This is a genomic window from Vibrio ostreae (assembly GCF_019226825.1).
GTDB lineage: Bacteria > Pseudomonadota > Gammaproteobacteria > Enterobacterales > Vibrionaceae > Vibrio > Vibrio ostreae.
The window spans coordinates 2,017,064-2,247,749 of record NZ_CP076643.1; the positions used below are offsets into that span (position 1 = coordinate 2,017,064).

The window sequence follows — 230,686 nt, forward strand, 5'->3', positions numbered from 1 at the left end:
AAAACAGCTCGGCCACGCGCTGTTTGACCGGGTCAATAACCGCCTGATCCTCAACCAGGAAGGGCAAAAACTGCTGCCGCTGGCCGATGAACTGCTCAGCCGCGCCAGAGATCTCGACCAACTGTTTAACGACAACCAGACCCTGTCCGGCCAGTTACGTATCGGTGCCAGTGATACGATTGGCAATCAGGTCGCGCCCTATCTGCTCAGTGCCTTCCGGGATAAATTTGACCATCATTCACAAAGCCTGTTTATTGGCAATTCGGCACTGATTTGCGAGAAACTGGTCGACTATGAGCTGGATATTGCACTGATTGAGGGGAAAACCCTGCACCCGCAACTGATGTCGACCCAGTTCAGCCAGGATGAAATGTGCATCGTCTGCGCGCCGCATCATCCGCTGGCTGCACAGGACAAAGTATTGCTGCGTGATTTCGAGCAGAGTGAGTGGGTACTGCGTGAAGCGGGCTCAGGCTCACGTGAGTTTTTCCTGCGCGCGATTGCGCCGCGTATCGAACAGTGGCATGAAGCGTTTGAACTCAATACCACCGAAGCGCTGATCAACAGCGTTTCGGCCGGACTGGGCTTTGGCTGCCTGTCGCGCCTTGCCGCCAAAAGCGCCATTAATGATGGCCGCATCAAGGTGCTCAATGTCCCGCTCGACATGAAACGCCGCTTCTGGGTCCTGGTACATAAAGAGAAATACCAGAGCCCGCTGCTGCAACGTTTCATCGAATTCTGCCATCACTGGCAAGGCTGATTCAGACTGTTCATCCGCACTTAAGCACACGCCACAGTTTTCGCACTGTGGCTGGACTTCTGATTGCAAAAACTGTATAAAAAGCCAGTAATTTATTAGCAAAATGTAGAGGATGAACCATGGCTGTCATCGTTAAGTACGTGGTGGAACGCAACGGAGAAGAGAAAATGACTTTTACCTCGAAAGCCGAAGCTGACGCATATGACAAAATGCTGGACATGGCGGACGAGCTGTTCGAACTGCTGGGTAAAAGTGAACTGGTAGAAGACGAAAGCAAACAGGAAGAGCTGGCCATGTATCTGGCCCAGAACAAAGAAGAAGTTCTGTATGCCCTGGGTGCCAAACGTAAACCGACACCAAAGAAACCTAAAGCCGTCAAAGACGATCAAGCTGTCGACGACGCCGCTTAATCCAATCCCAAACCGCTGTTGTTGTTTTCCGGCTTAAGTCGTTGCTTTTCGGCTTTAGCGGGTAAACCGGTAGCGGTTTTTTTATTTTTATCATGCAATTAACACGCAAAACCAGCATAACTACCGGCTAATTCCATCTAAAGAGATATGTCTCTCATCAGACAAAAAGTATCGTTCTACGGACGGATCCCCGCTTTGCACTTTCCTCACCGGGTGACTCTCTTTATGATGAGCTTAATCGTTTTGAGCGAATCATTTTTAAACAGACAGCAGCGCTCAACCTGCTGTAAACCGGATTACTAATTATAAAGTTTATGGAGACCAACATGGCAAACTTTGCACTTGGCTTTGGCAGCGCGACCAAAAACCGCGACGGTAAAATCATTGAAGCTTTCTTCCCTGCCCCAATTCTGAACCCAAGCGACAAGCTGATTGCCGATGTAGCAGCGGTTGCAGGCTACAGCGCAGGTAACCAGGCCATCGAAATCAGCGCAGAGCAGAGTGCCCAACTGGCACAAGCTTTCGCCGCCAACGAGCAGGCAGCAAATGCATCATTTGCAGAAAAAGCCGCCGCTTCAGCGCAGCCACTGGTACTGGTTGTACTGGCAGCAGACGAGCAACCACAGAGCGTGGCAGAAGGTTTCCTGAAACTGCAACTGATCTCAAACCGCCTGGTTCAGCCACACGGCATCATCCTGGATGGTATCTTCGGTCTGCTGCACAACATCGCATGGACGAACGAAGGTCCTATCGACCTGCCTGAACTGGCTGATCGTCAAATCGAAGCGCGCCTGGCTGGGCGTGCTCTGAGCGTCGATTGTGTAGACAAATTCCCTAAAATGGTGGATTACGTGGTGCCAACTGGTATCCGTATCGCTGACACGTCTCGTGTCCGTCTTGGCGCGCACGTCGGCGAAGGCACCACAGTGATGCACGAAGGCTTCATCAACTTCAACGCTGGCACCACCGGTGTGAGCATGGTTGAAGGCCGTATCTCTGCTGGCGTACTGGTCGGTAACGGCTCGGATATCGGCGGCGGCGCGTCTATCATGGGTACCCTGTCTGGCGGCGGTAAAGTGGTGGTTTCTATCGGTGAAAACTCGCTGCTGGGCGCCAACTCTGGTCTGGGCTTCCCGCTGGGTGACCGTTGTACGGTTGAATCGGGTCTGTATGTAACGGCAGGCACGAAAGTGCGCATGCTGGATAACCAGGGCAACGAAGTTGAAATCGTCAAAGCACGTGATCTGGCTGGCGTTTCTGACCTGCTGTTCCGTCGCAACTCTCAAACCGGTCAGGTTGAGTGTCTGGCGAACAAATCTGCGGTTGAGCTGAACAGCGAGCTGCACAGCAACAACTAAGGATCACTCCTTGATGATTAATAAGGCTGGCCATAGGGCCGGCCTTTTGTTTGTCCGCTCTTGCGGCTTACGTTGTTCTGCCCTTCCTTTGGTTTACCCTTCATTTACGCAGCTTGCTGAAAATTGGCGTTTTTCTCTCAATCGGTTATCATTAACCATGTTCCGATATAAAGTGGAACACACAACTGTTGCTTCGTATAACCCCACTGATAAGGTGTGGGGGTCTCTACCAGAATCCGTAAAATTCTGATTACGAAGAGTTAAGCGCATGATCGCTTTTCTCTTTGTATGGCCCGACACCACTGCCCAAGGCGAAAAGCGATTAATCTCTGTTCACTCATGCTGACCATACAGTCCGGTATTGGCGGCAGAACAGGCCAACTTTTTGATTAAGAGCCGATATATGAAAGAATTTATTCAGCAACTGCCAAAAGTAGAGCTTCACCTCCACATCGAAGGTTCACTGGAACCTGAACTGATGTTCAAACTCGCTCAGCGTAACCACATCGACATCCCGTTTGCTTCCCCCGAAGAAGTGCGCGCCGCCTATCAGTTTTCTAACCTGCAGTCTTTTCTCGATATCTATTATCAGGGCGCCAATGTGCTGATCCATGAGCAGGACTTTTTCGATCTGACCTGGGAATACCTGCTGCGTTGTCAGCAGGATAACGTGATGCACACCGAGATCTTTTTCGATCCCCAGACGCACACCGCGCGCGGCATTGCGTTTGAAACCGTACTGAACGGCATCGTCGCCGCTCTCAATAAAGCAGAGCAGGAGCTCGGCATTACCAGCCAGATCATCATGTGTTTCCTGCGTCACCTGAGTGAAGACGAAGCGCTACAGACCCTGGAACTGGCCCTGCCGTATAAAGATAAAATTGTCGGTGTTGGTCTGGATTCCTCCGAACAAGGTCACCCGCCGGAGAAATTCAGCCGCGTGTTTGCCAAAGCGCGTGCGGCCGGCTTTATTGCCGTCGCCCACGCCGGCGAGGAGGGCCCAGCGCTCAATATCCGCAACGCGATTGATCTGCTCGGTGTACAACGGGTTGATCACGGCGTGCGCTGCGTTGAAGATGCCGCCCTGGTGGAAGAGCTGAAACAGACCCGCATGCCGCTGACCGTATGTCCGCTCTCCAATCTGAAACTGAAAGTATTCCAGCACATGACTGAGCACAACATCGTCGAACTGCTGCGCCAGGGGCTGTGCGTCACCATTAACTCAGACGACCCGGCCTACTTTGGCGGCTACATGACCGACAACTTCCTGGCGGTCTCTGATGCGCACAGCATGACCCATCAGGAGCTGGCCCAGTTCACCCGCAATGCGATTGAAGCCAGCTTTATCTCTGCAACAGAAAAAGCGCGCATGAACGCGCAGGTCGATAGCGTAGTGGCGCGCTTTAGCGCCTGAGTCATACTCCGGGCTATATTCTGAGTTATGACCTCCCGCATTATAAAGCTGCGCATTTCGCGCAGCTTTGTCTTTACCTCAAGCACCCAACTGTGCACGCTTTACCCCGGATGACCATCAGCGCGCGACATGAGCAGCATAGGCGCAAAACGCAGCATAAACAGCCCGAACGCCGCAATCCACAGCAAGGCACTGAGGTTCACCCACCACAACACATACGCCGGCAGCAGCGCAACGCCTAAGCTACGCAGCACAGCGGCCAGCAGCAGCGCGCCAAACGCCAGGCTCATATCCGGCCCCTGATAAATGGCCCGTCCGGTATGGCCCATCGACACCCGGGCAACCATAGCCAGAATCAAGCCGGCCAGCGCACCGATAGCCAGCAAATGCAGCATATTATGAGCAAACCAAGGCTGGTCAATTGCGCCGCGTAACAGCAGACTAAGCGGTATACACAGATAAGCCGCATGCAGCGACCACACCAACGGCTCACTTAGCGTGCGCCAGGGCTGCCAACGCCACCAGCGCAGTAACTGAGCCGCGCCGGCTACAAGCATCAGCGGACGCGCAACACTCTCAGCCGTTAACGGAAAAAAGCTCAAAATAAACAGCGCCAGCAACGGCGCGTTGGCGAACCATTCCAGCCACACGAGGGACGGTTTGCTTTCGAACTGAAAGCGGCGCGCAGTAAAAAACGGGATCACCCGCCCGCCCATCACTGCCAGCAGCAAGGTAAACCACCATAACATCGCCTGCCACACTGCCGCAGCAGCAAACGGCGCCACACCTTTTATCGTGGCATAACTGGCAAAGTTAGCGCCGATCGCAACGGCCAGTAACGGGATAAAAAACAGATTGCGCCAGCCGCGGGCACGCACCAGGCGAATCCCGACCTCATAGGCAGTCAAAGCCAGAAACAGCGCTTCAATACTGGCCGCAAGCCACAGCGGCAGCGGCGTCCAGAGCAGAAGACGCACCAACAGCCACAGCCCGACAATCAGCGCCAGGCGCCAACCTTTCGTGGCGGGAATCGAGGTCCAGTTCTGCACTGCAGTGAGCAGAAAGCCGGCCACGATCGCCATCGCAAAGCCAAACAGCATTTCATGCACATGCCACCATAGAGCCGGCACCACCAGCCATTGCGGCTGACCATGTTGAAACATGACAACCCAGGCTCCGACCGCAATCAAAGCATAGGCACACCCCAGCAAAAACAATGGCCGAAAACCCGAGCGTAAAATCGCCGGGATTCGCTCCTCGGCCTGTCTGTCGACAATATTCAGCATAGTGGCTCCTTCGCCTGCAATTCATTAGCTTCCGCTGCAATGAATTGCACGATTTGAGCCAAGATATTAATGATTAATAATCAATAAATTAAAAAATATCAGGTCAAATTAACCCAATAAAAAAGGAGTCATAATGACTCCTTTCGTTGTTTTTAACCTAGTTAACCACCCAAGGGTTAACTTATCAGAGGTTAATCAGGATTCGCGCCGACTGATCACCACACAAGCAATCTGTTTTTGCTTGCCGAACCCGAGGATCTGTGACAAGGCTTTTTTACCAACCGGCACATAGCCGGACGCCACTGCATGATCTTCCGACTCGGCATGCGGATCGTGGAAAAAGAAAAACTTCTCACTCATCCCGCTCAACACGATCCAGTGCGGCTCTTTCTTGCCGTCAAAACGATAGGTACTGATCAGCAGCAACACACAAGCGCCCTGATTTACCCACTCCTCAAGCTGAGCCTGGGTTGGCGGTGCGTCAATGGTTTCAACATCTTCTTCCAGCAACTGGCGGCAAAAATCCTGATGAACCAGCTCAATCACTTCTTTTTTATTCGCATCACGCACACTGTCGATAAACGGTGTGCTGCGTGACTGACTCCATAACTCAACGTGAAAGCCGCGCCGCGCCGCCGCCAGAGCCAGCCCTTGTCCGCTGCAGCCGCCGTGCCCGGCCGCCATGAAAATCGTGGTCGCCTCACGCCACAACTGCATCTCTTTCACCCGGCTTGGTTCAAAGCTGTCATCCAGGCAGGAGAAACTCATTAACAGACAAGCCGCGCCGCAGGTAAAAGGGGTGGTCTGAACGTATAACGGCATCGGTAGCAGAACTTTCGGGCCATGGGGCGTCAAACGCTTTTGCATGCGACGTCCATCACATAAATCGTCATAGTAATGGATCAATAGCTTCAAAGTTTTATAGCTCATTTTTTCATATAATTTAATGGCTGCTATATTGTCTTCACGAACTTCTAGCCGTAATGTAGTAGAGCCTTGATCAAGAGCGGCACGCTCGCATTGCTCAACTAAAGTCTGAGCAATCCTCCGTCCTCTGAAATCAGGTTTAACGGCAATCGAATACAACCTTGATAGCTGTGTACCTTGATGAAACAACAACAATGCATATCCAGCCAGTTCCTCACCGGCATCAGCCACCAACAAGATCGCCTGGTCGGAGTGTAAAAAGCGCTTCATTTGACGCGGAGAAATTTTATCGCCTTCAAACAGCTGTTGTTCTAATGCATTGAGCGCAGAGAGATCAGAGTCTTTCGCATGACGAAAGTCCATACGATGTCCTTACTGGGTTGACAGGATAGTAGTTGGCAAGATTGCGATATAATCATACACCTATTGCTATAGGAAAAAACGAAAGATGGCAAACCTTTTAATCGTGACCGATCAGGCCAGTGACTGGCAACAGTACTTCCCTTCCGAACAAGTGATCAGTGTCGATCAATACCTGGATGCGGACTGGAAAAACAACCACCGCAGCCTGCAGGTCGTCAACCTGTGTCGCGATTATGACTACATGAGCGCCGGCTATTACTGCTCGCTGATGGCGGAAGCGCGCGGTCACCGCGTGATTCCGCGCGTGATGGCGATTAATGATATTAATCAGCCATTTTTGCTCTCATCCGGACTGCTTAAACTCAATAAGCTGTGCAAAAACACCGAGACTATCGCGTGTAAGATTTATTTCGGCCGCACACCGGAGCCCGGCCTGGACAAACTGGCCCGTCACCTGTTTGAGCAGTTTATGGTCCCGGTAATAGAACTGGAAATGACCAAGGGTCAGGGCCAGTGGCAAATTAGCAAAATCGCCCCGTTCCCGTTCCAGGACCTCAATGATCCGGAGCAGGATTTCTTCATCGAATCGCTCGAGCTGTTCTCGACCAAGGTGTGGCGCAAACCCAAACAAGAGAAAAAATACCGCTACGACATCGCTATGCTGGTCGATGAAGAAGAGAAAATGCCGCCATCAGATGCCTCGGCCCTGAAACGTTTTCGCCGCGCCGCCAACCGTTTAGGCATGAACCTGGAAAACATTTCACCGGATGACTTGTCACGTCTGGGCGAATTTGACGGCCTGTTTATCCGCGCCACCACCAACATCAGTAACTACACTTATCGCTTTGCCAAAACCGCAGAAAAAATGGGCCTGGTGGTGATGGACGACTCAGAGTCGATCATGAAATGTACCAACAAGGTATTTCTGACCGAACTGCTGCAACGCAATAATGTGCCGGCACCGAAAAGCGTGATCCTGCAAAGCTTTGACCCGGACTGGCAGGCCCATCTGCAGCAGCATCTTGAGTTTCCTATGGTGCTGAAGATCCCTGACGGCGCGTTTTCACGTGGCGTGGTTAAAGTGCGTAATGAACAGGAGCTGGAGAAGGAAGCCGCGGCGCTGTTTGAAAAGAGCGCGCTGATTCTGGCACAGGCCTTTATGCCAACCGACTACGACTGGCGCATTGGCGTGATGAACCGCCAACCGATATTTGCCTGTAAGTACATGATGAGCCGTGGTCACTGGCAGATTTATCAGCACCACAACAGCGGCCGCGTTTCATCGGGTGGTTTCGAAACTCTCGATCTGAAACAAGTACCGAAAACGGTGGTCGACGTGGCGGTCAAAGCGGCTAACTTAATTGGTGGCGGTTTGTATGGTGTTGACTTAAAAGAAATTGACGGCCAAGTTTATGTTATTGAAGTCAACGATAACCCAAGTATTGATCACCACGTTGAAGACGCCTTCCTGGGCGATCTGCTCTATGACCGGGTGATGACTGAGTTTTTACGCCGCATTCAGATGCGTGGTTTCTAAGCTTGGCAGGCCGCTTGCGGCCTGCTGAACTTTCCAACGAAAAGGACCGATATGGATTTTCTCATCGATCACTGGCACTTTACTGAATCACAAGTTATTCGACCAACCCAGACACCGGACAGCATAGAAGCGGATCACTGGTATCACTGCCAGCGTGATGCGCCGGGCGTACGGGAGTGGCTGATCGACAACGCCATTCCGGCGTCTATCATTGACAGCCTGCTGGCCGAAGACACCCGCCCACTGTTTGAACAGTATGATGAGCAGAACTTTCTGCTCATTCTGCGCGGCGTAAACCTGAATGAAAATGCCGACCCGGCCGATATGCTCAGTGTGCGCATTCTGTGTTACAACGGCGCGCTGATTTCAAGCCGCAAGATCCCGTCTAAAACCATCAATGCGATTCGCACCGCGCTGAGCGAAGGGCGTGGCCCAAAAACTCTGGCCGAACTGGTGCTGGGTGTGATTGATGGCCTCAGTCGCAACATAGATAACTATCTGGATCTGGTGGAAGAAAAGATCACCGATTTTGATGACGAGCTTGAGCTGACCGAAGAACTGATGACCACGCACAAAGCACTGTTGAAAATCAAACGCTTTATTAAACCACAGCAATACGCGATTGACGATTATCAGAACTCGAGTGTACCACTGGCCGGCCATAAACAGTTGCGATTGCGCCATAGTGTCAACACCATCACCCGCATCAACGAAACGCTGGACTTTTATCTGAGTGAACTGGAAATCATCAAAGGTGAACTGCGTCAGTACCATGCGGAAAAAATGAACCAGAACACTTATCTGTTCTCTGTGATTGCGGCCATTTTCCTGCCAACCAGTTTCCTTACCGGCCTGCTCGGTGTTAACGTAGGGGGATTCCCGGTACAGAATCACCGATTGCGTTTGGCCTGTTCTGTGCCGGACTGGTACTGATCTTCGGACTGGAATTGTGGATATTGCGCCGTCTGCAGTTCTTCGGCGGCAAGTAACCAGAGCTGCGATGCGCCAGCAGATAAGCGGCGTTCGCTCAGTTAGTGTATGTCTCTAAGCAGCAGGAACAGTTTATGTACATTTTCGGCTACGGCAGCCTGATGAATTCAGCCTCACGGCAACTGACCGGTAACACCGGGCAGGCTTTACCCGCTATCGTGCACGGCTTAGTGCGCCATTGGGGCAAAATTGACGACAGCTATGTTATTTCTCCTCTGGTGGTCAATCCTGGCCAGGGAGAGGTTAATGGCGTGCTGCTTGAGATTGATGATGCCGCTTTGGTGGAATTTGATCGCCGCGAACGTGGCTATCAACGCATTGCCCTCAGCGCCGAGCAAATTGAAACTGATCACGCCTTTGATCGCACTCAGCCCATCTGGGTCTATATCAAGGATGATCATCAGCCGCCATGTGCCAACAGCCCGATTGTCCAGACTTATGTCGATACCGTGCTGGCGGGTTGCCTGGAAGTATCGGAAAACTTCGCGCGCCATTTTGTCGAACACACACTTGGCTGGCATCATCCGCTGGAAAACGATCGCCATGCACCGAAATACGGTAACCTGGCCGGCGTCAAGCAAGATCACCATCCGCTGATCGATGCCCTGCTGGCTGACGTTCGCTAAACACCCGGCACAGAATTCATCATTGACAGAAAGGCCCTCTGCTTGCAGAGGGCCTGTTATCATCTCTTTGTTCACCCCAATCACATAGATACACTATGTGATTGGGGCGAACAAATGCAGCCAACACCGCTACAACTTCAAATAGGAAGGGGATAGCTATGCCAGTTGGAACTGATACACAGTCGTGAACTTATATTCCTGCTCCGGTAACAAGATACAGCTCTGCTGAGCCCATTCTGGATGGTTGGGTGAATCCGGCAGAAACTGAGTTTCCAGCGCCACGCCCTGATAGCTCCGGTACTCACTGCCATTACGGCCCGGCGTACCTTGCAGCCAGTTGCCGCTGTATAGCTGCAGCGCCGGCTTTGCGGTAAACACCTGCATAACCACCTGTTCATCATCTGACACCAGAGTGGCGGCACACTGCCCGCCGCGACATGCATCGTTGAGCCAGTAACTGTGGTCATAGCCTTGCGACGCTTGCTGCTGCTCATCTTTAAGCAGATCCTGACCCAGGGTTTTCGCCTGCTGAAAATCAAACCCGCTGCCCTGCACCGGCGCTAATTGACCCAGCGGAATCGCGCTATCATCAATCGGCAGATACTCCGACGCCGCAATTGACAATCTATGCCCCAGCACATCGCAGCCGGACTCGGCACCCATCAGATTAAAGTAAGCATGGTTGGTGAGGTTGACCGGAGTTGGCTTATCGGTGGTCGCCTGATAGGTGATACTCACCTGGTTATCATCACCCAGCTCATAACGCACGGACGCGCTGACATGACCGGGAAATCCCTGTTCACCATCTTGCGATTCAATGGTAAAACAGGCGAAGTTGTCGCCCTGACTGTCCAGCGTCCAGCGACGATGACTCCAGCCCGGAGCGCCACCATGCAGACAGTTATCACCCTGACTGGCCACCACCTGAATCTCTTCGCCCTGATAGCAGTAGCGCGCATTAGCGATCCGGTTAGCGTAACGCCCGACCGATGCGCCCATAAACGCACCCTGCACTGCAAAGTCAGCCATGGTGTCTACACCGAGCAGCACTTCACGGCTTTCTTGCGCCAGCGGCAAGCGACAACTGAGCCAGGTCGCACCAACATCCATCAGCACAATGCTCATCCCATGACGATTGGTCAGCTCCACCAGCTGCGCCGGACGACCATCACCAAACGCCTGCTGCGTCATCGATTCAAACAACGAACTCTTCACCACATCCTCTCTTTTGGTTACGGAAGCGGCAAAACACCAAACGTGCAGGCTTCCTTTCCGGTCAATAACGCCAGTCTAGCAACTAACCCATTGAGTTGACTGTGAGTTAGCCCGCACTAGTGAAAACGTTTTCACTATCATGATACGACAAAACTATACCCAAACTAGACTTCATAGAAGCGGCACTACACATTACTGATATTCTCAATATTTAAATACAAATTGACCGCCAGGTTATCGACGTAGTCACAAAATCAATGTTTCGCTCAACATATTGTGGCAGCAGAACGACACTGTTCTAATCTTGATTAAGAAGTAGCTGATTTGGATTGGTGTCCGTATTGAACAAGATCTACGCCAAACTTACCTCTGATCCTCTATGGCAGAGCATAGCCCTCACATTATTGATTACCGTTTTTATGTTCGTGCAGAGCTGGCCACGTATCGTTACCTGGGATTTGGGTGATAATGACAACTATATGCGTCTGCATCAGATTCAGACCTTCATCGAATCCCCTTCCTGGTACCTGTATCCACTCAAAGATTTCAACCCTCAGGATGGACAAATAATTCATTGGTCAAGATTGCCGGATCTGCCTATCCTGCTCGTATACTATAGCGCTATCGCTTTCGTTGACCATGACACAGCTCTTCAGATAGCGATTTCTATCGTTCCATTAGTGTATTTGGTACTACTTGTTTTGGTTATGAATATTTTTATAAAGAAAACTTTTGGTCAGGAATACATAATACTAAGTACCATTTATACAATTTTCTCTATAGCTGCCACAAAATTTAAACCCGGATATATAGATCATCACAACATACAACTACTTCTATTTGCTTTTTTTCTATTACTTATCTACTACTTTAGAGAAAAATATAGTTTAATTTGTGGCCTATGTGTTTCAATTTCACTAGCCATTGGATTAGAGGCTTTACCTTTTTACATTCTAGTTCTTGCCATAACCGTACTAAAAGAATTAAATTCAAAAGAAAAAATAAGTTCAATTGGTAATATATCACTTTATATTTTCTTAAGTGGCGTTACGATTTTTGTGATATTCAATCCAATCAAGGATTTATTAAACCCTAAATATGATGTAATTTCTCTACAGTTATTAAGCTACTTCTTCTTTGTCGGTACAGGATTAAAAATAGCATCTAACAGTGAAAAAACCATCACTAAACTGTTGATTTTAATCATATCTTCTCTAATACCATTGCTATTGTTCCCGAAAGCGCTCATACCTCTTTATATCGGTTACCCTGATATATTAAATGAATTTTGGCTTGATCATGTTTCTGAGGCAAAATCATTCCTAAAATTCATGAATGAGACTACATTAAATTCTATATTATTTTATGGTTCTATTTTTATATCAACCGCTCTATCTCTAATTTTTTTAAAAAAAATTAACGAAAATCGACACTATCTTAATAAGCCTAGTTATTAGTATTTTCCCTGTGATGTTCTGGCAGATGAGAACTATATTTTTTTGTTCCATTCTACTTATTCCCGTAGTCACTCTAACCGGAGTTGAAATATTTCGATCAATAAAAATACCTGTATTGAGAATAATTGCACCTATAATGATAATCCCTGTAATAATGGCGATATTAATAATACCAATAGATAAACAGTTAAGTAGCACGATAGAAAAAACAAATAAACGTAATGAAGAAAAATTGTCACTTCCAAAAAAGCTAAACGAACTAAACATTACCAACAAAAACATACTAACATCTATAGATTATGGCGCAAAAATAATCTCCCTAACCAATAATAACATCTACTCCGCGCCTTATCATCGAAATATCGATGGGAACTTATTTTTAATTGAAACAATGCAGTCAGATATAAGTAAAGAAACCTATAATAAAATTAAAAAACACAAAGTGGAAATAATATTAATAGATGTCAATGATGAACAAACAAAAATAATTTCCAGAAAAAGCTCTGATTCAAGCCTAATTAATAATTTAATCAAAGGTAAAAATCCGAATTGGACTAAAAAGATTTATAGTGACGATAATGGGATCATGATATATAGTATAAACTAAATAGAGTCGGAATTATGGATAATTTAAAAATAGCAGTTCTTCTACCTTGTTACAATGAAGAGGGTGCTATCGGAAGAACAGTTAAAGACTTTAAAAAATCACTTCCATCAGCTGAAATTTATGTTTATGACAATAACTCGAGTGACAATACTATCTCTGAAGCCTTAGAGGCTGGTGCTATTGTTAGAAGAGAACCACGTCAAGGTAAAGGAGAAGTTGTAAGAAGAATGTTTTCTGATATCGAAGCTGATATTTACCTGATGTGTGATGGTGATTCAACATACGATGCAAGCATTTCCCCTTTATTAATAGATAAACTAATAGAAGAGCACTTGGATATGGTCGTCGGTATAAGATCCAGAACAAACGATGCTTATCCGTTAGGTCATATTATCGGAAACAAATCATTTTCTAGAATAGTTAATATATTTTTCAATGCCTCACTACTGGACATATTCTCTGGATATAGAGTTTTCAGTCGACGATTTGTAAAAACTATCCCTGTATTGAGTGATGGATTTCAAATTGAAACTGAACTCACCGTACATGCTTTGCACCACAAATTCCCTATACAGGAAGTTCCCACGACCTACCAAGAAAGACCAAATGGTACAAGAAGTAAATTACGAACATTCAAAGACGGATTTAAAATTCTTAACTTTGTTTTATTTTTAATCAGAGATATAAGACCACTATTTTTCTTTTCTATGCTATCTGTTCTTTTGTCCGTATTATCTCTTTTTCTAGGTATCCCAGTAGTTATTGAATTTTTGGAGTCAGGATTAGTGAATAAGGTACCAACAGCAATATTATCAAGTAGCATTGGTATCATTGCTATAATTTGTTTATTTACCGGCCTAATTTTAGACAACGTTAGACGAGGTAGAGTTGAAAGCATATTACTTTACTATAAATCCGTATTAGATAGGAGTTATTATGAGAATTGAAAACAATGAAGATAAAGACTGGATAGAATATATAAATGGTTTTAGTGATAACTATAACGACCGAGTATATTCCAATTCAACTGGACTTGTGATGAACAAAGGGCACCAATCCTGTGAAGAAAAATTCGCTCCGTCAGATCACTTTGACAATGTGTTAGAAATAGGTTCAGGTACAGGAGAGCACTTTAAATTCGTTCGACATTCTTTTAGAGAGTATACTTTTACCGATTGTGATCATAATAACTTAGAGAAAATAAATAATAATTTAAGTAATGACATAAGATTTAATAAATTAAAATTCGAAGTAATGGATGCCAGAAAGCTTGATTTTAAAGATGAGTCTTTTGATAGAATCATCGCAACTCATTTATTAGAGCATTTAACCCATCCTCATTTAGTAATCAAAGAATGGAAACGTGTTTTACGTAAAGGAGGAACTTTATCCATACTAATACCTACGGATCCCGGTGTATTATGGAAAATGGGACGATATTTTACCACCAGAAGAAATGCAATTAAAAAAGGAATAAACTATGATTATATAATGGCAAGAGAACATATTAATTCCTGTAATAACCTTATATCACTTTTAAACTATTACTTTCCAAATAGTGAATCACATTTTTGGCCATTAAAAGTGCTTCCATCTATTGACCTCAATCTATTCTACATATTCCATTCAATAAAGTGAAGATACGGTGATTTATGTTTGAATCAAGATTGAACAATAACTTTAATGAACGTAACATAGAACATAGGTTTATCCTTTGTATTTTAGTTGGATTATTTGTCAGTATTTATTTTTTATAAAAATAGTATAAACTTTATTTATGGAGAGTTATCGAAAGGGAAGATATTAGGCATAGACTTTCTCCATTTCTGGACAGCAGCGAGTTTATCAGTAGATGGACTAGTCTATGATATTTTGAGAAAACATAAAAATAGCATACATAAAATCAAAAATATAATTAACCAAATAATATTACCCCTCTTTATTATCATTCGATGACAGAAACATATTTTTATTACATAAAAATTACACTGAAACAATTTATTTTTAATTTAACTTCTATATTTATTTACAATTTATCTATTGAATAGGGTAGATTTTAAAAATATATTTATTAAATATTCCCACTTTAACTTTAGTTATAAAATCAGCCATGTTAGAAATTTTTAAAATTTTCTTTGCCTTAGGATGGGTGAGTTTCGGTGGCCCGGCAGCACATATCGGCTACTTTCGTCACACCTTTGTCGAACAACGCGCATGGCTGAGTGATGAAGAATACGCTCAGTTGGTTGCGCTCAGTCAGTTTTTACCAGGCCCGGGGTCCAGCCAGGTGGGTTTCGCGCTCGGTTACCAGCGTGGTGGCTTGGGCGGCGCATGTGCTGCGTTTATCGGCTTTACTCTGCCTTCCGTGCTTTTGATGCTGGCCGTTGCCCTGCTGAGCAGCCAGTTTCTTCAGCAGCCACTATTTCAGCATGTCGTGCATGGATTGAAACTGCTGGCGGTCATGGTGGTAGCAGATGCGACCTGGGGCATGTTCAAAAATTTTTGCCAGCAGAAGCTCACCTTGTCCCTCTGCTTACTCACCGCGATTGTTCTGCTCCTCATCCCCTCATTGAGCAGCCAAATGTTGGTGCTGATCATCGGTGCCTTAATTGGGGCCTTTTATCTGAAACATCCGACAAGCCCAGGTAAAACCAGCAGATTCTCGCTTTCGTGGCCGCCTTTAGTCGCTTTTCTTGCTCTGTTTTTTGCTTTACCTCTGCTCGCGCCACTATCATCCTATTGGCAAACAATGGATCAGTTTTATCAGGCCGGCAGTCTGGTGTTTGGCGGCGGCCATGTCGTGCTGCCTCTGCTGCAAAACGCTCTGGCAGATAACCTCTCTACCGACACCTTTCTGACCGGCTACGCTGCCGCGCAGGCCGTTCCGGGCCCCATGTTTACCTTAGCAACCTTCCTGGGTTTTGTTCTCCATCCTGAAACCCCTGTGGTCGGTGCTCTGCTGGCCACTGTGGCGATTTTCCTGCCGGGTTTCCTGCTGCTGTTGGCAGTGATTAAGAACTGGCAAGCATTGTCGAACGTTCCTGCCATCGCCGGGGCGTTGCAAGGGGTTAATGCCTGTGTGGTGGGTCTGCTGCTGGCGGCGCTTTATCAGCCGGTATTTACCAGCGCTGTCGCAGATGCTTATGATCTTGCCTTTCTGCTGATCGGTTTTATCCTGTTAAAAGTCGCTCGCGCCCCTATCCTGGTACTCGTGCTGTACTTTGCCGTTGCAGGCATTCTGCTGGGATTCATTTATCCCCTTCCTACTTGAAGCTGCAGCGGTGTTGGCTCAACTCTAAGTTGTTTGGGTATCGGTCAATAATGAGTGCAAAATATCGGCGCACTATTGGTCGTTTCCTTACTCGATCACCTAAACTTAACTGTTAGGAGAAAGGGGATCTATGAGGAGGCGTACCGATGGAAACACACAGCAAAACCAGCGAACACAGTTACTTTCCGACTGCTGGTACTTTGAATAATCAGTTGGCCGATATCCACCAAAGGTTACGGGTGGCTGAGCCGGAAATCGACCGGATTTCGTTTGCGCTGTATGACGCCGATAGCGATCATTTAAAAACGTATGCTGACAGTACTTTTCACGGCTTCGAGCTGATGCACTATGAGTTTCCGCTGGATGCACTGCCCTCACTTAAACAGTGTTCGCTGTCCGGTGAAAGCCGCTACATCAACGACATTCCACAAACGCTCACACCTCGTTATCCACACACGAAATGGCTGATTGAACAGGGCTTCCAGTCTTCAATGGCGGTTCCCGCTTATCACGGCGAACATTTCATCGGTTTTATCTTTCTTAACTCTTGCCAGAAAGACTATTTTAATGAAGTACGTAAAGCCTCGCTCAAACCCTATATCGAGATTATTCGCTTTATTGTTTCGTCCGAATACGATTTAGTCCACGCACTGCTGCAATCAGCAAACGATATGAACGCCAGTTCACCGGAACACTTTCAGGAATCGCACGAACACAAAGAACGCATCAGCCGCTTTGCGAAAGTGATTGCCCTGGAGGTCGCCCCTATTTATGACCTCGATGACGAGATGATCGAAACCATCAGCCAGTTCTCTAAATGCCACGATATCGGCAAATTATCGGTTCCGGCCAGCGTATTGAATAAATCCAACTCACTGGTGGATGAAGAGCGTGAACAGCTCAACGATCATGTCGAAAAAGGAGTCGAGATCATCAACCATATCATTGAGGATATGGGAGCGCCCAACCATCCTTGTGTATCAGTATTAAAAGAGATTGTGGCCTATCATCACGAATTTTTAGATGGCAGTGGCTATCCCTACGGGCTGACCCAGGATGACATCCCGATATCGGCTCGCATTATTTCAGTGGCCAATATTTTCGATGCGCTGACCAGTCACCACCCCTATAAACAGGCCTGGTCCGTTCCTTTTGCCTTGCTGGAGCTGGAAAAAATGGTGGTGGTTGGCAAGCTGGACAAGCATTGTGTGAATGCACTCCGCAGCCATCAGGACTACCTGAAAAAGGTGATCGAAGCCTATCCGGAACCTGATCCAATCGATAAGCTTTAGCAACGGCTATAAACAATAAGCGCAACCCCAAGGTTGCGCTTATTGTTTATAGGTAAAAATGCTGTTGATAGGTAAAAATCGGTTAAGTTACTGTACCTTGACTCGTGTGCTGTCGCTCGAGTTCGCCCGCACCTCAAGTAACGCACGCTCCAGATTTTCATTCGCCACCTTGTAGTAGGACGGCTTTTTATCAATCGCCTGTTGCAGGAACGGAATCGCATCTTCCGGCTTGCCCTGCAACATCAGGAAATAACCCACGTTGTTAAGCGCTTCCGGCGCATCCATAAAACGCATAAAGACATTCAGCGCCCGTTGGGCATCCCCTTCCGCCAGATAAATCAGCGCCAGATTGTTCTGCGCTCTTTGGTTATTGCTGTCCTGTTCAAGTGCAGCCTGGGTATAACGTTTAGCCGGAGCATACTCTCCGCTCATGTAATAGGAGTAGCCCATGTTCATCAGCGCCTTACTCGATTTAGGCTCGATTTGTAGCGCGTGACGATAGAAGCCTTTCGCCACATCATGATTGGCTTTAACATCATATAAAATGCCCAATCCCATATAGGCCAACGCCGGTGACTTATCATCGCTGCTCAGCTTATCAAGCTGTTCCACGGAAACGTTGGAAGTATCCAGTTTATTGCGACTTGCCAAACGTAGCTGGTCAGCATTGATGGCACGTAAAAAATAGCTTTCACCCTGCTTGGTATCGCCTTGTTTGGTGTAATTGGATCCCAACTGTTCCAGTACCTGAATGTTGTTTGGGTTGGCTTCCAGAGCTAACAAGTAAGCTTGCTCGGCCAAATCCCGATTACCACGCGATTGGTGTATGCGCCCCACCGTGTAGAGTGTTTTGTCGCGGTATTGCGTATCAGGGAAATCCAGCGAACGCAGGTACTCATACAAGGCCAAATCGGTATTGTTGTTTTTCAGCGCATAATCGCCACGTTTGATCGCTTCAGTTTCAGTCATCGGCGCCGCGTCAGAGCTTAACGTTTCTACCGGACGACCATCATAAAGAGCGTTCTCGAAAGGCTTGGGAGTGTTGTTATTACTCGCACATCCACTCAAAAGAGCCACGCTTAAGGCAGTTAATACTAGTTTATTCATATTTCCTCACCGACCATTAATCTGACTAAATCCATCAATTGCAGCAAGTACTGCTGGACCTAGCACCACAATAAAAAATGCAGGCCAAATACACAGAATCATAGGAAACACCATTTTAGTCGGTATCTTGGCGGCGATCTCTTCCACTTCCTGATTACGCTTGTCGCGATAATCTTCCGTATAATCACGCAGCGTCTGCGCCAGGCTGCCACCAATCCGCGATGCATGGGACAGCATGCCAACCAATCCACTGAGCTCAGTTACACCGGTGCGTTCCACCATGTCGCGAAACGCATGCGGCATTTCATAGCCTGCTTTAATTTTCAGACATACCGTATCCAATTCTTCTGCTAAATCGGGATGTGACAAAGCCAACTCGCGAGCTATCCTAACCAGAGCCATGTTAAGACCCAGCCCGGATTCGGTACATACCACGAGTAAATCCAATGCATCAGGAACACCACGCTTAATTCGCGTTTGGCGCTTTTTCATCAGGTGATTTAACACCATATTGGGGATAAACATCCCGATCCCGGCGCCAAAAGCAACAAAGACAATCAACCCGGCGTCAGTCCCGGAAAATACATAATAGAAACCCGCTAATGTCAGTCCTATGAAGGTGGCAACAATTTTAATCACATAAAAATAAGAAATCGCACTTTCGTCATGAAAACCGGCCCGGATCAATTTACTGCGGATATCATCGCGCTCTTTGGAGCTTTGCGGAGTTAAAATCGGAGAGAGAGAGTCAAGTTTATTTTTTAGTTTAGACTTTTTCTCTTCCCCTTCACTAGGAATCGCGATCGAGTCCAGCCTTTTTTTCATCGGCGTCCGACCGCCGACCGCAACTAAGAAAACCGCACTCACAACAAAAACAGTCGATAATAAGATCATCAACAGAATGACGTTCTCACGGCTAAAACTGAACTCTTGAATAAAAGCAACCATACTATTCATTAGACTACACCTCGAAGTTAATGATTTTTTTTATCCACAGAGCGCCCAGAATCATCCCTACTAGTCCCAGTAGAGCCATCTTTATACCTCGCGGATCATTAAACAATGGCTCAACAAAATCAGGACTAATTAAACTTAGAACCCCAAACATCACAAAGGGAACCAGCATCAAAATCCAAGCCGACATTTTACTCTCTGCTGATAATGTCTTGATTTTTCTTGATAATTTAAATCTAGCACGTAACACCTGCGACACTTTATCCAGATTTTCTGTAAGATTACCACCAGTCTCTTTCTGAAGCAGAACTGCGCTGGAAAAAGCAAACATCGATACCGTCGGATTACGCTCTACCATTTGCATGATCGCTAACCGAATGTCATAGCCATAATTCAACAGGTTAAAGGTGTTTTTAAATTCACTGCCAATTGGGGCTTCCAACTCATTGCCGACTTCATTAAACGCCTGAGTAATTGGGTTACCTGCCAATAACATTCGTTTCATGATGTCCAGCGCTTCAGGGAACTGCTCCTCGAATTTAGCCAGGCGCGCAGCAATCTTTTTCTGGATAAACACATATAAAAACAGCCAGACTAATAAACTGACAGCAAAAGCAATAACAAAGCTGACGCCAAAGAACATCAGTAACAACAGAACACAGACCTCAACTAACAATGTGGTCATGACCGTCTGACTTAGCGACCAGTTTAACCCCGCCAATTCAAGGTTTTTTTTCATCACCGAGAAGGACGAAATACTGACCAACTTTCTGTCCAGCGGAGATAAGCTTTTCAGATACTGTTCGTTGAGCAGTGAGCGGTTTTGTGGATCCAGGCTATCCTGACTCTCCTTGAGGCGTTTGGATATCACACTGTGTTTGGCTTTTTTACCGGCAGTAGGCAGCAAAAAAGCCTGAGAAATAAACACGACCGCGATAAATAAAAAGCCGAGGAAATAAAGATATTGCTCTTGCATAGAGACCTCCTAATGGTGCGTCTCATTAAATATTTCGTGCGGAAGCGTCAAACCTCGTTTGCTCAATGCGTCGTAACATTGCGGGATGACCCCGGTGGCGGTATAAAAGCCGACCACGTTGCCATCTTCATCAATGCCCTGACGCTGAAACTTAAAGATTTCCGACATCGTAATCACGTCACCTTCCATGCCGTTAATTTCAGTCACGCTCACCATACGGCGTTTACCATCTTCCTGACGCTCCATCTGCACCACCAAATGAATCGCAGAAGCGATCTGGGCTCGTAAGTTTTTGGTCGGAATATTCCAGCCCGCCATAGAAAACATGTTTTCTACCCGACTCAGGGCATCGCGCGGAGTATTGGCGTGAATCGTGGCCAGAGAGCCATCATGGCCAGTGTTCATCGCCGCCAGCATATCGACCGCTTCACTGCCACGCACCTCACCAAGTACGATGCGGTCCGGCCGCATCCGCAAAGAGTTTTTGACTAAATCGCGCTGGGTAATTTCGCCTTTACCTTCCAGGTTTGCAGGCCGGGTTTCCAGACGCACCACATGAGGTTGTTGCAATTGCAATTCTGCTGAGTCTTCGATAGTGACAATGCGATCTTCTTTGGGGATAAAACCAGAGAAAATATTCAGTGTGGTGGTTTTACCTGAGCCGGTACCACCTGAGATCAGAATATTCAGTTCACCTTGCACTGCCGCTTCAACAAAGCGGGCCATGGGTTCTGAAATTGAATTGAAGTTAAGCAAATTGTCCATGGTCAGTTTATCAACCGCAAAACGACGGATAGAGAGCGAAGGGCCATCTAATGCCAGCGGAGGAATAATGGCGTTAACCCGTGAGCCATCTTCAAGACGGGCATCCACCATAGGGGATGATTCATCAATGCGTCGCCCGACACGACTCACGATGCGATCAATAATATTACGCAGATGACGATCATCTAAAAAAGTGTATGGAGTCCGCTCCAGTTTACCACGTCGTTCCACGTAAACACTTTTAGGGCCATTGACCAGAATATCCGACACGCTGGTATCACACAGTAAAGGCTCCAGTGGCCCTAAGCCAAACACTTCATCTTCAATCTGTTTGATTATCCGTTTGCGGCCCTCTGCGCTCAGCGCATGGGTCTGATCTTCCGACATTAACTGGACTACTGCGTCATGCAGGTCTTTCTTCGCCCGGCCTTTTTCAAGGCTGGACAACAATGCCAAATCCATGGTTTCCAGCAAACGCTGATGGTAATAGTGCTTGGTCGCCAACTCCTGCTCAAGCTGGCGGCGCGCTTCGTCTATTTCCCGGTTTTTAGCTTCGGCTTCGCGCAGTTTTCTTTCAATCGGATTCGAACCTTGCACGGATTCACTGCTATTGGCCGTTTTCTGAGTATCACTTTCAACCTGAACTATGCTTTCAGAGCTAAGGACCTTGTCCTGATACTCTGAATTAATATTTTTCCGTTTGAAGAACATAATTCCTCCTAATCCCTAGGAAAATAGACGTTTGAGCCAGCCTTTTTTCTGCTTATCCGGCGGAGCAAGCCCGTGGGATAATTCACTGATCGATTTGGTGATCGAGCTGCTTTTTTTTGATTCAACAAAAGGCTTACCCAAATTGGCACTCTCTATCGCCACCTTAAAATCGTTCGGGACAACATGCACAGTCATGCCAGAAACGGTTTTTTCAATATCTTTTAGTTTTATTTGCTGACGTTTTTCAAAGCGATTCACGATCAGTTCAACCTGATCGCGTGCCACGCCATATTCAATGGTTAACGCCTTATATATGCGTGCGGTATTTTTTATCCCGACCAGGTTCTGTTGGGTAATCAAAAATACTTTGCTTGCCTGAGATAAGACCGGTGCAAACATCCGGTTGACACCGGTGGACATATCCACGAAAACATAAGCATAATAATCAAGCAGGGTCGGCAGTAACTTGCCTAACTGCATCGCCTTATCAAAATTTTCGCTATAGTTTTCCTGCTTGAACGTCAGTACATGCAGGCCGGAAGAGTGCTTGGTCACCAGACCAAACAGTGACATCTCATCCAGGTCGCTGACATTTGCGATCGCATCATTGATGCTGTACACCGGATTAACATTGAGATAATCAGCCACCACCCCAAAATGGATATCCAAATCAAGTAATAACACTTTATCTTTACATTGCACCGCCGTTTCCACCGCCGTATTGAGCGCTAAAGTGGTTGCACCGGAGCCACCTTTCGTATTCACGAAAGCAAACAACTGCCCGCTTTTCCGGGCGGCGATTTTTTCCTCCGCGCTGTTTTTCAGCAAAGGCATCAAATCGGCTAATCCGGCCTGGTCTGAGATAAAATCCGCGGCACCAATCCGGAGTGCGATTTTCAGGGCGCCATTATCGTTCTCATCACCAAACACCACTAACGACGTGTGTACGTCATCCGAGCTGGGATTTTCATAACCCTGGAGTTCAACAATTTTCTGCGCCCAATTAGGCCCGGTTTCAACAAAAATCAGGTCCGGTGCCGAGAAATTTTTGAAGCTGTCCGAAATAACACCATGCAGAGAGAATGTCTCAAAACTCACGTTATTACAGAGCGACAACTCTTGCTGCATATGAAGCTTAAATCTGTCACTCGAATAAAGAATCCAGATGGAAAGATTGGTTTTCAATCGAATATTAAGATTGTCACTTCTAGATAACTTCACTGTTTCACCCATCTTAATATCCCCTATATACAGGTTGTCTTCTCATTAGAGCCATCAACTCTTACATTACCTAATGACTCGGCCGGTAATATGGTCTCAAATTCTGGTACCGACAAAGTTCCGTTATCGCCCAGAAAATTGAGTAACCCTGAGAAGCCATAATTAAAATCAACAATCCTAACCCGGACAAAGTGAATATCTCTTTGATTATCAAACGGAGTTTCCACTTTAACTCCTGAATTATCCAAATAGTCGATTTCAATATTATCGTCATCAAACTGATCGCTCGCAAACATACCTGTCGGAATCTGCTCGGTAAAAGCTAACGATTTTATATTCACGTCGGTTCCGACCGGACAAACAACAGCTATTCTGGCGGCTCTGCGGCTGATATCATTCATCGCCTGTAACTGAAAGGCAAAAATACCGATTTCAATCACCGCAAACATAATCAACAAAAATACCGAGGCCAGAATAGAGAACTCAACCAGAGTGATACCCTGTTGCCTGCTGCGGCCAGTAAAATTACGCCGTATCGTGTGCTGCCTCGAACAAAGTTTCATGGTCTGACCCTCATCAATGACGATGACCTTAGAGTCACATCTGACATCACATTACCCAACAAAGCATCGAGCAAAGGTGTATAAGGATAATTTGCCGTAACAACAACGTACTTATCTGTGTCATCGTCCGGGTTATAAGTGACGTCAACGGTCATATCTTCGAATAGTGGGTCGCCAACCCCGAGATTATTGCCGTAGATAACCACATTACGAATTTGTTGAGGATCGGCAATTTGATACGAATTTGCCGTGCCATAGACTTCAGTGACGGCGAATCGCGCACCATTTTGCACCGCTTTACTGAGCGTATTATAGCGAATAAAAGCGTTACCAAATTCGCCAACTGCCGCGAGAAATAACAGCAGTAGCGGTAACACAATCACAAATTCGACCGATGCTACACCAGATAAATTTTTTCTCGCCATAGCCATGATTACGAATCCTCATTAAATGGATCGTCATACAACACAATACGGTAAGTACCGATAGTAGAATTTTCACCGTTATTGCGGCTGTTCTGCACTTTGCAGTCACGCATATATTCTGCATATACCGCGTTTTCTAATGCACCTTGTCCCTGGCCGCTATTTCTGGGTGGCTTGCGCAGTAAGAAATAACAACCAATCGTCACTACCCGGTAGTCACTGGCGCCGGTTTCCCCACCTGTACACTCTATGATCGGCACTTCTAACACACGTCTGCCGGTACCGGTATAATCGGCGTAGTTATAACTCAACCCTTCACCATCCAGACTGTCAGCATCTCCGGCATTAAAGGTGCCTTCTTTGATTGCATCCAGGTTGTCCGCCAATTCATCAGCAGGGGTCTCCGTTGTGTCCGTCTCAGGACCATAACTACCGCGCACGGAATTACTGCCGGAGCCATTTGCAATATCATCTTCGGTCAAAAAGCGCGTATCGAGCCCCTGCCAAACCGGGCCGACGGTATTACCCGGTTTTGATGTCACATCCTCACCAGGAAATGCACACCCTTCGTACGACCCGGCCATCTGCTCGCGCAGCGTACCTTCATCCAGATTCAGGAGCTGAAAGTTCCCCGGCCCCATTTCTGACGTGTTCGAATACAGTTTAAGCTGATAGACATTATTGTCATTGTAACCACCGGTTTCACTCAAAGGGTCTGGCGCGCACATCGCCATCGGCACCACATTACATGATCCACCACCGGCACTGGGACCGGATACCGCACTGGCTGCAACCGCTTTGACATCAGTAAACAGGCGCATAAAATAGCTTTCCAGCGCCAAGTTACTCACCGCTACGCGAACGTAACAGTCGCCATCAACAACGCAGTCAGCACCGGTAAAGTCAGAGCTGCTGTTAAAGGTCACAGCAATATCAGCGCCTATCGAATCCACCTCCGCATTACCGGCTGAGGAAGTCAGTCTGACCAGGGTCTCATTGGCCACCGTCGTTGCATTGGCTTTCGCCTCTTCAATTGAAGTCCCTTTGTATTCGTCCATGCTGAAAGCAGCAGAGAGGGCCGCCGCATCAACCCCGTTTTGCAGTTTAGTCCGGTTCATATAAGCGTGATTGATATCAATCGCCAGCGCAGCAACGCCCAGCATGGTTATCATGGCAATGGTTACAATGACGATCACAATACCCTGCTGCTTTTTCATGCCATAACGCGAGTGGATACGATAACGAGAGTGTGAGATTTTCATAATCACCTCGGCCTATTGGAAGCCTTTAATTACCTGGCTGTTAGAGCCCTGTAACACTTCCACTTTTTTACCTGTGTAAATACTGTACACATCCTCCATACGCTCACCATTGCCATCGGGCACAACGCCAAGATTTTCCTGGGTGGCGTTAGGATTAAAGGTTTGCTCACTACGAATCTGAGCAACGTGGCTGCCCAGTCGATGTACACCAGCATGATTTTGGTTGGCGCAGCCAGTCAAACCCAGCATCGCGACAATGCTGACTAACATAAATGCTTTCATCATCCTATCTCCTATAACCCGTGACCAAATGAGCCTTCCGAACCACCGCGGCCTGAATTGACGGCAGCATCATTGCCAGAGACACGCATTGGTTTCACTCCAGTCGGACTGGCCAGATAAGCCCCTTGACCAAGCAGGTAGTAGTTGAGGTCGTTTGGCTCAACAAACGCGTCGGTTGGCAAGGTCACCTTGGATCGGTCAATCGGTTTAGCCAGCCTTGGAGTGACCAGAATGACCAGCTCGGTTTCACCGGAAATATATTCCTGGCTGTTAAAGATCTGTCCCAGCAGAGGAATATCCCCCAGCCCTGGCATTTTCGAGATCGAATCACGCACGTTTTCACTCAACAGCCCGGCAATCCCAATCGTCTGACCATCAGCGAGTTCCAGAGTTGAAGAAGCACTACGCCGGGTAATAGGCGGTATAAAGTACGCCGCATTGGTACCGCTGGGTGAAATCGTTAAAGTGGAAGAGCTGGCAATTTCACTCACATCAATCGCCATGTTGAGATTGATTTTTTTATCGCTCAGCACAGTGGGGATAAATTTCAGTCCGACACCAAACGGCTTGTAGTCAATAGTAATGCCATCATCATCTGCGACCGGAATCGGGAACTCACCACCAGCTAAAAACTCCGCCTTGGTTCCGCTTAATGCGGTTAGATTAGGTTCGGCCAACACTTTGGCCACACCATTTTCCTTGGCGATATCCAGCGCTAAAGTAAACAAGGTGTCACCATCAATAAAAGTGGACAATAATCCGGTCCCTTCGATTGTTGGGGAATTAAACACCGGACTGATTACACCGGGAACAACATCATCAATGTAGGCACCGGCTGATGTACCGCCCCAGGAAAATTTGCCGTTGTTTTGAAAAAAGTGGAAGTTAGAATCAAAACGACGAACCAGGCTGCGCTGCACTTCAGCGACAGTGACTTCCAGCATCACCTGTTGTGCGCCACCGATACTCATCAGGTTAACGACGCCGGTTTTTTCCGCCTCTTTATTGCGCGAGTCGGTCTCTTTGTCTGCTGACTCGCCTGCTGCATAGGTTTCTGCCAAACGTAACGCCACATTCATTTTATCCTGCGAGCTGACCTGACCACTGATAATCAAACGGTTCTGCGAACTGTGCACAGCGATATCTTCATCCGGCAGGAACTGGTACAGTTTTGCTTTGAGGCTATTCACATCGTGAGTCACTTCAATATTGAATGACTCAATCAGGCGTCCACTTCGGTCCCAGGCCATCAGGTTAGTTGCGCCCAGTTTTTTACCTATCAAAAACAGCTCATTGGATTTGAGCATCACTATATCCAGCACTTCCGGATCGCCGAGAGATACCCGGCTCGCGTTACCCTGCAGCAAAACCTGGGTCGATTTGTGATGTGGTACCGTAACCACTTTGCCGCTTTGAGTCGCCGCACTCCACGCACTGCATGTAAAGAATACGGCCAGCACTACCAGTATTTGTTTCATAACCCACCTCAATTCCTTACACGCACATTGGATGTATCTGTCCCTTTAATAATGGTGACGCTTGGTGGCGGAACGTATTTGACCACTTTAGGTTCGACAGCATGCGGGTTGCGCAGAGCAAGCTGTATATCTCCTTTACTTTTGGCACTTAAGAGTTTTTCAGCATCTCTGGGATCGACTTCCAGGGTGACCGCTCGTACGATGACAGGCTTGTTGTCGTTGGTACGCGCCGTCTGGTCTACAGCAAGTACCTTGATATCTTTGAGTACCGTCGTCGTATTAGCGGAATTTTTTCCATAGGACACGGTATTAAGCACATCCACTTTATTACCAGGTAACAGAAAGCCCGCCACGCCAATTACATCGTTGACCCGAATGGTGATAGCACGTTTGTCTTCAGGAATCAGGGCAGCTAAAGTCGCGCCCTCTCCGGGAATACTCAGTCGCTGCGTCACCAATATTTCATCAGGGAAAAGATCAACCGAAGCAATTTTTCCCAGCACATCCGTGGTCTTAGAAAACTGACTCTCTGCCGTCCAGGATTTTTCCAGTAACTTGGTCGTTAAGTGTTGCTCTTCGATAATGGTTCCGGATGGTATCTGCATCGCGGCAACGACAACTGGTTGCCGCTCTACCACCTCAACTTCGGTGGTCGGTTTGGTTTGCGTATCCATCCACTGCTTGGCAAAAAACACCGCTGCCAACCCAAATACAATAGAGAGCAGTATCAACAAAATAATCTGACCGCGACTCATCGTGCACCTCCTCCTTTACCATCGGCGGTGAAGTAGAGCTGCCAGGCTCGCTCCAGAATTTCCGGAGTAATGATTTGGGCCGCTTCTTCAAACACGATGATATCTCGACTGATTCCTGTTAAATCTTTCGGCAAACAGGGGTAAAAACCCACTTTGTGTAACCCGTGCAGCTGGTACAACATGTCATAACACGAAGGATGAATGGTTAACCCTCGGCTGGCAGCCATTTCTTCCCACAATGCGTGGTACTCGTTCTGCTCCAGTGGGTGAAACTCAATTTTGTAACCCAGACGACGCAAAAAAGCAGGGTCGCTGATTTTTTCCGGATCCAGGTTGGTGGAAAACGCTAAGGTCAATATAAAAGGAATAGTTATCTGCTGACCATTCGGCAAGGCCAGATAATCAAAAAAGTATTCCATCGGCACAATCCAGCGGTTCAATATCGTATCGACCGGTACAGGCTGTCGCCCCAGGTCATCAATCACCAGAATGCCGTTATTGGCCATCATCTGCAGCGGTGCCATCCATACCCGGTTGTGCTCAGAGTGATTGACCTCCAGCATATCCATAGTCAGCTCACCACCGACCTGAATACTGGGCCGCTCAGACAATACCCAGCGTCTGTCATACTGGGCTTTATAAGACAAACTTTGCTCCTGACCTTGTGGAGCGACCGCTTTGTGATGCTGTTTGGAAAAGACTTTAATGATGTTGCCGGCCGCATAAACCGCATAAGGAATATAAACCGAGGTATTAAGCGAATTGAGCAGGCGGGTGGCAACATAGGTTTTACCTGTCCCCGCATCGCCGTACAGTAGCAGTGCGCGTCCGGAATTGATCGCAGGGCCTAATGTGGCGATCATCCGCTCAGCGCCATAAACATCACGCATGGCATAGGTCACATCAGCACGAGTGATGTAGTTAGCGCGTACATCCTGCGCTTCAACCATGGCCTGATAGTCATCGAGAGAGACCGGTGCCGGGCCAAGATAAGCATCTTTCTTAAATGCCAGATCGGCCTGGTACATCCCCGCTTCAGATAAACCATATCTCACGTGTCCGCTTTGCTGCTGAGTGTAATAACTGGACGATTCGGCCTGGAATACTTCGACCAAAGACTTTTTACGCAGTCCGGCCAGAAGGTCCTCGACCATATGACTACCGATCGCCATCAGTTGGGTCAGTTGCAATACATCTGATTTTGGGTAGGCGGATAACTGCTTAAGCATCAGATTTTCTAAAATCACATAAGGGATTTTTAATTCATCGACTGATGTAGGAACTGCGGGAGGCAATGCTTGAGGAGTTAACTCGATCCTATGCTTTGTTGTTGGAGAAGGTACGCTCATTCCAAAATCCTTAGCCTAATTTAGACTTTAGGTCATCAATTGTTTCATGGGTAAAATTAAGTCAAACTAAAATACTGAAACATTGCTAGGCTAATAATAAAAACAGGTGCAAGAGGCATATAACTAATTTTATTATCAGAAATTAGCCCATATTGTTCTCGTTTTTTAGTGTGTAAGGAAACCGTGTCAATCCTATTTAAAGTTAAATACATAAATCCAACCAAAATACACGACAATATTACAAATTGAGCATACTCGGCCAAGGAGCCCATCCCTACACTCAAGCCTATCGCAGCCAGCAGTTTTACGTCTCCAGCAGCCATAACCCTACTAACGTAAATCAAAACTCCAATCCCAAAGCACATTAGAAATCCAAATAAACTATCAAGAAAAACTGCAGTCCAGTTATCATTAAATTGAAAAATAAAGGTTTCGAGTAATATAATCAGTAGCAGAGTAACGACTAGAGAATTGGGAATCCGATGCTCTTTAGCATCGGAAACTCCAATAACAATCAAAAGACTCCAACCAACAATCGATAAAACCATATTTTAATGCTCTTATTTTTGATAAAAAGGTTGCTAATATCTTCAGTTTGCTTAACCACCATTGTTTATAGTTGTTGCCAAACCATTGATCACGTTTTCAACCGCATCTCCTAAATTAAGAAATGCAGCTACCAAGGCAGCAGCAATCAAAGCACCAGCCACTGCATACTCCACAATGGTCAACCCTTCTTCATCTTGCCAAAAGTTTTTAATCGCTTGAGTGAACTTATTCATGATTTGGTCTCCTTCCTGACACATTGAATGTTCATATTCAATTTAGATAGTTCTATCAGTAGCGGTTAGGACTTTTTGGTCAGAGTTTGGTACTTTCTTTAACATTAAGTAACAAAATACTCACTAATTATTGATTTAAAAATCATTTAAAGATGCGAAATATTTGGCACAAATAGCGTTCAATACCCTTTAGTAGTAACAAGACGCACTGTTATATTGATATTTTTCGCTTTATTACTCGGTAAACAGGCCATAAACAGTCACCAGCAACATTCTCATTAGTGAAACAAACACAATAAAGTTACAGTGCATATTCAACCATTGATCACTTGGAAATGTGCGCTAAACCAATTATTTGACCTAAGACCTTGGGAGGTTTATTTGCACTTTTTTGGCTTAATTCTAGGCTTACAATTAAGCCTCTTGCTTTCTCGGGTGGCAACTAGTGTGGTTTTAGAATCTGTGGCTTTCGAAGCTATAACTTTAGAAGAAGCTATGACTTTAGAACCTTAGTGTGAAAATCTGTGGTGTGAGAATTCGGTATGGCAGGAAAATATCAGGGTCACTGGTTAGGTAGTCCGCTGACGACGCTCCCACGGCGTGTTCAGGACGTGTGTAAGCACTATTTCGATGTGGTTGAGCACGGCAGTGATGTCTCGGTCCTTAGTGAACCTGATGTCTCCTATGCGCTGTTTTTTTATCAGAAGGATCGCTGCCAGGGGTTACTGCTGACTTCACTCAAGATCTGTATGAATTTAAACAAGTACTTGATCATTATTCACGATGGCTCATACAAAAACAGTATCGGCCACCAAGAACCCGTTCTGGCCCTGCTTGATATCAGTGAGGATGAACCCTCGATGGCTATCTCTGGTATTTGCGAGAAGCTTAACAATAACGTTGACCAGCAGACCATTGAGCAACAAGTTCTGCATTCACCTATATCTCCACATAGTCTAAGTAAAGAGATGTTAGATATTCTGCGTTATATTGATTTGAATATTACTAAAGAAATCCGTGAAGAAGATATTGCCGAATACTGCCACTATTCTATCTCGTACTTTTCAAAACGCTTTCACAAAGTGATTGGCGTCAGCTTTCGCGACTACATCTGCGATAAACGTATCGCCATGGCCAAGAGATTATTGGTGGATGAGAAAAATGCCAAAATCGCTTTTATCGCTTATCAATGCGGCTACCGGGATGTGTCTTACTTCTCGCGTATCTTTAAAAAGAAAACCGGCATCAGCCCCGGCGCTTTTCGCCAGCTTCATTCGCGCTGAACGCCCTGTCAGGCACTTACCACTGGTAACACTTTGGGTATAAGTTCGTGTAATTAAGGCTTTATTTGCACAGTGCTTACTGCTACAGTTAACAAAAATTTAACATAACAATAACCATACCCAATTACTTGGAGTTGCAGGTAGGCGGCAAATGAGTGAATCCCCATGAGCATAGAAACACTATGTGATTGGGGTGAACGAATGCAGTCAACACCGCTGTAGCTTCAAGTAGGAAGGGTGTATAAGTTTTGCCAAACCAATGCTGACTTTACTGACGATCTGAGCTCTCTGCAGACAGGCGGACAGGCGAGCAGCCAGGAGTTAGAGAATGATCCAACCTAACACATTGAGCAAATCAAACTGTGCTCTCCACACACCCGACGAGATGATTTTAAAATGGGCGCAACAGCGTCCGGACGAAATCTATCTCAAACAGATGATTAACCGTCAGTTTGTCACCTTTACTTTTGCGCAAGTGGCCGATCAGGCGCTGAGACTGGTCTCGGCTTTACAATCACTCGGTGCCGAGCCCGGCGATAAAATCGCCCTGGTCTCGAAAAACTGTGCTGAGTGGTTTATCTGCGATCTGGCCATGATGCTGGGTGACTTTGTCAGTGTCCCCATCTTCCCGACCGCAGGTGCCGAAACGATCGAATACTGCATCACCCACAGTGAAAGTAAGATTCTGATCGCCGGGAAACTGGATGATGGCAAAGCAACCGAACAGGTGCTGACTCATCTGCCTGACTTAATCACCATTTCACTGCCCTATGACTCAGCGCCAAAATGTCAGCATCGCTATACCAAGCTGATTGCCGAGCATACGCCCAGTGAATTTCGTCCTCAGCACAGCGAGGACAAACTGATGTCTCTGGTTTACACCTCCGGTACATCCGGGGTTCCCAAAGGCGCCATGCTGACCTACGGCGGGTTCTGCTGGTCGGTACAGCAACTGATTAACCATATCAGCATTGAACCCAATGACCGCCTGTTCTCATATCTGCCGCTGGCTCATATTACCGAACGGGTTTATATCTTTGGTTCCTCCGTGATGGGCGGCGTACCTACGGCGTTTCCGGAATCGCTCGATACTTTCATTGATGATGTCAAAATGCAGCGCCCGACACTGTTTATCTCCGTGCCGCGCCTGTGGACCTTGTTCCAGCAGCGGATTCAGGACAAGCTGCCACAGACAAAATTAAACCTGCTGCTTAAGATCCCGCTGGTCAATTCGCTGATCAAGAAGAAGATAGCCAAAGGACTGGGCTTAGACCAGGCGCGCGTGCTGGGCTGCGGTTCTGCGCCGGTGTCGCCAGCGTTACTGGCCTGGTATCATAGCCTGGGCCTCAATATCACCGAAGCCTGGGGCATGACGGAATCCTTTGCCTACAGCACACTCAATTATCCGTTCCGGGCTGATAAAATCGGTACCGTTGGTAACGCCGGGCCGGGGGTAAAAATAAAAATTGCCGATGACGGCGAAATCATGGTGCAGAGCCAGGGGCTGTTCGCCGGCTATTATAAGAACGACATTGCCAGTAAAGAGTCGTTCAACAATCAGGGCTGGCTGCATACCGGAGATATCGGCACACTCGACAGTGAGGGTTTTCTCTCGATTCAGGGACGTAAAAAAGATACCTTCAAGACCGCCAAAGGTAAGTTTGTCTCACCGGTGCCGATCGAGAAGAAGCTGTTTGAATATAGTCGGGTAGAAATGATGTGCCTGATCGGGCTCGGACTGCCGGCACCGATCCTGCTCGTCGTGCCGCATGACTTTCCGAACTTTAACCGCCAGCGTTATGAGCGCAGCACTGAGAAAGTCATCGCCAAGATGAATGCACAGCTCGAATCCCATGAACAGATCAAGGGCGTGCTGATGATTAAAGAGCCGTGGAGCATTGAGAACGGCATTCTCACCCCAACCCTGAAAATAAAGCGCCACGTGCTGGAGCAAAAGTATCACCAAGTGGGCCAGAACTGGCCAAAAGGGCAACTTGTCGTTTGGGAAGACTAGCCCTGTGACACAACAGCAAAAGGGAGCAATCACAGCTCCCTTATTTTTCAATCTGAATAAGCCAGCTTTATAGTCCGCATTACAGATAGTCTCTGTAATCGTGACGGTGAGGCGGCTTTTCCTGCCAGCCAATATCCTTACGCAGGTGTTCATTTAACGGTAATGATTGTTGCGGCTGTTGCTTGTCCCCGCTTAGCTTGCGCCATAATCCTGAAATTACACGCTTTAAGCTGAATGTTTGCCGCAAGTTTTTTGTGCTGGTTGTCATGCTTACTTCCTGTACCCACTGCTTTGTTAGTCGTATTATGGAAATATTCCCGTCCGGAAACGAACGATCATTCACCACTCGTCATATAAGCAGGAGTTATGGACAACCGGTTGCGTCATCTTTCCGGGCTGCGCTTTTTTGAAGCGGCGGCCCGCCACCAAAGTTACAGTGAAGCTGCGCGAGAGCTGTTTGTCTCTCAGGCTGCCGTCAGTCAAAAACTGCGTCAGTTAGAGCAGCAACTGGGCTGTAAGCTGTTTATGCGCCAGGGGCGGGAAATGTTGCTGACCGAAAAAGGCCAGCAGTTGTATCTGCAAGTCAGTCAGGGCTTTGAACGCATTATTACCGGACTGAACCAGATTCAGAATGAACCACTGGAAGGCATACTGTGCGTACGTACCCCGCCCTCTTTCGCCTCACGCTGGCTGATGCCACGCTTGTGGCGCTTTACCATGGAACATCCCTATATTCCGATTCGCCTTATCACCGATTGTGACAGCCCGAACATCCGCCACAGCGCAATTGATGTGGCTATCTGGCAGGGGAATGAAGATGTCACCGAGTCCGGCTTGAAGCAGGAATTTCTCCATGAAGAGCCAGTCTATCCGTTCTGTTCAATGCAGCTGGCAGAATCTCTGCAACTGGTCCATCCGGATCAACTGTTGCAATGCTGGCTGATCCACTTCGATTCACAAAGCTTTCCCTGGTCCGAGTGGTTTGCAACGGCCGGAGTCACGGTCAGCAAAGAGACCATGCAATGGATGGAAGTCAGTACCTTTGATATGGCGCTTAATGCGGTGATCGCCGGACACGGTGCGTGTCTGGCTACCGATAACCTGGCCGCTGACTATGTGCAACGCGGCGTACTGGTTAAACCGTTCGAGATCGGCCTGACTCCCGGCGTGCGTTACAGCTTGATCAGCGATCCCTCCTCTTCCCGCGCAGCGCGAATTGAAGCATTCAGCGACTGGCTACGACGGGAATTAGCTCAGACATCATTGGCTTAACGCCAGAACGGCTTGTTCACTTCCGCCATCACCTGTTCATACTCCAGCCCCAAATCTTTCCACAGGTGGGGCGGAAGTTCTGCCAGATGGCGGCGAGTGCGGTAGTTGCGATGCCAACGTCGTAACTGACTTAAGAATGCGTTAAGCCAACCGGATAATTCACTCTGTTCTGTCACTCTGGTTTCTAGATTCACAGCCTTCATAAGTCCTCCTTGAACCCTGCTCGGTTGTGACTAATAATCGTCATTAACCGCTATTTCCACAAACGATAGATTTTGCCATTCAGTTAAGGAAAACTAATGTGAGTGAACGTATACCGCCATTACAGGGGCTGTTCTATTTTTATACCGCGGCAGAAAGCGGCAGTTTCAAACTGGCGGCAGAGAAGCTGTTTGTCACTCCCGCGGCAGTCAGCCAGCAGATTCGTCTGCTTGAAGAGTGGCTCGGTGCAGAACTGTTTATCCGCCAGCATCGTAAAATTCAGCTCACTCACGAAGGCAACGTGCTCTATCAGCAGGCGCAAAAAGGCTTTGCCCATCTGCAGGAAGGCATTCGCCTTATCAATCAGGATCCCTCCCCTCACCAGTTATCTATTTCGACTCTGCCTTCTTTCGCCCAGCACTGGCTGGTACCGAGGATCGGTGATTTTCGTACTCATAACCCTGATATTTCGCTGCTGATAGAACCCACCAGCCAACTGGTCAATTTTCAGGACTCCAGTGTCGATGTCTGTATCCGCTACGGCAGCGGCGACTATAAAAACGTGCGATCGGAGTGGTTGATGGATGAAGTGCTGTACCCGGTTTGTCACCCGATTTATCAGCAGCAACATCAGGTTTATCAACTGAAAGATCTGGTACGCGCCGATTTGATCGAGGACATCTGGCCAGATATGGACTGGGGGCTGTGGCTGAAAAATGTCGGTCTGCCAAGCAACCAGCCGACGCTGCAGTACAACGGCTCCCAGTTTGTGCTGGAAGGCGCGTTAGCAGTGCAGGGTGTGGCGCTGGTCAAACATGCGACCGTGTGTCGCTATATCGAAGAAGGCAAACTGGTACAGATTGGTAATGTGGCGCTCAAACCCAGATTCCAGTTCTATCTGTGCGCGCCCAATGCTTACTTTAAACGTCCGAAGATCCAGGCTTTTCACCGCTGGCTACAAGCACAAATCAACCAGTTTCAGCAGCGTTACCCTTATCTGGGGGAAGTGCGTGACACCCGGTTTGATCTGTAACTTCACCGCAGAACAAAGCCGAAAGTCCGTAAGTCCGCTAATAAAAAAGAAAAAAGAAAAAGAAAAAGCCCCGTTAGCTTGCACTAACGGGGCTTTGTTATTACTTAGCTTAAAGCGCTTAACTTAAAGAATTACTTCTTCGCGTTACGCTCTTTAACTTCAGCGATAACTTTTTCAGCAACGTTTGCTGGACATGCTGCGTAGCGTTCGAATTCCATAGAGAATTGACCACGACCAGAAGTCATAGTACGCAGAGTACCGATGTAGCCGAACATCTCTGAAAGAGGAACGTCTGCTTTGATACGTACGCCAGTTGCGCCAGCTTGTTGGTCTTTGATCATACCACGACGACGGTTAAGGTCACCGATTACATCACCAACGTGGTCATCTGGAGTGAACACGTCAACTTTCATGATTGGCTCAAGAAGTTGCGCGCCCGCTTTAGGCATAGACTGACGGAATGCGCCTTTCGCTGCGATTTCAAATGCGATTGCAGATGAGTCAACTGCGTGGAAACCACCGTCGAACAGTTCTACTTCAACGTCCAGAGTAGGGAAGCCAGCCAGCACACCGTGCTGCATCATGCCTTCAAAACCTTTCTCAACTGCTGGCCAGAATTCCTTAGGAACGTTACCACCAACGACAGTTGATTTGAAAGTGAAGCCAGAGTTTGGCTCACCTGGTTTGATACGGTAATCGATCTTACCGAACTGACCAGAACCACCAGACTGTTTCTTGTGCGTGTAGCTATCTTCAATTGCTTTAGTGATAGTTTCACGGTAAGCAACCTGAGGAGCACCCACTTCCAGCTCAACGCCGTAAGTACGTTTCAGGATGTCTACTTTGATGTCCAGGTGCAGTTCGCCCATACCTTTCAGGATGGTTTCGCCTGAATCTTCATCAGTCTCAACCTGGAATGATGGATCTTCTGCAACCATCTTACCGATCGCGATACCCATTTTCTCAGTAGAACCTTTATCTTTCGGAGAAACCGCGATAGAGATTACTGGAGTTGGGAAGATCATTGGCTCAAGAGTACATTCGTGTTTTGGATCACACAGTGTGTGACCAGTTTGAACGTTCTTCATACCAACAACTGCGATGATGTCACCCGCTTGTGCTTGAGTGATTTCAGTACGGTCGTTCGCTTGCATCTCAACCATACGGCCGATACGCTCAGTTTTGCCTGTTGCTGAGTTAAGAACGGTGTCGCCTTTCTTCATCACGCCTGAGTAAACGCGGATGAAAGTCAGAGCACCGAAGCGGTCATCCATGATCTTGAATGCCAGCGCTTTCAGCGGTTCTGCAGCGTCTACGATCGCTTTTTCACCAGTTGGTTCACCAGTTTCTGGATCAGTCAGATCTTGTGGATCAACTTCAGTTGGGTTTGGCAGGTAATCAACAACCGCATCCAGAACCAGCTGCATACCTTTGTTCTTAAACGCAGAACCACAGAAAGTTGGGAAGAATGCCAGGTCACGAGTACCTTTACGGATACAACGTTTGATGTCTTCGATAGAAGGCTCTTCGCCGTCCATGTAAGCCATCATCAGATCGTCATCTTGCTCAACAGCAGATTCGATCATCATTTCACGGTATTCTTCTACCTGATCAACCATGTCTGCTGGAACTTCTTTGATTTCGTAGTTTTCTGGCAGACCTGTTTCGTCCCATACGTATGCTTGACGGTTCAGTACGTCTACCACACCCACGAAGTCATCTTCACGGCCGATAGGCAGAGTCATAACCAGCGGAGTTGCCGCCAGTACGTTCTTCACTTGGTCTACAACGCGGAAGAAGTCTGCACCCATACGGTCCAGTTTGTTAACGAAGATCAGACGAGATACTTCTGATTCGTTCGCGTAACGCCAGTTGGTTTCTGACTGAGGTTCAACACCGCCAGAACCACAGAATACACCGATACCGCCATCAAGAACTTTCAGAGAACGGTATACTTCTACTGTAAAGTCAACGTGTCCAGGAGTATCGATAACGTTTAGACGGTGGTTTTTCCACTCACAAGTTACCGCAGCTGATTGGATAGTAATACCGCGCTCTGCTTCCTGCTCCATGAAGTCTGTAGTAGATTCACCATCGTGAACCTCACCAGTTCTATGGATTTTACCAGTAAGCTTAAGAATACGCTCAGTGGTAGTGGTTTTACCCGCGTCAACGTGCGCGAAAATACCAATGTTTCTGTATTTCGATAAATCTGCCATTGTCTTACTCTGTTAATAAGGTATAAAGTGCGCGCAGAGTATATCACAATCCATCAAGACTGATACCCCTGCGTCCATTTGCTGAAAAAAAATATTTATACCCTTACTACTTGAAGCTGCAGCGGTGTTGGCTGCCTTCATTCCTCCCAATCACATCGTGTCTCTATGCTCATGGGGATTCACTCATTTGCCGCCTACCGGCCACTCCAAGTTGTTTGGGTATAGACCCGGTTATTGCTGATGAAATGTTCGGTCTATGCTGATGAAATATAGGTGATAGCACGCCATCACGCGAGGGGACCTGATAAATATTCTGACCTCCCCCGTCCGGACCAAACCCGGCCCCTCTTTAACTCATGTTCTGATTACAGTTCATCAAACGCACTGATCGCTTCCGACAATTTGCGTACCCCGTGAATCTGCATGCCCTCGATACCGCCTTTGGGCATATTGGCTATCGGTACGATGGCTTTCTTAAAGCCGTGCTTAAAGGCTTCATTGAGGCGTTCCTGCCCGCTCGGTACCGGACGAATTTCCCCCCGCCAGACCGACTTCACCAAACACCACCACATCTTTCGGCAGCGGCTTGTCACGGAAACTCGACAACAGCGCCATCAGCAAAGCAAGGTCAGCACTGGTTTCTGTCACCTTAACGCCGCCGACCACATTGACGAACACGTCCTGATCCGCCATCTGCAAACCACCGTGTTTATGCAGCACGGCTAATAATAGAGAGAGACGGTTCTGCTCCAGACCGACCGCAACCCGGCGCGGGTTGGCCAACTGGGAGTAATCCACCAGCGCCTGAATCTCCACCAGCAGCGGGCGCGTGCCTTCCCACACCACCATCACCGAACTGCCTGAGGTTGCTTCTTCACCACGTGACAGGAAGATTGCCGACGGGTTACTCACCTCTCGCAGTCCCTGGCCAGTCATGGCAAACACCCCGAGCTCATTCACCGCACCGAAACGGTTTTTATGGCTGCGCAGGGTGCGGAAGCGGCTGTCAGTGCCACCATCGAGCAGGACTGAACAGTCAATGATGTGCTCCAGAACTTTAGGCCCGGCCAGCGTACCGTCTTTGGTCACATGGCCGACAATAAATACCGCCACGTTATTTTGCTTCGCATAGCGGGTCAGCGCCGTCGCCGCTTCTCGCACCTGAGCCACACTGCCCGGTGAGGACTGTACGTCAGCCACGTGCATCACCTGAATCGAGTCAATCACCATAATGCGCGGCTGCTCGCGCTCAGCAATCTGGCAAATCCGATCGACATTCGTTTCCGACAGCATCTTAAGATGCTCTTTGGGTAAACCGAGTCGTGAAGCGCGCAAAGCAACCTGCTGCAACGACTCTTCGCCGGTGACATATAAGGTCGTCATCTGGGCAGAAAGCAGACACATGGTTTGCAGCAGCAGGGTCGATTTACCCGCCCCCGGGCTACCACCAATCAAGATTGCCGCGCCCGGGACGATGCCGCCGCCAAGTACGCGGTCGAGCTCTTTAAAACCACTGGTAAAACGCGGCACTTCCTGCAGATTGATTTCCGCCAGCGTCTGCACCGCGGCTTCCGTCGCGCTGCCGGCATAACCACTCAGGCGTTCATTGCGTGCTGCCTGCGGTGAAGCCGCCAGACGAACTTCTGAAATGGTATTCCAGGCGCCACAGGCGTTACATTGCCCTTGCCAGCGCGGAAAATCAGCCCCACAGTCATTACAGACGTAGGCACGTTTAGCTTTAGCCATGAAAACTTAAACCTCAAACCTGAAAAATGTTTAAAAGCTGTGAAGCGACAGCTTTTATAAATTCATGAATCACTGCAACATACTGCTAAAGAACCGGCCCACCGGGCCGATGTATCAAGTATGAGAATGACACTCTAACAGAAAACTATGCAGCCACCTGAAATACTCTCGTTCACGGAACAATTGATTCCGGCCTATCACTCACCTGATTTTGAGTCGTTGCTCAATCAACTAACCGAAGGTCATCCGCCTTCGGTCAAACTGTTGGTTAAGATGGAACTCAAACGCCTGATGACACCGTGCACTAAAAGCATTGATCTGCGTGGCCGGGTTCAGGGCGAGTGCCGTGAGTATCAGTTGGACGGACTCAAACACTGGCTGGATGATGTTGCCTTTAACACTTATCACAAAGGGGTGAAAAGATTCGGCAGCTACACCGAAGGTGTCTGGGACCTTTTGTATAACACCCGCAACAACTTCCGGGTGATGAAACAGCGTGGCACGCTCAATCAGGGCAAGATCACCGAACCGAACAGCCCGTTTGAAGTTGAACCGGTCAAACTCGGCTACGATCTCAAACGCCAGGAAAACCGGCTGAAAATATCGTCGCAGGTAAAAATCATTCTGCGTAACAGCAAGCACACCGTGCACGGCCTGAGTATCGATCTCTCCTCTTCCGGCGCCAAGTTTAAAGTCCCGTCCGCTTTTGATTACAAACTGGGCGACACTATTTCAGTCACGTTTACCGAACTGAGCGAGACCTCCGAGGTACCCGGCCTGGATCAGGCCATCGAATACCGTATTCTGGCAATTGACGACTCGTATGACAATGATGCCATCAAGTTTTTGCGTACTCTTAAGCTCACCGAGACCAATGTCATCGAACGCATCATCATTGAATCACTGCGTGACAACAGCCAGAAAGCCAAGCATGACAACCAGGACAAAATCATCCGCGCCCGCACACGCGGCTATGAGCACAGCTATCTGAAACATACGTCCAACCTGCCGGTGTTTTTCAGCGGCAGTGAACTCCAGATGGTGCTGATGACCGAAAACAACCAGTCGATCTGGCAGTACTGGCAGGATGAGCGTAATCAGCAGGCCCTGAGTAATCTGTTCAATAGCGCACGTATGGAGCAGCTGACCAAAGACGGCCTGCGCGGCAGCAGCAATGTGCTGTATGCCTTCAAACATGATCATCAGGGTAAGACGCTGTTCTTTTCAATGATGATGCCGGAAGCCACACGCGCTCAGCGCCATCTGTTCTGGCACATCGGTGCGCGGCGCAGCAGCTGGAAAGCGTTTCGTCTTTCAGTGTTTGAACTGTCAGATCAGGAACGCCAGGAACTTGCCAGCCACTCACGTGAACTGACCGATCGCTCCAGTGCCCTGACCCACTGCGCTATACTGCAGGAAATCACAGACAGCACCAGCGCCAAAGATTATCTGCTAGTCGAGAAGCCGGCCCTGGCGAGCAGTGAGCTGGCCCCGTTCCGCCATCCGCGCAAGGTTTCCCACACCCCGATTAACATTTATTACGATGCGCGATCACGGCGCCGGGAGCCGCGCTATCGTTTCAAGACTCCGCTGCAACTGCACATCGAAGGTAACGTATTGGCTGAAGGCTTCACCATCGATATGTCCAAGCGTGGTCTGAGCATAGTGCTGGATAAAGCGGTTGACCTCAAAGCCGGCGATAGCGCACAGATCAACTTCCGCGAACTGCGTTTGTATGACAAAAGCCTGCCGCTTGATGCCCTGCCGTACACGGTGATCCGGGTCGGCCCGGAAGGACGTAAACTGCAGTTGATGGTTGAGGAAACCACGCAGACGTTAAAGAGCATTGCGTTTTTCAACAGCATCATCGAGAACAATCAGGATAAAATGCTGCGTAAAGATGAAGTGCTGCCGAGTGCCCATCTGCTCGAAGGGCTGCATAACATTCTGCTGGATAAAATTGTCAGCGCGCCGGTATTCGTGGAAAAAGTCGGCGCTAACCTGCGGCCGAAAGTCATCGGGGTTAACTATCCCTTGCCGCCGCATCTGGCGCTGCTGGCCAAACTGGGCCACGATAACCAAATCACGCTTGAACCTATCTACAAAGGCCACACCAATACACTGCTCGCTACGCCAATGCGGCGCATTGACGGTGCGGAGCCGCAGTATCACGAAGTCTATATTGCCGCGGCCAAATTCGGTGCCCGTATTCAGTCGGTCGAATCACGCCTCATCACCGATTTCGTCAACATTAAAGATCGTATCCAGTTTATTCAACATGCTCTGGAACTGGGCGAGCTGTTTGTGCTGCGCATCAGTGCAGCGCCGGTATTCGATCCGTTTACCACCCTGATGCGCAGCGATCTGTCCGAACTGGCGCAGATCAGCATGCCACATGCCAAAGCGCTGGAGAAAGAACTCGGCGCCATGGCCGGATTTGGCGAAATCATCGATATCACAGAAGAAGTACTGATTCGGCTTGAACTGACCCAGTAACAGTGCCCAGGCCGAGAGCGTAAACTGAAACAGACCAATAGAAACTAATATAATCTAATAGAAACTAATAGAAAACGAGGCTCCATAGCCTCGTTTTTTTGTGCGCAGCTGTATCTGTGCTGCTTATGGTCAACGACTCAGCGTCGCAAAACCTTCACTTACGGCTTAGCCTGCCAGCTCAGTTTCTGCTGCCTGACCAGACCGGCCGACAGAATACACAGCACGCCGCCCAGCGCCGAGAAACGTACGGAAGTCTGCGCCTGTGCTTCCACCTTAGGTTTCGCGTGATACGCTACGCCCAACCCCGCCACGCCCATCATGACCAGATCGTTGGCGCCGTCCCCGACCGCCACGGTATTGTGCATTTCAATGTCGAACTGCTGGGCCAGATCCGCCAGAATTTCCGCTTTGGTCTGCGCTGAAACCACATCGCCCAGCACTTTACCGGTCAGCTTACCATCGACAATCTCCAGTGTATTCGACTGCGCGTGATCGAGTGACAGCATCTGCTGGAGGTGATCGGAGAAATAGGTAAAGCCGCCGGAAGCGATCGCGGTCTTCCAGCCGAACGCATGCAGAGTGCCAATCAGAGCCGGCAGTTCCGGCATCAGCGGCAGCTCTTTGCGTACCGCTTCAAGGATCGAGGCATCGGCGCCTTTCAGCTTGCCGACGCGCTGGCGCAGACTCTGTTCAAAGTCCAGTTCGCCCTGCATGGCACGTTCAGTCACTTCTGCCACTTCTTCGCCGACTCCGGCCAGTTTGGCAATCTCATCGATACATTCAATCTGAATCGCGGTCGAGTCCATATCCAGTACAATCAATCCTGGCTTGGATAAATCCGGCACTTCGCTGATCCGTGCATAATCGAGCTCTAATCCCTTGAGAATCGTCTCATGCTCAGCGGTCAGTTCACCTGACATCAGCGCCACTTCGTAATGCCCGACTTTCCAGCATTCGACAATGGCATTGAAATGGCCGGTAAAGAAATCCATGTCTTCAAATTGCTGCGCAGTCAGCGTCGGTGCGTAGACAATCCAGTTCGCTTTTGCTTTGTCCAGTCGGTTAGCTAAACGCGTTTCAGGCAGACGGTTAAGTAAAGTTGTATGTTTTTTGATAGATAAAGTTGTTAAAGCGTCCATGTCCACTTTCCATTGTTGGTATTCCCTGACGTTACCCTATTGCAATTTCAAAAGGCAAGTCTCAATATGAGCCGGAGTTTATTTTTCTTTAGGTTAACGGTATGGATGGTTCATTATTCTCCTTTCGTATGGTGATGCGGGTGCTGGCTGTCATCCTGTTAGCCGTGATGTTTTTCATCACCATTCAGAACAGCGTGGTGATCAGCAAGGGTAATGAACGCATTCAGGCCAACCAGTTAGAAACCCTGACAAAAGTGCTGATTACCCAGGCGTCGCAATCGGCCAGCAGCATGATTGCCGATCAGGATCAGGAACGCTTGCTGGCGCTGACTAACCAGTTAGCCTCAGAACGTCTGGTCTTTGATGCCACCATTTATGATGCAGAAGGGGTCAAACTGGCCGCGAGTGATTCGGCCCTGAGTGTGCGTGAAGTGCTGGGGCTCGATACGCCGCTGCAAACCGCGAGCATCGGCCGTCAGCAACTGGTTGAACCTGTGATGCACGATGGCAGCCTGATCGGCTTTGTGCGCATCACCTTTGAAACCGGTAAAGTGACTGCCATTTCTGACCACCACTACCGTAAAAGTGACCGCTACATGTACCTGATGCTGCTGATGAGCTTTATCAGTGGCGTATTGCTGACCTTGCTGCTGCGGCGTCAGCCGAAAGATAAAGGCGAGAACCTGTTGCTGAAAAATGCCGGGGAAATATAAACCCCGGCACTGTTAGTGAATGACCAAACCATCCGCTTAATGACCAAACCACCGCCCAGCCTGAGCTCTCGAATGCCTAAGGTGTGGCGGCTTTTTCCGCATCCGCGACCAGCACTGAATCGAGCGCTATCTCTATCATCTCATTGAAGGTGGTCTGACGCTCTTCTGAAGTGGTCTGTTCGCCGGTTTTGATGTGGTCCGAGACGGTACAAATCGCCATCGCTTTGGCGCCATACTCGGCCGCAACGCCGTACAGACCGGCGGCTTCCATCTCCACACCGACGATACCGTACTTTTCCATCACCTCAAACATCGATGGATCCGGCGTATAAAACAGCTCAGCCGAAAACAGGTTGCCGATTTTAACTTCAATGCCACGTGCCAGAGCCGCCTTCTCGGCCGCTTTGACCATACTGTAATCAGCGATGGCGGCAAAGTCGTGATCTTTAAAACGTATCCGGTTCACTTTTGAGTCGGTACAGGCACCAAGGCCAATCACCACATCGCGCACCTTGATGTCATCGCTGACCGCACCACAGCTGCCAACCCGGATGATTTTCTTTACCCCGAAATCTTTAATCAGCTCAGTGACGTAAATCGAGCAGGACGGAATGCCCATACCATGCCCCATCACTGAGACTCGGCGGCCTTTATAGGTGCCGGTGAAGCCGAGCATATTACGGACATCACACACTGCCCGGACATCCTGTAAAAAGTACTGAGCAATGTATTTGGCCCGCAACGGATCGCCCGGCATCAAGACGACATCAGCAAAATCGCCCAGTTCAGCATTGATATGTGGAGTTGCCATATGTGTTTTCCTTTCGCGCTTATACCCAACGTCACTGTTATCCAGTAACACTGACCTTATCCAAGTCTAAGCGCTGAATCGGGTTTACGCCGCAGCGCAACCCGATCTTTACCTGGCAATGACACAGCGCCAGGTCAGGAATTAAAGGAAATTACTGCCGTAGTCCATCGCCGACACGCCAAAGTAGTCAGCCAGGCTCTGGCCGATATCGGCAAAGGTTTCACGCTGGCCCAGAGAGCCCGGCGCCACTTTTTTGCCGTACACCAGCACAGGAATATGCTCACGGGTATGATCGCTGCCCGGCCAGGTCGGGTCACAGCCGTGATCCGCGGTCAGGATCAGCACATCATCGTCCTGCATCAGCTCCAGCACCTGTGGCAGACGCTGATCGAAATATTCCAGCGCAGCGGCATAACCGGCCACATCACGGCGGTGGCCATAGGCCGAATCAAAATCAACGAAGTTAGTGAACACAATCGTGTTGTCACCGGCCGCCGCAATTTGCTCCAGTGTGGCATCAAACAGCGCCGGAATACCGGTCGCTTTGACTTTATCGGTAATACCGCAGTTGGCATAAATGTCAGCAATCTTACCAATCGACACCACCTTGCCCTGCTTCTCTTCGACCAGCTTTTGCAGCACAGTCGCCGATGGTGGCTCGACCGACAAATCACGCCGGTTACCGGTGCGCTCAAACTGGCCCTTGCCCGGCCCGATAAACGGACGCGCAATCACCCGGCCTATGTTGTAATCCGCCAGCTCTTCACGGGCGATCTGACACAGTTCCAGTAAGCGCAGCAGACCAAAGGTCTCTTCGTGACAGGCAATCTGGAATACCGAATCGGCCGAGGTATAAAAAATCGGCAGACCGCTCTGCATGTGCTCTTCACCCAGATCATCGAGCACCTGAGTCCCGGAAGCGTGACAGTTGCCAAGGAAACCGTCCAGACCCGCGCGGGCCAGAATACGATCCGTCAGTTCCTGCGGGAAACTGTTCTGTTTGTCGGTGAAATAGCCCCACTCAAACAGCACCGGCACCCCCGCGATTTCCCAGTGGCCTGACGGCGTGTCCTTACCGGAGGAAAGTTCAGCCGCATGGCCGTAAGCGCCGATAATATCAGCCCGCTGATCCAGCCCGGGCGCAAAGCGACCGGTCGCTTCCTGGTGTGCCATCGCCAGGCCCAGTTTAGACAGATTAGGCAAAGTCAGTTCGCCACGACGCTGGGCGTTATCCGCCGCGCCTGCGGCACACTGATCGGCAATGTGGCCCAGGGTATCCGAACCGACATCACCAAATTTGTCGGCATCCGGCGCCGCGCCGATACCAAATGAGTCCAGGACTAAAATGAATGCTCTTTTCATTGCTTGCTCCAGCATTAAATATCTTGTTCACGGATCTGACGGTACACATCCGGTGTCGCCACATAGTCGCCACCGATGGTAATCGCCTGTTGCAGCGCCTGTGCCGCCTGCTGCCACTGCGCTTCACTGCGCGCATGGATAACGGCCAGCGGTTTGCTGCTATCTGCGCTTTCACCCAGACGGATAAACTGATCAAAACCGACCGCATAATCGATGTTGTCGCTCGCCACGCGGCGACCGCCGCCCATGCCGACCACAGCCATGCCAATCGCCCGGGTATCCATCGCAGACACTACGCCGCTCTGCGTGGCATACACCGGCTTCACGATCTCCGCTTTATCCAGATAACGATCATAGTGCTCGACAAAATCGTCCGGGCCGCCCAAACCTGCCACCATCTGACCAAAACAGCGCGCCGCCGCACCGCTGTCCAGTGCCTGCTGCAGTTTCTGCTCGGCCTCAGCACTGTCTTTAGCCAGATTGCCCAGCACCAGCATTTCGGCACACAGCGCCATGGTCACGTTGTACAGACGCGGATTACGGTATTCACCACTCAGGAAGCGCACGGCCTCGCGCACTTCCAGCGCGTTGCCGGCCGAAGAGGCCAGCACCTGATTCATATCGGTCAGAATCGCGGTGGTTTTCGTACCGGCACCATTGGCAACCGCCACTATCGATTTGGCCAGCTCTTCTGAGGCTTGATAGGTCGGCATAAAGGCGCCGGATCCGACTTTGACATCCATGACCAGCGACTGCAGACCAGCGGCGAGTTTTTTCGACAGAATCGACGCGGTAATCAGAGAAATGTTATCCACCGTGGCGGTGATATCCCGCGTGGCATAGACGCGTTTGTCCGCCGGCGCCAGGTCACCGGTCTGGCCGATAATCGCCACGCCCGCCTGTTTAGTCACCGCACCGAAGACCTCATTGCTCGGCGTGATGTTATAGCCAGGAATGGATTCGAGCTTATCCAGCGTACCGCCGGTGTGTCCCAGGCCACGCCCGGAGATCATCGGCACATAACCGCCACACGCCGCGACCATCGGCCCCAGCATAAGGGAAGTAACGTCACCCACGCCCCCGGTGGAATGTTTATCGACAATCGGGCCAGCGAAGTTCATCGCGCTCCAGTCAATCACCATGCCGGAATCACGCATGGCACAAGTCAGCGCAATGCGCTCATCCATGCTCATTTCACGAAAGAAAATGGCCATTGCAAAGGCGGCAATCTGACCTTCCGACACCGTGTCGTCAGCCACCCCCTGGATAAAAAACTCAATCTCTTCGGCGCTGAGCGGTTCGCCGTCGCGCTTTTTACGAATGATTTCCTGCGGCAAAAATGGCACGGCACGCCCGCTACTGGCCGCGGATTTATCACTGAATGAAGACGACTTATCACTAAATGAAGACATAGCTATCCCCCCAAGCTCTGTTACAGAGCCATGGTTAAGAGAAAAAATACGTGGTGAATCGAAAATACTGATTAGTAGAAAACACTGATTATTCGAAAACACGGCGAGTAAAAGGTGATGCGTGACGCACCACCTGTTTACTCAGAGATGAAGCTGAGTCGATCAGTACGCCGCCGGATCAGCTTTGTCATTGCTCACTTCCAGCGTGTTAAGCAGATTGGTCAGCAGGCTTGAGGCGCCAAAGCGGTAGTGACGGCTGTCGACCCAGTTATCACCCAGGATCTCATCGGCCATCGCCAGGTAGAGCGCAGCATCTTCTGCCGTGCGCACGCCACCGGCCGGCTTAAAGCCAACACTTTGTGCCACGCCCATGTCACGGATCACTTCCAGCATCATGCGCGCATATTCCGGGGTCGCGTTTTGCGCCACTTTACCGGTCGAGGTTTTAATGAAGTCCGCGCCCGCTTCAATACAGATTTGCGAAGCCTGTTTAATCAGCGCTTCCTGTTTCAGCTCACCGGTCTCGATGATCACTTTCAGCAGCACCTTATCACCACACGCCGCTTTACACTGTTTAACCAGTTCAAAACCAACCTGATCATTACCGGCCATCAGTGCGCGGTACGGGAACACCACATCCACTTCATCTGCGCCATAAGCGACAGCCGCTTTGGTTTCCGCTACAGCAATCTCGATATCGTCATTGCCGTGCGGGAAGTTAGTCACCGTCGCAATACGCACGTCAGGTGTACCTTGTTCACGCAGGGTCTTCTTAGCAATAGGAATAAAGCGAGGGTAGATACAGATGGCGGCGGTATTACCGACCGGGCTTTTCGCATCGTGACAAAGCTGGATCACTTTGGCATCCGTATCGTCATCATTCAGCGTGGTTAAATCCATCAGTTTCAGTGCACGTAGTGCTGCTGCTTTTAAATCGCTCATTTCTATCTCCGATCAATAGTGTCAATTAGCTCACCACCCGAATGGTCATCTGACATCATTCCGGGCAGCAATAAAATGAACGGACTTGGTTCCCTGAAGACTCGGCAGCCGGACATCAGCCAGCCTGCCAATTGCTATCCTTGTCACCGCACAGTACCCGTTTACGCTCGGTTTCGGGCTCAGCAGGTGTATATAGGTACTGTTGAGACGGGCATGACAACTCCTGTCACCATGCTTACCGACCTACACAGTATAGATATTCACAGCAAAACTGTAGCGCCCTGCCCGGAGCAAACGGTTTGTATCTCAAAATAACAGACTGAGGAAATCAGCCTCTGTCGGGCCGGCGCGCTATAAAGCCAATCACGCAGGTCGGGTGGGTCCGTTCTGTCCACCCGACTTTTCTCCCGCCCTGAGAGAAAAAAATAAAAAAACCCCGCAGCAATCTCTTGCTACGGGGTGATGTTTAAACGGCGTCTATATATAGATTCTCGACTGACTTAGAAAGACAGGAAGAAGCCAGCAATGGTTGCTGCCATCAGGTTAGATAGCGTACCAGCAGCCACAGCTTTCATACCGAAACGAGCGATGTCGTGACGACGGTTAGGTGCAATACCACCCAGGCCGCCCAGCAGAATCGCAATCGATGACAGGTTCGCAAAACCACACAGAGCGAACGAGATGATTGCTGCGGTCTTCTCAGACATCACGGCGCCAGTTGTTGCCAGTACCTGCGCATTTTCGCCCACGTAAGGCACGAAGTTCAGGTAAGCAACGAATTCGTTCACCACGATCTTCTGACCAATGAAAGAGCCCGCCAGAGTCGCTTCAGACCAAGGCACACCGATAACGAATGCCAGTGGAGAGAAAACCCAGCCCAACAGCAGTTCCAGAGTCAGTTGTGGCATACCGAACCAGCCACCAACGCCACCCAGAATACCGTTGATCAGCGCGATCAGACCGATAAACGCCAACAGCATCGCACCGATATTCAGAGCCAGTTGCAGACCCATTGATGCACCACCAGCAGCGGCATCAATGACGTTAGCGGGTTTGTCGTCGCCGCCGTCGATGTCTACGTTACCCAGTTCTTCTTCCGGAGCGTCAGTTTCAGGTTTGATGATTTTTGCAAACAGCAGACCACCCGGTGCCGCCATGAAAGAGGCCGCAACCAGATACTCCAGTGGCACACCCATCGCTGCGTAACCGGCCATGACACCGCCCGCTACCGAAGCCAGACCACCACACATCACTGCGAACAGCTCAGACTGTGTCATTTTTGGTACAAACGGACGGACTACCAGTGGAGCTTCAGTTTGACCAACGAAAATGTTGGCTGCAGCAGACATAGATTCCGCACGAGAAGTGCCCAGCGCTTTTTGCAGGCCACCCCCCAGAATCTTAATAACCCACTGCATGATACCCAGGTAGTACAGAACTGAGATCAGGGCTGAGAAGAAAATGACGGTAGGAAGTACCTGGAAAGCAAAGATAAAACCGATACCGTCAACAGAGAAGTTAACCAGGCTGCCAAACAGGAAGCCGATACCGTCTTTACCATAATCGATTACGCTCTGAACACCAGCAGTGAAGCTTGCCAGCAGATCACGACCCCAAGGGACGTAAAGAACGAAACCACCCAGTGCGAATTGGATAGCGAATGCGCCACCCACGGTTCTAAAGTTAATAGCTTTACGGTCTTCAGACAGCAGCAGGGCGATGCCGAGCAGTACTGCCATACCGATGAGGCTCATAAACAGGCTCATAGTTTATGATTTCCTTATAAGTTTATTGTTGGCGTGTAACAAAATGGAGCTCAAAAGCGTGGCAATTATACTCACCCCTAGATCGATAAAGTAATGCACCCTTCACACTTTCTAATAAGATTCACTGTTCATTCATTTCAATATGTGACTTTAATCACCATTTTGTCACTAAATGTGACAATCGTACTACATTTCCGTTGGGATTCGTTCACAAATAGAAAAGAGCAAATTGCTGTTTTTCCAAACTGTACTAGCAACCGTTTGCTTATCCTCTTTTCGCAGCAGAACCAGTTCGTTCAATACCAGAGGCAAACGGCAGGGATGGTTGTTGTGGCCCTGGTATCCGCACAATGGCATATCAGGGGCATCGGTTTCGAGCACTAAATGCTCAAGTGGCAGAGCAGAAATTGTACGCCGGGTTTTATTGGCGCGCGGATAGGTAATCCCGCCGCCAACGCCGATTTTAAAGCCCAGATCGATAAACTGACGCGCTTGCTGCTCACTGCCAGAGAACGCGTGTAATACGCCACCGCCCTGAAAGCGTGTCTGCTTGAGCAGTTGCAATAAACGGTTATGGGTTTTGCGGCTGTGCAGCACGACAGGCAAGCCTGCCGCTTGTGCTAACGCCAGTTGGCCGAGTAACAGCGTTTCCTGCACCTTGGCGTCAATATCCACCATAGCGTCCAGCCCCACTTCTCCCACAGCGACACAAGCAGAACTGCGGGCGTCGAGCGCCTGTTCAAGGTCATCTAATGGATTTAAACCAGCCGATGCTAAGAAATAAGGGTGGTAGCCCAGTGCATAATAGATGTGGTCCGGATAATCAGCAGCGAGTGTTGCCACCCGCTGCCAGTTTTGCCGGCCGATAGAAGGGATCAGAATGCGTTGCACACCCTGCTGGCATGCCAAAGCCAATTCGTCGGCAAACTGCGCCGCGAAGGCATCGAAATCAAAATGACAGTGAGTATCAAACAGAGGATACTCAGGCGTCGTCACGGCTGCGCTCATGGACCGGGTCTTTACGATACGGCACACAACAGCGTTTCTGCTCCGGCGTCAGTCCCATGCTGACACACCAGGCATCATAACGCGCCAGCCACTTTTTAAACCATGCCATCATACTCTGTCCTCTTGCGGCGTTAATTAAGCCTGCTCTTCGCGTTTGAATACCAACTCGGTCGGCGTCGATTCATCCGCGGCAAAATAGTAACCTGCCGTATCAAAAGCTTCGAGCTGCTTCACCGATTCAATGCGGTTTTCAATAATATAGCGTGCCATCATGCCGCGCGCTTTTTTGGCGTAGAAGCTGATGACCTTGTATTGACCGTTTTTGCAGTCTTTGAACACCGGCGTAATGATCTGCGCATCCAGTGCTTTCGGCTTCACCGCCTTAAAGTACTCGTTAGACGCGAGATTGATCAGCACATTATCGCCCTGCGCGCTGAGCGCCTCATTCAGCTTGTCGGTAATGATGTTGCCCCAGAACTGATACAGGTTACTGCCGCGCTCATTAGCCAGCTTCGTGCCCATCTCCAGACGGTATGGCTGCATCAAATCAAGCGGCTTGAGCAGACCGTACAGTCCTGAGAGCATACGCAGATGGTTCTGGGCATAGCTCAGGTCATCATCGCTCAGGGTTTGCGCATCCAGACCGGTGTAGACATCACCTTTAAACGCAAAGATAGCCTGACGGGCGTTATCCGTGGTAAACGTCTCGCTCCACTCGGCAAAGCGTGCCACGTTGAGACCGGCAATTTTATCGCTCACTTTCATCAGCTCAGAAATGTCAGCCGGGGTCAGTTGGCGGCAAACCTCAATCAGCTGTTTGGATTGCTCGGTCAGCTCCGGCTGGGTGTAACGTTCACTCGGCAGCGGTGACTCGTAGTCAAGCGTTTTGGCTGGTGATACCACAATCAGCATAATCATATCCTAGTTGTTTTCTTTGCCTATAGCCTACAAAAAAAGCCATGCATTGTCTGCATGGCTTTTCCAATAACAGCTATCGGTACAATCTTACAACCAACAGCCCTATAACGTATCCGTGGTTACTTATTGTTATCCCAGATACCGTCTTCCAGCTGAGATTTCAGCTCAGGGTACTCATTGGCATCAAAGGTCGGCACTTTACCCGCTTTCAGCTGACGGTTGTAGTCTTTGGCCAGCTTAATCACGATACCGGACAGCAGCAGAATCGCCACCAGGTTAACAATCGCCATCATCCCCATCGACACGTCTGCCATCGACCATACGGTTGGCAGGGTCGCCAGTGAACCAAACATCACCATACCCAGGAACACGATACGGAAGATAGCCAGACCTTTCTTGTTGTTGTGTTCAAGGAAGATAAGGTTCGTCTCAGCGTATGAGTAGTTAGCGATGATTGAGGTAAAGGCGAAGAAGAAGATCGCCATGGCGATAAAGATGCTACCCCAGTTGCCCACTTGCGAGCTTAGCGCGCGCTGAGTCAGCTCGATACCGGTCACATCGCCGTGCGGCACGTATTCACCCGACATCAGAATGATAGCCACAGTCGCTGAACAGATAACGATGGTGTCAACGAACACACCCAGCATCTGTACATAACCCTGTGAAGCCGGGTGTGGCGGGTACGGTGTTGCCGTGGCAGCTGCGTTCGGCGCAGAGCCCATACCGGCTTCGTTCGAGAACAGGCCGCGTTTAATACCGTTGATCATCGCCTGGGCAATCGCATAACCCAGACCACCAGCCGCCGCTTGCTCAAAGCCGAACGCACTCTTGATAATCAGAGTCAGCACTGCTGGCAGCTTCTCAATGTTCATCACCATCACAAACAGCGCAATACCAACATATGCCAGCGCCATAAACGGAACGATGATTTCTGCCGTGCGGGCAATCTTACGGATACCACCGAAGATCACAAACGCAGACAGTACAACAATCACAATACCGATGTGCAGCGGCTCAAAACCAAATGCGGTAGTCATCGCGTTCGTGATCGAGTTGGCTTGTACTGCGTTGAATACCAGACCAAACGCGATCATCAGGAAGATAGAGAACAGGACACCCATCCAGCGCATGCCCAGGCCTTTTTCCATGTAGTAAGCCGGCCCACCGCGGTAATTGCCGTCTTTATCACGGGTTTTGTACAGCTGCGCCAGCGTACTTTCTGCAAATGAGGTCGCCATACCGAGCATAGCGGTCATCCACATCCAGAAAATCGCACCCGGACCACCCATGGTCAAAGCCACAGCGACACCCGCCATGTTACCGGTACCGACACGAGCAGCCAGACTGGTACAAAGGGCTTGGAAAGAAGAAATACCAGCTTTGTCCTCTTTGCGGCTGTTCTTCAAAACTGAGAACATGTGGCCGAAATGACGGAACTGAATGAAACCTAAACGCAGTGTGAAGTAAATGCCCACACCCACCAGCAGATAAACCAGAATTGATCCCCAAAGCAGATCGTTCATCAAATTAATTAAGTCTGTCACAAGAACCTCTCGTAGAGTGATTGCGCTAATCTGAGCCGATCGTCAGCACCACAAACGTATCTTCGCAAACAGCGAAATTATCAGAGTTATGGCATACGTTTGTTGTGATTTCCGCGGTCGGGATGACCAGTAGAATAAATCAGCGAATTTTTGACGGGCGGATAATGCAGGCTGCAATAGCAAAAATCAATATGCAACAAGGTGCATTTTATTGTTATTTTTTACTATACAATCACCATTCATTAACACGTTACCAATCAAAAATAACACAAAGTCAGAACAATAGACCAGCAATTACGCAACATATCAGGATAAAAACACAGCATAAAAGCCTGGTTGCATAAAATCAATCTCATCCATTGAGAATAAAGGGATAAGGCGCAGAGCGACGTTATTTTGTCAGTAAAAAGTCATAATTTTAAATCAAGCGCACAAAAAACCATCAACCACAGATTGTCGCACGAACTCTTCAACACCTTTTTAACAACCTTCCCAGACCACTTTATCGTTTGCGTGACTCCAAGTGCTGCTTTTTTGCTCACCTCAATCGATGGAAATCGTGAATTTCAGACAAAAAACACATTTAATATTCATCTAAACGAAACAAATGAGAAATAAATCAAAGTTAGCCTGAGGCTAAACGTGCTATTTAGACAGCACTCATAGCGAGATGACAACAACAATGAGGCTTGATTATGGATGACTTGCACTTTGATGAAATGTTGGATAGGGAAATCACCAAGATTCGCACTACCCGTGCGAAACCAGCCAAACGAATGTGGCGGGAGATCGAAGCCATTCGCGATAAAAAGCGTCTGGAAAAAGAGCTGCTCGACATGGACGTCTGTCTGGAACTTGATGAGCTCAAACTATGATGTAGTTTAACCAGTGAGACGTCAAAGGCACCCTTGGGTGCCTTTGTAGTGTCTGGACTTTAGCCTGGCTATCGCCCAACGGCATTACCGAATCAGGTGCATTCGGATTCGCTTTTACGTACCCGGCGCGCAAGCTGAGTAAAGCGATCAGCAATGGTTTCACCAAACACCGGATCGTCTTCATTCTGGCTCCATTGCTCTTCCACTTTCTGCCAGTCTTCCACGCTAAAGGTGCGGCTGATAAGCGGTAAAATCGACTGCTCTTCCAGTTCCATATGGCGACGCTGCGCGCTAATAAAGCTTTCCATTTTTTCGATAAACACATCCTGCGGCACTACCGCGTCCTGCAGAATCATTTCAACCACATCGACAAAAGCATGGGTTTGCTCAGCCAGACGCACGTGCTCTTTCTCCAGGTCCTCTACCGATTGGTTATCACCGTAATGGTCCATATAATAGCGGTAGAGAATGTCTTCTTTCGGATGATGCACCGTTTCAGAATGTGTCGCCAGGTAATCGACGATCTCTTTGACCAGGCTGTAGTTGATTGGCTGCTCATCCTTAAGCAATTGCAGCTTGTTACGCAAAATCGCCAGTAGCCGTGTCATGTAGCCGTGTTCGCGTCTGATTCTCTCAATCATCATAGTGTGTCTCCCGTACACTTACTTAAAGTAAGTGTATATAAGGAAGCCGGGACACGCTTTGATTCTGGTCGAAAAAAACGCAATTATCGCCCAAAGACGATATCTTACCCAACTCAGTCAGAGTGTGGCTGCCAGTCGATGGGTGCTAAACCTTGCTGCTCAAGTATCTGATTGGTTTTGGAAAAATGTCCGGAACCGAAAAAACCACGGTGGGCGGATAACGGGGACGGGTGCGGCGCGGTCAGCACATGGTGACGCTGACGGTCAATCATGCTGCCTTTTTTCTGCGCGTGAGAGCCCCACAACAGAAATACAATGCCGTCACCATGCTGATTAAGCGCATCAATCACTCGGTCGGTAAAGGTTTCCCAGCCGGTTTTGGCGTGTGAGTGAGCCTTGCCCTGCTCAACGGTTAACACCGTGTTGAGCAGTAATACACCTTGTTCAGCCCAGCTCTTCAGATAGCCGTGTGCCGGGATGGTAAAACCGGGAATGTCCTGTGCTAACTCTTTATAGATGTTCACCAGGGATGGCGGTGTTTTGATACCAGGTTGCACAGAAAAGCATAACCCGTGAGCCTGATTTGGCCCGTGATAAGGATCCTGGCCGAGAATCACCACTTTTACCTGGTCAAACTCAGTGAAACGAAACGCGTTAAAAACATCGTGCGCGGGAGGAAAGATGACTTTGCCGGCCTGTCGCTCGGCTTCAATAAACGCCAGTGTGTGCTGAAAATACTCTTGTTGTTTTTCGTTGCCGATGACATCGTGCCACGTCAGGGACTGAGCCATAAACCTTCCTTACTGTCTGAATGAGCAGGTGATTGTAACCTGATTTTGCTTCAGACGTCAGTGCAGTCGGACATGGCCCAGTGTGACAGCAGAACATCAGCTAATGATGGGGTCTGCTCGGTTGCGGTGAACGATGATGACCCTGACCGGTGACGTGGCGGTTTGGTACCGGCATACGTGGCACGGCGCGTGAAATCGTGGTGAGCGTAGCGCATGAAATGGTAAGTGAGGTACGAGTCACTGCTTGCATAATGGCATCCTTCTTTATCTGTTATTTAAATATCAGCTATAACATCAATGATTCAAACATGCGCCACGCAACGGCGAGTGCGCATGGGTAAAATCATAGTGATGAAACATCATCTACATATAAATGTAATGAAAGAAAAATGCCAAGAAAGAGAAATTAGCCGAATATTTTACTCCTGCTGATGAAAATGGCGTAGCGCCTGAATCTCATCCGCCCAGAGATCCGGGTCGATCGTTTCTAAAATCAATGGGATACCATTAAAACGAGTATCTTTAGCTATGTATTCAAAACAGCTCCATCCGATCTCTCCCGCACCCAGCGAGTGGTGACGGTCGACCCGGCTACCGTAGGCCGACTTTGAATCATTAATATGCATTGCCCTTAAATAGTGCATACCGACAATGCGATCGAATTCAGCAAAGGTCGCTTCGCACGCTTGGGCACTGCGCAGATCATAGCCGGCAGCAAAGGTATGACAGGTATCTAAGCACACACCGACCCGCGATTTATCTTCCACCTGCGCGATGATTTCCGCCAGATGTTCAAACTTCCAGCCGAGGTTAGTGCCTTGCCCTGCGGTGTTCTCAATCACCGCAATCACATCCGGTACGGCCTGATGAGCCAGGTTAATCGATTCGGCGATCGTGGCCAGACATTCACTTTCGCTAACCTGTTTCAGATGACTGCCGGGATGGAAGTTGAGCAGCGTCAGACCCAGTTGCTGGCAGCGTTCCATCTCGTCAATAAACGCCGCACGTGACTTATTGAGTTTTTCTTCTTCCGGCGCGCCCAGGTTAATCAGATACGAGTCATGCGGCAAAATGTGCTCAGCGGAAAAACCCAGCCGGGCACAGTTGGCTTTGAATGCCCGGATAGTGGACGCTTCCAGCGGCTTGGCCACCCACTGACGCTGGTTCTTGGTAAACAGAGCAAAGGCGTTGGCGCCGATCTCTTTCGCTCGCAACGGAGCCTGATCGACCCCGCCGGATGCCGAAACATGCGCGCCGATAAATTTCGTGGTCAGGTTGGTATTGCTGTTTGTCATTCAATCACTACACACTTTCAGTTCTACTTGCTAACTGCCTGATGTCGGGCCAGGCAGAACACGCCAAGAACCAAACATGTAGTAAAATTACTACATATTTGGTTCTCACATAAATTTGAGTACTTACGACCAGAAAAAGCATTGCTATGTTTTAAAACGCTTTGTTGATCATAATCAACATTTTAACCGTTATTAAATTGTGGCTTAATGTTGTTTATTGACCTAAATCAATACAATAAATAGGGATATTGGATATATAATATCAAGCTCAGCCCGCATTGAAAATTAACAACCATTCATGCCCTATCAGTGAACGAGGAGATTGTAATGATCCAAGGTATCCAAATTACTCAAGCCGCTAATGATGACCTACTTAACTCCATTTGGCTAATCGATAATGAAGCCAACGAAGCGCGCTGCGTTGCCGCTGTCGCCGGTTATCAAGCCGATCAGGTGGTGGCTTTAAACGAACTGGGCCAGTTCGAAAGCCGTGAAATTGCAATTGAGCGCACACCACGCATCGAAGGCGGTCAGCACCTGAACGTCAACGTCCTGAAACGCGAAACCCTGCTGGATGCAGTCGAAAACCCGGATAAATACCCACAGCTGACGATTCGTGTTTCCGGCTACGCGGTGCGTTTTAACTCGCTGACTCAAGAGCAGCAGCGCGACGTTATCGCGCGTACTTTTACTGAGACTCTGTAAGTCTCAGACCGACACTTAAGTCACAGGACAAAGTCCAGATGCAAAAAAAGCGGTGCTCTAGGCACCGCTTTTTATTTACTGTGGCACAACGACTCATTTGCTCACCCAGAACAAACCGTCGCTCTGTATCGGCCGATTAAGACTGCACATTAACCAGCAGCGATTTCAGCGCGTCGAAGTCATTATCCAGATCCACCGACAGCAGCTCCATCGCCGCATGCTTGGCCAGAGGAGCCGGCAGTTCGATATCTGACTGCAGAATATCATCCACCACTTCTTTGAATTTCGCCGGATGCGCGGTACACAGGAACAGGCCAGTTTCACCCGGCTGAAGCTGTTCATTCAGGACGCGGTAAGCGATTGCACCGTGAGGCTCACACAGGTAACCCAGCGCGTTCAGCTCTTTCACCGATTCAGCACTTTCGTTATCCAGCACTGCGCCTTTACCCAGAGTTTCCAGACCCCAGTCTTTCAGGCGGCACAACTCTTCGATGCGCGGCCAGTTGTTTGGCTGGCTGACATCCATGGCGTTTGAGGTGGTGGCAACCGTTGGCTTGGGATCCCATTGACCGGTTTCCAGGTAACGAGGCACCGTATCGTTGGCATTCGTTGCCGCGATAAAGCGCTTGATTGGCAAACCGAGTGCTTTCGCCAGCAGGCCGGCAGTCAGGTTACCAAAGTTACCGCTTGGTACCGAGATCACCAGGTTTTCGCGTTCAGCTTTGCTCAGCTGCGCGGCAGCTTCGAAGTAGTAGCAGATCTGCGCCATCAGACGACTAATGTTGATCGAGTTTGCTGAGTTCAGACCGATCTGCTTACGCAGCTCAGCATCATCAAAGGCTTTTTTCACCAATGCCTGACAGGCATCGAAATCACCGTTGATCGCCACAGTGTGGATATTGTTACCCAGCGTACAGAACAGTTTTTCCTGCAGCGGACTGATCTTGCCTTTCGGATACAGGATCACGACATTGATGTCTTCCATGCCGTAAAACGCGTGCGCTACTGCTGCACCGGTATCACCGGACGTTGCGGTCAGGATGGTGATTTTACCGCCGTCAGAGACGGCAGCCAGTGATTGCGCCATAAAGCGACCACCGAAGTCTTTGAACGCCAGAGTCGGGCCATGGAACAGCTCCAGTGCGTACACGCCGTCTTTGACTGACTTAATCGGAGCCGGGAACTGGAATGCCGCATCGACCATAGCGTTGACCTGCTCTTCTGCCAGTTCATCACCAATCAGTGCCGACAAAATCTTGGTGCTACGCGCGACAAAGTCTTGCGCCAGCAGCGCATCGATGTCATCAAACTTAGGCAGTTCCGACGGGAAAAACAGGCCCTGGTTACGGCCTAACCCTTGGCGCACGGCTTGGCCAAAGGAAACTTGTTCATCATTTTCTTTTATGTTGTAAAGCTTCATAGCTCACTTCCTGTCACTTTCGAACCCTGCTTGTCGAGACGACAAACATGCACGAATCCTTCTTCATTTTGGACGTAATTTTGTTCCAGCCAACGCGCAACACGCTCAGCCACTTCTTTGTCTTTGCAGACACTGAACAGGGTCGGGCCGCTGCCCGAGATACCGGTGGCCAGAGCGCCTGCAGAGGTCGCGTACTGACGCGCCTGCGCAAAGCCAGGCAGCAGTTTCTCACGATACGGCTCTGCGATCACGTCTTTGATCATTTTTGCCGCCAGTTCAGGCTGATCGGTATGGCAAGCGTGAATAAAGCCGGCCAGATAGCGGCCATGGGCAATAATATCCTGACGACGATACTGCGCCGGCAGAATCGCGCGCGCTTCGGCGGTGGAGACCTTGATGCCCGGATACGCCATCACCCAGTACCAGTCATCAAAACACGGGACTTCCTGGCTGATGATACCCAGCTCTTCCAGCATCAGTTGCACGCCGCCCAGATAACACGGCGCCACATTGTCATAGTGGATGCCACCGGAAATCTTGCCTTCCATTTCGCCCATCAGCGCCAGCAGCTCGGTTTCATTCAGCGGCTGACCGTGAAAACGGTTCAGCGCATCGAGCGCGGCCACGATAGAACAGGCACTGGAGCCAAGGCCGGAACCAATCGGCATATTCTTTTCCAGTGTCATGTCGAGCGGTTTGAGTGCGATGTGCTTTTTGTCCAGTTCGCGGGCAAACACAGTCCAGCAGTCGTAAACGATATTCTCTTTCGGATCGGTCGGTAGTTTAGCAACAAAGTTACCAGCCGTGTGCAGAGTAAACGCTTCGCTGCCCGCTTTGACCATCACGCGGTCGCCGAGCAGAGTGCCGTCCACCGGGGACACCGCGGCCCCCAGTACATCAAAACCGACACTGACATTACCAATCGATGCCGGAGCATAAACGACGACACTCATATCACTTGAACTCATTGATTAAACCCCTAATTTCCAGCCTAAAGTACGCATCACATCGGCAAATACACCGGCCGCAGTCACTTCGGTACCCGCGCCGTAGCCGCGCAGTACCAGAGGAATTGGTTGATAGTAACGGCTGTAGAATGCCAGCGCGTTCTCGCCATCCTTGATCTTAAACATTGGATCGTTTTCATCGGCCACCGCAATACGCACGTGACACTGGCCGTCGCTGATCTCACCCACGTAACGCAGCACTTTGCCTTCTTTAGCCGCTTCATCACACAGCGACTTGAAGTACGCATCCGCCTGCGGCAGACGAGCCATGAAATCTTCCACACTGCCTGACGCATCAAAGCCCGGAGGCAGAGCCTGCTCGACATTCACATCCGAAAGCTCCAGCACCATACCCGCTTCACGTGCCAGGATCAGCAGCTTACGCGCCACATCCATACCGGACAGGTCATCACGCGGATCCGGCTCAGTGAAGCCCTTCTCTTTGGCGACTGTGGTGGCTTCACTGAAAGAAAGCCCTTCATCGAGTTTACCGAAGATAAACGACAGCGAACCGGACAGAATACCGTTGAATTTCTCCAGCTCATCACCGGCGGCAATCAGGTTTTGCAGGTTTTCAATGACCGGCAGACCGGCGCCAACTGTGGTCTCGTACATCAGTTTACGACGTGAGTGGCGCGCCACTTCACGCAACTGATGGTAGTACGCCATGCTGGCCGTATTGGCTTTCTTGTTCGGTGTCACCACGTGGAAACCGGCCGACAGGAAGTCTGCATACTGGCTGGCAATCTCATCGCTTGACGTACAGTCGACCAGCACCGGGTTAATGATGTGGTTGCGTTGCACCAGGGCAATCAGACGCGCCAGTGAGAACTCTTCTGAAGCATCGTTCATGCGGTCACGCCAGTGCTCCAGCGGCAGACCGTCACTGTCCAGCAGCAGGCCTTTGCTGTTCGCCAGACCGCACACGCGGATCACGATACCTTTGTCTGCCAGTTTCGCTTGCTGACGATGGATCTGATCAACCAGTTCGCCGCCGACACCGCCGACACCGACCACGAACACATCGAGGAAGTGTTTCGAGTTGAACAGATTTTCGTGGCACGATTTGATCGCCAGCGACACTTTATCTTCCGGGATCACCGCTGAGATCGCACGCTCAGACGAGCCCTGGGCAATCGCCACGATATTGACGTGCGCTTCGGTCAGTGAAGCGAAGAATTGTGACGCCACGCCGCGTGTGGTGCGCATGCCATCACCAACCAGAGTGATGATCGACAGGTCATCGATAAACTCAACCGGCTCGAGCAGTCCATCTTTCAGTTCCAGCTCGAACGACTCGGCCAGCGCCTGTTGGGCCAGCGCTTTGTGCTGCGCTTCAATACAGAAGCTGATGCTGTACTCAGAAGAAGACTGAGTGATAAGTACAATCGACACACCCGCAGCAGACATAGCGCCGAACACTCGGCTCGCCATACCAACCATGCCCTTCATCCCCGGGCCGGAGACGTTGACCATGGTCAGATCGTTCAGGGTAGTGATGCCTTTGATCGCCAGTTTATCTTCACCGGTATCCTGGCCAATCAGCGTGCCCGGACCTTGCGGGTTGAAGCTGTTTTTGATCAAACAAGGGATATGGAACTGGGCAATCGGCGCGATGGTTTTCGGGTGCAGAACGGACGCACCGAAGTAAGACAGTTCCATCGCTTCCTGGTAACTGAGTGATTTGAGCAGACGCGCATCGTCGACCAGACGCGGATCACAGTTGTAGACACCGTCGACATCGGTCCAGATTTCACAGCAATCGGCGCGCAGACAAGCTGCCAGTACCGCCGCCGAATAGTCAGAACCATTACGGCCCAGGCACACCAGCTCGCCTTTTTTATTGCCGGCAGTAAAGCCAGGCATGATGTTGACGTGATTGGCTGGGAGCGGGTTCTGTTTAAAGCGCTGCGTGGAAGCATCCACATCCACCATGGCTTCCAGATAGTCGCCTTTGGCCAGCAGGTACTGCACCGGGTCAATCAGGTTAGCGGCCAGCCCCTTCGCTTCCATCACCGCTTTCATCAGCTGGATAGAAATGCGCTCACCTTTACTGATGATGCGGGCATTAACATAATCCGGGCAAGTGCCCAGCAGGCTCATGCCGTGCACATACTGACGCAGCTGCGCCATGGCTGTGCTGACCTGCTGCTCGAAGTCTTTACCATCGATATTCGGTAATACCGCTTTAATCGCTGCAAACAGCTCATGAAATGACGTTTCCAGTTCTGCGACCTGGAGTTCAGCTTCGCCGTTGCGCAGTGCATTTTCAATCACGGCCACCAGCTTGTTGGTGGTTTTACCCGGCGCTGAAAGTACCACTGCCACTTCTTCTTGTTGTGCATTGTTGGCAATGATATCGGCCGCTCTTAAAAAACGGTCAGCATCAGCTAACGATGAACCTCCAAACTTTAATACTCGCATCCCTTCCTCCGAATATTGTAAAAAACTGGTATAAAAAAAGGCCTGTACCGGTTGGGGTACAGGCCTTTTTTCGAAAATTTTACGCTCAGCAGCCTGCCCCAACATGCGTAATGTCGGTAATAATAATGGTGGTGGTCATTACTACTAGGCTGTTTGTAAACATATGAATTCTTGCGTAAGTCGTGTGTTTGCGTTCCCTTACGTTTAACCTATTTTTGCTTAAAGAGTCAACGAAAAATTTGATTTTTTGGCCTCTTTTTCAAAATTATCGCCTAAAGCTTCAAATCATCATGATTCATATAACTGCTTTATGGCCGAAGCGGGTATACGCTAGGTTGATGATTCAGAATCAGATTATTTCTTCGGCAGCCCCGCCGATTTTGTGCTTTACTTAAACGCAGTGCAGTGGACAGCAGACAACGATAAAAATGATAAGGAGGGGTGAATGAAAGTCATTCTCGGCATATCTTGCCTCGCCTTCGCCTTGTCGGCGCAAGCCATCACCCTTCCCTCGCTGCCATCGCAGCAGGTCACCTCACCACACAACATGTTTTTCACCACCGAACAGGACAATCAGGGCTTTGACAGTTGGGTGATTGATGGTGGCTACATGTACAACATTTTTCGCGATGTCGACCTGTATGTTGGTGCGCGGGTCAATTCATCGATTAACGGCGGAGAAAATGGTTTTCTCAGCGGCGTGCGCTATCAACTGACCGAGCGGGTATCGTTGAAAAGTACCGTGTACTCCCTCAACCGCAGTGATGATGACAGTAAAAATGGCAATGACTCCCTCTCAGCCGAACTCTCCAGCAGCCTGCGTCTGTCAGACAATCTCGACCTGCGTGCCACACTGGATTATCAGCAGTGGCAGCAAGGCATTGAGGTCGGTATCGGCTTTCGTTTCTGACGTCAATCGGACTCAGTCAGTCTGACTCAAAGAGAGCTTAAATCCAGTTCGTGCTGGGAGAGCAGCACGCCATTCCAATCGGCATAAATGTAATCGCCCGGATGAATCATCTGATTGTGGATATTGAGGCTGACGTTGATATCTCCGGCACCGCGTTTCTCGGTTTTGAACGGACAGGCGGCCAGCGCTTTAATGCCTAAATCGATTTGCGACATGGTCACCACATCACGCACTGCGCCATTGATGATCACCCCTTCCCACTCATTTTCAATCGCACTGATGGCAATCTGATCGCCCATCAGCGCTTTGCGGCACGAACCGTGGCCGTCGACCACCAGCACCTTACCCTTACCATTACGGCTCAGCACTTCTTTGACTTTAGAATTATCATGGTAGCAACGTACGGTGACAATCTCGCCCCAGAACGCACTGCGCATGCCAAAGTTTTGCAGTGGCAACTCAAGCAGCGTTACCTTGGATTGGTATTTATCACAAATATCCGGTGTTATATCTCTCATCATTCCTCCATGATTCTTGCTGGGCTTATTATGGTAATTTATCGCGCAGCGGGCCCAGGCAATACGCCTGATGAGGCACACAAGCGTGCAGCCACAACTCGCCGTCGCTGATATAGTAAATCGCATTCTGGCCAAACTCAGTGGCCAGCTGCAGCGCTGCAGCTAAAGGCATGGCTACGGCAAAACTGTCTTCAAACCAGTCAAACCTTGGGTCGCCGACCCGGACTCTACTCCAATCATAGTTGGCTATGGTTTGCTGTAAACGTTGATTATTTACGCAATTCTCACTGTCTGACAACCGAATACTTTTCGGGTTCCATGCGGTGATTACCGCAAAAGAGGCAAATAACGTCTCGTTTTCAAAGCAAAAACAGACATTTTGGTAAGCCTGCCATAATCTTGGGTCGATAGTGCTCATTCTCGTCTTTTTACAACTCGTTATTACTATTCATATCTGTTACATTTCAACCCTTGATATAAATCAACAAAGTTGTTGGAATTAACATCAGGCCGTTGTTAGCAAGCTGTTAACATTATAGAATTCGTTTTAAAGACTAGTAGAACCAGTGGGATATTGGATCTCAATGGCTAGTGTTATCCATGGAAGGCGGGCAACCAAAGTCAGCATAATCACGAAAATCTTTGGTTTATTATCAACATAAAATTACTTGTATGTTATGTTTTTGCCTAGAATAAGTTCTATTAGCACATTTTTTTCACAAGTTTAGGTACCGCCAATGCAAACCCCGCAGATTCTTATCGTTGAAGACGAGCAGGTGACTCGTAACACTCTGAAGAGTATTTTTGAAGCAGAGGGCTACGCTGTTTTTGAGGCCAGTAACGGTGAAGAGATGCACCATGTGCTGACCGATAACGCCATTAATTTGGTGATTATGGATATCAACCTGCCAGGTAAAAATGGCCTGCTGCTGGCTCGCGAACTGCGTGAGCAAGCGGACGTAGCCCTGATGTTCCTGACAGGTCGCGACAATGAAGTTGACAAAATTCTTGGCCTGGAAATCGGTGCAGATGACTACATCACTAAACCGTTTAACCCACGAGAGCTGACCATTCGTGCCCGTAATCTGCTAAGCCGTTCGATGAACGCCAGCAGCAGCCACGAAGAAAAACGCTCGGTTGAGAAATACGAATTCAACGGTTGGGTTCTCGACATCAACAGCCGTTCACTGATCAATCCTAACGGCGACAGCTACAAGCTGCCACGTTCAGAGTTCCGTGCCCTGCTGCACTTTTGTGAAAACCCGGGCAAGATCCAGACTCGTGCGGATCTGCTGAAGAAAATGACCGGTCGTGAGCTGAAACCACATGACCGTACTGTAGACGTTACCATCCGCCGCATTCGTAAACACTTTGAATCGGTAACCGGTACGCCGGAAATCATCGCCACTATCCATGGTGAAGGTTACCGCTTCTGCGGCGACCTGGAAGAGTAATCCAGGCTCTGCCAGCAGGTGTCAGCGCCGCTGCCATAACGACCTTATGCAGCACCGGATCTCGCCTCACCTGCTCACAAAGATGAAAAAGCCTCTGCATTAGCAGAGGCTTTTTGTTAGCCGCAGATCGGTCAGTATCAGTACACTTTATCAATGCTCACTTTGTGCTGCACCAGCCAGATCTCGCCCTGACTGTCGCTCAGACCCAGCGCGACACTGACGCTGCGGTCGATATTCACTTCACTGCCGCTCTGGAACACCACTTCCCAGCGGTTATCACTCTCAGTGCGCAGCTCGACCATGTCACCATCAATGATCCACATCGAGTCGCCCTGTTTAATCACGATCTCACTGACCGTCAGATCGGCCGGCAGTTGATCGGACGTTTCCAGGCGCAAAGTTCCGTTCAGGTTCTGGCTTTGCGCACCGGCGCCGGCTTTAGGCATCTGATCGGTCCAGAGATTACTCTCGAGCTGAATCGCCGTTTGTTCAATCATAGCCAGGTTGCCCTGCTGCCAGTTCACATTCGGGGTCGAACAGGCGACTAAACCTAAGGTCGCCAACAATAAAAGCCATTTCTTCATGTTATCTCCTTTGCGCTAACCACTGTTTTAATACCTCAATGTCGTTCAGGTACTCGTTTTTAATTTCATCGACCCAGTCTTCAATATTCTCCCACCAGGCCGGCGCATCCGGCGACTGCGCTTTCTGCGCCACACTCTGAATGTGTTTCAGACCAATTGACCCTGCCGCCCCTTTGATCTTGTGCGCTTCCGAAACGATACCATCCTGATCTTTCGCTACCATATTGGAGTCGAGGATCTCGATGTAGTCCGGCATCATCTGCTCAAACATCTCAATGCTGTCGAGCACCGGCTGCGGGCCCACAATCTCAACATAGGACTCCAGCATACTCAGATCGAGCAGGCGGTTATACAGCTCATCATGACCATCCTGCGGCGCTTCTGCCGGCATATTAGTCTCCTGGGGGACTTCGGTATGCTGATAAACCAGTTTATTGATCACTTCCTGCACCGCCTTCACCGACAATGGCTTACTAATCGCTTCATCCATACCTTTGCGCTGATACTCAGCTTTGTCTTTCAGCACGTTGGCGGTCAGGGCCACCAGCGGCGGCAGCTGAGGGTACGTCGCGCGATAATACTGGGCGACGTCAAAGCCAGTCATGTCCGGCAGCTGGATATCAAGGAAGGCGAGATCAAAGGCTGCAGGATCGAATTTCTGTTTGGCCTCTTCACCGGTCATGGCCACTGACACGGTATGACCTAGGCTTTCCAGCAGCGAACGTGCTACGGTAATGTTGAGCTCAATGTCTTCGACCATAAAGATATTCAGGCTCTTATGCTCAAGCGGGCCCTGCTGCGGCTCGCTCTCTTGGGCCAGCGGTACACAGATGCTGACGGTAAAGGTGCTGCCAAAGCCCTCTTCGCTGCTGACCGTGATATCACCGCCCATCAGGTTAATCAGCTGACGTGAGACTGCCAGGCCGATACCGGTGCCGACGGCATGCAGGTTGTCTTTGCCGGACTTAACCTGATAATACATGGCAAAAATCTTATCCAGTTCTGCTTCCGGAATGCCGATGCCGGTATCTTCAATGTCCATCACGATGTAAGCCTGACCATCTTCAATATCGGCGCTGACGGTCATCACTACCCCGCCCTCTTTGGTAAATTTCATCGCATTGCTGATCAGGTTCCACAGCACCTGACGCAGACGGGTCGCATCCACTTCAACCAGCGCCGGCAGATCGGTGAGACGTTCCAGATCGAAACGCAGCCCTTTCTGCTCCGCCATCAGAGCCGACAGGCTTTCCAGCTCAACCACGAACTCCTCAAAGCTGAGCGGTGCCGGGAACAGCTCCAGTTTACGCCGGTCGAACTTATCCATATCGATGATATCGTTAAAGATATTGCCCAGAGTCACCGCGCTGACGTTAATGGTCTGCATATGCTTACGCTGGTCCGGATCGAGCGGTGTATCGAGCAGCATGCGGCTCAGGCCGACAATACCGTTCAGCGGGGTGCGCAGCTCATGACTGATGGTGGAAATAAAGGTGGTTTTGTCACGGCTGGCTTTTTCCAGCGACTCTTCATGGCGTTTGCGTTCGGTGATGTCGCGTCCGAAACCAACCAGCCCGAGGTGGCGGCCCTCTTTGCTGTAAAACGGCACTTTACGCAGCTCGAAGTAATTTTTGCGGCCGTCCGGATATTCCAGCCACTGCTCATAGGTGAGCGAGCGGTTATTCTGGAACACTTCCTGGTCGGTTTCGACAATCGACTGAGCGATCTCTTTGCGGTACACATCCCACGGCGTCAGACCGACCAGATCGCTTTCGCGTTTGCCGGTCAGCTCTTCCATCGCCCGGTTACAGCCCGAGAATTCGCCTTTGGCGTTACGGTAGTAAATCAAATCCGGTGACGCATCGATAAACGAGCGCAGCAGCGCAGTACGCTCAGCCAGTTCCATCTGAGTTTTCTCACGCTGAAATACCTCATTTTCCAGGTCAGCCATCGCCATCTCGCGCGCTTCTTCCGCTTTGATGCGCTCTTCGATCTCCTGATTGAGCTTGACGATGTTCATCTGCAGCTTCTGATTGAGCTCCTGGTCACGGGAGCGCATGTCTTTCAGCTTCGACACCAGTTTAGATAAGCGCTGGCGCGACTCTTCCAGTTGATCGACCACCACGGAAAGGAAATAGACCGCCCACGGTGTGATCAGCAGGCCGAAAAACACCGAGCGTACAATATCGATATCGTCGACATAGCCATTCAGAGCCAGGGTGATCCCGACCTGAACCACCACCGCCAGCGCAACCAGGGCCAGCGCCAGCAAAATAGAAAAACGTAAAATGCCCAGTTTCACCAACAGGTCAACGTAATACTGAGCGAGATTCTTCATCGGTTTCATTCAATGCTCCGCAGCAAAAATTCGACGGCTTGAGGCCGCACGGGGCCATTGCCCGCAGCGACTAGTCTAACGTGTTTCAAGGTCAGGCGTCAGCCATTGGCTTCACAACCCGTTGAAAAATCGGAGCAATGAGCAGCGATTTCAGCCATAAGGAGACAATCGCTGCCGGAGCCCGGCCGCTCGCAACGCCGGGACAGGAAGACGAGTGCTATATCAGGGTAAGACGAGCGCTGCGGCAGATGAAAATAGTGCTACAGCAGATGAAAACGAGTGCTGCGGCAGATGAAACGGCCGGCCGAGCAGCGACCCCTGCGCGCCATCCCGGTCCAGAGTACGGCCGATGGCCGTCATCGCCAGCCAGCGGTTTTCACACCACAGCGGCGCCAGCAGGGTCGGCTGCCGCGCTGCCGAGGTGACGCGATGAAACACCACCTCAGGCGGAGTGCGGCGAATCATCTCACAGACCGTAGCGACATAATCATCCAGCTGCGGCGCCTGCAGACGACCGGCACGCCAGGCTTTCGCCATGGTGCTGCCCTCAACAATGTGCAGGCCGTGCAACTTAATGCCGTCGGTCCCGACCGCCAGCACCTTATCCAGCGTGGTGAGGTTATCGGCCCGGCTCTCGCCCGGCAGGCCGACGATCAGATGGGTGCAGACTTTAATCCCCAGCGCGCGGGCACGGCCGGTCATCTCTGCATAACAGGCAAAATCATGGCCGCGGTTAATGCGTTTCAATGTTTGCTCCCGGGCGGTTTGCAGGCCAAGTTCGAGCCAGATTTCATAGCCCTGCGCTACATAACCGGCCAGCAATTCCAGCACCGCATCCGGCACGCAATCGGGCCGGGTACCGACACACAGGCCGACAATATCCGCCGTCTGCAGCGCCTGTTCGTACATGCTTTTCAGGGTCTGTACTTCGGCATAAGTGCTGGTATAGGCCTGAAAATAGGCCAGATACTTTTTCGCGCGCCGCACTTCACCGGCCCGGTCGTGTAACTGCTCAGCGATGCTTTTGACCTGGCTCTGTTCATCGGCAAACGAGGCCACGTTACAAAAAGTACAGCCGCCGCGGCCGATGGTGCCGTCACGGTTCGGACAGCTGAATCCGCCGTGCAAAGTCAGCTTATGCACTTTTTCGCCGTAGCGGCGCTGCAGATCCTGGCCGATGGTATTGACTAACTGGTGCAGTTGCATGCTAACCCTTACTTTTCCGTCGTTCATAAATGAAAATAAATCTCACTTCGATTTATGTAATTAAATTACAAATTTTGGCTGAAATATTAAGAACATGAGGGCAAATTTTCTCTGGCATAAATCAATAAACATTCACTAAAAACCGCCTTTATTCACTATTGTTGCATTCGTGTTATACAGGTTATGCATTTGAAAACAAAAAAAACGCCCCAAAAAGGACACTTTTCGTTGCATTTTCGTGCAACAAAATTGTAGGATACTTACAGTTTTGCGTGTTTTTTTGATTAGTTTACAACACAAAACTTCGCAAATTATCGGTGATATTCCGCGCCTACCTATATAAACCACTAGGAAAGTGGTTCGATAAAAGGGATATCACTAAGGATTGTTTTTCTCACAAAACTTTTCCTGTGAGAGACGGAAAGGAAGCGAACCGGCCACACTGGCTGGTTTAGATTCATAACAATTAAAGGACAGGATACACAGCTGGGGCTTGCCTTGGCTTAATTGTGTCCGCTTGAACTGGAAGGATGTATCTATGGTAGATCAAGAGCAAAGTTCACAAGGTCTCTACACTCCGGAATTGGAGCATGACGCTTGTGGTATCGGTTTTGTTGCTCATCTGAAGAACCGTAAATCTCACCAAGTCGTGACTCAGGCATTGGATATGCTGGCACGTATGGAACACCGTGGCGGCCAGGGTTGTGACCCGTGCAGCGGTGATGGTGCAGGTATCTTGCTGCAGAAACCGCACGAGTTTCTGCTGGAAGAAGCGGTTAAACTGGGCATCAAGCTACCGGCGTTCGATAAATACGGTGTCGGTGTGGTACTGTTCCCGAAAGACGCAGACAAACGCGCTCAATGCCGCGAAATCCTCGAGCGCAATGCCAAGCGCCTGGATCTGGATGTGATCGGTTACCGTGTTCTGCCAACCGACAACTCAATGCTGGGCGCTGATCCGCTCAGCACGGAACCGCAATTTGAGCACGTGTTTATTTCCGGCGGTCCGGGCATGAACGCGGACGAGCTGGAGCGTAAACTGTACGTTCTGCGTAACTACACCGTACGCGTATGTCTGGAAAGCGTGTCGAACATCGGCGACGACTTCTACATCAACTCACTGTCTTACAAGACGCTGGTGTACAAAGGTCAGCTGACCACCGAGCAGGTACCGCAGTACTTCCTCGACCTGCAAAATCCGACCATGGTGACCGCGCTGGCGCTGGTTCACTCACGCTTCTCTACCAATACATTCCCTAAATGGCGCCTGGCGCAGCCTTTCCGTTACATTGCCCACAACGGTGAAATCAATACCGTACGCGGTAACCTGAACTGGATGAAGGCACGCGAGGCTATCCTGCAGTCAGACCGGTTCACCCAGGCTGAAATCGACATGCTGCTGCCAATCTGTCAGGAAGGCGGTTCAGACTCAGCCAGCTTCGATATGGTGCTGGAACTGCTGGTACTGTCAGGCCGCAGCCTGCCACACGCCCTGATGATGATGATTCCGGAAGCGTGGCAGGAAAACAAAAACATGGATCCGAAGCGTCGCGCTTTCTACCAGTTCCACGCCAACGTGATGGAACCGTGGGACGGCCCGGCTTCGGTGTGCTTTACCGATGGCGTACAGGTTGGTGCAACGCTGGACCGTAACGGTCTGCGTCCGTCCCGTTATACCGTGACCAAAGACGATTTCCTGATCATGGCATCCGAGTCCGGCGTCGTTGAAATCGCTCCGGAAAACGTGGAACACCGTGGTCGTCTGCAACCTGGCCGTATCTTCGTCGCTGACCTGGAACAGGGTCGCATCATCTCTGATGAAGAAGTTAAAGATGGCATCGCCAATGCGCAGCCATACCAGAAATGGGTGGAAGACAACCTGCTGAGCCTGAAAAAACTGCCAGCTTCAGACAACGTCCACAGCCAGCCTTCACCGGAGCGTCTGCTGCACCGTCAGCAATCGTTCGGTGTCAGCAGCGAAGAAGTCAACGACATCATCCTGACTCTGGCGAAAACCGCCTACGAACCGCTTGGTTCGATGGGTGCGGACTGGCCGGTTGCCGTGCTGTCACATCAGTCACAGCATCTGTCTAACTACTTCAAGCAGCTGTTTGCCCAGGTCACCAACCCGCCGATCGACCCGATCCGCGAGCGCATGGTGATGTCGCTCAATACCTACATTGGTCGCGACCAGAACCTGCTGGCAGAAAGCCCGGCGCACTGCCGTAAAGTTGAGCTGGAATCTCCGGTCATCTCTAACGCCGAGCTGGAAAAACTGCGTGCTATCGACAACGAGCACCTGCAGGCGAAAACCCTCGACATCGTATTCCAGGCCAGCGAAGACGCCGGTAAGCTGGAACGCGCGCTGAAACGTATCTGTCAGTACGCCGAAGATGCGGTGGTTGACGGTTACTCTATTATCGTTCTGACTGACCGCGCGGTGAACTCAAACCACGCGGCGATTCCGGCCATGCTGGCAGTCGGTGCCGTGCACCACCACCTGATCCGTAAAGGTCTGCGTGCTAAATGTGGCATCGTGGTTGAAACCGGCGATGCGCGTGAAACCCACCACTTTGCAACTCTGGTCGGTTACGGCGCCAACGCGGTCAACCCGTACCTGGTCACCGAGACCATCGTTGATCTGCAGCGCGTCAAGAAACTCGACGCAGACGTTTCTGTCGAGCAGTACTTCGACAACTACCGTAAAGGTATCAATGGCGGCCTGCTGAAGATTTTCTCGAAAATGGGCATCTCGACCCTGCAGTCGTACAGCGGCGCGCAAGTGTTTGAAGCGCTGGGGATCAGCAAAGCCGTGGTGGATAAATTCTTCACCGGCACCGTGACCCGTATCCAGGGCATGACGCTGGATGATATCGCCAAAGAAGTGCTGGTTCGTCACCGTGTCGGTTACCCGACCCGTGAAATCCCGCTGCAAATTCTGGATGTGGGCGGTGTTTACCAGTGGAAACAGCGTGGTGAAAAACACCTGTTCAACCCGGAAACCATCCACCTGCTGCAAAAATCGACCCGTAACAAAGATTTTGCTCAGTTCAAGCAGTACGCCGCTGAAGTCGACCGTCAGGGCGACAAAGCCGTCACGCTGCGCAGCCAACTGGACTTCGTTAAGAATCCGGCCGGTTCCATTCCGATTGAAGAAGTGGAATCGATTGAAAGCATCGTGAAACGTTTTGCGACCGGTGCGATGTCGTTCGGTTCTATCTCGTACGAAGCGCACTCGACCCTGGCTGTGGCGATGAACCGTCTGGGCGCGAAATCGAACTCTGGTGAAGGTGGTGAAGACCCAATCCGCTTTACGCCAAAAGAGAACGGCGACTGGGAACGCTCAGCGATCAAACAGGTCGCGTCAGGCCGTTTCGGCGTCACCTCTTACTACCTGACCAACTCTGAAGAGATTCAGATCAAGATGGCGCAGGGCGCAAAACCGGGTGAAGGTGGCCAGCTACCGGGCGACAAAGTCGATGACTGGATCGGTGCAACGCGTCACTCCACTCCGGGCGTCGGTCTGATCTCGCCACCGCCGCACCACGATATCTACTCTATCGAGGACTTGGCGCAGCTGATCTACGATCTGAAAAACGCCAACCGTAAAGGCCGTGTCAACGTTAAGCTGGTGTCCGGCGCAGGCGTCGGTACGATTGCCTCTGGTGTGGCGAAAGCGAAAGCTGATGTCGTGCTGATTGCCGGCCACGATGGTGGTACCGGTGCATCGCCAATTTCATCCATCCGTCACACCGGTCTGCCGTGGGAACTGGGTCTGGCTGAAGCGCACCAGACACTGCTGAAAAACGGTCTGCGTAATCGTATCGTGGTTCAGGCTGACGGCCAGATGAAAACCCCGCGTGACATCGCGATCGCTACTCTGCTGGGTGCAGAGGAATGGGGTGTGGCGACGGCGGCCCTGGTGGTTGAAGGCTGTATCATGATGCGTAAGTGTCATAAAAACACCTGTCCGGTTGGTATCGCAACCCAGAACAAGACCCTGCGTGAGCGCTTTGACGGCCGCGTAGAAGACGTGGTGACCTTCTTCCAGTACATGGCGCAAGGTCTGCGTGAAATCATGGCTGAGCTGGGCTTTCGCACCATTAACGAGATGGTTGGTCAGGCCCAGAAACTGAAAGTGCGCGAAGAAGTCGGTCACTGGAAGTACAAAAACCTGGATCTGTCGACCCTGCTGTTTATCGAGCCACCACGTGCCGGCGACGGTATCCACTGTCAGACTCAGCAGAACCACCAGCTGGAAAGCGTGCTGGATCGCCAGTTGATCGAAATTGCCCAACCGGCGCTGCACAGCGGCCAGGCAGTTGAAGCTGAATTGCCGATCATCAACACCGACCGCAGTACCGGTACCATGCTGTCGAATGAAATTTCGAAAGTGTACAAAGATGCCGGTCTGCCGCAGCCAATGAACGTCAAGTTCAACGGTAGTGCAGGTCAGTCATTCGGTGCCTTCCTGACCAAAGGCGTTAAATTCGAAGTCGAAGGCGATGCCAACGACTACTGGGGTAAAGGCCTGTCCGGCGGTACGCTGGTGCTGTATCCGGATCGCAACTCCAGCCTGGTGGCTCAGGATAACATCGTGGTCGGTAACGTCTGTTTCTACGGCGCGACCTCAGGTGAGTCTTACATCCGCGGTCTGGCAGGTGAGCGTTTCTGTGTACGTAACTCAGGCGCCAAGGTGGTGGTGGAAGGCGTGGGCGACCACGGCTGTGAATACATGACCGGTGGTGTGGCTGTGATTCTGGGCGCAACCGGACGTAACTTCGCCGCCGGTATGAGTGGCGGTACCGCCTACGTGTGGAACAAATCAGGCGACTTCGAAACCAAGCTCAATGCTGAGCTGGTGGACTTGGATCCGATCGAAGCCGAAGACAAAGCACTCCTGAAAGAGATGCTGACCAAACATGTAGAGTTCACAGGAAGTGACGTTGCACAAGCGTTCCTGGACAACTTCGAAGATAACCTGGCCGATATGGTTAAGGTCATGCCGCGTGATTACAAAGCGGTACTGAAGCAGCGTCAGGAAGCAGCAGCAACAGCAGAAGCGGAGGCAGTGTAATGGGTAAGCCTACTGGATTTTTAGAATTTGGTCGTGAACTACCACAGAAGATCGACCCGGCAGAGCGTATCAAGAACAACAAAGAGTTTGTTCTCAACGACGAGTTTGGCAGCAAGATCAACGAGCAGTCATCCCGTTGTATGGATTGTGGCGTACCGTTTTGTCATAACGGCTGCCCGATTGGTAACATCATTCCTGAGTTTAACGATGCGGTGTATCGTGACAGCTGGGAAGAAGCGTGGAACATTCTGAGCTCGACCAACAACTTCCCGGAGTTTACCGGTCGTGTGTGTCCTGCTCCGTGTGAAAGTGCCTGTGTCCTGGGCATTAACCAGGACCCGATCACCATCTGTAACATCGAAAAGACCATCGTGGAGCGTGCCTACCAAGAAGGTTACGCCAAACCGAAAACCCCACGCAGCCGCACCGGCAAAAAAGTGGCGATCATCGGTTCAGGCCCGGCAGGCCTGTCCGCAGCCGAGCAGCTCAACAGTGCCGGCCACGAAGTGACGGTGTTTGAACGGGATGAGAAAGTCGGTGGTCTGCTGCGCTTTGGTATCCCGGATTTCAAACTGAGCATGGATGTCATCGATCGTAAGATTAATCTGATGGCGGAAGCCGGCGTCAAGTTCGAAGTCAACCAGCACATCGGTGTCGATGTGAACGCTCAGCAACTGCGTCAGGAATTTGATGCCGTGCTGCTGACCGGTGGCTCAACCGTACCGCGTGATCTGCCGATCCCGGGCCGTGAACTGAATGGCGTATACTTTGCGATGCAGTTCCTGGGTCAGAACAACCGCCGTGCCAACAACATGGACCTGAAGACGGAAGAAATTCACGCCAAAGGCAAGCATGTGGTGGTCATTGGTGGTGGTGATACCGGCTCTGACTGTGTCGGTACGTCCAACCGACACGGCGCAGCCAGCATCACTCAGGTGGAAATCATGCCGATGCCACCGGAAAAGCGCCCGGCAAACATGCCTTGGCCGCAATACCCGATGATTCTGCGCACCTCAACCTCCCATGAAGAAGGCTGTGAGCGTCACTGGAATATTCTGACCAAAGAATTTATCGGCAACGATAAAGGCGAAGTGACCGGTCTGCGCATTGCCGACATCGTGTGGAAAGACGCCGCACCTGGCGAACGTCCGGGCTTTGAAGAAGTCGCGGGCAGCGAGCGTGTGATTGCGTGTGATATGGCGTTCCTGGCCATGGGCTTCCTGCATCCGGAACCACACGGCGTGCTGGCTCAACTGGACATTAAACTGGATGAGCGCGGCAACGTGGCGACCCAGGATTTCGCCACCAACCAAAAAGGCGTATTCGCAGCAGGCGATATGCGTACCGGCCAGTCTCTGGTGGTACGTTGTATCAACGAAGGCCGTGAATCTGCCCGTGCGGTTGACGCTTACCTGATGGGTAATACCCATTTAGAGGCAAAAGCGGACTCACTGATGCTTTCAGCATAAAAGTCCAGAAATTAAGGCTCGACAGAAGCAATTCTCTGCGAGCCTTAATTTAGACACCATAAGATCCTTCCTATTGTTCCTATTTGGCTAGCAGTCTCTGCTAGCCTTTTTTATGTGATTCTCATCCGCTGAGAGTTATTTGTTAAAAACCTGTAACACCACCATTCCTATCTATTTGAATTTATTGACAATTAACAGAGTAATAGCTGGTAAATAGCTGACAGACATGATTATTCACCAAAAACTTGACCTTTTTCACAATAAGCTATAGGTTGTGAATTCAGTGATAAATAGACTGTCTCGAATTGTTAAGTTTTTAGTCACTTAATTTTCATAATTATTTAAATTATAACAATACGAACGAATAGTTAGTCATTTACTGTCTGGATGACAGAGAAGCAAAAGGGAGAATTGCAATGGCTCTATATGATCCAAGTCTTGAGAAAGACAACTGTGGATTCGGCTTGATCGCGCACATGGAAGGTCAGGCTAGTCATAAATTGGTTCGCACCGCGATTTCTGCTCTCGATCGCATGACTCACCGTGGCGGTATTGCTGCCGATGGAAAAACCGGTGATGGCTGTGGTCTCCTGCTACAAAAACCCGATTCTTACCTGCGCCTGATGGCTGAAGAACAGCACTGGAAGCTGGGTAAGCAATACGCGGTTGGTATGATCTTCCTGAGCAGAGATCCTGTAAAAGCGCAGACTGCGCGCGACATCATTAATAAAGAGCTGGCGCAAGAAACACTCACGGTATCCGGATGGCGTACCGTACCAACCAATCCGAAGGTACTGGGTCCGATCGCCGCGGAATCCCTGCCTGATATTCAACAAGTCTTCATTTCTGCCCCGGCTGGCTGGCGCGAGCGTGATATTGAACGCCGCCTGTATATCGCCCGTCGTCGCATCGAAAAACAGATCAGCGAAGACAAAGATTTCTACATCTGTTCACTTTCAACTCAGGTCATTGTTTACAAAGGCTTGTGTATGCCGGCGGACCTGCCACGTTTCTATCTTGATCTGGCAGACCTGCGCATGGAATCCGCGATCTGTCTGTTCCACCAGCGTTTCTCAACCAATACTCAGCCTCGCTGGCCGCTGGCTCAGCCGTTCCGCTATCTGGCGCACAACGGTGAGATCAACACCATCGAAGGTAACCGTCAGTGGGCCCGTGCCCGCGCGTACAAGTTCTCTTCGCCGCTGCTGCCGGATCTGAAGAGTGCCGCCCCGTTTGTTAACGAAACCGGTTCTGACTCGTCCAGCCTGGATAACATGCTGGATCTGTTTTTGGCCGGTGGTATGGATATCTTCCGTGCCATGCGCATGCTTGTGCCGCCAGCGTGGCAGAATCACCCGGATATGGACGACGATCTGCGCGCGTTCTACGATTTTAACTCCAAACACATGGAGCCGTGGGATGGCCCGGCCGGTATCGTTCTGTCTGACGGCCGCTACGCAGCGTGTAACCTAGATCGTAATGGTCTGCGTCCGGCGCGCTACGTGATCACCAAAGACAAGCTGATCACCCTCGCCTCTGAAGTCGGTATCTGGGATTACGCTCCGGATGAAGTGGCCGAGAAAGGCCGCGTCGGTCCGGGCGAGCTGCTGGTGATTGACACCCGTAAAGGCAAACTGTGGCAATCGGCCGAGATCGATAACGATCTGAAGAGCCGTCACCCGTACCGCGAGTGGATGAAAAATAACGTCTACCCGCTGAAAAGCTTTGCTGAACTGCCGGATGATCAGGTCGGTGAGCGCAACTTCGATGAAGATCAGCTCAACACCTACCAGAAACAGTTTGCGGTGACCCGTGAAGAAGTGGATCAGGTGCTGCGCGTCATGGCCGATATGGGCCAGGAAGCGGTCGGCTCTATGGGTGATGACACTCCGATGGCGGTGCTGTCTTCCAAAGAGCGCCTGCTGACCGACTATTTCCGTCAGAAATTTGCTCAGGTCACCAACCCGCCGATCGATCCGCTGCGCGAAAAACACGTGATGTCGCTGGCGACCAGTATCGGTCAGGAAATGAACGTCTTTAACGAGACCGATGGCCACGCCCATCGTGTGACTTTCGACTCGCCGGTCCTGCTTTACTCAGACATGCAGCAGCTGCTGACGCTGAGCGATCAGCATTACCGCAATACGATTCTCGACATCAACTTTGATCCGCAGCAGCAAGATCTGAAACAGGCCCTGCTGGAACTGTGTGATAAAGCCGAGCAGGTGGTGCGCGAAGGCACCGTGCTGATCGTTCTGTCGGACCGCGCCCTGACTGAAGGCAAACTGCCGATCCCGGCCGCGATGGCCGTCGGCGCGGTGCAAACCCGCCTGGTGGAAGCCAACCTGCGTTGTGACGCCAACATTATTGTTGAAACCGCGACCGCCCGTGACCCGCACCAGTTCGCCGTACTGATCGGCTTTGGCGCGACAGCAGTCTACCCGTACCTGGCGTACGAAGTGGTCGGCAAACTGGTTGATGACGGCGTGCTGGAGAAGAGCTACCGCGACGCGATGCAGAACTACCAGTACGGTATCAACAAAGGTCTGTACAAGATCATGTCCAAAATGGGCATCTCGACCGTGGCCTCTTACCGTTGTTCACAACTGTTTGAAGCGGTCGGCCTGCACACCGACATCGTCGATCTGTGCTTTAAAGGTGTGGCGACCCGTATTCAGGGCGCGAACTTTGAAGACTTCCAGCAGGATCTGTTCAACCTGTCACGCAAAGCGTGGACCAAACGTAAAACTGTTGAACACGGTGGTCTGCTGAAATACGTCCATGGCGGTGAATACCACGCCTACAACCCGGATGTGGTCGGCACACTGCAAAAAGCGGTCAAATCCGGCGCAAGCAGCGATTATGCTGAGTTTGCCAAACAAGTGAACCAGCGTCCGCCAGCCATGCTGCGCGACCTGATGACACTGAAAAAATCCGATAAGCCACTGCCGCTGGAGCAGATTGAACCGGCTACCGAGCTGTTTAAACGTTTCGACTCAGCCGCAATGTCTATCGGCGCCCTGAGTCCGGAAGCGCACGAAGCGCTGGCCATGGCGATGAACCGCATCGGTGGTCACTCCAACTCAGGTGAAGGTGGTGAAGATCCACGTCGTTTCGGTACCGAGCGTAACTCGCGCATCAAACAGGTCGCTTCCGGCCGCTTTGGTGTCACACCGCATTACCTGACTAATGCTGACGTGCTGCAAATTAAAGTCGCACAAGGCGCGAAACCAGGTGAAGGCGGCCAGCTGCCGGGCCACAAAGTGACGGCGGAAATCGCCAAGCTGCGTTACTCGGTGCAGGGCGTCACCCTGATTTCACCGCCGCCGCACCACGATATTTACTCGATTGAAGACTTAGCCCAGCTGATCTTCGACCTCAAACAGGTTAACCCGCAGGCGCTGGTTTCGGTCAAACTGGTTTCCGAACCGGGGGTCGGCACCATCGCGACCGGTGTGGCGAAAGCCTACGCGGACCTCATCACCATTTCCGGTTATGACGGCGGTACCGCCGCCAGCCCGCTGACGTCGGTTAAGTATGCCGGCAGCCCTTGGGAACTGGGTCTGGCGGAAACGCAGCAGGCACTGGTCGCCAACGGTCTGCGCCACAAGATCCGCCTGCAGGTGGACGGTGGCCTGAAAACCGGTCTGGACGTGATTAAAGGTGCGATTCTCGGTGCGGAAAGCTTCGGTTTTGGTACCGGTCCAATGGTGGCGATGGGTTGTAAATTCCTGCGTATCTGTCACCTCAACAACTGTGCAACCGGTGTGGCGACTCAGGACGAAACCCTGCGCCGCGACTACTTCAAAGGTCTGCCGGAAATGGTCATCAACTACTTCACCGGTATTGCCGAAGAAGTGCGTGGCTACCTGGCGGAGCTGGGCGTTGAGAAACTGACCGATCTGATTGGCCGTACTGACCTGCTGGAAACCGTGCAGGGCATGACCGCCAAACAGAGCAAGCTGGACTTGTCCGGTATTCTGGAAGCGCCGCTATCACCGGATAACTTGCCACTGTACTGCACCCAGCCAAACACACCGTTTGACAAAGCGGTACTGAACCAGAAGATTGTCGACGATGCGCTGCAGGCGGTTGAGAACCAGCAGTCGACTGAACTGTACTATGATGTGATTAACACTGACCGCTCCGTCGGCGCCCGCCTGTCGGGTGAAATTGCCAAACGTTACGGCAACGCCGGTATGGCGGCTAACCCGATCAAAGTGGTACTGCAAGGTACCGCGGGTCAGTCCTTCGGGGTATGGAACGCAGGCGGCGTAGAGCTGTACCTGACCGGTGATGCCAACGACTACGTCGGCAAAGGCATGGCCGGCGGTAAGATTGTGATCAAACCGCATCTGGGTACCGCGTTTACCTGTAACGAAGCGACCATTGTCGGTAACACCTGTCTGTACGGCGCAACCGGCGGTAAGCTGTTTGCGGCCGGTAAAGCGGGCGAACGTTTCGGCGTACGTAACTCAGGCACCATCGCGGTTATCGAAGGCGCGGGCGACAACGCCTGTGAATACATGACCGGCGGTATCGTCGCGATTCTGGGCGCAACCGGGGTCAACTTCGGTGCGGGTATGACCGGTGGTTTTGCTTATGTGCTGGATGAAAACGGCGATTTCGCAGGCCGCGTCAATGACGAGTCGGTCGAAGCGCTGTCGCTCAATGAGCTGTACATCCATCAGGAGCATCTGCGTGGTCTGATCGCCGAGCACCTGGAAGAGACCGGTTCAGTGCATGCTGAAAACATTCTTGCGAACTTTGATGAATGGATTCCGAAGTTCTACTTAATTAAACCTCAGTCTGCGGATCTACAGACCCTGCTCGGTCACCAAAGCCGCAGCTCTGCAGAACTGCGCGTTCAAGCACAATAATTGGAAGGAGCCGAAGTAATGAGCCAGAACGTATACCAATTTATTGATGTTAACCGGGTTGATCCGGCCAAGAAGCCGATCAATGTGCGTAAAATTGAATTCGTAGAAATTTACGAACCTTTCACCCAGCAGCAAGCGGGCGCTCAGGCGGACCGCTGCCTGGATTGCGGTAACCCGTATTGTGAATGGAAATGTCCGGTGCACAACTACATCCCGCAATGGCTGAAACTGGCCAACGAGGGCCGGATTCTGGAAGCGGCCGATCTGGCGCACCAGACCAACAGCCTGCCGGAAGTGTGCGGACGCGTCTGTCCGCAGGACCGTCTGTGTGAAGGTTCCTGTACCCTGAACGATGATTTTGGCGCAGTCACCATCGGTAATATTGAAAAATACATTACCGATACCGCGTTCGAAATGGGCTGGAAACCGGACATGTCGAAAGTGGTGTGGACCGACAAGAAAGTCGCGATCATCGGTGCCGGCCCTGCTGGCCTCGCTGCGGCTGACGTGCTGGTGCGTAACGGGGTCAAACCTGTCGTGTTTGACCGTTACCCGGAGATCGGTGGCCTGCTGACGTTCGGTATCCCGTCCTTCAAGCTGGAGAAAGGCGTGATGGAAAACCGTCGCCGCGTCTTCACTGAGATGGGGGTTGAGTTCCGCCTTAACGTCGAAGTAGGTAAAGATGTCCAGTTGCAGGATCTGATCAACGAATACGATGCCGTGTTCCTTGGCGTAGGTACCTACAAGTACATGCGTGCCGGTCTGGAGAACGAAGATGCGCAAGGCGTGTACGATGCGCTGCCGTTCCTGATTTCCAACACTTATAAAGTGATGGATCTGCCAAGCAACGAACCTTTCCTCGATATGGCCGGTAAAAAGGTCGTCGTGCTGGGTGGTGGTGATACCGCAATGGACTGTGTACGGACCTCAATTCGTCACAACGCGGCTAACGTTATCTGTGCGTATCGTCGTGACGAAGAGAACATGCCGGGCTCACGCCGCGAAGTGAAGAACGCCAAAGAGGAAGGGGTTGAGTTTATGTTCAACCTGCAGCCACTGGGGATTGAAGTCAACGCCGCGGGTCACGTCAGCGGTGTCAAAGTGGTCAAAACTGCACTGGGTGAACCGGATGCTGCCGGCCGTCGTCGTCCGGAGCCGGTCGAAGGCAGCGAACACGTGCTGGCGGCCGATGCCGTTATCATGGCGTTTGGTTTCCAACCGCACCAGATGAGCTGGCTGGAACCATTCGGGGTCGAGCTGGATCAATGGGGCCGCATTAAAGCGCCTTCTGAGCAATCATTCCGCTTCCAAACCAGCAATGAGAAAATCTTTGCCGGTGGTGACGCAGTACGCGGCTCAGATCTGGTGGTGACCGCTATCGATGAAGGTCGTAAAGCGGCCGAAGGCATCATGGACTTCCTCGAGGTCTGATTAGCCATAGTGCCTGTCGCCATACGTCAGGCGCTACACGCTTCACTGTTTGACAAAAGGATTCATCAATGATGAATCCTTTTTGTTTTATACTAGGGACTGTCGGCTGCAGCGCTCAGGGCGTTGGGTTTAGTCAAGCTAAGCGAGGGAAACCTAAGCTAAGCGTGATGACCTTGCGGCCGTTTATCTTCACTCATATCAAGTTACAGGACCGCGCCGATGCGAAGAGAGGGAATCCTGCTGGTTGCCGTGCTATTGCTCAGCGCGTGCAGTCAGGGAGTCGCACCAATGACAGACAGAACCCAAACCCCTTGCGGTGATAAGCCCAACTGTGTTTCCACCCAGGAAAGCCGCGACAAGTTTGCCCTGGCGCCCTTTATCCTGCGTCCGGGCGTCACGCTCGATCAGATTGAACGGGTCGCCCTGACCCTGCAGGGGGCGAAAACCGCCGACAAACAGGATAACTACCTGCGCATCGAGTGCACCACGCGCTTCCTGCGTTTCGTCGATGATCTGGAGCTCCGGCTGCGTGACGATCACCTGATCGTGCGCTCTGAATCGCGGGTCGGTTACAGTGACTTTGGCGTCAACCGCCGCCGCGCCGAAAATCTGCGCGAGAAACTGGCCGCCGCCGGTATGCTGCGCCAGCCTTAGAGCTTCTCTATACACGAATAAACCCGGCCTCACACGAATAAACCCGGCCTCGCGCAAGCAGCGCAGAACGTGGTAGACTCTGCGCAGTTTTTTCATAATTGATATAAGAGATTCTGCATGAAAATTGGCATCATCGGCGCAATGCAACAGGAAGTCGCGATTTTAAAAGACGCCCTGGAAAACGTTCAGCAAACCAGCAAAGGCGGCGCGACCTATTACACCGGTCAGCTGCACGGCGTAGACGTTGTGGTACTGCAATCGGGCATCGGTAAAGTGGCCGCTGCGGTCGGTACCGCGATCCTGCTTGACCAGCACCAGCCGGATGTCGTGATCAATACCGGTTCAGCCGGTGGTTTTGACTCCTCCCTCAACGTCGGCGATGTGGTGATTTCAACTGAAGTTCGCCATCACGATGCTGATGTGACCGCATTCGGCTACGAAATCGGTCAGATGGCTGGCCAGCCAGCCGCGTTTAAAGCCGATGACAAGCTGATGGCGGTGGCAGAGCAAGCGCTGGCCACCATGCAGGACAAACATGCGGTTCGCGGCCTGATCTGTACCGGCGATGCGTTCGTGTGCAGTGCGGAACGTCAGGCAGAAATCCGTCGCCACTTCCCGTCGGTAATCGCGGTTGAGATGGAAGCCTCGGCCATTGCCCAGACCTGTCACCAGTTCCAGGTACCATTTGTGGTCGTGCGTGCTATCTCTGACGTGGCCGACAAAGAATCTCCGATGTCTTTTGACGAGTTCCTGCCACTGGCAGCGCAAAGCTCGTCAGAGATGGTGATCAAAATGGTGGAACTGCTGAAGTAAAGCCACGCTCATGGACGAGATATTTCATACTTTGTATGCCAACGGTGCGCTCCTGGTCATGTGGGGCGCGCTGTTATTTCATCTGATCCTGCCTATCCCACGCGGTGCTCATCCGGTCACGCTGTGGCACAAGTTCGCCGATCTGCTGGCCAGTAAAGTCAACACCCAAACCAATTACGCTCAGAGTCAGTTATCCGGTACCTTAGCCTGGATGCTGATGATCCTGCCGGCGCTGGCGGTTCTGATTGCCCTTAAACCACTGGTCTGGCAGCCACAGCTGTTTGAAATGGCCCTGTTGCTGCTGGCGCTGGACTGGCGCAGCCAGGAGCAGCTCGCCAATCAGCTCAGTCAGGCTCTGGCACGCGAAGATAAAAAGCTGGCGCGCAGCCTGCTGATGCCTTACGTCAACCGCGATACCTCCACCCTGTCACCTCTGGGGCTGGGTAAGGCCGGCACCGAAACCATAGTGATGGGTTTTGGCCGCAATGTGGTGTGCGTACTGTTCTGGTACGGATTACTCGGTGGCGTTGGCGCCCTGCTCTATCGCCTGATGGTCGAACTGTCTCGCGCCTGGTCACCGTCCCGCGCCCGTTTTCAGCCATTCGGACGACCAGTGGTGCACGCGGTCGCAATACTGGAATTTATTCCGCTGCGCCTGTTCAGTTTGTTTGTGGTGTGCGGCAGCAAAGCCACAGAAGTGTTGTCGACCACGCTAGCACAAAGCCGCGCCTGGCCGCTGCCCGGGCCGGGCTGGTTGCTGTGTGCCGTCGGCAACAAACTGCAGCTGTCGCTGGGCGGACCAGCCATTTACGGCGAGCAGAAAGCGGTGCGGGTTAAAATTGGCGGTCGAATAGCCCCGTCAGCCATTCATCTGGCGCAGGTACATAAACTGCTGGCTTGGCGCATCTTCGCCTGGATTGTGGCAGAAAGTGCCGTGCTGGTATTGATTCATCAAGGAGTTTAAATGCGCCTCTGGACGCTCAGCCTTATCTGTTTCAGCGCCTGGTGTCAGGCCGCCCCGTCTCAATCTCAGGTCGCCTCGTCTCAATCTCAGGCCTCATCGGTGCAGCGGATTATCAGCCTGGCACCGCACGCGACCGAAATCGCCTTTGCCGCCGGCCTCGGCGATAAGCTGGTGGCGGTCAGTGAACACAGCGACTACCCGCCAGCCGCGCGGAAAATAGAGAAAGTGGCCAACTATCAGGGCATCAAGATCGAACGTATTCTGGCTCTGCACCCGGATCTGGTGCTGGCCTGGCCGTCGGGTAATCCGGCACGCGAACTGGATAAACTCAAACAGCTCGGCCTCAATATTTACTATTCAGAAACCGGCGATCTGGACAGTATTGCCAACAATATCGACAAGCTGAGCCAGTATGCCGATGATCCGTCGGTCGGTGCCAGGGCCGCAGCCGATTTCCGTCAGCAGCTCAGCGAACTGCGTGCCCGCTATGCCGATGCAAGACCAGTGCGCTACTTTTATCAGCTCAGTCAGAAACCAATCATTACTCTGGCGCAAAACGGCTGGCCGACGGAAGTGTTCCGCTTTTGCGGCGGTGAAAATGTGTTTCAGGACAGCCCGTCTCCCTACCCGCAGATAGGTATCGAGCAGGTGCTGGTCGCCCAGCCGGAAGTGATTTTCACCTCCCAGCATGCAATGGCCAACGGCACCATGTGGTGGCGCTGGTCAGAACAACTGCCGGCGGTAGCAGAGCGCCATGTCTGGTCACTCAATTCGGACTGGATCAACCGCCCGACCCCGCGTACGCTCAATGCGATCAAACAGGTGTGTGATTATTTTGATCAGGTGCGAAATCAGTAACAGGATCAGCAAAAATCCCTTACAATCTGCGCCCCATAAATACATCACTCGCAGGATGTTATCCGCCGATAAACCGGCTGTGACCAGATTAGGTTATGCTTAAGGCAGCCAAAGGTCGCAGCTTATGTCGTGGCGGCTACCATCCGGCGAACCTTTATTCACAGATCTAACAAAGCGAACGACATCTTGGATACTTCACTGCTCTTTCTGATCGATATGTTTGGTACTGCAGTTTTCGCCATTTCCGGCGTACTTTTAGCCGGACGGTTAAAAATGGATCCGTTCGGGGTTATTGTGCTGGCCAGCGTCACCGCCATCGGCGGCGGCACGATCCGCGACATGGCTCTGGGCGCTACCCCGGTCTTCTGGGTACGGGATACCACTTATCTGTGGGTGATCCTGATCACCTGTATTGTGATGATGATTGTGGTACGCCGCCCGAAGCGTCTGCCGTGGTGGATTCTGCCGGTGTGCGATGCCATCGGCCTGTCAGTATTTGTCGGCACCGGAGTGGAAAAAGCGCTGATGTATCAGGAATCGGCGATGATTGCGATCATCATGGGCGTGATCACCGGCTGTGGCGGCGGCATTATCCGGGATGTGCTGGCGCGCGAAATCCCGATGATACTGCGCAGTGAAGTGTATGCCACCGCTTGTATTATCGGCGGGGTATTCCATACCACTGCACTGGCGATGGGCTACGACAGCTCGACCGCGTTTATCTCCGGTACCCTGTCGACCCTGATTATCCGCCTCGGTGCGATTCGCTGGCACTTATCCCTGCCAACGTTTGCTCTGACCCGCTAACGCCAGCCATCACCGCTGGCAGTGGCTTAACGCTGCGTCGCAAACCACCTTAATCGGTGGTTTTTTTATTGCTTTATCCTGCTTTTTTCCGCCACCAGACGAATTTCTCACCCAGCCCAGGCAATTAAATAAAGTAAAATGTTTACTTAATCAGTTTTACACGACTAAGCTGAAAGAGCAGACCGATAATAACAAGGAGAATGTCATGTCAGCTTATGTCGAACACGCCAATATCACCGTCGCCGATTTAGATCAGGCGATTGTGTTTTTACAGACTGCTGTGCCGGAATTTACCGTGCGTCATCAGGGACAAAACCGCTATCGCTGGTGTCATATCGGTACAGAGCACAGTTACATCGCCCTGCAAGAAGTCGTCGAGCGCACTGAGCCGGACCGCACCCCTTATGTCGATGTCGGTATTAACCATATCGGTATTGTGGTCGATGACAGCCACGCTGTGGAGCAGCGCCTGCTTGCCGCCGGCTATCGTGCCAATGAATTGAGTGAAGACAGTGCGTACCGGCGCCGGGTGTACTTTTTCGACCCGAGCGGAACAGAGTGGGAATTCATCGAATATTTCTCTGCCGACCCGGCGCAGCGTAATCATTATCCGGAGTAAGTGCCAGCCAAAGCGGTCAAAGATAAGGTCAGTGCTGCTTGGTGTGCGCTGCGACATAGACTCATTGGCGGCTTAGGGTACAATAGGACTATCTATTCCTCATTGTCATTGAAAGCCCATGCTATTGGAAGGCATTGAAACTTTGCTGGTACTGAGCAAAGAAAAAACCATGAGTCGTACCGGTAGTCAGCTGTATATCAGCCAGTCTGCGGTCAGCAAACGGATTGCAAATCTGGAAAAAAAACTGGGTAAAAAGCTGATTGCTCCGGCTGGCCGCCAGGTCAAACTGACTGCCGAAGCCGAGCAGCTGATTGCCAATATCGGCCCGACCTTTAACGAACTGCGCGGCATGATTTTCGAGCAGCAGGCGCTGGAAGACAACACCCAGATCCGCCTCGACTGCTCGGAAACTCTGGTGGCCGGTTACCTTAGCAAGGTGATGGGCCAGTTTCGCCAACGCGACCCGCATTTTACCATCACCACCCACCATACCCCGCGTATCGTTGAACATGTCCAGTCCGGTAAAGCGACTTTAGGCTTCTGCGCCGGTTATCTGCCGGGCAATCACGGCCTGATGGCTTTTCACCTGTATGACGAGCCATTCTGTATTGTCAGTCACAGCCCGCTCAGCGGTCTGCCGGCTGAGCTGGTGACCAACGATCTGAACAATCCGGCCAATACCTACCAGGCCGCGATCCTGGAACGACTCGGTATCACGCCGGTAATGGAAATGGACTCCTACACCGCCGCCGCCCAACTGGCGCTGGGCGGAATGACTCCGGCGCTGGTGCCTTTATCAATCGTCAATGCATTGAAAATAGAGCCGGGCTACTGCCACTATTTTGCCGAGCTGGCGCCGCTGTTTCGCCCGATTCACATCTGTGTACGCGCGACCAGCTACCGCTCGCAAAGGGTCAGAACATTGATAGCAACCATTGAGAGTGCTGTTCCCACAACAGCTTGGTCGCCATCAGCATCGACATCACAATCACCAGCGGACGGATCCACTGCTGGCCTTTACTGATCACCACTTTCGCGCCCAGGCGGGCACCGATAAAGCCGCCGACGGCCATCGTCAGGCCAAGCTGCCAGATAGGCAGACCGGCTATCAGGAAAAAGGTCAGCGCGGCAATGTTGGAGGTAAAGTTGAGTACCTTGGTACGTGCGGTGGCTTCCACCAGACTGAAATGGCCCAGCACCACAAAACAGACGGTAAAAATTGACCCTGTGCCCGGGCCAAAAAAGCCATCATAAAAGCCGACTCCGCCACCGACACAAAACGCAAACAGCGCTTCCGGCAGAGGCTTTTTACCTGAATCAGCACGGGTTTGCGGTGCCAGCAGAAAGTAGAGTGAGATAGCAATCAGCAGCAGCGGGATCAGGCTGGTCAAAAGCGAGGCATCTATCACCTGCACCAGCTCAGCACCGGCGGCAGAACCAACAAAGGTACACACAATCGCCAGGCGCATATCTTTGAGGCTGACAATGCCGTTACGGATAAAATACCAACTGGCGGAAAAGCTACCGAACGAACTCTGCAGCTTATTGGTCGCCAAAGCCTGAGTCGGCGGCACCCCGGCCGCCAGCAGAGCCGGCACGGTCAGGAGTCCTCCCCCTCCGGCCATCGCATCAATAAACCCGGCCACACCCGCGACCACAAACAGCAGAGCTAAAATATCTAACGAGACTTCCATGAACTTCCAAAACTGAGACGAGAAAGGCTACACGCTACCACTGCGCCCTGTCCGCTAACAGCGAATTGAAAGAAAATGATCCATTCCTAATATTCAACGATAAAATCCCGTAGCGCGATTAACGATAGTAATCTTTGCCCGTTACCAGTTGCAGCCAGTCTTTCACGGCATATAAAGAAACAAACACCGCCGGATGAGAGGCTTGCTCTCCGTTCGGCCAGAGGACACTGCCCGAGACATAACCATGATTGATGCCAATCAGCTCATCATGATCATTATAAACCCCGCCACCAGACATACCGCTGGACACGACACCGGTTGTGGCCGACATCTGGCATCCGTCCCAGCCCTGAACAAATACATCGCCGACATACTTACCCTTGCTCGCCGACAGAGGCAGTCCTATCGGATAGCCGACATGCAGGATTTCCTGGCCATTAAACACCATACCTACCGCAGCAGAAATGGTGCCGGCATTTTTGACCAGTGCAATATCGCAGTAAGGATGGTAGTAAACTTCTCTGCCCTGCAGAGCCAGAATGACCCGGTTGTGTTTCGCTGTCAGTATCCAGCTTTCATCCAGCCTGGCCATCGAACCTTCTAAACTGGCAAGTACCGGAATTCCAATAAATATTTTCTGGTTGTTTTGCTCTATCGTGCCATCGATATCACTCCTGGCGATCCATTGACTGCTGCATCCGGTCAGTAGTAAGCACAACATAATGACGAAACGTTTCAGCATGACTCATCACTCCGTTCAGTAAGGAGGAACTAGCCACATTGACAATTCAATCAGTAAATTTTGTTGTTTTTATGATGAAGCCCACGTTAATAATAGGGAAAGTAGAAACGAAGATGAGCAAGTGATGCCGTTGTCGCAAAAAATAGACAAGCTTTCAGCTGTGCTACCAAACTGAGTCATAGCGACAGGAAATAAAAAAGCCCGCTCAGATGAGCGGGCAATGAGGTTGTCAGATAAGTTTTACTTACCCGTATTGTTATCCGTTATGCTTTTGCAGCCTGATCAGCGCGCACTTGTGCGTGCAGTTCCTGAACTGAGGTTACGTTCGCTTTGGCATCCGCAGTGTGAGACATACAGGTTGCAAACGCCGCATTCAGCGTTGTGGTGTAGTTCACTTTCTCAGCCAGAGCGCCGCGACGCAGAACTTTTGAGTCTTCAATCGCCTGACGGCCGGCAGCCGTGTTGATGATGTAGGTGTACTCATTGTTCTTGATGCGGTCCAGAATGTGCGGACGACCTTCGTGTACCTTGTTGACCAGACGAGGGTTGATACCCGCTTCGCCCAGAATCACAGCCGTACCGTGAGTGGCATCCAGTTTGTAGCCCAGTTTCTCCAGCTTAGAAGCCAGGTCAACCACACGCTCTTTGTCGCCTTCACGCACAGACAGCAGTGCACGGCCACCTTCAGGATACACGTTGCCACAGCCCAGTTCCGCTTTCGCGAAAGCTTCAGCAAACGTTGCACCAACACCCATCACTTCACCGGTAGAGCGCATTTCAGGGCCAAGCAGCGGGTCAACACCCGGGAACTTGTTAAAAGGCAGCACCACTTCTTTGACTGAGTAGTACGGTGGAATGATCTCTTTGGTGAAACCTTGCTGCTCCAGAGACTGGCCAGCCATGACACGCGCAGCGATTTTCGCCAGCGGTGCACCGGTTGCTTTCGATACGAAAGGCACGGTACGGGCCGCACGCGGGTTCACTTCAATCAGGTAAACTTCGTTGTCTTTGACCGCAAACTGCGTGTTCATCAGACCACGAACGCCCAGTTCCATCGCCAGTTTCTCAACCTGCTCGCGCATCTTGTCCTGAATTTCCTGGCTCAGCGTGTACGCTGGCAGAGAACATGCCGAGTCACCAGAGTGAACACCTGCCTGCTCAATGTGCTCCATGATACCGCCGATCACAACGCGCTCGCCGTCACAGATAGCATCGATGTCAACTTCGGTTGCATCATCCAGGAAACGGTCCAGCAGAACCGGAGACTCGTTCGATACGCTCACCGCCTCGTTGAAGTAACGACGCAGGTCTGCTTCATCATATACGATTTCCATCGCACGGCCGCCCAGCACGTAAGAAGGACGAACCACCAGCGGGAAGCCGATCTCTTTTGATTTCTCAACCGCTTGTTCGATTGCAGTCACGGTCGCGTTTTCTGGCTGTTTCAGACCCAGACGCTCAACCGCGTGCTGGAAACGCTCACGGTCTTCTGCGCGGTCAATCGCATCCGGGCTGGTACCAATGATAGGCACACCTGCCGCTTCCAGCGCACGCGCCAGTTTGAGCGGAGTCTGGCCGCCGTACTGCACGATAACGCCTTTTGGTTTTTCAACGCGTACAATGGCCAGTACATCTTCCAGAGTCACGGGTTCAAAGTACAGACGGTCTGACGTGTCGTAGTCAGTCGATACGGTTTCCGGGTTACAGTTCACCATGATGGTCTCGTAACCGTCTTCACGTAGCGCCAGTGACGCATGCACACAGCAATAGTCAAATTCGATACCCTGACCGATACGGTTCGGACCACCGCCCAGAACCATGATTTTGTCTTTGTCAGTCGGGTTCGCTTCACACTCGTCATCGTAAGATGAGTACATGTACGCAGTGTCAGATGAAAACTCAGCGGCACAGGTATCCACACGTTTGTAAACCGGGTGAATGTTGAACTGGTCACGCAGACGGCGGATTTCGCTTTCCGCTACGCCCAGCAGAGCAGACAGACGAGCATCCGAGAAGCCTTTGCGCTTCATCGCGCGCAGTGTGGTCTCAGTCAGACCGGCAAAGCCACCCGCTTTGATGTCATTTTCCATCAGTACCAGTTCTTCAATCTGAACCAGGAACCAACGGTCGATGTTCGTCAGGTTGAATACACCGTCGACCGACATACCGGCACGGAATGCATCAGCAATGTACCAGATACGCTCGGCACCTGCGTCTTTCAGCTCGTGACGAATCTTAGTCAGTGCATCCGGAGCATCCAGATCGACCATTTCGTCCAGACCGTTAGCACCCACTTCCAGACCGCGTAGTGCTTTCTGCAGTGATTCTTGCTGGTTACGGCCGATCGCCATCACTTCACCGACAGATTTCATCTGCGTGGTCAGACGGTTGTTAGCACCCGCAAATTTCTCGAAGTTAAAGCGAGGAATCTTGGTCACAACGTAGTCGATGGTCGGCTCGAACGACGCCGGAGTTGCACCGCCGGTGATGTCGTTCATCAGCTCGTCCAGCGTAAAGCCGACTGCCAGTTTGGCGGCGACTTTTGCAATCGGGAAACCGGTCGCTTTTGAGGCCAGTGCAGAAGAGCGCGATACACGCGGGTTCATCTCGATGATAACCATACGGCCATCTTTCGGGTTGATACCAAACTGTACGTTTGAACCACCGGTTTCTACGCCGATTTCGCGCAGAACCGCCAGAGATGCGTTACGCATCAGCTGGTACTCTTTGTCAGTCAGAGTCTGGGCCGGTGCCACAGTGATCGAGTCACCAGTGTGGATACCCATAGGATCGAAGTTTTCGATCGCACACACGATGATGCAGTTGTCCGCTTTGTCGCGCACCACTTCCATCTCGTACTCTTTCCAGCCGATCAGAGATTCGTCAATCAGCAGCTCGTTGGTTGGCGACAGGTCCAGACCACGGCGACAGATTTCTTCAAATTCTTCTTTGTTGTAAGCGATACCGCCGCCGGTACCACCCATAGTGAACGAAGGACGGATGATACATGGGAAACCCACCATATCCAGCACGCGGTATGCTTCTTCCATTGTCTTCGCGGTATCGGCTCGTGGACACTCCAGGCCGATAGATTTCATCGCTTTATCAAAGCGCGAGCGGTCTTCTGCTTTATCAATCGCATCCGCCGTTGCACCGATCATCTCCACGCCGAACTCTTCCAGCACGCCATGTTTTTCCAGCGCCAGCGCACAGTTCAGTGCCGTCTGGCCACCCATGGTTGGCAGAATCGCATCCGGACGCTCTTTTTCGATGATCTTACGCACAACTTCCCACTGGATTGGCTCGATGTAAGTCGCATCCGCCATTTCCGGGTCAGTCATAATGGTCGCCGGGTTAGAGTTGACCAGGATAACGCGGTAACCCTCTTCACGCAGCGCTTTACACGCCTGCGCGCCAGAGTAGTCAAACTCACAAGCCTGACCGATAACAATTGGACCAGCACCTAAAATCAGAATGCTTTTAATGTCAGTACGTTTTGGCATTGTTTACTACTCCAAATTAAGCGCGGTGTTGTTTAATCAATTCAATGAAGTGGTCGAAAAGCGGTGCCGCATCGTGTGGGCCCGGGCTCGCCTCAGGGTGACCCTGGAAGCTGAATGCCGGCTTGTCCGTACGGTGGATACCTTGCAGTGAACCATCAAACAGCGATTTATGAGTCGCACGCAGGTTCTCCGGCAGAGTCGCTTCATCGGCCGCAAAACCGTGGTTTTGCGAGGTGATCATCACGACATTACGATCCAGATCTTTCACCGGGTGGTTAGCACCGTGGTGACCGAACTTCATCTTGACCGTTTTAGCGCCTGAGGCCAGTGCCAGAATCTGGTGGCCCAGACAGATACCGAAGACCGGCAGACCTTTTTCAAGGAATGTCTTGGTTGCTTCGATAGCGTAAGTACATGGTTCAGGGTCACCCGGGCCGTTTGACAGGAACACGCCATCCGGATTCAGCGCCAGAACGTCCTCGGCAGACGTTTCAGCCGGAACCACAGTCAGACGACAGCCACGGTCAACCAGCATACGCAGGATGTTACGTTTCGCACCGAAATCGTAAGCCACAACGTGGTACGGCAGTTCGCTGTCATCTTTCGCTTCAGGCAGTCCGCCTTCCAGCGTCCATGAACCTTGCTTCCATTCGTAAGCTTCTTTCGTCGTTACTACTTTCGCCAAATCCATCCCTTTCAGGCCCGGGAACTCTTGTGCTTTTGCCAGCGCCAGAGCTTCATCCAGGTTATCGCCTGCCAGAATGCAACCGTTCTGAGCACCTTTTTCACGCAGAATGCGAGTCAGCTTACGGGTATCGATATCCGCAATGCCGACGATGTTTTGCGATTTAAGGTAATCAGAAAGGGAACGTTCACTACGGAAGTTAGAAGCGATAAGAGGAAGATCGCGGATCACAAGGCCTTGTGCATGAATCTGGGATGATTCTTCATCTTCGGCATTGGTGCCGGTATTGCCAATGTGAGGGTAAGTAAGGGTAACGATTTGTTGAGAATAGGAAGGATCAGTGAGGATTTCTTGGTACCCCGTCATCGAGGTATTAAAAACGACTTCACCAACGGACGAACCATCTGCTCCAATGGAAATTCCGTGGAACACTGTCCCATCTTCCAGGACTAACAGTGCTGATTTACTCAAGACAACCTCCAGAATAAAAATGCAAAAATTTTAAATTAAACTGCACATTTGCCTTCCTGTTCGCATTTTAACTTTGCTTTAGGGCATATCAGACAAATTGGCGGTATTCTAATTATCACCGTGACTTCTGTCAATAATTGTTCAAAAATAAAATTGGAATTTGACCTGTTACAACGAAAAATTCACTCAAACACAGCAAAACTACATGTTTTGGCCGGTTTGAGAATTAACTTATGCAGAATTGAATAAAAAACAGCCACACAGAGTCAATCTTGGCGTTTTTTTTGCTATCCCGATTGAGGCAAACGATAATCTGGATTTTTTAACACATAAAAAATCGATTACATTCCATTTTTTACTTCAAACTAAAATAATAAGCAGAAAAGTAGTCAGGAAAGACTAAAAAAGGATGAGATGATTTTGCTGAGTTTAACAGAAAGGAAACGAATGCGCCAAGGGGTCTTGGCGCATAATTATGTAATTAGAGATCGTTAAGACCGATCACGTCTGTCATGGTGTAGAAACCCGCTGATTTTTCATCCAGCCAGATCGCTGCCTTAACGGCGCCATTGGCAAAGGTCATGCGGTCGGTCGCTTTGTGGGTGATCTCAACCCGCTCACCGATATCAGCAAACATCGCAGTATGCTCACCGACAATATCGCCTGCGCGGATAGTAGCAAAACCAATTTCGTTACGGCTGCGCTCGCCGGTAATACCTTCACGGGCATACACAGCCACATCGCTGAGCTTATTGCCCATCGCACCGGCAATCGCTTCACCCATGCCGATAGCAGTGCCGGACGGCGCATCGACTTTATGACGGTGATGCGCTTCGACGATTTCGATATCGCAGTAGTCACCCATCACTTTGGCCGCTTTTTCCAGCAGCTTGAACACCAGGTTAACACCCACACTGTAGTTCGGTGCCATCACGATTGGAATAAGCTTAGCAGCTTCATCAATTTGCGCGCGCTCTTGTTCACTGAAACCTGTGGTACCAATCACCAGCTTCTTACCATGTTTTTTACACAGCTCCAGGTTAGCCAGCGTGCTGACCGGGGCGGTAAAATCAATAATGACGTCAAACTGGTCAATCACCTGCTCCAGGTTGTCGACCAGGGCAACATCAAAACGGCCTTCACCGCACAGTTCACCGACATCGACCCCCACCAGAGATGACTCGGGACGTTCTGAACCCGCACCCACGGTAGACAGCGGGTTATGATGCGTCGCTTTAACCAGATTACGGCCCATACGACCGGCAGCGCCTGCAATCGCAATTCTTACCATTGCGTATTCTCCATTCTTTTGTTCATTCGTGCACAGCACGATGGTTCCTGCTAGTAACGATAAACTATCAACTATCGCTGGCTGTGGCTAGCACTTACTGTGGCTGAGCGTTAAGCGAATTCTCTCAGCACGCGCTCCAGCACGGGCACGTTGGCTTCCGGGAAAGGATAGTCTTTCAGATCGGCGACTTTAACCCACTGCCCACTTTGTCCTTCACGTCCGTAAGGCTGGCCGTTAAACGCCGTCACCAGGATGAAATCAAACTTGAGTGATTTTTCCGGATAGTCATATTCCAGGTGCTCGAAACACGCCTGCTCAGTGACTTCAATGCCAATCTCTTCGTTGAGTTCGCGCGTCATCGCCTGTTCAATTGACTCACCCGCTTCAACTTTGCCGCCGGGAAATTCCCAGAAACCGCCTTTATGCAGGTTATCCGGACGCTTAGTGATAAAAATGTGTGATTGGTCGGGATTAAAAATAATCCCTGCGACGATATGAATACGTTTCATATAAATTCCTGTGCATTAGAACTCGGAGCTCACTATTGACCGACTAGATTATCGCTCAAGATGTGAAAGTCCAGAGTTAGCTGCGCCCGGCCGTTATCATCTGAGATCAGGCTGAGCATAAATATGCAACAGATTGTGTTATAAAAAACTCATCAGAGAAAGTGGGCTTAGCAACAAAGCCATGACCCTCTCTGTAAACGGGCGGGCAATCTCAAAACACTGACCAGCAGACCAACAGACAAAAAAAGAGCCGCCCTGGGGCGACTCTCTGTTTCAATCAGGATCAGGCAATCTTGCCATGACACTGTTTGTATTTTTTACCACTGCCACACGGACAAGGTTCGTTGCGACCGACTTTACGCTCGTCACGCACTTGTGGCTGATGATCATTCGGCTCGTCGTCGGAACCATCCACGCTCTGGTGCTGAGCCTGAGCCAGACGTGCCGCTTCTTCAGCCTGCACCCGGCGCTGCTCTTCCATGCGTTCCACTTCTTCCTGCTGCTGAACACGAACTTTGGACAGAATCATGATCACATCAGATTTCAGTGAATCAAGCAGACCTTCAAACAGTTCAAACGACTCGCGTTTGTACTCCTGTTTCGGGTTTTTCTGCGCGTAACCACGCAGGTGAATGCCCTGACGCAGGTGATCCATCGCCGCCAGATGCTCTTTCCACAGCGTATCCAGAGTCTGCAGCATCACCGATTTCTCGAAGTTGCGCATTACAGATTCGCCCACTGCGGCTTCTTTCTGCTGGTAAACGGTGACCGCCTGCTCAAGGATACGCTCACGCAGCGCTTCTTCGTACAGTTTGTCGTCGTTATCCAGCCATTCCTGCAGCGGCAGTTCCAGATCAAAGTCGTTTTTGAGGCGATCCTGCAGGCCGGTGATATCCCACATATCTTCCAGTGACTGCGGCGGGATGTATTCATCAATCACAGCCGTCAATACATCGATACGGTTTTGTTCAATCATCTCACTGATGTTGTCTGCCACCATCAGCTCATCACGCAGCTCGTACACCACTTTACGCTGGTCGTTTGCCACATCATCGTATTCCAGCAGCTGCTTACGAATATCGAAGTTGCGGCCTTCCACTTTACGCTGGGCCTTTTCGATCGAGCGCGACAGCATCTTGCTTTCGATCGCTTCGCCTTCTTCCATACCGCTCTGGATCAGGCTCGCCATCCGATCTGAGGTGAAGATACGCAACAGGGTATCTTCCATCGACAGATAGAATCGGGTTGAACCCGCATCCCCCTGACGACCGGCACGACCACGTAACTGGTTATCGATACGACGTGATTCGTGACGCTCAGTACCGATAATGTGCAGACCACCGGATGCCAGTACCGCATCGTGCACCTGTTTCCACTCTGCTTTGATCTCGGCAATCTGTTCCGGAGTCGGGTTATCCAGCGTCTCAACTTTAGACTGCCAGCTGCCACCCAGCACGATATCGGTACCACGACCGGCCATGTTGGTCGCGATAGTCACCGAACCTGGTTTACCCGCTTCCGCAACGATTTCCGCTTCTTTTTCGTGGAACTTGGCGTTCAGCACGTTGTGCTTGATGTTGTCTTTCTTCAGCGCGTTGGAGAGCAGTTCCGACTTTTCAATCGATACCGTACCCACCAGTACCGGCTGGCCTTTTTCGACCCGTGCCTTGATGTCTTCTTTAATCGCGGCAAATTTTTCTAATTCGGTACGGTACACCACATCCGGCATATCGTTACGAATCATTGGTTTGTTGGTTGGAATCACCACAGTTTCCAGACCGTAGATCGACTGAAACTCGAACGCTTCAGTATCTGCAGTACCCGTCATACCCGACAGTTTTTCGTACAGACGGAAGAAGTTCTGGAACGTAATCGAAGCCAGAGTCTGGTTTTCGTTCTGGATCTTCACGCCTTCTTTGGCTTCCACCGCCTGGTGCAGGCCATCCGACCAGCGACGACCCGGCATGGTACGACCGGTGTGTTCGTCAACAATGACCACTTCGCCATTGTCCGTCACGATGTAATCGACGTTCTTCTCAAACAGAACGTGAGCGCGCAGTGCCGCGTTCACATGGTGCAGCAGGCTGATGTTAGCTGGCGAGTAAAGGGTATCACCCTCTTCCATCAGGCCATTGTTGATCAGCAGCTCTTCGACATATTCCTGACCGGTCTCGGTCAGATAAACCTGTTTGGATTTTTCATCCACGGTGTAGTGACCGTCACCACGGTACTCTTCCGAATCCTCTTTATCCTGCAGCTTCAGGTGCGGGATCAGAGTATTAATCTTAGTGTACAGCTCAGAACTGTCTTCTGCCGGACCGGAAATGATCAGCGGAGTACGCGCTTCATCGATCAGGATCGAGTCCACTTCATCGACCACAGCAAAGAAACGTTCACGCTGCACACGGTCTTCCACACGGAAGGCCATGTTGTCACGCAGGTAGTCAAAACCGAATTCGTTGTTGGTGCCGTACAGGATATCCGCTTGATACGCTTCTTTTTTCTCTTGTGGTGGCATGTTCGGTACGTTGACGCCGACGGTCATACCGAGAAATTCGAACAGCGCACGGTTGGTTTCCGCGTCGCGTTTAGCCAGATAGTCGTTGACGGTGACAATATGCACGCCTTTACCGGGCAGCGCATTCAGATAAGCCGGCAGGGTTGCGGTCAGGGTTTTACCTTCACCGGTACGCATCTCTGCGATTTGGCCGGCATTAAGCACCATGCCACCAATAAGCTGCACGTCGAAATGACGCATGCCAAAGACACGTTTAGAGGCTTCACGTACGGTTGCAAAGGCTTCTGGAAGGAGTTGGTCGAGCGATTCGCCCTGTTCAATACGTTGACGGAATTCGACGGTCTTGGCTTTTAGTTCATCGTCAGAAAGTGTTTCAAATGCAGGTTCGTAGTTGTTGATCTCTTTTACGATTTTTCTTAAGCGACGCAATGTACGGTCATTGCGGCTGCCAACCACTTTGGTCAGTAACTTAGTTATCATTGATGTGAATCTCTCTTTACTTCGATCATCCCGATCTACTTAATGCCTTTGTAGTGTCTACCTAATTTCAACTAAGGATACTGAGGTATGTCATGTATCTTGGGATATTGTGATGGTGACGCGTATTTTCAAGGCAGTAAATGAATTAAGTGGCGCCTAGTTTAGAGAATTTTTGTCCGAACAACCATGCTCAAACCCGTTTGTTTACAGCAAGCTTACTAATTTGTGCGCTCAAGCCACTGTTTAGTGCGTCATTGGTCATCAAAGCGCACTGCAGCAGGCCGGTTGATGCCGGTGTGTAGCGCTCAACTGCCGGGCGCTTCTGGCTCAGTGCAGATCCATTTTCGTTCAGGGCCGATAACAGTTAGAATAAAACCAGACCCATTACCGGATGCACCCGATGCGCGATCACCGCCCGACCAACACTGAAGAACTGCTCGAAGCATCGCGACTCAAGCAGGTGCAAGAGCATGCCAAAGAAATTCTCCAGCTCAATCAAATCCTCACAACGCTGTTGCCACGCGGCACGGAAAAGCATGTGCGCGCCGCCAACATCCGCGGTGGCCATCTGATCCTCGAAGCCGCCAGCGCGGCGATCAAAATGAAGATCGACTACGATCGTCTGTCACTACTCAATCAGCTGCGCGCGCAAGGCTTTGGGCGCTTGATCAGCATAGAGATCCGGATCAACCCGGCTCTCTATCGCGGCAATTCTGCCGCGGCGGCAAAAAAAGACGAGGCAAAAGCTCGCCCTCCCCTGACTGATCATGCCGCCCATGTGTTGATGACCATCGCCGAAAATGCGTCACCCAAAGTGCGTAAGCGACTAGAAAGCCTGGCCAAACTTGCCAAAAAGTAGTCATCCGCCAAAGGGAAAGCACGGTAACGGATGCCAGTCGCTGTCTATGCCAATAGCTGCGTAACTCATACCTTATATGTAAGCAATACCGATAGCTGTGTAAATCCTACCAAGCGCCAAATTTCAGACACAAAAAAGCCAGACCTGAGTCTGGCTTTATTATTCTTTCGACCTGATGACAGGCTTTCAAGCGCTGATGCGTTAAGCAATCACCATGTTTGGTTCTGCAAATGCCACCGGAGAGCCCACTTCTTCTTCGAAGGTCGCCCATTCCCACGCTTCCTGATCCGCCAGTACTGCGCGCAGCAACTGGTTATTCAGACCGTGGCCCGATTTGTAGGCACAGAATTCACCGACAATCGCGTGTCCGCTCATGTACAGGTCGCCGATTGCGTCCAGGACTTTATGGGTCACGAATTCGTTGGCAAAACGCAGGCCTTCTTCGTTCAGAATGCGGTAATCATCCAGTACGATAGCACAATCGAAGCTACCACCCAGACACAGGTTCTGTGACTGTAAGTATTCGATATCACGCATGAAACCAAAGGTACGTGCACGGGAAATCTCTTTTACAAAGCCTTGCGATGAGAAGTCGAACACCAGATGCTGTTCGTCACCATCAATCGCCGGGTGATTGAATTCGATTTCGAAGTCCATTTTGAAGCCGTTATGCGGGCGCAGTTCCGCCCACTTGTCGCCGTCTTCAATGCGAACTGGTTTCTTAATACGAATGAATCGCTTAGGTGCGTTCAACGTTTCTACGCCCGCTTGTTGCAGCAGGTATACAAACGGACTCGCACTACCGTCCATAATCGGAATTTCCGGCGCATCCACTTCAACGATCACGTTGTCGATGCCCATACCCGCTAACGCTGCGCTCAGGTGCTCAACGGTAGAGATACGAATGCCTTCGTCATTCACCAGAGCGGTACACAACATGGTGTCACGTACAGATTCTGGGTCAGCCGGGAAATCCACTGGTGGATTTACGTCAGTACGACGGTAAACGATACCCGTGTTTGCAGCAGCTGGGCGAAGAGTTAACGTGACCTTACGACCAGAGTGAAGTCCCACCCCAGTTGTTTTCACTATTTCTTTCAGTGTACGTTGTCTAATCATCTACTTGCCTCTAAATCGATGCCACAAAGCTCGGCCGATATACTTACCGACCGACATCCTACCAGAATTTTGAACAGTGTCAAATTGTGGCGAGATTCTAATCAGCCTGACGACGTAAGAAAGCCGGGATATCCAGATATCCGTTTTCTTTCTCTTGCTTAGGCGCAGTGCTTTGGCTTGCTGAAGCAGACGCTGAGCTCTGAGCCGGTGCTGGCTGAGTTTTCACTTCTACTTTTTCTTGCAAAGGTTGTGCCGGTTTTTCTTCCACTTTCGCTGCGACTGCCGCTTGTTGTGGTTGAGCTGCCTGCGCAGGTTTCGCTTTACCGCCGGCGACCAGAGTGATATCCGGTTTACGCTCGTTGCCGATACCTGTGGCAACAACCGTTACGCGAATCTCTTCAGCCATATCCGGATCCAGAGAAGTACCGATCACGACAGTCGCATTGTCAGAAGCAAATGCTTTAACAGTGTTACCAACCGTTTCGAACTCATCCAGACGCATATCCAGACCTGCGGTAATGTTAACCAGTACGCCTCGCGCGCCAGCCAGGTCGATATCTTCCAGCAGTGGGCTGGAAATCGCCATTTCGGCCGCTTCTTCAGCACGGTCTTCACCTTTCGCAACACCGCTACCCATCATGGCGTGACCCATTTCCGACATTACGGTACGTACGTCCGCAAAGTCGACGTTGATCATACCCGGACGAGTAATCAGTTCTGCGATACCTTGTACTGCATTCTTAAGTACGTCGTTCGCGCTGGCAAAGGCTTCAAGTAAAGTGATCCCACGACCCAGTACTTTCAGTAGTTTTTCGTTTGGAATAGTGATCAGAGAGTCAACATGCTTAGACAGCTCTTCAATCCCCTGTTCCGCGAACGAAAGACGTTTTTTACCTTCAAAGCTGAATGGCTTGGTCACTACAGCAACGGTCAGGATGCCAAGTTCTTTAGCCACTTCCGCAATCACAGGAGCAGCACCGGTACCGGTACCGCCACCCATACCAGCGGCGACAAATACCATATCGGCACCTTCGAGAACTTCTTTAATACGTTCTCTGTCTTCGAGAGCTGCATCACGTCCTACTTGCGGATTAGCACCCGCACCCAGGCCTTTGGTGATATCGCCACCGATTTGAATGACTGTGCTTACGCTGGTTTTACGAAGCGCTTGTGCATCTGTATTGATACTGATGAATTCCACGCCTTCGATGGACTCACGTACCATGTGTTCAACGGCGTTACCACCGCCACCACCAACCCCAACGACTTTGATTACAGCTTCGTCAGACATTTCCATCATCGGTTCAAACATGTGTTATCTCCGTTTTTCCTGCAACTCAGGTTAAAACTCTTTTTGTATCCAATTACGCAAACGACCGAATAATCCCGACACCGACTGGCGCTTAGGCTCCTGGTAATCGCTGTCGTCATTAATCTGGCTGTCTTTTGCGTAATGAAGTAAACCCACTGCCGTAGAATGATACGGCTCTTTAACGTAATCGGTCAGGCCACTGACCTCGAGAGGTTTGCCAACTCTGACCTGGTTGCGGAACACCCGCTCCGCACACTCAACTAAACCTTCTATTTGCGCCGCGCCGCCGGTTAACACAATACCGGCTGCCAGGTGATGTTTAATTCCGTCCTGGCGCAATGTTTCCTGAACTGAGTCAATCGTCTGGTTTACCAAGCCCATTAACTCAGTGTAGCGAGGCTCAATGACTTCCGACAAGGTTTGACGCTGCAAACTGCGAGACGGACGCCCACCCACGCTGGGAACGTTAACTGTGTCATCTTTGCTGACCAGTTCGCTCAGCGCACAGCCGTATTTAACTTTGATCTCTTCGGCGTCGCTGACCGGTGTGCCGAATGCAAACGCAATATCACTGGTGACCGCGTTGCCGGCGTATGAAAGCACTTCGGTGTGCCTTAGAGCGCCGCCCGTCCAGATGGCAATATCCATGGTGCCTGCACCAATATCGATCACACACACACCAAGTTCGCGCTCATCTTCAGTAATAACGGCATTACTGGCCGCCAATCCTGAGTACACTAACTGTTCAACTTTTAAACCGCAACGTTCCACCGCTTTAATGATGTTTCTTGCCATATCATTGTGACAAGTGATCAAATGTACACTGACTTCCATACGTACACCTGATAATCCTAGCGGATTTTTAATGCCTTCTTGATAATCAATCGTAAATTCTTGAGGAATGACATGCAAGATTCGCTGCTCTTCACCAATTTTGATTGATTTCGCGGTATGGATCGCCCGATCCATATCGTCCTGGGACACCTCTTCATCCGAAATGGTTCCCATGCCTTTTTCAATTCGGCTGGCAATGTGTCGCCCGGAAATCGACAAAAACACATTGTTAATCTGGCACTCGGCCATTAATTCTGCCTGGTCTATCGCACGCTGGACCGATTTCACCACCGATTCCAGATCGTTGACGCCACCTTTATCCATACCACGAGATGGACTATTACCTGAGCCAATAATATTAATTTGACCATCAGGGAGGACTTCACCCACAAGCGCGGATACGGTGGCGGTGCCGATATCCAGACCAACAATAATGTTGTCGTTGGCAGTTTTAGTCATCTGTATTCTCTTGTGCTAACTCTTGTTCTGAGATCCAACCTACTGCAGCGCCGGTATCGTATCTGAGGTCGATATAACTGACCCGGTCAGCGTCACTGCCTAATTGCTTGTAGAGCAGGAAAAAGCGGTTAATACGTTCATCAAGCGACTCTTTTCCCAACTCCAGCCGGATACCGTTATCCAAAATGATTTGCCAGGCGCGGCGTTCATTGAGCAGCAGCGATGAGATGCTGTGCCCGATACGCGCAAACTTATCCTGATACTGGCGCCAGACTTTTAACACTTCCGGCGCACTGCCCTGTGGGCCATACAGTTTTACGTGCTCTTCATTCACCAGACCGATATCGCCGTCAAACACGTACCCAGTGTCATCCAACAGCGCATTACCATTCCAGATGGCGGCAACTTTGTGCTCGGTCAGAAACACTTTAATCGTATCCGGCCACTGCTTGCGAATCGAAGCATGTGACACCCAGGGAATCGACTGCACGCTGTCCTGCAGCACATCAATATCCTGGGACATAAAAGTGCCGATGTGATCGATACGGGCAAAAGCCCGCTGCACATCAGAGGTCGAGACGTATTGTAAATCACCCTGCAATACGATTTTGGACAGTGGCAGACGTTGCTCGTCCCACATCCAGCTGATCGTCGAATACAACAAAAAGCCAATCAGCAACAGCACCACGATAAAAAAACTGCCGCCAGCGGCATGTTGTTTTAATTGCGGCGACGCGGACAATCGGCGACCTTCGGCAAACACGTTACCTTTGGCGAACACATTATTCAGCAAAGTCCGATGATCCTGTTGACGACTGGCAAATTGATTCCCTATTTCTTTTTGCAATAGAGGCAAAAGCACTGACTTTAACCTTTGGATTATACTGAGGTGCTGGAAAGTATCAAATACTGATAGATAAAATTACTCGTCAATATGAGCTTAGTTCAGCCACCACCCCAGATATACAACTTTTTACTTTTTTTTGCAGCGTTACTGCCCTTGCATCTTTTCAATGCACAGTTCCAACGCCGCCAAATCTTTGGCTACTTTGCCCACATCACCGGCGCCTTGCGTCAGAACCAGGTCACCGTCTTGTAGGACGTTGGCTAAAACTGACGGTAAGGTCTTGCTGTCAGGGACAAAAATCGGATCCAGCTTACCGCGGCTACGAATGGTGCGGCACAGGGATCGGCTGTCTGCACCAGCGATGGGTTTCTCACCGGCCGAGTACACATCCAGCATCAGCAGCACATCAACCTGCTCCAGCACATTGGCAAAATCGTCATACAGATCGCGGGTCCGGGTGTAACGGTGCGGCTGGAAAATCATCACCAGACGTTTATCACTCCAGCCATTGCGCGCGGCAGCGATGGTCACATCCACTTCGGTCGGGTGATGGCCATAGTCGTCCACCAGCATCGCTTTACCACGACCAGTGGCAAATTCACCCAACTGGTCAAAACGACGCCCGGTGCCCTGGGTACTCTCCATCGCGCGCAGAATAGCGCCATCATCGACATCGTCTTCGGTCGCCACCGCAATCGCGGCGGCGGCATTGAGTGCATTGTGGCGGCCCGGAATATTGAGAGTGATATCGAGGTTTTTGCGCCCCTGACGCACCACGGTAAATTTGCCCTGCTGACCCTCCTGGCGGTAATTTTCAATCCGCACATCGGCGTCTTGTGAGAAACCGTAAGTGATCACATGGCGGCTGATACGCGGGATCAATTCACGAATCACCGCGTCGTCGACACACATGATCGCGCGACCGTAGAACGGCAGGTTATGCAGAAATTCGATAAAGGTCTGTTTCAGAGTTTCAAAATCGCCACCATAAGTGTCCATGTGATCCGCTTCGATGTTGGTCACAATCGACATCATCGGCTGCAGATGCAGGAACGAGGCATCACTCTCGTCGGCTTCAGCAATCAGAATACGGCTCGAACCAAGACGGGCGTTAGTACCGGCACTTTTCACCAAGCCGCCGTTGACAAAGGTCGGGTCGAGGCCGGCTTCAGAATAAATCTGTGTCACCAACGCTGTGGTGGTGGTTTTACCGTGCGTACCGGCCACCGCGATACCGTGACGAAAACGCATCAGCTCAGCCAGCATCTCGGCGCGGCGCACAACAGGGATACGTTTTTCACGCGCCGCTTTGATTTCCGGGTTCTGTTCATTGATAGCGGTCGAGACCACGACCACGCTGGCCTGCGCTATGTTCTCTGCAGCATGGCCGATAAAAATGGCGGCACCTTTTTCCGCCAGACGCTGAGTCACAGCGTTCGAGGCGATATCAGACCCTGAGATCTGGTACCCCTCATTGAGCAACACCTCAGCGATCCCGCTCATACCGGCACCGCCGATACCGATAAAATGAATGCATTTCACCCGGCGCATTTCCGGAACCATAGCGCGAATCTGTGCTAAATCTTGCGTGTGTTTAATTGTCATGAATCTGTTCTCAATTTGGAGTGTGGCCAGGCTCTGTCAGCGCAATAATCGCCTCCGCCACCACTTTATCTGCGTCCAGTTTGGCCGCATGGCGGGCCTGCTCGGCCATCGCCAGCAGCGCCGCGCGATCCAGGCCGGAAATCGTCTGTGCCAGTTTATCCACGGTCAGTTGCGGCTGCTCAATCATTTGCGCCGCGCCGCATTCGACCAGATGGTCGGCATTAAGCGCCTGCTGGCGGTCTTTGTGCATAAACGGAATGAAAACCGCGCCGACTCCGGCTGCAGACACTTCAGAAACGGTCAAAGCGCCTGAGCGGCACACCAGAAGGTCGGCCCAGGCATAAGCCTGCGCCACATCATCGATAAACTCGGTCACTTCGGCATCAGTCACGCCCTGCTGCTGATACGCCTGTTCTACCTCAGCCTGGTTATTTTTGCCCGCCTGATGGCGAATCTGATAACCGGCGCCCAGTTTCGCGGCGACCTGCGGCAGAGTCTGGTTAAGAATTCGTGCGCCCTGACTGCCGCCCATGACCAGAATCCGCACCGGGCCTTCACGCCCAGCCAGACGCTGCGCTGGTGCCGGCAACGCCACCACATCGGCGCGAACCGGGTTACCCACTACCGGCGCGTGCGGGAATGCGCCGTCAAAAGCCTGAAAGACCTTACGGGCTATTTTCGACAGCCACTGGTTGGTCAGTCCGGCCACCGCATTCTGTTCATGCAGCACGACTGGAATACCCAGCGTCCAGGCGGCGATGCCTCCCGGCCCACTGACGTAACCGCCCATGCCCAGCACCGCATCCGGCTGCCAGGCCTGCATATGACGGCGTGCCTGCATAATGGCGTTCACTATCTGAAACGGCGCTTTAATCAGGCGCGCGATACCCTGTCCGCGTAATCCTTTGACGCGAATAAAATCAATCTCGATACCATGCTTAGGCACCAGATCCGCTTCCATACGATCAGCGGTGCCCAGCCAGCGGATGTCCCATCCCTGCTGCTGCAGCTGTTTCGCCACCGCCAGCCCCGGAAAGACATGCCCTCCGGTGCCACCAGCCATTACCATCAATCGTTTATTGTTTTTCATCATTGAGTTCTTTTGTGTTGTGGCGTTGCGCCAGCCGGCATTCGTGATCAATACGTAACAGTATCGACACCGCCACCGACATAATAATCAAACTGGAGCCGCCGTAACTGATCAGCGGCAGAGTCAGGCCTTTGGTGGGCACCATACCGGCCGCAGCACCGACGTTAACTAAGGTCTGAAACGCAAACCAGATACCGATACCAAACGCCAGATAACCACCAAACTGGTGATCGTGTTCGAACGCTTTTTTACCGATCAGGATCGCTTTGAATACCAGGCTGAAAATCAGCATCAGCACCAGAGTGACACCGACAAAACCAAGCTCTTCTGCCATCACGGCGAATACAAAGTCGGTGTGCGCTTCCGGCAGGTACTCCAGCTTCTGAATCGAGTTGCCCAGCCCCTGGCCGAACCATTCGCCACGGCCAAAAGCCATCAGAGACTGAGTCAGCTGATAACCGCTGCCAAACGGGTCTTCCCACGGGTCTAGAAATGAGGTCACACGGCGGATACGATACGGTTCAGCAGCAATCAGCGCCACCACGGCCAGAATGCCAGCCACCATCAGCGCCAGGAACTGGGACAGTTTGGCCCCGGCAATAAACAGCATGCCAAACAGCGTCACCAGCATCACGATCACGGTCCCGAGATCGGGCTGACCGAGCAGCAGGATCGCCAAGGTCCCAAACACCATGATCGGCTTCATAAAGCCGCCGAAGAAGGTCTGGCGTACTTCATCGTGTTTACGCACCAGATAACCGGACATGAAAATAAACAGTGACAGCTTAGCCACCTCGGCCGGCTGCAGGTTGAACAGCCCGAGCGGGATCCAGCGCGATGCACCGTTGACCGACTTACCGGCCAGCAACACGATGATCAGTAAAAGGAATGAGATCGCCAGCAACACGGTGCTGTATTGCATCCAGCGTTGCATCGGTACCCGCAGCACCACGGAAGAAGTGGCGAGCGCCAGCAACAGAAAGATGCCGTGGCGGAACATAAAGTGGAACGGATCGTCAGTCAGCCGTGAACTGATTGGGAACGAAGCCGACGTCACCATCACCAGGCCAATCAGCATCAGGCCGAGCGCAATCCACACCAGTTGCCGGTCAAACAGGACTTGTGGTGAGGGCGTGCGCAGCCAGTGGCTCAGGGCGGAAATGGGTCTGGACAGTAACAAAATCGTTCCCTTGGTTTAATTGCATCAAGCGCTTAATGAAATAAGCGCTTAGTTAAGTACATCGATAACGCTGCACACCGGCAGATGATGCTGATTGATAGATTAAGCATAGTGACGGGCCAGCTCAGCAAAAGCATCGCCGCGCGCCATAAAGTTAGCAAACTGATCAAAGCTGGCACAGGCAGGCGACAGTAAGACCATATCTCCGGCCTGAAGTTGCGGGCGAATCGCACGCACCACATCCTGCATGCTGTCATAACGCTGCGCCGACGGATGAAGCGACATAAACTGATCGCCGTCGCGGCCGAAACAGCACAATTGCAGCGGCAGCGTAGCCAACACCGGCTGCAGCGGCGTAAAGTCCGCCCCTTTGCCAACCCCACCGACCAACAGGTACAAAGTGCCCTGTACGCTCAGACCAGACAGCGCGGCCAGCGTGCTGGCCACGTTGGTGGCCTTAGAGTCGTTAACCCAGGTTATACCCTGATTATCGGCAACCACCTGACAACGATGTGTCAATCCGGTGTAAGACTTAAGCGCCGCGAGTGCATTTGTATAATTCACGCCCGCGGCATCGAGTAAAGCAAGCACCGTCAGTACGTTAGCGACATTGTGTCGCCCGACTAAGGTCAGTTCACGGCTCGGTAGTACTGCCGTGCCGCGCGCCATCAGCCACTCCTGCGGCTCAGCGCCGTCGGCACTGATGAGTGCCGTGCAGTAATCGGCCGGCTGTTCCAGACCAAAGCTCACGCTGCGGACATTGTCCTGCTCGGGCCAGGTCTGATTGTCATCGGCGTTAATCACCGCCGTGGCCGCATGGTCAAAAATCCGCAGTTTCGCCGCGCGGTAGCCCTGCATGCTGTCGTAGCGGTCCATATGATCTTCAGACAAATTAAGGAAGGCGGCGGCAACCGGCGCCAGGCTGGCAGTAGTTTCAAGCTGGAAGCTGGACAGCTCCAGCACATACAGCTCAGCAGACGTCGCGAGTAAATCCAGTGCCGGCACACCAATGTTACCGCCAATCGCGGTTGCAACACCGGCAGCGTTAGCCAGCACGCCGGTTAAATCGGTGACGGTGCTTTTGCCGTTTGAACCGGTAATCGTAATCACCGGCTTATCGCAGTGCCAGGCAAACAGCTCAATGTCACCCACCACAGGGACTCCGGCGGCCAGCGCCTGCTGAATCTGCGCCGTGGCCAGCGCAATGCCGGGGTTGGCGACAATCAGATCCGCCTCCAGCAGCCACTCCAGGTTCCAGCTGCCGCAATGCAGGCCGACCTCAGGGGTAAGCTGGTCACGCCCGGGCGGCGTATCACGGGTATCAATCACCCGCACCTGCAACTGAGGATGAAATTTTTGCAGATATTTAACGACAGAGAGCCCGGTAATACCGAGCCCTGCGACCACTACATGCTTAATGCCTTGCCAACGGTCCATTTTATTTCCAATTTCAGTGAGTTACTTTAACGTCACCAGCCGGATTAGCGCACCTTAAGCGTCGCCAAACCAATCAGTACCAGTACGATAGAAATGATCCAGAAACGTACGATAACCCGCGGCTCCGGCCAGCCTTTCAATTCATAGTGGTGATGGATAGGGGCCATACGGAAGATACGCTGACCGCGCAACTTGTAAGAGCCGACCTGCAGAATCACCGACAGAGTTTCCATCACGAACACACCGCCCATGATCACCAGCACAAACTCCTGACGCACCAGCACGGCAATCGTACCCAGCGCGCCGCCCAGTGCCAGTGAGCCGACATCGCCCATAAACACTTGCGCCGGATAGGTGTTGAACCACAAGAAGCCCAGGCCGGCACCGACCATGGCAGTACAGACCACCACCAGCTCCGAGGTGTACGGAATGTATGGAATATGCAGATAATTAGCGAAGTTAACGTTACCGGTTGCCCAGGCAATCACGGCAAAACCGGCCGCGACCAGTACGGTCGGCATGATCGCCAGGCCATCCAGACCATCGGTCAGGTTGACCGCATTACTGGTTCCGACAATCACAAAGTAAGTCAGCACGATGTACAACAGCCCCAACTGCGGCATGACATCTTTGAAGAAAGGCACCACCAGCTGAGTCGCGGCAGTATCCTGGCCATGGGCGTACAGGGCAAATGCCACCACCAGCGCAATCGCCGACTGCCAGAAATATTTCCAGCGTGCGATCAGGCCGTCGGTGTTCTTACGCACCACTTTACGGTAATCATCGACAAAACCGACCACCCCATAGCCGAGTAGTACCGCCAGTACCGCCCACACATACGGGTTGCTTAAATCAGACCACAGCAGGACAGTGATAATGATCGAAGCCAGAATCATCACCCCGCCCATGGTCGGCGTACCGCGTTTACTGAAATGCGATTCCGGACCGTCGTTACGTACCACCTGGCCGATTTGCAGCAGCTGCAGGCGTTTAATCAGACGCGGGCCCATCCACAAGGAGAGCGCCAGGGCGGTCAGGATGCTGACGATTGCTCGAAATGACAGGTATTCAAACAAACGGAAAAACGAAAAATATGGCTGGAGTAACTCCGCAAGCCAAATAATCATGAGTATTTCTCCTTAAGAGCAGCAGCGATCTGGCCCATACCCGCACTGTTCGCCCCTTTGACGATCAGTACGTGAGCGCGATCCTGTTGTTGGTCAAGTTGCTGCTCGATAAACATAATCATATCCTGATGAGAGGTAAAATGACGGCCGTGACAGACCTCGCTGATCACTTTCGTATCCTCACCATATGTCAGAACATATTCAAACTGGAATGGTGCAGCATGTTCACCGACTTGTCGGTGAAGTGCAAGGCTTTCCTCGCCTAACTCGGCCATATTGCCTAAAATCAACCAGCGAGTGGCACAAAAACCACCCAGCAGATCCACCGCGGCCTGCATGGCCGGAACACTGGCATTGTAGCTGTCGTCAATCAGACGAATGTTGTCGGTCAGTTGCGTCGCTTCCACCCGGCCTTTCACTTTGGCCAGATGAGCCAGCCCGGCCTGAACCTCACTCAGTGTCGCGCCCAGTTCCAGTGCCAGTGCGCAGGCTGCCAGCGCATTGGCGACATTGTGCTGGCCGATAATGCCAAGCTTCACCGCGATTTCTCCCTGCGGCGTCACCATGATAAAACTCGCTTCACCGGCGCTATTCAACACGATGTCACGCGGATAAAAGTCAGCGCTGTGATCCGTCACGGAAAAAGTTTGCACCGTTTTGTCGGCCAGCACCGCCTGCCACAGTTCACCGCCGTGACTATCGAGGTTGACCAGTGCGGTGCTCCCCGGCTTAAGACCCTGATAAATTTCACCTTTAGCGCGTTTCACCCCATCAATCGAGCCAAAACCTTCCAGGTGCGCAGCCGCCACATTGTTGACCACTGCCACATCCGGCTTCACCAGCGCGGTGGTATAAGCAATCTCACCGATGTGATTGGCACCAAGCTCAATCACCGCGTAATCATCCTGCGCTGTCGAGCGCAGCAGCGTCAGCGGCACCCCGATATCATTATTAAAGTTACCGGCGGTAAACAGCACCTGACCTTTGGCGCTAAGAATACTGGCCACCATCTCTTTAACCGTGGTTTTACCGCAGCTGCCGGTGATCGCAATGGTCGGGGTTTGGCACTGCTGATGCACCCAGCTTGCCAGCTGGCCGAGCGCCTGTTTGCTGTCGTCCACAATCAGTTGCGGCGCCGCAACCGCCAGTTCGCGCTCAACCAACAAGGCACTGGCACCGGCTTCTACTGCCTGGGCGGCAAAATCGTGCGCGTCAAAGCGCTCGCCGACCAGAGCCACAAACAAGGCTTCAGGCGGCAGATTGCGGGTATCGGTTGAGACCGCACTGATTGCGCGGTCTGCGCCCACAAGGCGCGCGCCCAGTACAGCCGCAAGCTGAGTTAAAGTCGTGGTAATCATGCCGGTAACTCCAGTAATTGTTGGGCGCTTTCACGGTCCGAGTAGTGAATCGTCTCATCCGCCAGCACCTGATAATCTTCATGCCCTTTGCCCGCCAGCAGAATGATGTCCTGCTCACCGGCCTGCTGCAGCGCAAAACGCGCCGCATCCAGACGGCGGTGCTCGACATGGGCATGGGCAGGCTCACGCATACCGGCCAGCATGTCCTGGACGATTCGTTGCGGGTCTTCACTGCGCGGGTTGTCGTCGGTCAGAATCACCCGATCGGCAAACTGCTCCGCCACGGCGGCCATCATAGGTCGTTTGCCTGTATCGCGGTCACCGCCGCAGCCGAAAATGGCCCATAAGCGGCCCTGACAATGTACGCGCAATGCACGCAACGCCTTTTCCAGCGCATCCGGCGTGTGGGCGTAATCGACCACGATTTTGGCTTTACCTGGTGCCTGAAACAGTTCCATGCGACCTAAAACCGGGGTCAGTTTAGGCGCCGCCGCTAACAACGCCGTTTTATCAAAACCGAGACTGAGTAAGGTCGCCAGTGCCAGCAGCAGATTGGACGCATTAAATTCGCCAATCAGCGGCGCATGCAGCTGCCCTTCGCCCCAGCTGCTGCTGAAATCAAGGGTAATCCCACTTTCAGCATAACTGACGGACGTTGCCCATAAACGGCGTTCAGACGCTGGCTGGGCAAGCAGAGAAACCGCCACAGATTGGGAGAGCTGTGCAGCCCATTCAGCGCCGACAGCGTCGTCGACATTGATAATCGCATGCTGCGTATTGTGCTCGGTGAACAGGCTCAGTTTGGCGGCGGCGTAAGCCTGCATGGTGCCGTGATAATCAAGATGGTCGCGGCTGAGGTTAGAAAACACCCCGGCGGCGAAAGTCAGCGCTTTGACGCGCCCCTGCACCAGACCATGCGAGGAGACCTCCATCGCGGTGTATTGCGCACCTTGCTGCGCCAGCGTATGCAGCGTCTCCTGCACCTGAAGTGCATTACCTGTGGTATTGGCGGCAGGCGCAAGGTTGGCCAAAAAGCCATTACCGGTTGTGCCCATCACCGCAGCTTTGCTGCCGAGCAGTTCAATCCACTGCGCGATCAGCTGGGAAATGGTGGTTTTGCCATTGGTGCCGGTGACGGCAATCACCTGATTAGCATGTACGCCGTACAGACGGCCGGCCAGAGCGGACAAATGGTCACCCAGTTCGGCCAGATAGACAACAGCCATACCGCTGCGCCACTCGAGCTGGCCATGCGGATGCTGCTCACACGCCTGCGCCAGAACCAGATTCGCGCCTTGCTGCAACGCTTTATCGATAAAGCGGCGTCCGTCGGCTGCATGGCCGATAATGGCGACAAAGGTATCGCCCGGGTTGACTTTGCGACTGTCGAGTTCCAGCCGGGTGACGGTCAGCGCCGTCAGTTCTGGCTCATCAATGCTCAGCCAGGGAGCAAGCAGTTGGGGTAAGGCCATGCCAGTGTTCATTGTATTCTCACACTCTCTGCCCCTGCCGTGACGACGGCCGGGTTGGTTCAGTTTTGAAAACGGTTCTCGTCCGGTGCAATGTTTAAGATCTGCAACGCGCCTTTCATAATTTCAGAAAAGACCGGACCGGCGACCGCACCGCCGTAATAGGAGTCGCCCTGCGGCTCATTAACCATCACCATCAGTGAAATACGCGGGTCGCTGACCGGCGCCACACCCGCGGTATAGGCAAAATATTCATCGCTGTAGCCACCGGCAATCGCTTTGCGCGATGTGCCTGACTTGGCCGCAATCCGGTAACCCGGTACGGCGGCTTTGACTGCCGTACCGCCCGGCTGGGTTACGGTTTCCAGCATATCCAGCACTTTGCGGGCATATTTGGCGTCCACCACCTGGTGCGACAGATCGTCATCGTTACTGTCAATCAGATGCACCGGCTGGTATTTACCCAGGTTACCTAAGGTGGCATAAGCGTGCGCAAGCTGGATCGGGGTGATCGCCAGACCGTAGCCAAACGCCAGGGTGGCAATTTCAAACTGCGACCAGCGGCGGCGATTGGGGAAAATACCGGTGGTTTCACCAACCAGGTTAAGGCCGGACACTTCACCCAGGCCGACTGCGTTATACATGCTGAGCATATCCTGCAGCGGCATCCCCAGCGCCAGGTGAGTCACACCGACGTTGCTGGATTTTTTCAGAATCATCTGCAGCGTCGCTTTACCGACTTTCGACGTATCGCGCACCCGGCTGCCGCCGATGCGCATTACCCCATCGCCGGTATCGATAATGGTTTTCTCATCCGCCGTGCCGTTGGCCAGCGCCGCCAGGACCACAAACGGTTTGACCGTCGACCCCGGCTCAAACGCATCGGTGATGACCCGGTTACGCATTTTAAAGCTCTGCCAGTCAGCACGGTTATTCGGGTTATACGACGGCGCATTGACCATCGCCAGCACCGCGCCGGTTTTGACATCCAGCATTACCGCCGAAGCAGAAGTGGCGCGATAATCGGCCATTGCCTGCTTGACCGCACGAAACGCAATCGCCTGCAGACGCTGATCGATGGTCAGCTTAAGCGGCTTGCCCTCTTCACGCTCTTCGAGCGAGATGTTCTCCACCACGCGGCCATAGCGGTCTTTACGAATAATACTCTTACCCGCTTCACCGGTCAGCCATTTGTCATAACTGCGCTCGACCCCTTCCAGGCCATGACCGTCAATACCGGTCACACCAATCAGGTGCGCACTGACTTCACCGGCCGGGTAGTAGCGGCGCGATTCCGATTTCAGTCCGACCCCGGACAACTTGAGCTCACGAATGTATTTCGCCATCGCCGGGCTGACCTGACGCTGCAGGTAGATGAAGCGCCGGGTTTGGTTGTCGGCGATTTTTTTCATCATTTCCTGACGGTCCAGACCCAGTACATCGGCCAGCGCGTACCAGCGATCCTTTTCGACCAGACCGCCCTTTTTGTAAATCGTGGCCGGATCGGCCCATACCGCTTCGACCGGCACACTGACCGCCAACGCTTCACCATTGCGATCGGAAATAATACCGCGCGCCGATTCGAGCGTTTTGGCCCGCACCGAGCGCATATCGCCCTGACGGATCAGGTTATCCGGCTCAATGATCTGGATAAATGCCAAACGCCCGACCAAAAGGCCGAAAGCCAGCAACACAAAAAATACGATCAGATAAAAACGCCAGCGAATGAATGTCGGCGCATCGCCTGCGCTGGCTTGAGGTTTGGATTTAGGGCTATCGGCAGACTTAGATTTAGACTTGGCGCTGTCTTTGGCTGGCTTTTTCGTCATTTGAGTTCAATCACTACTTCTTTGTCAGCATCAGGACGTTTCATATTGAGGTCGTTTTGGGCCACTTCCTGCACCCGGCTGTGTTCCGCCAGTGCGGTTTCTTCCAGGATCAGGTTGCGCCACTCGTTGTCGAGGTGGTCACGCTCTTCCAGTACCTGATCTTTTGCAGTAATGGCCTGGCGGGTATGGTGGGTGGTGAACACCACCCCCATGGCTGACGCAAAAATCAGCACCAGCATCACCAAAGGCACCCGCCCGACCGTAAGCAGGTCGAGAGCGATAAGTTTGGCAAGGTTCGGCTTGGTTTGCGACATATTAACTATTTCTTACCTGCTTTGAGCTAATCATTACCCGCTTTCAGCTCTCGGTTAGCGGTTATGTTTATCGGTTATGAGAAGGTCGATTGCTGGCCATCACAGTTTTTCTGCAATGCGCAGCACCGAACTGCGTGAACGCGGATTCATCTCCACTTCCTGCTGCGAAGGTTTAATCGCCTTACCGACCGCTTTCAGATTAGCGCTACCGAGCGCTTTGATCTGATCCTGGGTCAGTGGCAGGCCGTGCGGCACTTCCGGGCCCTGACTCTCTTTACGGATAAAGCGTTTCACCATGCGATCTTCCAGCGAGTGGAAACTGATCACAGATAAACGGCCTTCAGGCGCCAGAATCGAAGCCGCACCTTTAAGGGCAGTATCAATCTCTTCCAGTTCACTGTTGATGTAGATACGAAAGGCCTGGAACGTGCGCGTCGCCGGATGTTTTTTCTCTTTAAAGCTCTTTGGCGCCGCTTCAGAAATCAGCGCAGCCAGATGACTGGTGCGAGTCAGCGGCTCTTTTTCTTCGTTGTCACGATGAGCAACAATTGCTTTGGCAATACGGCGCGCGTGCTTGTCTTCCCCAAATTCACGAATCACCCAGGTGATGTCATCGAGATCCGCCTGCAGCAGCCACTCCGACACCGGCAGGCCGGAAGTCGGGTCCATCCGCATGTCGAGCGGGCCGTCTTTCATAAAACTGAAACCACGTTCGGCATCGTCCAGCTGCGGTGAAGAGACGCCTAAGTCAAACAGCACCCCATCGACCTTACCGACTAAATCGTAACGCTCGGCGTATTCGGCAATACCGGAAAACGGGCCATGTACGATGGTAAAGCGCGGATCGTCGATCTTCTCTGCTTCGGCGATGGCCTGCGGATCGCGGTCAATACTGAACAAACGGCCATTCGGACCCAGTTTGGACAAAATAGTACGGCTGTGCCCGCCACGACCAAAGGTGCCATCGATATAAGTGCCGTCCGGCTTAATTGCCAGACCGTCGATCGATTCATGGAGAAGCACGGAAATATGTTGGAAAGATTCAGTCATAATGGTCTCATTTTGCGGGAACGCCCGTCAGTGTCTGTGAGTAGTGTACCGATTTCCCGCACTACTGCTACCCATAAGCATATACAGGACGTGACATTGCGCTAAGTTTAATGGTTTTACGGTCGACTAAGTCAGTAAAAAGCAAAAAACCCATCATAACGTTGCCGTTATGATGGGTCCTGAATAGGTGGAGCCGACGTATAAGCCGGGTTCTGTTCCGCTTGCGCGGTAGTAGCCATTCGTCTAGGCCAGCAATCGCTCACTGGCTCAAGCAACCTACCCGCTTCCTAACGCGAGCCACGCTGTGTGGAAGCCTATTTGGTCTTGCTCCGGGTGGAGTTTACCCTGCTACGAACTGTTGCCAGACGCACGGTGCGCTCTTACCGCACCCTTTCACCCTTACCTGATCCCTTGCGGGCCATCGGCGGTCTTCTCTCTGCTGCACTTGTCGTAGGCTTGCGCCCCCCAGGCGTTACCTGGCACCCTGCTCTATGGAGCCCGGACTTTCCTCCCCCTTATCAGTCTCCCCAACACAAGGTCAAGGGACGTCAATAAGGCAGCGACTACCCAGTCAACTCCAGGCGCGAATTCTAGCGGCAACGCCCGCCACTGTCTAGGAAGAATCGGACTTAGTGCTAAAATTGAGCCCAAGTGGTCATTCCTGCAGCGATTTGGGTGCCATTGTGGGCTTAGCCCAGGTTGTCCAGCCCCCACTTATACAGTGCGTTCTTTTTTCAGGTTGTAGATTTCCGCTGTGGCGGCGGCCGCTTTTTTCAATGGCAGCTCTTTAACCAGAATCCCCAGCGTGCGCAACGCTTCTTCCGGCAGCGACTCTTCAGCACTATCACGATAGCCGTGGATCAGCAGCACCATCTCGCCCCGTTTGCGGTTGTCGTCTTCTTCAATCCAGTCGATCAACTCGCCGAGCGGCAGCCCCTGAATGGTTTCAAAGGTTTTGGTCAGTTCACGCGCCAGCACCACATCACGCTCCGGGCCGAGGATCTCCAGCATATCCTGCAGGGATTCGGTAATCCGGTGCGGCGATTCATAAAAGATACAGGTCCGTTCGGCTTTAGCGATTTCCAAGAATTTATCCTTACGGCCCTTACTCTTCGCTGGTAAAAAGCCTTCAAAACTAAAGCGGTCAGATGGCAGACCCGAGGCACTCAGCGCGGTGATTACCGCGCACGCACCTGGTAATGGCACAACTTTAACACCGGCCTGACGACACTGATTGACTAAATGGTAACCTGGATCACTGATGAGTGGTGTCCCGGCATCAGACACAAGCGCAATAGATTGCCCGGCCAGTAATTTCTCAACTAATACTTGAGCTTTTTGCTGTTCGTTGTGATCATGCAGAGCGAACGTCTTCGTTTGAATATTGAAGTGCGACAGCAGTTTGCCCGTGTGACGAGTGTCTTCTGCGGCGATAACGTCAACATTTGACAGCACATCCAGTGCCCGTTGGGTAATATCCCCTAGATTGCCTATCGGAGTCGGAACTATGTATAAAGTTGGGACTTCTGTCGGCAAGGTTTTGCTATCTGTCATTTGTTTACCATCACTTCAACGATTAATATAGAGACAATTTTACACGGATTAACGAAAGAACTCATGGCTATGAAAAACCATCAGAGACGCAGTGTACCACGCTTACTCACTCCCGTTGCATTAGCAATTACCCTGGCCGCCTGTTCGTCGACCTCAACCTCACCGTTGAAAGTCAACCTGACAGACGAGCCAAGCTTGCCGACCCAGGTCTATTTGATGCAAGCGGACAGCAGTCAAGGCAGCCTGCAAAACGACTGGTTGATCATGGCGCTGAAAGCAGCACTGGCAGAAAACGACACCGCGCAGGCCGACCTGATTAACCGTCGCCTCGCCAAACAGACCCTGAGCCATTCGCAGCAGGCGGAATGGCGCCTGACTCACGCAGCACAGCTGTTTAACGCCGGGCAGTACGCCGATGCCCTTAAGCAGTTGCAATTTACCCACGACTGGCAACTGGCCGATCAGCAGTGGCAGCAATACCACCAGCTGCGGGCCGATATTTTCACCGCGCAGGATCGCAGCTTTGACTCCAGCCGCGAGCTGGTTGCGCTGTATGATTTCGTCAATCGCGAGCAGTATGAAGCCTTATCCGACCAAATCTGGACCAACCTGAGCCGCTACTCTGCCCAGGACATCACCAAGCTCTCGGCCGGTGCCGATGAAGCGGTGCTGGACGGCTGGCTGCAACTGGCAGTGTATGTCAAAACGCTGGGCAGCGATCTGCCCCAGTTGAAGAATACCCTGCAAAAATGGCTGCAGGAGAATCCGGATCATCCGGCAGCACGTTATACCCCGCAGGCAATTGAAGATATCCTTAACCTGGAAATCGTCAAACCTAAGCACACCGCGCTGCTGCTGCCGCTGAGTGGTAAATTCTCCAAGCCGGCACACCAGATCCGCGATGGCTTCATCATGGCACTGATGAACGATGAACAGCGCGATCCGCAAGCAACGCTGACCATCATCGATACCAACAGTGAAACGCCAGAGTCGATCGATAAAACCCTCATCAACAACAAGATTGATTTTGTGGTCGGTCCGCTGATTAAAGACAACATCCAAGCACTGCAGAAACATCAGCAGCAACGCGGTCAGACCATCCCGGCCCTGGCACTCAATATTCCCGATCAGGTCGAGGAAGGTGCGGACACCTGTTACCTCGCCCTGTCACCCGAGCAGGAAGTCGAGCAGGCAGCCAAGCATTTGTATGATCAAGGCTACCGCTATCCATTGATTCTGGCCCCGCAAGGCAACTACGGCCAGCGTGTGGTTGAAGCCTTTGACCAGGCGTGGAAACAGTACAGCAAACACAAAGTCGCGGTCAGTCAGTATCAGGATCGCCGTCAGCTACAACGCAACATCAACAATGTGTTTGGTCTGCAGGACAGCCAGCAGAATATTGCTCAGATGGAATCCCTGCTGGGCATGAAGATGGAAAGCCAGCCGCGCAGTCGTCGTGACATCGACGCCGTGTATATCGTCGCCAATAGTGCGGACCTGACCCTGATTAAGCCATTCATTGAAGTAGCGATTAACCCGGATACTCAGCCACCAAAACTGTTCTCGAACTCAGCCAGCAACAGCGGCGGTCGCCAGTATGAAGATCTGAGCGGTGTCAGCTACAGCGACATTCCACTGCTGATTCACCCGGATGAGAAGATTGCCGAGCAGATGGAAAAACTGTGGCCGAACTCTTCCAACGCCGAGCGCCGTTTACAGGCAATGGGCATGGATGCGTACCAGCTGATGGTTGAACTTCCGCAGATGAAAGTCGTCCAAGGTTATACTATCCAGGGGCAGACCGGTGTGCTGGGCATTGACGATAACTGTGTTGTACAGCGTGAAATCAGCTGGGCTGACCATGGGGCTCTTTAGCCGTCTTAAGCCAGTCAACCGGCGTCAGCAAGGTCAGAATTATGAACAGGCGGCGGCAGATTATCTGCGCCGCCACGGCCTGCTCCTGATTGAGCAAAACTTTCAGGTCAAGGCCGGTGAACTGGATTTGATCATGCGCGACAATGACACCCTGGTGTTCGTTGAAGTGAAATACCGCCATGACCAGCGCCACGGTCACGCTGCTGAAACCGTAACCAGACAGAAGCAGGCACGCTTGATCAAAGCGGCAAATTGGTGGATGCTCAAACAAGGCCTGAGTGCCGACCACACCAGTTTTCGATTCGATGTCGTGGCCATTCATGATAACGGACGCCAGATTGACTGGATAAAAAATGCAATCACCGAAGGATAATCGATGCTAGACAGCATTAAAGACAGTTTTACCGAAAGTATTCAAATTCAAATCGCCGCCGCAGAAGCGCTGCCGGATGCCATCATGCATGCCGCTCAGGCGATGGTCGCGACCCTGCTTAATGGCAACAAGATCCTGTGCTGTGGCAACGGGGGATCAGCCTCAAACGCGCAGCAGTTTACCTCTTGCCTGATTAACCGTTTCGAAACTGAACGCCCGAGTCTGCCAGCCATGGCCATGACCGCTGATAATACCACCCTGACCGCGGTCGCTAACGACTACCACTATCAGGAAATCTTTTCCAAACAGGTGCGCGCATTTGGTCAACCAGGTGACATTCTGCTGGCGATCTCCACCAGTGGTAACAGCCAGAACATTATCAAAGCGATGGAAGCGGCAGTAACCCGTGACATGACCATTATCGCGCTGACCGGCAAAGACGGCGGCGAGATGGCGGGCCTGCTGGGTGAAAACGATGTGGAAATCCGCATTCCTTCGCACCGTACCGCCCGAATTCAGGAAGTGCACATGGTCACCCTGCACTGTTTGTGCGACTTGATCGATCAGGTTTTATTTCCCGCTCACGAAGAGTAAGTTATGAAAACACTACGCCTATTTTCTGTTTTACTGGCTCTGGTCTCCCTGTCGGGATGTGCCGGACTGTTTATCGCCGGTGCCGCGACCACGGTCAATATCGCAACCGATCCGCGCTCCACGCAAGAGATCTGGAAAGATAACAATCTGGAGCTCGACATTACCGGTCTGGCCAATAAAACGCCTTACCAGTATCAGATGCGTATCACAGCCAAATCCTACCGTGGTACCGTGATTCTGATCGGTCAGTCGCGGACTGAAGATATGCTGCGCCAGTTCGTCGGCCAGGTCGAGCAGCTGCAAGGTGTCAAAGAGCTGCACAACCAGGTCAAAATTAAAGAGCCGCTTTCGTTTGGCCAAATCAGTAATGACAGCTGGATCACCACTAAGGTGAAATCAGCGCTGCTGGCCAAAGGTGAACTCAACGGGGTGAAAGTCTCGGTGATCACCGAGGACAGTGAAGTGTACCTGTTTGGCTATGTCAGCCGTGAACATGCTGCTATCGCCACCGACGTTGCGCGCAATATCTCCGGTGTTACTCAGGTCATCAAAGCGTTTCAGTATGCGGACTAAACGCTGAGTGTCTCACGCAGATTAGCCCAGGCTCCGGGCATAAAAAAATGCCCGGCCCGCAAATCGAGACATAAAAATCAAGACATAAAAAAAGCAGCGTAATAACGCTGCTTTTTGATTTTCTGCTGGCTAACTTGCCACTCTAATGACGAATAACCCTTCGGTTATTTCACCACACGCAGGCTTGGTTTGCCTTTGGCCGGACGAGGTGTTTCTTCCTCGTCACCAGCTTGCTCGCCATCATCCTCAACCGTAGCAACCGATACATCGGTCAGCGCCGGCTCAGCCGGGCTCTCATCCTGCAGGTTTTCTTCCGGCAGTTCCATGTAAGCCTCTTCAGGCTCAAACATGGTACCCGCCCCGTTCTCACGGGCATAAATGGCCTGTACCGCGTAAATAGGCACGATAACCTGATGCGGGCGACCGCCAAAACGGGCGCTGAATGTGACCGCGTCGTTACCCAGTTCCAGGTTACCGACCGCACGTGGCGCAACATTAAGAATGATCTGACCGTCCTGTACATATTCCATCGGAACACGTACACCCGGCAGAGTGGCATCAACCACCAGATGAGGCGTCAGTTCGTTATCCAGCAGCCAGTCATAAAATGCCCGAAGCATGTATGGCCGGCGCGGTGTCATTTGCTCGATATCCATTACTCAGGCCTTAACGAGACAGACGCATCTCGCGTTCTGCTTCAGTCAGAGAAGCCAGGAATGAATCACGTTCGAACACACGGTTCATGTAAATCTTCAGCTCTTTAGAACCCGGGCCGATCAGTTCAATGCCCAGTACCGGCAGACGCCACAACAGCGGAGCCAGGTAGCAGTCGATCAGGCTGAACTCTTCGCTCATGAAGTATTCGTATTCAGCAAAGAGCGGCCCCAGAGTCAGCAGCTCACCACGCAGTTCGTTACGTGCAGATTCCGCTTCCTCCGCACTACCTGTCACGATCTTGTCTGCCAGTGAATACCAGTTACGTTCGATACGGTAAATCATCAGACGGCTGTTACCACGGGCAACCGGGTAGACAGGCATCAATGGCGGATGAGGAAAACGCTCATCAAGGTATTCCATGATGATTTTTGAGTCGTAAAGCGCAAGCTCACGGTCAACCAATGTTGGTACTGATTTATATGGGTTCAGTTCAAGCAGTTCTGCAGGCAGATTGTTATCGTCTACCAGCTCAACCTCAACACTGACACCCTTTTCAGCCAGCACAATACGCACCTGATGGCTATACATATCTGACGCACTAGAAAATAGAGTCATCACAGAACGTTTATTGGCAGCTACAGCCATGGAGCCCTCCAGCACACACTTACAAATATAAAAAACAATGGAGGCTAAGCCTCCATTGATGATTCGATGAATCAAGAATTAGCACGGCATAATAGCACAATTAGTGCACATCACGCCAATACTCTTTCTTGAGCAGCACAACAACTATGGTCAACAGCACCAGGAAGGCCATCACCCACCAGCCCATGCTCTGACGCTCGAGCTTGACCGGCTCACCGGAATACTCAAGGAAGTTCACCAGGTCACGCACTGCCATATCAAATTCGCCGCTGCTCAGTTCGCCATTACCACGTGATTGGGTGCCCACCACGGTACGCACTTCTTCACCGTTCACCATATGGGTGCCGAATACCGGATCCGGAATACCTTGCAGCTCTTCCAGTACGTGCGGCATACCAACGCTCGGGAAGACAATGTTGTTGACCCCGAACGGACGACTCGGATCGGCATAGAAAGAACGCAGGTAGGTATACAGCCAGTCAACACCACGCACACGGGCCACCAGAGTCAGATCCGGAGGCGGCGCGCCGAACCACTTGGCCGCGGACTCTTGCGGAATCGCGTTTTCCATCAACGAACCAATTTTGGTTTGCGGATCAAAAATCAGATTCTCTTTCATCAGGTCAGCCGGAATCCCCAAGTCAGTGGCAACGCGCTCATAACGCTGATACTGAGTCGAGTGACAACCAAAACAGTAGTTCATAAACAGCTTGGCGCCACGCTGCAAAGAAGCCTTGTCAGTCAGGTCATTACCCGCTTTGTCCAGATGTACATTGGCTCCGGCTGCCATCACCAGGGAAGGCAGCATGGCAAACAAAATTACAATCCATTTTTTCATTTGAATGTCACCCTCTTCGGTAATGGTTTGGTTGCTTCGTTTTTACTGTAGAAGAACAGCAGCACGAAGAACATGAAGTAACCCAGACTAAAGATGCGCGCCAGCAGAGTATAAGTTGGCGTCGCAGGCAGCGCGCCCAGAATACCCAGGGCAATGAAACAAATGGTAAATTGGATAATGTTCACCAGGTGGAACTTACTGCGGTAGCGGTAAGAACGCACTTTACAGCGGTCCAGCCACGGCAACAGGAACAGCACCACAATCGATGCACCCATCGCGATAACACCAATCAGCTTGTCCGGTACCGCACGCAAAATGGCGTAGAACGGAGTGAAATACCAAACCGGTGCAATGTGCTCAGGGGTTTTGAGCGGGTTAGCCGCTTCAAAGTTAGGCGGCTCAAGGAAATAGCCTCCCATCTCTGGATTAAAGAACAACACATAACAGAACAGGAACAAGAAACCCGCCACACCAACCAGATCTTTTACCGTGCCGTAAGGATGGAAAGGAATCGAGTCGATAATGTCGTATTTCTTGGTGTAGTACTCATGGAACTTGAACTGACTCTGGTAATCGTCCCCCATCGAGCCTTTTGGCAGCTTGGTTTCGATACCATCCGGGTTGTTTGAACCCACTTCATGCAACGCCAGAATGTGCAGTACAATCAGCAGCAGCAGCACGATCGGCAGCGCAATCACGTGCAGCGCAAAGAAGCGGTTCAGGGTCGCACCGGAGATCACGTAGTCACCACGGATCCACAAAGTCAGGTCGTCACCAATCACCGGAATAGCACCAAACAGAGAAATGATCACCTGTGCGCCCCAGTAAGACATCTGACCCCATGGCAGCAGGTAACCCATAAAGGCTTCCGCCATCAACGCCAGGAAGATCAGCATACCGAAGATCCACAGCAGCTCGCGCGGTTTCTGGTACGAGCCGTAGATCAGACCACGGAACATGTGCAGGTAAACCACCACGAAAAATGCCGACGCGCCGGTCGAGTGCATGTAACGCAGCAGCCAGCCGTATTCGACATCACGCATGATGTATTCGACTGAGGCAAACGCCCCTTCGCCGGACGGCACATAGTTCATTGTCAGCCAGATACCGGTCAGGATCTGGTTCACCAATACCAGCATTGCCAAGGAACCGAAAAGGTACCAAAAGTTAAAGTTCTTCGGCATCGGGTATTCAGACAGGTGCTTTTTGTACGCATTCATCGCGGGCAGGCGTTTTTCCACCCAATCAAGTAGTGCTTGCATTATGCCTCCCCGGTTTCGTCAAGACCGATAACCATACGGGTATCGCTCAGGTACATGTACTTAGGAATGACCAGGTTGAGTGGAGCAGGTACACCCTGGAATACACGGCCCGCCATGTCGAACTTAGAACCATGACAAGGACAGAAGAAACCCGATTTAACACCTTGCACTTGTTCACTAAAAGAGTCCGGTAAATAGGTAGGTGAACAGCCCAGGTGGGTACAGATACCAACCGCGACAAAGTATTCAGGTTTTATTGAACGGTAGGTATTTTGTGCGTAGTCAGGTTGTTGATCTTCTTCAGAATTTGGATCGCGCAGTTGATCATCATGCTGTTTAAGGCCATCGACGATTGACTGCGAACGACGTACAACCCAGACCGGTTTACCACGCCATTCGACGCGAACCATTTGCCCCGCTTCGAGTTTACTGATGTCAACTTCGACCGGGGCGCCGGCGGCTTTCGCCTTGGCACTTGGGTTCCACGATTTGATAAAAGGTACAGCCACAGCAGCCGCTCCCAACCCGCCGACCACTGCTGTGGTAGCGGTTAAGAAACGTCTGCGACCGTTATTTAAAGGCACATTGCTCATCCAGACATTCTCCCATTTGCTCCTTGTGGATTCCTGTTATTCCTCTCAAGAGCATGGCTAACAAAATACGTTTATAATTGTATGTATTTGATGAGTGAGCATAAATAAAACCCTACTTTTTGACAAGATAAAGCTACCTTTTGCTAACATCAGTGCGGCGTTTCGCACGTCAGGTCACAAAAGAAGCAGAAGGGTGAGAAAACCGGCAGAAGGACGCTGTGAGAAAGAGCAGCATTGCACTGCGGGAGAAGAGTGAAAACAGTTCTATTTGCTGACAAATTAGCTGCTAACTATCTAAAAAAACTGAATTTAAAGCGAAAATCCTGAATGACAGACACAAAAAAGCCCGGTAAAAACCGGGCTTTTTGATCCACAATCCAGCCAGGCTGGAAAGCGAGACTCTTTTCGTAGTGAAAAGATTAACGCTTAGAGAACTGTGGACGACGACGTGCTTTACGCAGACCAACTTTCTTACGTTCAACGCGACGAGCGTCACGAGTAACGTAGCCAGCTGCACGTAGAGCAGGACGTAGAGACTCATCGTATTCCATCAGAGCGCGAGTGATACCGTGACGGATAGCACCTGCCTGACCAGAAATACCACCACCAGAAACAGTGATGTAAAGGTCTAGTTTCTCAACCATCTCAACTAGCTCTAGAGGCTGTTTAACAACCATGCGAGAAGTTGGACGACCGAAGTACTCATCAAGGCTACGCTTGTTGATTACGATGTTGCCGCTGCCTGGTTTAATGAAAACACGCGCAGCTGAGCTTTTGCGACGGCCAGTGCCGTAGTATTGATTCTCTGCCATTTCCGAAATCCCCGATTAGATGTCTAGTACTTTAGGTTGTTGAGCAGCGTGGTTGTGCTCAGCGCCTGCGTAAACTTTCAGCTTACGGTACATAGCACGGCCTAGAGGACCTTTTGGAAGCATACCTTTAACCGCTAGCTCAAGTACCATCTCTGGCTTACGTTCAATCAGCTTCTCGAAGCTAGTTGACTTAAGGCCACCTGGGAATTCAGTGTGACGGTGGTACATCTTGTCTTTAGCTTTGTTACCAGTTACAGCAACTTTCTCCGCGTTTACGATGATGATGTAATCACCAGTGTCAACGTGTGGAGTGTATTCAGCTTTGTGTTTGCCACGTAGGCGAGATGCAATTTCACTTGCTAGACGGCCAAGAGTTTTACCTTCAGCGTCTACAACGTACCAGTCGCGTTTTACAGTTTCTGGTTTAGCAACGAAAGTTTTCATGCTAATAATAACCCGTTTAATCAAATTTACACTTAAAGGAGCGTATACGCTCCCACTGTCTAAGAGCCCAGTCATCACCCCTTCGAGTGGGTGGCACTCTCGGCCTTTAAAAGACCTGCAGTAACGGTGGGTCGCAGGATTATAGAGAAGAGAGAAGAAAAAATCACCTCTTTTTGCTTAAAAAACTCATTTTTTTAAGCCCTGCGCCCTTTTTTCGGGCTTGCGCCCAATGTTTTTCAGGCTGACGCCCTATGTACAGCGGAATAAATTACGCGAGATGCTCGCGAGCCAGATATTCATGGCTCTGCATTTCTGTCAGCCTTGACTGACAACGTTTAAATTCAAACTCCAGCTGGCCCGCAGTATACAGATCTTCGAGCGCAACTTCTGCAGAAATTATCAGTTTTACATGCCGTTCGTAGAATTCATCGACTAAGGCGATAAAACGGCGTGCCGCGTCATCGATGGTGCGCCCCATCTGCTCCACGTCCGCAAGCAACACCGTGTGATACAAACGTGACATCTCTATATAGTCGTTCTGGCTGCGTGCGGTCTGGCACAACTGGGCAAACGTGGCATGCAGCACACCATCACTGGCAGCAAGCACATCAATGCGGCGATGATTGATCTCAATTTGATCCGCTTTAGGTTTATCTAGGCCAACCAACTGAGTGTAATATTGCTGCAGATTGCTGCGCGCCTGGTCATCAAGCGGATAATGGTAAATTTCAGCCTGCTGCAACGTACGCAAACGGTAATCCACTCCGCTGTCAACATTCAACACATGGCAATTGGCTTCAATCAGGGCGATGGCCGGCAGGAAACGAGCGCGTTGCAAGCCGTTGCGATACAGATCGTGCGGCGGAATATTGGAAGTGGCGACCAGGATCACGCCGCGCAGGAACAGCGCCTGAAACAGAGTTCCTAGGATCATCGCATCGGTGATGTCTGACACAAAAAATTCATCAAAGCAGATGATCACCGCCTCATCACGGAATTTATCTGCCACGATCTCTAAAGGATCGCCGACATCACCCAGTTGTCTCAGTTCATCATGTACCCGATACATAAAGCGGTGGAAGTGGACACGCATCTTTTTATCGGTCGGCAGCGCCTCATAAAACGTATCCATCAGATAGGTCTTACCGCGCCCGACGCCCCCCCAGAAATAGAGACCTTGCGGCGGCTTCGGCACTGCCTCTTTTTTACCGAGTAACTTTTGCCAGCGTGAAGGTCGTACCACTGGGGTATTAATGAAATCGATTACCTGATGATGCAAGGCATCCAACGCATCAACCGCGCGCGCCTGCGCTTCATCCCTTTGAAAATCAGATCGTTTTAGATCTTGCTCGTATCGCTGCTTTGGTGTCATGACAGTCTGCTAAAAAAATGAGGGGTAAATTCTGACGGTTAAAGGGTGTGCTTTTTGCTTTATCCGCCAACAGTCTCATAGTAACATGTCCCTTGAACATGTGTAACCAACCAGTGAAAAACATGTTAAATAACAACAATAAGGAGCAGTTATGCCTTGGATATATGCCATTGTGGGCTTGCTAGTAGGACTCGTTGCAGGGATTGTAATTGCTCGCCTGACGACCCCTCAATATAAGTCCCAGAAGACCCTACAGAAAGATTTAGACAGCGCTAAGTTTGAAATTGAACAGCATCGCCAGGAGCTGGCGGACCACTTCGCCCAGGCTGCGGAGATGCTGGATACACTCGGTAAAGATTACACCAAACTTTACCAGCACATGGCTGCCACCTCCTCAGAGCTGCTGCCAAGTTTGCCTGAGCAGGACAATCCGTTTGTGAAAAAGATTGCCCAGCATAAAGAGAGCGACACCTCATCAGCCAGCAGTGACGATACGTTCGAGCAGCCGCCGAAGGATTATGCCCAAGGCGCGACCGGCCTGCTGAAACCAGAAGAGAAAGCCATCATCCGCTCTTCTGAAGTGGTCAGTGCCAAAGCGAGTTAATCGTCCGCAACGGTTGTGCGCTGAAGCGACTGTTTTATCGAGATATCGCTTTCTGCAAACAATGTTTTATCTATACGTGTTTTATACATACGCTTTATACAAACATACGCTTTATACAAACATAGTTTTCTATAAACATAGTTTTCTATAAACGTTGCTATACCGAGACAACTTGGCGTTGCAGCCAGCACCGCGGCAGCTTCAAGTAGGAAGGTAATCTGCGCCACACCATGCGTCACCGCCCACCATACCTTTGTGGCCGGTGACGCATTCGTTTAAGGGCTGCTTTCTTTTAAGTCATGCATGCGTTATCGGTGATGCCGTGTTTAGTGCTTACACATCGTTTATTAGTTAAACATCGTTTAGCGCGCAAACATCGCTGTGCAGTAAATGAACTTTACGCATGTTTTTGAGTCATAACCCTCACTGAGCCTGTTGAAATGTCAGATCCTGACACAAATATCACAATAGCCAGACGTTAATCTATGAGGAGTTTTATGATGAAAAAACCTTTGCTTGCCTTAACCGTCCTGTCTCTAAGCTTAAGTTCCATCATCGCCCCACTACCGGCCTCCGCCGCCCTGCCTTTATCAGTCAACGGAGAACAGGTTCCCAGCCTGGCCCCGATGCTGGAAAAAGTCACTCCGGCCGTGGTCAGCATTGCGGTTGAAGGCACTCAAGTCTCTCGCCAACGTATTCCAGACCAGTTCCGTTTCTTCTTTGGCCCTGACTTCCCGACTGAACAATTACAGGAACGCCCGTTCCGTGGCCTCGGCTCCGGTGTGGTCATCAACGCCGACAAAGGCTATGTGGTCACTAACTACCATGTCATTAACGGCGCGGAAAAAATTCGCGTCCAGCTGCATGACGGTCGTGAGTATGACGCCGAGCTGGTTGGCGGCGACCAGATGGCCGATATCGCCCTGATCAAACTCGATAAGGCGAAAAATCTGACCCAAATTAAGATTGCCGATTCCGACCAGCTGCGGGTCGGTGATTTTACCGTCGCGATCGGTAACCCGTTTGGTCTTGGTCAGACCGTCACGTCGGGTATTGTGTCGGCGCTGGGCCGCAGTGGCCTCAACATCGAAAACTTTGAAAACTTCATCCAGACCGATGCCGCGATCAACAGCGGTAACTCCGGTGGCGCGCTGGTCAACCTTAATGGTGAACTGATCGGCATCAACACCGCGATTCTCGGCCCGAACGGCGGTAACGTCGGCATCGGCTTTGCCATCCCGGCCAACATGATGAAAAACCTCACCGATCAGATCCTCGAATTCGGCGAAGTGAAGCGCGGTATGCTCGGCGTGCAGGGTGGCGAGATCACCTCTGAACTGGCCGAGGCACTAGGTTACGACTCCAGTAAAGGCGCATTTGTCAGCCAGGTGCTGCCGGACAGCGCCGCGGATAAAGCCGGTATCAAAGCCGGAGACATCATTACCTCGGTCAACGGCAAGAAGATCGACACCTTTGCTGAGCTGCGTGCCAAAGTCGCCACCCTTGGCGCAGGCAAAACCGTTGAACTGGGTATCGTGCGTGACGGCAAGTCGCGCAGCTTCGATGTCACCCTGGGTGAACAGAGCAACGCTAAGACCAAGGCGGATAAACTGCATGAAGGCCTGACCGGTGCTGAGCTAAGCAATACCACCGATCAGGATCCGATAGAAGGGGTCAAAGTGACCAGCGTGGAGAAAGATTCTCCGGCGGCCAACTATCAGATCGAGAAAGATGACATCATCATCGGCGTGAACCGCAAACGGGTGAAAAACCTCGGTGAACTGCGTAAAGTTCTGGAGAAAACCCCCAATGTACTGGCGCTCAATATCCAGCGCGGTGAACGCACCATTTATCTGGTGGTTCGCTAATCAGCTTTCAGGGCGAGACTCCGCCCTGATCTGTCACCAGAAACATTCTGGTTATTAGTGATATATTTATAGGAAAAGGGCAGCTTTGTTACGCTGCCCTTTTGTTATTTCAGCCGGTAATGCTATTCTTCGGATTCGTTACCAAACTGCCCCAACGCGAGTCAGGTCGTTGAAATCGTTATCCGATCTAAACCGGGCAGAACCGAACCAACCCACGCGATGCCGAGCAGGTACTGTTGTATCCCTGACTCACCATCAGGCCCTGAGCAGCGTACGTGGAATACCTTTATTTTCGTCATCGACTAACCGTTTGGGGAATATATGCTGAAATTTCTGGGTCGCTCGGTCGGACTTGGGCTGGTCACCGCTGCTGTGGTGGTGTTTGCTGTGCCTTCACTGCGTCAGCACGTGATACCACCATCGGCGCCCAAACCAGCCAATATTGCGTCACTGCAAATCTCATTTAATCAGGCCGTACGCCGCGCTGCGCCTGCCGTGGTCAATATCTACAGCCGTAAATATTCCGAGAGTGACAAATCCAAACTCTCCACCCAGGGGCTGGGCTCGGGGGTTATTGTCAGCGAAAAAGGCTATATCATTACCAACTATCATGTTGTAGCCCAGGCAGACCAAATCATTGTTGCGCTGCAGGACGGCCGTGTTGCCGCCGCCCAGTTAGTGGGTAAAGACCGCCGCACCGATATCGCTGTGTTGCGGGTCGATGGCACCAACCTGCCGGTTATCCCGCAAAACCCGAACTACCAGGCTGAAGTCGGTGACGTGGTACTGGCCATCGGTAACCCATATAACCTCGGCCAGACCACAACGTTCGGCATCATTTCGGCGACCGGCCGCTCCTCAATCAGTGCCGATGGCCGCCAGGCGTTTATTCAGACTGACGCCGCCATCAATGAAGGCAACTCAGGTGGTGCGCTGGTCAATACTCAGGGCGAACTGGTCGGCATCAACACCGCCTCATTCCAGCAGGCAACCGAGCTTGAGACTTACGGCATTTCGTTTGCCATCCCGTTCGCGCTGGCGCACAAAATCATGGACAAAATCATCGCCGACGGCCGGGTCATCCGCGGCTATATCGGCGTGGACGGCCAGGACATCAACTCGATGACCTCAAGGCTGCTCGGCAGTGAACATGTCGGCGGGATTGTGGTACTGGGCATTGATCCGAACGGCCCGGCCGCCAAGGCCGGCTTTCAGATCCGCGATGTCATTCTTAAAATCGACGGCCAGAAGATCAACGGCCGCCAGAACGTGATGGATACCGTGACTGACCTGCGTCCGGGCACTGTGGTCGAATTTACCCTGCTGCGCAAAGGCAAAGAGGTCACGGTGCCGGTCACGATTGCTGAGGACAGCCGCGAATAACCCGGGTCAACAGCCTGAAGTCCGATGGACACAAGGTAACCCGAGGCACAAGGTAAACAGATGAGCTCAGAAGCTGGCCACTGCATTGCAGCCGTTAGAAAAACGCTGAGCGAGAAAAATACCTGAACCTATTCAAGAACGCATAAAAAAACGGAGCCCAAAGGCTCCGTTTTTTATGAGAACGCGAGTTCTAGCATTACTTCTTAGCAAGCTTCTCTTTGATACGAGCAGCTTTACCAGACAGTTCACGCAGGTAGTACAGCTTGGCACGACGTACTGCACCACGGCGTTTAACTTCAATGCTATCAACAACTGGAGAGTGTGTTTGGAACGTACGCTCAACACCTTCACCGTTAGAGATCTTACGTACAGTGAATGCTGAGTGCAGACCACGGTTACGGATTGCGATTACAACGCCTTCGAAAGCCTGTAGACGCTCACGGTCACCTTCTTTTACCTTAACTTGAACAACAACAGTGTCACCTGGTGCAAATTGAGGTAGGTCTTGTTTCATTTGCTCTTGTTCTAGAGCTTTGATGATGTTACTCATTGTGTAAATTCCTAGAATAAACTGATACTAAATTTAATAGGTTACTTAGCGTGAGTCTCTTTAATGTACTCGGCTAGTAATTGTTCCTGTTCGTCAGTCAGAGCTAGGTTTTCCAGGAGCTCTGGTCTTCTCAGCCAAGTTCGGCCCAGCGACTGTTTCAGTCGCCAACGACGAATGTCCTCGTGATTGCCGGATTTCAGTACCGCAGGCACCTCTTTTCCGTCTAACACTTCCGGACGCGTATAGTGCGGACAATCCAGCAGGCCATTGGCAAAAGAGTCTTCTTCTGCCGACGCGAAATCTCCCAATACTCCCGGAATAAACCGTGAGACCGAATCAATCAACGTCATGGCCGGGATTTCCCCGCCCGTCATCACAAAGTCACCAATTGACCATTCTTCGTCAACTTCAGACTGTATGATGCGCTCATCTACCCCTTCATAACGGCCACAGATCAGAATCAGATTCTGATTGGTTGCCAGTTCTTCAACGCCTTGCTGGTCGAGTTTTCGACCTTGAGGCGAGAGGTATATGACTTTCGTCTTTCCCGGTGCAGCGTGTTTCGCAGCATGGATGGAATCGCGCAAAGGCTGAACCATCATTAACATGCCAGGGCCGCCACCGTAGGGTTTATCATCGACAGTGCGACGTTTGTCATGAGTGAAATCACGAGGATTCCAGGTCTCAACTGACAACAACCCTTTTTTAACCGCTTGACCTGTTACTCCGAAATCGGTAACGCTGCGGAACATTTCAGGAAATAGGCTAATTATGCCAACCCACATGTGTTCTTCGCCTTATCGTTTCGAGTTTAGAACGCAGGATCCCAGTCAACTTCGATCCGTTGAGCTGAGCGATCAATCTGCTTGATCACTTGCTCTTCAAGGAACGGAATCAATCGTTCCTTTTGGCCAAAAGCATCTTTCAGATTTGCTTTCACTACCAGAACATCGTTCGAACCGGTTTCTAGCATGTCCACCACTTCACCAAGGTCGTAACCTTTCGTCGTGAACACCTTCATACCGAACAATTCCCGCCAGTAGAACTCGTCTTCTGACAATTCAGGCAGAGATGCCGGGTTGATAGCAATTTCTAAGTTAGTCAGCAGGTTTGCGTCTTCACGGATTTCAAGCCCTTCCAACTTAGCCACCATACCTTTGTTATGGCGCTTCCAGCTTTCTACTTTGTACTCAACCCATTCGCCCTTGTGGTTCACGAACCACGGACTGTAATCGAAAATGCTTTCAGCATTGTCTGTATAGGAAAAAACTTTAAGCCAGCCACGAATGCCATAAGAAGCACCAAACTTGCCTACAACAATCTTTTCGCTTTGCTCACTCATTGTTTCTTTGCCTTTCATCGACATAAACTAATTACTTCTTACTAAAGTAAGAATTAAGCCGCTTTTTGAGCGTCTTTAACTAGCTTAGCTACGCGGTCAGAAACTGAAGCGCCTTGTGAAACCCAGTGGTTCACGCGATCCAGATCCAGGCGCAGGCCTTCTTCTTGACCTTGAGCTGTAGGGTTGAAGAAACCTACTTTCTCGATGAAACGGCCAGTTGCAACGTTGCGGCTGTCAGCAACAACGATTTGATAGAATGGACGCTTTTTAGCGCCGTGACGTGCCAAACGAATGGTTACCATGTCGTCCTCTTTGCTTTCTCAAAAATAAAATTAACCCCAGTAACCATTTTATCAAAAACGGCTTGGGGTCTCGTGCCAAAATAAAGCCCCGGAATTTTACTCTTATTCCGGGGCATTGCAAGGGTTTTAGCTATTTTTTCGCCACCAGAAGTGGGGATAAAATACCGTGAGCTGGCTAACAGTTTGAAACTTAGCTGCAGAAGCGCACTGATGACGGGCGACTGCATTTAACCCACCTGCTGGCCTGAGCCGGTTTTCACCCGTTCAAGCCAACTGTCTGCCCCGGCTGCAGACTATCCGTGCTAGCGACCGAAGAAACCGCCGCCACCGCCACCCATGCCGCCCATCATGCCTTGCATGTTGCGCATCATGCCTTTCATGCCACCCTTTTGCATCTTCTTCATCATCTTCTGCATCTGGGTGAACTGTTTGAGCAGACGGTTGACATCCTGTACCTGAGTACCGGAACCGGCTGCAATCCGTTTTTTACGCGAACCTTTAATCAGCTCCGGACGCTCACGCTCTTTCATCGTCATCGAACTGATGATGGCTTCCATCTGCTTGAACATACGGTCATCAACTTTATCTTTGATGTCGGTTGGCAGCTTGTTCATGCCCGGCAGCTTATCCAGCATACCCATCATGCCGCCCATGTTCTGCATCTGACCCAGCTGTTCGCGGAAGTCTTCCAGATCGAAGCCTTTCTTCTCTTTGAACTTCTTGGCCAGTTTTTCCGCTTTTTCCTGGTCGACATTGCGCTGCAGATCTTCGATCAGCGACAGCACATCGCCCATGCCCAGAATACGTGACGCCACGCGATCCGGGTGGAAAGGCTCCAGCGCATCGGTCTTCTCACCAACACCGAGGAATTTAATCGGCTTACCGGTAATATGACGCACCGACAGCGCTGCACCACCACGGGCATCACCATCAACTTTGGTCAGAATCACACCGGTCAGCGGCAGTGCATCACCAAACGCTTTGGCGGTATTGGCCGCATCCTGACCTGTCATCGCATCGACCACAAACAGGGTTTCCACCGGCGTGATCGCCTGATGCAGCTGCTTGATTTCCGCCATCATCTGTTCATCGATAGCCAGACGACCGGCGGTATCGACGATCAGAACGTCGTAGAATTTTTTCTTCGCGTGATCAATCGCCGCGTTGGCGATATCAATCGGCTTCTGGTCAGCAGAAGACGGGAAGAAATCGACCCCCAGGTCGGTTGCCAGGGTCTCGAGCTGTTTGATCGCCGCCGGGCGATATACGTCCGCCGAGACCACCAGCACTTTCTTCTTGTCACGCTCTTTGAGCAGTTTCGACAGTTTACCGACCGAAGTGGTTTTACCGGCACCCTGCAGACCCGCCATCAGAATCACTGCCGGTGGCTGCGCCGCCAGATTCAGTGCTTCATTGGACTCACCCATGACCGCTTCAAGTTCATTGCGAACGATCTTGATGAATTCCTGGCCCGGAGTGAGAGATTTAGACACCTCAACCCCAACCGCATTTTCCTTCACACGGGCGACAAACTCACGCACAACCGGCAGAGCGACATCCGCTTCCAGCAACGCCATGCGAACTTCACGCAGCGTCTCTTTAATATTGTCTTCTGTAAGACGTCCTTTTCCGCTGATATTCTTCAGCGTACTGGACAATCGATCCGTTAAATTCTCAAACATGCTTTTCTCTTCGCGATTAGGCGATCAATAGCGCTGAGTATACCTTAGCCAAAAGGATAGGCATACCCATAGTGCGGTTGCTGGTCAGTTTCTTTGTCGGTTTGCGCCCATCGAAGCAGGATTTTGCTGCTCACAGCGCGATTTTGCGCGTCACTGTCAGGCTGTGGCTCCCTTGTGGCGGCCTTTGGGGACGAAAACTGATACTCAACCCTAAGGTGGGGGTAAATTCTTATATCTCAACTCTCAAAATCGATCACGATCCAACGTAGCCCAACGGGGTCAGGCAAGGTATAATTCGCCACTTAGTCCACCATTATTGTGAGAAGCATGGATAACCTTATCGCTATCGTTGCCGCCATCTTGTACCTGCTGTCAATTGCGACGATTGTACCCGGCCTTTCCGGCCAGACCGGCATCAAAGCTAAAGCTGTCTTCGTCAGCGCCGCACTGGCACTGTTGTTTCACGCCTGGCTGCTCAGCGACCTGATTCTGCACGGCAGCGGCCAGAACCTGAGCATGCTTAACGTCGCCTCTTTAATCAGCTTTATTATTTCGCTGGTAATGAGTATCGCGATGTTCAAAACCCGTTTGTGGTTCCTGCTGCCGGTGGTGTACAGCTTCTCTGCCATCAACCTGTCGGCGGCAACCTGGTTGCCGGGCACGTTTATTACTCACCTCGAGAATGATCCTAAGCTGATGGTGCACATCTCGTTTGCACTCTTCTCCTATTCAACCTTATCGATTGGCGCTCTGTACGCGTTGCAGCTGGCATGGCTCGATTACAAGCTCAAAAAGAAAAAAGGCCTGAGCATCAATCCCAATATGCCGCCACTGCTCATGGTTGAGCGTCAGCTGTTTAAGATTATTCTGATTGGTAACCTGCTGCTGACCGGCACCCTGATCACCGGTATTTTCTTTATCGGCGATATGTTTGCCCAGGGCAAAGCGCATAAAGGCGTGCTGTCTTTTATCGCCTGGATTGTTTACTCCATTTTATTGTGGGGACATTACCAGCGTGGCTGGCGCGGGCGCAAAGTGACCTGGTTTGCGGTCGCAGGGGCGACACTACTGACGTTGGCGTACTTTGGCAGCCGATTTGTCAGAGAGATTATTCTGCGCTAAGGTCAACGGGTTAGAAGATTGACACCCAGCCACAGTTAAGCCATTAATAGTTAAAACGACCGTTAGTTCATCATTAAAAAACGGATCAGGCCAACCTGATCATCTAAATTCATTACAAGGAAACCAAGCGTTTTGGACGACATATCAACGGGTATCTTATTTGCGCTGCTCGCGTGTCTCATTGTTATATCTGCTTATTTCTCCGGTTCAGAAACCGGCATGATGTCGCTTAACCGCTACCGTCTTAAGCATTTAGCGAATACCGGCCACAAAGGGGCCAAGCGGGTCGAAAACCTGCTGGGACGTCCGGACCGTCTGATTGGTCTGATCCTGATCGGTAACAACCTGGTCAACATCCTCGCCTCTGCCATTGCCACCATTCTCGGCATGCGTCTGTACGGCGACATGGGGGTTGCTATCGCTACCGGTGTGCTCACCCTGGTGGTACTGGTATTTGCCGAAGTGACACCAAAAACCCTGGCCGCGCTGTATCCGGAACGGGTGTCCTACGCGAGCAGTATTCTGCTCAGCCTGCTGATGAAACTGCTGTCGCCACTGGTGATTTTCGTCAACTTCATCACCAACGGTTTTATCCGTCTGCTTGGCCTGTCAGCCCAGCACGGCGGTGACGACCCGCTCAGTTCAGAAGAGTTGCGCACTGTGGTCAACGAAGCCGGCGGTCTTATCCCACGCCGTCACCAGGACATGCTGCTGTCGATCCTCGATCTGGAGCACGTCACCGTCAACGACATCATGATTCCGCGTAACGAGATTACCGGCATCAACATTAACGATGACTGGAAATCGATTGTGCGTCAGCTGACCCACTCGCCGCATGGCCGCGTGGTGTTGTACCGTGACAATATTGATGAAGTGGTGGGTATGCTGCGTCTGCGTGAAGCATCGCGTTTTATGCTGGAGAAAAATGAATTCACCAAAGAGACACTGCTGCGCGCAGCCGATGAAGTCTATTTCATTCCGGAAAGTACTCCGCTCAACGTCCAGCTGCTGAAATTTCAGCGCAATAAAGAGCGTATTGGTCTGATTGTCGACGAATACGGCGATATCAATGGCCTGATCACGCTGGAAGATATTCTGGAAGAGATCGTCGGTGAGTTTACTACTTCGATTGCACCAAGCCTGTCGGATGAGATCACACCGCAAGGGGATGGTAGCTTCCTGATTGAAGGCAGTGCCAATATCCGCGATATCAACAAGAGCCTGAAGTGGAAACTGCCGACCGATGGTCCGCGCACCCTGAACGGTTTGATTCTGGAACACCTGGAAGAGATCCCGGCCAGCCACCTGAGCGTGAAGGTTGCCAGTCATCCGATGGAGATTGTCGAGCTGGAAGAGAACCGCATCAAGCTGGTGCGCGTTCACCCGCGCAAGAGCAAGAAATCTTAGTCGCAGGCCGCTTAAAAGAGAATCGGCAGATTCAGACACTAAAAAAGGCTTGGGAAATCTCAAGCCTTTTTTTATCCGCCTACACACTGCTTTTTCCGCCCGTAAACTGCGCCGTCATTGCCACGCAGCATGCGCGGGCTTAGTTCACTTTCAGCTCTTGCAGCATCGACTCCGGCAAGGCCAGTTCGTCGTTCTTGTTGACTGAAATACCGGCCGCAATCACCTTCTCTGCAATCGCTTTCGCTTCGGTCAGTGAGTGCATCGCTGCGGTACCGCACTGGTACTCGTTCAGCTCAGGGATTTTATCCTGACCTTCGACTTTCAGTACATCCTGCATCGCTGCCAGCCACGCGCTTGCAACCTGGTCTTCGCTTGGCGCACCAATCAGGCTCATATAGAAACCCGTGCGACAGCCCATTGGCGAGATATCGATGATTTCGACGTTAGCCCCATTAAGGTGGGCACGCATAAAGCCGGCATACAGGTGCTCCAGCGTATGGATACCACGCTCTGACAGAATATCCTGATTCGGCAGGGTGAAACGCAGGTCAAATACCGTGATGGTATCGCCCTTTGGTGTTTGCATGGTCTTGGCCACACGTACCGCCGGCGCACTCATGCGAGTGTGGTCTACGGTAAAGCTGTCTAATAATGGCATGTTTGTCTCTCCCTTGCAGGCCAGCTTAGAAAAACCAGCTGCGGTTATCTTCTAATTCCTGACGGCACTGTTTCAGCTGCCATCCATAATCATTGGCTTGTTGTTCAACCTTGCGCGCCACACGTTGTAATGCGGGCTTCGACTGATAGGTTTTACGTTTAAATCCGCCCCGTCCTTCATGATAGGCGAGATACTGATGATAGGTATCCCATTTCGAGACCCCAAGCGTACGCTGAGTTTCGCTGGTATACCAGCCAATAAACATCAGCGCGTCATCAAAATTGGTGCGCGAGCCGCCATAATCGGTCGCATCCTGAAAATCGTCCCAGGCCGGATCCTGAGCCTGGGCATAACCATATGCACTGCTGACCCGGCCCCAGGGAATAAAGCCGAGCAGGTAATCTTTCGGTGGTTTGGCATCATGACGGAAACTGCTTTCTTGTTTGACGAACGCCATCGCAATTTGCATCGGCGTGCCCCACTCTTTTTCCATCGCCAGCGCATCTTCGTACCAGTCCGGATACTCACGGAAAATCTCGCACAGATTATTCTGCTGGGCCGGTGGCGATGTCGCACACCCGGCCAGCATTCCGGCACTGGCAAGAACCGCTAACTGGAAACCTTTTCTCATCGCAGTGCCCGGCCGCTTATTTCAGGTAGGCAAAGTAGTGTTGCAGAAAGGCATCGAAGTCGAGCTCGTCCTGCTGTTCAATCTCAGCCTGAGCCGCAACCGAACGTACCACTTCCTGTTCCATCACCTGTTGTGAATACACTTCATATTGATGGTCGAGGTTGTGCTGACGGTACTTCAGCCCCAGCGCGCAGCCGGTTTTACCCAGGCCGCCCATCTGTTTGGTCATCGCCAGGATTTGCGCTGACAAGGTACGCTCCGGATGGTCGATCCAGCCTTGCAGCTCACGACACACATCCTGATAGGCACTGCCGCCCTGGGCCGCATCCATCAACTCAGCAATCTGCGCCAAATCGGCAAACACACGTTTGGCCCAGTTTTGCAGCGACAATTTTTCACCATGACAACCGATCTGCAGTTCCAGACCCGGCTTGCGCCCTTCCAGTACCACTTTGCTCCAGTTGTCACGCCAGCATTCCAGCTCACAGCCATCCATCGGGTCGGAATCAGACAATGCCGCCCAGGTCAGGAACAGATCGAGGAAACGCACCTGCTGCTCAGTGATCCCCACCGGGCTGAACGGGTTAACGTCCAGTGAACGCACTTCGATGTATTCCACCCCGCCGCGACCGAGCGCTTCGGACGGTTTCTCACCGCTTTTCGCCACCCGTTTCGGACGGATTGGCGCATAGAGTTCGTTCTCAATCTGCAGCACATTGCTGTTGAGCTGACGGTATTCACCGTCCACTTTCACGCCCAGCTTGGCAAACTCGTCAGAAGGCGTGCGAATCGCCTGGTTAAGGCCCTGCAGGTATTGCTCAATGCTGTTAAAACCAATTTTCAGCGCACTCTGCGCATTATTGGTGTAACCCAGATCGCTCAGACGCAGTGAAGTGGCGTATGGCAGATACAGAGTCTGACCGATATTCTCAAACGGCAGCTTACTTTCGCGGCCACGCAGAAAAGAGGAGCACAAGGCCGGCGAGGCACCGAAGAAATACGGGATCAGCCAGCCAAAGCGGTAGTAGTTACGGATCACGGCAAAGTAAGCATCGGACTTGGTCGCCTGACGCTGCTCGTCATCCTGTTCACCATACAATGCATCCCAGAAAGAATCCGGGAACGAGAAATTAAAATGCACGCCTGAAATGATCTGCATCAGGCTGCCGTAACGGCGTTTCAGACCGGTACGGTAGAGTGTTTTCATGCGGCCACTGTTGGAGCGGCCATACTGCGCCAGTTCGATGTCATCTTCACTGCCGACATAACATGGCATCGACATCGGCCACAGCTTCTCTTCACCCATTTTGCTCTGGGCAAAATGATGGATATCAGCCAGCTGGGACATCAGGACAGGCACCTGGTTCGACACCGGGGTGATGAACTCAAGCAAAGGCTCAGCGAAATCCGTCGTGATCCAGTTGTTGGTCAGTGCCGAACCCAGTGCTGTTGGATGAGGCGTCTGTGCGATAGCTCCATCCGGAGTATAACGCAGCGTTTCACGTTCAACGCCTCGGCCAAACTGTTGAAACACTTCAGGTTGTTGAGCGACTTTGGTAAGTCGCGCGGCAAAATTAGTCAAAATGAGATTCGCTTATGTGTGTGATAATCCAAATGAAGCTGAGCTAACTCCGCAACACAAAACAGCGTCGATTATACGCGGGACCGATAAGGTAGCCCGTAATCCACCATGTTTGCAACAGGAGGCGTAAACTTCGCCTCCTGTGTTATGTGTACTCTAGCGGATGATTTCAAGCTCTTCTACGGGAATTGTTAACTTTTCCAGTTCAGGTTTGAGTGTTTTGGCATCGCCGACCACTATGATCTGGTAATCATCCGGATTGAACCATTTGGCGGCCAAATCATCCAGGGTCGATTTATCGATATCCTTCACGATCTCATTGCGCTGCTGCAGATAATCGCGATCGAGATTGTAGGTCAGGATACTGCTCAGCAGCTGCGCTTTCTGTGACGGTGTTTCATAGTTCAGCGCATCCTGCTGGCCCACCGCCAGGCGCATAAACTGCAGCTCTTTCTCCGTCATACCCTGCTGGCTGAAGCGGCTCATCTCTTTTTCCATTTCGATGATCGACGGCACAGTTGAATCCGCACGCACCTGAGCATTATAGACAATCGCGCCGACTTCACGATTGCTGGCAAAATAGCCGTTCGCGCCGTAGGTGTAACCTTTGTCTTCACGCAAGTTCTGGTTAATGCGGCTGTTAAAGTTACCGCCGAGATTAAAGTTAGCCAACTGGCTGCGGTACAGCTCACCGGTGGCGTCAAACGGCAGACCGCGCCGTACCAGACGTACGATGCTTTGCGGCGCGCCCGGTTTATCAACCAGATACACTTTCTGACCGTTGAGTGTCGGGATCACCTGCGGACGCAGCAGTGGCGACACCTCACCTTTCCAGTCGGCGAAGAAATGCAGCTCACGACGCACTTCACGTTTGCTGATATCGCCCACCACCACAATCTGCGCGCCTTGCGGGGTGTAATGCTGCTGGTAGAAACCTTTGACATCATCCAGCGTCAGCCCAGCAATCGACTGTTTGGTCCCGTCACTGGTGCGGGCAAACACCGAATCACCAAACAGCACCTGACGGGTGGCCTGGGAAGCCAGCCAGCCCGGCTGCTGGTGCTGATACACCACGCCTTCAATCATCTGCTGCTTGATACGGGCAAAGTCTTCGGCGCGGAAGCCGGGATGGAACAGCACTTCCGACACCACATCCAGCGTCTGCGGCAGATTTTTCTTCAGGCTCGAAATCACGATGCTGGTCGAATAGGAATTGGCATTAACGCTGACCTGCGACCCGAGTTTATCCAGTTCAGCCTGGATCTGTTCCACACTGCGCTTAGTAGAGCCTTCCTCCAGCATCGCCGCGGTCAGATTGGCCAGCCCTTCTTTCCCGCTCTCGACATGGCGCTCACCGGCCGGCAGCTTGATTTTGACCAGCACGGTCGGGGTTTCTGAAGTCTCGGTGCCGAGCAGTTCAGCGCCATTATCAAAATACAGCTCATACAGCGCTGGCATATGCGCCTGCACCGCCTCGGCCACTTGCGGCATCACCGAACGGTCAAAGTCGTCATCAACTGTGCGGTAGTTGAGCTCGTCATCGCTGATTTTGTGATACTCAGGCAGCTCGCGTGCCGGCGGAGTGAAGTTGTCTGGCTGCACCGCCAGCTCGGTTTTCCCGCGCGGCACCACACTCAGGGTCACTTTATGTTGACCATCAAGATAACGCTGATAGACATCCTTGACCGATTGCGGCGACACCGCGCGCAACTGCTCAAGCTGGGTTTCAATCCGATCCGGCTGACCATAGAAGGTTTCATTGCTGGCCAGCTGAGTCACCTTACCCTGGACACTTTCCAGCGCAAATACCGCATTGGCCTCCGCCATGCCGTTGATCTGATCAAGACGACCTTCAGGCACACCCTGCTGCTCAAATTGCTGCAGCGTCTGCATCAGCTCATGATAAAGCGGTTTAAGCTGCGCCTTATCGCCGGACGGTGCCATGGCGTAAACATAAAAGTTGCACGCCAGCTCAGCACATTCCTGGAACGCACCGGCGTCGACCGCTTTCTGGGTTTTGACCAGGTTCTGATACAGCAAGCCGTTAGTTCCGCCGCCCAGCACCTTGGCCAGCGCATCCAGTGACGCCTGATCATCCGAGCCGCGGTAGCTGGTCGGCCAGCCGATCACGACCATAGGTTGCTGAATGCGATCCTGCATGGTGACATAACGGTCCTGCGGCACAATCGCCGGCTGTTTCGGCGCCTTATCCACTTCCGGACCGCGCGGGATAGAACCAAAGTACTTATTGACCCACTGCAGCGTCTGTTTGACATCGATATCACCACCGATCGTCAGCACCGCATTGTTCGGGCCGTACCAGCGCAGGAAGAAAGCTTTCAGGTCATTAACATCGACCCGGTCGAGATCCTCAACATAGCCAATCGTCTGCCACGAATAAGGATGGCCTTTGGGATACATGGCTTCGCCCATTTTCTCCCAGATCAAACCATACGGGCGGTTGTCGTAATTTTGCGCGCGTTCGTTTTTCACTGTGTCGCGCTGAATCTCGAACTTACGCTGCGAGACGGCGTCGAGCAAAAAGCCCATCCGGTCGGACTCCAGCCACAGCACTTTTTCCAGCTGATTGGCCGGCACGGTCTCGTAGTAGTTGGTGCGGTCGCGGTTGGTCGAGCCATTGAGCGAGCCACCCGCTTCGGTGATCAGACGAAAATGTTCCTGATCCGCCACATGTTTCGAGCCCTGGAACATCATGTGCTCAAAGAAATGGGCAAAGCCGGATTTGCCCGGAACTTCACGTGCCGAACCGACGTGGTAAGTCACATCAACATGAGTCAGCGGATCGGAGTGATCCGGCGAAAGAATCACCGTCAGGCCGTTGGCCAGGCGGTACTTTGAATAAGGGATCATCACTTTTCCCGGCTGTGCATCCTCTTGTTCAACAAGAGTGACGCCGGAAGGCAGAGATGAGAAAAGCGATGTTGGGGTGTTCGTTGAGGTACAGCCATAAATGGCGATAAGAGAAACGACACCAATCCAGATTTTTCTCATGACATATCCTTAGAAAAAACCATAAAAAACAGCAGCCAGCAAAGAATAACGTGCGGCTTTGCCAATCAGAATCAGTAAGGCGACCAAAAACCAGTGCATACGAAGCCAGCCAGCCGCCAGACAGAGCGGATCACCGATAATCGGTAACCAGCTCAGCAGCAGAGCCCAGTAGCCGTGTTTATGCAGCCAGGCTAAAGCTTTATGACCCTGCTTTTCCTGATCAGTTCGATTTGGCAGCCACAAACCAAGCCAGTAGTTTGTCATACCACCCAGGGTATTGCCCAGTGTTGCCACCAGAACAATCATGATTGGCGAGTATTGCGGAAGAGATAAGGTTGCAACCACGGCGGCTTCGGAGCCGCCGGGCAGTAGAGTTGCACTGAGAAACCCGCCCCAGAACAGCACCCACAGGGCGGAGTCTGCAAACAGGGGGAATCAGTTGGGAAAAGCCAGAGTTAATCCACTCTAGCATTGCATATCAAGCAGTACCTTGCCCCGGGTATGGCCAGACTCAAGCTGAATGTGGGCCTGCGCCGCCTCGGTCAGCGGATAGACGTGCTGAATTTCGGTTTTCAACAAGCCGACACTGACCATGTACAGCATGGTATCGAGTTGCTGCGGATTGGGGTCAACCAGCATACCGGTGGCATTAAAGCCAAGCAGCTTGGCTTTTTCACAAATCAGCTCGGCGCTTAACGTCGGCACAGTGACCACCCGCGCGTCATCGCTCAGACACTTGAGCGCATCCAGCGCCGCATCGCCGCCGACCAGGTCAATCAGCACATCCACATCCTGCAGACGCTGTGACACCGGCTCGAAATTGTAGTTAATCGCATGCGCGCCTAAGGTGGCAAGGTAATCCAGGTTACCTTCACTGCAGGTGGTATACACTTCGGCTTTGGCCGCAATGGCGATTTGCACCGCCAGATGACCGACGCCGCCGGCCCCGGCCAGGATCAGCACTCGTTCACCTTCTTTCACTTCGGCTTTGCTCAGCGCCTGAGCGGCGGTTTGTCCGGCCAGCGGTAACACCGCCGCGGCTTCGAGTGTGACCGCATCCGGCACCACACTCAGCTCACTTTGCGGCACGCACACATACTGACTGTAACCACCGCCACGCAGCGGAAAGCCGATAAAGCCCGCCACATTCGCGCCCGGCTGCAGAGCGCTGACACCTTCGCCGACTTTGACCACGGAGCCGGAAATATCATAACCCGGCACCCAAGGCAGATTGTCTTTATTCTGCGCGGCGGCCCAGCCAAGCCCGGCCCGGGTTTTCACGTCAATCGGATTCACGCCGGCAAAGGCGACCTTAACCAATACTTCGCCGGCCTGCGGCTCGGGTAGCGCGGATGATTGAATGGCGAGCACGTCCGGCCCGCCAAATCGGGTAATTACAATCTGCTTGTTGTCCATGTCCTTTCCTTGAGCCTGTGGGCGAAATGAAAAAAGGATGCCGAAGCATCCCTTTGAATATATACCAAATTATCTGCGACCGTGAATACGGGCTTCGCAATTTGGCCTTTAGTTAACCGATAGATAGCTAACCGACCAGCGCCAGCAACACACCCGCGGCAACTGCCGAACCCAATACCCCGGCCACGTTGGGCCCCATGGCATGCATCAGCAAAAAGTTCTGCGGATTGGCCTGCAGACCGACTTTGTTGACCACCCGCGCTGCCATCGGTACTGCCGATACACCGGCCGCGCCAATCAGCGGGTTGATGTCCTCTTTGGAGAACTTGTTGAGCAGCTTCGCCATCAGTACGCCACCGGCAGTACCGATACTGAATGCCGCCGCACCCAGCGCCAGGATACCCAGCGTCTCCAGGTTGAGGAACTTGTCTGCCTGCAGTTTAGAGCCGACACCCAGGCCAAGGAAAATGGTCACTATGTTGATCAGCTCGTTCTGCGCCGTTTTAGACAAACGCTCGACCACGCCCGCTTCACGCATCAGGTTACCCAGACAGAACATACCGACCAGCGGCGTCGCCGCCGGCAGGAACAGAATCGTCATCAGCAGTACCATCAGCGGGAAAAGGATCTTTTCCGCTTTACCGACATGACGCAGCTGCGCCATTTTGATCTGACGCTCTTCTGGCGTGGTCAGCGCTTTCATGATCGGCGGCTGAATAATCGGCACCAGCGCCATATAGCTGTACGCCGCTACCGCAATCGCACCGAGCAGATCCGGCGACAACTGACTGGCGAGGAAAATCGCCGTCGGGCCGTCCGCACCACCGATAATCGCGATTGACGACGCATCGGCCATGGTGAACTCCATGCCCGGCACATAGTTGAGCAAAATCGCCCCGAACAGCGTGGCGAAAATACCCAGCTGCGCCGCTGCGCCAAGCCAGAGGGTTTTCGGGTTGGCGATCAAAGCGCCAAAGTCGGTCATCGCACCAACGCCCATAAAAATCAGCAGCGGGAAGACACCCGACTCAATACCGATATGGTAGACGTAGTACAACAGGCCGCCCGGCTCGGTAAATCCGGCGTTAGGAATGTTGGCCAGCACCGCACCAAAGCCAATCGGCAGCAACAGCAAAGGCTCAAAGCCTTTACTGATCGCCAGAAACAGCAGCAGGCAGCCGACCAGAATCATGATGATCTGGCCAAACTGGAAATTGGCAATGCCGGTTTCCAGCCACAGGGTCATTAATCCGTCCATGGTTCTCCCTTACGCCAGGCTGAGCAGAGGTGCGCCGACAGTCACAGAGTCACCCTCTTTGACCAGCAGCTCCTGCACCACACCGCCGCGTGCGGCGCGAATTTCGGTTTCCATCTTCATCGCTTCCAGTACCACCAGAATATCGCCTTCGGCGACTTCGCTGCCGGCATGGACATTGATTTTGAAGATATTGCCGGCCAGCGGTGCCGGAATCGATTCGGCATCCTGCGCCGCGACGACCGGGGCCGCCGCCGCCGGTGCTGCTGCCGGAGAGACCGACGTCAGCTGGCCCTGCGGCCCGACTTCGACGTTGTAGACCTGACCGTCCACTTTCACGCTGTAAGTTTCAATCTTACCGGCAGATGCGGCAGGCGCAGATGAAGGCGCAGCAGGCGCTGGCTCACTGCCTGGTGCCGGTTCAAACGCATCCGGATTGCCGCGATTGGTAAGAAACTTGAGGCCAACTTGCGGGAATAAGGCGTAAGTCAGTACATCATCCACCTGCTCATCCGCCAGTCGGATACCGTTGGCTTTCGCTTTAACCTGCAGCTCACTGGTCAGGTTATCCAGCTCATCACTGAGCAGATCAGCCGGGCGGCAGGTAATCGGCTCAGCGCCTTCCAGCACGCGGTTTTGCAGCTCAGCATTGACCTCGGCCGGCGTCGCACCGTATTCGCCTTTCAGCACACCAGCCGTCTCTTTGGTGATGCTCTTGTAGCGCTCACCGGTCAGCACATTGATCACCGACTGAGTGCCGACGATCTGCGAGGTGGGTGTCACCAGCGGGATATAACCGAGATCCTGACGCACACGCGGGATCTCCTGCAGCACTTCGTCCATACGATCAGACGCGCCCTGCTCTTTAAGCTGGCTTTCCATGTTAGTCAGCATCCCGCCCGGAACCTGGGCAATCAGGATACGTGAATCGACCCCTTTCAGCTGACCTTCGAATTGAGCGTATTTTTTGCGCACTTCACGGAAGTAGGCCGCAATCGGCGCCAGTTTTTCCAGTTGCAGCTGGGTATCGCGCTCTGTGCCTTCCAGCATCGCCACCACGGTTTCAGTCGGGGTGTGGCCGTAAGTCTGGCTCATGGAGGAGATCGCGGTATCCAGAATATCGATACCGGCTTCAACCGCTTTAATCGCGGTTGCGGTCGACAGACCAGTCGTGGCATGGCAGTGCAGCGCCAGCGGCACATCACACGAGGCCTTAATACGGCGGATCAGTTCATCCGCTTCATACGGCTTGAGCAGACCGGACATATCTTTGATACACAGCGAGTGACAGCCGAGATCTTCCAGGCGCTTGGCCAGGTCAACCCAGGTCTCGATGTTATGCACCGGACTGGTGGTATAAGACATGGTGCCCTGGGCATGACCGCCGACATCAATCGTGGCTTTCACCGCCTTCTCGAAGTTACGTACATCGTTCATCGCATCAAAGATACGGAACACATCCATGCCGTTGGCATGGGCACGTTCAACAAATTTTTCCACCACGTCATCGGCGTAGTGACGGTAACCAAGCAGGTTCTGACCACGCAGCAGCATCTGCATCGGCGTATTCGGCATCGCTTGTTTCAGCGCGCGCAGACGCTGCCACGGATCTTCACCCAGATAACGGATACAGGCATCGAAGGTGGCGCCGCCCCAGGTCTCCAGCGACCAGTAGCCCACTTTGTCCAGTTCGGCAGCGATCGGTAACATATCCTCGATACGCATACGCGTCGCGAACAGGGATTGATGTGCGTCACGAAGGACCACATCGGTAATAGCGAGTGGTTTAGACATGCTTATAAACTCCTTTTAAATTCTGACTACTTCGCCGCTGAAGTACGGTGTTGGTGTACAGCAGCGGAAATCGCAGCCACAACCTGAGGGCTGACAGCAGCAGAGGCGGGTTGCATTTTTTTCGCTGGGGACTTGGATACGATCGGCTGAGGTACTTCTTGTGGTACCCATTTAGACATTAACCGAACGAGATAAACCAAAATGGTGAGGAATAGAAATACGACCGTCATCCCTGTAACCATCAGGGTGGCCGCATCAACTAGCAGGCTTCCGATATTTGTCATTTTGCTTCCTTTCAGTGTCATCCTGACAACATATACCGCATACGTATAAAGACGCAGCGATATGTGAACAAGGATTATCAATTGTGGTGAAAAATTGTCAATTTAGTTCACACCACTCTTTAAGGCTTGCCACAAAATCAGCGTAAGATTCGTCACACAAATCACAAAATGTCATGCAATCTGCGATTTACTCGCTCAGTTATGTGCCGAATATGACGAGGTTAGTAGATAATCGGAATGAAAATTGAGATGCGGTTAATAAAGTGGCAACTCGCTTTGTAAAAACAAAGAGTTGTAAATAAAGAATAGACAAAATGCTAATGAAATGTAAACAAAAAAGCCCCGCACGAATGCAGGGCTTTAGAAAGGTGGCGCGCTCGAGAGGATTCGAACCTCTGACCGCCTGGTTCGTAGCCAGGTACTCTATCCAGCTGAGCTACGAGCGCGCAATGTTTGTTATCGATGGCAAATAAAGCCAAGATAAACAGGGCAATGCCCTTCACATTGCTTCTGTAAACAGAAGCTCGGTTCAAAAAGCGATTCAGGATAAAACCTGAGTAACTTTTCAAACTGAAAAGTGGCGCGTCCGAGAGGATTCGAACCTCTGACCGCCTGGTTCGTAGCCAGGTACTCTATCCAGCTGAGCTACGGACGCGCAGGCTTGACTGTAGCAGCGAGAAATCCCGCTTCTGCAATCGACTTTTGATAAATCAAAAGCTTAAAAATAGTGGCGCGCTCGAGAGGATTCGAACCTCTGACCGCCTGGTTCGTAGCCAGGTACTCTATCCAGCTGAGCTACGAGCGCGCAATGTTTGTTATCAATGGCGGATAAACCAAAGATAAACAGGGCAATACCCTTCCCAATACTTCTGTAACCAGAAGTCCGGTTCAAAAAGCAATTCAGGATAAAACCTGAGTAACCTTTCAAACTGAAAAGTGGCGCGTCCGAGAGGATTCGAACCTCTGACCGCCTGGTTCGTAGCCAGGTACTCTATCCAGCTGAGCTACGGACGCGCAGGCTTGACTGTAGCAGCGAGAAATCCCGCTTCTGCAATCGACTCCTGATAAATCAGAAGCTTAAAAATAGTGGCGCGCTCGAGAGGATTCGAACCTCTGACCGCCTGGTTCGTAGCCAGGTACTCTATCCAGCTGAGCTACGAGCGCGCAGTGTGTGAAGTGTATCACGTTTTGAGGTGTGAACTATATCACGTTTTTATTCTTTTGGAATAAAAAATTGACCTAAGGTCAAGAAATGGCGGTGAGGGAGGGATTCGAACCCTCGATGCGGCTACAAACCACATACTCCCTTAGCAGGGGAGCGCCTTCGGCCTCTCGGCCACCTCACCACTTTTCTTCTCAAAGAACTTATGTCCCAAGAGAACCTTGCATATTCCCGCAGGAATATGGCGCGTCCGGAGAGGATTCGAACCTCTGACCGCCTGGTTCGTAGCCAGGTACTCTATCCAGCTGAGCTACGGACGCGCATTTCACTTAACATGCTAAAATTAAGCGTCGCAAGAATGGCGGTGAGGGAGGGATTCGAACCCTCGATGCGGCTACAAACCGCATACTCCCTTAGCAGGGGAGCGCCTTCGGCCTCTCGGCCACCTCACCGTCTTGCGGGGGGCTCATATTACGTTTTACCAAAAATATGTCAAACACTTTCTTGGCAAAAATAATAAAAAACTGCTTAAGCGTTGGCTATTTAACCAAAGCGCCGGGAATTTGAACTTTCACCATTCAAATCCCCTTATCCCGATAAAAAACACGACAAAAAAGGCCGGCAAAATTGCCGGCCCTTCTCTGATAATCAGTAGTTGCCTGATGCAACGTTACCATTACCCTTTTCCGCTTGAATGCGCATGTAGATTTCTTCACGGTGTACCGATACTTCTTTTGGAGCATTCACACCGATACGTACCTGGTTACCTTTTACGCCCAGCACAGTCACTGTCACTTCGTCACCGATCATGAGTGTTTCGCCAACACGGCGAGTCAAAATTAGCATTATTTGCTCCTTGAGTGATCTCTGTATTCTCTTGCAACGCTTTTATTATCCACTAAAAGTTATATTTACGTAAACTCTCTAATGCAGACTAATCATCCCGAACAGGCATGTTTAGCTTCAACTGCGACGAAAAGCTGCGAATCAATATAAGCTTCATGTAAAATATTTGCTGCTTTATCAATATTTTGCGGCGAAAGCATTAACATTAATGATTGTGAAGTGGTTGAAACATGCTCAACCCCAATATTATTTGCCGCCAACAATGCACAACACTGTTCCTTCAGTTCTGGTGCTTGCAAACCAACCTTGGTCAGTAAGCTTACTTGCTCACTATTACGGATTTTATTGCTGAACACCAGATCCAACTTAGCACAAGCGTCATGTTTTATCACAACACCCGCCCATTCTGCCTTTTCGATCACATTCCACACTTCAATTCCCAGCATCTGACATTGTGCTGTCAACGCGGCAAGTGAGTCATGATCAACCGTGACCAACGCCAAATCACGCTGCAGCGCCAGGCCGCAGATTGGCTGAGTACCGGTTTCGCCTTTAATCAGGCTGCCGGCATTAACATCAAAGGTCGACAGAACGCGCAGCGGAACCTGGTTTTTCCATGCGAAACGAACGCATGGCAGGTGCAGGACCTTAGCGCCTTTACGAGCCATCTCTTCCATTGAAGGAAAATCAATCACATCCAGCTTTTTCGCGCCAGGAACCACACGCGGATCGCAGGTATATACCCCGTCAACATCAGTAAAGATCTGACACTCATCCGCTTTTAAGGCGCCCGCCAACGTCACCGCACTGGTATCAGAACCGCCGCGGCCTAACGTGGTGATATCCCCATTCTCATTAACACCCTGGAATCCGGCCACGATAACAATTTGATCCTGCTCCAGCAGGTCCGTTATCGCCTGAGTATCAATGGCTTTAATCGTCGCATCATTATGCTGATTATCGGTGACGATATTTGCCTGACCGCCCGTTAACGAGCGCGCCGCATAACCCAGTTTATTCAGGGTCATCGCCACCAGTGCCATAGATACCTGCTCACCGGCAGAGAGCAAAACATCAAGTTCTCTGGCAGTCGGAACACTGTCCACCTGATGGGCCAGGCCCAGCAGACGGTTGGTTTCACCCGACATAGCAGAAACAACTACAACAACTTGATTACCATCATCTTTCGCTTTGATGATGTGCTTGGCGACTAAGTGCATGTTTTCAATTGAACCAACTGAAGTGCCACCAAACTTTTGCACGATAATGGGCTTTTTCACCAGTATTCACCTTCCCAGGACCGAAGTCTCATTAAGACCAAACCTGTCAACAATCAGTTGAATATCAGTTTGATCACAATAAAAAACAAAACCAAGCGGCTAATCAGCCCGCTGTTGCTCAAGCTAATTAAACCACTTGGTTGACCAGATAAAGTTACACTCAATCAACAAAACGCTGATTGAGTGTCTTTAATTTTCAATGAATAACGATTTGATCGTTACAGACGCTCGGAAATCCAGGCATCGACTGACGCAAGCGCTGCCGGCAATGCTGCTGCATCGCTGCCACCCGCCTGAGCCATATCAGGACGACCACCGCCTTTACCACCGACTTGCTGGGCCACCATATTGACCAGCTCACCGGCTTTCACTTTAGCCGTCAGATCTTTTGTCACACCAGCAATCAGGCCCACTTTATCGTCAGCCACGTTACCCAGCATGATGATGCCGCTGCCCATCTGGTTTTTCAGTTCATCAACCATACCGCGCAGCGCTTTGTTATCCGCGCCATCCAACTGCGCAACCAGTACCTTCACGCCGGCAATCTCTTTGACATTGCTGGTCAGGTTGGCACTTTCTTTCGCTGCCAGTTTGTCTTTCAGCTGATTGATCTCTTTTTCCAGAGTCTTCGCTTTTGACGCCATCTCGTTCATTTTCTGCTGGTACTGAGCCTGTTGCTCGTCCAGGTAATCCAGCGCCGCTTCACCGGTCACCGCTTCGATACGACGCACACCGGCTGCGATACCGCTTTCCGAGATGATTTTGAACAGGCCGATATCACCAGTACTGTTGGCGTGGATACCACCACACAGTTCAGTGGAGAAATCACCCATCGACAGTACGCGTACCATCTCTTCGTATTTCTCGCCAAACAGTGCCATCGCACCTTTCGCTTTCGCCGATTCCACATCCATGATGTTGGTTTCGATCGGGTGGTTACGACGCACTTGTTCGTTCACCATACGCTCAACTTCTTTCAGCTCTTCAGCAGTGACCGCTTCCAGATGAGAGAAGTCAAAACGCAGCGCTTCAGCACGCACCAGCGAGCCTTTCTGCATGACGTGCTCGCCCAGAATACGGCGCAGCGCTTCGTGCATCAGGTGTGTCGCTGAGTGGTTGAGTGAAATCGCTTTACGACGCTTGGCATCCACATCCGTGGTCACGCTGTCGCCTTCAGCAAATACGCCTTCCGCCAACACACCGTAATGAGCAATCGCGTTCCCCAGTTTCTGAGTATCTTCAACCTGGAAAACACCAGATTCAGTTTTGATCGTACCGGTATCACCGCACTGACCACCTGACTCCGCGTAGAACGGCGTTTCATCCAGAATGATGATCGCCTGATCGCCTGCCGACAGTGAAGAAACTTCATTGCCTTCGACAAACAGCTTGCTGATGCGGCTTTGACCGGCTGTCGCGCCGTAGCCACAGAATTCAGTTTTGCCGTCCACTTTGATCATTGAGTTGTAGTCAGCACCAAAGTTACCCGCTTCACGCGCGCGCTGACGCTGCTCTTCCATCGCCGCTTCAAAGCCCGCTTCATCAATGATGAAACCACGCTCACGTGCCACGTCGTTGGTCAGGTCAGCCGGGAAACCGTAAGTATCGTACAGCTTGAAGACAGTCTCGCCGTCCAGCTCGTTACCTTGCAGGTTGTCCAGAGCTTCATTGAGCAGTGACATACCGCGATCCAGGGTGCGGCCGAAGTTTTCTTCTTCGATGCGCAGTACTTTTTCCACGATAGCCTGTTGGTTCTTCAGAATATCACCGGCTGTGCCCATGATGTCCGCCAGAGGGCCAACCAGTTTGTGGAAGAAAGAACCCTGAGCACCCAGCTTGTTACCATGACGTACCGCACGACGAATGATACGGCGCAGTACATAGCCACGGCCTTCGTTAGACGGCATTACGCCATCCACAATCAGGAACGCACAAGAACGGATGTGGTCTGCCACCACGCGCAGTGACTGATTAGACAGGTCGTCGTAACCAATCACTTCCGCCGTCGCTTTAATCAGCGTCTGGAACACATCGATTTCGTAGTTAGAGTGTACGCCCTGCATGATGGCAGAGATACGCTCGATACCCATACCGGTATCTACCGATGGTTTTGGCAGCGGTTCCATAGTGCCGTCAGCGTGACGGTTGAACTGCATGAAAACGTTGTTCCAGATTTCGATGAAACGGTCACCGTCTTCTTCTGGTGTGCCCGGACGGCCGCCCCAGATGTGATCACCGTGATCGTAGAAAATTTCGGTACACGGACCACAAGGGCCGGTGTCACCCATCTGCCAGAAGTTGTCTGATTCGTACGCTTTGCCGCCCGGCTTATCGCCGATGCGCACAATACGATCCGCCGGAACACCCACTTGTTTATTCCAGATATCAAACGCTTCATCATCGGTTTGGTAAACCGTAACCAGCAGGCGGTCTTTTGGCAGTTTCAGTACATCAGTCAGAAACTCCCATGCAAACTTAATCGCATCTTCTTTGAAATAGTCACCAAAGCTGAAGTTACCTAACATTTCGAAGAATGTGTGGTGACGTGCGGTGAAGCCCACGTTTTCCAGATCGTTGTGCTTACCACCGGCACGCACACAGCGTTGCGCGGTCGCCGCTCGGGTGTATCCACGCTTCTCCAAGCCTAGGAAACAATCTTTAAACTGGTTCATACCTGCGTTGGTGAACAGCAGGGTCGGGTCATTATCAGGCACCAGAGATGAACTCTCGACAATTTGGTGGCCTTTACTTTCAAAGAATGAGAGGAACGCGCGGCGAACCTCATCCGTGCTCATGTACATGCAGCTCTTCCTGAAATACTCAAGTTAGAATTTTGCGCTATTGTAAAGCATGGATAAGACTTCGCCTAGTTTTCTTCAAGAAAAGACGAAAATGAATTGAATTTTAATCCAATGTCAGAAGGTTAAATTTGCCCGCAACCGACAGGACAACAGAGAGTCCGGCCAGCCCCCGGGCACAGGTGGGATTATTCGGTCTCGTCACTCAGCGCATACTGGATTTGCTCAAAGCTGAAACCGCGGTACTGCAGAAAACGCACCCGTTTGGCATACTCTTTATTATCCTTGCCGCGCAAATCGCTGAATTTTTTCTGCGCCGTCTGTCTGGCCAGTTCAAACCAGTCGGTGCCCTCTTCGGCCAGCGCCTGATCAATCAGGTCACCGTTGACCCGTTTTTGCTGCAGCTCCTGACGAATGCGCCGTTCACCGTGACCTTTACTGATGTGCTGACGCACCTGGCTGTGGGCAAAACGCAAGTCGTCCAGAAAGCGGTGCTCAAGACAAAAGCTGAGCGCCTGGGCGATCTCCTGCTCGGGGTAGCCCTTTTGTTGCAGTTTCTGCGCCAGTTCATGTTCGCCATGGTCACGGCGTGACAGCAGTGCCAGTGCACTCTCCTGACAACTGCGCGGAGAAGATTTGCCAAACATAGTCGCTCCTTGGCGTGTGAATCACATTGATGAGGTGAGCGCGGCTTAGCACGCCAGAATAGGCAAAGCCCCGCACAGGCGAGGCTTTGATTAACTGTTGATTGTAAGCCAGTCTTGCTCGGTGGCAAACCGCGCGGCTTACAACTCTTCTTCTTGCTCTGGCACTGCACCAAACTCTGGCTCATCGGCTGGCACCTGAGTCGGGTTCAGCAGCATATCACGCAGTTTAGTGTCCAGTTCTTTGGCAATATGGGTGTTCTCACGCAGGTACTTACACGCGTTTGCTTTGCCCTGGCCAATTTTATCGCCATTGTAGCTGTACCAGGCACCGGCTTTTTCCACCAGCTTGTGTTTCACGCCCAGATCCACCAGCTCACCTTCGCGGTTAAAGCCCTGACCGTACATGATCTGAGTATTGGCTTCTTTAAATGGTGCCGCGATCTTGTTCTTAACCACTTTGATACGGGTTTCGTTACCGACCACTTCGTCGCCTTCTTTAATCGAGCCGGTACGACGGATATCGAGACGGACTGACGCGTAGAACTTCAGCGCGTTACCACCTGTTGTGGTTTCCGGGTTACCGAACATCACCCCGATCTTCATACGGATCTGGTTGATGAAGATACACATACAGTTCGACTGTTTCAGGTTACCGGTCAGCTTACGCATCGCCTGTGACAGCATACGTGCCTGCAGACCCATGTGGCTGTCGCCCATCTCACCTTCGATTTCCGCTTTCGGCGTCAGTGCTGCAACCGAGTCCACCACCATAACGTCAATCGCACCTGAACGAGCCAGCGCATCACAAATTTCCAGCGCCTGTTCACCGGTATCCGGCTGAGACACCAGCAGTGCGTCGATATCTACGCCCAGCTTCTTGGCATAGACAGGATCCAGTGCGTGCTCAGCATCGATAAAGGCACAGGTTTTACCTTCACGCTGCGCAGCGGCAATCAGTTCCAGAGTCAGTGTGGTTTTACCTGATGATTCAGGACCGTAAACTTCGACGATACGACCCATTGGCAGGCCACCGGCACCCAGAGCGATATCCAGAGAAAGTGAACCTGTAGAAATGGTTTCAACATCCATGGTGCGGTTATCACCCAGACGCATGATGGAACCTTTACCGAATTGCTTTTCAATTTGACCCAGGGCTGCGGCCAGAGCCTTCTGTTTGTTCTCGTCCATTACTCTCTCCAGACTGTCACTACTGCTCATGGTGAGGCTATCAATAGTGATACGTGAATGCGTAAAATTTGCTTCGACATAAGCTGTCATATTGCTGCTCATTATACTGTTGATTCATACAGTGTCCACCCCTGTATAGAAAAAACTTGCAGCAACCCGACAAACTTCAAACTAACTTACTGATAAATGGTTTGCCACCCCGGCCAGGGCATGCTGTACCGCTAACTGACGCACTGTTTGCCGATCGCCGGCAAAAAACTGAGTCTCAACCTGCTGCCAGCCCTGCTTGTCCGCCCAGGCAAAACAGACCATGCCGACCGGTTTTTCTTCGCTGCCGCCACCGGGTCCGGCGATGCCGCTGATCGACACTGCGATGGTGCCGTTCGAATGGGCCAGTGCGCCCTGCGCCATCTCAATCACCACCGGCTCAGATACCGCGCCATGCTCCGCCAGCGTTTCTGCGCGCACGCCAATCATCTCCTGCTTGGCCTCGTTACTGTAGGTGACAAAGGCGCGGTCAAACCAGGCCGAGCTGCCGGCAATGTCGGTGACCGCGGCGGCCACACCACCACCGGTACAAGATTCTGCCGTGACCAGCACCTGCTGCCGTGCAAGCAATAACTCGCCTACCTGTTCACTTAATCGTTGCTGCAATTCCATGCCCAAAAACCTCTTGTTGTGTCTTTTCGCTCGATAGGGATTCACGTATCCTAAGCCGCTATGTCCACAAACAAAAGAAGTAACCCGTGACTGCCGAGCAAAAACATACGCCCATGATGCAGCAATATCTCAAACTCAAAGCAGAGAATCCGGATATTTTGCTGTTTTACCGGATGGGCGACTTTTATGAGCTGTTTTATGACGATGCCAAACGTGCCTCGCACCTGCTGGATATTTCCCTGACCAAACGCGGCGCGTCGGCCGGGGAGCCGATCCCGATGGCCGGTGTGCCATTTCATGCCGTGGAAGGGTATCTGGCCAAACTGGTTCAGCTCGGCGAATCGGTGGCTATTTGTGAACAAATCGGCGACCCGGCCACCAGCAAAGGCCCGGTGGAACGTAAAGTGGTGCGTATTGTCACGCCGGGCACGGTCACCGACGAAGCCCTGCTCTCGGAGCGGGTTGATAACCTGATCGCGGCGATTTACTACCATAATGGCCGCTTTGGTTACGCCACGCTGGACATTACCTCCGGCCGTTTCCAGCTCAGTGAGCCGGAGTCGGAAGAAGCCATGGCGGCCGAACTGCAGCGCACCGCGCCGCGCGAGCTGCTGTTTCCGGAAGATTTCGAACCGGTGCATTTGATGGCCAGCCGTCAGGGTAACCGCCGTCGCCCGGTGTGGGAGTTTGAACTCGACACCGCCAAGCAGCAGCTCAACCAGCAGTTCGGCACCCGTGACCTGGTTGGTTTCGGCGTCGAGCAGGCCAAGCTGGGCCTGTGTGCGGCCGGCTGCCTGATCCAGTATGTCAAAGACACCCAACGCACCGCCCTGCCGCATATCCGCTCGCTGACGTTTGACCGTCAGGATCACTCAGTGATCCTCGATGCTGCGACCCGCCGTAATCTGGAACTGACCCAGAACCTGGCCGGCGGCAGCGACAACACTCTGGCCGAAGTGCTTGATCACTGTGCCACCCCGATGGGCAGCCGGATGCTGAAACGCTGGATCCACCAGCCGATGCGCAGCCTGGATACCCTCAATCAGCGTCTCGATGCGATTGGGGAAATCAAACAGCAGGGCCTGTTTGCCGATCTCTATCCGGTGCTGAAACAGATAGGTGATATCGAACGTATTCTGGCCCGTCTCGCCCTGCGCTCGGCCCGGCCGCGCGATCTGGCCCGCCTGCGCAACGCGCTGCAGCAACTGCCGGAGCTAAGTGACGTATTGCAGCCGCTTGAAGGCGACTATCTTGGCAAACTGCGTGAGTTCGCCCAGCCTCTTGATGAGCTATGCGAACTGCTTGAGCAGTCGATCAAGGACAACCCGCCAGTGGTGATCCGCGATGGCGGCGTGATTGCCGACGGCTACAGTGCCGAACTGGATGAATGGCGCGATCTGGCCAACGGCGCGACCGAATACCTCGACAAACTGGAGGCAGAAGAGCGCGATCGCCACGGCATCGACACGCTCAAAGTCGGCTATAACAATGTGCACGGCTTTTATATTCAGGTCAGCCGCGGCCAGAGCCACCTGGTGCCACCGCACTATGTGCGTCGCCAGACCCTGAAAAATGCCGAACGCTACATTATTCCGGAACTGAAACAGCACGAAGACAAGGTACTCAATTCCAAATCCAAAGCACTGGCACTGGAAAAACAGCTGTGGGAGCAACTGTTTGATCTGCTGCTGCCACAACTGGAGCAGATGCAGAACCTGGCCTCAGCGCTGTCGCAACTGGACGTACTGCAAAACCTGGCCGAACGGGCAGAAAGCCTCGATTACTGCCGTCCGCAACTGAGCGAAGAGCCGGGCATTCATATTCAGGGCGGCCGCCACCCAGTGGTCGAGCAGGTGCTGGACGAACCCTTTATCGCCAACCCGATAGAGCTGAATCCGCAGCGTAAAATGCTGATCATTACCGGTCCGAATATGGGCGGTAAATCGACTTATATGCGCCAGACCGCTTTGATTGCCCTGCTGGCGCACATCGGTGCCTATGTACCGGCCGAGTCCGCCCGTATCGGCTCGCTGGATCGCATTTTCACCCGTATCGGCGCGTCAGACGATCTGGCCTCAGGCCGTTCGACCTTTATGGTTGAGATGACCGAAACCGCCAACATTCTCCACAATGCCACCGCTCGCAGCCTGGTACTGATGGACGAAATTGGCCGCGGCACCAGTACCTATGATGGCCTGTCTCTGGCCTGGGCCAGTGCGGAATGGCTGGCCAAACAAATTGGCTCGATGACGCTGTTTGCGACCCATTACTTTGAGCTGACCGAGCTGCCCAACACCCTGCCGCATCTGGCCAATGTCCATTTAGACGCGGTAGAACACGGCGATGATATTGCCTTTATGCACGCAGTGCAGGAAGGCGCGGCCAGCAAGTCGTATGGTCTGGCCGTAGCCGGACTGGCCGGTGTACCGAAAGCGGTGATCAAGAACGCGCGCAGCAAACTGAGCCAGTTAGAGCAGCTCAGCCTGCAGCAACCAAGCAGCCACCCAAGTCAGGTGGATATCACCAATCAGCTCAGCCTTATCCCGGAGCCAAGCGAAGTGGAACAGGCGCTGGCCGGTATCGACCCGGATGATCTGACCCCGCGTCAGGCACTGGAAGCGTTGTACCGCCTGAAGAAAATGCTCTGAGCCTTGCCGGCATCAACTGACGGTCGGTAAGTTCACACATTCAGCAAGATCAAAAAAGGCACTCAACTGAGTGCCTTTTTCATATTTAAGCTGCGCATTGACCGCTTTAGCTGCACGTTGGCCTTGCTAAACGGCGCAGTAAGGTACAATTCAGCAGGGTACAATGCCGTAAGAACAATATCGGTAAAAGGTATCACTAACGGATTATTGCTCGTTTTCTACGTTAAACAGCGATTCCATATTCAGACCCTGTTTCATCAGGATTTCACGCAGACGACGCAGGCCTTCGACCTGGATCTGACGTACCCGCTCACGGGTCAGGTTAATTTCGCGACCGACTTCTTCCAGCGTAGAAGGTTCATAACCGAGCAGGCCAAAACGGCGCGCCAGCACTTCTTTCTGTTTCGGATTCAGTTCATCCAGCCAGGCAACCAGTGAGTCACGGATGTCATCGTCCTGAGTCGAGACTTCCGGGTCCGAGTTGTTGATGTCCGGAATAATGTCGAGCAGCGCTTTGTCGCCGTCACCACCAATCGGCGTATCCACTGAGCTGATACGCTCATTGAGGCGCAGCATTTTACTGACATCATCCACCGGTTTATCCAGCTCCAGTGCGATCTCTTCTGCCGTTGGCTCGTGATCGAGTTTTTGCGACAGTTCACGCGCAGTACGCAGGTAAATGTTGAGCTCTTTGACGACGTGAATCGGCAGACGAATGGTACGGGTCTGGTTCATCAGCGCACGTTCAATGGTCTGGCGGATCCACCAGGTGGCGTAGGTCGAGAAACGGAAGCCGCGTTCCGGATCAAATTTTTCCACCGCACGGATCAGACCCAGGTTGCCTTCTTCAATCAGATCAAGCAGAGCCAGACCACGATTGCTGTAACGGCGTGAGATCTTGACCACCAGGCGCAGGTTACTTTCGATCATACGTTTGCGTGCCGCTTCATCGCCGCGCAGAGCACGACGGGCATACAAAACTTCTTCTTCGGCGGTTAAAAGTGGTGAGAAACCAATCTCACTCAGATACATCTGAGTGGCATCCAGACTCTTCGTCGATGCGTCAAATTCTTCGCGAATCTCTTCAGATTGGTCTTTACTGTTAGTGAGTTGTTCTTCAGCTTCCGCGGCATTCATTGCTTCGGCATCGAATTCAAACTCTTCGTCGACTTTAGTGGCTGTATTGCTGATACTCATAGCGCCTCCCCTGGCGAGCTAGCAAGACATTACTACTGCTTAATGTCACATGACTCTGAACAAGTATGTTTATGGTAAGTAGCGTTTTGGATTCACTGACTTACCTTGATAACGAATTTCAAAATGTAAGCGAACACTACTGGCTCCTGAACTGCCCATTGTGGCTATCTTCTGGCCGGCGTTTACACTTTGTCCTTCTTTAACCAGCAACCGATCGTTGTGGGCATAAGCACTCAGATAATGATCGTTGTGCTTGATAATGACTAGATTGCCATATCCGCGTAGTGCACTGCCCGAATAAACCACTGTTCCTGCTGCGGTGGACATGATGGACTGACCGCGCTGTCCTGCGATGTCGATCCCCTTGTTGCCTTGATCCCCAGCGGAAAAGTTCTGAATCACCCGACCTTTAGTCGGCCACATCCACTTCGCTACTTTAGCACTCGAACTCGCTGGCTTTTTAGCACTCGAACTCGCTGGCTTAGCGTTGGAACTCGCTGGCCTGGCGTTCGATTGAGCTACCTTAGCGTTCGAAGATGAAGATTCACTTACTTTTTTGTTAACAGTTTGTTTATTTACAGAACCAACATACTCCTTTGGTTTTGATTGTTCAACACCCTTATTTGGGTATTTTTTAACCTGATCAGCGGTTACATTAGCAGTTTGTGATATTGATGCGGTATTAGAGCCATTGCTCATTTTGATCGGTTTAGCAGCAGAAGCCGCTGCTTTAGCCGGCGCTGATGCGGCCGCAGCCACAGCAACCGCTGGACCAGCTCCGGTGCCGCCATAAGCGGGAGGCGTGTAGGCAGGCTGCCAGAGCTTAAGTTTCTGCCCCGGGTGAATGGTGTAAGGTTTCGGCAGATTATTGTAACGAATGATGTCATTAACGTTCTTATCGGTAATATAGGCGATGTAGTACAAGGTATCGCCACGGCGAACCTCATAGTAGCTGCCACGATAACTGCCACGTTCGATAGAGGTGTAATCTTTCTTCAGTCCCGATACCGGCGCAGGGGTATGCGCTACGCAGCCTATCATCAGACTACACAGCCCTGCGACCAGTAAACTTCGGCACCAAAGCGGGCGCATCAGGCCAGATCACCAGAAACTAAAGGCACAAAACGCACCATCTCCACCACATGGGTGTCGAAATGGTCACCATGGCGAACAATCAGCAGCAGTTGCTGCTCTTCTTCACCGACCGGGATCACCAGACGTCCGCCGTCAGCCAGTTGATCCAGCAGAGCCTGCGGAACAACGGGAGCGGCTGCGGTCACAATGATGGCATCAAACGGCCCTTTCGCCGCCCAGCCCTGCCAGCCGTCACCGTGTTTGGTGGAAACATTATAAATATCGAGCTGCTTAAGACGGCGCTTTGCTTCCCACTGCAGCGACTTTATCCGCTCCACCGAACAGACATGATCGACCAGCTGTGCCAGCACTGCGGTCTGGTAACCAGAGCCTGTGCCAACTTCCAGCACCTTACTGTCACGCTGCAACCCGAGCATCTGGGTCATTTTCGCCACGATGTAAGGCTGGGAAATGGTCTGACCCTGACCGATCGGCAAAGCGTTATTATCATAGGCCTGATGCATCATCGCCTGCGACACGAACTTTTCCCGTGGCAGAGCGTGGATGGCGGCCAGTACTTTCTCATCACTAATACCGTGACCGGATAACAGTTGAATCAGTTTGTCCGCTTTCGGATTAGTCATCCGCACCTTCCTTTCCCTTGGTCATCAACCAGTCGTTCATCGCGCCCAGCGACTCATGGGCCGTCAAATCCACCTGCAGCGGCGTAATCGACACAAAACCATGCTCAACCGCATGGAAATCGGTGCCTTCACCGGCATCCTGCTCACGCCCCGGAGGACCAAGCCAGTAGATATCGTGGCCACGCGGGTCTTTCTGTTTAATCATATTCTCGGCATGGTGACGGGCACCCAGGCGCGTGACCTTCTGGCCTTGCAGTTTGGCCAACGGCACATCCGGAATGTTGACATTGATTAATCGGTTGGTCGGAATCGGAGAAGATAAATGTTGCTCAACCAGCTGACGGGCAATTTTCCCCGCGGTGGCAAAATGATGTTTTCCGACCAGAGAAAACGCAATCGACTGCACGCCGAGGAAATGGCCTTCCATCGCCGCCGCAACCGTGCCTGAATAGAGCACGTCATCGCCGAGGTTAGCGCCGTGGTTGATACCACTCAGCACCAGATCCGGCAAATCATCTTTCATCAGCTCGTTTAACGCAAAATGCACGCAGTCGGTCGGCGTGCCCTGCACTGAATAGGTATTCGGTTCAATCTTGGTGACGCGTAATGGCTGCTCTAAGGTCAGAGAGTTCGACGCTCCGCTGCGGTTGCGATCCGGGGCGACAATCACGATTTCAGCCATATCTGCCAGCGCATAAGCCAGAGCACGAATGCCCTCCGCGTATACGCCATCATCATTACTGAGCAGAATTTTTAATTTTTTATCACTCATCCGTCCGTTACGCCTGTTGATGTTCACTCATAAAACCGCTTTGTTCATTCGTAGCCACGCGGTATTCACTCATAGACCCGTTCGACGGCAATCTCTTCCACCAGCTCGCGTACAATCGAGGTCGCGAAGCTGCCGGCATCCAGCGCAAAGCGCAGGGTAATCTCATCACCGTTGACGTCCCAGCTCAGATCCTGCGGCATCATCGACACCGCACGTCGATCATGACGCATACGGTTACCGCCAATCAGCTTGAGCAGGTCCGGCTCCGCATCCAGCTGCGGCTGCTCCAGCGCCAGCGCGTCACTACGGGTTGGCAGCGCGTTGTCACCCGCCAACGCCGCAGAAATCGCCGCCTGACCTTGTTCCAGCAGCGCGTTCCATTCGCTGAGCTTATCGGCCTCAACCAATGACTGCTCCTTACCTTGCAGGGCGATGTCGCCGTCAATAAAGCGATAAAAACAGCCGGCCTCAATGCGCGCAGACACGATATGATTAAAGATCCACGAACGGGCACTGGACAGATACAGGCTACGCTGACTCTGGTTGCGGGTACGCACATTCTCTCGTCCCCAGCGCCGCGCTTCATGCAGGTTATTGCCATCGCGGCCAAAGCGCTGATTACCAAAATAATTCGGAACGCCTTGCTGTGCAACTACTTGCAACCTTTGCAGCACATCATCCATATCGCTGACTTCACTTAAGGTCACCTCAAACCGGTTGCCCTGCAGATCGCCCGGACGCAGCTTTTTATTGTGACGCTGCATCGCCAGCACCTCAATACTCGGATACTGGGCTTCAAACTGAGCCAGATTGGGGAACTTACCCTGTGGCAGGTGAACACTCAGCCACTGCTCGGTCACCGCATGGCGGTCTTTCAGGCCGGCCCAGCTGACGTCTTTCGACTTCACGCCGCACGCTTTGGCCAGTTCATTGGCAACAAAACTGGTATTCTCACCGGTTTTGCGAATCCGGATCATTACCTGTTCGCCCTGACCACTGAACTCGTAGCCCAGCTCCTCAAACACCTTAAAGTGTTCCGGCTTGGCTTTGATTTTTGCTTTCGCTGTTGGTTTACCACATAAATAAGCCAACGATGATAAAAGATCTGTCATTTTTTATTCCGATATGTGAGCGCAGTACGCCAATCACCTGATGTGATCAGGCTTTAACCAGCAGTACCACAGCCTCACAGGCAATGCCTTCTTTACGCCCGGTAAAGCCAAGCCGCTCTGTCGTGGTGGCTTTAACATTGACGTTGGTTAATGCTGTTTCTAAATCGTGCGCGATGGCCGCACACATGGCGTCGATATGCGGCGCCATTTTCGGAGCCTGAGCCATGATGGTGACATCGCAGTTACCCAGACGGTAACCCTGCGCCTTCACCCGGCGGTAAACATCTTTGAGTAGCTCTCGGCTGTCCGCGCCTTTCCATTTCTCATCGGTATCCGGGAAATGGCGGCCGATATCACCGGCCGCCATCGCGCCAAGCAGCGCATCACACAGCGCATGCAAAGCCACGTCGCCATCGGAGTGCGCGATCAGACCTTGCTCGTAAGGCACCGCGACACCACCGATAATCACCGGTCCTTCACCACCAAATTTATGCACGTCAAAACCGTGGCCGATTCGAATCATGTTCAGTCCTTCTTCTTTTTATCGCTGCTTTTTATCGCTAATTTTTTTGAGCTATTTGTTAAGACACAGGTTGTCGCGACTCAGTTGGTCAGCCGTGGCTTAAGCTTTTTGTCTTATGCTTTTTGTCTTATGCTTTTTGTCTTAAGTAAAAGTCCGCCAACGCGAGATCTTCCGGCTGAGTAATTTTAATGTTATCGGCGCGGCTGGCAACCAGGCCGGGTTTGTCACCCAACCACTCGAAAGCGGACGCTTCATCGGTGATCGCTATCTGTTGCTGCAAAGCCTGAGCCAGCGCATCACGCAGTGGCCGGATGCGGAACATCTGCGGCGTCAGCGCGTGCCATAAAGCCACTCGTTCCACTGTATGGTCGATATTGCCGCTGCCGTCACCACGCTTCATGGTATCACGTACCGGCGCGGCCAGAATCGCCCCGACCGGATGTTCCTGAGCGGCCTCAATCAGGCGCGAAATATCCGCATGCTGTACACAAGGCCGGGCAGCATCATGCACCATGACCCACTGATTAGATAACTGCTGCTGACAAAGATAGTTCAGCGCCGACAACACCGAATCGGCCCGTTCACTGCCGCCATCAACCCGCATCACGCGCGGATGAGCAGCCAGCGACAGCTCAGCAAAATAGGGATCGCCCGGACTGACAGCAATCACCACCTGACCGATAGCCGGGTGACTGAGCAGTTTTTCAACCGTATGTTCAAGCACAGTCTGGCCGTGCAGAGTCAGATATTGTTTCGGCCGGTCGGCCTGCATCCGGCTGCCGACGCCGGCGGCAGGAACGATGGCAGTGATAAGGTCAGTCATGACCGGTTTTCCTCACCTATGATGCGGTAAAACGTTTCGCCATCCTTGACCATACCCAGCTCGTGGCGGGCACGCTCTTCTATCGCGTCCAGTCCCTGACGCAGATCGTCAATTTCGGCAAACATCTCCTGGTTGCGCACATGCAGGTTATTGTTCACCTGCTGCTGAACCTCGATTTCACCCGCGACCGAACGATAGTCAGCAATACCGTTTTTACCCATCCACAAGTCATACTGCAGGCAGGCAAACAACAGAGTCAGTGCCACTGCAAATACACGCATTGCCTTTCTCTCGCTTCTCTCATAAACACATACTGATTAATGGAAATGCTGCCGCCCAAAGGCAGCAGCGTATATATCGATCTATTGTCTTTAACATAGGTATTCTCTTTAACATCGGTATCATCGTTAACCGATGACCATGGTTACCCGATGACCATAGTTACATGTTAAGAAAAGTTCACCACTTATACCATAAGCCCGATAGTGAGGCGAGTCAGGAGCCGGCCCGCCCCAACACTTAGCTTACTGATTGAGTAAAAAGGCAAACAACCCGATACCTAATAATAAACGGTAAATCACGAACGGTGTCATGCCCATGCGAGAAATCAACTTCAGAAAAAAGAAGATACACAAATAAGCACTGACAAAAGAGGTCGCAATTCCGGTCAGCATAAAACCGGCATGGACAGGCGCACCACTGGTCACCAGCTGCATACCAAGATAGCTGGCTGCCAGCACAATGATCGGAATCGACATCAGAAATGAAAAACGTGCGGCTGCCTCGCGGGTAAAACCGAGATACAGCGCTGCAGTGATGGTGATACCAGAGCGGGATGTGCCGGGAATGATCGCGACCGCCTGAGCCAGACCGATAAACAGCGCCTTTTTCCAGCCGGCCTGATATTCATCATCCTGCGCGACGGAGTATTTATCGACATACCACAGCAGCAGACCAAACACGATAGTCGTGGTCGCTATCACCCACGCACTGCGCAGATAGGTTTCCACCACATCTTTCATCACCAGGCCAAACACGCAAGCGGGGATCGTCGCCAGCACGATCATCCAGGCCAAAGTGACCTCTTTGCCGCGCTGACGTTTGAAAATCGATCCGAAAAACGCCCGTAACAGGGTGATGACCTCACGCCGAAAATAAATCACCACCGCTGCCAGCGTACCAGCGTGCACTGCCACGTCGAACGCCAGCCCCTGATCGGCCCAGCCAAAAATGGCCGAAGGCAAAATAAGGTGTGCGGAACTGGAAATGGGTAGAAATTCGGTTAAGCCCTGAATTAAAGCCAACATTAACGCTTCAAAATAACTCATTGTATTCTCTTATTATTAATTAACTGAGAACCAAAGCTCCACAGGCTTAAGCGCCTCCAGCCCTTTGGCTTGCTGCCACACCTGTGCGATCGTTTGCTGAGCGCCGGGAATGGACAACGTCGGACACAGCTCATACAAAGGCTGTATCACAAAGGGATATTGATAAATGTCCGGGCGGGGCAACTTGGGTGCCGCGGGCGACACAGTGTCTCCATACAGAATGATGTCGAGATCAAGCATCCTGTCCTGAAATTTCTGCGCCTGGCTGTCACGGCCCCAGCGCAGTTCAATATCACGCAGGGTTTGAGACAGCTCAGACAAATTTAGTTCCGTCTGCAATTCAACCACCAGATTAAAAAAGGCATGGCTGTCAAATCCGACCGATTCACACTCATAGATAGTGGAAAGGCGCAGCCCTTCCCCTAACCCGGCCAGCTCGTTAATTGCGGCCTCTATGTGTTTGTGACGCTGCAGATTGGAACCCACACCCACATAGGTGGTGATCATGCTTTTCCTCGCTCAATGATCACACCCACGCCTTTGGCCTGAGCCACTGCACCCGGCTTAGTGAGGCGAATCCGGATCCAAGGCACCGAGAAACGGCTCATAATGATCTCTGCCACTTCTTCTGCCACGCGTTCCACTAACAGGAAACGGCCGTTTTCAATGTGATCGATCACCGCCTGACTGACCTGAGAATAGTCCAGGGCATCCGCCACATCGTCACTCAGCCCGGCAGGCTTATTGTCGTGTGCCATTTCCAGATCCAGTACCAGCTTCTGCTTGATCTCTTGTTCCCAGTCATACACACCGATGGTGGTGATCACTTCCAATTGCTCGATAAAAACTTTATCCATCTTTCTATTACATCCTTTTTACAGGTCGGATACCCTATTTGAGGAAAAAAACGTATTATTCTGCTGAATCGCGTTATCATATACCTAAACCACCTCAAGATGCGAAATCCGGACAGAATTTTTACTTTGAGCTTGGTTAACAAGGACTTGTGAACCGATCTTCCGGTAAATCTTCACTTTGAGGAAATTATGACGCCACTGGCACTCATTATGATCATTTCTGCTTACCTGCTGGGATCCGTCTCCAGTGCGGTGTTGATCTGCAAAATGACCGGACTGCCAGATCCGCGCGCCGTCGGCTCGCATAATCCGGGCGCGACCAATGTGCTGCGTATCGGCAGCAAAAAGACCGCGGCGGCCGTGCTGCTGTGTGACATGCTCAAAGGCACCATTCCGGTCTGGAGTGCGTATTTTCTCGGCATTGATGCGCTGCTGCTGGGCGTGATCGCGATCGCTGCCTGCCTTGGCCATATGTATCCGCTGTTTTTTCATTTTAAAGGTGGTAAAGGGGTCGCTACAGCACTGGGGGCGATCGCACCGATCGGACTCGATCTGACTGCGATGATCATGGCCACCTGGCTGGTGATCGCGGTGCTCTTTCGCTACTCTTCTCTGGCCGCACTGGTCACCGTACTGCTGGCACCGTTTTATACCTGGATGGTCAAACCGCATTACACCCTGCCGGTGGCGATGCTGTGCTGCCTTATCGTGCTGCGCCATCATCAGAATATTAAACGCCTGATCAGCGGCACCGAGCCGAAAGTCGGCGCCAAACACCGGGATCTCGACTAACCGGGCAGACCCGCAGTAAACACGAGCGCGGCCGTGAGGTTCAGATCTAAAAAAAGGCCGTAACGGCCTTTTTTATTGGTGTTGCAGAGTGACTTATTTCAGCGCCTTGGCCAAAAAGCGTTGCAGCATTTCCGTCACGAACTGCGGCTGCTCCAGATTACTGATGTGGCCGGCCTGCGGGATCACCACCAGTTCACTGCCGCTAATGCTGTCCTGCATCAGATACGATTCCAGCACCGGACGCGGGCTGTCTTCAGCGCCAACCGCAATCAGTACCGGCAGCGCAAACTTCTCGACCTCTTCCATCAGGTCACGACGACCAAATACCATCCGCCCGATACGCGCCACTTCCACCGCCTGCTCACCGCTCAGAGCGGCCAGATGCTGTTTAAAGTCCTGCACCAGTTGCGGCGTCGTTTGCGCTGCCTGCTTGGCAAAAAACATCGGTGCCACCGTCTCGACAATCGGCTCCGGCACCGCTTGCAGTGCGGTAATGGTATCCAGCATGTGGAAGTACTTCGCATGGGTCACTTCCGGCTCCAGGCCGACAAAAGTATCCATCATTACCAGGGCTTTGACGCGCTGCGGCGCCAACGCCGTGAGCTCTGCGCCCCACATACCGCCCACCGACAGGCCAACGATGGTGAAGGCCTCAATGCCGAGGTGATCCATCAGCGCCAGAATATGTTGGGCATAATCACTCAGGCTGCGCATCGATGCCGGCGCCGGTTGCGACTGACCATGCGCCCACAGGTCAGGCACGATACAGCGGTATTTTGCGCTCAGCGCTTCGACCTGCGGCGCCCACATCGCGCTGTCCCACAGATAACTGTGGCCAAACACAATCACTTCACCCTCGCCCTGATCAAGATAATGCATCTGCTGGCCGTCATGGGTAAACATCGTCATGGTCATTATTCCTTTCTTGGTCTGGCAATCAGCATCGAGGCTAATTGCTGTTGTCACTGATTACGATTGCCGCTGAGTGATGGGATTGCACCGGATCTTACTGACTGACCACACATCACCCGCGCTCAGATAAAAAAACGGCCGCCGCAGCGACCGCCCTTCTTTATTTAACACTGATCCGATCCGAGATTTAAAATCAAACCGAACCGAGGATTAAGCGTCAGCCGCAATCGGCGTCAGTTGATCAATCGGCCAGCGCGGACGCGCATCCAGGCTCAGATCCGTGGTATCACCGTTTTTGAGACGCTGCATCCCGGCATAAGCGATCATCGCACCGTTGTCGGTACAGAATTCCGTGCGCGGGTAGTACACCTCACCGCCGATTTTGTGTGCCAGTTTACCAAGCGACTCACGCAGCTGCTTGTTGGCACTCACGCCGCCGGCAATCACGATACGTTTCATCCCGGTTTGTTCCAGGGCACGTTTACACTTAATCACCAGCGTGTCACACACCGCTTCCTGGAACGCATAGGCGATATCGGCGCGGGTCTGCTCATCATCACCATTGCTGGCAATGGTATTGGCAGTAAAGGTTTTCAGGCCGGAAAAGCTCATGTCCAGACCCGGACGGTCGGTCATCGGACGCGGAAACTTAAAGCGGCCTGGCGTCCCCTTCTCCGCCAGACGCGCCAGCAGCGGGCCGCCCGGATAATCCAGCCCCATCAGTTTCGCGGTTTTATCAAACGCTTCACCGGCCGCATCATCAATCGACTCACCGAGGATCTGATATTCACCAATGCCTTTCACTTCCACCATCATTGAGTGGCCGCCGGACACCAGTACCGCGACAAACGGGAACGGTGGCGGGTTATCTTCCAGCATCGGCGCCAGCAGGTGGCCTTCCATGTGATGCACAGGCACCGCCGGCACATTCCAGGCGTACGCCAGGCTGCGGCCGATAGTGGCGCCAACCAGCAGCGCGCCCACCAGGCCCGGGCCGGCCGTGTAAGCCACACCGTCAATATCGGCCGGCGTCAAATTGGCATCGGCCATCGCCGCTTTAATCAGAGGAATGGTTTTTTTAACGTGGTCGCGTGAGGCCAGTTCCGGCACCACACCACCGTAGTCTGCATGAAGTTTGACCTGACTATAGAGTTTGTGCGCCAGCAATCCGTTCTCGTCGTCATAAATCGCTATACCCGTCTCATCACAAGAGGTTTCAATACCAATAATGCGCATAGTTTTCTCAGCGTGCTTTCATCTATAATTAGAAATTGGCGCCATGTTACCTCGGCTTGGCTTTACAAACAAATTTTGTACAGACTGTAGTCGACAAAATGCTTTACAAAGCCCTGTCGATCGGATTAAAATTCGGCACCATTTTTGATCAAGCTGGTAGATAGACTAAGCAAATTATTGTTTCGGTCACTGAACTCCAGCGTTAACGAATTAACCCCTGAGGTGAAAGGCATATGCCAGTAGTTAAAGTACGTGAAAACGAACCGTTCGACGTAGCACTGCGTCGTTTCAAGCGCTCTTGCGAAAAAGCAGGTATCCTTTCTGAAGTGCGTCGTCGTGAGCACTACGAAAAACCAACTACAGTTCGCAAACGCGCTAAAGCAGCAGCTCAAAAGCGTCACGCTAAGAAGCTTGCTCGCGAAAACGCTCGTCGCGTTCGCCTGTACTAATAACTGATTCCTTACTTAGGAATTTGTTATGGCTCTGATTGACACGCTCAAAGAAGAGCAAAAATTAGCGATGAAAGCCAAGGACAAAACGCGCCTTGGCACTATCCGTTTAGCTTTGTCAGCCATTAAGCAACGTGAAGTTGACGAACAGATTACTCTGTCCGACGACGACATTCTTGCTGTGCTGACGAAAATGGTTAAACAGCGTCGCGACTCTGTTGCGCAATTTGAAGCAGCCGGTCGTCAAGACCTCGCTGATGCGGAAAAAGCCGAAATTACAGTACTTGAGGATTTTATGCCTCAACCACTGACCGAAGACGAAGTGTCTGCACTGATTGACAGCGCAATCACCGAATCAGAAGCAGCGGGCATGCAAGACATGGGTAAAGTAATGGCTGTGCTGAAACCGCAAATTCAAGGGCGCGCAGATATGGGTAAAGTAAGCGGTTTAGTTCGCGCTAAGCTGGCTTAATACCACGCCCAATTGCAGCAAGCCGTGCTATTCTTCGGAACGCACGGCTTGTTTGTATCTATACTCCTGGCCTTTGCAGACCCGAACCTCAGCCTTAACCGCGAGGCTCGCCGCCTATCCGGCCGGATGTAATTTTTCGTTTAGCTCTTTGTTTTAGGTTTTATGGCAGGACAGATCCCTCGTAGTTTCATTGATGACCTCCTCGCTCGACTTGATATCGTCGACATCATTGACGCACGTGTAAAACTTAAAAAAAAGGGTAAAAACTACAGCGCCTGCTGCCCGTTCCACAACGAGAAAACCCCCTCTTTCAGCGTCAGCCAGGAAAAACAGTTTTATCACTGTTTCGGTTGCGGCGTACACGGTAATGCCATCGACTTTATGATGGAGTACGAGCGACTGGAATTTCCGGAAGCGATTGAAGAGCTGGCCTCCTTTCTCGGCCTGGATGTACCGCGCGAAGCGCGCTCCAACGGCAGCTTCAATAACAGCAGTAATGCCCCGCGCGCCAGCAGTGAAGAAAAGCGTAACCTGTACGACTTAATGGGCAACATTGCCCAGTTCTACCGTCAGCAGCTAAAAGTTGCCACCAACCGCACCGCCATCGATTACCTGAAAAACCGCGGTTTATCCGGTGAAATCGTACAGAAGTTCGGTATCGGCTACATCGCTGACGAGTGGGACCAAGTGCGTAAAAACTTCGGTCAGAGCCGCCATAACCAGGACATGCTGGTCTCCGGTGGCATGCTGATTGAAAACGAAAAAGGCAACCGCTACGACCGTTTCCGCGGCCGTATCATGTTCCCGATCCGTGACCGGCGTGGCCGGGTGATCGGCTTTGGTGGCCGGGTGCTGGGTGACGGTACACCGAAATACCTCAACTCGCCGGAAACGCCGATTTTCCACAAAGGTAAAGAGCTGTACGGCCTGTATGAGGTGTTGCAGGCTTACCGTGAACCACCGCAGATTCTGGTGGTCGAAGGTTATATGGATGTGGTGGCACTGGCGCAGTATGGTATCGACTACTCCGTCGCTTCCCTGGGTACCTCGACCACAGGTGACCACTTGCAACTGCTGTTCCGCCAGACCAACACCGTCGTGTGTTGTTACGACGGTGACCGTGCCGGCCGTGAAGCTGCCTGGCGCGCGCTGGAGAATGCGCTCAGCTACCTGAAAAGTGGCAACATTCTCAAGTTCCTGTTCCTGCCCGATGGCGAGGACCCGGACAGCTACGTGCGTAAATACGGCAAAGACGCCTTTGAACAGCAGATGCACAACGCAGAGCCGCTGTCTAAGTACCTGTTCTCCAATCTGCTCAGCCAGGTGGACACCAGTACTTATGAAGGCAAAGCCGCCTTACAGGCGATGGCACTGCCACTGATTAACCAGATTCCGGATGAATCGCTGCAGGATCAGCTGCTGCGCATACTGGAGCAGAAGACCGGCATTTATAAAAAGCCGAGCGTGCCGGCGGCCGCTAACCCGCGCCCGCAGCCACACAAAGAGATTAAACGCACCCCGATGCGTGAAGTCATCGCTTTGCTTCTGCAAAATCCGAGCTATGCTGAAATAGTACCTGATCTTTCCAGCGTGAAAGAGCTCGCTATACCTGGGTTGAGTTTGTTGGTCACAGTGCTTGAAAACTGTCGACAAAACCCCCATATATCAACAGGCCAATTACTTGAACATTGGCGCAACGAAAATCATGAGGCACTTCTGTCTCGTCTGGCGAGCTGGGAGATACCGCTCGTCGAAGACAATCAGGAAGAACTATTTTTAGACTCACTGGACAAGATTCTTGCTCAGTGCGTAGAGAAACAAATTGACAACTTGCAGGCTAAAGAGAGAAGCGTCGGTTTATCAAGCGACGAAAAAAGGGAGCTAGTAGCGTTAATGCTAGAATTAAAAGCGTAACCCAGTTTAAATAGTCAGCAACGAATAAATTTGTTAGTATACGTGGTTTGCATTTCGCATACTATTCCTTCACCAGATACGAAGTTGGATACCGTCTATGGATCAAAGTCCGCAGTCACAGCTTAAAGTACTTGTCTTAAAAGGCAAGGAACAAGGCTATCTGACCTACGCCGAAGTAAATGACCACCTACCTGCCGAGATCGTCGATTCTGAGCAGGTAGAAGATATTATTCAGATGATCAACGACATGGGCATCAAGGTAGTAGAAACTGCCCCAGATGCCGATGATCTTGCGTTAAACGACGACGATACGATCACTGATGAAGATGCAGCAGAAGCCGCTGCCGCTGCGCTGTCCAGCGTAGAAAGCGAGATTGGTCGTACGACCGATCCAGTCCGCATGTACATGCGTGAAATGGGTACAGTAGAACTACTGACTCGTGAAGGTGAAATTGATATTGCCAAGCGCATTGAAGATGGTATCAACCAGGTTCAAAGCGCGGTCGCTGAATACCCGGGCACCATCCCTTACATCCTGGAACAGTTTGATAAAGTCCAGGCTGAAGAGCTGCGCCTGACCGACCTGATCTCAGGTTTTGTCGATCCGAATGAAGAAGAGAGCACTGCGCCAACTGCGACGCACATCGGTTCTGAACTGACCGAAGCCGACCTCAAAGATGAAGACGACAAAAACATCGACGACGATGAAGACGACGAAGATGAAGACGGTGACGGCGATTCAAGCGACGACAGCGAAGAAGAAGTCGGTATCGACCCTGAGCTGGCTCTGGAAAAATTCACGCAACTGCGCAACAAATTCCAGAACCTGCAACTGGCGATCAACGAGCACGGTAACGAAAGTTCGCACGCTCAGGAAGCAACTGATCTGGTACTGGACGTATTCCGTGAATTCCGTCTGACACCTAAACAGTTCGACCACCTGGTGGAAACACTGCGCACTTCCATGGATCGCGTTCGCACCCAAGAACGTCTGATCATGCGTTCTGTGGTTGAAGTGGCTAAGATGCCGAAAAAATCGTTCATCGCGGTTTTCACTGGCAACGAGTCAAGCGAAGCGTGGCTGGATCAAGTACTCGCGTCTGACAAACCGTACGCGGAAAAAATCCGTCGTAACGAAGAAGACATTCGCCGTTCAATCCAGAAACTGCAGATCATCGAACAAGAGACTTCTTTGAGCGTAGTACGCATCAAAGACATCAGCCGTCGCATGTCGATCGGTGAAGCGAAAGCCCGCCGTGCGAAGAAAGAGATGGTGGAAGCGAACTTACGTCTGGTTATTTCTATCGCCAAGAAATACACCAACCGTGGTCTGCAATTCCTCGATCTGATTCAGGAAGGTAACATCGGCCTGATGAAAGCGGTGGATAAGTTTGAATACCGTCGTGGTTACAAGTTCTCAACTTACGCCACATGGTGGATTCGTCAGGCGATCACCCGTTCTATCGCCGACCAGGCGCGCACAATCCGTATTCCGGTTCACATGATCGAAACGATCAACAAACTGAACCGCATCTCTCGTCAGATGCTACAGGAAATGGGTCGTGAGCCACTGCCGGAAGAACTGGCAGAACGCATGCAAATGCCGGAAGACAAGATCCGTAAAGTACTGAAAATTGCTAAAGAGCCAATCTCAATGGAGACACCAATCGGTGACGACGAAGATTCGCACCTGGGCGATTTCATCGAGGATACCACCCTCGAGCTGCCACTGGACTCAGCAACATCAACCAGCCTGAAAGGCGCGACCCGCGACGTTCTGGCCGGCCTGACGCCACGTGAAGCCAAAGTACTGCGTATGCGTTTTGGTATCGACATGAACACTGACCACACGCTAGAAGAAGTGGGCAAACAGTTCGACGTCACCCGTGAACGTATTCGTCAGATCGAAGCCAAAGCACTGCGTAAGCTTCGCCACCCAAGCCGCTCAGAAACTCTGCGCAGCTTCCTGGACGAATAATCGACCAAGACTGAAAAAAGGTGAGCTCTGGCTCACCTTTTTTATTGTCTGTTGTGCTAAGTGAATAAAAACTAAGCGCAATTGGCCACCCTAGCGTCTAGACACCCCGTAAAGCTTCCCCTATAATCTTTGACCTGTATGGCCCCTTAGCTCAGTGGTTAGAGCAGTCGACTCATAATCGATTGGTCCCCAGTTCAAGTCTGGGAGGGGCCACCATTCAAATCAAGCACTTATCGCTTACCCTTCTTTGAATGTTGCCTTTTATTCCGTCCCGAGGTACAAAATCAGTACAGTACGCATTCGGGAGTACTCACATGGCAACTTTAGTTAAAACCTCTTCAGGTACCTGGAAAGCCGTTATTCGAAAAACCGGCTGGCCAACGACGTCCAAAACTTTTCGTCTCAAACGCGATGCCGAGGATTGGGCAAGACGCACTGAAGATGAAATTGTGCGTGGCGTCTACATCAAACGTTCCTCGTCAGAACGACTCACCATTGAAGAAGCATTAAAACGCTACCTGGCAGAAATCTCACCGACCAAACGACCGGCAACTGCTGCCTGTGATGCAAGACATTCCAAACCGATTATCAAAGCCCTGGGGAAATACTCCCTGGCCGCCCTGACTCCAGAAATCATTGCCAAGTATCGAGACGACCGGTTAGCTGGCCTGGACCGTTGCGACGCCAGAGGTAATCCGGCTCCTAAACCGCGCTCACCTAATACCGTGCGCATTGACCTGGCCCTGCTCAGTCACCTTTACAACATTGCGATTAAAGAATGGGGCATCGGCCTGGCCATTAACCCGGTCCAGAATATTCGTAAGCCCTCCCCGCCTTCTGGCCGGGAACGACGCTTAACTGAGGAAGAAGAGTTACAGCTCCTGGAAGCCGTTGAGGCGCACACCAACCCGATGCTGGCCTGGATTGTCCGTATCGCGCTGGAAACCGGTATGCGTTCCTCTGAAATCACTTCTCTGCGCCGCTCTCAGGTTGATTTGAAAAAGCGTGTGGTTTTCCTGGTCGAAACCAAAAACACCATGCCGAGAACCGTTCCGCTTTCTCTCCTGGCGTTAGAATCCTTTAAGCAGGCGATTAATAATCCGGTACGGCCAATTGATACCGACCTGATTTTCTTTGGCGAACCAGGCAAAGACGGTAAACGACGACCGTACAACTTCAACAAGGTATGGATGAGGATTAAGGCCAAGATTGGCCTGAAAGATTTTAAATTCCACGACCTGCGCCATGAGAGCGTCAGCCGCTTGGTTGAAGGCGGGCTAAGTGATCAGCAAGTCGCCGCCATCAGCGGCCATAAATCAATGCAGATGCTACGCCGCTACACGCACCTTCGAGCCGAAGACCTGGTTGAAGAACTGGACGCAATTGCGAAAGGGAAAAAGGCTTAGACAACTCTGCCCCTCAAGTGTCAATCAAATGAGGATTAAGCCTATGTAATCTGGCTGTGAGCAATGGCCAGGCCGGGTTAATTGACATTTGAGGGGCCGGTACGTTTAAGTGCAAGATAGTCAGCCACCAATCTCCAAAACAGTTCAATACTGCCTAAATCATGTTTAAACAGACGCATGTTAGTTTAGACCTGATGATTTAAAACTTTCTGTCGGATTAGGAAACTATGTCTATTCTTTGATCGTTTGTTATGGCTTTTTCCTTTCAAGGTTTTCTAGCATTAGCTCAGATATAGCACCTATAAACTCAACTGCGGCTTTTGCTTCAGAAGCTCTTAGATCCGGTACCCACGGGCGACCATGCCCAGAGCCTTGCTTATTTCGGAGGTTATTAATCGAACAAGCAGTTTCATATAAAGAACGCTCTAATCTGCAACGCTGATGTTCACCTTGAACTGGCTTCTGTTCTGGTGTGGCCATATCAAGAGCTACAAATGCTTGCCCTAATAGGCTAGGAAAATTCGCTGTTGAAGGATAGCTTCCCCACAATTCCTGGATTACGTGCGCTGCTACTGCCTCCATTAAGTCTTTGCTAGTTCCTACTACCAATGCCGCATCTTCTATCCCTTTTTTGGCACGATTGACGTAACCACGAAGAGCTTGTGTAAGATTTCGTCCTGAAAGGTTATCCAATGCAACCGGTGATATTGAGCCATCCTCACCCAGAATAATGCCTTCAGGACGCAAAGCTGAACCTAAATCGGCGATAGCATCAGAGCCTACAAAATTTGGGGAAGTTGTTCTAAACCCACCGCAGCCTTTAACGGATGAAATTATTCCGGCAATTAGTTTCTCTGCTTTAGCAATATCGTTCTCGATTGCCCAGTTAAACACTATGCGAAGTCTTTTGGCTTTCCCTACTGGAAAGCCATCCTTATTCGGATCGACATGTATCAAGCCAGCTCTATTAATCTGAAATTCAAGATCAGAATGACTAGGATCTCTTCGATCTTTCTGGGCGTCATCAACGAGACGAACCAACGAATAAATAATTGTATCGTTTACAGGTATCCTATCCATTACATCCTATCTTCGATTGTTGTGAGCCATAACGCCGCGCTCTGCGGCAAATTTGAAGCACAGCGGAAAATTTGTCCGACAGCAGAGCTTTGTTAAGCGTGGCTTGAAGTTCAGTAACTTTTAATTTTAGGAAGCGCAAAGTTTGAAAAACCTGAAAAATCTGGATAAATGGTTGAGTGCCTGTATCCAAAAAGCTTGTCTAGTCGCTTTCGAATATCTTCTTTGGCACTCGCCTTAATTCTGAAGGTGTATAGTGCTCCAGGCCCGGCACCTTTTCCTTTAGCGGGATCAAATACATGAGGTCTTGCAGCAACACAGCACGCTTCGCGCGCTTCTGCTATAGGCCACCAACCTTCTTTGAAATTGGGAGACTTAGGAAACTGAAATTTTTTTCCATCGGGTTTGTTGGTCGATGGAACACCACCGAAAAGAAACCCACCATTTTGAGCCGCTATTCTTGCGTCCAAGTTTGCTGGCTTCCATGCAAAGACTGAAGTATTCCATTCTTTGCTATCGATTCCGTCACTTCGACCCTGCTTCCAAGGACGATTATAATCATCCTCCCAAGATCGATATTCGTCATTTTCATTTATTAGACGATCAGTTACATCGAACGCAAAGAGTCGGGCGTCTTGATCTTCATGGATTCTTGTCCCGTTGCTCCATTTCTCTTCAACAGCGAACCAAGCGCCAACCCAAGCATTGAAAGTAATATCAATTAATCTTGTTGGAGCACCGTAGTGCTGCAACATAGCAAGTTGATTTAATATTGATAACCGTCCTGTTTGAGACGAAGAGTGCAACCCCCAGCGATGAAGTTCTACAAGTATCTCGCTTTCTTCTTTAGCTATTTCGGCTTCAGTAAGAACCTTTCCTTTTGTCAGATTAGCCCTTCTATATAAAGAGCTATGCAGAGCCCAACTTGCATCGATTTGCCCACGCCAAGCAAACTTGATGTTCTTTGAAACTGCTTTTTCCATTACTTGATTGACGACTTTTAAAAGTCCATCGAAATCTGCGATTTCCACCTCAAAGGGCTTCCAAAAATCCTCTACCTTCATTTCAAAATCCTTTTACGCTTAACGCCCGCAACACCGGACAATTTGGAGCGCAGCGGAAAATTGTTCCGAGTGCTTGCGCTTGTTATCCAAAATCTCTACCGCGCTCTCTGTATACAGTCTTGAATGTATCTAAATACTGTATACATCGCATTAACAATGGCGGTTGCTTCAGGGACATATAGCAGGTCATTTACATGGGCGAGGCTCGCCTTATTTCTTAGCGTAGAAAACGCGTCAATAGACGCGGCAAAAGAATTAAGAACCCTGGTAACCTCCTCAGCCCTATGACCTGACGCTTGCAATGCAGGATGAAACTGCCGAAGTTGTTTGAACGCTTTAGATGCCGTAGGGGCGTTGGGTAGATCAATTTGATTATCGGTACAAAGCTGCACCAAATATCCATGGAGAGCAGTATGAGCGCGATCAATTGCGCTTGAAGAATCAACCGTCCCAATTAAAGCCTTCGCGTCTCCCAAAGCCCTCATCACCGAAGTCGAAATTGACTCACTGAATTCTGGCGCAGCAACACTGCCTGCTGTTTGAATCAACTGATCATCAACAATTTGATAATGGTCTTGGTTGTTAATCAGAATCTGGTTGATGTGCTGTACCGTTGGCACAGAAGCGCCACTATTCTCCAGCTCCTCTAACGCCTCATATACAGCGGCTATAAAATTTGGAGCATCCTTGGCTGCATTCTGAGCCTGGCTGGACATGTCAGATTCAGCCCAGTCAAGCGAAGAGCTACGTGAGTAATAATCACCAGAAACTTTGCAGAAGTGTTTCTTAAATACCTCAATTATTTGCTGCCGACTCATTGATCCCGATACTCTTCTGATCAATGAACTAAAATCATCTACAGACCGAGCACTGAGTGGTGTCGTTGTTCCCATAGGAAATCTAAGTTCACTTGCCATTTGAAGCGGCATCAATTACTCCCCATTTTGTATAACAGTGTCTTTTCAGCAGACATTGTCTTTATAATATTTTCAGAAAATACAGATACCATAGCAGTAGCATACTGTTCTGTTAGTCTTATCTTCCCTTGCACTCACAGATTGCGGAACATGTCTGCATAGTAGCAAGTGTTCAACAAAGCTCATAATCTGCTATTAAGGAAAATTGGTCAATAAGTGACACTAGAAAGTGGTCAGGAATTAGAGGTTGGGTAATTTTTTGGCATTTACGAGTTAACACTTTCGTTTCATAAGCCGTCGTTACGACTCTCAAGTGCACCTCATATGTCAATAGCACCACCATCACTACAACAATACACTTCACTATTCTCTTCAAAAGCTCACATATATTGACACTTGAGGGGCACATGAACGGCAACCGAGTTGCCATAGAATGTGATCACTCAAAAACAACAGTGATTTAAATCACAAATACATATGCAACTAAAAGAAAATCATGATAGATGATTTTTGCAAGTTAAGCGTATTCCACCCGAATTAATCCAACTCTACTGACTATCTCACTCACTTGATTCCACTCTTCTCTCTTTATTTATAAATACAGAACAAAAGTAAATTTTAATAATTAAAACAACAAGATAAAAAAGCAACCCTATCAATAGAGATATTAATGTTCGATATACCGAAATCAAGAACGCTCAAAATCAGAAAGGACTCGATTTTAGCCGCTAAAAAAACCAAAAAAAACACCAATAAAACCTACGATATATCGAAAACTTGTAGATAAAATTCACGAACGTGAAGAGAAAGTGGAGTTTACAGCCCCAAACCCTTATGCATAGACTATCTCAAAGTCAACAAAGAGCATGGCAAAGGAGATCGGTATGACTACAGAGCATCGCAACATAACGGCTAAGGAACATACAATGACCACTGAGGAAAGCCTCTACAACCACTATGGAGGATCTCCGCTGCTTTCATTTACTCAGGTTGCAGAGATCCTGCATCGCAGTCCAGAAGGCTTGAGGATTACACTTCGTACAAATTGCGAACTGGCCAATAAGCTAAAACCAAACCGGATAAAAATAGGCAGACGCGTTTATTTCAAGGTCTCCGATATCGCCAACTTAATTGACCAAGCTACCCCGGACAATATGGAGGCTTGAGATGTCGGATTACGTCAAAGAGCTGCAAGCCTGGATTATCCAGCGCCAGCCCAAAACTCGCCCACCCACCAAACAGGAAGTCCTTGCAACCTTCCTTGGCGTTCAACCCTTCGTCGAGGAAAGCATTGAGGCCGGATATAACCTCAAAACCATTTGGGAGTACCTGACGGAGCAGAAACATATCTCGTTCCGCTATGAAACGTTTCTGCGCTACGTAAAGCAGTACATCACGACGGCTCCCAAGCCCTGCACAACCAATAAGCCAGTGGAAGAGAAGCAGAACGTTTCTCGCAAAATCAGCGGATTTTCGTTTGATGCCAAGCCAAATAAGCAGGACTTGATATGAATACGCAGCCACGCTGTTTACCCGCTGTCAGCTCGCAGTCGCAGCGCTACCAACGCGCAACGCCGACACAGCTTTGTGTGTTTTTTGCTGGTATTGATGTGGTTTGTTCGTGTTTTTGCCTGCTTTTGGGCTGGTTTACGCGCAATTGCGTGATAGCAGCGCAGCATACCTGCGGTATCCAAAACACAGTTGCGGGCGATATTGCGGGCAGGATAGGTGAAGTGGTCCCCCCGACAAGTCGGCGGTTACCACTTCACTTCCCTTATTCGCGCCAGGGCGCTCAACGGTAATCCTGCCCTGCGGGGCCGATTCAGTAACAGACGGTTCGAGACGGAGACAACACATGAATCATTCAGAGAAAGTCACCAGGAAGAATACGACGCCAATCAAAGTCTATTGCCTGCCGGAAGAGCGTGAACGGATTGAAGCCAATGCCAAACAAGCCGGGCTAAGCGTATCCACTTACCTGCGCAGAATTGGCCAGGGACGCCAAGTGAAAAGCGTCGTCGATGCTGAGCAAGTTCGAGAGCTGGTTAAGGTAAACGGCGATCTTGGCCGCCTTGGCGGTTTACTCAAACTCTGGCTGACCAACGATGTTAAAGCCGCGCAAATCGGTGTGCCGACCATCAAAGCCGTGCTGAACCGGATTGATACCACCAAAGATCAAATGAGCACCATCATGGAGTCGGTCCTGCGCCAAAGGTGATAGTAATGATTGTTAAACACATTCCGATGCGTTCCACACACAAATCTGATTTTGCCGGCTTAATTGATTACCTCACCGATACTCAGAGCAAAGAGCACCGCTTGGGAAACGTAAAGCTGACGAACTGCCACGCCGATTCCGTCCGGGATGCAATCAGCGAAGTGCTTGCCACTCAGCAGTCGAACACCCGGGCCAAGAACGATAAAACCTATCACCTGATCATCAGCTTCCGAGCCGCTGAACAGCTTGAGCAGGGCGTGCTTTCAGAGATTGAAAATCGTGTGTGTGACAGCCTTGGATTTAACGGTCACCAACGTATCAGCGCCGTCCACAATGACACGGACAATCAGCATATCCATGTTGCCATCAATAAGATTCACCCAACGCGCCACACCATGCATGAACCGTATGCCGCCTATCGAACCTTGGCCGAACAATGTGAGCAGTTAGAAAAAGCGTTTGGACTCCAGCAGGACAATCACACACCGCAGCAAACTCATAACGCTGCGCGCGCGGCTGACATGGAGCGACACTCTGGTATTGAAAGCCTGTCAGGTTGGATTAAACGTGAGTGTTTAGACGAGATTAAAGCCGCCCAGACCTGGGCTGAACTGCACGGTACCTGCCGCACACATGGCCTAACGCTATCGGCCAAAGGTAATGGCTTGGTTTTCTCGGCTGACAATGGAATCGCAGTCAAAGCCAGTACCGTTGCGCGCGATCTCTCAAAACCCAAGTTAGAAGCTCGATTCGGCGCTTTCCAATCGGCTCAGACCAATAGCAATCACTCCGGCCAAGCCGCGCAGCGCAATTACCAAAAGCAACCGCTAAAAACACGCATCGATACCAGCGAACTTTATGCACGCTATCAGCGTGAGCAAAAGGCTCTCGCAACTCATAAGGCCACCGCTTTAGAGCAGCTTCGACACAAGAAAAACCAGCAAATCATCACCGCCAAAAATAACAACAAAGTTCGCCGCGCCGCCATCAAGCTGACCGGCAGCGGTCGATTAACCAAACGCGTACTGTATTCCCAGGCGAGTCAAGCGCTGCAAAACAACTTGGCTTCGATTCATAAACAATACCGACAAGAACGCCAACAGGTTTATCAAACTCACAGCAAGCACACTTGGGCCGATTGGCTGAAACACCAAGCGCAACACGGCGACCAAACAGCATTAGCCGCGTTGCGAGCGCGAGAAGCAGCTCAAGCACTGAATGGCAACACGCTCCAGGGAAACGGACATACGCGCAAAGACCAGAGCAGTGTGATCGATTCAATCACCAAAACCGGCACCGTTCTGTTTCGCTCCAAAAATGGCGCAGTACGTGACGATGGTCAACGCCTCCAGGTTTCGACTCAATCCGACTCCGAAGCGATAACTCAGGCGCTGAAAATAGCCCTGGAGCGCTATGGCAATCAAATCAGTGTCAATGGTTCTCCGGAATTTAAAGCTCGCGTAATCCGCGCAGCGGCAGACACCGGCCTGCCCCTTACTTTCAGGGATAAAGGTCTGGAACAACGCCGACTCGCACTGCTGTCTGCCAACCATCAGGCCGCACCGAATAAGGCTCAGCGCCGTGGTGTTCCGCCGATTGGCAAAGCCCCGCCTGGTATCAGGCGCAATAGGCTCAGCACTCTTTCCCAGCTTGACGTCATGCGTTTTGCCAAACCACCAGAGCAAAGGCCATCGGCACTGGAACAACGCAAAGCGCAACTGCGCGCTGAAATGGCGCAGAAAAAACAGAAACAAGCCAAGAAGAGCAGAAGTCGATAACCCACTTAAACGTCAGTAAGGAGTACACGATGAACATCAGCACAAAAATTTTAGCGGCTAAAATTCGTCTTTTAGCACTCGGCGGGATCATGGCGCACGCTAGCCCTGTTTGGTCCGGTATACCGGTGGCCGACGGCGTTAACCTGCAACAAAACATCATTTCGGCGATGGAAGCCGTGACGCAGACCGCCAAACAAATCCAGCAGTATCAGTCCCAATTACAGCAATATGAAAACATGCTGCAAAACACCATGGCTCCGGCTTCCTACATCTGGGACCAGGCTCAATCCACGATTCATGATCTGACTCAGGCGACCAATACACTCGCCTACTACCAGAATCAGCTCGGCAGTCTGGACGAGTATCTGGGCAAATTTCAGGATGTGGCCTACTACCGCAGTTCTCCTTGCTTTTCCTCTTCAGGGTGCAGTGAAACGGAAAGGACAGCCATGATCCAAAACCGTCGCTTGGCCTCTGAATCTCAGAAAAAAGCCAACGACGCGTTATTCAACAACCTGGCACTCCAGCAAGACAACTTACAAACCGATGCCCGCCAGCTTGAGCGATTGCAGTCAGCCGCTCAGGGAGCCGATGGTCAGATGGCCGCTATCGGTTATGCCAATCAGCTTGCCAGTAACCAGGCTAACCAACTGCTGCAAATCCGCAGTTTATTGATTGCTCAGCAAAACGCTGTAGGCGCTCGGATGCAGGCAGACGCCGATAAAGAGGCACTGCAACAAGCAGCCCACGAAGCACTTTTTGATTTTGGTTCGCCAACCGACCGTTCCCAAAACAGAGGATTTTAAGCATGAAAATCACTTCATCCATCGCTTTGTGCCTGGTCACGTCATTACTTCTGCTTGGCTGTGACCAATCCCAAGACATCAAAGATATCGATTGCGACTCACCGGGCCTGACCAAAGCAGAGAAACAACAAGCCAACTGCTTTTGGAACATGGGTGACCCTACCGATCGCAGCCAAAATAAGGGGTTCTGATCATGAAGGTTCGTCAGGTAATTTCCTTGGGCTTGATTATCCCTTCGGTGACCGCCCATGCTGCCATTGATAACAACGGTGTGCTGGATGATGTCGCATTACAATTCATGACGGTCGCCAGTACCTGGACTGGCGTGATAACCAACTATGCCAGTTGGCTGTTCTGGCTGCTTGGTACTATCTCTCTGGTTTGGACCGGAGGAACCCTCCTCCTCCGTCAAGCGGATATCAGGGAATTCTTTGCCGAGTTTATCCGCTTCATAATGACGTTCGGCTTCTTTCTGTGGCTGCTACGTAATGGCCCTGAGTTTGCCACGTCCATCATTGATTCATTGAGAATCATTGGTGCAGAAGCTGCGGGGTTACCCCGTGAACTGACACCATCTGAGCCGATCAGTATTGCTCTGGATATTGTGGCTAAATCAAGCAATGCCTACAGCTTTTCCAGCCCCTTCGATAGCCTGGCAATCTTTATCATCACCCTGCTGATTGTCGTTTGTATGACGATCGTTTCTGCCAACGTATTAGTGGCCTTGGTGTCGGCCTGGGTACTTTGTTATGCAGGAATCTTTGTCCTCGGCTTTGGCGGCTCGCGCTGGACTTCCGATATCGCCATTAACTATTTCCGTAACGTCCTTGGCCTGGCGTTAAAACTCATGACGATGACTCTCATGATCGGCATTGCGATGTCCATCATGGATTCATTCCTGGTCAACCTATCTGATGACGCTCCCATGCGAGAGCTGCTGGTTATTTTCATTGTTGCTCTGGTCCTGGTGCTACTGATTCATTCCGTTCCCAATATCGTTGCCGGTCTAATCCCTGGCGCAGGGGCCGCTGCCAGTTCGGGCAACATCAGTGCTGGAGCAATGGCCGGGGCCGCAATGACCACCGGGGGAATGGCCGCTGGTGCAGTCATGAGTACTGCCGGTGGCGCATCAGCCCTTCAAGCCGCGTTTAAGTCGGCTACCAACTCAGACATGGCCGACATGATGACAGGCTCAATTGGCAGCGATTCTGCAAAGTCCGAAGAACCAGGTACAGGTGACACACCGTTTGCCAGAGCCGCAGGTATAGGGCGTGAATCGAATTGAGTTTTCGCTGGCCAGTTCACGGTTGGCGGAAGAAATCACACACCGAAGTTCTGAGAGAACAAGTCTCCAGGATTTCATCATTAGGCATATAGGAGAACAAGCATGGAACTACATTTCCCACCACAAAATTGGACCGACTTTGGCGCATTCTTTGCGGTCATGTTTCTGGTAATGCTGGCGTTTTATTTTGCTGGTCAGTGGGCACACTCCACCAAATACAGCAAGCAGCTTTATCGCTTAGCTGACGTGCTGGAAGGGATTCAAAATAAAGTGGCAAACAAGGCGTATCGAGGAATGATGTCGTTGAATAAACGCGCCAACAAAAGCAAAGGTTGGCCGCTCAAGTAACGCAAATAATCAAGACACACAGGCCGGTGCTCGCAACACCGGCCCGCATTTTCACATTAACCTTCCTGAGAGGTATAACATGACAATAAAACATTATAGAGCACCTCACACAGAGTTAAAGTGCTTAAATTTCACCCTATCCAATGTGTCTTGTGAGGACTGATAGCATGTCACGCAAGAACACTAAAACAACACCAACAGCAATCAAAGGCTATTCCTCTGAAGTACGTGTAGTTCTGCGAGTAGTAAAACAAGGTAGCGTGCCAGAGGCTACTCGCCGCTTGATAGACAAGCTGAAGCACTTTCAGGACAAACCCTTTGTTCTCAGGTCACTAAATTCACTGATTAGCCCTCACAGGGATATGCAGCGCCGCGTAAGAGTCAGAGCGTTTCGGGTCTTAACGGTTCTAATCAGTTATATGGACTGGGCAACATTCCGCATTGGAATCCCAAAGACCGCATTTAATGATCCAGTCAAACACCGAGCCATGATCAAACGGTATGAAAAAATGTATAACGAAACAATGCCTGAATCCTCTTGGTTTCGTTATATCGATAAATTAACGCAAGCAGGCTACCTCAACAGTGCCAACATGGATATTCGTAACCAAGACGGTCAAATTCGTGGGACGGCTGGACTTAAATGGCTCACCATGAAACTGATGAAAGAGCTTCGTTTGAAGTCGGGCTGGCTGGATGAACAAAGGAATCATGCACTGGAGCGGTTAAAAAAAACGGGCCGGTGTAACGTATGGCCTACCTATTTAAGTAAAATGGCCCAGAAGAAGCGAGTTAAAGCGATAGTAGATGAAGCCACACAAACAGAGTCATTCCAGGGGCAATTTGATACAGGCTTAACACCGCTCGACTTGAGATACCCACCCATTCATTAGCACTCCCAATTTCTTCATGCCAATTAGCTTTGGTCGACTTGTCACGTCTTCAAATCAGCCACTAACGCTAACGCTCAAGTTTTAACCTGAATATATCTAAAATCTTGCACCGTATCCCTCTGACATAACTCAGTTGAGTCTGTTCAACCGACTCCGTTTTGATTTACCTACAAGCGTTCCGAAAAAATGAGAGTTGATAAAAGAATCCGGTATAACAAGTGGTTACTTCATTAACCGAACGGTTAAGCTCTATCACTGGTTTATTCATGCCTCGTCCCTCGTCATGAATAAACTTTTTAAGTAAGTATTGAAGGTTTACGCTGCGCTATGCCCAAAGGGGCAAGCCCCTCTGGACTCCCATTGGATACTTGGTCACCTGGCAGCAAGAACAGCTCACATATTGAGCACCTGAGCATATGGTGAGATGATAGTTTTTACGCCAGGAAGGTAATCGACTCAAACCACCAAAATCTTCTTACCGAGAGAGCCAGACGCAGCATGAAAAGAAAAGCACCCAATACAGAGCCACCACGCCCCCTCACAGAAGCCGAAAAGGAAAACTTGAGGAAAGATATGCATGAGTCGTCGAAATGGGCCAGAGAAGAACTGAGAAAGAGAAAAGAAGCCAGAGCATCTCGTTCTGACTACCTAGCTCATGATGGGCCAAGACCACTCACGCCTGAAGAGATTGAAGATCTTCGCCAAGAAATGAAAGATGTGTCAGCCAAGATGCGAGAAGAGTTGGAAAAGAGGTATAGCTCGAAGTCACGTCAAAATCAGAGGTAACCATGAGTGATTCAACAACAGAAAATATGGTCGATTTCGGGCTGTTTACATACGGTCGGGAATACTACGAATCTGCACAAATACTGAAAGAAAATCACGTAACTTCAAACTCCTACTACATCTTACTGGCGCTGGCTATCGAATGCTTTCTAAAGAGCATAAGAACTACGGTCATGTGGAATGGAAGTGTTGCGAACAAAGTCCAACACACGAAAAATGTTCACGATCTAGCAAAGATATACCATAAAATCACAGTCAACTATCCAGAAGATGCGGCCTGGCTAGAACAAAAGTACGCAGAACAATTCCAGCGTTCACTTAAAGCCGATATTGAATTGAACAAAGACGTTTTTACTTTGCGCCGTTATCCTTACTCAAACAAAGGCGAAATTCCTAAAATACCACTGCCCCAAACAAGAGAAGAGCTTTTGTACGGAATGCAATATAAAAATGACATTGCCGTGTATGAGAAACATCTAGAAGATGTGGCGCAGTTTTTCTACGACACACTATCACCTCATTTTTCCTAACGCTTACCTAGTTTTTGTTCCAACATGTTAGGGAGAATTGCACTATCAAACGTTTAGAAGAGTTTGCATGCCGTTAGGAACTTATGACGACTGGCCCCGCAGCGCTAGACCAATGACTCGAAGTAGAAGAGCTTTTGATATGATATTCACCTGTTAAAACACAAGGTATATTTAACTTAAATTGACAGTAAGCTATAATCCGCCCTTCTCAGACGATGGGTAGTTGCAAATGTCAAAAAGTTACAATCAAAATGAATCTGACTACAAGTTGCTGCTTATTGAACATCTACTAGAGACTAGCCCCAATACACCTTTTGCAACAGAAGTTCCTTTCGCTTTTTCTAAAAGACGTGCTGATCTTGTAATTGTTGAAACAGGTTGTACGCATGCAATAGAGATAAAAAGTGATGTTGATAATACATACTCGTTGGTAGAGCAACTAGTTGATTATCAAAAATCTTTCAATAAAGTATCGGTCTTAATAAGTGAGAAGCACATAGGCATCTTGCCAAATATACCCAAAAACATTGGTGTATTAATTTATGTTAATGGGAAGATAAGACAACGAAGGAAAGCCAAAGCACGTAGACAACTTGATAAGTTAATAGCGTTAGATCTATTATTAACTCAAGACCTATCATCATTAAGTACTATAAAGTCTAACAGAGTGGATATGATTAAGGAGTTAGCCAAAAAATTAACTTTTAGTGAAGTGAACGAACTGGCATACAACAGTGTAAGTGAAAAAGTCATACCTGTTTTTACATTATTTAGAAAAGAGCTTGGAAAAAAAATATCTGCTCATGATCTCGAAGTATTAGCTATGCGAACTATCACAGCCTTTTTGTAAGGTTCAACATATTAATTATCTATTTTTATTACTTCCTTGACATTCGAGTCATGTGTATATTGGACCTTACCGATATCCAATATGACGGACTTTTCCCATTAGCTGTACCTTTGGAAGCTGAATCAATTTCTCTAGTTCCCCAGCAATCAATATAATACTTTTCATATAATGGATTATTTTTAACGGCTGCTGCGCAAGTCTCATACCCTCCATCTTCCCGCCGAGAACGTTCAAATAGAATATGATTATCGTAAGGATAGTCTACTCTTGGAATCCATATCATAGGTCTAGGTTCTCCACGATAAGGGTGAATACAAGCGTAGTCTCCATATTGAAGTTCTGGGTCAATTTTTCTCAAATAATTATATATTTTCTGTCCATAAACAGGGAACTTACTAGACATCTTTTCGTCTTTCGGTACTAATGCAACAACAGACGATGGGAATGAGGAGACTAGCATAACTACATCTAAACCATCGTCTACATGTAATACCAAATTTAATAGTTTTTCCGCTTGTGTAATTTTTTCACTAAGGTTAGCTTCGTTAACATATCCCAGATCTATAAATACTTTTATTTCTGAGTATTCTTCAACTACGCACAGCAATTCATCTACGATAGGCTTTGAAACCAGCTCCACAGGGATTCGTATACTGATACAGTCACAAAACTTGAACAACCTGCTAGCTTGCTTCTTTAACTCACGTCTCGAAGAGTCTTCATAGGCAAGAAGCATGGGGATAACATTAGCTTCTTTCTCTTCAACAATTCTTCTTATAAAATCGGTCCAGTTATAGAAGGCATTATTGTCATCAAAAAAACTTTCAATTTGCTCATTTGACAAGGATTCTTCATTCGTCAAATCCAGAACAAACTCACCATCAGTTATGATATCTAATATTTCATCTATTTTTTTATAGACATCACTACCTAGATTATTTTTAGATTTTCGAGATTTAGTAAGCTCAAAAACAGGAAGTATATTAGACAAGTCTCTTTCTTCTAACGATTTTAATGCCCTAAGTTCTGATACAGTAGACTTTAATAGTGGATAGTATTTAGAACTCATAACTATTCCCTCTGATAACATCAGCTCTAACTTTTACGGCCATCGCTGATACATTAAAGTGATTTGAAACACTCTCGATAGAATTAGACTCTGTCCTCACATAATGAATAAATTCATCTTTTGGCATTAATAATGCGCCTGCAAAATTATTAGCCTCATACTCCATAGGACTATTTACATTATCTGCTCTAAAAAAAACAGCATCCGAAAACTCATTATTTTCATTTCTATGTAAAAAATAATGTGCCAATTCATGAGCAAATGTAAACCTTTGCCTTTTAGGATGATGAAGACTATTTAGCGTTATTACCCATTGGTCTTCTTCCGTATTAAATGTGAGAGACCCTGAAGCATCTGTTTTCAAGGGTCTATACTCAACTCTAATACTAAAAATACGTGCGATTGCGTTAAGAGAATCCTCTCCATCATGGGCTTGGTCTCTAACAATATCCAGCAACTCTTGAGGAGTTCTTCTATCCTGAGGCATAATGCCAACAGGATTTAAATTATTGCTAAAACGATGTTTACGCGCTCTAATCGCCACTTATGTATCCTCACGATTTAATTGACTATCATCGTCATTAACTGCATGTAAATTTTGACTTTGTATATTGCTATCATCTAGAACCACATCGGTTAAAAGTCCTTCACCTTCATCATCTTGTACAACTCTATCTACAAGAGGATCAAGTGTCTGTACATGAGATATTATATTTCTAATATTCTCTTTAATCTCATCAATACTTTCAGAACTAACTCCGTTTAAATCATTAACTTTCGGCTCTATAGAATCGACTCTTTGCTGAAGGTTCATAAGGTCATCAGTTACATCTAAAATGTCCCTCAGGGATTCAGTAATCGATGGAGTCCTTGCATCTACCGCATCTCTTAACGCCACATGAAATCCATTATTCTCTCGACAATACCGAATAACCTCACTTTTCGTTTGCCTAGTGGCAATAGTTTCAGCATTCGTTTTAATGTAAAGCGGAACAGATATACCCAAAATTGTCAGCAACGTAATCAATATTGTGATAATTGTTGTGTAGAAACTAGATATCTGAGACATGAGAGAATTTGCGTCAAGTACAATACCTTTATCAACCAATCGCCCCAGCATTACTGCATCAGCATAACCAAGTGGTGACTCTGGTCGCTCAATAAAAGCAGCTCTGGCACTTTCAATCATAACGCTCACTGGCTCACTGAACCAAAGAAACAGGGCAACCCAAAACAACATTGTTCCAACGGCTGCAGAAAAACATAGCAAAATGCAGAGCTTTAGATTCGACATGTCAGAGTCTCGGTAGAAAAACCATATGCAATTGTACTTACAACAAAAAATGCCAATTGTACACCAATCTGCCTCTATAAGCTCTCACACATTAGCATATTAGTGACTGTACACTGGTTTTACTCTGTGCCGATCAGGTTTTAGTTGATTCCTGAAACATCATAATCAGTATCGAAAGTTTCTTAATCAGAAACAAGAAAGTAAACAGGCTTGTACCTCGCCCCAAAGAAACGTACAGGCAGAGTATCCCTAGCGGACCTAATAAACATTTCTAAAGAATCCATAGATTGTTCAGGACTACATAAAACCTCTTCAAGTACATCTGCGTTTGTTAGCCTCATTGAACCTAGTTTAGAAACGTCTTTTAAGTAATCATAGTGGCTATCTATACGAAGCCAAACACACTCTCTACATGAGGCCAACTCCCTAAGGTTCCTTGCGATAGGACATCCAGCAACTACCGTGATCCCATGCATCTTCGCATGTTGATTACAGGCTGATAATTCACTATTTATAGTTAGATATATATCACTATTAGAAATTTTGGGACGTCTTGGGAACAAGGCGAGAACTCGGAATGAGGAAAAACCATGTGTACTTTTACCGACCTTACTAAACTCTCTAGTCAGCCAGGGGAATATCGGTAATACAACAGAAAATTCCTGCTCTAAGACAGACTTCATTTCAGGAACAAGTACATATTCTGCAGTATGCTCACTAATATAACTTGTAGTCAAAAATGCCTCCTTGCTCTATCTTTTCGATTGCGTTTCACACGCTACAAATGATTAATTTGTTTTATAAGGTTACATTATTGCACATATCATTTTTAGCGCCCAAGATAGTTAAAAATTTTAGATTTTACATAACGAGCAAACTATAGATTAGAGAATACAGAAGTTATTTTAATGCCAGTCCATTACTTCAGAGCACTTGGAAAGTTCGTCCGAACTACTGGTAAACGAATACGTAAAGGCCTCGCAACTAAATATCAACTCTGTTGACAGAAGTATTTCCTGCTCACTACCAAAGGTACACTAGAGGTACAGTCACTAGTTTTGACACTTTTACCAAAAATACGCTAAACTACTGTTTAGTAAATACTTTAAGGTATTTTTAGTTACGCTTAATTTACCTCGGTTTTCCTAGACTTCCTGCGTTAGTGGCTAACTCATAATCGATTGGTCCCCAGTTCAAGTCTGGGAGGGGCCACCATTATTCCTTAAGGCTTATGGAGAAATCCGTAAGCCTTTTTTCGTTCTAGTCCGGTCGATATCCGGTCCCTTTTCTCTAAACAATAACTACTTCCGGTAAGCGCTGGTCCATCAGGTCAGCCGAATCCTTCCACGTAGTCACCACAGCGATGCATTTCCTAGTCCAGAGTAATATCCTTTTCTCGTCTGTACAGCACGAATCAGAGCAGATACATACCACTCAACACCAGAACCGAACCCCAGAAAAACTTCGCGCTGGAACCAACAAAAATATAACCAACATTCCGTTCCATTAGCTGAAGTTAATTAATATAGATATGGGATGGATAGCTAGTTCAGTGGCGGGAAGGACACCTATGATCCTAAAGCTCCCAGAACTAGCCAGTCAGGAAAAACAGCATTCAATGATGACCGATTATGTAAACCTCCCCTAAAATAGTGGCATACCTTTTTAGAGTTCTTCGGCGTAAACTGAGCCAATAAGGAGAACTTCTGATGAAAAAATCCCGTTACACAGAGTCACAGATCGTGAAGATCTTAAAGGAAGTGGAAGCAGGCAGACTGGTTAAAGAAGTCTGCCGTGAGTACGGTATTTCAGAGGCGACTTACTACAACTGGAAATCCAAATACGGTGGTATGGAAGCGTCTGACATTAAAAGACTGAAAGACCTAGAAGATGAAAATCGGCGACTCAAAGCCATGTTTGCTGACCTAAGTCTGGAGCATCGAATACTCAAAGACATCATTGAAAAAAAGCTGTAAAGCCAGCGATAAGGCGTGAACTAGTAGACTATGCGCGAGAGCAGCATGGAGCCAGTTTACGCCTGGCATGTCGCGTTGTTGGCATCAGTGATTCAGTCTATCGATACCAGCCTGATCAAACGCAAGATAATAAAGTCATTGCCAAGCTAATAGAAGCAGCGGAGCGTTATCCCGCGTATGGATTCAGCAAGCTGTATAAAATACTGCGCCGTTGGGGCCATGGATGGAATCATAAGCGCGTGCACCGGATTTACTGTGAACTAAGGCTGAATAAGCGTCGTCGTGGTAAGCGTCGGCTACCATCGAGAAATCCTGAGCCTTTGGCTGTTCCAGCTCAGGCAAACCATTGCTGGTCTATGGATTTTATGTGTGACAGCCTGCAATGCGGTAGGCGATTCCGTACGTTCAACTTGGTGGACGACTTTAATCGCGAGGCCCTCGCTATCGAAATTGACTTGAACCTGCCATCACAGCGCGTCGTCAGGGTACTGGAACGTGTGGTTGCCTGGCGGGGTTATCCCAATAAGCTACGTATGGACAACGGTCCAGAATTCATCTCAGTTACTCTGGCTAGTTGGGCAGAGGAGCATGGTATCGCTCTGGAATTCATTAAACCTGGAAAACCCACGCAGAATTCCTTTATTGAAAGATTCAACCGGACTTATCGAACGGAAATTCTCAACATGTATGTCTTCAAAACCTTGAACGAAGTCCGTGAGCTGACTGAGAACTGGATGACAGAATATAACGAAGAACGTCCCCATGATGCGCTCAAGGATCTGACACCATGGGAATACTTGATGAAACATGAACAGTCCGAAACCTCTAATTATGGATGTAACTAATGAAGGGAGGTTTACAATTACCCTCAGTGGTAATCGGTCTGTTATCTCTTAAATGATTTCGGCCAGTAATCATCGACACTCAACGACAGCTCCAGAAACAGCGGCTAATCATGGGGCTGGTATTCATACTGGAACCGGAAAAACCAACGGCACACTGGGTTACAGCGCGAATCTGGTATGAGTTAGGGCTAAGAGTTGGGTTAGTGGAATCAGATGGAACTCCCGTCGACGACGACGACAAACTGGACGGAAAACCTAAATAGGAAATTTACATTAGGGTTCGTGTCCAGCTCGGTATCTAGCCAAAATCGCAGCTAAAGACCGGATAGAGACCGGACCGACGACGCCGTCGCGATAATTACAGAAACTACATCATGCTGGAAGTCAGGCAGAGTAAGCCTTAGAGAGAGATTACAGGGTCAGTCTGGTGTGACCGACCCAGCGATCTAGGATTTTAGATTGGGTTGGGGGGCTAATCTTCTAGAGCTTTTTTGGCAATACGATTCTCTCTAACCAAAATGTCTCTTGTCGTTTGAAAGTAAATAGGTCCATCTCCCCCTGCCCACTTACGCAGCATAAACTTGAATTTTTTTATATCCTTTGTCTTTTTGAAAGACGCTATTAGCTTTTCAAAACTAATATGGATCTCTAGTCTTGCAAGATTTAGCCGATCACAATTCAGATTAAGCTTTTCGATAGTAGACTCTAGAAGTTCTGAGCTTGTAGCAAAATTATTGTGTGTGAATGTTTTTAAGTTTGTAGTACCTACGTTAACTTCTAGCATTCCAGTGGCTAGAGAGAAGTTAAACATATCACTACTTAAATTATTTTCTAAAGGAGATACAATTTTTCCTAGCCATCTTTTACCTTCGCCGTGGTTAGTTTCGAGGTGTTCTTTATATGAATCACACGACTTATTGTCTGGCATAACAAACTGTTCAGTGTTATTTCTATCTGTGCCACCAATACACACTCCAATAACATTGTTCCAGTCCAAGTGCCAATTGGGCCGAGCATCACCTACAACCCAACCAGATTTTGAGTTAAAGTGTTCAACTCTTCTATGATGTTCAAATACATTATCTTCACAAAGATCAATTTCACAGTACGCACAAATATAGTTTTGTTCTGAGAAAATTTTATTTTTTATTTTTTTTGCGTCTCTACTATTATTACCTCGAAAATTATCCCAAGTATCATCAGGGTTGGATATAGCATAAATAGTAAGCTCATTCGGAGCTTGAGACTTATTGATTTTCCTCATACTCTTTCTCCCACTTACGGTTATCTATATACAAATCTAACTGAACTAAGTCCTCATATGCAGAGCCGAAGTGTCGAGAGAGTTGTTTTCTCAACTCTAAAGCATCTTCGGTGTCATACTTGTCATCATAAACAAGCTCTCTATAGCGCTTCAGGTTCTTTGTTATTTCATCATCCGGTGGACGAACCTCGACCTCAAATAGATTCTTTAACACCCAAGAGGATACAGCACCTCTAGTGCCTTTGGGGGCTCGATACTTTTTCCCATCTTTTAGCAACCAGATAGATGAACTATCAATAGTATGGCAAACTTGAGGGCTGTGAGTTGTTACTACAAACTGAATGTTTGGGAACGTAGACTCAAGCCTTTGAATAATTTTCTGTTGCCAAGAAGGATGTAAATGTAGGTCTATCTCGTCTATAAGAACGATTCCTGCCCCCTCTAAAGGTGATAACGATTTGGGGTTAAGTAAAGTAAGTCTTCTCGCTATATCTGCCACTAAAGCCAATATGGTTTTTTCTCCTTGGGAAAGTTGTAGTACACTTAATTGAGTTCCATTTTTATCAAGCGTTAAGTCTAGGGGCATTCTCTGAAGTTTCAAATTGCTAAAACCTGGAAGAAATTTATATATAGCCTCCTTGACAATATCTAACGATTTCTCATCTGTAGTGTATATTGAATTTAATTGATTTTTATATTCTACCAACTCTTTTTTGTGAGATTCTAAAAGATGTTCCAACTCAGGATGCTTATTTATTAGCTCTTTCAGCAATGGGCTATTTATCTCTGCTTCTTTAGCTTGAATCTTTACTCTTAGCTCATCTGCGTTACTTGAAAGATCGTTGTCACTTTCAATTAACTCCTTAAACCATCTAAAGAATAACTTAAAATCCGCTTTTCCAGATAAACTTTTACTGTACGCCTTGGCTTTATTCCATACTTGTTCATCTTTTATTTCGTCAGATTCCTCTATATCTTTGGTCGTAACATCATTTGCTCTTTCTACTGTATATGAACAGAATAGTGGTAGGGATAGTTGGGGGTCTGATTCGTTGGCTTGTCTTAAAATTTGACATATATCATTGATCTGAGTGTAACTACCTCGAGCTCTTTTTGAGCTTAAAGCAGTCTTTTGCATCAATTCCATATTAACGGCTTGCTGTTCTACTTCGAATTCCGCGCCAATACTTGAAAAGTCTTCACCATTCTTTATTTCAATTTCTTCTATCAGATCGCCATTGTTTGATTTTGTAGCTAATCTAGAGTTGAGATGAGTTAAGCACTTTTTTATTGCCTCTAGCACAGTTGACTTACCACAACCATTGTTTCCTACTAAGACCGTAGTGGAACTTTCCATAGGAAAAGTTAAATCTAAGAACGCAAATCCTTTATAATTATTCAGTTTTATTGATTTTATCCTAAATTTATTTTCTTTAAGTTGACTAGCACAGACGGATAAATAATGTTGTGACTTTTCTTTGTCCCTTTCAACGCTAAATCCTTCATCATATGACTGTGCCAGTTGGAAAGAGGCTGAAAAATCGCCTTTATTAGACCTAGAAATCAACCTTCGAATTGTTTTGCTAATTTTTTCTTCCATCTAATTTCCACCACTATATTTGAATAAATCAATGAAAACCTTTTCACCATATCGATTTTTCATTCTATCTATAAAGTTCGGCTCTACAGTTTTAGCAAAGCCAATAAGACCCTTCAAATGTTCTACATCATCTTCGTTTTCAAGGTTTCTTATAGAAAACTTATGTAGTAATGCGCGTATGTATCTTTTTCTATCTCGACCAAGGGATAATTTATTATTGTTAGATATTGTTATTCCAGTTACATGGCGATTGTGTGCCTTGGAAGAAAAAATGACTTAGATTGATTTAGTTTTATTTTTCCATCAAATAAATCAAGTAAAATATTTTCTATATATTTAGGAATGGTAAATAATAAATTTTTCTCTGAAGTAGAAAATGTCAAGTCGTCAGCATATCTAGAATAGTTAATATTTAGTTTGGTACAGTAGTTTGTGATGATTTTATCGAATTCATACATGATGAAATTTGATAAAAAAGGGGAAGAAGGTGCTCCGACGCTAAGTACTAGGTTGGGGCTTTTCTTCTTAGTTCTGTTCCAAAATAGTAATTCTATCAATGGCTCAATATCCTTGTGAAACAACTCAATTTCTTGATAGTTCAGAGCCTTCAAAAACATAGAAGGTGTTAGGCTATTAAAGAAATTTTCCAAATCCAATTTTAGCAAATAGTTAGAACTAACATGCACTCTCGCATTTTCTTTTATATTGATTCCATTTACATACGCTTTAGCTGAACTATGAATCTGCACGTGAGATTTCATCTGCTCAACGATAGCGCGCTGAATGCGTTTTAGCTCAGGAGTGGGTTGAGCAATCACTCTAAAGCCAAATGTTCGTTTGGGAATCTTATAAACTTTATAGTGCCCTGAAGGCCTCTTAGCCAAGTAATGACTGAATTCAACAGGAAAAACTTCTGGAGATACGTGACTTAGGACTGAAAGCTTCATTGATGTCGTTGCTTACATAAAAAAATGAGGGTGATACAGGTTTCCCTGTATCACGAGAGCCCTTTACTTAAAGACGCGGAGCGGCATTTCCGATCTGCAATCGTTGCGAAGCATGAGTAACTATTGCAGTTCGGAAATGCCGTTCCGCAGCTGCAAAACCACTCAATAAATTAGAGTTCGGCGCAACGCCAAACTAGATTAAATCATAAACTTAATCCAAATCACGCTAAAGAGCACTTCCAAGTTAGCTCATTTTTATAGTCAAATCAATTTTAAAAGACAGGGAGGCAACTAAATACTTCAATGTTTTGAAAGCAGTCTAAAACAACCACTTCAGGTTAACTCACATCCCCCACCAACTCAGCTACATTTGCGCTGACCTCTCTCAACCTACTCGAAGCCAAATGTGCATACCTAGTGCTGGTCTGTGGCGACTGATGTCCCAACAAATGCTGAACATCATAGAGCGTGGCATTACCACTATTGATCAGAATCGATGCGAAGCTATGCCTTAAATCATGAATTCGGAAGTTGTCTGTAATCCCGGCAGCTTTCTTGATTCGAGCAAAAGCCTTCTTCGGATGAGCGATAGGTCTACCAGGTGCATCACCGGCAAAGATATAGGGGTTCTTCGGTTGTTGAAATCTTCGTTGATCATGGATGACTTCCTTGGCTAGATGGTTGAGCAGGACTGTTCTCGACAACCCCGACTTTGTGTGTGGCAGAAATAGACTCCAATTGCCGTCGTCGTCGTCGACGGTAAGGCACTCCCATTTCGAACTGGTGATTTCCCCGATTCGCATCCCAGTAAGCAGAGCGAATTTCAATGCATTAGCTTGGGTGCGATTCGGCTCTTCGTTACATGCCTTGATGAAGGCAGCAACCTCAGCCCGTGACAGGAATCTCTGTCTTACGTTGTTTTCCTTAAGCTTCCTGATGTACTGACCGGGATTAGAGTCGACATACCCCCATTCCATTGCCAGTCTGAACATGCGAAGGACTAAGGACCTCAGACGGTTGACCGTGGCTGGCTTCCTACCTTCTAGTAACCCGTCCAACAATTTCTGAATATCTTGCTGACCGATATCAGTGAGAGGTTTCTTACCCCATTTCGGATAGAAATGAAGCTTGAGACTACCAGCATCACTTTTGGCGGTGAGTTTATTCATCATTGCATACGGTAAGTAGTGCAGCTCTGAGAACTCTTGGAAATTTAGTACGTTACGCTTCTCATCACGAATAGCCTTGGGGTCATTACCAAGAGCAATTTCCCGTTTATGGTCATTGGCAATCTGGCGAGCAGTGTTGATGTCTAGCGCTGGATACTCACCTAGTTGGATGGATTTCTTAGTTCCGTGGAGGGTATACCTGAACAAGAAACGCTTCCGACCTTGGCGATTGACGATCATCTTAAGGCCAGAGCAGAGTTCATCTGTGTATTCCGTTTCCTTACTTTTGCTCGTCGGCGGCGTCGGTTGAAGTTAGTCGAGTTGGCGTTTATTGAATTTTCGGGATTGCATCACTGCCTCCTTAGTCATTCTCGATGGAGAAGTATTGGTGTAATTCGGTGAGCAGTGTCTTAGGTAGCAGTATGTAGATACCCTTACCAGAGTCCTCGACAATGCTCAGGGTGAGCACTGCTCCGTAGTCCAGATCGTCTTCGAATTCGGTGTAGGTTAATGCTCGCTTTAGCATTTCGATATCGTCGACGACGACGGCAGAGATTTCGGAAATTGATGTGAGAAACCAGAGCTCACATTGCAGTTCATCCCATGCCTGCTGGGTTTCTGTTTCATCGTGAAATGGTTCGGTGAGTATGGCTTTGACTTGTTTTTGTAGGGTTGTGGTGATTGGAAGGGTTGTGGTGATTGGAAGGGTTGTGATTTGTTGAAGGTTGGTGATCTTGTTCATATTTAAATTCCATGTTTATCAGTATCATGGATTTAATATGTTTTTGATTTTCATAATAATACAGGAACTACAATGTCCAGTTGGAATAAAACTAAAGGTATTTTAAAACAGACTAACCCATTAATTTGGCTAGTAGCGGAAAGTGTAGAGCAGTCATCGAAGGCAATGCAAAATGCATCCAATAAAGATTTGCAGGCTTTGAGATTGGAAGCTGAAAAGCAAAAAATTCAAATGCAATTTGCTCGTGACCAAGCCAAAGTTGAACAAGAATTGGCTATTGCTAGAAGAATAGACAGCGCTTTAGAAGTCGAAATAGAAGAGTTTTATGATAATTCCCTTAGTGGAAAAGCTGGTTTATCTGCTGACGCGAAGAGCGAGACTGTTTCTTTAGGTGCATCTGGTGAAGGTCGAAAAGTTACTAAGCGGGTCTACAGATTTAAAAGTTCTGTAAATGAGGAAGTAGTTACACAAGAGCCCGTATAACACCAACCACCCACCTAAAATCCTAGATCGCTGGGTCGGTCACACCAGACTGACCCTGTAATCTCCCTCTAAGGCTTACTCTGCCTGACTTCCAGCATGATGTAGTTTCAGCAACTTTGTCGACGGCGTCGTCGGTCCGGTCTTTAACTGTGATTTTGGCTAGATACCGATCTGGACACTAACCCTAATGTAAATTTCCTATTTAGGTTTTCCGTCCAGTTTGCCGACGGTGTCGTCATTACGTCGACGACGTCGAGAAACCCATCATGACTTCTGTATGAGCGCTAATAGGTCAGCTTTTTGCTCATCGTAATCTTTCGATTTGATATGCAGATAAATAGATGACTCGGCTTTTGTTGCCAGATTAAGGCCCCGAGCAATTGCAGCACAGAAACCTTGATTGTTGGCTGAGCCGGAAGAATAGAGAGATTTATACACCTGACTTTTCCATGGTTTGTCGCCCTGTGATTCGATAAGGTCTAGCAGCCTATTGAGAAGAATCCACTGTTTTGAATGCAATCCTGCCCCGCCACTTTGTCCGGCAATTCGGAAGTAGAGTTGGTTGTCTTCGCTGTTTTGGGCAATCTCGTAGAGCACAGTTCCTTGTGACTTTGCTCCTAGTTTTGGTGCTTCACCTGTTTTGAGAATGGCAGAGAATGGATTGTCTACTGATGTGGTTTTAGATGTGTCAGCCTCTGCATTCTTCTTGCTGTTTTTGGCTTGGTTCATAGAAACTCCTTTATTTCATTGAGCTAGAAATAAGAAAGCCCCTACCGGACGAATCCAGTAAGGGCTCTTACAATTCAATAATATAAATTCGTTTTGCTGCTTGTTACGCCTAGGGATTTTTCCTGTCTTTTCCGGTACCGTTCCTGTCTTTCCACCCAACCTTAACCCCATTTTCTCGACGGTGGCGGCGGTGATATAGGTTCAGCGGATTTCCCGTCGTCGACGTCAGTAAAATCATGCGGGTAATCAGGTGATGTGATTTTGCTGGTGGATTTGGGCGTGATTCGGGCCAGGTTTTCTATGTTGATTGTGCGGTGAGATTGCGTCAGACCTTCGCTCATAATCGATTGGTCCCCAGTTCAAGTCTTGGAGGGGCCACCAAATTCTAGAAGGTTAGTAAGCGTAGTGTTTACTAACCTTTTTTTGTACCTGACGATTTTGGGTCAGGTAAGCCCCGATCACGCACTTTTCTCTGTCTTCTTCCAATACTTATCTGAATACTACGCTGTTGCCAAATATGTCGTTCTGGCTGATAAAACTCTCTCATAGAGAACAAAGAGAGAGATCGAACTCGCAAACCAATCATAAGTAACTTAAATTGCACTTATAGATAGTTTCTTATACAGTCACGACAAAAGTGAGTTATAGTAAACTTATATATTAAGACGAACCCCATAATAACAAAAGTACATTAAAAGGCACTTATGAAAAAAGGTAAGATGGTAAAGGCACAACCTATGCCTGATTTGAATACCGAGTTCAGTATGGAAACGCTGGGGAGCGCCATTCGCTCAAAGCGCACCGATAGAGGCTGGCGTATTGATGATCTCGCTTCAAAAGCCAACTTATCTCGTAGAACAGTCATGAAAGTAGAAAAAGGCGATACCAGTGTCACCTTTGCCAATGTACTCATCCTCATGGACATCTTAGGGCTATCGTTACGCCTTATCGATTTAAACCTATTTGTTCGTCCACATAGCCAAATAACCTCCCAAGCTGAAAACAGCGTGAGAAGCAATGAGGACGGTTGGTATGAGTAAGTTACAACAGTTAGACGTGTTTATCGGTACGAATACCAAAATTGGTCGTTTGATTCTTCCTGTCGGAACAGAAACAGAGTTCTCATTCATCTATGAAGATGAATGGAAACACACTGGTTTCCCGATTTCGCCACACATCCCTTTCGGTGATCGGGCTTCGCCACGTAGTATTGAGAACTACCTCAGAAATCTTCTTCCTGAAGGAGAAGCCTTTGAGGAGATGATACAAAACACCACTATATCCAAAAGCAATACATTCGGGCTGATTCGTAAGCTTGGTGCGGAAACATCTGGCGCATTATCTTTTCGAGTTCCAGACTCAGAACCTGGGGAAACCAGCTTTAGATCTGTACCTGATGATGAACTAATAGAACGACTAGAGCGAAATCTAGCGCCATTAGTGTATTGGGACGGTAAGGTTCGCCTTTCGGTTGCTGGTGTTCAAAACAAGTTAAACTTACTTAAGCGCGGTGATGAGTGGGGGGTTTGGTGAAGGCAAATTAAGTTCGAACTGCATTCTGAAGTTTGAAAGCGGTAAAGCACCGTGTATTGCTGTTAATGAGTTCTTTTGCATGACATTAGCCAAGCTAGCAGGTTTGGACGTCGCTAATGTTGAGTTAACTCGCATTGGGAAGACTAGAACACTGATAATAGAGCGGTTCGATCGTGCCTATATCGAGGCTCGTAATGTCGTTCAACGAAGACATGTGATTGATGGCTGTCAGGCAACTGACTTACCTCCAGGTTACAAATACGAGCGTCAGAATGGAGATGAAGGCGATGGCGTATATATGCGTGATGGCGTTTCTTTCCCACGCCTACTGAGCGTCAAAACCATAGACACGGTCATCACCAATCTAAAGCTCACCCAATGGATGCTCTTTAATCTAGCAACGCTAAACTACGATGCCCATGGTAAAAATATTAGCTTCTTCGTCACCCCTAAAGGGCTAGAACTCACCCCTTTTTATGATTTAGTAAACATAGAAGCCATCGCTCAAGAGGGAACAAAACGTAACTCACGAAGCGGTAAATTGTCTGCTGATGAGGGTCGTGCCGCCAGTATCCCTCAATATTTTGCAATGTCGATTGGAGATTGGGAAAGTGAAGACTTTCAAAATCCGCCGAAAGGTAACTTCAAACGCCCTATCACCAGCTATGATTTAGCTGAATTCGGCGCTCTGCTGGGTTATTCAGGCACCAAAATGGCTTCCATAATGGTAGAAACCGTTGGTGCTATAAAAAATGCCCTGAAGGAAGCGATTGACCTTACCGAAGCTCAAGGAATCGAGGATGGAGAACGTGAACACATAGAGCTATGTGTCTCACTCATCCAAACAGAGTGTGAATACTTGCTAGAGCAAGCCGACAGTGTGCCAGAAATGAGTGAGCTTCTTTAATGGCTAAAGATGATTGAGCAGGACTGTCCTCGAAAGACCGCTAAAGGTTCGTATATGAGCCATTTTTCAACCCAAAACAACATAAAGGTCATAAATGGAACAAAATCGGTTTACATGGGCTATTTTTGAGCTTATATTTAAATAAAACCGCCATATGGTTCATATTTGACACATCAGAGGCAACGCGATGAATCCTAAAGTGCTACAACTTCGCAATCTCACCAGTAAGCTTGAGTCCGATATTCACGCAGTTTTCGAAGAGATGCTTAGCAACGTTGAAGCCTCAAGCAACCGCCCTATTTCAAGTTACTCAATTTACGAGACCAACACTCTCATTGATGATATGCAATCACGCAAGAAGAGTATCTCATTAGAAGATCTTGAATTGCAGACGGATATATCTAAATCAACGATAAAACGAATGCTTAAAGACCCAAGTAAGACCTCGCTAGATAACTTTTTAGCCGTTGCTAATGAACTCGGAATGAAAATATGGATCGAAAAGTAAAAGTTCTTTTGTACGGCAAGTTTTGCGGTGTTTTGTCTCAAAACGAACAAGGTTATCTATTCGAATATGAACCTGGTTATCGAGGCCGGAGCTTATCGCTGAGTATGCCTGTCGAAGGTGGGCCATTTGAGAGTAAAGAGCTGCATCCTTTTTTCCTCAGTCTTGCCCCCCGAAGGATGGCTGAAGAAGCGCTACTCAGAACTACAAAAAATTGATGAAAACGATCCGCTGGGTATGCTGCTGTCCAACGGCAAAAATTTACTGGGTGCAGTCCAACTGTTGAGGTTAGAAGAGCATGTATCCGAGCAATAGAAGTCTTATTAGCCTCGATGAACTCAATGAACAAAATAGAGAACAAGTCGAGTATAAAAAGGGAGAAATCAAAACCCTACTAGGTTCGAATAGATTTCAGATCCAATTGCCTTTTTCGCGCACTGAATTTGTTACTGAGTTGCCAAAGAAACAAAAAGGCATGAGCATTTCCGGTTACCAACCCAAGCTTTCTCTGGCGATTAATGACGAGAATCAGCTCGGAGTTGTGGAGGATAAGGCGCTATTTATTCTCAAGCCTTCACCAGAAGAATTTCCTCATCTTGCCGAAAACGAACACGCAACCATGTTAGTGATGAAATTCCTCGGTTTCGATACGCCTCCCTTTGGATTAGTTCGATTTAACGATCCGGACGGAGAAGGTGAACTCGCCTTTATGATTAGGCGCTATGACCGCTTAAACGCAGGTGAAGAGGCGATTCATCAGGAGCAACTGGATGCCGCTATGGCCGTGCGGGAAAAGTACGGGAAGACAGAAGGCGATGCCGAAGGATATGTGAGCTACGAGCAAGCCTGTAAGTTCTTAATTCATCAAGTAGACGGCAGCTTAAACTTTAAGAAAGAACTATTTAACCGAATACTCGTCGCCTACTTTCTCGGTAACAATGACCTACACCTTAGAAATATTGGTTTGCTGCTACCGGAACAAGAAGCCACTCGACTCGCGCCAATCTATGATTACGTATCTATAGCGCCCTACCCAGGCTACATCGCAAACGAGAACCCATTAGCACTACCTCTTCTCGCGAGTGAAGAAGGCGATAACTTCAATACCAGTGGCTATCAATCACATAGTACCTACACCGGCTATGACTTTCTCACCTTCGCACAAAATATTGGTCTCAAGCCTAAACTGGCGACCAAAATGATCCAAGATTTGTGTGCTAAGCAAGAGGCGATTCTCGATATCTACCGCAATAGTTTCATGCTGCCAAAGCACGTTGAGAAAGTCGCTGAATGGATATTGAGTCGAATCAACTATTTGGGTCAATTAGAGCATGTTGCTGTTTAATATATGGTTGAAGGCGGGCTAAGTGATCAGCAAATCGCCGCCATCAGCGGCCATAAATCGATGCAGATGCTACGCCGCTGCACTCACCTCAGAGCCGAAGACCTGGTAGCAATTACCAAAGGGAAAAGAGTTAGCTAACACCGCCCCTTAAGTGTCAATGAAATGAGATTTGTGCCGATGTAACCTGGCTGTGAGCAATGGTCAGGACTGATTTATTGACACTTGGGGGGGCCGGTACGTTTATTCCTAGATCGTGTGTTAAGTGCGCCTTAGAAGCTTTCTCTGATGAGCTTTAACCTTATTGAGATCAATACCCATCAATATACACACAGAGTCACAACATAGCCCCTCATTGAGCAGCCTTCGACAAACTTCACCGCCTCGTTTAGAGAGGCTCCCATCTTTTTTAAAATTAGCTTCATTCTTCGGATCTGTTTCGTAGCTTGTTATCTCAAAATTCGATAGCTCGCTGTTAACCCGTTTAATGAGTAAATTTCTACTTTTAGAAAGAGATTTTATTTTTATCAATAACTTATCATTTTCTTTCTTATAAAAATCATCTGCATTTGAAAAATAGAGGCTATCAAAACTTAGTTCCCTGATACCTTTCCATTTATTCTCTAACTTGATTTTATACCCTAGCAACCGTTCTAAAGCTTCAGAATCATACCCACAGTGTTTATAATTATCTTCGCAATATCCTCTAAGATCGCAATGAAGATCTTGCGTGAATTGTAGAAGGTTGTGAGCTATTGCGTTTCTTTGTTTTATTATTTCCTTTAAATCCTCAACTTCCTTTTCGGTGAGAACATCGTCTTTAATAGCTCGTTCCCATACCTTGTTCATTACTTTCGCCCCTTGCGAGTTTGGATCGAAAAACCTTTCATCAGATTCATCCAAAACCAGATTGGAAGCATTCATTGATCCGACTAAAAATCTTTTCAGGTCCTCCATATGAAATAAAAGCCGCATCATCTGATTTGTACGATACTTTAAAATAGCTTTTTCTAAACTTCTTAACATATTTCACCATAAGAATTTAACGCCGCCAGCAGGGGCTGGAAGTCTCTCTGGCTGGCCTTGTTAAGCAGCATTTGCAAGCTGCTCCTTAAATGGATTTAGTATTTTTCCTGCATTATCAATAATATACTTAACCGCCTGAGCCTCAACCTCTACTCCATGTGCAGCCTGGTTTCCTAACTGAATAAAATCTCTCAGGCCATTTGCCACACTATGAGAAAGCACACCAGACTCTGTAAGTTTCTGAATACCTCTTGATAATGGCATAGGCTTCCGTTCTCCATCACCAATGGCGTTTCGTACCGCCTTTTCGATTTCTATTCTTACGGCTACCAATGCCAGATTGGGATCATGAGCGGCTATGATTTGCAGAAAATCATATTCATCAGATTCAGAAGGAGCGGCTTCATCTCCTTGCGAAACCTTTGCTACTGCTTCTTTGACATCCTTTAGCTCGATTTTTACACCACCAGGAAACTCCAGTGATTTCAGGTAAGGAAACAGCCAAGGAAGAGACGCTAAAACAAGCAAAACTATAGCAATTGCATCAATTGTTATTGAGTCAACAAACACATGTAGTATTGCGAGAACTACAAATAATATGCTTATCAAAACTGCGAGGATCTTCATAACTCTCCTTGATGATTAACGCTGAACGATTGTTATACCTATTGGTAACTCACATCTGGTTGCATCACCCAGCCTATTTTTCCTTTGTGTAAACCATGCAAAACGCGAACTTGATACCAAGATGTCTGAATACCCTGCACATCCATCGTAGCAGAATCTAGAACTTCAATTCGGCTGCCATTACTTAGGCGATCAATAAGCAACTCTTTGTTGTTTAAACCATATGCAGCATGGATATCTGGTTTCTTTAGTAACCAGGATCCATTGTTGTTTGAAGCAATAACTAGCTCAGGCTCGGATTTTTCTGCAAGATTATAGTTGTTAGTTGTAAAAGTCTCACCAGTTTGGTTGATGATGGAACCTGAATTATGTTGATTGTTATTAACTACTTTCGGAGATGCATTTAAGTAACTTGCACAAGCTATAGCCGTACCAATAATTGTTGCGATTGATGCTGATTTTACCAATTTACTCATGATTTCAGTCTCTTACTTTAACTTACGTCAGAGAATTATATCAGAGGTTAGAGCTTGTCCAAAGTCTACGAAAATAGGTATAACGCCTTGCTCACCGGAAAATTGGGAGCGTAGCGAGTAATTTTTCCGAGTGCAGCAACTTGTTATAAGCCGGGCGCATATATGATTTCAGAGAAAGAATTTTGAACTATCCTCCAGTACCCATTAGGCATAGATCGGACAGATGGATTATTCTCTAAGTCTTGGTATATTGCGCGCACTGAAACTTCTTTAAATTTTTGTTGTCCATCAATTTCAAAACACAGCTCCGCTATTACGTGAGTAACGGCAGCAGCTTGGTCATCTATACCCAATAGTCTAAATGAAACCGGTATATGATTACCAAAATCTTGCCGTGCCATACCAGCCTTTTTCCCCTTGGGGGTATCGGTAAAATATAAAAGGGCATCAGCGATAAGGCCAAACCGCTTATTGCACCAATGATCTAAAAAGGCAGCCACCGAATATTCAGGTGTATTTTCAGGCAGATGGGAAATATCCCCTTCAAATGGTAGGTATGGAATATCCTCAGATACTCTCGGTTTCCACTCTTCAATGGACCTCTTCAAAAGGTTTGTTTCAGAGATTTGCTTAAATAGCTGTTTCCAGCTCACCTCTTCTTTTGGTTTTGGCTCCTTTTTCCCGTCAACAAGCGCTCCAGCCCAGTCTCTCGCCGCAAAGAGAGCAGCCCAGCACTTTGCTGCCACTACTTTGTTATCAAAGGCTAACTCGCGACCATGAAGAATCCCGTTTCTGTATGGAATTGATATAGCGTCTTCATTCGTTTTATTTCTGCCCTTAGTGAGAATTGAAGCTAGTGTTTAGAGGCCTGACTCATGAGCTGCTATGCAATCCCAAGCTGTCAAATCGACGTTCTCAGCAAAAAAACCTACATGCTTCGACACATCGTTTACGAGACCATCCAGCAAGCTCAGCAACAGCGGTACACACGCATGATACCTACCAGCCAAGTAATCCTCTCTAGCCAACTCCGCGAGCCTTACTCTTTTTCTAAAATCACAATTCCCATTAAATCTTAATATTCCCCACTTTAATGTTTCTTCGCCATACGAGTCGGCTAGGAATTGTTCCGCTGGCCCCTTACCCTCAGCATCATAAATATTTATTGCTTTCTGCGTTACGTCCATGTTCATGGACTCATATGCGATCCAGCCTAGATTCGCAAAACGTTCATTGAACTGGTCTGGGGCCTCCAACATTTCCGCTTGTTTTTTTATCTTATTGAATTCATTGAAGGCATCTTCCATTTTAGGGAAGATGCCACGAGCAAATGGAAAAGCCTTGTAAAGGGCTTCCAAGCTCTCAAAAGCCGCGAACTGCTTTAAGAGTTCTGCACTTGTTGGATTGTCAATGATCTTCTTTGACTTACTCACAATACTTCCTTGAGATTATAACAGCCTTTTTTAAGCAGACATTGCCTATATAATATTTTAAGAAAATACAGACACCATCACATCAACACGCTGATTTACATAGTTAATCAGATTACACACTCTGCAACTACGGAACATGTCTACCTAACCACCAAAAACCTACTAAGCTCATAGTCTGCCATTGATAAAAATCGGTCAAGAACTGACAAAAGAAACGTGTCTATTATGTGCTGGCTAGCCGATTTTGTAGCGGGGATAGATAGCCTCTTCTGTCTTAGGGCAAAGGAGTGGTGAAAGCGATCGAGTGGAGAGTGGTGAAATCACAGAATGTGGGTACTGTACCGAAAAAAGGTACACTAGAGGTACAGTCACTAGTTTTGACAACTTTAGAGAAACTAGGATTGAGGACAAAACTAACTATTTTCAATTTAAGGCTTATACTTAAAGTAGCTCTACCAATTTGAGTTACTTTTTCATTATCAACCAAGTTTCCTTTCACAGTTATTCTCGCTCCTTTTCGTTTAACTGCTGCGACAGATATCTTGATTTACTATGGAATAGCTCTATTTTTCAGAGCTTTAACCTATAACATTAGTCGAGGTATGTATGTCTGACAGAGTAACGGGATCAGTAAAATGGTTCAACGAAACTAAGGGCTTTGGTTTTATCACCAAAGATAGTGACGGTAAGGATATTTTTGTTCATTTCCGTTCAATTTCCTCTGATGGGTTTAAGACCCTGTTGGAAGGCCAAAAAGTAAGTTTTGAAGTTGAACCCGGTGAGAAAGGCCCGCAAGCAACCAATGTGACTCTCATCTAAGTACGGTTGAAGGCTGAGCCAACTCAAGCTTTGCCTTCATTTTTTAGAGTCTAGTTATTGTTTGAGGGCAAAAATCCATTCCAACGTCTTCCTTCTTTTAGAATTTCAACTCTGATCCTTCAGGTTATAGATTTTCAGCTGATTAAAGCTATTTGGATATGGGAAATATGAAAATGTCCCAGAAAACATATCTATGACACGAGGCTGCCTTTTTAAAAGGTCAACCATCATTGAAAGGAAGTTAATCATGAGACCTACCAACGAAAAATCATGGCGTGCAACATACCAAAGGTCGATGAAGGTAAACGGAACCGAATATAAATACTGGTCTCTAAAACAACTGGCCCAAGACTATCAAGCCAACCTGTCGCAGATCCCTTTTACTAAGCGCATACTTATTGAAAATATCGTTCGACAAGCGTCTGATTTTGAAGAAGCAGCTCGCATTATCGAAGCGTTGTTTCTTACAAAATCGACTTTCCCTTCAGAGAGTCACGGGCATTCATCTGAGTTTAATTTCTATCCCAGCAGAGTCTTGATGCAAGACTACACCGGTATTCCAGCCTTGGTTGATCTGGCTGCTATCAGAGATGCGATTGCACAAACTGGCGGGGATCCAAGCCACGTCACCCCCATGTGTAAGGTTGATCTTGTCATTGACCATTCGTTGATTGTCGATCAGTCAGGTTCAGAATCCGCGATACATACGAATCATGAACACGAAATGGCTCGAAACAAAGAGCGGTATACATTCTTGAAATGGGCACAAAAGAACTTCCGGAACTTGACCGTTATCCCCCCCGGTAAGGGCATATGCCATCAGGTTAATCTGGAATATCTGGCACAAGTTGTTCATGAAGACGAAAATGGTGTGCTATTCCCAGATACGGTTATCGGAACCGATAGCCACACCACTATGGTCAATGGATTAGGAGTGTTGGGCTGGGGCGTCGGTGGAATTGAAGCTGAAGCCGTAATGCTAGGCCAACCACTCAATATAACGATTCCCAAAGTAGTCGGAGTGAGGCTTGATGGGCAACTGCGTCCCGGTGTTACTGCAACGGATTTGGTCTTATCTATCACTGAGAAGCTAAGATCCCATGGTGTGGTGGGTAAGTTGGTCGAGTACTATGGTTACGGTTTAGCCGCTTTGTCTGTGGCCGACAGAGCTACGATTGCCAACATGGCTCCAGAGTACGGCGCCACATGCGGTTTTTTCCCTATCGATGAAAACACACTTGCCTATCTGACCCTTACTAACCGATCTTCTGCACTGGTTGACAAAGTTCGAGCTTATGCGAAAGAGCAAAGCCTATGGTGGGATACAAAAGAAACCTCACCTGAGTATGATGAAAATATTGTGGTAGATTTATCGACCATTGTGACCTCAGTGGCTGGGCCCAAAAGGCCACAAGATCGACTTAACATCAGTGCAATTAAGCAAGCGACCCTTGCACAATGCGCTATTGAAGGTGTTTCCTCCTCAAGCCACGGAGCAAAACATTCCGAGTCATCCACGCACCTCCATCATGGTGATGTCGTAATTGCCGCCATCACTTCATGTACGAACACTTCCAACCCAGCGGTTATGTTAACGGCCGGATTGGTTGCGAAGGCCGCCGTGGAAAGAGGGTTGTCCGTTCCTGCTTATGTAAAAACGTCTCTCGCACCAGGATCATTAGCAGTAGCCAGATATCTCAATGAGACTGGGCTGCAACATTACTTAGACTTGTTGGGATTTCATCGTGTTGGATACGGGTGTACTACATGTATTGGGAATTCAGGTCCACTCAAGAACAATCTAGAAGAAGAGATTTCGGCAAATAGCTTGCACGTATCCGCTGTGTTATCAGGGAACCGAAATTTCGAGGGACGAATCCATCCATCAGTCAGCTTAAACTGGCTTGCCTCTCCACCATTGGTTGTCGCGTTTGCGTTAGCGGGTACAACCTGTGTTGACCTAGAAAATGAACCCATTGCCATCAATAGTAAAAATGAGCCTGTCTATCTGCGGGAGCTTTGGCCGAGTCCGCTCATGCTGGAGGAAATGCTGAGTCAGGTTCATGAGAGCCACTTTAGATTGAGTTACAGTGACATTGCTGAAGGGGATGAGGAGTGGGAACAATTATCGATGCAAGATAGTCCCTGTTATCCTTGGGAGCCGACCTCGACCTACATACAACGTCCACCATTTTTGGAACTTCCACCTCCCACATTTCCTATTGAGTCAGCACGTGTATTAGCTATTTTGGGAGATTCGATAACAACAGACCATATTTCTCCGGCGGGACTTATCTCCGTAAATAGTCCTGCAGGACAATATTTGCGGTCAGAAAATATCACTCCAGAAGAGTTCAATAGCTACGGTGCGCGCAGAGGGAACCACAACGTCATGGTTCGCGGCACTTTTTCAAACGTGCGACTGGAAAACAAAATAGCATCGCCGACTAAAGGTGGCGTCACAAGATGTTTCGGTGATACCAAGCTGGATGAATGTAACATGTCGACCACGGAGAAAAAGCCTCCAGTCATGCCTATTTTTGAAGCGAGCAGAAACGCCATTGAACTGCAGGTGCCATTGGTCATATTTGCCGGCAAAGACTATGGTTGTGGTTCAAGTCGAGATTGGGCCGCTAAAGGATGCCTGTTATTGAATGTAAAAGCCGTCATCGCGGAATCGTTTGAACGAATTCATCGCAGCAACTTAGTGGGTATGGGCATCTTGCCGCTCCAACTTAAAAGACCAGGCGAACTCGACGCGCTCACTCTGGAAGGCAATGAGACCGTGTTTATTGCCCCTAATGAGCCGATGAAGCCCTTGCTGGAATTAGACATTATTGTCGTAACGGCTCAAGGTACAGAACATTCCGTACCTGTTGTTGCACGTATCGACAATCCAAAAGAGTTAGAGTATTTCAACGCAGGAGGCATTCTTCAGTATGTGCTAAAGCAACTAAAGACGCCTAAAATGCCATTGTGAAATTTAATCTCTCGGGTGACGGGGCATGTGGGAGCTAAAGATATGATTGATAAAGGGAAGGCTCCCAACGAACTGCTCAGGGAGCCTTTAAGAGTTACGCTGCTGCCATGCTCAAACGTGGTACAGGCTTGTCATTGATTGGAAGATGAATCAATGCAGCAATAAACGCGAGTACGGCCGCTGACCACCAAATTGGATCATAGGACCCGTAATAATCGTAGATACGACCACCAACCCATGCCCCCAAAAAGCTGCCGACTTGGTGAGTGAAAAACACCAAACCATATAGCGTCGACAGGTAACGAGCTCCAAACATTTGACGGACTAAACCAGATGTAAGCGGCACCGTTCCTAACCAACAAAAACCGATGGCAGCACCGAAGATAAGCGCCGTTTGCTCGGTAATCGGCAGTGCCAAAAAAGCACCGATCACAACCGTACGCATCACATACAACGCAAACATCATATAACACTTGCTAAAACGATCTGCCATTACCCCCCAGAAATATGAGCCAAGGATGTTAAATATACCCACGTAAGCCAACGCCATGGCCGCGGTTGATGCAGGTAGATTTTTATCCGCCAAATAACTAGGCAGGTGAGTCGCGATAAACATCACATGGAAACCACACACAAAAAAACCAGCATGAATCAACCAGTACCCTTTGTGGGCAAACGCTTCTTTCAAAGCTTCTTTTAGTGTTTGTTTGCCCTCGTGAACATGGTTGTTAGCAGTATTTGCATTTCGCTTTGCCGTATTCATGAATAGTGCAAACAACACCATAAAACTGCACAGTACCGCGAAGATTTGCATTGAACTTTGCCAACCAGAAGCGCTCAACAATGCTTGCGCCCCCGGGATCATAGCAAACATGCCGAATGATCCAGCTGCCGTGGTCAAACCGAAGGCTTTCGCCGCATGTTGCGCTGGTACAACTTTAGCGACTGCACCGAGCACGATCACGTAGCTGGTTGCGCTTAAACCAAGACCAACAAGCACACCTAGCGATAAATACACCATTGTTGGATCAGCGCTGATAGAAGTTAAGTACAGCCCCAGGGCGTAAGAGATAGCACCTAAAATGATGATACGTTTCGCTCCCCAACGGTCGGCGGCCATACCCACAAATGGCTGGAACGCTCCAAACAATAAGTTTTGCAATGCGATTGCAAAGCTGAAGAACTCTCGTCCCGTTTGGAAGTAGTCGGATATCGGTGTCATGAAGATACCAAAGGATTGTCTGATCCCTAGACTGGTAATCAAAATACCGATACCTAGCCAAACAAGCAGTGGAAATCGAAAAATAATCATAAATCGCTCTTATTAATGAGTGTGGTGCTGAAAATGGCCTTCCTGCCACTTATGGATTCGAGATCACCACTGGTAATAGACTTCACTGTCACTATTGCCAATAACCTTGACGAGTTATGGATAAAGATTAATAACAGGCACCAAATGTTACACTCAGGTAACAAATCATTTCGAAGTGTAAAGAGTGTTATGCAGTGACACAAATGATTAAAAGTGAATTAATTCATGCAAATTGTGCATAAATAAATTTAGGCTTATGGCTAAACGCCTAAACATCCAAAGGCAGAGCGTAAACGGCGAAGTTGAGTACTCCACCAAGTGACGCCCCACTCCGCTTTTGTGGCTAGTCGGGTAGTGAGTTAGAGCGGAGCTTGCCCTGTAATGCTGCCGGATTCACAAGTCACCGTAAAGTCGATCGCCAGTTTTTGGTAGTCAATAATCATCGGCCGATATAACCGAATAATCGTAACGATTATACAGTTTCGTGCGCGTTAACTGGTCAGGTGCAGGGGCCGGTATGAGCAGCTAACTCTAACTTCTACAGTATCAGATGACCCGCTGAATTGAATGTCCGCCCAGCCATCGGTACGGCCAGGACTGACGGAAGCATAACTCCCCTGTGCTCCGTAAACCGGCAATTCCAAGATTAAAATCATCAGGCGTAGCACAATTTATATGCATTGCCACGCACAAGTTCACAACAAGCAATATCTCTAAAAATAAGCGTCTTTTTTTGTGAATTCAGGCGCAATAAGTTGCTACTTATCTTGAATAATCACTACTGGGTATTATTTTCAAATAAACGTGCAAACGTTTGCAGAAACGTTATCAAAAAAACAATACCAACAAGTAGGAAATAACAATGAAACAAGAGATCAATCTAAAAGGCCTTGTACCTGCCCCTGTCACTCCTTTCACTCGCGAAGGCGATGTCGATTTCGCTGCCATTAAACGCCTTGGGGCCTGGTTAGCAAGTGTCGATGGCGTTAAAGGCTTGGTCGTGCTTGGACATGCTGGTGAGGGAACATTTTTAACACCTGAAGAGCAGTGTGCTGTGATTACCGCTTTTAAAGAGGCCGTCAATGATCAGATTCCTATTATCGCCGGTATTACCAGCGAAGGAGATGCGGTTGCCGCCCTTGAAGCCAAGCGCGCACTGGCAGCCGGCGCATCAGCTGGTTTGCTCTATCCGTCACATGGTTGGTTGCGTTTTGGCTACCAGGAAGGTGCTCCGCAAAAGCGTTATCAAAAGGTTTATGAAGAAAGCGGCCTGCCACTCATTTTGTTCCAGTATCCTGACGTTACAAAAGCTACTTACAATCTGCAAACCCTGTTAGATATTGCCAAACAGCCCGGCGTGATCGCAATGAAGAATGGGGTCCGTAATATGCGTCGTTGGGATACCGAGATCCCAATTATTCGTCAAGAGTGCCCAGATCTAACGATTCTTACCTGCCATGATGAATACTTGCTCCATACCATGTTTGATGTCGATGGCGCACTGGTCGGCTACGGTGGTCTCGCTCCAGAGCCGCTGGTCGAACTGATTGCCGCGGGTAAGGAGCGAAACTATCCAAAAGCACGTGCCATTCACGACTCGCTTTTCCCGTTAACACAAAAAGTCTATCACCGCGGCTCACACATGGAAGGTACGGTGGCTCTAAAAGAAGGTCTGGTTGCACGTGGCATTCTAGAGCACGCGACCGTTCGTCCGCCATTATGTCCTTTGCAAGAAGGTGCGCATGAAGAAATCGCTGCGGCTCTTCGCTCAGCTGGACTCATTGATTAACATCACCATAGTGAGACTGAAACCTTACGGTTTCAGTCTCCTCTAACAATAATAAAATCGAACGTGAAATGTAGGTACAGTATGGAATCGAATACGAGAATAGAGACGGGAAACACCGCCAGGTGCTCGTATCAACAGGGCGAAAAATCGGCTTATTGGTACAAAATATTACTCCTGATGGGGCCCGCATTCGTTGCAGGAGCATGGCGATTTGGTCCCGGGGCTTTGACCTCCGCAGTACAGGCAGGTAGCCAGTATGGCTATCAGCTCCTTTGGGTCATCGCTGTCTCTGGTGTTCTGATGTTCTACTTCAACGACATGTCGGTCAGGATAGGTCTTGCAACTGGTGAAAAGTCACTGCTTGATACCATTAAGGAGACGTTGGGACACAAAGTTGGCCTATTGGCCGGCACTGGAGTGTTTTTCATAACGTTATGTTTTTCAATTGGCAACGCCTTAGGTTCAGGCATCGCTTTGCAACTGTTATTTGGCGGCTCGGTTGTGGCCTGGGTACTCGCCTCGACTGTCGCTGTGGCGCTATTAATTGCGATGAAGAATGCTTACCGAGCTTTAGAAAAAATGCTAGTTGTCCTCATCGCAATCATGTCGCTAGGTTTTTTAGGCTCTGCAATTTTAAGTGATCCTGAGTGGGTTGAGGTCTCGATGGGCTTTATTCCCTCAATCCCTGATGAAGCTGGCTATTTACTGATCGCTTTAATCGGCACTAACTTTTCAATTAATTCAGCATTTTATAGTGGATACTCCATCCATGAGCGCGGGCTGAAACCCGCTCAGTATAAACACCTCACTCTAGCAGACACTATTCCGGGTAATATCGCCACGGCTGCCATGACCATGCTGATCATCATCGTATCAGCCACCGTCTTCAATGTGACTGGAGAATCAGTAACAAATTTCACTCAACTTGCTAAAGTACTGGAGCCTTTATCCGGAAAATTGGGGGCAGTGATTTTTAGCATTGGCTTTTTTGCCGCCGCATTTTCATCCATGGCAGCAAACGCTACTGCCGGAGGCACGTTATTGTGTGATGCTTGGGGGCTAGGTAATAAACTGTCATCTGTCAGTGTAAAAGTTTTTATATATGGGATTTTAATATTTGGCTCATTGGTTGCGATATTTAATAATGGCTCCCCGATTCAGTTAATCATCTTAGCGCAGGCGTTGACGGTTCTCGTGGCACCCTTTTTAGGGATACTGTTATTTATGATCTCGTCCAACAGAGCTATCATGGGTAAGTTGGCTAATAAGACCTCTGATAAAGTAATTGGCACGATTGGATTATTATCCATATTTTCTTTATCATTCATGCTAAGCCTAAAATTATTTGGATAAATAATTAATAATTCATATAGATTAACACACTGTTCTTATTAACAGACTGTTCTTATTAACAGACTTTGTTGATTCAAAGTCATTTTCATCAAGTATAATATCGTTCAAAGAAAATGTAATCTTGTGTGGCAGTTACTGAAGTTGAAGCTGCACACACTGATAGAAATAATCGTTTTAATAGCATAAACGTAAAACACATCAACACCATACACAGAAAGCGGTAGTGTAGTCATTATAAAATTGAGCAAGTTTATATTTACGTCCAATCCGAATACGTTTTTATTCGGATTATTTATTTTTAATTAAAATTAAAATTAAAGACTAAATCTTAGTATGAATTGATGAGGAGCGAGGAATCAAGCTCGGCATAATTTCAATCATATCACCTGTTTTTTCAGAGAATAAAAGTTCGAACGCTTTATAGGCAATATAATCCAGCGGAACATAGACTGACGATATCGGTGTAGGTAGCATAGTCGCGAGAGGCGTATCGTTGTAACCGACCAAAGCAAAATCTTCACCCGGCAATAAATCCAGTTCTTTTGCCGCAGAGATAACACCTAACGCTAAGTTGTCAGTAACAGCGAAAATTGCTGTCGGCCTGATTGGCAGATTAAAAAGGAGCGCTCCAGCTTTCTGACCTGATTCAAAATCAAAACGTGATGCAATACACAGATCTGGCTCGAACTCGATCCCGGCTTGTGCCAATGCCTGTTTATAGCCTTCCGTCCGGCCTAAGGAATTCGATGAATAATCAGGTCCGGTCACGATACCGATACGTTTATGACCAAGATCGATCAAATGACGAGTCGCAATATATCCACCATGCACATCATTACCGACCACAGAGTTACTGATATGATCAGTACGCAGTACTAATGTATGCGGCACACCAGATTCTCGTAACTTCTCTGTCGCATGGCTATCGATTCTTGAAGTTGCCAGAATGAGCCCATCAACACGCCTTCCCAACAAAGATTCAATCGCTTTTTCTTCCTCTAAAACATCATCCCCACATGTCGCTACAATTGTAAAATAACCGCTTTGCTGAGCTGCTTTTGCCAACTCCTCATACAAAATCGCCATGACTGTATCGGTCAGGCGAGGAACCAGAATACCAATTGTACCCGTTCCACCTCTCCTCAGACTTGATGCCATCACATCACGTGTATACCCCAGTTCTTTTGCGATAATTCTAACTTTTTCTGCCGATTTACTCTTAGATTTAGGTAATCGCTCATCAAGAATACGCGAAACAGTAGATATACTGACTCCTGCCACTTTAGCGACATCCTTTAGCGTAACGGGCAGGGCCTTTACTGTAGCTTTTGAGTTAGTGAAGTCATTCATTAGCGTAAAATTATTTTTGATTATTTATCGATTATAACACCAGAGTCAATGCACCTTCAATTAAGTGTCAAGATTATTTACACATCAACTCTATGTAGCACAATTTCAACTTAGCTTGAGCTTATTTTTATATAAATAGTAAATCATGACATCGCACCACCAAGTTAAATTTACTATTTAGAAAATCAAAAATAAATACGCTTAATATAAAACATGACTCAATATAAAATCACAATCATCACAGGCAGAATAATATTTTTCTTTGTCAAAATGGAATAATACATATCCACACTTTTCCATCCATGTCTTGTACCCCACACTGGTGATCCGCCATGTATCGCACTCCCCCTCCCCCAAACTAAACTGGACACTGGCTATACAGGACACGCCTAACACCAGAGTATGCGTTGCTGTCAGATCTTAGTTTTAAAGGCGGTAAGAACAGCTATGTTCCAAAAGCTATCTACGCTAACCGTAAAAAAGCTGTACCCATAACATTATGTATTTAAACGAAAATTATTAAACAGAAACGACCACACAAAAGGAAGGTTACTTATGTACCAAAAGCTTTCAGAGCTGTATAAAGAGGATAACGCCCGTTTAAAAGGCCTTTAACTATGTAATGACACCTTTAACTATGTAATGCCAGGCCTACTTAGTACGAAAACGACTTCATGCGTGTGTCCTGCTAACGGTTTGTCCTGATATAACCGCTAACCCAGACAAACTTACTCTTAACCCGTTGGGAAATGCATTCGCTATTTCTAACTTTCCGTGGTGTAGTTCGATGACTTGTTTAACAATCGCCAGACCTAGCCCAAAGCCTTGTTTTGAACGGTCAAGACGAACTTTTCGTTCTAGGATTGAGTTCAGATCTTGTTCTTTCATCCCATTACCTTGATCAATGACAGAGAGACAAACAACCTTATTGTGACAGGTCAAATTCACAACAATTTCCCCCTCGCCATGCTCCGGCTTTCCATACTTTAAGGCGTTTTCAATCAGGTTTAGTAATGCACTCTCTAGCAAGGTTTCATCGATATCGCAGATTGCAGACTCAACGTCTGTTTCAAACGCAATGGATTGCCCTTGCTCAAAAACCATAGGGGCATGTTTTTGGCAGAATTTCCGGCAAAACTGTACGAGATCGATGTTGACCCAATAGTCACTGGACATCGCACTGTTCTGTACATTGGCGTAATGCAACATTTGCTCTGTTAAGCGGGTCATTAGCGTGATGTTTCGTTCTAGCCCTTGCAGATCGTTGTTTTTTGGGCAGCGACGATACATATCGAGCTGAATTTTCATTTCTGCAAGTGGCGTTCTCAACTGATGAGAAAGATCGCAGTTAAAGTTTTGGCTTAGCTCAATGCTTCTCCGCAACCGAGCCATAAGACTGTTTAGTGCTCGTACCAAGGCTTCAACTTCAGGTGGTACATTGGTTCCAATCGGTTCCAAATTGGTTTCTGAACGCAAACGAATTTCTTTTTGAAGCAGGTTCAGGGGCTTTAGACTTTTCCGAACGATGAAAGCCACTAGAATTAAGGTGGCAATACACACACCAACAGCAGCCATGGCTATTTGTTTCATCAATCCAGATATAGTGGCATTCCGACCTTTTTTGGATTCGGCAATGACAATTTTAACGTCACCGATCGAGGTTCGAGATATGTACTGCGCAGCTCGCAGCTCTGTTCCCGCATAAGTGGTGTCGTACAGCATAATAGGATGACGACTATCCTTGGCCAGTGCTAGTCCTTCGAAACCTGCAAGTAAATCACCATTGGGAGCGACAATCCGGTAGAAAATTTTCTTATTTCTTACATCACTTAAGGTATCAATGGAAAAGTAATCCATATCAAGCATTATCTTGCCATCTTTGACGATCAATCTGTCATCAATATTCTTGGTCACAGCAATCAGTATATTGTCGTAAAGGCGCTCGGATTTATCTTTCAATACCCAAGTACTTATAAAAAATATCATTAAGGTCAGTAATATAATGGCACTTGCAAGCGCAACATATAAACGCTGAGAGAGCGATTGAATATTAATCATTTGTCGGTTTTCCCAACATATAACCTAACCCTCTCACGGTACGAATATTTAAATCCGGCATGAATTTTTTACGAAGACGAGAGATGTATGTTTCGATAGCTGTTTCACTAAGCTCATCATCAAAAGAAGAGATATGCTGCACAATTTGTGGCTTACTGACCACTCGTTCCACATTAGATAACAGACACTCTAATACCGAACTCTCTCTGCGATGCAGCAGTACGTCAGTGCCATAAAAAGTGACTTTTTTGCTCACAATGTTAAAGGTCAGTTGGCCATGCTCAATAACATTGTTGACTCGTGATGCCGCTCGCCGCAAAAGTGCATGTACTCTGGCTACCACCTCCTCTGCTTCAAACGGTTTACAAAGATAGTCATCAGCCCCTTCATTCAGTCCAAGAATACGTTCTTTCAGTGCGGCGCGAGCTGAGATGATCAGTATCGGCAGATTCCTTTTTGTCTGGCGGAGATTGCGGAGAATGTGTAGCCCATCACAATCTGGCAGTCCCAAATCCAACAGGAGCAAATCAAACTGCTGCGTTTGAATCGCATGAGATGCTTGCTCTCCAGAATGAAACATATCGACAGCAAACCCTTGCTCAGAAAGAATTTTCTTTAAACCTTCCGCAATCACCACACTGTCTTCGACGATTAATATCCGCATGATCTACTTCAAATATCTCACCTAAAAAACCCAACCCATCCTCTGTGCAAGGTTTATGACAGGGTATTTGGTTAGAGTTGCAAATGTAACCGAAATGTTAACTTCAATATTATTAAAATTAAGGAAGATTAAAGTGAACAAGCTTAACAAGGCAATCTTAAAACTCTCAGCTGTGACTGGGCTAACACTATCTGTTTGGCTTCCTCAAACCGCACTCGCAGATAACTATCCAAACAAACCCGTGAACTTCGTTGTCGGCTTTGGGGTTGGCGGTAGTGCGGACCGGATGACTCGCGCTATGTCGAGCTCTGTAGCTGAGGAACTGGGGCACCCCGTTAAAGTCATCAACAAGACAGGAGCAGGCACGCAGATCGCCGCCAATTATGTCCTTAATCGTCCAGATGATGGTTACACCGTTTTTGCGTCTACCTTTGTCCCTTATCTGCCAAATACTATTTTGAAAGGTAACGCCAGCTATACCATCAATGACTTTTCCTATATGAATTTCCAATGGTTTGATTTTGAGCTAATTGCGGTAAACAAAGACACGCCGTACCAAGACTTACCTAGCTTGTTAACCGCTATTAAAGAGAACCCTAAGTCAGTAAAAGCTGCCGTTTTACAAGGTTCTGGGGGGCATCTGATGGCAAAAATTCTACTTGAGAAAAACGGTATTCCTCAAGATAACCTCAACCTGGTCACGTTCAATAGCGGTGGTAAAGCACGCTCGGCTGTTGCTGGCGGCCAGGTTGACTTCATGATTGTCAGTGCACAAGGCAGTGAAGGCATCCGAGAGTTCATCCGCCCACTGGCGGTAGTCCGTGATAATCGCAGTGACTATTGGGATGCTCCAACAATCAATGAAGCTCTTAAACCGATGGGAATTGAAGTACCAGTTTTAACGGGCTCCATGCGCGGATTTGCGGTCACCAATGAGTTCAAAAATAAATACCCTGAGCGATACAACAAACTTGCGCATGCGTTTGAAAGAGCTCTGGCACGTCAAGAAGTGCAACAACTCCTGAAATCCAACGAAATTGGTGGGGTATGGGTTGGTCCAGAACGTGCGACACAGATGATGCTTGATAACTACCAAGCCTTCGAAACATATAAACACCTGCTCGACTAATCATTCCCAACGCTGGCTAGTGATGCTCTAGCCAGCAATCTCAATAACTGGAGGTTTTATGAGATTGTTCAGTCAACGCTCTGCCGATTTTTCTGTGTTGATCATCTTAGCTCTGTTTGTCTGCTGGTACTCTTGGGATAGCTACCATGCCTCATCTGCCGTAGAAAATCTTGTTTTAATTGCGCCTATCGCATTGGTTGCGTTAGCACTTTGTTTAATGGAGTTGATCCGCCAGTTTCTTGCTCGGCCCCTCTCATCGCCAAAAGAATCTCTCCCGGAAACGGAAGGTGATCTGAAGTCCGTCCTTCCGATCATCGCACTTTTTACTGTTTATGTGCTGTCTTTGGAAAAATTAGGATTTGATATTGCAACCACATTATTTGTCGGCTTGTTCTTATGGATTCAAAAGGAACGCCGTTTAATTTGGCTAATTGGCTATAGCGTTGCATTTGGTCTCCTGATGTCGACATTCTTCGCTCAGATGCTTCCATACCCGATGCCAATGAGCTTACTTCCAACGGATTACTAGGAGAATAAAATGCTAGATTTTTCCGCGATTATTGCCGGTGGTGAGCTGCTGTTCTCTTCAGTGGGTCCTTGGCTATACGTTTTTCCCGGTATGGCTATCGGCCTGGTGTTTGGTGCAATTCCCGGCCTACAGATATCCATGGCGATGGCTATCTTTCTTCCTGCAACACTCTACATGGGCTTTCTGGAAGCGATGCTGTTTCTTACGGCTATCTTTACAGGAGGGTCATTTGGAAGTGGTATTCCTGCGATTCTGATGAACATTCCAGGAACATCTTCCGCCATCGCTACGGCGTTTGACGGTTACCCAATGGCTAGAAAAGGCGAACATAATAAAGCGTTAGGAGTTGCGCTTGGGTCATCTTGTTTCGGCGTGCTGTTCGGTTACATGATCCTATTTATGCTCATTCAGCCTATCTCTGGTTTGGTCTTGAAATTGGGGCCATCTGAGATGTTTGTCGTCATTCTCTGGGGAATGACCCTCATAGCTAGCCTCAAGGGCGACTTCATGCTCAAAGGCCTGCTCTCTGGGATGATCGGACTGCTCATCGGCACCATAGGTTTTAGTGAAGTCGGCGTTGCCAGGGGCACGTTAGGCAACGAATATTTGTTGGATGGTGTGCCTGTTATACCGGCAATGATGGGCATGTTTGCGGCCTCAGAGTTATTCAAGCTCGTAAACACCAACTATCTGATTGCTGATAAATCAGCACGTAAAGTGAGTATTCGTTTGATCCTCAGCGGATTCAAACATGCTTTCAAGTATCCTAAAGTGATGCTAAGGGGCAGCCTGATCGGTGTTTTTGTTGGTGCAGTACCGGGGGTTGGCTCATCAGTATCTAACCTGCTCTCCTATGTAGAAACCAAACGGCGTGATGACAAACCAGACAGTTTTGGCAAAGGCAACCCTAAAGGTGTGGTTGCAGCGGAATCTGCAAACTCAACATCTGAAGCAGGTTCTATGGCGACACTTCTCGCATTAGGCATTCCCGGCGGGGGAGCAACTGCCGTCATGCTGGCTGCATTTGCAATGCATAACATCACTGGTGGGCCCCAGTTTATTCGAGAACAGACAGACATTGTCTACGCAATCATTTTGGCTAACTTTGGGCAAGTTGTATTACTAATATTACTCGGACTAATATTTATTCCACTTCTAGCAAATGTCGTAAAAGTCCCTATGAACATTCTTATCCCATCGGTTCTTTCGATGGCTGTATTTGGCTCATTTGGTTTGACTGGGAACATTTCAGGTCCATTTACTGTGCTAGTGTTCTCGATCATAGGCTGGATATTTACAAAGCTGAATTACTCCGTACCGGCGGCGGTCATCGGTATTTTGTTGGGAGGTATGGCTGAGAGTAACTTACTGCACACCTACCAGATTAGTGGTGGTGAAATAACGTATGTTTTCGAACGCCCAATCACACTCCTGATAATTGGTTTGTTAATGTTATCGCTCTTTGGTTCAAAAGTTACCGGACTATTGACGCGGCGAGCGAGCCAACCAACGCACAAACACGCTTCATAGCGTTCTGTTTATCTCTCATAATCTCAAGCGCCTTTCCTGAGTGAAAGGCGCTTGAGTAAGTTATTTTTCTCTTCTGAACAGGCACTACCGCTCATAATGGATTGCCCGATTCCTCAGAGGTACACGTTTAAAAAAGCGGTATGTTTACCCGAGATCTTCTTCGCCGAGTATGCCAACTTAATCCGGCTCGGCGAGTTAACAGCCGGGCAAAGCATGTGACTCATGGCGGGACCAGCGGCATAGGTACAACCGCATTAGCAATATGTCACGCCATTAGGGTCCAGGCTTTCGCCACCACACGAGGCGATGAAAAGTGTCAGGCAATCCGAGAGTTAGGCGGCATTCCGATTGATTATCAAAAGCAAAAGTTTTCAGGCGTTATCCAGTGGCTATACAGGATGGCTATACAGGACACACACCTTACTATGACGGCGTGTGTCCTCTTTAATTAACATCGCTCAGAGACAAAAATAGCCCACGTTCCGTGAGCTATTGGGTAATTAATCGATCTTAAACCTTAGCGGTTGTGGTTTACGACAGCGCCGCGACCAATGCTTTACCGACGCCATGAGCACTGGTTGGGTTTTGCCCGGTAATCAGTCGCTCATCAACAATGACGAACTCCTGCCAGGGCTGCACTTTACTGAAACGGGCTGCTTTTCGGGTCAGTGATTCTTCCAGCAAGAACGGAATGTGTTCGATGGTGCCAAAATCAATCTCTTCTTCGCGGGTAAAGCCGGTAACCGATTTAGAGGCCAGTAAGCTTTCACCGCTGCTCAGAGTAATTGGCAGCAGTGCCGCCGGGCCATGACAGACAGCCGCAATCGTGCCGCCACCTTCATAATGTTTGGCCGCCAGTTGTGCAAAGCTGGCATTGCTTGCCAGATCGGACAGCAAGCCGAAGCCGCCCGGGTAGAATAGCGCAACATAGTCATCAATATTGATTTGCGAGACCGGAATGGTGTTATTGATGCGATTTTGAAAATCATCATCCGCCAGTACTCGGCTGTTCACCTCATCACCTTCGATGTCAGTGCCATACAGCGGTGCTTTGCCACCGTTAATCGACGCTATGTCATACTCAAATCCCGCTGTGCTCAGCTCATGAATGACGTGCGTAATCTCTGGTGAGTAAGTGCCGTTCGCCTGGTCGGTATCGCCCAGAGTGGCATGGTTGGTTACCGGAATTAGAATCTTCTTCATTGCTGTCTCCTGCATTATTGAGTACAAAAAAGATACTAATTGAAAATCATTTCAATGATAATACCGCCAATCAACAAAAGATTATTGCTAAATAGCAACAATGGAAGATTATGAACAGTTTCGAGGGCATCATCGAGTTTGTCGCCGTGGCGGAAACTCAGGGCTTTTCGGCAGCCGCTAAACAGCTCAGTTGCAGCACCAGTCACGTCAGCCGCCAAGTATCGCGGCTGGAGGATCGCCTGGGGGTCACCTTATTTGCCCGTTCAACCCGGCAAATCAACTTAACCGATGCCGGTCAGCTGTATTACTCGCAATGCCGAGAGCTGGTGACCGGGCTGGAACAGGCCAATGAAGGCTTAAACTCACAGCAAATTACTCTAAGCGGCACCTTGCGTGTTAGTGCTGCCGGCGGATTCGCGGAAGAACACGTCGCTCCGGCCCTGATGCAGTTTGCCAAGTTGTACCCAGAAGTGACCATCGAGATGGATTTTAACTCCCGGATGGTCAATTTTATTGAAGATGGCATCGACTTCGCGATTCGTTACGGCGCGCTAAAAGATTCGGGTCTGGTTGCCAGAAAGCTGGTTGACCGCCCAATGGCCGCCGTCGCCAGCCGTGACTATTTACATCGCTTTGGTGAGCCAACCCACCCGAATCAACTCAAACAGCATAGCTGCATCATTACCAATAACGATCACTGGCAATTTGCCAGCGAGAGCAAACCTCTCAGCGTGCGAGTTCACGGGCGCTGGAAAAGTAACAATTCCAATGCAGCCATTGCAGCCTGCGAGGAGGGGCTTGGCATCGCCTATATGCCGAAAAGCAGCCTGGCCAGAGGATTGGAATCCGGCACGCTGTTTCCGATCCTGCAAGACTTCTGGGGACCAGGCAACAGCAGCTGGATTGTGTATCAGAACCAACGCTTTCTGCCGTTACGTGCCCGCCTGGCGATCGACTATCTGGTTAGTTATTTCGCTGACTGGGCACAAGCTGGCAAATAATGTCCGCTCTAAGCAGGACACACACCGTATTCGAAAGCCACAGCTAAACAGGACACACACCCGATTAGACAGTGTGTGTCCTGCTTAATGTCTCCCACAAATTGTAAACCTAAGCCGGAGCGATAGAGTCAGATTAATAACGGGATAGTCACCTATGTTCCAAAAGCTCATTAATCTGAACATAAAAAAGCTGCACAACATAACTATATGTATTTAAGAACAAATAACTCATTTGTAAGAAAATAAATTAAGGAGGGTTACCCATGTTCTAAAAGCTTTTAAAGCTGTACAAAGAGGCAGATCCGCCGTTAAAAATCCTGTCCATATAATGCGTATGTCCCGCTAACGGTTTGCTGATCACGGTTTGTCCTGATAAGGGTTTCTGCTAGGATAAATCACGCCTGTTTACTGCTTGGACGCTCCCCATGGCCCTCATCAAAGTTCACCAACAACTGACCGACATTCCGCAGCCTGAGTGGGACGCGCTGCGCTGCTGTGACTATCCGTTTCTGTCATACGCCTATCTGAGCGCGTTAGAACAGAGCGGCTGTGTCAGTGATGACAGCGGTTGGCATCCACTCCATCTGACCTTAGAAGATGAGCACGGCTCTCTGCTGGCAGCGATGCCGATGTATCTGAAAAGTCACTCCTGGGGCGAATACGTGTTTGACTGGTCATGGCAGGAAGCATTTGAAAAAGCAGGCGAAGAGTATTTTCCCAAGCTGGTGACGGCAATTCCGTTTACGCCGGTCAGCGGCCCGCGCCTGCTCTATCGCGCAGAGGTCATCAGCTACGACGACGCCCTGCAGCCGATGCTGAGCGCAGTGCGTCAGCTGTGTGCCGAGCATCAGTTTTCCGGCTGGCATGGACTGTTTGTCGAAGCGCGGCATATCCAAAAGTTCAAGCCGCTCTCGGTACGGATGGACTGCCAGTATCACTGGTATAACCGTGGCTATCAGCACTTTGATGATTTCCTTGCGACCCTGACTTCACGTAAACGAAAAAACCTGCGTAAAGAGCGCGAGAAAGTACAACAGCAACAGGTGGAACTTCGCGTTATTGAGGGAGAGCTGCTCTCTGCCGACGATGTGGCGGTGTTTTTTGAGTTCTACCAGCTGACTTATCTCAAACGCGGCCGCTATCCTCATCTCAATCAGGCCTTCTTTGAACAGCTACGCCGGCAGATGCCCACCCAGATTGTCCTCATCATGGCGTACCACCAACAGCTGCCCGTCGCCGGAGCCTGGTATTTTAAAGACTCGCAAACCTTATACGGCCGTTACTGGGGCTGCACACAAGAGTTCGACAGCCTGCACTTTGAAGCCTGCTACTATCAGGGGATAGAGTACTGCATCACGCATCAGCTTGCGCACTTTGACCCGGGCGCGCAAGGGGAACACAAGATTCAGCGCGGCTTTGAGCCGCTTGCCACCTGGTCCGTGCACTGGATTGAGTCCGCGACGTTTCGCCCGGCGGTCGCCGATTTCGTCCGCCGGGAGCAGCAGCTGGTACAAGACAGAATGGCGGCTCTCGCCACGTATCTGCCTTACAAGTCAGATCAGCCCTGAGCGCCCGTGCCTCAGACTACCGGTAAGGCTGTTTGAGCGCAGCAAAGCTCACCGATTTGATTGAGAAACTGACGCGGCAGCAGCGGATGGGATTTAGCGGCCACCAGCAACACAATATCGACCGCTGGCAGCG

General features: G+C 49.8%; 205 protein-coding genes, 9 tRNA genes, 1 other RNA gene, 6 pseudogenes, 1 riboswitch and 1 other annotated feature (2 of these 223 cut by a window edge). Of the genes and pseudogenes, 81 read left to right on the top strand and 140 right to left on the bottom strand.

Annotated features, from left to right (window positions below):
- From KNV97_RS15315 to KNV97_RS15330, 4 genes are all read left to right on the top strand, one after another.
- A protein-coding gene (locus KNV97_RS15315) for a LysR family transcriptional regulator (protein WP_136483433.1) crosses the window boundary here: on the top strand, positions 1–760 show its 3' portion. It extends 131 nt beyond the left edge of the window; 760 of the gene's 891 nt are visible here — the last part of the coding sequence; its start codon lies off the left edge, out of view; it ends in the stop codon at positions 758–760.
- Between the two features lie 119 nt (positions 761–879).
- Complete coding sequence (locus KNV97_RS15320) at positions 880–1,170, top strand: YebG family protein (RefSeq protein ID WP_136483432.1); 291 nt, start codon at positions 880–882, stop codon at positions 1,168–1,170.
- Between the two features lie 326 nt (positions 1,171–1,496).
- A complete protein-coding gene (gene dapD / locus KNV97_RS15325; protein ID WP_136483431.1) occupies positions 1,497–2,528 on the top strand; it encodes a 2,3,4,5-tetrahydropyridine-2,6-dicarboxylate N-succinyltransferase in 1,032 nt (343 codons plus the stop codon).
- A gap of 173 nt (positions 2,529–2,701) precedes the next feature.
- Positions 2,702–2,801: riboswitch (purine riboswitch) on the top strand.
- 130 nt (positions 2,802–2,931) lie between these two features.
- Positions 2,932–3,942, top strand: coding sequence for an adenosine deaminase (locus tag KNV97_RS15330; RefSeq protein ID WP_136483430.1), 1,011 nt, complete (start codon positions 2,932–2,934; stop codon positions 3,940–3,942).
- A 101-nt stretch (positions 3,943–4,043) separates the two neighbouring features.
- Here KNV97_RS15330 and KNV97_RS15335 read toward each other — a convergent pair whose 3' ends face one another.
- Positions 4,044–5,228, bottom strand: coding sequence for an NnrS family protein (locus KNV97_RS15335; protein WP_136483429.1), 1,185 nt, complete (start codon positions 5,226–5,228; stop codon positions 4,044–4,046).
- A gap of 195 nt (positions 5,229–5,423) precedes the next feature.
- Entirely contained in the window at positions 5,424–6,518 is a 1,095-nt protein-coding gene (locus KNV97_RS15340; protein ID WP_136483428.1) for a GNAT family N-acetyltransferase/peptidase C39 family protein, read from the bottom strand.
- A gap of 85 nt (positions 6,519–6,603) precedes the next feature.
- On the opposite strand from KNV97_RS15340, the gene KNV97_RS15345 reads away from it, so the two are divergent.
- The 3 genes and pseudogenes from KNV97_RS15345 to KNV97_RS15355 all read left to right on the top strand — a co-directional run bounded on the left by KNV97_RS15345 (position 6,604) and on the right by KNV97_RS15355 (position 9,671).
- A complete protein-coding gene (locus KNV97_RS15345) occupies positions 6,604–8,055 on the top strand; it encodes a RimK family protein (RefSeq protein ID WP_136483427.1) in 1,452 nt (483 codons plus the stop codon).
- 51 nt (positions 8,056–8,106) lie between these two features.
- A pseudogene (locus KNV97_RS15350) lies at positions 8,107–9,044 on the top strand (zinc transporter ZntB).
- Between the two features lie 75 nt (positions 9,045–9,119).
- Positions 9,120–9,671 carry a gamma-glutamylcyclotransferase family protein gene (locus KNV97_RS15355; RefSeq protein WP_136483425.1) on the top strand — a complete coding sequence of 184 codons (552 nt, stop codon included), beginning with the start codon at positions 9,120–9,122 and terminating at the stop codon, positions 9,669–9,671.
- A 156-nt stretch (positions 9,672–9,827) separates the two neighbouring features.
- Here KNV97_RS15355 and galM read toward each other — a convergent pair whose 3' ends face one another.
- Positions 9,828–10,862, bottom strand: coding sequence for a galactose-1-epimerase (galM, locus tag KNV97_RS15360; protein WP_206208378.1), 1,035 nt, complete (start codon positions 10,860–10,862; stop codon positions 9,828–9,830).
- 365 nt (positions 10,863–11,227) lie between these two features.
- On the opposite strand from galM, the gene KNV97_RS15365 reads away from it, so the two are divergent.
- The 6 genes from KNV97_RS15365 to KNV97_RS15390 all read left to right on the top strand — a co-directional run bounded on the left by KNV97_RS15365 (position 11,228) and on the right by KNV97_RS15390 (position 17,513).
- Positions 11,228–12,343, top strand: a complete 1,116-nt coding sequence (locus KNV97_RS15365) for a hypothetical protein (RefSeq protein ID WP_218562267.1) — start codon at positions 11,228–11,230, stop codon at positions 12,341–12,343.
- Between the two features lie 10 nt (positions 12,344–12,353).
- A complete protein-coding gene (locus KNV97_RS15370; RefSeq protein WP_218562268.1) occupies positions 12,354–12,950 on the top strand; it encodes a hypothetical protein in 597 nt (198 codons plus the stop codon).
- Positions 12,951–12,964: 14 nt separating this feature from the next.
- On the top strand, positions 12,965–13,897 hold the full coding sequence (locus KNV97_RS15375) for a glycosyltransferase family 2 protein (protein WP_136483422.1): 933 nt from the start codon (positions 12,965–12,967) through the stop codon (positions 13,895–13,897).
- Entirely contained in the window at positions 13,887–14,588 is a 702-nt protein-coding gene (locus tag KNV97_RS15380; RefSeq protein WP_136483421.1) for a class I SAM-dependent methyltransferase, read from the top strand. Before KNV97_RS15375 ends, KNV97_RS15380 begins: the two co-directional genes overlap by 11 nt.
- Before the next feature lie 472 nt (positions 14,589–15,060).
- Complete coding sequence (gene chrA, locus KNV97_RS15385; RefSeq protein WP_218562269.1) at positions 15,061–16,221, top strand: chromate efflux transporter; 1,161 nt, start codon at positions 15,061–15,063, stop codon at positions 16,219–16,221.
- Between the two features lie 146 nt (positions 16,222–16,367).
- Positions 16,368–17,513 carry an HD domain-containing phosphohydrolase gene (locus tag KNV97_RS15390; protein WP_136483419.1) on the top strand — a complete coding sequence of 382 codons (1,146 nt, stop codon included), beginning with the start codon at positions 16,368–16,370 and terminating at the stop codon, positions 17,511–17,513.
- Positions 17,514–17,600: 87 nt separating this feature from the next.
- Here the strand turns inward: KNV97_RS15390 and KNV97_RS15395 are convergent, their stop codons facing one another.
- The 14 genes from KNV97_RS15395 to KNV97_RS15460 all read right to left on the bottom strand — a co-directional run bounded on the left by KNV97_RS15395 (position 17,601) and on the right by KNV97_RS15460 (position 30,143).
- Positions 17,601–18,620 carry a tetratricopeptide repeat protein gene (locus KNV97_RS15395; protein WP_218562270.1) on the bottom strand — a complete coding sequence of 340 codons (1,020 nt, stop codon included), beginning with the start codon at positions 18,618–18,620 and terminating at the stop codon, positions 17,601–17,603.
- Between the two features lie 6 nt (positions 18,621–18,626).
- On the bottom strand, positions 18,627–19,577 hold the full coding sequence (locus KNV97_RS15400; protein ID WP_218562271.1) for a type II secretion system F family protein: 951 nt from the start codon (positions 19,575–19,577) through the stop codon (positions 18,627–18,629).
- Between the two features lie 4 nt (positions 19,578–19,581).
- Positions 19,582–20,550 carry a type II secretion system F family protein gene (locus tag KNV97_RS15405; RefSeq protein ID WP_136483416.1) on the bottom strand — a complete coding sequence of 323 codons (969 nt, stop codon included), beginning with the start codon at positions 20,548–20,550 and terminating at the stop codon, positions 19,582–19,584.
- A gap of 9 nt (positions 20,551–20,559) precedes the next feature.
- Entirely contained in the window at positions 20,560–22,026 is a 1,467-nt protein-coding gene (locus KNV97_RS15410) for a CpaF family protein (RefSeq protein ID WP_218562272.1), read from the bottom strand.
- Positions 22,027–22,041: 15 nt separating this feature from the next.
- Positions 22,042–23,259, bottom strand: coding sequence for a nucleotide-binding protein (locus KNV97_RS15415; RefSeq protein ID WP_218562273.1), 1,218 nt, complete (start codon positions 23,257–23,259; stop codon positions 22,042–22,044).
- Positions 23,260–23,270: 11 nt separating this feature from the next.
- Positions 23,271–23,696, bottom strand: a complete 426-nt coding sequence (locus KNV97_RS15420; protein ID WP_256612084.1) for a pilus assembly protein — start codon at positions 23,694–23,696, stop codon at positions 23,271–23,273.
- A 110-nt stretch (positions 23,697–23,806) separates the two neighbouring features.
- Complete coding sequence (locus tag KNV97_RS15425) at positions 23,807–24,241, bottom strand: TadE/TadG family type IV pilus assembly protein (protein ID WP_136483412.1); 435 nt, start codon at positions 24,239–24,241, stop codon at positions 23,807–23,809.
- A 2-nt stretch (positions 24,242–24,243) separates the two neighbouring features.
- Positions 24,244–25,497, bottom strand: coding sequence for a TadE/TadG family type IV pilus assembly protein (locus tag KNV97_RS15430; protein ID WP_136483411.1), 1,254 nt, complete (start codon positions 25,495–25,497; stop codon positions 24,244–24,246).
- Between the two features lie 12 nt (positions 25,498–25,509).
- Positions 25,510–25,782, bottom strand: a complete 273-nt coding sequence (locus tag KNV97_RS15435) for a hypothetical protein (RefSeq protein ID WP_322972682.1) — start codon at positions 25,780–25,782, stop codon at positions 25,510–25,512.
- Positions 25,783–25,790: 8 nt separating this feature from the next.
- Positions 25,791–27,257: a type II and III secretion system protein family protein gene (locus tag KNV97_RS15440; RefSeq protein ID WP_136483410.1), complete on the bottom strand. Its 1,467-nt coding sequence runs from the start codon at positions 27,255–27,257 to the stop codon at positions 25,791–25,793.
- A gap of 8 nt (positions 27,258–27,265) precedes the next feature.
- Positions 27,266–28,012, bottom strand: a complete 747-nt coding sequence (cpaB, locus tag KNV97_RS15445) for a Flp pilus assembly protein CpaB (RefSeq protein WP_218562275.1) — start codon at positions 28,010–28,012, stop codon at positions 27,266–27,268.
- Positions 28,009–29,361 carry an ATP-binding protein gene (locus KNV97_RS15450; RefSeq protein ID WP_218562276.1) on the bottom strand — a complete coding sequence of 451 codons (1,353 nt, stop codon included), beginning with the start codon at positions 29,359–29,361 and terminating at the stop codon, positions 28,009–28,011. The genes cpaB and KNV97_RS15450 overlap by 4 nt, the downstream gene beginning before the upstream one ends.
- Before the next feature lie 56 nt (positions 29,362–29,417).
- Positions 29,418–29,909, bottom strand: coding sequence for a prepilin peptidase (locus KNV97_RS15455; RefSeq protein WP_218562277.1), 492 nt, complete (start codon positions 29,907–29,909; stop codon positions 29,418–29,420).
- A 51-nt stretch (positions 29,910–29,960) separates the two neighbouring features.
- The gene (locus tag KNV97_RS15460) at positions 29,961–30,143 is read right to left on the bottom strand and encodes a Flp family type IVb pilin (protein WP_136483406.1); all 183 of its coding nucleotides are present in this window, start codon (positions 30,141–30,143) and stop codon (positions 29,961–29,963) included.
- A gap of 542 nt (positions 30,144–30,685) precedes the next feature.
- Between KNV97_RS15460 and KNV97_RS15465 the strand changes: the two genes are divergently transcribed.
- A complete protein-coding gene (locus KNV97_RS15465; protein WP_136483405.1) occupies positions 30,686–31,426 on the top strand; it encodes an AraC family transcriptional regulator in 741 nt (246 codons plus the stop codon).
- Positions 31,427–31,754: 328 nt separating this feature from the next.
- Positions 31,755–33,440 carry an AMP-binding protein gene (locus KNV97_RS15470; protein ID WP_218562278.1) on the top strand — a complete coding sequence of 562 codons (1,686 nt, stop codon included), beginning with the start codon at positions 31,755–31,757 and terminating at the stop codon, positions 33,438–33,440.
- A 79-nt stretch (positions 33,441–33,519) separates the two neighbouring features.
- Here the strand turns inward: KNV97_RS15470 and KNV97_RS15475 are convergent, their stop codons facing one another.
- A complete protein-coding gene (locus tag KNV97_RS15475; protein WP_136483403.1) occupies positions 33,520–33,708 on the bottom strand; it encodes a hypothetical protein in 189 nt (62 codons plus the stop codon).
- A 98-nt stretch (positions 33,709–33,806) separates the two neighbouring features.
- On the opposite strand from KNV97_RS15475, the gene KNV97_RS15480 reads away from it, so the two are divergent.
- Positions 33,807–34,712 (top strand): LysR substrate-binding domain-containing protein, encoded by a 906-nt coding sequence (locus KNV97_RS15480; protein ID WP_136483402.1) that lies wholly within the window; start codon positions 33,807–33,809, stop codon positions 34,710–34,712.
- Here the strand turns inward: KNV97_RS15480 and KNV97_RS15485 are convergent.
- Entirely contained in the window at positions 34,709–34,915 is a 207-nt protein-coding gene (locus KNV97_RS15485) for a DUF1127 domain-containing protein (RefSeq protein ID WP_136483401.1), read from the bottom strand. The two genes, KNV97_RS15480 and KNV97_RS15485, sit on opposite strands and share 4 nt — an antisense overlap.
- A 98-nt stretch (positions 34,916–35,013) precedes the next feature.
- On the opposite strand from KNV97_RS15485, the gene KNV97_RS15490 reads away from it, so the two are divergent.
- Entirely contained in the window at positions 35,014–35,946 is a 933-nt protein-coding gene (locus KNV97_RS15490) for a LysR substrate-binding domain-containing protein (protein ID WP_218562279.1), read from the top strand.
- A gap of 131 nt (positions 35,947–36,077) precedes the next feature.
- Here the strand turns inward: KNV97_RS15490 and fusA are convergent, their stop codons facing one another.
- Positions 36,078–38,165: an elongation factor G gene (gene fusA / locus KNV97_RS15495; RefSeq protein WP_136483399.1), complete on the bottom strand. Its 2,088-nt coding sequence runs from the start codon at positions 38,163–38,165 to the stop codon at positions 36,078–36,080.
- A 365-nt stretch (positions 38,166–38,530) separates the two neighbouring features.
- A pseudogene (radA, locus tag KNV97_RS15500) lies at positions 38,531–39,911 on the bottom strand (DNA repair protein RadA).
- Positions 39,912–40,058: 147 nt separating this feature from the next.
- Between radA and KNV97_RS15505 the strand changes: the two are divergent.
- Positions 40,059–42,407: a PilZ domain-containing protein gene (locus tag KNV97_RS15505; protein ID WP_218562280.1), complete on the top strand. Its 2,349-nt coding sequence runs from the start codon at positions 40,059–40,061 to the stop codon at positions 42,405–42,407.
- A gap of 158 nt (positions 42,408–42,565) precedes the next feature.
- Here the strand turns inward: KNV97_RS15505 and serB are convergent, their stop codons facing one another.
- Complete coding sequence (gene serB, locus KNV97_RS15510) at positions 42,566–43,546, bottom strand: phosphoserine phosphatase (protein ID WP_218562281.1); 981 nt, start codon at positions 43,544–43,546, stop codon at positions 42,566–42,568.
- A 101-nt stretch (positions 43,547–43,647) separates the two neighbouring features.
- On the opposite strand from serB, the gene KNV97_RS15515 reads away from it, so the two are divergent.
- Positions 43,648–44,259: a YtjB family periplasmic protein gene (locus KNV97_RS15515; RefSeq protein ID WP_136483395.1), complete on the top strand. Its 612-nt coding sequence runs from the start codon at positions 43,648–43,650 to the stop codon at positions 44,257–44,259.
- Positions 44,260–44,335: 76 nt separating this feature from the next.
- Here the strand turns inward: KNV97_RS15515 and deoD are convergent, their stop codons facing one another.
- The 9 genes from deoD to KNV97_RS15560 form a co-directional block, all read right to left on the bottom strand.
- Positions 44,336–45,070 (bottom strand): purine-nucleoside phosphorylase, encoded by a 735-nt coding sequence (gene deoD / locus KNV97_RS15520; RefSeq protein WP_136483394.1) that lies wholly within the window; start codon positions 45,068–45,070, stop codon positions 44,336–44,338.
- A 141-nt stretch (positions 45,071–45,211) separates the two neighbouring features.
- Complete coding sequence (locus tag KNV97_RS15525; protein WP_218562282.1) at positions 45,212–46,432, bottom strand: phosphopentomutase; 1,221 nt, start codon at positions 46,430–46,432, stop codon at positions 45,212–45,214.
- A gap of 14 nt (positions 46,433–46,446) precedes the next feature.
- Positions 46,447–47,844, bottom strand: a complete 1,398-nt coding sequence (deoA, locus tag KNV97_RS15530) for a thymidine phosphorylase (RefSeq protein WP_136483392.1) — start codon at positions 47,842–47,844, stop codon at positions 46,447–46,449.
- Between the two features lie 162 nt (positions 47,845–48,006).
- The gene (gene deoC, locus KNV97_RS15535; protein ID WP_218562283.1) at positions 48,007–48,786 is read right to left on the bottom strand and encodes a deoxyribose-phosphate aldolase; all 780 of its coding nucleotides are present in this window, start codon (positions 48,784–48,786) and stop codon (positions 48,007–48,009) included.
- A 500-nt stretch (positions 48,787–49,286) separates the two neighbouring features.
- Entirely contained in the window at positions 49,287–50,552 is a 1,266-nt protein-coding gene (locus KNV97_RS15540) for a NupC/NupG family nucleoside CNT transporter (protein ID WP_136483390.1), read from the bottom strand.
- A gap of 186 nt (positions 50,553–50,738) precedes the next feature.
- Entirely contained in the window at positions 50,739–51,560 is an 822-nt protein-coding gene (locus KNV97_RS15545) for a TatD family hydrolase (RefSeq protein ID WP_218562284.1), read from the bottom strand.
- Complete coding sequence (locus tag KNV97_RS15550; protein WP_168796949.1) at positions 51,535–51,672, bottom strand: DUF5363 family protein; 138 nt, start codon at positions 51,670–51,672, stop codon at positions 51,535–51,537. Before KNV97_RS15550 ends, KNV97_RS15545 begins: the two co-directional genes overlap by 26 nt.
- Positions 51,673–51,695: 23 nt before the next feature.
- A complete protein-coding gene (gene yaaA / locus KNV97_RS15555) occupies positions 51,696–52,472 on the bottom strand; it encodes a peroxide stress protein YaaA (RefSeq protein WP_218562285.1) in 777 nt (258 codons plus the stop codon).
- A 125-nt stretch (positions 52,473–52,597) separates the two neighbouring features.
- The gene (locus tag KNV97_RS15560) at positions 52,598–54,022 is read right to left on the bottom strand and encodes an alanine/glycine:cation symporter family protein (protein WP_136483387.1); all 1,425 of its coding nucleotides are present in this window, start codon (positions 54,020–54,022) and stop codon (positions 52,598–52,600) included.
- Between the two features lie 695 nt (positions 54,023–54,717).
- On the opposite strand from KNV97_RS15560, the gene KNV97_RS15565 reads away from it, so the two are divergent.
- Positions 54,718–54,897 (top strand): DUF3545 family protein, encoded by a 180-nt coding sequence (locus KNV97_RS15565; RefSeq protein ID WP_136483386.1) that lies wholly within the window; start codon positions 54,718–54,720, stop codon positions 54,895–54,897.
- A 92-nt stretch (positions 54,898–54,989) separates the two neighbouring features.
- On the opposite strand, the gene KNV97_RS15570 is transcribed toward KNV97_RS15565, so the two are convergent.
- From KNV97_RS15570 to nfo, 4 genes are all read right to left on the bottom strand, one after another.
- Positions 54,990–55,541, bottom strand: coding sequence for a hemerythrin domain-containing protein (locus tag KNV97_RS15570; protein WP_136483385.1), 552 nt, complete (start codon positions 55,539–55,541; stop codon positions 54,990–54,992).
- 113 nt (positions 55,542–55,654) lie between these two features.
- Entirely contained in the window at positions 55,655–56,332 is a 678-nt protein-coding gene (ung, locus tag KNV97_RS15575; RefSeq protein WP_218562286.1) for a uracil-DNA glycosylase, read from the bottom strand.
- Between the two features lie 100 nt (positions 56,333–56,432).
- Positions 56,433–56,582: a hypothetical protein gene (locus KNV97_RS15580; RefSeq protein ID WP_168796948.1), complete on the bottom strand. Its 150-nt coding sequence runs from the start codon at positions 56,580–56,582 to the stop codon at positions 56,433–56,435.
- Positions 56,583–56,751: 169 nt separating this feature from the next.
- On the bottom strand, positions 56,752–57,627 hold the full coding sequence (nfo, locus tag KNV97_RS15585; protein WP_218562287.1) for a deoxyribonuclease IV: 876 nt from the start codon (positions 57,625–57,627) through the stop codon (positions 56,752–56,754).
- 327 nt (positions 57,628–57,954) lie between these two features.
- On the opposite strand from nfo, the gene grcA reads away from it, so the two are divergent.
- Positions 57,955–58,332: an autonomous glycyl radical cofactor GrcA gene (gene grcA, locus KNV97_RS15590; RefSeq protein WP_136483382.1), complete on the top strand. Its 378-nt coding sequence runs from the start codon at positions 57,955–57,957 to the stop codon at positions 58,330–58,332.
- Positions 58,333–58,468: 136 nt separating this feature from the next.
- On the opposite strand, the gene thrC is transcribed toward grcA, so the two are convergent.
- From thrC to thrA, 3 genes are read right to left on the bottom strand one after another with little or no spacing between them, the layout of a single operon-like run.
- Positions 58,469–59,752 (bottom strand): threonine synthase, encoded by a 1,284-nt coding sequence (gene thrC / locus KNV97_RS15595; protein WP_218562288.1) that lies wholly within the window; start codon positions 59,750–59,752, stop codon positions 58,469–58,471.
- Positions 59,749–60,705: a homoserine kinase gene (thrB, locus tag KNV97_RS15600; RefSeq protein WP_136483594.1), complete on the bottom strand. Its 957-nt coding sequence runs from the start codon at positions 60,703–60,705 to the stop codon at positions 59,749–59,751. The genes thrC and thrB overlap by 4 nt, the downstream gene beginning before the upstream one ends.
- An 18-nt stretch (positions 60,706–60,723) precedes the next feature.
- Positions 60,724–63,183 carry a bifunctional aspartate kinase/homoserine dehydrogenase I gene (thrA, locus tag KNV97_RS15605; RefSeq protein ID WP_218562289.1) on the bottom strand — a complete coding sequence of 820 codons (2,460 nt, stop codon included), beginning with the start codon at positions 63,181–63,183 and terminating at the stop codon, positions 60,724–60,726.
- A gap of 31 nt (positions 63,184–63,214) precedes the next feature.
- Positions 63,215–63,333, bottom strand: a sequence feature (Thr leader region).
- Between the two features lie 295 nt (positions 63,334–63,628).
- Between thrA and KNV97_RS15610 the strand changes: the two genes are divergently transcribed.
- The gene (locus tag KNV97_RS15610; RefSeq protein WP_136483379.1) at positions 63,629–64,093 is read left to right on the top strand and encodes a hypothetical protein; all 465 of its coding nucleotides are present in this window, start codon (positions 63,629–63,631) and stop codon (positions 64,091–64,093) included.
- A 26-nt stretch (positions 64,094–64,119) separates the two neighbouring features.
- Here KNV97_RS15610 and KNV97_RS15615 read toward each other — a convergent pair whose 3' ends face one another.
- Complete coding sequence (locus KNV97_RS15615) at positions 64,120–64,611, bottom strand: putative 4-hydroxy-4-methyl-2-oxoglutarate aldolase (RefSeq protein WP_218563441.1); 492 nt, start codon at positions 64,609–64,611, stop codon at positions 64,120–64,122.
- 28 nt (positions 64,612–64,639) lie between these two features.
- Complete coding sequence (locus tag KNV97_RS15620; RefSeq protein ID WP_136483377.1) at positions 64,640–65,029, bottom strand: DUF3293 domain-containing protein; 390 nt, start codon at positions 65,027–65,029, stop codon at positions 64,640–64,642.
- A gap of 319 nt (positions 65,030–65,348) precedes the next feature.
- Between KNV97_RS15620 and arcA the strand changes: the two genes are divergently transcribed.
- Positions 65,349–66,065 (top strand): two-component system response regulator ArcA, encoded by a 717-nt coding sequence (gene arcA / locus KNV97_RS15625; protein WP_136483376.1) that lies wholly within the window; start codon positions 65,349–65,351, stop codon positions 66,063–66,065.
- Between the two features lie 137 nt (positions 66,066–66,202).
- Here the strand turns inward: arcA and KNV97_RS15630 are convergent, their stop codons facing one another.
- The 3 genes from KNV97_RS15630 to KNV97_RS15640 all read right to left on the bottom strand — a co-directional run bounded on the left by KNV97_RS15630 (position 66,203) and on the right by KNV97_RS15640 (position 70,193).
- Complete coding sequence (locus tag KNV97_RS15630) at positions 66,203–66,649, bottom strand: hypothetical protein (protein ID WP_218562290.1); 447 nt, start codon at positions 66,647–66,649, stop codon at positions 66,203–66,205.
- Between the two features lies 1 nt (position 66,650).
- Positions 66,651–68,996 carry an aerobic respiration two-component sensor histidine kinase ArcB gene (arcB, locus tag KNV97_RS15635; RefSeq protein ID WP_218562291.1) on the bottom strand — a complete coding sequence of 782 codons (2,346 nt, stop codon included), beginning with the start codon at positions 68,994–68,996 and terminating at the stop codon, positions 66,651–66,653.
- A gap of 213 nt (positions 68,997–69,209) precedes the next feature.
- A complete protein-coding gene (locus tag KNV97_RS15640) occupies positions 69,210–70,193 on the bottom strand; it encodes a TIGR01212 family radical SAM protein (RefSeq protein ID WP_218562292.1) in 984 nt (327 codons plus the stop codon).
- Positions 70,194–70,731: 538 nt separating this feature from the next.
- Between KNV97_RS15640 and gltB (KNV97_RS15645) the strand changes: the two genes are divergently transcribed.
- The 11 genes from gltB (KNV97_RS15645) to KNV97_RS15695 all read left to right on the top strand — a co-directional run bounded on the left by gltB (KNV97_RS15645) (position 70,732) and on the right by KNV97_RS15695 (position 88,789).
- Positions 70,732–75,270, top strand: coding sequence for a glutamate synthase large subunit (gene gltB, locus KNV97_RS15645; protein ID WP_218562293.1), 4,539 nt, complete (start codon positions 70,732–70,734; stop codon positions 75,268–75,270).
- On the top strand, positions 75,270–76,739 hold the full coding sequence (locus KNV97_RS15650) for a glutamate synthase subunit beta (protein WP_136483371.1): 1,470 nt from the start codon (positions 75,270–75,272) through the stop codon (positions 76,737–76,739). The genes gltB (KNV97_RS15645) and KNV97_RS15650 overlap by 1 nt, the downstream gene beginning before the upstream one ends.
- Before the next feature lie 416 nt (positions 76,740–77,155).
- Complete coding sequence (gene gltB, locus KNV97_RS15655; RefSeq protein WP_136483370.1) at positions 77,156–81,619, top strand: glutamate synthase large subunit; 4,464 nt, start codon at positions 77,156–77,158, stop codon at positions 81,617–81,619.
- A gap of 18 nt (positions 81,620–81,637) precedes the next feature.
- Positions 81,638–83,050: an FAD-dependent oxidoreductase gene (locus KNV97_RS15660; protein ID WP_218562294.1), complete on the top strand. Its 1,413-nt coding sequence runs from the start codon at positions 81,638–81,640 to the stop codon at positions 83,048–83,050.
- A 219-nt stretch (positions 83,051–83,269) separates the two neighbouring features.
- Positions 83,270–83,704 carry a DUF1499 domain-containing protein gene (locus KNV97_RS15665; protein WP_168796947.1) on the top strand — a complete coding sequence of 145 codons (435 nt, stop codon included), beginning with the start codon at positions 83,270–83,272 and terminating at the stop codon, positions 83,702–83,704.
- A gap of 117 nt (positions 83,705–83,821) precedes the next feature.
- The gene (gene mtnN, locus KNV97_RS15670; RefSeq protein ID WP_136483368.1) at positions 83,822–84,517 is read left to right on the top strand and encodes a 5'-methylthioadenosine/S-adenosylhomocysteine nucleosidase; all 696 of its coding nucleotides are present in this window, start codon (positions 83,822–83,824) and stop codon (positions 84,515–84,517) included.
- Between the two features lie 10 nt (positions 84,518–84,527).
- Positions 84,528–85,481 (top strand): cobalamin biosynthesis family protein, encoded by a 954-nt coding sequence (locus tag KNV97_RS15675; protein WP_136483367.1) that lies wholly within the window; start codon positions 84,528–84,530, stop codon positions 85,479–85,481.
- Positions 85,482–86,339 carry a vitamin B12 ABC transporter substrate-binding protein BtuF gene (gene btuF / locus KNV97_RS15680; protein ID WP_218562295.1) on the top strand — a complete coding sequence of 286 codons (858 nt, stop codon included), beginning with the start codon at positions 85,482–85,484 and terminating at the stop codon, positions 86,337–86,339. It abuts the gene before it with no gap.
- A gap of 186 nt (positions 86,340–86,525) precedes the next feature.
- Positions 86,526–87,146, top strand: coding sequence for a TRIC cation channel family protein (locus KNV97_RS15685; protein WP_136483365.1), 621 nt, complete (start codon positions 86,526–86,528; stop codon positions 87,144–87,146).
- Positions 87,147–87,351: 205 nt separating this feature from the next.
- A complete protein-coding gene (locus KNV97_RS15690) occupies positions 87,352–87,765 on the top strand; it encodes a VOC family protein (RefSeq protein WP_136483364.1) in 414 nt (137 codons plus the stop codon).
- A 118-nt stretch (positions 87,766–87,883) separates the two neighbouring features.
- Complete coding sequence (locus tag KNV97_RS15695) at positions 87,884–88,789, top strand: LysR family transcriptional regulator (protein WP_218562296.1); 906 nt, start codon at positions 87,884–87,886, stop codon at positions 88,787–88,789.
- Here the strand turns inward: KNV97_RS15695 and KNV97_RS15700 are convergent.
- The 7 genes from KNV97_RS15700 to secA all read right to left on the bottom strand — a co-directional run bounded on the left by KNV97_RS15700 (position 88,680) and on the right by secA (position 99,658).
- Positions 88,680–89,459, bottom strand: coding sequence for a TSUP family transporter (locus KNV97_RS15700; protein ID WP_136483362.1), 780 nt, complete (start codon positions 89,457–89,459; stop codon positions 88,680–88,682). The two genes, KNV97_RS15695 and KNV97_RS15700, sit on opposite strands and share 110 nt — an antisense overlap.
- Before the next feature lie 118 nt (positions 89,460–89,577).
- Complete coding sequence (locus KNV97_RS15705) at positions 89,578–90,201, bottom strand: serine protease (protein ID WP_218562297.1); 624 nt, start codon at positions 90,199–90,201, stop codon at positions 89,578–89,580.
- Positions 90,202–90,464: 263 nt separating this feature from the next.
- Complete coding sequence (gene carB / locus KNV97_RS15710) at positions 90,465–93,704, bottom strand: carbamoyl-phosphate synthase large subunit (RefSeq protein WP_136483360.1); 3,240 nt, start codon at positions 93,702–93,704, stop codon at positions 90,465–90,467.
- 16 nt (positions 93,705–93,720) lie between these two features.
- Positions 93,721–94,860, bottom strand: coding sequence for a glutamine-hydrolyzing carbamoyl-phosphate synthase small subunit (gene carA / locus KNV97_RS15715; protein WP_136483359.1), 1,140 nt, complete (start codon positions 94,858–94,860; stop codon positions 93,721–93,723).
- A gap of 481 nt (positions 94,861–95,341) precedes the next feature.
- The gene (dapB, locus tag KNV97_RS15720) at positions 95,342–96,151 is read right to left on the bottom strand and encodes a 4-hydroxy-tetrahydrodipicolinate reductase (protein ID WP_136483358.1); all 810 of its coding nucleotides are present in this window, start codon (positions 96,149–96,151) and stop codon (positions 95,342–95,344) included.
- 110 nt (positions 96,152–96,261) lie between these two features.
- Positions 96,262–96,660: an 8-oxo-dGTP diphosphatase MutT gene (mutT, locus tag KNV97_RS15725; protein ID WP_136483357.1), complete on the bottom strand. Its 399-nt coding sequence runs from the start codon at positions 96,658–96,660 to the stop codon at positions 96,262–96,264.
- Between the two features lie 283 nt (positions 96,661–96,943).
- Positions 96,944–99,658, bottom strand: coding sequence for a preprotein translocase subunit SecA (secA, locus tag KNV97_RS15730; RefSeq protein ID WP_136483356.1), 2,715 nt, complete (start codon positions 99,656–99,658; stop codon positions 96,944–96,946).
- Positions 99,659–100,058: 400 nt separating this feature from the next.
- Between secA and KNV97_RS15735 the strand changes: the two genes are divergently transcribed.
- A complete protein-coding gene (locus KNV97_RS15735; RefSeq protein WP_218562298.1) occupies positions 100,059–100,517 on the top strand; it encodes a DUF721 domain-containing protein in 459 nt (152 codons plus the stop codon).
- A 201-nt stretch (positions 100,518–100,718) separates the two neighbouring features.
- On the opposite strand, the gene lpxC is transcribed toward KNV97_RS15735, so the two are convergent.
- The 16 genes and pseudogenes from lpxC to rsmI all read right to left on the bottom strand — a co-directional run bounded on the left by lpxC (position 100,719) and on the right by rsmI (position 119,101).
- Positions 100,719–101,636 carry a UDP-3-O-acyl-N-acetylglucosamine deacetylase gene (gene lpxC, locus KNV97_RS15740; protein ID WP_136483354.1) on the bottom strand — a complete coding sequence of 306 codons (918 nt, stop codon included), beginning with the start codon at positions 101,634–101,636 and terminating at the stop codon, positions 100,719–100,721.
- 97 nt (positions 101,637–101,733) lie between these two features.
- On the bottom strand, positions 101,734–102,948 hold the full coding sequence (ftsZ, locus tag KNV97_RS15745) for a cell division protein FtsZ (protein WP_136483353.1): 1,215 nt from the start codon (positions 102,946–102,948) through the stop codon (positions 101,734–101,736).
- A gap of 30 nt (positions 102,949–102,978) precedes the next feature.
- A complete protein-coding gene (gene ftsA, locus KNV97_RS15750; RefSeq protein WP_218562299.1) occupies positions 102,979–104,241 on the bottom strand; it encodes a cell division protein FtsA in 1,263 nt (420 codons plus the stop codon).
- Positions 104,234–105,004, bottom strand: coding sequence for a cell division protein FtsQ/DivIB (locus KNV97_RS15755; RefSeq protein ID WP_136483592.1), 771 nt, complete (start codon positions 105,002–105,004; stop codon positions 104,234–104,236). Before KNV97_RS15755 ends, ftsA begins: the two co-directional genes overlap by 8 nt.
- 228 nt (positions 105,005–105,232) lie before the next feature.
- The gene (murC, locus tag KNV97_RS15760) at positions 105,233–106,693 is read right to left on the bottom strand and encodes a UDP-N-acetylmuramate--L-alanine ligase (protein WP_136483351.1); all 1,461 of its coding nucleotides are present in this window, start codon (positions 106,691–106,693) and stop codon (positions 105,233–105,235) included.
- 10 nt (positions 106,694–106,703) lie between these two features.
- On the bottom strand, positions 106,704–107,783 hold the full coding sequence (murG, locus tag KNV97_RS15765; RefSeq protein WP_218563442.1) for an undecaprenyldiphospho-muramoylpentapeptide beta-N-acetylglucosaminyltransferase: 1,080 nt from the start codon (positions 107,781–107,783) through the stop codon (positions 106,704–106,706).
- Complete coding sequence (gene ftsW / locus KNV97_RS15770) at positions 107,770–108,963, bottom strand: cell division protein FtsW (RefSeq protein ID WP_136483350.1); 1,194 nt, start codon at positions 108,961–108,963, stop codon at positions 107,770–107,772. Before ftsW ends, murG begins: the two co-directional genes overlap by 14 nt.
- A gap of 102 nt (positions 108,964–109,065) precedes the next feature.
- Positions 109,066–110,400, bottom strand: coding sequence for a UDP-N-acetylmuramoyl-L-alanine--D-glutamate ligase (gene murD, locus KNV97_RS15775; protein ID WP_218562300.1), 1,335 nt, complete (start codon positions 110,398–110,400; stop codon positions 109,066–109,068).
- 44 nt (positions 110,401–110,444) lie between these two features.
- Positions 110,445–111,527, bottom strand: coding sequence for a phospho-N-acetylmuramoyl-pentapeptide-transferase (gene mraY / locus KNV97_RS15780; RefSeq protein WP_136483348.1), 1,083 nt, complete (start codon positions 111,525–111,527; stop codon positions 110,445–110,447).
- A complete protein-coding gene (locus tag KNV97_RS15785; protein WP_218562301.1) occupies positions 111,524–112,885 on the bottom strand; it encodes a UDP-N-acetylmuramoyl-tripeptide--D-alanyl-D-alanine ligase in 1,362 nt (453 codons plus the stop codon). The genes mraY and KNV97_RS15785 overlap by 4 nt, the downstream gene beginning before the upstream one ends.
- Positions 112,882–114,369, bottom strand: a complete 1,488-nt coding sequence (gene murE / locus KNV97_RS15790; RefSeq protein WP_218562302.1) for a UDP-N-acetylmuramoyl-L-alanyl-D-glutamate--2,6-diaminopimelate ligase — start codon at positions 114,367–114,369, stop codon at positions 112,882–112,884. The genes KNV97_RS15785 and murE overlap by 4 nt, the downstream gene beginning before the upstream one ends.
- A 47-nt stretch (positions 114,370–114,416) precedes the next feature.
- Positions 114,417–116,183, bottom strand: coding sequence for a penicillin-binding transpeptidase domain-containing protein (locus tag KNV97_RS15795; RefSeq protein ID WP_218562303.1), 1,767 nt, complete (start codon positions 116,181–116,183; stop codon positions 114,417–114,419).
- Positions 116,180–116,497 (bottom strand): cell division protein FtsL, encoded by a 318-nt coding sequence (gene ftsL / locus KNV97_RS15800; protein ID WP_218562304.1) that lies wholly within the window; start codon positions 116,495–116,497, stop codon positions 116,180–116,182. The genes KNV97_RS15795 and ftsL overlap by 4 nt, the downstream gene beginning before the upstream one ends.
- A 99-nt stretch (positions 116,498–116,596) precedes the next feature.
- Positions 116,597–117,547 carry a 16S rRNA (cytosine(1402)-N(4))-methyltransferase RsmH gene (gene rsmH / locus KNV97_RS15805; protein WP_136483343.1) on the bottom strand — a complete coding sequence of 317 codons (951 nt, stop codon included), beginning with the start codon at positions 117,545–117,547 and terminating at the stop codon, positions 116,597–116,599.
- Between the two features lie 185 nt (positions 117,548–117,732).
- Positions 117,733–118,126, bottom strand: an RNA gene (gene rnpB / locus KNV97_RS15810) — RNase P RNA component class A.
- A 110-nt stretch (positions 118,127–118,236) separates the two neighbouring features.
- Positions 118,237–119,101 (bottom strand): annotated as a pseudogene (gene rsmI / locus KNV97_RS15815) (16S rRNA (cytidine(1402)-2'-O)-methyltransferase).
- Between the two features lie 69 nt (positions 119,102–119,170).
- Between rsmI and KNV97_RS15820 the strand changes: the two are divergent.
- From KNV97_RS15820 to KNV97_RS15835, 4 genes are read left to right on the top strand one after another with little or no spacing between them, the layout of a single operon-like run.
- On the top strand, positions 119,171–120,976 hold the full coding sequence (locus KNV97_RS15820; RefSeq protein ID WP_218563443.1) for a penicillin-binding protein activator: 1,806 nt from the start codon (positions 119,171–119,173) through the stop codon (positions 120,974–120,976).
- On the top strand, positions 120,963–121,349 hold the full coding sequence (locus KNV97_RS15825; RefSeq protein WP_136483590.1) for a YraN family protein: 387 nt from the start codon (positions 120,963–120,965) through the stop codon (positions 121,347–121,349). The genes KNV97_RS15820 and KNV97_RS15825 overlap by 14 nt, the downstream gene beginning before the upstream one ends.
- A 3-nt stretch (positions 121,350–121,352) precedes the next feature.
- Entirely contained in the window at positions 121,353–121,943 is a 591-nt protein-coding gene (locus tag KNV97_RS15830; protein ID WP_136483340.1) for a phosphoheptose isomerase, read from the top strand.
- A 3-nt stretch (positions 121,944–121,946) separates the two neighbouring features.
- Entirely contained in the window at positions 121,947–122,516 is a 570-nt protein-coding gene (locus KNV97_RS15835; RefSeq protein WP_218562305.1) for a BON domain-containing protein, read from the top strand.
- A 164-nt stretch (positions 122,517–122,680) separates the two neighbouring features.
- On the opposite strand, the gene sspB is transcribed toward KNV97_RS15835, so the two are convergent.
- The 8 genes from sspB to zapE all read right to left on the bottom strand — a co-directional run bounded on the left by sspB (position 122,681) and on the right by zapE (position 129,139).
- Positions 122,681–123,157, bottom strand: a complete 477-nt coding sequence (sspB, locus tag KNV97_RS15840; protein ID WP_136483589.1) for a ClpXP protease specificity-enhancing factor — start codon at positions 123,155–123,157, stop codon at positions 122,681–122,683.
- Between the two features lie 25 nt (positions 123,158–123,182).
- Positions 123,183–123,818 carry a stringent starvation protein SspA gene (sspA, locus tag KNV97_RS15845; RefSeq protein WP_136483338.1) on the bottom strand — a complete coding sequence of 212 codons (636 nt, stop codon included), beginning with the start codon at positions 123,816–123,818 and terminating at the stop codon, positions 123,183–123,185.
- 100 nt (positions 123,819–123,918) lie between these two features.
- Positions 123,919–124,656 (bottom strand): cytochrome c1, encoded by a 738-nt coding sequence (locus KNV97_RS15850; RefSeq protein ID WP_136483337.1) that lies wholly within the window; start codon positions 124,654–124,656, stop codon positions 123,919–123,921.
- Positions 124,653–125,918, bottom strand: coding sequence for a cytochrome b (locus KNV97_RS15855; protein ID WP_136483336.1), 1,266 nt, complete (start codon positions 125,916–125,918; stop codon positions 124,653–124,655). The genes KNV97_RS15850 and KNV97_RS15855 overlap by 4 nt, the downstream gene beginning before the upstream one ends.
- A complete protein-coding gene (gene petA, locus KNV97_RS15860; RefSeq protein ID WP_136483335.1) occupies positions 125,918–126,511 on the bottom strand; it encodes a ubiquinol-cytochrome c reductase iron-sulfur subunit in 594 nt (197 codons plus the stop codon). The genes KNV97_RS15855 and petA overlap by 1 nt, the downstream gene beginning before the upstream one ends.
- Before the next feature lie 419 nt (positions 126,512–126,930).
- A complete protein-coding gene (gene rpsI, locus KNV97_RS15865) occupies positions 126,931–127,323 on the bottom strand; it encodes a 30S ribosomal protein S9 (protein ID WP_136483334.1) in 393 nt (130 codons plus the stop codon).
- Positions 127,324–127,338: 15 nt separating this feature from the next.
- A complete protein-coding gene (rplM, locus tag KNV97_RS15870; protein ID WP_136483333.1) occupies positions 127,339–127,767 on the bottom strand; it encodes a 50S ribosomal protein L13 in 429 nt (142 codons plus the stop codon).
- A gap of 268 nt (positions 127,768–128,035) precedes the next feature.
- Entirely contained in the window at positions 128,036–129,139 is a 1,104-nt protein-coding gene (gene zapE / locus KNV97_RS15875) for a cell division protein ZapE (RefSeq protein ID WP_218562306.1), read from the bottom strand.
- Positions 129,140–129,290: 151 nt separating this feature from the next.
- Between zapE and zapG the strand changes: the two genes are divergently transcribed.
- The 3 genes from zapG to degS all read left to right on the top strand — a co-directional run bounded on the left by zapG (position 129,291) and on the right by degS (position 132,994).
- Positions 129,291–129,743, top strand: coding sequence for a Z-ring associated protein ZapG (gene zapG / locus KNV97_RS15880; RefSeq protein ID WP_136483331.1), 453 nt, complete (start codon positions 129,291–129,293; stop codon positions 129,741–129,743).
- A 500-nt stretch (positions 129,744–130,243) separates the two neighbouring features.
- The gene (locus tag KNV97_RS15885) at positions 130,244–131,611 is read left to right on the top strand and encodes a Do family serine endopeptidase (RefSeq protein WP_218563444.1); all 1,368 of its coding nucleotides are present in this window, start codon (positions 130,244–130,246) and stop codon (positions 131,609–131,611) included.
- Positions 131,612–131,932: 321 nt separating this feature from the next.
- Positions 131,933–132,994, top strand: a complete 1,062-nt coding sequence (gene degS / locus KNV97_RS15890; protein WP_136483330.1) for an outer membrane-stress sensor serine endopeptidase DegS — start codon at positions 131,933–131,935, stop codon at positions 132,992–132,994.
- Between the two features lie 196 nt (positions 132,995–133,190).
- Here degS and rplS read toward each other — a convergent pair whose 3' ends face one another.
- The 6 genes from rplS to ffh all read right to left on the bottom strand — a co-directional run bounded on the left by rplS (position 133,191) and on the right by ffh (position 136,870).
- Entirely contained in the window at positions 133,191–133,544 is a 354-nt protein-coding gene (rplS, locus tag KNV97_RS15895; protein WP_136483329.1) for a 50S ribosomal protein L19, read from the bottom strand.
- Between the two features lie 41 nt (positions 133,545–133,585).
- Positions 133,586–134,329, bottom strand: a complete 744-nt coding sequence (gene trmD, locus KNV97_RS15900; protein ID WP_136483328.1) for a tRNA (guanosine(37)-N1)-methyltransferase TrmD — start codon at positions 134,327–134,329, stop codon at positions 133,586–133,588.
- 26 nt (positions 134,330–134,355) lie between these two features.
- Positions 134,356–134,910, bottom strand: a complete 555-nt coding sequence (gene rimM, locus KNV97_RS15905; protein ID WP_136483327.1) for a ribosome maturation factor RimM — start codon at positions 134,908–134,910, stop codon at positions 134,356–134,358.
- 29 nt (positions 134,911–134,939) lie between these two features.
- Entirely contained in the window at positions 134,940–135,188 is a 249-nt protein-coding gene (gene rpsP, locus KNV97_RS15910; RefSeq protein ID WP_136483326.1) for a 30S ribosomal protein S16, read from the bottom strand.
- A complete protein-coding gene (locus KNV97_RS15915) occupies positions 135,182–135,415 on the bottom strand; it encodes a hypothetical protein (protein ID WP_218562307.1) in 234 nt (77 codons plus the stop codon). Before KNV97_RS15915 ends, rpsP begins: the two co-directional genes overlap by 7 nt.
- A gap of 75 nt (positions 135,416–135,490) precedes the next feature.
- Complete coding sequence (gene ffh, locus KNV97_RS15920; protein WP_136483325.1) at positions 135,491–136,870, bottom strand: signal recognition particle protein; 1,380 nt, start codon at positions 136,868–136,870, stop codon at positions 135,491–135,493.
- A 327-nt stretch (positions 136,871–137,197) separates the two neighbouring features.
- Here ffh and KNV97_RS15925 point away from each other — a divergent pair, with 327 nt between their 5' ends.
- Together KNV97_RS15925 and KNV97_RS15930 are read left to right on the top strand one after the other, a co-directional pair.
- Positions 137,198–137,992: a cytochrome C assembly family protein gene (locus tag KNV97_RS15925; protein ID WP_136483324.1), complete on the top strand. Its 795-nt coding sequence runs from the start codon at positions 137,198–137,200 to the stop codon at positions 137,990–137,992.
- A 132-nt stretch (positions 137,993–138,124) separates the two neighbouring features.
- On the top strand, positions 138,125–139,399 hold the full coding sequence (locus tag KNV97_RS15930) for an HlyC/CorC family transporter (RefSeq protein ID WP_218562308.1): 1,275 nt from the start codon (positions 138,125–138,127) through the stop codon (positions 139,397–139,399).
- A gap of 139 nt (positions 139,400–139,538) precedes the next feature.
- Here KNV97_RS15930 and luxS read toward each other — a convergent pair whose 3' ends face one another.
- From luxS to pncC, 23 genes and pseudogenes are all read right to left on the bottom strand, one after another.
- Entirely contained in the window at positions 139,539–140,057 is a 519-nt protein-coding gene (gene luxS / locus KNV97_RS15935; protein WP_136483322.1) for an S-ribosylhomocysteine lyase, read from the bottom strand.
- Between the two features lie 25 nt (positions 140,058–140,082).
- A complete protein-coding gene (locus KNV97_RS15940) occupies positions 140,083–140,688 on the bottom strand; it encodes a transglycosylase SLT domain-containing protein (RefSeq protein ID WP_136483321.1) in 606 nt (201 codons plus the stop codon).
- A gap of 16 nt (positions 140,689–140,704) precedes the next feature.
- Positions 140,705–142,270 (bottom strand): glutamate--cysteine ligase, encoded by a 1,566-nt coding sequence (gene gshA / locus KNV97_RS15945; RefSeq protein ID WP_218562309.1) that lies wholly within the window; start codon positions 142,268–142,270, stop codon positions 140,705–140,707.
- 156 nt (positions 142,271–142,426) lie between these two features.
- Positions 142,427–145,282, bottom strand: coding sequence for a M16 family metallopeptidase (locus tag KNV97_RS15950; protein WP_218562310.1), 2,856 nt, complete (start codon positions 145,280–145,282; stop codon positions 142,427–142,429).
- Positions 145,283–145,291: 9 nt separating this feature from the next.
- Positions 145,292–145,754: pseudogene (locus KNV97_RS15955) on the bottom strand (YqaA family protein).
- Positions 145,748–146,698, bottom strand: a complete 951-nt coding sequence (locus KNV97_RS15960; protein WP_136483317.1) for an NADP-dependent oxidoreductase — start codon at positions 146,696–146,698, stop codon at positions 145,748–145,750. The pseudogene KNV97_RS15955 and the gene KNV97_RS15960 overlap by 7 nt, the downstream one beginning before the upstream one ends.
- Before the next feature lie 127 nt (positions 146,699–146,825).
- Positions 146,826–147,956 (bottom strand): sodium ion-translocating decarboxylase subunit beta, encoded by a 1,131-nt coding sequence (locus tag KNV97_RS15965; protein WP_136483316.1) that lies wholly within the window; start codon positions 147,954–147,956, stop codon positions 146,826–146,828.
- A 9-nt stretch (positions 147,957–147,965) separates the two neighbouring features.
- Positions 147,966–149,747, bottom strand: coding sequence for a sodium-extruding oxaloacetate decarboxylase subunit alpha (oadA, locus tag KNV97_RS15970; RefSeq protein ID WP_218562311.1), 1,782 nt, complete (start codon positions 149,745–149,747; stop codon positions 147,966–147,968).
- A gap of 26 nt (positions 149,748–149,773) precedes the next feature.
- Complete coding sequence (locus KNV97_RS15975) at positions 149,774–150,031, bottom strand: oxaloacetate decarboxylase subunit gamma (RefSeq protein ID WP_136483314.1); 258 nt, start codon at positions 150,029–150,031, stop codon at positions 149,774–149,776.
- 369 nt (positions 150,032–150,400) lie between these two features.
- Positions 150,401–150,477, bottom strand: a tRNA-Arg gene (locus KNV97_RS15980).
- Positions 150,478–150,609: 132 nt separating this feature from the next.
- Positions 150,610–150,686, bottom strand: a tRNA-Arg gene (locus tag KNV97_RS15985).
- 73 nt (positions 150,687–150,759) lie between these two features.
- Positions 150,760–150,836 (bottom strand) — tRNA-Arg (locus KNV97_RS15990).
- Positions 150,837–150,968: 132 nt separating this feature from the next.
- A tRNA-Arg gene (locus KNV97_RS15995) sits at positions 150,969–151,045 on the bottom strand.
- A gap of 73 nt (positions 151,046–151,118) precedes the next feature.
- Positions 151,119–151,195: transfer RNA gene (locus KNV97_RS16000), tRNA-Arg, on the bottom strand.
- An 89-nt stretch (positions 151,196–151,284) separates the two neighbouring features.
- Positions 151,285–151,377, bottom strand: a tRNA-Ser gene (locus tag KNV97_RS16005).
- A 58-nt stretch (positions 151,378–151,435) separates the two neighbouring features.
- Positions 151,436–151,513: transfer RNA gene (locus KNV97_RS16010), tRNA-Arg, on the bottom strand.
- Between the two features lie 39 nt (positions 151,514–151,552).
- Positions 151,553–151,645, bottom strand: a tRNA-Ser gene (locus KNV97_RS16015).
- 196 nt (positions 151,646–151,841) lie between these two features.
- A complete protein-coding gene (csrA, locus tag KNV97_RS16020; protein ID WP_004415691.1) occupies positions 151,842–152,039 on the bottom strand; it encodes a carbon storage regulator CsrA in 198 nt (65 codons plus the stop codon).
- Positions 152,040–152,131: 92 nt separating this feature from the next.
- A complete protein-coding gene (locus tag KNV97_RS16025) occupies positions 152,132–153,319 on the bottom strand; it encodes an aspartate kinase (protein ID WP_218562312.1) in 1,188 nt (395 codons plus the stop codon).
- Between the two features lie 218 nt (positions 153,320–153,537).
- A complete protein-coding gene (gene alaS / locus KNV97_RS16030) occupies positions 153,538–156,120 on the bottom strand; it encodes an alanine--tRNA ligase (protein WP_218562313.1) in 2,583 nt (860 codons plus the stop codon).
- A gap of 185 nt (positions 156,121–156,305) precedes the next feature.
- Positions 156,306–156,764: a recombination regulator RecX gene (recX, locus tag KNV97_RS16035; RefSeq protein ID WP_136483311.1), complete on the bottom strand. Its 459-nt coding sequence runs from the start codon at positions 156,762–156,764 to the stop codon at positions 156,306–156,308.
- A 138-nt stretch (positions 156,765–156,902) separates the two neighbouring features.
- Positions 156,903–157,952: a recombinase RecA gene (recA, locus tag KNV97_RS16040; protein ID WP_136483310.1), complete on the bottom strand. Its 1,050-nt coding sequence runs from the start codon at positions 157,950–157,952 to the stop codon at positions 156,903–156,905.
- A gap of 171 nt (positions 157,953–158,123) precedes the next feature.
- Positions 158,124–158,612, bottom strand: coding sequence for a nicotinamide-nucleotide amidase (pncC, locus tag KNV97_RS16045; protein WP_218562314.1), 489 nt, complete (start codon positions 158,610–158,612; stop codon positions 158,124–158,126).
- 86 nt (positions 158,613–158,698) lie between these two features.
- Between pncC and mutS the strand changes: the two genes are divergently transcribed.
- A complete protein-coding gene (gene mutS / locus KNV97_RS16050) occupies positions 158,699–161,260 on the top strand; it encodes a DNA mismatch repair protein MutS (RefSeq protein WP_218562315.1) in 2,562 nt (853 codons plus the stop codon).
- A 204-nt stretch (positions 161,261–161,464) separates the two neighbouring features.
- Here mutS and rpoS read toward each other — a convergent pair whose 3' ends face one another.
- The 11 genes from rpoS to folB form a co-directional block, all read right to left on the bottom strand.
- Positions 161,465–162,397 carry an RNA polymerase sigma factor RpoS gene (rpoS, locus tag KNV97_RS16055; RefSeq protein ID WP_407701911.1) on the bottom strand — a complete coding sequence of 311 codons (933 nt, stop codon included), beginning with the start codon at positions 162,395–162,397 and terminating at the stop codon, positions 161,465–161,467.
- A 129-nt stretch (positions 162,398–162,526) separates the two neighbouring features.
- Positions 162,527–163,498, bottom strand: a complete 972-nt coding sequence (locus KNV97_RS16060; protein ID WP_256612128.1) for a peptidoglycan DD-metalloendopeptidase family protein — start codon at positions 163,496–163,498, stop codon at positions 162,527–162,529.
- A gap of 50 nt (positions 163,499–163,548) precedes the next feature.
- Positions 163,549–164,175 (bottom strand): protein-L-isoaspartate(D-aspartate) O-methyltransferase, encoded by a 627-nt coding sequence (locus KNV97_RS16065; protein WP_136483305.1) that lies wholly within the window; start codon positions 164,173–164,175, stop codon positions 163,549–163,551.
- Positions 164,168–164,947 carry a 5'/3'-nucleotidase SurE gene (gene surE, locus KNV97_RS16070; RefSeq protein WP_136483304.1) on the bottom strand — a complete coding sequence of 260 codons (780 nt, stop codon included), beginning with the start codon at positions 164,945–164,947 and terminating at the stop codon, positions 164,168–164,170. Before surE ends, KNV97_RS16065 begins: the two co-directional genes overlap by 8 nt.
- Positions 164,948–165,012: 65 nt before the next feature.
- Positions 165,013–166,059: a tRNA pseudouridine(13) synthase TruD gene (gene truD / locus KNV97_RS16075; protein WP_218562317.1), complete on the bottom strand. Its 1,047-nt coding sequence runs from the start codon at positions 166,057–166,059 to the stop codon at positions 165,013–165,015.
- A 46-nt stretch (positions 166,060–166,105) separates the two neighbouring features.
- A complete protein-coding gene (gene ispF / locus KNV97_RS16080; protein ID WP_218562318.1) occupies positions 166,106–166,582 on the bottom strand; it encodes a 2-C-methyl-D-erythritol 2,4-cyclodiphosphate synthase in 477 nt (158 codons plus the stop codon).
- Positions 166,583–166,709: 127 nt separating this feature from the next.
- Positions 166,710–167,405, bottom strand: a complete 696-nt coding sequence (ispD, locus tag KNV97_RS16085; protein ID WP_218562319.1) for a 2-C-methyl-D-erythritol 4-phosphate cytidylyltransferase — start codon at positions 167,403–167,405, stop codon at positions 166,710–166,712.
- Positions 167,402–167,686, bottom strand: coding sequence for a cell division protein FtsB (ftsB, locus tag KNV97_RS16090; RefSeq protein ID WP_136483300.1), 285 nt, complete (start codon positions 167,684–167,686; stop codon positions 167,402–167,404). Before ftsB ends, ispD begins: the two co-directional genes overlap by 4 nt.
- Positions 167,687–167,929: 243 nt before the next feature.
- On the bottom strand, positions 167,930–168,733 hold the full coding sequence (locus tag KNV97_RS16095) for an undecaprenyl-diphosphate phosphatase (protein WP_218562320.1): 804 nt from the start codon (positions 168,731–168,733) through the stop codon (positions 167,930–167,932).
- 15 nt (positions 168,734–168,748) lie between these two features.
- The gene (folK, locus tag KNV97_RS16100; RefSeq protein ID WP_218562321.1) at positions 168,749–169,240 is read right to left on the bottom strand and encodes a 2-amino-4-hydroxy-6-hydroxymethyldihydropteridine diphosphokinase; all 492 of its coding nucleotides are present in this window, start codon (positions 169,238–169,240) and stop codon (positions 168,749–168,751) included.
- On the bottom strand, positions 169,237–169,590 hold the full coding sequence (gene folB, locus KNV97_RS16105) for a bifunctional dihydroneopterin aldolase/7,8-dihydroneopterin epimerase (protein ID WP_136483297.1): 354 nt from the start codon (positions 169,588–169,590) through the stop codon (positions 169,237–169,239). The genes folK and folB overlap by 4 nt, the downstream gene beginning before the upstream one ends.
- A gap of 189 nt (positions 169,591–169,779) precedes the next feature.
- On the opposite strand from folB, the gene plsY reads away from it, so the two are divergent.
- Positions 169,780–170,382 (top strand): glycerol-3-phosphate 1-O-acyltransferase PlsY, encoded by a 603-nt coding sequence (gene plsY / locus KNV97_RS16110; protein WP_218562322.1) that lies wholly within the window; start codon positions 169,780–169,782, stop codon positions 170,380–170,382.
- Between the two features lie 93 nt (positions 170,383–170,475).
- Here plsY and KNV97_RS16115 read toward each other — a convergent pair whose 3' ends face one another.
- Positions 170,476–171,291 (bottom strand): alpha/beta fold hydrolase, encoded by an 816-nt coding sequence (locus KNV97_RS16115; protein ID WP_218562323.1) that lies wholly within the window; start codon positions 171,289–171,291, stop codon positions 170,476–170,478.
- Positions 171,292–171,504: 213 nt separating this feature from the next.
- On the bottom strand, positions 171,505–172,530 hold the full coding sequence (gene tsaD / locus KNV97_RS16120; protein WP_136483294.1) for a tRNA (adenosine(37)-N6)-threonylcarbamoyltransferase complex transferase subunit TsaD: 1,026 nt from the start codon (positions 172,528–172,530) through the stop codon (positions 171,505–171,507).
- 233 nt (positions 172,531–172,763) lie between these two features.
- On the opposite strand from tsaD, the gene rpsU reads away from it, so the two are divergent.
- From rpsU to KNV97_RS16150, 6 genes are all read left to right on the top strand, one after another.
- A complete protein-coding gene (rpsU, locus tag KNV97_RS16125) occupies positions 172,764–172,979 on the top strand; it encodes a 30S ribosomal protein S21 (protein WP_001145625.1) in 216 nt (71 codons plus the stop codon).
- 28 nt (positions 172,980–173,007) lie between these two features.
- Entirely contained in the window at positions 173,008–173,451 is a 444-nt protein-coding gene (locus KNV97_RS16130) for a GatB/YqeY domain-containing protein (protein WP_136483293.1), read from the top strand.
- Positions 173,452–173,613: 162 nt separating this feature from the next.
- Positions 173,614–175,365: a DNA primase gene (dnaG, locus tag KNV97_RS16135; protein ID WP_218562324.1), complete on the top strand. Its 1,752-nt coding sequence runs from the start codon at positions 173,614–173,616 to the stop codon at positions 175,363–175,365.
- A gap of 97 nt (positions 175,366–175,462) precedes the next feature.
- Positions 175,463–177,343 (top strand): RNA polymerase sigma factor RpoD, encoded by a 1,881-nt coding sequence (rpoD, locus tag KNV97_RS16140; RefSeq protein WP_136483291.1) that lies wholly within the window; start codon positions 175,463–175,465, stop codon positions 177,341–177,343.
- A gap of 140 nt (positions 177,344–177,483) precedes the next feature.
- Positions 177,484–177,559: transfer RNA gene (locus KNV97_RS16145), tRNA-Ile, on the top strand.
- 98 nt (positions 177,560–177,657) lie between these two features.
- A complete protein-coding gene (locus tag KNV97_RS16150; RefSeq protein ID WP_218562325.1) occupies positions 177,658–178,749 on the top strand; it encodes a site-specific integrase in 1,092 nt (363 codons plus the stop codon).
- 249 nt (positions 178,750–178,998) lie between these two features.
- Here KNV97_RS16150 and KNV97_RS16155 read toward each other — a convergent pair whose 3' ends face one another.
- From KNV97_RS16155 to KNV97_RS16165, 3 genes are all read right to left on the bottom strand, one after another.
- Positions 178,999–179,829, bottom strand: coding sequence for an abortive infection family protein (locus KNV97_RS16155; protein WP_218562326.1), 831 nt, complete (start codon positions 179,827–179,829; stop codon positions 178,999–179,001).
- A gap of 110 nt (positions 179,830–179,939) precedes the next feature.
- Positions 179,940–180,890, bottom strand: coding sequence for an FRG domain-containing protein (locus KNV97_RS16160; protein WP_218562327.1), 951 nt, complete (start codon positions 180,888–180,890; stop codon positions 179,940–179,942).
- Between the two features lie 95 nt (positions 180,891–180,985).
- Positions 180,986–181,819: an abortive infection family protein gene (locus tag KNV97_RS16165; protein WP_218562328.1), complete on the bottom strand. Its 834-nt coding sequence runs from the start codon at positions 181,817–181,819 to the stop codon at positions 180,986–180,988.
- A gap of 872 nt (positions 181,820–182,691) precedes the next feature.
- Here KNV97_RS16165 and KNV97_RS16170 point away from each other — a divergent pair.
- The 12 genes from KNV97_RS16170 to KNV97_RS16225 all read left to right on the top strand — a co-directional run bounded on the left by KNV97_RS16170 (position 182,692) and on the right by KNV97_RS16225 (position 191,301).
- Positions 182,692–182,973: a helix-turn-helix domain-containing protein gene (locus tag KNV97_RS16170; protein ID WP_256612139.1), complete on the top strand. Its 282-nt coding sequence runs from the start codon at positions 182,692–182,694 to the stop codon at positions 182,971–182,973.
- Between the two features lies 1 nt (position 182,974).
- Positions 182,975–183,319: a TraK family protein gene (locus KNV97_RS16175; protein WP_218562329.1), complete on the top strand. Its 345-nt coding sequence runs from the start codon at positions 182,975–182,977 to the stop codon at positions 183,317–183,319.
- A 343-nt stretch (positions 183,320–183,662) separates the two neighbouring features.
- A complete protein-coding gene (gene traJ, locus KNV97_RS16180; protein ID WP_218562330.1) occupies positions 183,663–184,025 on the top strand; it encodes a conjugal transfer transcriptional regulator TraJ in 363 nt (120 codons plus the stop codon).
- Positions 184,026–184,030: 5 nt separating this feature from the next.
- The gene (gene traI, locus KNV97_RS16185) at positions 184,031–185,803 is read left to right on the top strand and encodes a TraI/MobA(P) family conjugative relaxase (protein ID WP_218562331.1); all 1,773 of its coding nucleotides are present in this window, start codon (positions 184,031–184,033) and stop codon (positions 185,801–185,803) included.
- Between the two features lie 29 nt (positions 185,804–185,832).
- Positions 185,833–186,609, top strand: coding sequence for a P-type conjugative transfer protein TrbJ (gene trbJ / locus KNV97_RS16190; RefSeq protein WP_218562332.1), 777 nt, complete (start codon positions 185,833–185,835; stop codon positions 186,607–186,609).
- Positions 186,610–186,611: 2 nt separating this feature from the next.
- On the top strand, positions 186,612–186,800 hold the full coding sequence (locus KNV97_RS16195) for a hypothetical protein (RefSeq protein ID WP_213879932.1): 189 nt from the start codon (positions 186,612–186,614) through the stop codon (positions 186,798–186,800).
- A 2-nt stretch (positions 186,801–186,802) separates the two neighbouring features.
- Complete coding sequence (gene trbL / locus KNV97_RS16200) at positions 186,803–187,894, top strand: P-type conjugative transfer protein TrbL (RefSeq protein ID WP_213879934.1); 1,092 nt, start codon at positions 186,803–186,805, stop codon at positions 187,892–187,894.
- 102 nt (positions 187,895–187,996) lie between these two features.
- A complete protein-coding gene (locus tag KNV97_RS16205) occupies positions 187,997–188,242 on the top strand; it encodes a hypothetical protein (RefSeq protein WP_140317120.1) in 246 nt (81 codons plus the stop codon).
- 167 nt (positions 188,243–188,409) lie between these two features.
- Positions 188,410–189,135, top strand: coding sequence for a hypothetical protein (locus tag KNV97_RS16210; protein ID WP_218562333.1), 726 nt, complete (start codon positions 188,410–188,412; stop codon positions 189,133–189,135).
- A 498-nt stretch (positions 189,136–189,633) separates the two neighbouring features.
- Entirely contained in the window at positions 189,634–189,921 is a 288-nt protein-coding gene (locus tag KNV97_RS16215) for a hypothetical protein (protein WP_256612145.1), read from the top strand.
- Positions 189,922–189,923: 2 nt separating this feature from the next.
- Positions 189,924–190,451, top strand: a complete 528-nt coding sequence (locus KNV97_RS16220; RefSeq protein ID WP_218562334.1) for a hypothetical protein — start codon at positions 189,924–189,926, stop codon at positions 190,449–190,451.
- Positions 190,452–190,680: 229 nt separating this feature from the next.
- Positions 190,681–191,301, top strand: coding sequence for a sce7726 family protein (locus KNV97_RS16225; RefSeq protein ID WP_218562335.1), 621 nt, complete (start codon positions 190,681–190,683; stop codon positions 191,299–191,301).
- A 28-nt stretch (positions 191,302–191,329) separates the two neighbouring features.
- Here the strand turns inward: KNV97_RS16225 and KNV97_RS16230 are convergent, their stop codons facing one another.
- The 4 genes from KNV97_RS16230 to KNV97_RS16245 form a co-directional block, all read right to left on the bottom strand.
- Entirely contained in the window at positions 191,330–192,370 is a 1,041-nt protein-coding gene (locus KNV97_RS16230; RefSeq protein WP_218562336.1) for a beta family protein, read from the bottom strand.
- Entirely contained in the window at positions 192,360–192,914 is a 555-nt protein-coding gene (locus KNV97_RS16235; protein WP_218562337.1) for an ImmA/IrrE family metallo-endopeptidase, read from the bottom strand. The genes KNV97_RS16230 and KNV97_RS16235 overlap by 11 nt, the downstream gene beginning before the upstream one ends.
- Positions 192,915–193,664 (bottom strand): hypothetical protein, encoded by a 750-nt coding sequence (locus KNV97_RS16240; protein WP_218562338.1) that lies wholly within the window; start codon positions 193,662–193,664, stop codon positions 192,915–192,917.
- A gap of 182 nt (positions 193,665–193,846) precedes the next feature.
- A complete protein-coding gene (locus tag KNV97_RS16245) occupies positions 193,847–194,401 on the bottom strand; it encodes a hypothetical protein (RefSeq protein WP_218562339.1) in 555 nt (184 codons plus the stop codon).
- A 972-nt stretch (positions 194,402–195,373) separates the two neighbouring features.
- Here KNV97_RS16245 and KNV97_RS16250 point away from each other — a divergent pair.
- A protein-coding gene (locus KNV97_RS16250; protein WP_407701889.1) for an IS3 family transposase occupies positions 195,374–196,485 on the top strand; the annotation gives its coding sequence in 2 pieces (ribosomal slippage) (positions 195,374–195,635 and positions 195,635–196,485; 1,113 coding nt in all).
- Positions 196,486–196,957: 472 nt separating this feature from the next.
- Here the strand turns inward: KNV97_RS16250 and ptuB are convergent.
- The 5 genes and pseudogenes from ptuB to KNV97_RS16275 form a co-directional block, all read right to left on the bottom strand.
- Entirely contained in the window at positions 196,958–197,749 is a 792-nt protein-coding gene (gene ptuB, locus KNV97_RS16255) for a retron Ec78 anti-phage system effector HNH endonuclease PtuB (RefSeq protein WP_218562340.1), read from the bottom strand.
- Positions 197,733–199,349 carry a retron Ec78 anti-phage system effector ATPase PtuA gene (ptuA, locus tag KNV97_RS16260; RefSeq protein WP_218562341.1) on the bottom strand — a complete coding sequence of 539 codons (1,617 nt, stop codon included), beginning with the start codon at positions 199,347–199,349 and terminating at the stop codon, positions 197,733–197,735. Before ptuA ends, ptuB begins: the two co-directional genes overlap by 17 nt.
- 239 nt (positions 199,350–199,588) lie before the next feature.
- Positions 199,589–200,296, bottom strand: coding sequence for a reverse transcriptase domain-containing protein (locus KNV97_RS16265; RefSeq protein WP_218562342.1), 708 nt, complete (start codon positions 200,294–200,296; stop codon positions 199,589–199,591).
- A gap of 338 nt (positions 200,297–200,634) precedes the next feature.
- Positions 200,635–201,816, bottom strand: a pseudogene (locus tag KNV97_RS16270) (tyrosine-type recombinase/integrase).
- 10 nt (positions 201,817–201,826) lie between these two features.
- On the bottom strand, positions 201,827–202,207 hold the full coding sequence (locus KNV97_RS16275; RefSeq protein WP_218562343.1) for a hypothetical protein: 381 nt from the start codon (positions 202,205–202,207) through the stop codon (positions 201,827–201,829).
- A 72-nt stretch (positions 202,208–202,279) separates the two neighbouring features.
- On the opposite strand from KNV97_RS16275, the gene KNV97_RS16280 reads away from it, so the two are divergent.
- Complete coding sequence (locus tag KNV97_RS16280) at positions 202,280–202,690, top strand: hypothetical protein (protein WP_218562344.1); 411 nt, start codon at positions 202,280–202,282, stop codon at positions 202,688–202,690.
- 264 nt (positions 202,691–202,954) lie between these two features.
- Here the strand turns inward: KNV97_RS16280 and KNV97_RS16285 are convergent, their stop codons facing one another.
- Positions 202,955–203,419, bottom strand: coding sequence for a hypothetical protein (locus tag KNV97_RS16285; protein WP_213962883.1), 465 nt, complete (start codon positions 203,417–203,419; stop codon positions 202,955–202,957).
- Between the two features lie 704 nt (positions 203,420–204,123).
- On the opposite strand from KNV97_RS16285, the gene KNV97_RS16290 reads away from it, so the two are divergent.
- From KNV97_RS16290 to KNV97_RS16315, 6 genes and pseudogenes are all read left to right on the top strand, one after another.
- Positions 204,124–204,459, top strand: coding sequence for a helix-turn-helix domain-containing protein (locus tag KNV97_RS16290; RefSeq protein WP_025631710.1), 336 nt, complete (start codon positions 204,124–204,126; stop codon positions 204,457–204,459).
- Positions 204,452–205,859, top strand: a pseudogene (locus KNV97_RS16295) (HipA domain-containing protein). Before KNV97_RS16290 ends, KNV97_RS16295 begins: the two are co-directional and overlap by 8 nt.
- A 187-nt stretch (positions 205,860–206,046) precedes the next feature.
- Complete coding sequence (locus tag KNV97_RS16300; RefSeq protein ID WP_218562345.1) at positions 206,047–206,367, top strand: helix-turn-helix domain-containing protein; 321 nt, start codon at positions 206,047–206,049, stop codon at positions 206,365–206,367.
- The gene (locus KNV97_RS16305; RefSeq protein ID WP_218562346.1) at positions 206,352–206,582 is read left to right on the top strand and encodes a HipA N-terminal domain-containing protein; all 231 of its coding nucleotides are present in this window, start codon (positions 206,352–206,354) and stop codon (positions 206,580–206,582) included. The genes KNV97_RS16300 and KNV97_RS16305 overlap by 16 nt, the downstream gene beginning before the upstream one ends.
- On the top strand, positions 206,530–206,679 hold the full coding sequence (locus KNV97_RS22270) for a HipA N-terminal domain-containing protein (RefSeq protein ID WP_218562347.1): 150 nt from the start codon (positions 206,530–206,532) through the stop codon (positions 206,677–206,679). The genes KNV97_RS16305 and KNV97_RS22270 overlap by 53 nt, the downstream gene beginning before the upstream one ends.
- Positions 206,663–207,709: a type II toxin-antitoxin system HipA family toxin gene (locus tag KNV97_RS16315; RefSeq protein WP_256612159.1), complete on the top strand. Its 1,047-nt coding sequence runs from the start codon at positions 206,663–206,665 to the stop codon at positions 207,707–207,709. Before KNV97_RS22270 ends, KNV97_RS16315 begins: the two co-directional genes overlap by 17 nt.
- Positions 207,710–207,967: 258 nt before the next feature.
- Here KNV97_RS16315 and KNV97_RS16325 read toward each other — a convergent pair whose 3' ends face one another.
- The 5 genes from KNV97_RS16325 to KNV97_RS16345 form a co-directional block, all read right to left on the bottom strand.
- A complete protein-coding gene (locus KNV97_RS16325; protein WP_218562348.1) occupies positions 207,968–208,732 on the bottom strand; it encodes a hypothetical protein in 765 nt (254 codons plus the stop codon).
- Between the two features lie 60 nt (positions 208,733–208,792).
- The gene (locus KNV97_RS16330; protein WP_218562349.1) at positions 208,793–209,359 is read right to left on the bottom strand and encodes a DUF4145 domain-containing protein; all 567 of its coding nucleotides are present in this window, start codon (positions 209,357–209,359) and stop codon (positions 208,793–208,795) included.
- A gap of 38 nt (positions 209,360–209,397) precedes the next feature.
- Entirely contained in the window at positions 209,398–209,835 is a 438-nt protein-coding gene (locus KNV97_RS16335) for a hypothetical protein (RefSeq protein WP_203534970.1), read from the bottom strand.
- A 143-nt stretch (positions 209,836–209,978) separates the two neighbouring features.
- On the bottom strand, positions 209,979–210,581 hold the full coding sequence (locus KNV97_RS16340; RefSeq protein ID WP_218562350.1) for a hypothetical protein: 603 nt from the start codon (positions 210,579–210,581) through the stop codon (positions 209,979–209,981).
- Positions 210,582–210,695: 114 nt separating this feature from the next.
- Positions 210,696–211,268, bottom strand: a complete 573-nt coding sequence (locus KNV97_RS16345) for a hypothetical protein (RefSeq protein WP_218562351.1) — start codon at positions 211,266–211,268, stop codon at positions 210,696–210,698.
- 606 nt (positions 211,269–211,874) lie between these two features.
- On the opposite strand from KNV97_RS16345, the gene KNV97_RS16350 reads away from it, so the two are divergent.
- Positions 211,875–212,087 carry a cold-shock protein gene (locus KNV97_RS16350; RefSeq protein ID WP_047460531.1) on the top strand — a complete coding sequence of 71 codons (213 nt, stop codon included), beginning with the start codon at positions 211,875–211,877 and terminating at the stop codon, positions 212,085–212,087.
- 247 nt (positions 212,088–212,334) lie between these two features.
- Entirely contained in the window at positions 212,335–215,067 is a 2,733-nt protein-coding gene (gene acnA / locus KNV97_RS16355; protein ID WP_218562352.1) for an aconitate hydratase AcnA, read from the top strand.
- Positions 215,068–215,161: 94 nt separating this feature from the next.
- Here the strand turns inward: acnA and KNV97_RS16360 are convergent, their stop codons facing one another.
- Positions 215,162–216,379: an MFS transporter gene (locus tag KNV97_RS16360; RefSeq protein ID WP_218562353.1), complete on the bottom strand. Its 1,218-nt coding sequence runs from the start codon at positions 216,377–216,379 to the stop codon at positions 215,162–215,164.
- 862 nt (positions 216,380–217,241) lie between these two features.
- Here KNV97_RS16360 and KNV97_RS16365 point away from each other — a divergent pair.
- Both KNV97_RS16365 and KNV97_RS16370 read left to right on the top strand, forming a co-directional pair.
- Positions 217,242–218,168 (top strand): dihydrodipicolinate synthase family protein, encoded by a 927-nt coding sequence (locus KNV97_RS16365; RefSeq protein WP_218562354.1) that lies wholly within the window; start codon positions 217,242–217,244, stop codon positions 218,166–218,168.
- A gap of 81 nt (positions 218,169–218,249) precedes the next feature.
- Positions 218,250–219,521: an Nramp family divalent metal transporter gene (locus KNV97_RS16370; RefSeq protein WP_218562355.1), complete on the top strand. Its 1,272-nt coding sequence runs from the start codon at positions 218,250–218,252 to the stop codon at positions 219,519–219,521.
- 321 nt (positions 219,522–219,842) lie between these two features.
- On the opposite strand, the gene KNV97_RS16375 is transcribed toward KNV97_RS16370, so the two are convergent.
- From KNV97_RS16375 to KNV97_RS16385, 3 genes are all read right to left on the bottom strand, one after another.
- Entirely contained in the window at positions 219,843–220,871 is a 1,029-nt protein-coding gene (locus KNV97_RS16375; RefSeq protein ID WP_218562356.1) for a LacI family DNA-binding transcriptional regulator, read from the bottom strand.
- Between the two features lie 672 nt (positions 220,872–221,543).
- Positions 221,544–222,929: a sensor histidine kinase gene (locus KNV97_RS16380; protein ID WP_218562357.1), complete on the bottom strand. Its 1,386-nt coding sequence runs from the start codon at positions 222,927–222,929 to the stop codon at positions 221,544–221,546.
- Entirely contained in the window at positions 222,922–223,593 is a 672-nt protein-coding gene (locus tag KNV97_RS16385) for a response regulator transcription factor (protein WP_218562358.1), read from the bottom strand. The genes KNV97_RS16380 and KNV97_RS16385 overlap by 8 nt, the downstream gene beginning before the upstream one ends.
- Before the next feature lie 133 nt (positions 223,594–223,726).
- Between KNV97_RS16385 and KNV97_RS16390 the strand changes: the two genes are divergently transcribed.
- Genes KNV97_RS16390 through KNV97_RS16400 form a run of 3 tightly spaced genes read left to right on the top strand, consistent with a single transcriptional unit; the run spans position 223,727 to position 226,781 of the window.
- A complete protein-coding gene (locus tag KNV97_RS16390; RefSeq protein WP_218562359.1) occupies positions 223,727–224,722 on the top strand; it encodes a Bug family tripartite tricarboxylate transporter substrate binding protein in 996 nt (331 codons plus the stop codon).
- 58 nt (positions 224,723–224,780) lie between these two features.
- Positions 224,781–225,251 (top strand): tripartite tricarboxylate transporter TctB family protein, encoded by a 471-nt coding sequence (locus tag KNV97_RS16395; protein ID WP_218562360.1) that lies wholly within the window; start codon positions 224,781–224,783, stop codon positions 225,249–225,251.
- A gap of 9 nt (positions 225,252–225,260) precedes the next feature.
- Complete coding sequence (locus tag KNV97_RS16400; RefSeq protein WP_218562361.1) at positions 225,261–226,781, top strand: tripartite tricarboxylate transporter permease; 1,521 nt, start codon at positions 225,261–225,263, stop codon at positions 226,779–226,781.
- A 531-nt stretch (positions 226,782–227,312) separates the two neighbouring features.
- Here KNV97_RS16400 and KNV97_RS16405 read toward each other — a convergent pair.
- Complete coding sequence (locus KNV97_RS16405) at positions 227,313–227,984, bottom strand: type 1 glutamine amidotransferase domain-containing protein (protein ID WP_218562362.1); 672 nt, start codon at positions 227,982–227,984, stop codon at positions 227,313–227,315.
- A 110-nt stretch (positions 227,985–228,094) separates the two neighbouring features.
- On the opposite strand from KNV97_RS16405, the gene KNV97_RS16410 reads away from it, so the two are divergent.
- Together KNV97_RS16410 and KNV97_RS16415 are read left to right on the top strand one after the other, a co-directional pair.
- Positions 228,095–228,985: a LysR family transcriptional regulator gene (locus tag KNV97_RS16410; protein ID WP_218562363.1), complete on the top strand. Its 891-nt coding sequence runs from the start codon at positions 228,095–228,097 to the stop codon at positions 228,983–228,985.
- Positions 228,986–229,410: 425 nt separating this feature from the next.
- A complete protein-coding gene (locus KNV97_RS16415) occupies positions 229,411–230,553 on the top strand; it encodes a GNAT family N-acetyltransferase (protein ID WP_136483265.1) in 1,143 nt (380 codons plus the stop codon).
- Between the two features lie 11 nt (positions 230,554–230,564).
- Here KNV97_RS16415 and KNV97_RS16420 read toward each other — a convergent pair whose 3' ends face one another.
- Positions 230,565–230,686, bottom strand: partial view of a LysR substrate-binding domain-containing protein gene (locus tag KNV97_RS16420; RefSeq protein WP_218562364.1) — the 3' end only. It continues 736 nt past the right edge of the window; 122 of the gene's 858 nt are visible here — the last part of the coding sequence; the start codon falls outside the window, past its right edge; the stop codon is at positions 230,565–230,567.

What these genes read in the sequence shown, in the direction of transcription:
- KNV97_RS15320 (WP_136483432.1), top strand. Translation starts at nt 880, where the DNA reads ATGGCTGTCATCGTTAAGTACGTGGTGGAACGCAACGGAGAAGAGAAA.
- dapD (WP_136483431.1), top strand. Translation starts at nt 1,497, where the DNA reads ATGGCAAACTTTGCACTTGGCTTTGGCAGCGCGACCAAAAACCGCGAC.
- KNV97_RS15330 (WP_136483430.1), top strand. Translation starts at nt 2,932, where the DNA reads ATGAAAGAATTTATTCAGCAACTGCCAAAAGTAGAGCTTCACCTCCAC.
- KNV97_RS15335 (WP_136483429.1), bottom strand. Translation starts at nt 5,228, where the DNA reads ATGCTGAATATTGTCGACAGACAGGCCGAGGAGCGAATCCCGGCGATT.
- KNV97_RS15340 (WP_136483428.1), bottom strand. Translation starts at nt 6,518, where the DNA reads ATGGACTTTCGTCATGCGAAAGACTCTGATCTCTCTGCGCTCAATGCA.
- KNV97_RS15345 (WP_136483427.1), top strand. Translation starts at nt 6,604, where the DNA reads ATGGCAAACCTTTTAATCGTGACCGATCAGGCCAGTGACTGGCAACAG.
- KNV97_RS15355 (WP_136483425.1), top strand. Translation starts at nt 9,120, where the DNA reads ATGTACATTTTCGGCTACGGCAGCCTGATGAATTCAGCCTCACGGCAA.
- galM (WP_206208378.1), bottom strand. Translation starts at nt 10,862, where the DNA reads ATGACGCAGCAGGCGTTTGGTGATGGTCGTCCGGCGCAGCTGGTGGAG.
- KNV97_RS15375 (WP_136483422.1), top strand. Translation starts at nt 12,965, where the DNA reads ATGGATAATTTAAAAATAGCAGTTCTTCTACCTTGTTACAATGAAGAG.
- KNV97_RS15380 (WP_136483421.1), top strand. Translation starts at nt 13,887, where the DNA reads ATGAGAATTGAAAACAATGAAGATAAAGACTGGATAGAATATATAAAT.
- chrA (WP_218562269.1), top strand. Translation starts at nt 15,061, where the DNA reads ATGTTAGAAATTTTTAAAATTTTCTTTGCCTTAGGATGGGTGAGTTTC.
- KNV97_RS15390 (WP_136483419.1), top strand. Translation starts at nt 16,368, where the DNA reads ATGGAAACACACAGCAAAACCAGCGAACACAGTTACTTTCCGACTGCT.
- KNV97_RS15395 (WP_218562270.1), bottom strand. Translation starts at nt 18,620, where the DNA reads ATGAATAAACTAGTATTAACTGCCTTAAGCGTGGCTCTTTTGAGTGGA.
- KNV97_RS15400 (WP_218562271.1), bottom strand. Translation starts at nt 19,577, where the DNA reads ATGAATAGTATGGTTGCTTTTATTCAAGAGTTCAGTTTTAGCCGTGAG.
- KNV97_RS15405 (WP_136483416.1), bottom strand. Translation starts at nt 20,550, where the DNA reads ATGCAAGAGCAATATCTTTATTTCCTCGGCTTTTTATTTATCGCGGTC.
- KNV97_RS15410 (WP_218562272.1), bottom strand. Translation starts at nt 22,026, where the DNA reads ATGTTCTTCAAACGGAAAAATATTAATTCAGAGTATCAGGACAAGGTC.
- KNV97_RS15415 (WP_218562273.1), bottom strand. Translation starts at nt 23,259, where the DNA reads ATGGGTGAAACAGTGAAGTTATCTAGAAGTGACAATCTTAATATTCGA.
- KNV97_RS15420 (WP_256612084.1), bottom strand. Translation starts at nt 23,696, where the DNA reads ATGTTTGCGGTGATTGAAATCGGTATTTTTGCCTTTCAGTTACAGGCG.
- KNV97_RS15425 (WP_136483412.1), bottom strand. Translation starts at nt 24,241, where the DNA reads ATGGCTATGGCGAGAAAAAATTTATCTGGTGTAGCATCGGTCGAATTT.
- KNV97_RS15430 (WP_136483411.1), bottom strand. Translation starts at nt 25,497, where the DNA reads ATGAAAATCTCACACTCTCGTTATCGTATCCACTCGCGTTATGGCATG.
- KNV97_RS15435 (WP_322972682.1), bottom strand. Translation starts at nt 25,782, where the DNA reads ATGATGAAAGCATTTATGTTAGTCAGCATTGTCGCGATGCTGGGTTTG.
- KNV97_RS15440 (WP_136483410.1), bottom strand. Translation starts at nt 27,257, where the DNA reads ATGAAACAAATACTGGTAGTGCTGGCCGTATTCTTTACATGCAGTGCG.
- cpaB (WP_218562275.1), bottom strand. Translation starts at nt 28,012, where the DNA reads ATGAGTCGCGGTCAGATTATTTTGTTGATACTGCTCTCTATTGTATTT.
- KNV97_RS15450 (WP_218562276.1), bottom strand. Translation starts at nt 29,361, where the DNA reads ATGAGCGTACCTTCTCCAACAACAAAGCATAGGATCGAGTTAACTCCT.
- KNV97_RS15455 (WP_218562277.1), bottom strand. Translation starts at nt 29,909, where the DNA reads ATGGTTTTATCGATTGTTGGTTGGAGTCTTTTGATTGTTATTGGAGTT.
- KNV97_RS15460 (WP_136483406.1), bottom strand. Translation starts at nt 30,143, where the DNA reads ATGAATAAGTTCACTCAAGCGATTAAAAACTTTTGGCAAGATGAAGAA.
- KNV97_RS15465 (WP_136483405.1), top strand. Translation starts at nt 30,686, where the DNA reads ATGGCAGGAAAATATCAGGGTCACTGGTTAGGTAGTCCGCTGACGACG.
- KNV97_RS15470 (WP_218562278.1), top strand. Translation starts at nt 31,755, where the DNA reads ATGATCCAACCTAACACATTGAGCAAATCAAACTGTGCTCTCCACACA.
- KNV97_RS15475 (WP_136483403.1), bottom strand. Translation starts at nt 33,708, where the DNA reads ATGACAACCAGCACAAAAAACTTGCGGCAAACATTCAGCTTAAAGCGT.
- KNV97_RS15480 (WP_136483402.1), top strand. Translation starts at nt 33,807, where the DNA reads ATGGACAACCGGTTGCGTCATCTTTCCGGGCTGCGCTTTTTTGAAGCG.
- KNV97_RS15485 (WP_136483401.1), bottom strand. Translation starts at nt 34,915, where the DNA reads ATGAAGGCTGTGAATCTAGAAACCAGAGTGACAGAACAGAGTGAATTA.
- fusA (WP_136483399.1), bottom strand. Translation starts at nt 38,165, where the DNA reads ATGGCAGATTTATCGAAATACAGAAACATTGGTATTTTCGCGCACGTT.
- KNV97_RS15505 (WP_218562280.1), top strand. Translation starts at nt 40,059, where the DNA reads ATGCAGCCACCTGAAATACTCTCGTTCACGGAACAATTGATTCCGGCC.
- serB (WP_218562281.1), bottom strand. Translation starts at nt 43,546, where the DNA reads ATGGACGCTTTAACAACTTTATCTATCAAAAAACATACAACTTTACTT.
- KNV97_RS15515 (WP_136483395.1), top strand. Translation starts at nt 43,648, where the DNA reads ATGGATGGTTCATTATTCTCCTTTCGTATGGTGATGCGGGTGCTGGCT.
- deoD (WP_136483394.1), bottom strand. Translation starts at nt 45,070, where the DNA reads ATGGCAACTCCACATATCAATGCTGAACTGGGCGATTTTGCTGATGTC.
- KNV97_RS15525 (WP_218562282.1), bottom strand. Translation starts at nt 46,432, where the DNA reads ATGAAAAGAGCATTCATTTTAGTCCTGGACTCATTTGGTATCGGCGCG.
- deoA (WP_136483392.1), bottom strand. Translation starts at nt 47,844, where the DNA reads ATGTCTTCATTTAGTGATAAGTCGTCTTCATTCAGTGATAAATCCGCG.
- deoC (WP_218562283.1), bottom strand. Translation starts at nt 48,786, where the DNA reads ATGAGCGATTTAAAAGCAGCAGCACTACGTGCACTGAAACTGATGGAT.
- KNV97_RS15540 (WP_136483390.1), bottom strand. Translation starts at nt 50,552, where the DNA reads ATGAGCCTGTTTATGAGCCTCATCGGTATGGCAGTACTGCTCGGCATC.
- KNV97_RS15545 (WP_218562284.1), bottom strand. Translation starts at nt 51,560, where the DNA reads ATGAGCGCAGCCGTGACGACGCCTGAGTATCCTCTGTTTGATACTCAC.
- KNV97_RS15550 (WP_168796949.1), bottom strand. Translation starts at nt 51,672, where the DNA reads ATGATGGCATGGTTTAAAAAGTGGCTGGCGCGTTATGATGCCTGGTGT.
- yaaA (WP_218562285.1), bottom strand. Translation starts at nt 52,472, where the DNA reads ATGCTGATTGTGGTATCACCAGCCAAAACGCTTGACTACGAGTCACCG.
- KNV97_RS15565 (WP_136483386.1), top strand. Translation starts at nt 54,718, where the DNA reads ATGGATGACTTGCACTTTGATGAAATGTTGGATAGGGAAATCACCAAG.
- KNV97_RS15570 (WP_136483385.1), bottom strand. Translation starts at nt 55,541, where the DNA reads ATGATGATTGAGAGAATCAGACGCGAACACGGCTACATGACACGGCTA.
- ung (WP_218562286.1), bottom strand. Translation starts at nt 56,332, where the DNA reads ATGGCTCAGTCCCTGACGTGGCACGATGTCATCGGCAACGAAAAACAA.
- KNV97_RS15580 (WP_168796948.1), bottom strand. Translation starts at nt 56,582, where the DNA reads ATGCAAGCAGTGACTCGTACCTCACTTACCATTTCATGCGCTACGCTC.
- nfo (WP_218562287.1), bottom strand. Translation starts at nt 57,627, where the DNA reads ATGACAAACAGCAATACCAACCTGACCACGAAATTTATCGGCGCGCAT.
- grcA (WP_136483382.1), top strand. Translation starts at nt 57,955, where the DNA reads ATGATCCAAGGTATCCAAATTACTCAAGCCGCTAATGATGACCTACTT.
- thrC (WP_218562288.1), bottom strand. Translation starts at nt 59,752, where the DNA reads ATGAAGCTTTACAACATAAAAGAAAATGATGAACAAGTTTCCTTTGGC.
- thrB (WP_136483594.1), bottom strand. Translation starts at nt 60,705, where the DNA reads ATGAGTGTCGTCGTTTATGCTCCGGCATCGATTGGTAATGTCAGTGTC.
- thrA (WP_218562289.1), bottom strand. Translation starts at nt 63,183, where the DNA reads ATGCGAGTATTAAAGTTTGGAGGTTCATCGTTAGCTGATGCTGACCGT.
- KNV97_RS15610 (WP_136483379.1), top strand. Translation starts at nt 63,629, where the DNA reads ATGAAAGTCATTCTCGGCATATCTTGCCTCGCCTTCGCCTTGTCGGCG.
- KNV97_RS15615 (WP_218563441.1), bottom strand. Translation starts at nt 64,611, where the DNA reads ATGAGAGATATAACACCGGATATTTGTGATAAATACCAATCCAAGGTA.
- KNV97_RS15620 (WP_136483377.1), bottom strand. Translation starts at nt 65,029, where the DNA reads ATGAGCACTATCGACCCAAGATTATGGCAGGCTTACCAAAATGTCTGT.
- arcA (WP_136483376.1), top strand. Translation starts at nt 65,349, where the DNA reads ATGCAAACCCCGCAGATTCTTATCGTTGAAGACGAGCAGGTGACTCGT.
- KNV97_RS15630 (WP_218562290.1), bottom strand. Translation starts at nt 66,649, where the DNA reads ATGAAGAAATGGCTTTTATTGTTGGCGACCTTAGGTTTAGTCGCCTGT.
- arcB (WP_218562291.1), bottom strand. Translation starts at nt 68,996, where the DNA reads ATGAAACCGATGAAGAATCTCGCTCAGTATTACGTTGACCTGTTGGTG.
- KNV97_RS15640 (WP_218562292.1), bottom strand. Translation starts at nt 70,193, where the DNA reads ATGCAACTGCACCAGTTAGTCAATACCATCGGCCAGGATCTGCAGCGC.
- gltB (WP_218562293.1), top strand. Translation starts at nt 70,732, where the DNA reads ATGGTAGATCAAGAGCAAAGTTCACAAGGTCTCTACACTCCGGAATTG.
- KNV97_RS15650 (WP_136483371.1), top strand. Translation starts at nt 75,270, where the DNA reads ATGGGTAAGCCTACTGGATTTTTAGAATTTGGTCGTGAACTACCACAG.
- gltB (WP_136483370.1), top strand. Translation starts at nt 77,156, where the DNA reads ATGGCTCTATATGATCCAAGTCTTGAGAAAGACAACTGTGGATTCGGC.
- KNV97_RS15660 (WP_218562294.1), top strand. Translation starts at nt 81,638, where the DNA reads ATGAGCCAGAACGTATACCAATTTATTGATGTTAACCGGGTTGATCCG.
- KNV97_RS15665 (WP_168796947.1), top strand. Translation starts at nt 83,270, where the DNA reads ATGCGAAGAGAGGGAATCCTGCTGGTTGCCGTGCTATTGCTCAGCGCG.
- mtnN (WP_136483368.1), top strand. Translation starts at nt 83,822, where the DNA reads ATGAAAATTGGCATCATCGGCGCAATGCAACAGGAAGTCGCGATTTTA.
- KNV97_RS15675 (WP_136483367.1), top strand. Translation starts at nt 84,528, where the DNA reads ATGGACGAGATATTTCATACTTTGTATGCCAACGGTGCGCTCCTGGTC.
- btuF (WP_218562295.1), top strand. Translation starts at nt 85,482, where the DNA reads ATGCGCCTCTGGACGCTCAGCCTTATCTGTTTCAGCGCCTGGTGTCAG.
- KNV97_RS15690 (WP_136483364.1), top strand. Translation starts at nt 87,352, where the DNA reads ATGTCAGCTTATGTCGAACACGCCAATATCACCGTCGCCGATTTAGAT.
- KNV97_RS15695 (WP_218562296.1), top strand. Translation starts at nt 87,884, where the DNA reads ATGCTATTGGAAGGCATTGAAACTTTGCTGGTACTGAGCAAAGAAAAA.
- KNV97_RS15700 (WP_136483362.1), bottom strand. Translation starts at nt 89,459, where the DNA reads ATGGAAGTCTCGTTAGATATTTTAGCTCTGCTGTTTGTGGTCGCGGGT.
- KNV97_RS15705 (WP_218562297.1), bottom strand. Translation starts at nt 90,201, where the DNA reads ATGCTGAAACGTTTCGTCATTATGTTGTGCTTACTACTGACCGGATGC.
- carB (WP_136483360.1), bottom strand. Translation starts at nt 93,704, where the DNA reads ATGCCAAAACGTACTGACATTAAAAGCATTCTGATTTTAGGTGCTGGT.
- dapB (WP_136483358.1), bottom strand. Translation starts at nt 96,151, where the DNA reads ATGGTAAGAATTGCGATTGCAGGCGCTGCCGGTCGTATGGGCCGTAAT.
- mutT (WP_136483357.1), bottom strand. Translation starts at nt 96,660, where the DNA reads ATGAAACGTATTCATATCGTCGCAGGGATTATTTTTAATCCCGACCAA.
- secA (WP_136483356.1), bottom strand. Translation starts at nt 99,658, where the DNA reads ATGATAACTAAGTTACTGACCAAAGTGGTTGGCAGCCGCAATGACCGT.
- KNV97_RS15735 (WP_218562298.1), top strand. Translation starts at nt 100,059, where the DNA reads ATGCGCGATCACCGCCCGACCAACACTGAAGAACTGCTCGAAGCATCG.
- lpxC (WP_136483354.1), bottom strand. Translation starts at nt 101,636, where the DNA reads ATGATTAGACAACGTACACTGAAAGAAATAGTGAAAACAACTGGGGTG.
- ftsZ (WP_136483353.1), bottom strand. Translation starts at nt 102,948, where the DNA reads ATGTTTGAACCGATGATGGAAATGTCTGACGAAGCTGTAATCAAAGTC.
- ftsA (WP_218562299.1), bottom strand. Translation starts at nt 104,241, where the DNA reads ATGACTAAAACTGCCAACGACAACATTATTGTTGGTCTGGATATCGGC.
- murC (WP_136483351.1), bottom strand. Translation starts at nt 106,693, where the DNA reads ATGACAATTAAACACACGCAAGATTTAGCACAGATTCGCGCTATGGTT.
- murG (WP_218563442.1), bottom strand. Translation starts at nt 107,783, where the DNA reads ATGAAAAACAATAAACGATTGATGGTAATGGCTGGTGGCACCGGAGGG.
- murD (WP_218562300.1), bottom strand. Translation starts at nt 110,400, where the DNA reads ATGGACCGTTGGCAAGGCATTAAGCATGTAGTGGTCGCAGGGCTCGGT.
- mraY (WP_136483348.1), bottom strand. Translation starts at nt 111,527, where the DNA reads ATGATTATTTGGCTTGCGGAGTTACTCCAGCCATATTTTTCGTTTTTC.
- KNV97_RS15785 (WP_218562301.1), bottom strand. Translation starts at nt 112,885, where the DNA reads ATGATTACCACGACTTTAACTCAGCTTGCGGCTGTACTGGGCGCGCGC.
- murE (WP_218562302.1), bottom strand. Translation starts at nt 114,369, where the DNA reads ATGAACACTGGCATGGCCTTACCCCAACTGCTTGCTCCCTGGCTGAGC.
- KNV97_RS15795 (WP_218562303.1), bottom strand. Translation starts at nt 116,183, where the DNA reads ATGACGAAAAAGCCAGCCAAAGACAGCGCCAAGTCTAAATCTAAGTCT.
- ftsL (WP_218562304.1), bottom strand. Translation starts at nt 116,497, where the DNA reads ATGTCGCAAACCAAGCCGAACCTTGCCAAACTTATCGCTCTCGACCTG.
- rsmH (WP_136483343.1), bottom strand. Translation starts at nt 117,547, where the DNA reads ATGACTGAATCTTTCCAACATATTTCCGTGCTTCTCCATGAATCGATC.
- KNV97_RS15820 (WP_218563443.1), top strand. Translation starts at nt 119,171, where the DNA reads ATGAAAAACCATCAGAGACGCAGTGTACCACGCTTACTCACTCCCGTT.
- KNV97_RS15825 (WP_136483590.1), top strand. Translation starts at nt 120,963, where the DNA reads ATGGGGCTCTTTAGCCGTCTTAAGCCAGTCAACCGGCGTCAGCAAGGT.
- KNV97_RS15830 (WP_136483340.1), top strand. Translation starts at nt 121,353, where the DNA reads ATGCTAGACAGCATTAAAGACAGTTTTACCGAAAGTATTCAAATTCAA.
- KNV97_RS15835 (WP_218562305.1), top strand. Translation starts at nt 121,947, where the DNA reads ATGAAAACACTACGCCTATTTTCTGTTTTACTGGCTCTGGTCTCCCTG.
- sspB (WP_136483589.1), bottom strand. Translation starts at nt 123,157, where the DNA reads ATGACACCGCGCCGGCCATACATGCTTCGGGCATTTTATGACTGGCTG.
- sspA (WP_136483338.1), bottom strand. Translation starts at nt 123,818, where the DNA reads ATGGCTGTAGCTGCCAATAAACGTTCTGTGATGACTCTATTTTCTAGT.
- KNV97_RS15850 (WP_136483337.1), bottom strand. Translation starts at nt 124,656, where the DNA reads ATGAAAAAATGGATTGTAATTTTGTTTGCCATGCTGCCTTCCCTGGTG.
- KNV97_RS15855 (WP_136483336.1), bottom strand. Translation starts at nt 125,918, where the DNA reads ATGCAAGCACTACTTGATTGGGTGGAAAAACGCCTGCCCGCGATGAAT.
- petA (WP_136483335.1), bottom strand. Translation starts at nt 126,511, where the DNA reads ATGAGCAATGTGCCTTTAAATAACGGTCGCAGACGTTTCTTAACCGCT.
- rpsI (WP_136483334.1), bottom strand. Translation starts at nt 127,323, where the DNA reads ATGGCAGAGAATCAATACTACGGCACTGGCCGTCGCAAAAGCTCAGCT.
- rplM (WP_136483333.1), bottom strand. Translation starts at nt 127,767, where the DNA reads ATGAAAACTTTCGTTGCTAAACCAGAAACTGTAAAACGCGACTGGTAC.
- zapE (WP_218562306.1), bottom strand. Translation starts at nt 129,139, where the DNA reads ATGACACCAAAGCAGCGATACGAGCAAGATCTAAAACGATCTGATTTT.
- zapG (WP_136483331.1), top strand. Translation starts at nt 129,291, where the DNA reads ATGCCTTGGATATATGCCATTGTGGGCTTGCTAGTAGGACTCGTTGCA.
- KNV97_RS15885 (WP_218563444.1), top strand. Translation starts at nt 130,244, where the DNA reads ATGAAAAAACCTTTGCTTGCCTTAACCGTCCTGTCTCTAAGCTTAAGT.
- degS (WP_136483330.1), top strand. Translation starts at nt 131,933, where the DNA reads ATGCTGAAATTTCTGGGTCGCTCGGTCGGACTTGGGCTGGTCACCGCT.
- rplS (WP_136483329.1), bottom strand. Translation starts at nt 133,544, where the DNA reads ATGAGTAACATCATCAAAGCTCTAGAACAAGAGCAAATGAAACAAGAC.
- trmD (WP_136483328.1), bottom strand. Translation starts at nt 134,329, where the DNA reads ATGTGGGTTGGCATAATTAGCCTATTTCCTGAAATGTTCCGCAGCGTT.
- rimM (WP_136483327.1), bottom strand. Translation starts at nt 134,910, where the DNA reads ATGTCGATGAAAGGCAAAGAAACAATGAGTGAGCAAAGCGAAAAGATT.
- rpsP (WP_136483326.1), bottom strand. Translation starts at nt 135,188, where the DNA reads ATGGTAACCATTCGTTTGGCACGTCACGGCGCTAAAAAGCGTCCATTC.
- KNV97_RS15915 (WP_218562307.1), bottom strand. Translation starts at nt 135,415, where the DNA reads ATGCAGTCGCCCGTCATCAGTGCGCTTCTGCAGCTAAGTTTCAAACTG.
- ffh (WP_136483325.1), bottom strand. Translation starts at nt 136,870, where the DNA reads ATGTTTGAGAATTTAACGGATCGATTGTCCAGTACGCTGAAGAATATC.
- KNV97_RS15925 (WP_136483324.1), top strand. Translation starts at nt 137,198, where the DNA reads ATGGATAACCTTATCGCTATCGTTGCCGCCATCTTGTACCTGCTGTCA.
- luxS (WP_136483322.1), bottom strand. Translation starts at nt 140,057, where the DNA reads ATGCCATTATTAGACAGCTTTACCGTAGACCACACTCGCATGAGTGCG.
- KNV97_RS15940 (WP_136483321.1), bottom strand. Translation starts at nt 140,688, where the DNA reads ATGAGAAAAGGTTTCCAGTTAGCGGTTCTTGCCAGTGCCGGAATGCTG.
- KNV97_RS15950 (WP_218562310.1), bottom strand. Translation starts at nt 145,282, where the DNA reads ATGAGAAAAATCTGGATTGGTGTCGTTTCTCTTATCGCCATTTATGGC.
- KNV97_RS15960 (WP_136483317.1), bottom strand. Translation starts at nt 146,698, where the DNA reads ATGGACAACAAGCAGATTGTAATTACCCGATTTGGCGGGCCGGACGTG.
- KNV97_RS15965 (WP_136483316.1), bottom strand. Translation starts at nt 147,956, where the DNA reads ATGGACGGATTAATGACCCTGTGGCTGGAAACCGGCATTGCCAATTTC.
- oadA (WP_218562311.1), bottom strand. Translation starts at nt 149,747, where the DNA reads ATGTCTAAACCACTCGCTATTACCGATGTGGTCCTTCGTGACGCACAT.
- KNV97_RS15975 (WP_136483314.1), bottom strand. Translation starts at nt 150,031, where the DNA reads ATGACAAATATCGGAAGCCTGCTAGTTGATGCGGCCACCCTGATGGTT.
- csrA (WP_004415691.1), bottom strand. Translation starts at nt 152,039, where the DNA reads ATGCTAATTTTGACTCGCCGTGTTGGCGAAACACTCATGATCGGTGAC.
- alaS (WP_218562313.1), bottom strand. Translation starts at nt 156,120, where the DNA reads ATGTACATGAGCACGGATGAGGTTCGCCGCGCGTTCCTCTCATTCTTT.
- recX (WP_136483311.1), bottom strand. Translation starts at nt 156,764, where the DNA reads ATGTTTGGCAAATCTTCTCCGCGCAGTTGTCAGGAGAGTGCACTGGCA.
- recA (WP_136483310.1), bottom strand. Translation starts at nt 157,952, where the DNA reads ATGGACGAGAACAAACAGAAGGCTCTGGCCGCAGCCCTGGGTCAAATT.
- pncC (WP_218562314.1), bottom strand. Translation starts at nt 158,612, where the DNA reads ATGGAATTGCAGCAACGATTAAGTGAACAGGTAGGCGAGTTATTGCTT.
- rpoS (WP_407701911.1), bottom strand. Translation starts at nt 162,397, where the DNA reads ATGAATGCCGCGGAAGCTGAAGAACAACTCACTAACAGTAAAGACCAA.
- KNV97_RS16060 (WP_256612128.1), bottom strand. Translation starts at nt 163,498, where the DNA reads ATGATAGGCTGCGTAGCGCATACCCCTGCGCCGGTATCGGGACTGAAG.
- KNV97_RS16065 (WP_136483305.1), bottom strand. Translation starts at nt 164,175, where the DNA reads ATGACTAATCCGAAAGCGGACAAACTGATTCAACTGTTATCCGGTCAC.
- surE (WP_136483304.1), bottom strand. Translation starts at nt 164,947, where the DNA reads ATGAGTGATAAAAAATTAAAAATTCTGCTCAGTAATGATGATGGCGTA.
- truD (WP_218562317.1), bottom strand. Translation starts at nt 166,059, where the DNA reads ATGACAGATCTTTTATCATCGTTGGCTTATTTATGTGGTAAACCAACA.
- ispF (WP_218562318.1), bottom strand. Translation starts at nt 166,582, where the DNA reads ATGATTCGAATCGGCCACGGTTTTGACGTGCATAAATTTGGTGGTGAA.
- ispD (WP_218562319.1), bottom strand. Translation starts at nt 167,405, where the DNA reads ATGACTGACCTTATCACTGCCATCGTTCCTGCCGCCGGCGTCGGCAGC.
- ftsB (WP_136483300.1), bottom strand. Translation starts at nt 167,686, where the DNA reads ATGCGTGTATTTGCAGTGGCACTGACTCTGTTGTTTGCCTGCCTGCAG.
- KNV97_RS16095 (WP_218562320.1), bottom strand. Translation starts at nt 168,733, where the DNA reads ATGAGTTATTTTGAAGCGTTAATGTTGGCTTTAATTCAGGGCTTAACC.
- folK (WP_218562321.1), bottom strand. Translation starts at nt 169,240, where the DNA reads ATGATCACCACCTATGTGGGTGTGGGTTCCAATCTGCAGCGTCACAAA.
- folB (WP_136483297.1), bottom strand. Translation starts at nt 169,590, where the DNA reads ATGGATAAAGTTTTTATCGAGCAATTGGAAGTGATCACCACCATCGGT.
- plsY (WP_218562322.1), top strand. Translation starts at nt 169,780, where the DNA reads ATGACGCCACTGGCACTCATTATGATCATTTCTGCTTACCTGCTGGGA.
- KNV97_RS16115 (WP_218562323.1), bottom strand. Translation starts at nt 171,291, where the DNA reads ATGACGATGTTTACCCATGACGGCCAGCAGATGCATTATCTTGATCAG.
- tsaD (WP_136483294.1), bottom strand. Translation starts at nt 172,530, where the DNA reads ATGCGCATTATTGGTATTGAAACCTCTTGTGATGAGACGGGTATAGCG.
- rpsU (WP_001145625.1), top strand. Translation starts at nt 172,764, where the DNA reads ATGCCAGTAGTTAAAGTACGTGAAAACGAACCGTTCGACGTAGCACTG.
- KNV97_RS16130 (WP_136483293.1), top strand. Translation starts at nt 173,008, where the DNA reads ATGGCTCTGATTGACACGCTCAAAGAAGAGCAAAAATTAGCGATGAAA.
- dnaG (WP_218562324.1), top strand. Translation starts at nt 173,614, where the DNA reads ATGGCAGGACAGATCCCTCGTAGTTTCATTGATGACCTCCTCGCTCGA.
- rpoD (WP_136483291.1), top strand. Translation starts at nt 175,463, where the DNA reads ATGGATCAAAGTCCGCAGTCACAGCTTAAAGTACTTGTCTTAAAAGGC.
- KNV97_RS16150 (WP_218562325.1), top strand. Translation starts at nt 177,658, where the DNA reads ATGGCAACTTTAGTTAAAACCTCTTCAGGTACCTGGAAAGCCGTTATT.
- KNV97_RS16155 (WP_218562326.1), bottom strand. Translation starts at nt 179,829, where the DNA reads ATGGATAGGATACCTGTAAACGATACAATTATTTATTCGTTGGTTCGT.
- KNV97_RS16160 (WP_218562327.1), bottom strand. Translation starts at nt 180,890, where the DNA reads ATGAAGGTAGAGGATTTTTGGAAGCCCTTTGAGGTGGAAATCGCAGAT.
- KNV97_RS16165 (WP_218562328.1), bottom strand. Translation starts at nt 181,819, where the DNA reads ATGCCGCTTCAAATGGCAAGTGAACTTAGATTTCCTATGGGAACAACG.
- KNV97_RS16170 (WP_256612139.1), top strand. Translation starts at nt 182,692, where the DNA reads ATGACTACAGAGCATCGCAACATAACGGCTAAGGAACATACAATGACC.
- KNV97_RS16175 (WP_218562329.1), top strand. Translation starts at nt 182,975, where the DNA reads ATGTCGGATTACGTCAAAGAGCTGCAAGCCTGGATTATCCAGCGCCAG.
- traJ (WP_218562330.1), top strand. Translation starts at nt 183,663, where the DNA reads ATGAATCATTCAGAGAAAGTCACCAGGAAGAATACGACGCCAATCAAA.
- traI (WP_218562331.1), top strand. Translation starts at nt 184,031, where the DNA reads ATGATTGTTAAACACATTCCGATGCGTTCCACACACAAATCTGATTTT.
- trbJ (WP_218562332.1), top strand. Translation starts at nt 185,833, where the DNA reads ATGAACATCAGCACAAAAATTTTAGCGGCTAAAATTCGTCTTTTAGCA.
- KNV97_RS16195 (WP_213879932.1), top strand. Translation starts at nt 186,612, where the DNA reads ATGAAAATCACTTCATCCATCGCTTTGTGCCTGGTCACGTCATTACTT.
- trbL (WP_213879934.1), top strand. Translation starts at nt 186,803, where the DNA reads ATGAAGGTTCGTCAGGTAATTTCCTTGGGCTTGATTATCCCTTCGGTG.
- KNV97_RS16205 (WP_140317120.1), top strand. Translation starts at nt 187,997, where the DNA reads ATGGAACTACATTTCCCACCACAAAATTGGACCGACTTTGGCGCATTC.
- KNV97_RS16210 (WP_218562333.1), top strand. Translation starts at nt 188,410, where the DNA reads ATGTCACGCAAGAACACTAAAACAACACCAACAGCAATCAAAGGCTAT.
- KNV97_RS16215 (WP_256612145.1), top strand. Translation starts at nt 189,634, where the DNA reads ATGAAAAGAAAAGCACCCAATACAGAGCCACCACGCCCCCTCACAGAA.
- KNV97_RS16220 (WP_218562334.1), top strand. Translation starts at nt 189,924, where the DNA reads ATGAGTGATTCAACAACAGAAAATATGGTCGATTTCGGGCTGTTTACA.
- KNV97_RS16225 (WP_218562335.1), top strand. Translation starts at nt 190,681, where the DNA reads ATGTCAAAAAGTTACAATCAAAATGAATCTGACTACAAGTTGCTGCTT.
- KNV97_RS16230 (WP_218562336.1), bottom strand. Translation starts at nt 192,370, where the DNA reads ATGAGTTCTAAATACTATCCACTATTAAAGTCTACTGTATCAGAACTT.
- KNV97_RS16240 (WP_218562338.1), bottom strand. Translation starts at nt 193,664, where the DNA reads ATGTCGAATCTAAAGCTCTGCATTTTGCTATGTTTTTCTGCAGCCGTT.
- ptuB (WP_218562340.1), bottom strand. Translation starts at nt 197,749, where the DNA reads ATGAGGAAAATCAATAAGTCTCAAGCTCCGAATGAGCTTACTATTTAT.
- ptuA (WP_218562341.1), bottom strand. Translation starts at nt 199,349, where the DNA reads ATGGAAGAAAAAATTAGCAAAACAATTCGAAGGTTGATTTCTAGGTCT.
- KNV97_RS16265 (WP_218562342.1), bottom strand. Translation starts at nt 200,296, where the DNA reads ATGAAGCTTTCAGTCCTAAGTCACGTATCTCCAGAAGTTTTTCCTGTT.
- KNV97_RS16275 (WP_218562343.1), bottom strand. Translation starts at nt 202,207, where the DNA reads ATGAACAAGATCACCAACCTTCAACAAATCACAACCCTTCCAATCACC.
- KNV97_RS16280 (WP_218562344.1), top strand. Translation starts at nt 202,280, where the DNA reads ATGTCCAGTTGGAATAAAACTAAAGGTATTTTAAAACAGACTAACCCA.
- KNV97_RS16285 (WP_213962883.1), bottom strand. Translation starts at nt 203,419, where the DNA reads ATGAACCAAGCCAAAAACAGCAAGAAGAATGCAGAGGCTGACACATCT.
- KNV97_RS16290 (WP_025631710.1), top strand. Translation starts at nt 204,124, where the DNA reads ATGAAAAAAGGTAAGATGGTAAAGGCACAACCTATGCCTGATTTGAAT.
- KNV97_RS16300 (WP_218562345.1), top strand. Translation starts at nt 206,047, where the DNA reads ATGAATCCTAAAGTGCTACAACTTCGCAATCTCACCAGTAAGCTTGAG.
- KNV97_RS16305 (WP_218562346.1), top strand. Translation starts at nt 206,352, where the DNA reads ATGGATCGAAAAGTAAAAGTTCTTTTGTACGGCAAGTTTTGCGGTGTT.
- KNV97_RS16315 (WP_256612159.1), top strand. Translation starts at nt 206,663, where the DNA reads ATGTATCCGAGCAATAGAAGTCTTATTAGCCTCGATGAACTCAATGAA.
- KNV97_RS16325 (WP_218562348.1), bottom strand. Translation starts at nt 208,732, where the DNA reads ATGTTAAGAAGTTTAGAAAAAGCTATTTTAAAGTATCGTACAAATCAG.
- KNV97_RS16330 (WP_218562349.1), bottom strand. Translation starts at nt 209,359, where the DNA reads ATGAAGATCCTCGCAGTTTTGATAAGCATATTATTTGTAGTTCTCGCA.
- KNV97_RS16335 (WP_203534970.1), bottom strand. Translation starts at nt 209,835, where the DNA reads ATGAGTAAATTGGTAAAATCAGCATCAATCGCAACAATTATTGGTACG.
- KNV97_RS16350 (WP_047460531.1), top strand. Translation starts at nt 211,875, where the DNA reads ATGTCTGACAGAGTAACGGGATCAGTAAAATGGTTCAACGAAACTAAG.
- acnA (WP_218562352.1), top strand. Translation starts at nt 212,335, where the DNA reads ATGAGACCTACCAACGAAAAATCATGGCGTGCAACATACCAAAGGTCG.
- KNV97_RS16360 (WP_218562353.1), bottom strand. Translation starts at nt 216,379, where the DNA reads ATGATTATTTTTCGATTTCCACTGCTTGTTTGGCTAGGTATCGGTATT.
- KNV97_RS16365 (WP_218562354.1), top strand. Translation starts at nt 217,242, where the DNA reads ATGAAACAAGAGATCAATCTAAAAGGCCTTGTACCTGCCCCTGTCACT.
- KNV97_RS16370 (WP_218562355.1), top strand. Translation starts at nt 218,250, where the DNA reads ATGGAATCGAATACGAGAATAGAGACGGGAAACACCGCCAGGTGCTCG.
- KNV97_RS16375 (WP_218562356.1), bottom strand. Translation starts at nt 220,871, where the DNA reads ATGAATGACTTCACTAACTCAAAAGCTACAGTAAAGGCCCTGCCCGTT.
- KNV97_RS16380 (WP_218562357.1), bottom strand. Translation starts at nt 222,929, where the DNA reads ATGATTAATATTCAATCGCTCTCTCAGCGTTTATATGTTGCGCTTGCA.
- KNV97_RS16385 (WP_218562358.1), bottom strand. Translation starts at nt 223,593, where the DNA reads ATGCGGATATTAATCGTCGAAGACAGTGTGGTGATTGCGGAAGGTTTA.
- KNV97_RS16395 (WP_218562360.1), top strand. Translation starts at nt 224,781, where the DNA reads ATGAGATTGTTCAGTCAACGCTCTGCCGATTTTTCTGTGTTGATCATC.
- KNV97_RS16400 (WP_218562361.1), top strand. Translation starts at nt 225,261, where the DNA reads ATGCTAGATTTTTCCGCGATTATTGCCGGTGGTGAGCTGCTGTTCTCT.
- KNV97_RS16405 (WP_218562362.1), bottom strand. Translation starts at nt 227,984, where the DNA reads ATGAAGAAGATTCTAATTCCGGTAACCAACCATGCCACTCTGGGCGAT.
- KNV97_RS16410 (WP_218562363.1), top strand. Translation starts at nt 228,095, where the DNA reads ATGAACAGTTTCGAGGGCATCATCGAGTTTGTCGCCGTGGCGGAAACT.
- KNV97_RS16415 (WP_136483265.1), top strand. Translation starts at nt 229,411, where the DNA reads ATGGCCCTCATCAAAGTTCACCAACAACTGACCGACATTCCGCAGCCT.